Source organism: Kluyvera fluvialis, from assembly GCF_059725275.1.
The window spans coordinates 858,863-1,089,548 of the sequence record NZ_AP046142.1; the positions used below are offsets into that span (position 1 = coordinate 858,863).

The 230,686-nt window shown below is 53.5% G+C and carries 215 protein-coding genes, 4 tRNA genes, 1 other RNA gene, 3 pseudogenes and 1 riboswitch (2 of these 224 cut by a window edge); of the genes and pseudogenes, 168 read left to right on the plus strand and 55 right to left on the minus strand.

The window, feature by feature from the left end; translation table 11 throughout:
• Together speA and speB are read left to right on the plus strand one after the other, a co-directional pair.
• Positions 1-1,724, plus strand: partial view of a biosynthetic arginine decarboxylase gene (speA, locus tag AC6I4B_RS04170; protein ID WP_497769832.1) — the 3' portion only. It extends 253 nt beyond the left edge of the window; the window shows 1,724 of its 1,977 coding nt (coding positions 254-1,977); its start codon lies beyond the left edge, outside the window; it ends in the stop codon at positions 1,722-1,724.
• A gap of 205 nt (positions 1,725-1,929) precedes the next feature.
• Positions 1,930-2,850 (plus strand): agmatinase, encoded by a 921-nt coding sequence (speB, locus tag AC6I4B_RS04175; RefSeq protein WP_002434404.1) that lies wholly within the window; start codon positions 1,930-1,932, stop codon positions 2,848-2,850.
• A 3-nt stretch (positions 2,851-2,853) separates the two neighbouring features.
• Here the strand turns inward: speB and AC6I4B_RS04180 are convergent, their stop codons facing one another.
• Positions 2,854-4,065: an MFS transporter gene (locus AC6I4B_RS04180; RefSeq protein WP_497769834.1), complete on the minus strand. Its 1,212-nt coding sequence runs from the start codon at positions 4,063-4,065 to the stop codon at positions 2,854-2,856.
• A gap of 416 nt (positions 4,066-4,481) precedes the next feature.
• Here AC6I4B_RS04180 and AC6I4B_RS04185 point away from each other — a divergent pair, with 416 nt between their 5' ends.
• The 14 genes from AC6I4B_RS04185 (at position 4,482) to AC6I4B_RS04250 (ending at position 17,189) form a co-directional block, all read left to right on the plus strand.
• Positions 4,482-4,805, plus strand: coding sequence for a Rieske (2Fe-2S) protein (locus tag AC6I4B_RS04185; protein WP_035892012.1), 324 nt, complete (start codon positions 4,482-4,484; stop codon positions 4,803-4,805).
• A complete protein-coding gene (locus AC6I4B_RS04190; protein WP_497769836.1) occupies positions 4,802-5,110 on the plus strand; it encodes a recombinase-like helix-turn-helix domain-containing protein in 309 nt (102 codons plus the stop codon). Before AC6I4B_RS04185 ends, AC6I4B_RS04190 begins: the two co-directional genes overlap by 4 nt.
• Positions 5,111-5,120: 10 nt before the next feature.
• The gene (locus tag AC6I4B_RS04195) at positions 5,121-6,143 is read left to right on the plus strand and encodes a Rieske 2Fe-2S domain-containing protein (RefSeq protein ID WP_497769837.1); all 1,023 of its coding nucleotides are present in this window, start codon (positions 5,121-5,123) and stop codon (positions 6,141-6,143) included.
• The gene (locus AC6I4B_RS04200; protein ID WP_497769839.1) at positions 6,143-6,892 is read left to right on the plus strand and encodes an SDR family oxidoreductase; all 750 of its coding nucleotides are present in this window, start codon (positions 6,143-6,145) and stop codon (positions 6,890-6,892) included. Before AC6I4B_RS04195 ends, AC6I4B_RS04200 begins: the two co-directional genes overlap by 1 nt.
• A 14-nt stretch (positions 6,893-6,906) precedes the next feature.
• On the plus strand, positions 6,907-7,695 hold the full coding sequence (locus tag AC6I4B_RS04205) for an IclR family transcriptional regulator (RefSeq protein ID WP_497769840.1): 789 nt from the start codon (positions 6,907-6,909) through the stop codon (positions 7,693-7,695).
• Between the two features lie 88 nt (positions 7,696-7,783).
• Entirely contained in the window at positions 7,784-8,710 is a 927-nt protein-coding gene (locus AC6I4B_RS04210; protein WP_497769842.1) for a VOC family protein, read from the plus strand.
• Positions 8,707-9,894: an NAD(P)/FAD-dependent oxidoreductase gene (locus tag AC6I4B_RS04215; RefSeq protein ID WP_497769844.1), complete on the plus strand. Its 1,188-nt coding sequence runs from the start codon at positions 8,707-8,709 to the stop codon at positions 9,892-9,894. The genes AC6I4B_RS04210 and AC6I4B_RS04215 overlap by 4 nt, the downstream gene beginning before the upstream one ends.
• 26 nt (positions 9,895-9,920) lie before the next feature.
• Positions 9,921-11,177, plus strand: a complete 1,257-nt coding sequence (locus AC6I4B_RS04220; protein ID WP_497769845.1) for an MFS transporter — start codon at positions 9,921-9,923, stop codon at positions 11,175-11,177.
• Positions 11,178-11,187: 10 nt separating this feature from the next.
• Complete coding sequence (locus tag AC6I4B_RS04225; RefSeq protein WP_497769847.1) at positions 11,188-11,718, plus strand: cupin domain-containing protein; 531 nt, start codon at positions 11,188-11,190, stop codon at positions 11,716-11,718.
• Between the two features lie 9 nt (positions 11,719-11,727).
• Entirely contained in the window at positions 11,728-12,498 is a 771-nt protein-coding gene (locus tag AC6I4B_RS04230) for an alpha/beta fold hydrolase (protein WP_497769848.1), read from the plus strand.
• Positions 12,482-13,276: an SDR family oxidoreductase gene (locus tag AC6I4B_RS04235; protein ID WP_497769850.1), complete on the plus strand. Its 795-nt coding sequence runs from the start codon at positions 12,482-12,484 to the stop codon at positions 13,274-13,276. Before AC6I4B_RS04230 ends, AC6I4B_RS04235 begins: the two co-directional genes overlap by 17 nt.
• Positions 13,277-13,285: 9 nt before the next feature.
• Positions 13,286-14,056 (plus strand): aspartate dehydrogenase, encoded by a 771-nt coding sequence (locus AC6I4B_RS04240; RefSeq protein WP_497769852.1) that lies wholly within the window; start codon positions 13,286-13,288, stop codon positions 14,054-14,056.
• Between the two features lie 9 nt (positions 14,057-14,065).
• Positions 14,066-15,535, plus strand: coding sequence for an aldehyde dehydrogenase (locus AC6I4B_RS04245; protein WP_497769854.1), 1,470 nt, complete (start codon positions 14,066-14,068; stop codon positions 15,533-15,535).
• 13 nt (positions 15,536-15,548) lie between these two features.
• Positions 15,549-17,189, plus strand: coding sequence for a thiamine pyrophosphate-binding protein (locus AC6I4B_RS04250; protein WP_497769856.1), 1,641 nt, complete (start codon positions 15,549-15,551; stop codon positions 17,187-17,189).
• 61 nt (positions 17,190-17,250) lie between these two features.
• Here AC6I4B_RS04250 and AC6I4B_RS04255 read toward each other — a convergent pair.
• Positions 17,251-17,454 (minus strand): annotated as a pseudogene (locus AC6I4B_RS04255) (OprD family outer membrane porin); the annotation flags it as partial.
• A gap of 329 nt (positions 17,455-17,783) precedes the next feature.
• Between AC6I4B_RS04255 and nlpA the strand changes: the two are divergent.
• Positions 17,784-18,593, plus strand: a complete 810-nt coding sequence (gene nlpA, locus AC6I4B_RS04260) for a lipoprotein NlpA (RefSeq protein ID WP_497769857.1) — start codon at positions 17,784-17,786, stop codon at positions 18,591-18,593.
• Between the two features lie 56 nt (positions 18,594-18,649).
• Here the strand turns inward: nlpA and loiP are convergent, their stop codons facing one another.
• Entirely contained in the window at positions 18,650-19,408 is a 759-nt protein-coding gene (gene loiP / locus AC6I4B_RS04265) for a metalloprotease LoiP (RefSeq protein WP_497769859.1), read from the minus strand.
• A gap of 268 nt (positions 19,409-19,676) precedes the next feature.
• Between loiP and tkt the strand changes: the two genes are divergently transcribed.
• The 7 genes from tkt to AC6I4B_RS04300 all read left to right on the plus strand — a co-directional run bounded on the left by tkt (position 19,677) and on the right by AC6I4B_RS04300 (position 27,343).
• Positions 19,677-21,668 (plus strand): transketolase, encoded by a 1,992-nt coding sequence (gene tkt / locus AC6I4B_RS04270; RefSeq protein WP_497769860.1) that lies wholly within the window; start codon positions 19,677-19,679, stop codon positions 21,666-21,668.
• A gap of 305 nt (positions 21,669-21,973) precedes the next feature.
• Positions 21,974-22,417: a PTS mannitol transporter subunit IIA gene (cmtB, locus tag AC6I4B_RS04275; RefSeq protein WP_497769862.1), complete on the plus strand. Its 444-nt coding sequence runs from the start codon at positions 21,974-21,976 to the stop codon at positions 22,415-22,417.
• Positions 22,418-22,444: 27 nt separating this feature from the next.
• Positions 22,445-23,827, plus strand: coding sequence for a PTS mannitol transporter subunit IIBC (locus tag AC6I4B_RS04280; protein WP_497769864.1), 1,383 nt, complete (start codon positions 22,445-22,447; stop codon positions 23,825-23,827).
• Between the two features lie 20 nt (positions 23,828-23,847).
• The gene (locus AC6I4B_RS04285) at positions 23,848-25,125 is read left to right on the plus strand and encodes a zinc-binding dehydrogenase (protein ID WP_497769865.1); all 1,278 of its coding nucleotides are present in this window, start codon (positions 23,848-23,850) and stop codon (positions 25,123-25,125) included.
• Entirely contained in the window at positions 25,122-26,093 is a 972-nt protein-coding gene (gene glpX, locus AC6I4B_RS04290) for a class II fructose-bisphosphatase (protein WP_497769867.1), read from the plus strand. The genes AC6I4B_RS04285 and glpX overlap by 4 nt, the downstream gene beginning before the upstream one ends.
• Before the next feature lie 15 nt (positions 26,094-26,108).
• Entirely contained in the window at positions 26,109-26,618 is a 510-nt protein-coding gene (locus AC6I4B_RS04295) for an MltR family transcriptional regulator (RefSeq protein WP_497769869.1), read from the plus strand.
• The gene (locus AC6I4B_RS04300; protein ID WP_497769870.1) at positions 26,615-27,343 is read left to right on the plus strand and encodes a nucleoside/nucleotide kinase family protein; all 729 of its coding nucleotides are present in this window, start codon (positions 26,615-26,617) and stop codon (positions 27,341-27,343) included. The genes AC6I4B_RS04295 and AC6I4B_RS04300 overlap by 4 nt, the downstream gene beginning before the upstream one ends.
• 72 nt (positions 27,344-27,415) lie before the next feature.
• Here AC6I4B_RS04300 and AC6I4B_RS04305 read toward each other — a convergent pair whose 3' ends face one another.
• From AC6I4B_RS04305 to AC6I4B_RS04320, 4 genes are read right to left on the minus strand one after another with little or no spacing between them, the layout of a single operon-like run.
• Positions 27,416-29,992 carry a glycoside hydrolase family 38 N-terminal domain-containing protein gene (locus AC6I4B_RS04305; RefSeq protein ID WP_497769872.1) on the minus strand — a complete coding sequence of 859 codons (2,577 nt, stop codon included), beginning with the start codon at positions 29,990-29,992 and terminating at the stop codon, positions 27,416-27,418.
• Positions 29,989-31,980 carry a DUF5054 domain-containing protein gene (locus tag AC6I4B_RS04310; protein ID WP_497769873.1) on the minus strand — a complete coding sequence of 664 codons (1,992 nt, stop codon included), beginning with the start codon at positions 31,978-31,980 and terminating at the stop codon, positions 29,989-29,991. Before AC6I4B_RS04310 ends, AC6I4B_RS04305 begins: the two co-directional genes overlap by 4 nt.
• 2 nt (positions 31,981-31,982) lie before the next feature.
• On the minus strand, positions 31,983-33,197 hold the full coding sequence (locus AC6I4B_RS04315) for a CehA/McbA family metallohydrolase (RefSeq protein WP_497769875.1): 1,215 nt from the start codon (positions 33,195-33,197) through the stop codon (positions 31,983-31,985).
• Positions 33,197-34,696, minus strand: a complete 1,500-nt coding sequence (locus AC6I4B_RS04320; RefSeq protein ID WP_497769876.1) for a PTS transporter subunit EIIC — start codon at positions 34,694-34,696, stop codon at positions 33,197-33,199. Before AC6I4B_RS04320 ends, AC6I4B_RS04315 begins: the two co-directional genes overlap by 1 nt.
• Before the next feature lie 705 nt (positions 34,697-35,401).
• On the opposite strand from AC6I4B_RS04320, the gene epd reads away from it, so the two are divergent.
• The 4 genes from epd (at position 35,402) to mscS (ending at position 39,858) form a co-directional block, all read left to right on the plus strand.
• The gene (gene epd / locus AC6I4B_RS04325; RefSeq protein WP_497769878.1) at positions 35,402-36,430 is read left to right on the plus strand and encodes an erythrose-4-phosphate dehydrogenase; all 1,029 of its coding nucleotides are present in this window, start codon (positions 35,402-35,404) and stop codon (positions 36,428-36,430) included.
• Positions 36,431-36,469: 39 nt separating this feature from the next.
• Complete coding sequence (gene pgk / locus AC6I4B_RS04330) at positions 36,470-37,633, plus strand: phosphoglycerate kinase (RefSeq protein ID WP_497769879.1); 1,164 nt, start codon at positions 36,470-36,472, stop codon at positions 37,631-37,633.
• Between the two features lie 93 nt (positions 37,634-37,726).
• The gene (gene fbaA, locus AC6I4B_RS04335; RefSeq protein ID WP_497769880.1) at positions 37,727-38,806 is read left to right on the plus strand and encodes a class II fructose-bisphosphate aldolase; all 1,080 of its coding nucleotides are present in this window, start codon (positions 37,727-37,729) and stop codon (positions 38,804-38,806) included.
• A 191-nt stretch (positions 38,807-38,997) separates the two neighbouring features.
• Complete coding sequence (gene mscS, locus AC6I4B_RS04340; RefSeq protein ID WP_497769882.1) at positions 38,998-39,858, plus strand: small-conductance mechanosensitive channel MscS; 861 nt, start codon at positions 38,998-39,000, stop codon at positions 39,856-39,858.
• Between the two features lie 50 nt (positions 39,859-39,908).
• Here the strand turns inward: mscS and dctP are convergent, their stop codons facing one another.
• Positions 39,909-40,958, minus strand: a complete 1,050-nt coding sequence (gene dctP, locus AC6I4B_RS04345) for a TRAP transporter substrate-binding protein DctP (protein WP_497769883.1) — start codon at positions 40,956-40,958, stop codon at positions 39,909-39,911.
• A gap of 197 nt (positions 40,959-41,155) precedes the next feature.
• Here dctP and argO point away from each other — a divergent pair, with 197 nt between their 5' ends.
• Positions 41,156-41,791: an arginine exporter ArgO gene (gene argO / locus AC6I4B_RS04350; protein WP_497769885.1), complete on the plus strand. Its 636-nt coding sequence runs from the start codon at positions 41,156-41,158 to the stop codon at positions 41,789-41,791.
• 85 nt (positions 41,792-41,876) lie between these two features.
• Positions 41,877-42,629 carry an oxidative stress defense protein gene (locus tag AC6I4B_RS04355; RefSeq protein WP_497769887.1) on the plus strand — a complete coding sequence of 251 codons (753 nt, stop codon included), beginning with the start codon at positions 41,877-41,879 and terminating at the stop codon, positions 42,627-42,629.
• Between the two features lie 44 nt (positions 42,630-42,673).
• On the opposite strand, the gene argP is transcribed toward AC6I4B_RS04355, so the two are convergent.
• Positions 42,674-43,564 (minus strand): DNA-binding transcriptional regulator ArgP, encoded by an 891-nt coding sequence (argP, locus tag AC6I4B_RS04360; protein ID WP_497769890.1) that lies wholly within the window; start codon positions 43,562-43,564, stop codon positions 42,674-42,676.
• 213 nt (positions 43,565-43,777) lie between these two features.
• On the opposite strand from argP, the gene rpiA reads away from it, so the two are divergent.
• Both rpiA and serA read left to right on the plus strand, forming a co-directional pair.
• A complete protein-coding gene (gene rpiA / locus AC6I4B_RS04365; protein WP_497769893.1) occupies positions 43,778-44,437 on the plus strand; it encodes a ribose-5-phosphate isomerase RpiA in 660 nt (219 codons plus the stop codon).
• Positions 44,438-44,700: 263 nt separating this feature from the next.
• Positions 44,701-45,933, plus strand: coding sequence for a phosphoglycerate dehydrogenase (gene serA / locus AC6I4B_RS04370; protein WP_497769895.1), 1,233 nt, complete (start codon positions 44,701-44,703; stop codon positions 45,931-45,933).
• Between the two features lie 378 nt (positions 45,934-46,311).
• On the opposite strand, the gene AC6I4B_RS04375 is transcribed toward serA, so the two are convergent.
• The 3 genes from AC6I4B_RS04375 to zapA form a co-directional block, all read right to left on the minus strand.
• Positions 46,312-46,908, minus strand: a complete 597-nt coding sequence (locus AC6I4B_RS04375; RefSeq protein WP_497769897.1) for a 5-formyltetrahydrofolate cyclo-ligase — start codon at positions 46,906-46,908, stop codon at positions 46,312-46,314.
• Positions 46,909-46,928: 20 nt separating this feature from the next.
• Positions 46,929-47,112: non-coding RNA, 6S RNA (ssrS, locus tag AC6I4B_RS04380), on the minus strand.
• Between the two features lie 41 nt (positions 47,113-47,153).
• Entirely contained in the window at positions 47,154-47,483 is a 330-nt protein-coding gene (zapA, locus tag AC6I4B_RS04385) for a cell division protein ZapA (RefSeq protein ID WP_497769898.1), read from the minus strand.
• 158 nt (positions 47,484-47,641) lie between these two features.
• On the opposite strand from zapA, the gene AC6I4B_RS04390 reads away from it, so the two are divergent.
• The 8 genes and pseudogenes from AC6I4B_RS04390 to AC6I4B_RS04425 form a co-directional block, all read left to right on the plus strand.
• Positions 47,642-48,220 (plus strand): YecA/YgfB family protein, encoded by a 579-nt coding sequence (locus AC6I4B_RS04390; protein ID WP_497769899.1) that lies wholly within the window; start codon positions 47,642-47,644, stop codon positions 48,218-48,220.
• 66 nt (positions 48,221-48,286) lie between these two features.
• The gene (pepP, locus tag AC6I4B_RS04395) at positions 48,287-49,603 is read left to right on the plus strand and encodes a Xaa-Pro aminopeptidase (protein WP_497769900.1); all 1,317 of its coding nucleotides are present in this window, start codon (positions 48,287-48,289) and stop codon (positions 49,601-49,603) included.
• The gene (gene ubiH, locus AC6I4B_RS04400) at positions 49,600-50,778 is read left to right on the plus strand and encodes a 2-octaprenyl-6-methoxyphenyl hydroxylase (RefSeq protein ID WP_497769901.1); all 1,179 of its coding nucleotides are present in this window, start codon (positions 49,600-49,602) and stop codon (positions 50,776-50,778) included. Before pepP ends, ubiH begins: the two co-directional genes overlap by 4 nt.
• A 19-nt stretch (positions 50,779-50,797) precedes the next feature.
• Positions 50,798-52,000, plus strand: coding sequence for an FAD-dependent 2-octaprenylphenol hydroxylase (gene ubiI, locus AC6I4B_RS04405; RefSeq protein WP_497769903.1), 1,203 nt, complete (start codon positions 50,798-50,800; stop codon positions 51,998-52,000).
• A 392-nt stretch (positions 52,001-52,392) separates the two neighbouring features.
• Positions 52,393-53,487, plus strand: coding sequence for a glycine cleavage system aminomethyltransferase GcvT (gcvT, locus tag AC6I4B_RS04410; protein ID WP_497771934.1), 1,095 nt, complete (start codon positions 52,393-52,395; stop codon positions 53,485-53,487).
• A 27-nt stretch (positions 53,488-53,514) separates the two neighbouring features.
• A complete protein-coding gene (gene gcvH, locus AC6I4B_RS04415; RefSeq protein WP_497769904.1) occupies positions 53,515-53,904 on the plus strand; it encodes a glycine cleavage system protein GcvH in 390 nt (129 codons plus the stop codon).
• A gap of 164 nt (positions 53,905-54,068) precedes the next feature.
• Complete coding sequence (gcvP, locus tag AC6I4B_RS04420; protein ID WP_497769906.1) at positions 54,069-56,942, plus strand: aminomethyl-transferring glycine dehydrogenase; 2,874 nt, start codon at positions 54,069-54,071, stop codon at positions 56,940-56,942.
• Positions 56,943-57,024: 82 nt separating this feature from the next.
• A pseudogene (locus AC6I4B_RS04425) lies at positions 57,025-57,153 on the plus strand (hypothetical protein); the annotation flags it as partial.
• Between the two features lie 80 nt (positions 57,154-57,233).
• On the opposite strand, the gene AC6I4B_RS04430 reads toward AC6I4B_RS04425, so the two are convergent.
• The 3 genes from AC6I4B_RS04430 to AC6I4B_RS04440 all read right to left on the minus strand — a co-directional run bounded on the left by AC6I4B_RS04430 (position 57,234) and on the right by AC6I4B_RS04440 (position 59,759).
• Positions 57,234-57,380, minus strand: a complete 147-nt coding sequence (locus AC6I4B_RS04430) for a hypothetical protein (protein WP_497769907.1) — start codon at positions 57,378-57,380, stop codon at positions 57,234-57,236.
• A gap of 91 nt (positions 57,381-57,471) precedes the next feature.
• On the minus strand, positions 57,472-58,905 hold the full coding sequence (gene bglA / locus AC6I4B_RS04435) for a 6-phospho-beta-glucosidase BglA (protein WP_497769908.1): 1,434 nt from the start codon (positions 58,903-58,905) through the stop codon (positions 57,472-57,474).
• A 119-nt stretch (positions 58,906-59,024) separates the two neighbouring features.
• Positions 59,025-59,759, minus strand: coding sequence for a MurR/RpiR family transcriptional regulator (locus AC6I4B_RS04440; protein ID WP_497769910.1), 735 nt, complete (start codon positions 59,757-59,759; stop codon positions 59,025-59,027).
• A gap of 46 nt (positions 59,760-59,805) precedes the next feature.
• Between AC6I4B_RS04440 and yqfB the strand changes: the two genes are divergently transcribed.
• Together yqfB and trhA are read left to right on the plus strand one after the other, a co-directional pair.
• Positions 59,806-60,120 carry a N(4)-acetylcytidine aminohydrolase gene (gene yqfB, locus AC6I4B_RS04445; RefSeq protein ID WP_497769911.1) on the plus strand — a complete coding sequence of 105 codons (315 nt, stop codon included), beginning with the start codon at positions 59,806-59,808 and terminating at the stop codon, positions 60,118-60,120.
• A gap of 159 nt (positions 60,121-60,279) precedes the next feature.
• Positions 60,280-60,939 carry a PAQR family membrane homeostasis protein TrhA gene (gene trhA / locus AC6I4B_RS04450; protein ID WP_497769913.1) on the plus strand — a complete coding sequence of 220 codons (660 nt, stop codon included), beginning with the start codon at positions 60,280-60,282 and terminating at the stop codon, positions 60,937-60,939.
• 44 nt (positions 60,940-60,983) lie between these two features.
• On the opposite strand, the gene ygfZ is transcribed toward trhA, so the two are convergent.
• A complete protein-coding gene (gene ygfZ, locus AC6I4B_RS04455; protein WP_497769915.1) occupies positions 60,984-61,964 on the minus strand; it encodes a tRNA-modifying protein YgfZ in 981 nt (326 codons plus the stop codon).
• A 243-nt stretch (positions 61,965-62,207) separates the two neighbouring features.
• Here ygfZ and sdhE point away from each other — a divergent pair, with 243 nt between their 5' ends.
• Both sdhE and AC6I4B_RS04465 read left to right on the plus strand, forming a co-directional pair.
• Complete coding sequence (sdhE, locus tag AC6I4B_RS04460; protein ID WP_497769916.1) at positions 62,208-62,474, plus strand: FAD assembly factor SdhE; 267 nt, start codon at positions 62,208-62,210, stop codon at positions 62,472-62,474.
• Positions 62,455-62,871, plus strand: coding sequence for a protein YgfX (locus tag AC6I4B_RS04465; protein WP_497769918.1), 417 nt, complete (start codon positions 62,455-62,457; stop codon positions 62,869-62,871). The genes sdhE and AC6I4B_RS04465 overlap by 20 nt, the downstream gene beginning before the upstream one ends.
• On the opposite strand, the gene fldB is transcribed toward AC6I4B_RS04465, so the two are convergent.
• A complete protein-coding gene (gene fldB, locus AC6I4B_RS04470; RefSeq protein ID WP_497769919.1) occupies positions 62,868-63,389 on the minus strand; it encodes a flavodoxin FldB in 522 nt (173 codons plus the stop codon). The genes AC6I4B_RS04465 and fldB overlap by 4 nt on opposite strands.
• Before the next feature lie 102 nt (positions 63,390-63,491).
• Here fldB and xerD point away from each other — a divergent pair, with 102 nt between their 5' ends.
• From xerD to lysS, 5 genes are all read left to right on the plus strand, one after another.
• A complete protein-coding gene (gene xerD / locus AC6I4B_RS04475; protein WP_497769921.1) occupies positions 63,492-64,388 on the plus strand; it encodes a site-specific tyrosine recombinase XerD in 897 nt (298 codons plus the stop codon).
• Between the two features lie 22 nt (positions 64,389-64,410).
• Positions 64,411-65,124, plus strand: a complete 714-nt coding sequence (gene dsbC, locus AC6I4B_RS04480) for a bifunctional protein-disulfide isomerase/oxidoreductase DsbC (protein ID WP_497769922.1) — start codon at positions 64,411-64,413, stop codon at positions 65,122-65,124.
• Positions 65,125-65,129: 5 nt separating this feature from the next.
• Entirely contained in the window at positions 65,130-66,863 is a 1,734-nt protein-coding gene (recJ, locus tag AC6I4B_RS04485; protein WP_497769924.1) for a single-stranded-DNA-specific exonuclease RecJ, read from the plus strand.
• 89 nt (positions 66,864-66,952) lie between these two features.
• A protein-coding gene (gene prfB / locus AC6I4B_RS04490; RefSeq protein ID WP_497769926.1) for a peptide chain release factor 2 occupies positions 66,953-68,051 on the plus strand; the annotation gives its coding sequence in 2 pieces (ribosomal slippage) (positions 66,953-67,027 and positions 67,029-68,051; 1,098 coding nt in all).
• Between the two features lie 9 nt (positions 68,052-68,060).
• A complete protein-coding gene (lysS, locus tag AC6I4B_RS04495; protein ID WP_497769927.1) occupies positions 68,061-69,578 on the plus strand; it encodes a lysine--tRNA ligase in 1,518 nt (505 codons plus the stop codon).
• Positions 69,579-69,640: 62 nt separating this feature from the next.
• On the opposite strand, the gene idi is transcribed toward lysS, so the two are convergent.
• On the minus strand, positions 69,641-70,195 hold the full coding sequence (gene idi / locus AC6I4B_RS04500; RefSeq protein ID WP_497769929.1) for an isopentenyl-diphosphate Delta-isomerase: 555 nt from the start codon (positions 70,193-70,195) through the stop codon (positions 69,641-69,643).
• Between the two features lie 322 nt (positions 70,196-70,517).
• On the opposite strand from idi, the gene actS reads away from it, so the two are divergent.
• The 15 genes from actS to mqo all read left to right on the plus strand — a co-directional run bounded on the left by actS (position 70,518) and on the right by mqo (position 86,629).
• On the plus strand, positions 70,518-71,222 hold the full coding sequence (gene actS, locus AC6I4B_RS04505; RefSeq protein WP_497769931.1) for an amidase activator ActS: 705 nt from the start codon (positions 70,518-70,520) through the stop codon (positions 71,220-71,222).
• An 80-nt stretch (positions 71,223-71,302) separates the two neighbouring features.
• Positions 71,303-71,376 (plus strand) — tRNA-Gly (locus tag AC6I4B_RS04510).
• A 323-nt stretch (positions 71,377-71,699) separates the two neighbouring features.
• Entirely contained in the window at positions 71,700-73,133 is a 1,434-nt protein-coding gene (locus AC6I4B_RS04515) for a site-specific integrase (RefSeq protein WP_497769933.1), read from the plus strand.
• A 31-nt stretch (positions 73,134-73,164) separates the two neighbouring features.
• Positions 73,165-73,773 (plus strand): hypothetical protein, encoded by a 609-nt coding sequence (locus AC6I4B_RS04520; RefSeq protein WP_167807344.1) that lies wholly within the window; start codon positions 73,165-73,167, stop codon positions 73,771-73,773.
• A 1,513-nt stretch (positions 73,774-75,286) separates the two neighbouring features.
• Complete coding sequence (locus AC6I4B_RS04525; protein WP_064179302.1) at positions 75,287-75,997, plus strand: KilA-N domain-containing protein; 711 nt, start codon at positions 75,287-75,289, stop codon at positions 75,995-75,997.
• Positions 75,998-76,978: 981 nt separating this feature from the next.
• Positions 76,979-77,548, plus strand: coding sequence for a recombinase family protein (locus AC6I4B_RS04530; RefSeq protein WP_264881265.1), 570 nt, complete (start codon positions 76,979-76,981; stop codon positions 77,546-77,548).
• Positions 77,549-78,548: 1,000 nt separating this feature from the next.
• Positions 78,549-79,244 carry a porin gene (locus AC6I4B_RS04535; protein WP_497769936.1) on the plus strand — a complete coding sequence of 232 codons (696 nt, stop codon included), beginning with the start codon at positions 78,549-78,551 and terminating at the stop codon, positions 79,242-79,244.
• Positions 79,245-79,503: 259 nt separating this feature from the next.
• Positions 79,504-79,962 (plus strand): hypothetical protein, encoded by a 459-nt coding sequence (locus AC6I4B_RS04540; RefSeq protein ID WP_497769938.1) that lies wholly within the window; start codon positions 79,504-79,506, stop codon positions 79,960-79,962.
• Positions 79,963-80,030: 68 nt separating this feature from the next.
• Positions 80,031-80,264 (plus strand): 4Fe-4S mono-cluster protein YjdI, encoded by a 234-nt coding sequence (gene yjdI / locus AC6I4B_RS04545; RefSeq protein ID WP_497769940.1) that lies wholly within the window; start codon positions 80,031-80,033, stop codon positions 80,262-80,264.
• An 11-nt stretch (positions 80,265-80,275) separates the two neighbouring features.
• A complete protein-coding gene (locus AC6I4B_RS04550; RefSeq protein ID WP_497769942.1) occupies positions 80,276-80,548 on the plus strand; it encodes a GNAT family N-acetyltransferase in 273 nt (90 codons plus the stop codon).
• A gap of 248 nt (positions 80,549-80,796) precedes the next feature.
• Positions 80,797-82,143 (plus strand): LLM class flavin-dependent oxidoreductase, encoded by a 1,347-nt coding sequence (locus tag AC6I4B_RS04555; protein ID WP_497769944.1) that lies wholly within the window; start codon positions 80,797-80,799, stop codon positions 82,141-82,143.
• Positions 82,144-82,152: 9 nt separating this feature from the next.
• On the plus strand, positions 82,153-82,983 hold the full coding sequence (locus AC6I4B_RS04560) for an ABC transporter permease (RefSeq protein WP_497769946.1): 831 nt from the start codon (positions 82,153-82,155) through the stop codon (positions 82,981-82,983).
• Between the two features lie 53 nt (positions 82,984-83,036).
• A complete protein-coding gene (locus AC6I4B_RS04565; protein WP_497769947.1) occupies positions 83,037-84,008 on the plus strand; it encodes an ABC transporter substrate-binding protein in 972 nt (323 codons plus the stop codon).
• Positions 84,008-84,778: an ABC transporter ATP-binding protein gene (locus tag AC6I4B_RS04570; protein ID WP_497769948.1), complete on the plus strand. Its 771-nt coding sequence runs from the start codon at positions 84,008-84,010 to the stop codon at positions 84,776-84,778. The genes AC6I4B_RS04565 and AC6I4B_RS04570 overlap by 1 nt, the downstream gene beginning before the upstream one ends.
• 192 nt (positions 84,779-84,970) lie before the next feature.
• Positions 84,971-86,629 carry a malate dehydrogenase (quinone) gene (gene mqo / locus AC6I4B_RS04575; RefSeq protein WP_497769950.1) on the plus strand — a complete coding sequence of 553 codons (1,659 nt, stop codon included), beginning with the start codon at positions 84,971-84,973 and terminating at the stop codon, positions 86,627-86,629.
• A 61-nt stretch (positions 86,630-86,690) separates the two neighbouring features.
• Here the strand turns inward: mqo and AC6I4B_RS04580 are convergent, their stop codons facing one another.
• Both AC6I4B_RS04580 and AC6I4B_RS04585 read right to left on the minus strand, forming a co-directional pair.
• Positions 86,691-87,920 (minus strand): amino acid permease, encoded by a 1,230-nt coding sequence (locus AC6I4B_RS04580; protein WP_497769951.1) that lies wholly within the window; start codon positions 87,918-87,920, stop codon positions 86,691-86,693.
• A 111-nt stretch (positions 87,921-88,031) separates the two neighbouring features.
• The gene (locus AC6I4B_RS04585) at positions 88,032-88,493 is read right to left on the minus strand and encodes a multidrug/biocide efflux PACE transporter (RefSeq protein WP_497769953.1); all 462 of its coding nucleotides are present in this window, start codon (positions 88,491-88,493) and stop codon (positions 88,032-88,034) included.
• 94 nt (positions 88,494-88,587) lie between these two features.
• Here AC6I4B_RS04585 and AC6I4B_RS04590 point away from each other — a divergent pair, with 94 nt between their 5' ends.
• The 3 genes from AC6I4B_RS04590 (at position 88,588) to AC6I4B_RS04600 (ending at position 91,947) form a co-directional block, all read left to right on the plus strand.
• Positions 88,588-89,457, plus strand: a complete 870-nt coding sequence (locus tag AC6I4B_RS04590; protein WP_497769954.1) for a LysR family transcriptional regulator — start codon at positions 88,588-88,590, stop codon at positions 89,455-89,457.
• Between the two features lie 110 nt (positions 89,458-89,567).
• Entirely contained in the window at positions 89,568-90,758 is a 1,191-nt protein-coding gene (locus AC6I4B_RS04595) for an acetyl-CoA C-acetyltransferase (RefSeq protein ID WP_497769955.1), read from the plus strand.
• Between the two features lie 472 nt (positions 90,759-91,230).
• Positions 91,231-91,947, plus strand: a complete 717-nt coding sequence (locus AC6I4B_RS04600; protein ID WP_497769957.1) for an oligogalacturonate-specific porin KdgM family protein — start codon at positions 91,231-91,233, stop codon at positions 91,945-91,947.
• A 202-nt stretch (positions 91,948-92,149) separates the two neighbouring features.
• Here AC6I4B_RS04600 and AC6I4B_RS04605 read toward each other — a convergent pair whose 3' ends face one another.
• Together AC6I4B_RS04605 and AC6I4B_RS04610 are read right to left on the minus strand one after the other, a co-directional pair.
• Entirely contained in the window at positions 92,150-93,325 is a 1,176-nt protein-coding gene (locus tag AC6I4B_RS04605) for an oligogalacturonate lyase family protein (RefSeq protein ID WP_497769958.1), read from the minus strand.
• A gap of 66 nt (positions 93,326-93,391) precedes the next feature.
• The gene (locus AC6I4B_RS04610; protein ID WP_497769959.1) at positions 93,392-93,610 is read right to left on the minus strand and encodes a hypothetical protein; all 219 of its coding nucleotides are present in this window, start codon (positions 93,608-93,610) and stop codon (positions 93,392-93,394) included.
• A gap of 184 nt (positions 93,611-93,794) precedes the next feature.
• On the opposite strand from AC6I4B_RS04610, the gene kduI reads away from it, so the two are divergent.
• Together kduI and kduD are read left to right on the plus strand one after the other, a co-directional pair.
• A complete protein-coding gene (gene kduI / locus AC6I4B_RS04615) occupies positions 93,795-94,631 on the plus strand; it encodes a 5-dehydro-4-deoxy-D-glucuronate isomerase (protein ID WP_497769961.1) in 837 nt (278 codons plus the stop codon).
• Positions 94,632-94,694: 63 nt separating this feature from the next.
• Positions 94,695-95,456 carry a 2-dehydro-3-deoxy-D-gluconate 5-dehydrogenase KduD gene (kduD, locus tag AC6I4B_RS04620; protein ID WP_497769962.1) on the plus strand — a complete coding sequence of 254 codons (762 nt, stop codon included), beginning with the start codon at positions 94,695-94,697 and terminating at the stop codon, positions 95,454-95,456.
• 198 nt (positions 95,457-95,654) lie between these two features.
• On the opposite strand, the gene AC6I4B_RS04625 is transcribed toward kduD, so the two are convergent.
• The 6 genes from AC6I4B_RS04625 to AC6I4B_RS04650 all read right to left on the minus strand — a co-directional run bounded on the left by AC6I4B_RS04625 (position 95,655) and on the right by AC6I4B_RS04650 (position 101,900).
• A complete protein-coding gene (locus AC6I4B_RS04625; RefSeq protein WP_497769964.1) occupies positions 95,655-96,782 on the minus strand; it encodes an oligogalacturonate lyase family protein in 1,128 nt (375 codons plus the stop codon).
• 70 nt (positions 96,783-96,852) lie between these two features.
• A complete protein-coding gene (locus tag AC6I4B_RS04630; protein ID WP_497769966.1) occupies positions 96,853-98,139 on the minus strand; it encodes an ABC transporter substrate-binding protein in 1,287 nt (428 codons plus the stop codon).
• Positions 98,140-98,153: 14 nt separating this feature from the next.
• Positions 98,154-99,281, minus strand: a complete 1,128-nt coding sequence (locus AC6I4B_RS04635; protein ID WP_497769967.1) for an ABC transporter ATP-binding protein — start codon at positions 99,279-99,281, stop codon at positions 98,154-98,156.
• A gap of 12 nt (positions 99,282-99,293) precedes the next feature.
• Positions 99,294-100,196 (minus strand): carbohydrate ABC transporter permease, encoded by a 903-nt coding sequence (locus tag AC6I4B_RS04640; RefSeq protein WP_497769969.1) that lies wholly within the window; start codon positions 100,194-100,196, stop codon positions 99,294-99,296.
• Positions 100,189-101,079 (minus strand): carbohydrate ABC transporter permease, encoded by an 891-nt coding sequence (locus tag AC6I4B_RS04645; RefSeq protein WP_497769971.1) that lies wholly within the window; start codon positions 101,077-101,079, stop codon positions 100,189-100,191. The genes AC6I4B_RS04640 and AC6I4B_RS04645 overlap by 8 nt, the downstream gene beginning before the upstream one ends.
• Positions 101,080-101,573: 494 nt before the next feature.
• Positions 101,574-101,900 (minus strand): cupin domain-containing protein, encoded by a 327-nt coding sequence (locus AC6I4B_RS04650; protein WP_497769972.1) that lies wholly within the window; start codon positions 101,898-101,900, stop codon positions 101,574-101,576.
• A gap of 141 nt (positions 101,901-102,041) precedes the next feature.
• Here AC6I4B_RS04650 and AC6I4B_RS04655 point away from each other — a divergent pair, with 141 nt between their 5' ends.
• Entirely contained in the window at positions 102,042-102,734 is a 693-nt protein-coding gene (locus AC6I4B_RS04655) for an aspartate/glutamate racemase (RefSeq protein WP_497769973.1), read from the plus strand.
• Here the strand turns inward: AC6I4B_RS04655 and AC6I4B_RS04660 are convergent.
• Positions 102,721-103,656, minus strand: coding sequence for a LysR family transcriptional regulator (locus tag AC6I4B_RS04660; protein ID WP_497769975.1), 936 nt, complete (start codon positions 103,654-103,656; stop codon positions 102,721-102,723). The two genes, AC6I4B_RS04655 and AC6I4B_RS04660, sit on opposite strands and share 14 nt — an antisense overlap.
• A gap of 120 nt (positions 103,657-103,776) precedes the next feature.
• On the opposite strand from AC6I4B_RS04660, the gene lysA reads away from it, so the two are divergent.
• Positions 103,777-105,039, plus strand: a complete 1,263-nt coding sequence (gene lysA / locus AC6I4B_RS04665; protein WP_497769976.1) for a diaminopimelate decarboxylase — start codon at positions 103,777-103,779, stop codon at positions 105,037-105,039.
• A 216-nt stretch (positions 105,040-105,255) separates the two neighbouring features.
• Here lysA and AC6I4B_RS04670 read toward each other — a convergent pair whose 3' ends face one another.
• Positions 105,256-106,266, minus strand: a complete 1,011-nt coding sequence (locus AC6I4B_RS04670; protein WP_497769978.1) for a LacI family DNA-binding transcriptional regulator — start codon at positions 106,264-106,266, stop codon at positions 105,256-105,258.
• A gap of 287 nt (positions 106,267-106,553) precedes the next feature.
• On the opposite strand from AC6I4B_RS04670, the pseudogene AC6I4B_RS04675 reads away from it, so the two are divergent.
• Positions 106,554-106,643, plus strand: a pseudogene (locus AC6I4B_RS04675) (GNAT family N-acetyltransferase); the annotation flags it as partial.
• On the opposite strand, the gene galR reads toward AC6I4B_RS04675, so the two are convergent.
• Positions 106,604-107,620 (minus strand): HTH-type transcriptional regulator GalR, encoded by a 1,017-nt coding sequence (gene galR / locus AC6I4B_RS04680; protein ID WP_497769979.1) that lies wholly within the window; start codon positions 107,618-107,620, stop codon positions 106,604-106,606. The pseudogene AC6I4B_RS04675 and the gene galR sit on opposite strands and share 40 nt — an antisense overlap.
• 412 nt (positions 107,621-108,032) lie before the next feature.
• On the opposite strand from galR, the gene aas reads away from it, so the two are divergent.
• Together aas and lplT are read left to right on the plus strand one after the other, a co-directional pair.
• On the plus strand, positions 108,033-110,192 hold the full coding sequence (aas, locus tag AC6I4B_RS04685) for a bifunctional acyl-ACP--phospholipid O-acyltransferase/long-chain-fatty-acid--ACP ligase (protein ID WP_497769981.1): 2,160 nt from the start codon (positions 108,033-108,035) through the stop codon (positions 110,190-110,192).
• A complete protein-coding gene (gene lplT, locus AC6I4B_RS04690) occupies positions 110,185-111,375 on the plus strand; it encodes a lysophospholipid transporter LplT (RefSeq protein WP_497769982.1) in 1,191 nt (396 codons plus the stop codon). Before aas ends, lplT begins: the two co-directional genes overlap by 8 nt.
• Before the next feature lie 377 nt (positions 111,376-111,752).
• Here the strand turns inward: lplT and AC6I4B_RS04695 are convergent, their stop codons facing one another.
• The 4 genes from AC6I4B_RS04695 to mutH all read right to left on the minus strand — a co-directional run bounded on the left by AC6I4B_RS04695 (position 111,753) and on the right by mutH (position 114,867).
• Entirely contained in the window at positions 111,753-112,793 is a 1,041-nt protein-coding gene (locus tag AC6I4B_RS04695) for an NADP(H)-dependent aldo-keto reductase (RefSeq protein ID WP_497769984.1), read from the minus strand.
• Between the two features lie 126 nt (positions 112,794-112,919).
• Positions 112,920-113,138 (minus strand): YgdI/YgdR family lipoprotein, encoded by a 219-nt coding sequence (locus tag AC6I4B_RS04700; RefSeq protein ID WP_097162008.1) that lies wholly within the window; start codon positions 113,136-113,138, stop codon positions 112,920-112,922.
• A 124-nt stretch (positions 113,139-113,262) separates the two neighbouring features.
• Positions 113,263-113,976, minus strand: a complete 714-nt coding sequence (locus tag AC6I4B_RS04705) for a TerC family protein (protein WP_497769986.1) — start codon at positions 113,974-113,976, stop codon at positions 113,263-113,265.
• 195 nt (positions 113,977-114,171) lie between these two features.
• On the minus strand, positions 114,172-114,867 hold the full coding sequence (mutH, locus tag AC6I4B_RS04710; protein ID WP_497769988.1) for a DNA mismatch repair endonuclease MutH: 696 nt from the start codon (positions 114,865-114,867) through the stop codon (positions 114,172-114,174).
• A 684-nt stretch (positions 114,868-115,551) separates the two neighbouring features.
• Here mutH and rppH point away from each other — a divergent pair.
• The 12 genes from rppH to recD all read left to right on the plus strand — a co-directional run bounded on the left by rppH (position 115,552) and on the right by recD (position 134,293).
• Entirely contained in the window at positions 115,552-116,082 is a 531-nt protein-coding gene (gene rppH, locus AC6I4B_RS04715; protein WP_497769989.1) for an RNA pyrophosphohydrolase, read from the plus strand.
• Between the two features lie 12 nt (positions 116,083-116,094).
• Positions 116,095-118,341: a phosphoenolpyruvate--protein phosphotransferase gene (gene ptsP / locus AC6I4B_RS04720; RefSeq protein ID WP_497769990.1), complete on the plus strand. Its 2,247-nt coding sequence runs from the start codon at positions 116,095-116,097 to the stop codon at positions 118,339-118,341.
• Positions 118,342-118,824: 483 nt separating this feature from the next.
• Positions 118,825-119,697 (plus strand): prolipoprotein diacylglyceryl transferase, encoded by an 873-nt coding sequence (gene lgt / locus AC6I4B_RS04725; RefSeq protein WP_497769992.1) that lies wholly within the window; start codon positions 118,825-118,827, stop codon positions 119,695-119,697.
• Positions 119,698-119,703: 6 nt separating this feature from the next.
• Positions 119,704-120,498: a thymidylate synthase gene (thyA, locus tag AC6I4B_RS04730; RefSeq protein ID WP_497769993.1), complete on the plus strand. Its 795-nt coding sequence runs from the start codon at positions 119,704-119,706 to the stop codon at positions 120,496-120,498.
• 191 nt (positions 120,499-120,689) lie between these two features.
• Positions 120,690-121,148, plus strand: coding sequence for a prepilin peptidase-dependent protein (locus tag AC6I4B_RS04735; protein WP_497769995.1), 459 nt, complete (start codon positions 120,690-120,692; stop codon positions 121,146-121,148).
• Positions 121,142-121,696, plus strand: coding sequence for a prepilin peptidase-dependent protein (locus AC6I4B_RS04740; RefSeq protein ID WP_497769996.1), 555 nt, complete (start codon positions 121,142-121,144; stop codon positions 121,694-121,696). The genes AC6I4B_RS04735 and AC6I4B_RS04740 overlap by 7 nt, the downstream gene beginning before the upstream one ends.
• Entirely contained in the window at positions 121,693-122,097 is a 405-nt protein-coding gene (locus tag AC6I4B_RS04745) for a DUF2509 family protein (RefSeq protein WP_497769998.1), read from the plus strand. Before AC6I4B_RS04740 ends, AC6I4B_RS04745 begins: the two co-directional genes overlap by 4 nt.
• Entirely contained in the window at positions 122,082-122,402 is a 321-nt protein-coding gene (locus AC6I4B_RS04750) for a prepilin-type N-terminal cleavage/methylation domain-containing protein (protein ID WP_497769999.1), read from the plus strand. The genes AC6I4B_RS04745 and AC6I4B_RS04750 overlap by 16 nt, the downstream gene beginning before the upstream one ends.
• A 12-nt stretch (positions 122,403-122,414) precedes the next feature.
• Positions 122,415-125,783, plus strand: a complete 3,369-nt coding sequence (recC, locus tag AC6I4B_RS04755; protein ID WP_497770000.1) for an exodeoxyribonuclease V subunit gamma — start codon at positions 122,415-122,417, stop codon at positions 125,781-125,783.
• A 124-nt stretch (positions 125,784-125,907) separates the two neighbouring features.
• Positions 125,908-128,787, plus strand: coding sequence for a pitrilysin (gene ptrA / locus AC6I4B_RS04760; RefSeq protein ID WP_497770002.1), 2,880 nt, complete (start codon positions 125,908-125,910; stop codon positions 128,785-128,787).
• 122 nt (positions 128,788-128,909) lie between these two features.
• The gene (recB, locus tag AC6I4B_RS04765) at positions 128,910-132,458 is read left to right on the plus strand and encodes an exodeoxyribonuclease V subunit beta (protein ID WP_497770003.1); all 3,549 of its coding nucleotides are present in this window, start codon (positions 128,910-128,912) and stop codon (positions 132,456-132,458) included.
• Entirely contained in the window at positions 132,455-134,293 is a 1,839-nt protein-coding gene (recD, locus tag AC6I4B_RS04770) for an exodeoxyribonuclease V subunit alpha (protein ID WP_497770005.1), read from the plus strand. The genes recB and recD overlap by 4 nt, the downstream gene beginning before the upstream one ends.
• 195 nt (positions 134,294-134,488) lie before the next feature.
• Here the strand turns inward: recD and argA are convergent, their stop codons facing one another.
• The gene (argA, locus tag AC6I4B_RS04775; RefSeq protein WP_497770006.1) at positions 134,489-135,820 is read right to left on the minus strand and encodes an amino-acid N-acetyltransferase; all 1,332 of its coding nucleotides are present in this window, start codon (positions 135,818-135,820) and stop codon (positions 134,489-134,491) included.
• A 255-nt stretch (positions 135,821-136,075) separates the two neighbouring features.
• Here argA and amiC point away from each other — a divergent pair, with 255 nt between their 5' ends.
• Positions 136,076-137,326, plus strand: coding sequence for an N-acetylmuramoyl-L-alanine amidase AmiC (amiC, locus tag AC6I4B_RS04780; protein WP_497770008.1), 1,251 nt, complete (start codon positions 136,076-136,078; stop codon positions 137,324-137,326).
• Positions 137,327-137,332: 6 nt separating this feature from the next.
• Positions 137,333-138,409 carry a threonine-phosphate decarboxylase CobD gene (gene cobD / locus AC6I4B_RS04785; protein ID WP_497770009.1) on the plus strand — a complete coding sequence of 359 codons (1,077 nt, stop codon included), beginning with the start codon at positions 137,333-137,335 and terminating at the stop codon, positions 138,407-138,409.
• Here cobD and AC6I4B_RS04790 read toward each other — a convergent pair.
• Positions 138,394-139,263 carry an L-threonine kinase gene (locus AC6I4B_RS04790; protein WP_497770011.1) on the minus strand — a complete coding sequence of 290 codons (870 nt, stop codon included), beginning with the start codon at positions 139,261-139,263 and terminating at the stop codon, positions 138,394-138,396. The two genes, cobD and AC6I4B_RS04790, sit on opposite strands and share 16 nt — an antisense overlap.
• 151 nt (positions 139,264-139,414) lie before the next feature.
• A riboswitch (cobalamin riboswitch) is annotated at positions 139,415-139,607 on the plus strand.
• 87 nt (positions 139,608-139,694) lie between these two features.
• Here AC6I4B_RS04790 and AC6I4B_RS04795 point away from each other — a divergent pair.
• Genes AC6I4B_RS04795 through AC6I4B_RS04875 form a run of 17 tightly spaced genes read left to right on the plus strand, consistent with a single transcriptional unit; the run spans position 139,695 to position 153,790 of the window.
• Complete coding sequence (locus AC6I4B_RS04795) at positions 139,695-141,068, plus strand: cobyrinic acid a,c-diamide synthase CobB (RefSeq protein ID WP_497770012.1); 1,374 nt, start codon at positions 139,695-139,697, stop codon at positions 141,066-141,068.
• On the plus strand, positions 141,065-142,024 hold the full coding sequence (cbiB, locus tag AC6I4B_RS04800) for an adenosylcobinamide-phosphate synthase CbiB (RefSeq protein WP_497770013.1): 960 nt from the start codon (positions 141,065-141,067) through the stop codon (positions 142,022-142,024). The genes AC6I4B_RS04795 and cbiB overlap by 4 nt, the downstream gene beginning before the upstream one ends.
• Before the next feature lie 10 nt (positions 142,025-142,034).
• Positions 142,035-142,670: a cobalt-precorrin-8 methylmutase gene (locus AC6I4B_RS04805; RefSeq protein ID WP_497770015.1), complete on the plus strand. Its 636-nt coding sequence runs from the start codon at positions 142,035-142,037 to the stop codon at positions 142,668-142,670.
• A complete protein-coding gene (cbiD, locus tag AC6I4B_RS04810; RefSeq protein WP_497770016.1) occupies positions 142,667-143,806 on the plus strand; it encodes a cobalt-precorrin-5B (C(1))-methyltransferase CbiD in 1,140 nt (379 codons plus the stop codon). Before AC6I4B_RS04805 ends, cbiD begins: the two co-directional genes overlap by 4 nt.
• Positions 143,800-144,405, plus strand: a complete 606-nt coding sequence (locus tag AC6I4B_RS04815; RefSeq protein WP_497770018.1) for a cobalt-precorrin-7 (C(5))-methyltransferase — start codon at positions 143,800-143,802, stop codon at positions 144,403-144,405. The genes cbiD and AC6I4B_RS04815 overlap by 7 nt, the downstream gene beginning before the upstream one ends.
• Positions 144,395-144,964, plus strand: a complete 570-nt coding sequence (locus AC6I4B_RS04820) for a decarboxylating cobalt-precorrin-6B (C(15))-methyltransferase (protein ID WP_497770019.1) — start codon at positions 144,395-144,397, stop codon at positions 144,962-144,964. Before AC6I4B_RS04815 ends, AC6I4B_RS04820 begins: the two co-directional genes overlap by 11 nt.
• Positions 144,957-145,730: a cobalt-precorrin-4 methyltransferase gene (locus tag AC6I4B_RS04825; protein ID WP_497770021.1), complete on the plus strand. Its 774-nt coding sequence runs from the start codon at positions 144,957-144,959 to the stop codon at positions 145,728-145,730. The genes AC6I4B_RS04820 and AC6I4B_RS04825 overlap by 8 nt, the downstream gene beginning before the upstream one ends.
• The gene (gene cbiG / locus AC6I4B_RS04830) at positions 145,711-146,766 is read left to right on the plus strand and encodes a cobalt-precorrin 5A hydrolase (protein WP_497770022.1); all 1,056 of its coding nucleotides are present in this window, start codon (positions 145,711-145,713) and stop codon (positions 146,764-146,766) included. Before AC6I4B_RS04825 ends, cbiG begins: the two co-directional genes overlap by 20 nt.
• Positions 146,766-147,491 (plus strand): precorrin-3B C(17)-methyltransferase, encoded by a 726-nt coding sequence (locus tag AC6I4B_RS04835; protein WP_497770023.1) that lies wholly within the window; start codon positions 146,766-146,768, stop codon positions 147,489-147,491. Before cbiG ends, AC6I4B_RS04835 begins: the two co-directional genes overlap by 1 nt.
• Positions 147,488-148,282, plus strand: coding sequence for a cobalt-precorrin-6A reductase (locus AC6I4B_RS04840; protein WP_497770024.1), 795 nt, complete (start codon positions 147,488-147,490; stop codon positions 148,280-148,282). Before AC6I4B_RS04835 ends, AC6I4B_RS04840 begins: the two co-directional genes overlap by 4 nt.
• Before the next feature lie 2 nt (positions 148,283-148,284).
• On the plus strand, positions 148,285-149,064 hold the full coding sequence (gene cbiK, locus AC6I4B_RS04845) for a sirohydrochlorin cobaltochelatase (RefSeq protein WP_497771936.1): 780 nt from the start codon (positions 148,285-148,287) through the stop codon (positions 149,062-149,064).
• Complete coding sequence (locus AC6I4B_RS04850; RefSeq protein WP_497770026.1) at positions 149,061-149,774, plus strand: cobalt-factor II C(20)-methyltransferase; 714 nt, start codon at positions 149,061-149,063, stop codon at positions 149,772-149,774. Before cbiK ends, AC6I4B_RS04850 begins: the two co-directional genes overlap by 4 nt.
• Positions 149,771-150,514: a cobalt ECF transporter S component CbiM gene (cbiM, locus tag AC6I4B_RS04855; RefSeq protein WP_497770027.1), complete on the plus strand. Its 744-nt coding sequence runs from the start codon at positions 149,771-149,773 to the stop codon at positions 150,512-150,514. The genes AC6I4B_RS04850 and cbiM overlap by 4 nt, the downstream gene beginning before the upstream one ends.
• Before the next feature lies 1 nt (position 150,515).
• Positions 150,516-150,797 (plus strand): energy-coupling factor ABC transporter substrate-binding protein, encoded by a 282-nt coding sequence (locus AC6I4B_RS04860; protein WP_497770029.1) that lies wholly within the window; start codon positions 150,516-150,518, stop codon positions 150,795-150,797.
• Positions 150,784-151,461 (plus strand): energy-coupling factor ABC transporter transmembrane protein, encoded by a 678-nt coding sequence (locus AC6I4B_RS04865; RefSeq protein ID WP_497771937.1) that lies wholly within the window; start codon positions 150,784-150,786, stop codon positions 151,459-151,461. Before AC6I4B_RS04860 ends, AC6I4B_RS04865 begins: the two co-directional genes overlap by 14 nt.
• 8 nt (positions 151,462-151,469) lie before the next feature.
• A complete protein-coding gene (locus AC6I4B_RS04870; RefSeq protein WP_497770030.1) occupies positions 151,470-152,276 on the plus strand; it encodes an energy-coupling factor ABC transporter ATP-binding protein in 807 nt (268 codons plus the stop codon).
• The gene (locus tag AC6I4B_RS04875) at positions 152,273-153,790 is read left to right on the plus strand and encodes a cobyric acid synthase (RefSeq protein ID WP_497770032.1); all 1,518 of its coding nucleotides are present in this window, start codon (positions 152,273-152,275) and stop codon (positions 153,788-153,790) included. The genes AC6I4B_RS04870 and AC6I4B_RS04875 overlap by 4 nt, the downstream gene beginning before the upstream one ends.
• An 86-nt stretch (positions 153,791-153,876) precedes the next feature.
• Here the strand turns inward: AC6I4B_RS04875 and AC6I4B_RS04880 are convergent.
• The 3 genes from AC6I4B_RS04880 to AC6I4B_RS04890 all read right to left on the minus strand — a co-directional run bounded on the left by AC6I4B_RS04880 (position 153,877) and on the right by AC6I4B_RS04890 (position 154,207).
• Positions 153,877-153,953 (minus strand) — tRNA-Met (locus AC6I4B_RS04880).
• Between the two features lie 51 nt (positions 153,954-154,004).
• Positions 154,005-154,081, minus strand: a tRNA-Met gene (locus AC6I4B_RS04885).
• 49 nt (positions 154,082-154,130) lie between these two features.
• A tRNA-Met gene (locus tag AC6I4B_RS04890) sits at positions 154,131-154,207 on the minus strand.
• Positions 154,208-154,415: 208 nt separating this feature from the next.
• On the opposite strand from AC6I4B_RS04890, the gene mltA reads away from it, so the two are divergent.
• Entirely contained in the window at positions 154,416-155,513 is a 1,098-nt protein-coding gene (mltA, locus tag AC6I4B_RS04895) for a murein transglycosylase A (RefSeq protein WP_497770034.1), read from the plus strand.
• Between the two features lie 88 nt (positions 155,514-155,601).
• Positions 155,602-156,414 carry a tRNA cyclic N6-threonylcarbamoyladenosine(37) synthase TcdA gene (gene tcdA / locus AC6I4B_RS04900; protein WP_497770035.1) on the plus strand — a complete coding sequence of 271 codons (813 nt, stop codon included), beginning with the start codon at positions 155,602-155,604 and terminating at the stop codon, positions 156,412-156,414.
• Here the strand turns inward: tcdA and csdE are convergent.
• Together csdE and csdA are read right to left on the minus strand one after the other, a co-directional pair.
• Positions 156,399-156,839, minus strand: a complete 441-nt coding sequence (gene csdE / locus AC6I4B_RS04905) for a cysteine desulfurase sulfur acceptor subunit CsdE (RefSeq protein ID WP_497770037.1) — start codon at positions 156,837-156,839, stop codon at positions 156,399-156,401. The genes tcdA and csdE overlap by 16 nt on opposite strands.
• On the minus strand, positions 156,836-158,044 hold the full coding sequence (gene csdA / locus AC6I4B_RS04910; protein ID WP_497770038.1) for a cysteine desulfurase CsdA: 1,209 nt from the start codon (positions 158,042-158,044) through the stop codon (positions 156,836-156,838). Before csdA ends, csdE begins: the two co-directional genes overlap by 4 nt.
• 418 nt (positions 158,045-158,462) lie before the next feature.
• Between csdA and gcvA the strand changes: the two genes are divergently transcribed.
• From gcvA to rlmM, 3 genes are read left to right on the plus strand one after another with little or no spacing between them, the layout of a single operon-like run.
• The gene (gene gcvA, locus AC6I4B_RS04915) at positions 158,463-159,380 is read left to right on the plus strand and encodes a glycine cleavage system transcriptional regulator GcvA (RefSeq protein ID WP_497770040.1); all 918 of its coding nucleotides are present in this window, start codon (positions 158,463-158,465) and stop codon (positions 159,378-159,380) included.
• A 15-nt stretch (positions 159,381-159,395) separates the two neighbouring features.
• Positions 159,396-159,791 (plus strand): DUF423 domain-containing protein, encoded by a 396-nt coding sequence (locus AC6I4B_RS04920; RefSeq protein WP_497770041.1) that lies wholly within the window; start codon positions 159,396-159,398, stop codon positions 159,789-159,791.
• Positions 159,784-160,884 (plus strand): 23S rRNA (cytidine(2498)-2'-O)-methyltransferase RlmM, encoded by a 1,101-nt coding sequence (gene rlmM, locus AC6I4B_RS04925; protein WP_497770043.1) that lies wholly within the window; start codon positions 159,784-159,786, stop codon positions 160,882-160,884. Before AC6I4B_RS04920 ends, rlmM begins: the two co-directional genes overlap by 8 nt.
• 105 nt (positions 160,885-160,989) lie before the next feature.
• On the opposite strand, the gene xni is transcribed toward rlmM, so the two are convergent.
• The 5 genes from xni to queF all read right to left on the minus strand — a co-directional run bounded on the left by xni (position 160,990) and on the right by queF (position 167,401).
• A complete protein-coding gene (gene xni / locus AC6I4B_RS04930) occupies positions 160,990-161,748 on the minus strand; it encodes a flap endonuclease Xni (RefSeq protein ID WP_497770044.1) in 759 nt (252 codons plus the stop codon).
• Positions 161,749-161,862: 114 nt separating this feature from the next.
• Positions 161,863-163,230: an L-serine ammonia-lyase II gene (gene sdaB, locus AC6I4B_RS04935; RefSeq protein ID WP_497770046.1), complete on the minus strand. Its 1,368-nt coding sequence runs from the start codon at positions 163,228-163,230 to the stop codon at positions 161,863-161,865.
• A 50-nt stretch (positions 163,231-163,280) separates the two neighbouring features.
• Positions 163,281-164,573 (minus strand): HAAAP family serine/threonine permease, encoded by a 1,293-nt coding sequence (locus AC6I4B_RS04940; protein ID WP_497770047.1) that lies wholly within the window; start codon positions 164,571-164,573, stop codon positions 163,281-163,283.
• A gap of 502 nt (positions 164,574-165,075) precedes the next feature.
• On the minus strand, positions 165,076-166,440 hold the full coding sequence (ppnN, locus tag AC6I4B_RS04945; RefSeq protein WP_497770049.1) for a nucleotide 5'-monophosphate nucleosidase PpnN: 1,365 nt from the start codon (positions 166,438-166,440) through the stop codon (positions 165,076-165,078).
• A gap of 115 nt (positions 166,441-166,555) precedes the next feature.
• A complete protein-coding gene (gene queF / locus AC6I4B_RS04950) occupies positions 166,556-167,401 on the minus strand; it encodes an NADPH-dependent 7-cyano-7-deazaguanine reductase QueF (protein ID WP_497770050.1) in 846 nt (281 codons plus the stop codon).
• Between the two features lie 69 nt (positions 167,402-167,470).
• Between queF and syd the strand changes: the two genes are divergently transcribed.
• From syd to AC6I4B_RS04975, 5 genes are all read left to right on the plus strand, one after another.
• Positions 167,471-168,016, plus strand: coding sequence for a SecY-interacting protein (gene syd, locus AC6I4B_RS04955; protein WP_497770052.1), 546 nt, complete (start codon positions 167,471-167,473; stop codon positions 168,014-168,016).
• A 631-nt stretch (positions 168,017-168,647) separates the two neighbouring features.
• The gene (locus AC6I4B_RS04960; protein WP_497770053.1) at positions 168,648-168,977 is read left to right on the plus strand and encodes a YqcC family protein; all 330 of its coding nucleotides are present in this window, start codon (positions 168,648-168,650) and stop codon (positions 168,975-168,977) included.
• Complete coding sequence (gene truC, locus AC6I4B_RS04965; RefSeq protein WP_497770055.1) at positions 168,977-169,759, plus strand: tRNA pseudouridine(65) synthase TruC; 783 nt, start codon at positions 168,977-168,979, stop codon at positions 169,757-169,759. Before AC6I4B_RS04960 ends, truC begins: the two co-directional genes overlap by 1 nt.
• A gap of 15 nt (positions 169,760-169,774) precedes the next feature.
• Entirely contained in the window at positions 169,775-170,218 is a 444-nt protein-coding gene (locus AC6I4B_RS04970; protein ID WP_497770056.1) for a flavodoxin, read from the plus strand.
• A 77-nt stretch (positions 170,219-170,295) separates the two neighbouring features.
• Positions 170,296-170,433, plus strand: a complete 138-nt coding sequence (locus AC6I4B_RS04975; protein WP_497770057.1) for a hypothetical protein — start codon at positions 170,296-170,298, stop codon at positions 170,431-170,433.
• A gap of 11 nt (positions 170,434-170,444) precedes the next feature.
• On the opposite strand, the gene barA is transcribed toward AC6I4B_RS04975, so the two are convergent.
• Positions 170,445-173,198, minus strand: a complete 2,754-nt coding sequence (gene barA, locus AC6I4B_RS04980; RefSeq protein ID WP_497770059.1) for a two-component sensor histidine kinase BarA — start codon at positions 173,196-173,198, stop codon at positions 170,445-170,447.
• Positions 173,199-173,254: 56 nt separating this feature from the next.
• On the opposite strand from barA, the gene rlmD reads away from it, so the two are divergent.
• The 5 genes from rlmD to eno all read left to right on the plus strand — a co-directional run bounded on the left by rlmD (position 173,255) and on the right by eno (position 180,942).
• Positions 173,255-174,553 carry a 23S rRNA (uracil(1939)-C(5))-methyltransferase RlmD gene (gene rlmD, locus AC6I4B_RS04985; protein WP_497770060.1) on the plus strand — a complete coding sequence of 433 codons (1,299 nt, stop codon included), beginning with the start codon at positions 173,255-173,257 and terminating at the stop codon, positions 174,551-174,553.
• A gap of 50 nt (positions 174,554-174,603) precedes the next feature.
• Positions 174,604-176,835, plus strand: coding sequence for a GTP diphosphokinase (relA, locus tag AC6I4B_RS04990; protein WP_497770062.1), 2,232 nt, complete (start codon positions 174,604-174,606; stop codon positions 176,833-176,835).
• Positions 176,836-176,910: 75 nt separating this feature from the next.
• On the plus strand, positions 176,911-177,702 hold the full coding sequence (gene mazG / locus AC6I4B_RS04995; RefSeq protein WP_497770064.1) for a nucleoside triphosphate pyrophosphohydrolase: 792 nt from the start codon (positions 176,911-176,913) through the stop codon (positions 177,700-177,702).
• A 224-nt stretch (positions 177,703-177,926) separates the two neighbouring features.
• A complete protein-coding gene (gene pyrG, locus AC6I4B_RS05000) occupies positions 177,927-179,564 on the plus strand; it encodes a glutamine hydrolyzing CTP synthase (protein ID WP_497770065.1) in 1,638 nt (545 codons plus the stop codon).
• Between the two features lie 79 nt (positions 179,565-179,643).
• A complete protein-coding gene (gene eno / locus AC6I4B_RS05005) occupies positions 179,644-180,942 on the plus strand; it encodes a phosphopyruvate hydratase (RefSeq protein WP_079938701.1) in 1,299 nt (432 codons plus the stop codon).
• Positions 180,943-180,993: 51 nt separating this feature from the next.
• Here the strand turns inward: eno and AC6I4B_RS05010 are convergent, their stop codons facing one another.
• A complete protein-coding gene (locus AC6I4B_RS05010) occupies positions 180,994-182,103 on the minus strand; it encodes an SDR family oxidoreductase (RefSeq protein ID WP_497770066.1) in 1,110 nt (369 codons plus the stop codon).
• 571 nt (positions 182,104-182,674) lie between these two features.
• Here AC6I4B_RS05010 and queE point away from each other — a divergent pair.
• Positions 182,675-183,346 (plus strand): 7-carboxy-7-deazaguanine synthase QueE, encoded by a 672-nt coding sequence (gene queE, locus AC6I4B_RS05015; RefSeq protein WP_497771939.1) that lies wholly within the window; start codon positions 182,675-182,677, stop codon positions 183,344-183,346.
• A 694-nt stretch (positions 183,347-184,040) separates the two neighbouring features.
• Here queE and agp read toward each other — a convergent pair.
• Both agp and queD read right to left on the minus strand, forming a co-directional pair.
• A complete protein-coding gene (gene agp, locus AC6I4B_RS05020) occupies positions 184,041-185,282 on the minus strand; it encodes a bifunctional glucose-1-phosphatase/inositol phosphatase (RefSeq protein ID WP_497770068.1) in 1,242 nt (413 codons plus the stop codon).
• 188 nt (positions 185,283-185,470) lie between these two features.
• Positions 185,471-185,836 carry a 6-carboxytetrahydropterin synthase QueD gene (gene queD / locus AC6I4B_RS05025; protein WP_497770069.1) on the minus strand — a complete coding sequence of 122 codons (366 nt, stop codon included), beginning with the start codon at positions 185,834-185,836 and terminating at the stop codon, positions 185,471-185,473.
• A 322-nt stretch (positions 185,837-186,158) separates the two neighbouring features.
• Here queD and cysJ point away from each other — a divergent pair, with 322 nt between their 5' ends.
• The 4 genes from cysJ to AC6I4B_RS05045 all read left to right on the plus strand — a co-directional run bounded on the left by cysJ (position 186,159) and on the right by AC6I4B_RS05045 (position 190,879).
• Positions 186,159-187,961, plus strand: coding sequence for an NADPH-dependent assimilatory sulfite reductase flavoprotein subunit (cysJ, locus tag AC6I4B_RS05030; RefSeq protein WP_497770071.1), 1,803 nt, complete (start codon positions 186,159-186,161; stop codon positions 187,959-187,961).
• Positions 187,961-189,673: an assimilatory sulfite reductase (NADPH) hemoprotein subunit gene (gene cysI / locus AC6I4B_RS05035; RefSeq protein WP_497770073.1), complete on the plus strand. Its 1,713-nt coding sequence runs from the start codon at positions 187,961-187,963 to the stop codon at positions 189,671-189,673. Before cysJ ends, cysI begins: the two co-directional genes overlap by 1 nt.
• A gap of 54 nt (positions 189,674-189,727) precedes the next feature.
• A complete protein-coding gene (gene cysH, locus AC6I4B_RS05040; RefSeq protein WP_497770074.1) occupies positions 189,728-190,462 on the plus strand; it encodes a phosphoadenosine phosphosulfate reductase in 735 nt (244 codons plus the stop codon).
• Positions 190,463-190,726: 264 nt separating this feature from the next.
• Positions 190,727-190,879: a Hok/Gef family protein gene (locus AC6I4B_RS05045; protein ID WP_497770076.1), complete on the plus strand. Its 153-nt coding sequence runs from the start codon at positions 190,727-190,729 to the stop codon at positions 190,877-190,879.
• A 66-nt stretch (positions 190,880-190,945) separates the two neighbouring features.
• Here the strand turns inward: AC6I4B_RS05045 and AC6I4B_RS05050 are convergent, their stop codons facing one another.
• Positions 190,946-191,992 carry an aminopeptidase gene (locus tag AC6I4B_RS05050; protein ID WP_497770078.1) on the minus strand — a complete coding sequence of 349 codons (1,047 nt, stop codon included), beginning with the start codon at positions 191,990-191,992 and terminating at the stop codon, positions 190,946-190,948.
• A gap of 324 nt (positions 191,993-192,316) precedes the next feature.
• Between AC6I4B_RS05050 and cysD the strand changes: the two genes are divergently transcribed.
• From cysD to AC6I4B_RS05115, 13 genes are all read left to right on the plus strand, one after another.
• Positions 192,317-193,225, plus strand: coding sequence for a sulfate adenylyltransferase subunit CysD (cysD, locus tag AC6I4B_RS05055; protein ID WP_497770079.1), 909 nt, complete (start codon positions 192,317-192,319; stop codon positions 193,223-193,225).
• Between the two features lie 9 nt (positions 193,226-193,234).
• On the plus strand, positions 193,235-194,662 hold the full coding sequence (gene cysN / locus AC6I4B_RS05060) for a sulfate adenylyltransferase subunit CysN (protein ID WP_497770081.1): 1,428 nt from the start codon (positions 193,235-193,237) through the stop codon (positions 194,660-194,662).
• Positions 194,662-195,267 carry an adenylyl-sulfate kinase gene (gene cysC, locus AC6I4B_RS05065; RefSeq protein ID WP_497770083.1) on the plus strand — a complete coding sequence of 202 codons (606 nt, stop codon included), beginning with the start codon at positions 194,662-194,664 and terminating at the stop codon, positions 195,265-195,267. Before cysN ends, cysC begins: the two co-directional genes overlap by 1 nt.
• Before the next feature lie 43 nt (positions 195,268-195,310).
• Entirely contained in the window at positions 195,311-195,637 is a 327-nt protein-coding gene (locus AC6I4B_RS05070) for a DUF3561 family protein (RefSeq protein WP_497770084.1), read from the plus strand.
• Positions 195,638-195,799: 162 nt separating this feature from the next.
• On the plus strand, positions 195,800-196,117 hold the full coding sequence (gene ftsB, locus AC6I4B_RS05075) for a cell division protein FtsB (protein WP_497770086.1): 318 nt from the start codon (positions 195,800-195,802) through the stop codon (positions 196,115-196,117).
• Positions 196,118-196,136: 19 nt separating this feature from the next.
• Complete coding sequence (gene ispD, locus AC6I4B_RS05080) at positions 196,137-196,832, plus strand: 2-C-methyl-D-erythritol 4-phosphate cytidylyltransferase (protein ID WP_497770087.1); 696 nt, start codon at positions 196,137-196,139, stop codon at positions 196,830-196,832.
• 15 nt (positions 196,833-196,847) lie between these two features.
• On the plus strand, positions 196,848-197,327 hold the full coding sequence (gene ispF, locus AC6I4B_RS05085) for a 2-C-methyl-D-erythritol 2,4-cyclodiphosphate synthase (RefSeq protein ID WP_497770089.1): 480 nt from the start codon (positions 196,848-196,850) through the stop codon (positions 197,325-197,327).
• The gene (gene truD, locus AC6I4B_RS05090) at positions 197,324-198,373 is read left to right on the plus strand and encodes a tRNA pseudouridine(13) synthase TruD (RefSeq protein WP_497770090.1); all 1,050 of its coding nucleotides are present in this window, start codon (positions 197,324-197,326) and stop codon (positions 198,371-198,373) included. Before ispF ends, truD begins: the two co-directional genes overlap by 4 nt.
• Positions 198,354-199,115, plus strand: a complete 762-nt coding sequence (gene surE / locus AC6I4B_RS05095) for a 5'/3'-nucleotidase SurE (protein ID WP_497770091.1) — start codon at positions 198,354-198,356, stop codon at positions 199,113-199,115. Before truD ends, surE begins: the two co-directional genes overlap by 20 nt.
• Positions 199,109-199,738: a protein-L-isoaspartate(D-aspartate) O-methyltransferase gene (locus AC6I4B_RS05100; RefSeq protein ID WP_497770093.1), complete on the plus strand. Its 630-nt coding sequence runs from the start codon at positions 199,109-199,111 to the stop codon at positions 199,736-199,738. Before surE ends, AC6I4B_RS05100 begins: the two co-directional genes overlap by 7 nt.
• Before the next feature lie 122 nt (positions 199,739-199,860).
• Positions 199,861-201,009: a murein hydrolase activator NlpD gene (gene nlpD / locus AC6I4B_RS05105; RefSeq protein ID WP_497770094.1), complete on the plus strand. Its 1,149-nt coding sequence runs from the start codon at positions 199,861-199,863 to the stop codon at positions 201,007-201,009.
• Positions 201,010-201,126: 117 nt separating this feature from the next.
• Positions 201,127-202,119, plus strand: a complete 993-nt coding sequence (gene rpoS / locus AC6I4B_RS05110; protein ID WP_064543125.1) for an RNA polymerase sigma factor RpoS — start codon at positions 201,127-201,129, stop codon at positions 202,117-202,119.
• Between the two features lie 241 nt (positions 202,120-202,360).
• Positions 202,361-203,167 carry a pentapeptide repeat-containing protein gene (locus AC6I4B_RS05115; protein ID WP_497770096.1) on the plus strand — a complete coding sequence of 269 codons (807 nt, stop codon included), beginning with the start codon at positions 202,361-202,363 and terminating at the stop codon, positions 203,165-203,167.
• A gap of 62 nt (positions 203,168-203,229) precedes the next feature.
• On the opposite strand, the gene mutS is transcribed toward AC6I4B_RS05115, so the two are convergent.
• From mutS to AC6I4B_RS05130, 3 genes are all read right to left on the minus strand, one after another.
• Positions 203,230-205,791, minus strand: coding sequence for a DNA mismatch repair protein MutS (gene mutS / locus AC6I4B_RS05120; protein WP_497770098.1), 2,562 nt, complete (start codon positions 205,789-205,791; stop codon positions 203,230-203,232).
• A 290-nt stretch (positions 205,792-206,081) separates the two neighbouring features.
• Entirely contained in the window at positions 206,082-206,717 is a 636-nt protein-coding gene (locus AC6I4B_RS05125) for a two component system response regulator (protein WP_497770099.1), read from the minus strand.
• Between the two features lie 44 nt (positions 206,718-206,761).
• On the minus strand, positions 206,762-209,512 hold the full coding sequence (locus AC6I4B_RS05130) for a two component system sensor kinase (RefSeq protein ID WP_497770100.1): 2,751 nt from the start codon (positions 209,510-209,512) through the stop codon (positions 206,762-206,764).
• Between the two features lie 260 nt (positions 209,513-209,772).
• Here AC6I4B_RS05130 and AC6I4B_RS05135 point away from each other — a divergent pair, with 260 nt between their 5' ends.
• The 30 genes from AC6I4B_RS05135 to AC6I4B_RS05280 form a co-directional block, all read left to right on the plus strand.
• Positions 209,773-210,147: a pathogenicity island protein gene (locus tag AC6I4B_RS05135; RefSeq protein ID WP_497770101.1), complete on the plus strand. Its 375-nt coding sequence runs from the start codon at positions 209,773-209,775 to the stop codon at positions 210,145-210,147.
• 7 nt (positions 210,148-210,154) lie between these two features.
• Entirely contained in the window at positions 210,155-211,639 is a 1,485-nt protein-coding gene (locus AC6I4B_RS05140) for an EscC/YscC/HrcC family type III secretion system outer membrane ring protein (RefSeq protein WP_497770102.1), read from the plus strand.
• Positions 211,632-212,822: a type III secretion system inner membrane ring subunit SctD gene (gene sctD / locus AC6I4B_RS05145; RefSeq protein WP_497770104.1), complete on the plus strand. Its 1,191-nt coding sequence runs from the start codon at positions 211,632-211,634 to the stop codon at positions 212,820-212,822. The genes AC6I4B_RS05140 and sctD overlap by 8 nt, the downstream gene beginning before the upstream one ends.
• Before the next feature lie 12 nt (positions 212,823-212,834).
• A complete protein-coding gene (locus AC6I4B_RS05150; RefSeq protein WP_497770105.1) occupies positions 212,835-213,068 on the plus strand; it encodes an EscE/YscE/SsaE family type III secretion system needle protein co-chaperone in 234 nt (77 codons plus the stop codon).
• A gap of 81 nt (positions 213,069-213,149) precedes the next feature.
• Positions 213,150-213,431, plus strand: coding sequence for a hypothetical protein (locus AC6I4B_RS05155; protein ID WP_497770106.1), 282 nt, complete (start codon positions 213,150-213,152; stop codon positions 213,429-213,431).
• Positions 213,432-213,459: 28 nt separating this feature from the next.
• Entirely contained in the window at positions 213,460-214,041 is a 582-nt protein-coding gene (sseB, locus tag AC6I4B_RS05160; protein WP_497771941.1) for a type III secretion system translocon protein SseB, read from the plus strand.
• Entirely contained in the window at positions 214,041-214,550 is a 510-nt protein-coding gene (sscA, locus tag AC6I4B_RS05165) for a CesD/SycD/LcrH family type III secretion system chaperone SscA (RefSeq protein WP_497770107.1), read from the plus strand. The genes sseB and sscA overlap by 1 nt, the downstream gene beginning before the upstream one ends.
• On the plus strand, positions 214,531-215,991 hold the full coding sequence (gene sctE, locus AC6I4B_RS05170) for a type III secretion system translocon subunit SseC family protein (RefSeq protein WP_497770109.1): 1,461 nt from the start codon (positions 214,531-214,533) through the stop codon (positions 215,989-215,991). The genes sscA and sctE overlap by 20 nt, the downstream gene beginning before the upstream one ends.
• Positions 215,992-216,005: 14 nt before the next feature.
• On the plus strand, positions 216,006-216,647 hold the full coding sequence (sseD, locus tag AC6I4B_RS05175) for a type III secretion system translocon protein SseD (RefSeq protein WP_497770110.1): 642 nt from the start codon (positions 216,006-216,008) through the stop codon (positions 216,645-216,647).
• A gap of 17 nt (positions 216,648-216,664) precedes the next feature.
• Positions 216,665-217,102 carry a type III secretion system effector protein SseE gene (gene sseE / locus AC6I4B_RS05180; RefSeq protein WP_497770112.1) on the plus strand — a complete coding sequence of 146 codons (438 nt, stop codon included), beginning with the start codon at positions 216,665-216,667 and terminating at the stop codon, positions 217,100-217,102.
• A 9-nt stretch (positions 217,103-217,111) separates the two neighbouring features.
• Entirely contained in the window at positions 217,112-217,546 is a 435-nt protein-coding gene (locus AC6I4B_RS05185) for a SycD/LcrH family type III secretion system chaperone (protein ID WP_497770114.1), read from the plus strand.
• Between the two features lie 35 nt (positions 217,547-217,581).
• Positions 217,582-218,385, plus strand: coding sequence for a hypothetical protein (locus tag AC6I4B_RS05190; protein WP_497770116.1), 804 nt, complete (start codon positions 217,582-217,584; stop codon positions 218,383-218,385).
• 89 nt (positions 218,386-218,474) lie between these two features.
• Entirely contained in the window at positions 218,475-218,690 is a 216-nt protein-coding gene (sctF, locus tag AC6I4B_RS05195) for a type III secretion system needle filament subunit SctF (protein WP_497770117.1), read from the plus strand.
• Positions 218,687-218,935: an EscG/YscG/SsaH family type III secretion system needle protein co-chaperone gene (locus AC6I4B_RS05200; protein WP_497770119.1), complete on the plus strand. Its 249-nt coding sequence runs from the start codon at positions 218,687-218,689 to the stop codon at positions 218,933-218,935. Before sctF ends, AC6I4B_RS05200 begins: the two co-directional genes overlap by 4 nt.
• Positions 218,936-218,959: 24 nt before the next feature.
• A complete protein-coding gene (gene sctI, locus AC6I4B_RS05205; protein WP_497770120.1) occupies positions 218,960-219,229 on the plus strand; it encodes a type III secretion system inner rod subunit SctI in 270 nt (89 codons plus the stop codon).
• Complete coding sequence (ssaJ, locus tag AC6I4B_RS05210; protein WP_497770122.1) at positions 219,226-219,972, plus strand: EscJ/YscJ/HrcJ family type III secretion inner membrane ring protein SsaJ; 747 nt, start codon at positions 219,226-219,228, stop codon at positions 219,970-219,972. The genes sctI and ssaJ overlap by 4 nt, the downstream gene beginning before the upstream one ends.
• Positions 219,954-220,559 (plus strand): type III secretion system domain-containing protein, encoded by a 606-nt coding sequence (locus AC6I4B_RS05215; protein ID WP_497770123.1) that lies wholly within the window; start codon positions 219,954-219,956, stop codon positions 220,557-220,559. Before ssaJ ends, AC6I4B_RS05215 begins: the two co-directional genes overlap by 19 nt.
• A complete protein-coding gene (gene sctL, locus AC6I4B_RS05220) occupies positions 220,541-221,239 on the plus strand; it encodes a type III secretion system stator protein SctL (protein WP_497770124.1) in 699 nt (232 codons plus the stop codon). Before AC6I4B_RS05215 ends, sctL begins: the two co-directional genes overlap by 19 nt.
• Positions 221,202-222,197, plus strand: a complete 996-nt coding sequence (locus AC6I4B_RS05225) for a TyeA family type III secretion system gatekeeper subunit (RefSeq protein WP_497770126.1) — start codon at positions 221,202-221,204, stop codon at positions 222,195-222,197. The genes sctL and AC6I4B_RS05225 overlap by 38 nt, the downstream gene beginning before the upstream one ends.
• Before the next feature lie 54 nt (positions 222,198-222,251).
• The gene (locus tag AC6I4B_RS05230; protein ID WP_497770127.1) at positions 222,252-222,623 is read left to right on the plus strand and encodes a type III secretion system protein SsaM; all 372 of its coding nucleotides are present in this window, start codon (positions 222,252-222,254) and stop codon (positions 222,621-222,623) included.
• 5 nt (positions 222,624-222,628) lie between these two features.
• Complete coding sequence (locus tag AC6I4B_RS05235; RefSeq protein WP_497770129.1) at positions 222,629-224,671, plus strand: EscV/YscV/HrcV family type III secretion system export apparatus protein; 2,043 nt, start codon at positions 222,629-222,631, stop codon at positions 224,669-224,671.
• Entirely contained in the window at positions 224,661-225,974 is a 1,314-nt protein-coding gene (locus AC6I4B_RS05240; protein WP_497770130.1) for an EscN/YscN/HrcN family type III secretion system ATPase, read from the plus strand. Before AC6I4B_RS05235 ends, AC6I4B_RS05240 begins: the two co-directional genes overlap by 11 nt.
• The gene (locus AC6I4B_RS05245; protein WP_497770131.1) at positions 225,974-226,345 is read left to right on the plus strand and encodes a hypothetical protein; all 372 of its coding nucleotides are present in this window, start codon (positions 225,974-225,976) and stop codon (positions 226,343-226,345) included. Before AC6I4B_RS05240 ends, AC6I4B_RS05245 begins: the two co-directional genes overlap by 1 nt.
• Positions 226,335-226,703, plus strand: a complete 369-nt coding sequence (locus tag AC6I4B_RS05250) for a Secretion system apparatus protein ssaP (RefSeq protein ID WP_497770133.1) — start codon at positions 226,335-226,337, stop codon at positions 226,701-226,703. The genes AC6I4B_RS05245 and AC6I4B_RS05250 overlap by 11 nt, the downstream gene beginning before the upstream one ends.
• On the plus strand, positions 226,684-227,670 hold the full coding sequence (locus tag AC6I4B_RS05255) for a YscQ/HrcQ family type III secretion apparatus protein (protein WP_497770134.1): 987 nt from the start codon (positions 226,684-226,686) through the stop codon (positions 227,668-227,670). Before AC6I4B_RS05250 ends, AC6I4B_RS05255 begins: the two co-directional genes overlap by 20 nt.
• A gap of 77 nt (positions 227,671-227,747) precedes the next feature.
• A complete protein-coding gene (gene sctR / locus AC6I4B_RS05260; protein WP_497770136.1) occupies positions 227,748-228,395 on the plus strand; it encodes a type III secretion system export apparatus subunit SctR in 648 nt (215 codons plus the stop codon).
• Positions 228,392-228,658, plus strand: a complete 267-nt coding sequence (locus AC6I4B_RS05265) for an EscS/YscS/HrcS family type III secretion system export apparatus protein (RefSeq protein WP_497770137.1) — start codon at positions 228,392-228,394, stop codon at positions 228,656-228,658. The genes sctR and AC6I4B_RS05265 overlap by 4 nt, the downstream gene beginning before the upstream one ends.
• Positions 228,658-229,428: an EscT/YscT/HrcT family type III secretion system export apparatus protein gene (locus tag AC6I4B_RS05270; protein ID WP_497770139.1), complete on the plus strand. Its 771-nt coding sequence runs from the start codon at positions 228,658-228,660 to the stop codon at positions 229,426-229,428. The genes AC6I4B_RS05265 and AC6I4B_RS05270 overlap by 1 nt, the downstream gene beginning before the upstream one ends.
• Positions 229,421-230,470 carry an EscU/YscU/HrcU family type III secretion system export apparatus switch protein gene (locus AC6I4B_RS05275; protein WP_497770140.1) on the plus strand — a complete coding sequence of 350 codons (1,050 nt, stop codon included), beginning with the start codon at positions 229,421-229,423 and terminating at the stop codon, positions 230,468-230,470. Before AC6I4B_RS05270 ends, AC6I4B_RS05275 begins: the two co-directional genes overlap by 8 nt.
• A gap of 130 nt (positions 230,471-230,600) precedes the next feature.
• Positions 230,601-230,686, plus strand: partial view of a DUF1460 domain-containing protein gene (locus tag AC6I4B_RS05280; protein ID WP_497770141.1) — the 5' portion only. It continues 709 nt past the right edge of the window; 86 of the gene's 795 nt are visible here — the first part of the coding sequence; the start codon lies at positions 230,601-230,603; its stop codon lies beyond the right edge, outside the window.

Consider the following 230,686-nt stretch of genomic DNA (forward strand, 5'->3'; position numbering starts at 1 on the left):
GCCTGCCCGCACTGTTCTGCTTCCCGCAGATTTTGCAACATCGCCTGCGCTCCATTAACGCCGCGTTCAAACGCGCGCGTGAATCTTACGGCTATAACGGCGACTACTTCCTGGTTTACCCGATTAAGGTCAACCAGCATCGTCGGGTGATTGAATCCCTGATTCACTCCGGCGAACCGCTGGGGCTGGAAGCAGGTTCCAAAGCCGAGCTGATGGCGGTACTGGCACATGCGGGCATGACCCGTAGCGTGATCGTCTGTAACGGCTATAAAGACCGCGAATATATTCGTATGGCGCTGGTCGGCGAAAAGATGGGTCACAAGGTCTATCTGGTTATCGAGAAAATGTCCGAAATCGCCATCGTGCTGGAAGAAGCCGAGCGCCTGAACGTGGTTCCGCGTCTGGGTGTGCGTGCGCGTCTGGCCTCGCAGGGTTCCGGTAAATGGCAGTCCTCCGGTGGTGAAAAATCCAAATTCGGCCTGGCGGCTACTCAGGTACTGCAACTGGTGGATATTCTGCGCGATGCAGGCCGTCTTGAAAGCCTGCAACTGCTGCACTTCCACCTCGGTTCGCAGATGGCGAACATCCGCGATATCGCCACCGGCGTGCGTGAATCAGCCCGTTTCTACGTTGAGCTGCACAAGCTCGGCGTTAACATTCAGTGTTTCGACGTGGGCGGCGGCCTGGGCGTGGACTACGAAGGTACACGCTCGCAGTCTGACTGCTCGGTCAACTATGGTTTGAATGAGTACGCCAACAACATCATCTGGGCTATCGGCGATGCCTGCGAAGAAAACGGCCTGCCGCACCCTACGGTGATTACCGAGTCTGGTCGTGCGGTGACTGCTCACCACACGGTGCTGGTGTCCAATATTATTGGCGTTGAACGTAACGAATATACCGAGCCAACCGCACCAGCAGACGATGCGCCGCGCGCGCTGCAAAGCATGTGGGAAACCTGGCAAGAGATGCACGAGCCTGGCAACCGCCGTTCGCTGCGTGAATGGCTGCACGACAGCCAGATGGACTTGCACGATATCCATCTTGGTTACTCTGCCGGAACGTTTGACCTGCAACAGCGCGCCTGGGCAGAGCAGCTCTATCTGAGCATGTGTCATGAAGTGCAAAAACAGCTCGACCCAAGCAACCGTGCGCACCGTCCGATTATCGACGAGCTGCAAGAACGTATGGCGGATAAAATTTACGTCAACTTCTCGCTGTTCCAGTCAATGCCGGATGCATGGGGTATCGACCAGTTGTTCCCGGTTCTGCCGCTGGAAGGCTTAAACCAGGTGCCGGAACGTCGCGCAGTGCTGCTGGACATCACCTGTGACTCTGACGGCTCTATCGATCACTACGTCGATGGTGACGGTATTGCGACCACCATGCCGATGCCGGAATATGACCCAGAGAACCCGCCAATGCTGGGCTTCTTTATGGTTGGGGCGTATCAGGAAATTCTCGGCAACATGCATAACCTGTTCGGCGATACCGAAGCGGTTGACGTGTTTGTGTTCCCTGACGGCAGCGTAGAAGTGGAGCTGTCCGACGAAGGCGACACCGTGGCAGACATGCTGCAATACGTTCAGCTTGACCCGAACAAACTGCTGACTCAGTTCCGCGACCAGGTGAAAAACACCGGCCTGGACGAAGCGCTGCAACAGCAGTTCCTGGAAGAGTTTGAAGCGGGTTTGTACGGCTATACTTATCTGGAAGACGAGTAGCCGTTGTTGCCCGGTGGCGCTGCGCTTACCGGTACCTACAAGGTACGCCGCCATCCGGCGACATTAGCGATACTTACTTGAATCCGTACAAAATAACGGCGATAATTTGCCGTAAATACGCAATTCGCAAATCAATCCCTTCCTCGTCGGGCCTAACGACGCGGAGGGGATTTTTTTTTACCGTGATTTTATAAGAGGTCAGCACATGAGCACCTTAGGTCATCAATACGATAACTCCCTGGTTTCCAACGCGTTTGGTTTTCTACGTCTGCCGATGAACTTCCAGCCGTACGACAGCGATGCCGATTGGGTGATTACTGGCGTACCGTTTGATATGGCGACCTCTGGTCGTGCCGGTGGTCGTCACGGCCCTGCGGCGATTCGTCAGGTTTCGACCAACCTGGCCTGGGAGCACAACCGCTTCCCGTGGAACTTCGACATGCGCGAGCGCCTGAACGTGGTTGACTGCGGCGATTTGGTTTATGCCTTCGGCGATGCCCGCGAAATGAGCGAAAAACTGCAAGCGCACGCAGAAAAACTGCTGGCGGCGGGCAAGCGGATGCTCTCTTTCGGCGGTGACCACTTCGTGACGCTGCCGCTGCTGCGCGCGCACGCTAAGCACTTCGGCAAAATGGCGCTGGTGCATTTCGACGCCCACACCGATACCTACGCCAACGGCTGCGAATTTGACCACGGCACGATGTTCTACACAGCACCGAACGAAGGGCTGATTGACCCGAACCACTCCGTACAGATTGGTATTCGTACCGAGTTCGATAAAGACAATGGCTTCACCGTGCTGGATGCCTGCCAGGTGAACGATCGCGGCGTTGACGACATCATCGCTCAGGTAAAACAAATCGTCGGCGATATGCCGGTATACCTGACCTTTGACATCGACTGCCTTGACCCAGCGTTTGCGCCAGGAACCGGTACGCCAGTGATTGGCGGCCTGACTTCAGACCGCGCTATCAAACTGGTGCGCGGCCTGAAAGATCTCAACATTGTTGGCATGGACGTGGTGGAAGTGGCTCCGGCGTACGACCAGTCCGAAATTACCGCACTGGCGGCGGCAACGCTGGCGCTGGAAATGCTCTATATCCAGGCGGCGAAAAAAGGCGAATAAGCCTTACGTGCTGGCTACTGCTGCGCGACGCATGCGCAGCAGTAGCATTCCTCCGGCGAGCAGCGTGATTATCTGCGACACCACCAGAACCGAAAAACCGGAACTGACCGACCCCACTGATTTCATTACCATTCCCATCACCAGCGGAATAAACGCCGCGCAGATATTACCAATACCGTTGATAATCCCATAGGCACTACCCACCGCTTCTCTGGCAGCATGATGCTGGATAACGGCAGGAATAGCCGCGCCCTGTAGCCCCCAAAACACATTCGCCGACAGCATAAACAGCGCCAGCAACGCAGGCTGGTGGCTTAACATCAGTGCCACCACGGAAAGCGCCGTCAGCAAACCGCCCACCACAAACAGTATTGGCGCTTGTTCTGGGCGCATTTTATCAAGCAGAACGCCGCCGAGAAATTTTGACCCCAGGCTTAACAGGAAAGGGATCGCCGCCAGCAAACCGGTCGCGTGGAGCGAGAAGTGGTGCTCATCGCGCAGCCATGCCGGTAGCCAGGCGCTGCTGCCCCACAGATAACTGAGGGTGGCGATTTCAACCCATAAAATCCAGCCCAGCAACGGCGTTTGCCAGGCGAGGGAAAAGGTCTGCCTAAAGCTCGGCTTAGCCTGCTTGCTGACCACGCGCGGCGCGGGCAGAAAGCGCCAGATTAACCCGCCGCCCAGCACCAGATTCAGCAGCGCCAGCGCGTAAAACGACCCCATCCAGCCCAAATGTGCCATCAGCCAGGTGACCAGCGGGAACCCCACCGCCAGCCCCAAAGAGACCCCTAGCGCAGTCACCGCATTGGGTTTGCCTATCTCGTCGGCGTTAAAGTTATCGCTGATAAAACGCGTTTTAAGCGAAAACAGCGGCCCTTCGGCAATGCCCAGAATCACGCGGGCGACCAACATCCCCATCAGCGACCCTAACAGCGGTGATATGGCGCAAACGACCGCCCAAATCATAATGCTGGCTAATAAACCCTGTCGGTAATGCAGTTTGCTTTCTATAACTGGAGTTAATAATAAAGCTGAAAAACCATAACCCAGAAGAAAGCATGTCATCAGCATTCCCTGTAACATACTGTTTTCATTTAACTGAAAATGTGCGGCAAACTCTGGGTTAAGAATCATCACCGAGATATTTACCCGGTCAACGTAGGAAATAATTATTAACAACAGTAATACGATTGTTCCTTGCCATCTTGCCGTCATCACTTCCGCCTTTATGATTTTTATCTGATGAAGTTTATATCGAGGTTATTATCACGCTACTAAAATGGTTCATATATGAAACTCATTGTTTAATAACGATAAAATAACACCGTGTTTCACGGGTGAAACTATTTGATGCTCGCGATTTATAATTCATAGAGATCAATGTAAGAAGAAGTCAATATTTATTATTAAAAATGAGAGGCCATTAATAAAACGTATTTATCGCAGCTCAATTATGAAAATTTCATATTGCTGCATTTTTTCGTGATCGTTTGCACACTTAGCTAATTAAATGCGTTTGGATTAACAAATTCTTCACATTGCCGCTTGACGAAATATTCACCGCTTTTATATTGAGCGTATTAAATAAGAAACAAAGTTTCATATATGAAACAAAAGCCTGGAGGATCGCGATGAGCTGGATAGGCGTGTGTGACGCAGAACAAGTACAGGAAGATTTCCCTTTTAGCGGCAACGTCGAAGGCAAAGAGATCGGCGTTTATTTAATCGACGGCGAATATTACGCGCTGGAAGACGTATGCCCCCACGCCTATGCGCTGCTGAGCCAGGGTTTTGTCGAAGACGGCAAGGTGGAATGCCCGCTGCATGAAGCGGTATTCGACGTGAAAACCGGCCAATGCCTGCATGGCCCCGGTGGCCGAAACCTCAACCGTTATCCGGTGCGAGTCTTTGAAAACCAGATTCAGATTACCTTTATCGAGGAGACCGTGGCATGAGCGACATCCTGAACATCAACCCCGCGCTGCCGGAAAGCCGCCAGTTTACCCCACCAGCGGAAGGCGGCAACGGTGCCATTCATAAGCCCGGTGATTACACCAATCTGATTTGGCAAACCCGCAGCCGCGTCCCGGAAAACTGGGAATTGAAGCTCATCGCCACGCTGGAAGATTTATTTGAACAGGGCGCTGAAACCCTGCCGGAACTGGTGAGTGGCCTGAATGCGCTGAAGATGCACGACCAGCAGGGCGAAGCGTGGAGCGACGCCAGCTTCCAGGCATTTTTACAGGTTAACGGCTACTGAGGACAGGGCGATGACGACAACCGTACAACATTATCTCGACAAGGGCCTGCGCGGCCTGTGGTATCCGGTACTGGCAAGCTGGGAAGTCCAGTCTGCGCCAGTTGGCATCACCCGCCTGGGCGAGCAAATCGTCGTCTGGCGTAACAAAGATGGCCAGGTACAAGCACTGGAAGACCGCTGCCCGCACCGTGGTGCGCGCCTGTCGATGGGCTGGAATCTTGGCGACCGCATCGCCTGCTGGTATCACGGCGTTGAAGTCGCGGGTAACGGCGAAGTGAAAGATGTCCCGGCGGTAGACAAATGCCCGCTGGTGGGCCAACAGTGCGTGCGCAGCTACAACGTACAGGAAGCGCACGGCGCTATCTTCCTGTGGTTTGGCGTGACCGCTGATCAACAGCCAGACGAGCTGAGCTTCCCGGCGGAGCTGGCCGATAGCGATACCTACAGTAACTTTCTCTGCACCGCTGCCTGGAAATGCAACTACCAGTACGCGCTGGAAAACGTGATGGATCCGATGCACGGCACTTATCTGCACTCGTCGTCGCACTCGATGGCGGAAGGCGATCGCAAAGCTGACATGGTGCTACAGCCGACGAAAACCGGCTTTATCTTCGAGAAAAAAGGCCAGAGCGGCGTCAACTTTGACTGGGTAGAACTCGGCAACAGCGGCACGTTCTGGATGCGCCTGTCGATTCCGTACAAAAAGCGCTTTGGGCCTGGCGGGCACTTCTTTATCGTCGGCATGGTTGTGCCGGAAGACAACGACAACTGCCGCGTATTCTTCTGGCGTATTCGCCGCGTGCAGGGCTGGCAGCGCGACATGTGGCGCTTCATGTACCGCAACAGCCTCGAAAAACTGCACTGGGAAGTACTGGAACAAGACCGCGTGGTACTGGAAAGCCTGGCGCCCAACGCCCGCGAACATGAATACCTGTATCAGCATGACGTCGGGCTTTCACGCCTGCGCCGCATGATGCAAAAGGCCGCCAAAGAGCAGTTAGCCATTCGCGAACAACAGCAAGGTGCTGCCTGATGAACGGCCTGCTAAACGGCAAACGTATTGTCGTCACCGGCGCGGCGCGCGGCCTGGGCTATCACTTTGCCAAAGCCTGCGCCGAGCAAGGTGCGACGGTGGTGATGTGCGACATTCTGGCGGGGGAACTGGCAGAACGCGCTCACAGCCTGCGCGAGCAAGGGCTGCGTATTGAATCTCACCCCATTGATTTGGCGGATGCCCACTCCATTGACACGGTTTTCCGCGCCATTGGCGAGCAGGGGCCCATTGACGGGCTGGTGAACAACGCCGCGCTGGCGACCGGCGTGGGCGGCAAAAACATGCTCGATTACGACCCGGATCTGTGGGATCGCGTTATGAGCGTCAACGTCAAAGGCACCTGGCTTGTCACCCGCGCGGCGGTTCCGCTGCTGCGCGAAGGGGCGGGTATCGTCAATGTGGCCTCCGACACGGCGCTGTGGGGCGCGCCGCGCCTGATGGCGTATGTCGCCAGCAAAGGCGCGGTGATTGCGATGACTCGCTCAATGGCGCGCGAACTGGGCGAAAAACGCATTCGTATCAACGCCATTGCGCCGGGTTTAACCCGTGTTGAAGCCACCGAATATGTGCCTGCCGAGCGCCATCAGTTGTATGAAAATGGCCGTGCGCTGAGCGGCGTGCAGCAGCCGGAAGACGTTACCGGTAGCGTGGTGTGGCTATTAAGCGACCTGTCAGGGTTCATTACCGGACAACTGATCCCGGTCAACGGCGGCTTTGTTTTTAACTGATTCACGAGGTCGAAATGGCAAACAGTCAGGAAGTGAAATACCTGGTGCCGGGGCTGGAGCGCGGGCTACAACTGCTGCTGGCCTTTGGCGAGCAGCATCGCGAACTGACCTTTGCCGAGCTGCACAGGCTGGCGGATATGCCGAAAGCCACCGCCTATCGCGTGGTGCAAACGCTGGAATATATGGGGTTTCTGGAGCGCAACGCGCGCACCAATACCTTTTCGCTGGGCATGAACGTGCTGCGGCTGGGCTTTGAATATATTGCCTCTCTGGATGTGGCGCAGGTGGGGCAGCCGGTAATTGAACAACTGCGCGATATCAGCCAGTGCAGCAGCCATCTGGCCATTCGCGATGGGCGCGACATTATCTACATCGCCCGCGTCAGCGCCGCCGGTTCGCGGATTAACCAGGTGAGTATTGGCACTCGTTTGCCGGTGCACTGCACTTCGCTGGGGCGCATGTTACTGACCGACCTTTCTCGCGGCGATTTTGAACACCTGTTCCCGGACGAACGGCTGCCGGGCAACACGCCGGGGCAGCTTTATGACCGTGAAGCGCTGTGGCAAATGGTGCAGCAAGACAAAGCGCGGGGCTACGTGATTGGCGAATCCTTCTACCGCCAGGGGATCTCCTCGATTGTCTACCCGGTGTATGACCGCAGCGGACGCGTGGCGGCGGTGGTGAGCATTCTGGTGCCATCAGAGGAGATCCCGCAAAGCTCGCGGGAACGGCTACAAACCGAGGTTCGCATGGCGGCGGACAAAATTTCTGGCTTCTTAGGACATCTTTCACAGGCCAGTTAAATCAATACGTTAACGTCAGGCGCTTCACTGCGTCGGGCATGTTTTACGCCCAAATTTGGGCAGCGACCGGTAAATGAGGCAACGAACGATGAGCGTAATCGGAATTGAAAAGCTGGAATTTGGCGTCGATAACCTGACGCATTGCGCCAAATTTATGCGTGATTTTGGCCTGACGGGCGATGCCAGCGGGCAACGTTTTACCACTCTGAGCGGGGCGCGCGTGGAGCTGAACCCGACGGATAGCCCAAACCTGCCACCGGCATTTGAAGCGGGCAACACCTTGCGCCGCATGACCTGGGCGGTTGCCAGTCAGCACGATTTAGATGCGCTGCGCCCGAAGCTCGAGCAGCAGCCTGGTTTCCGTGATTTAGGGGAATCGCTGGAGTGTCGCGACCCGAACGGTATGACGCTGCGGGTGCAGGTGAGCCAGCAGGTGGCGGTTGAGCTGAACGTCGAGCCAATTAACCAGTGGGGCGATGTGCGCCGCATCGACACGCCAAGCCCAGTTTACGCCCATGCCCAGCCGATTAACGTCGGGCACGTGGTGTTCTTCGTTGAAGAGTTAGCGGCGGTTGAAAAATTCTATCGTGAGGTGCTCGGTTTCCAGGTTTCTGACCGTTATATCAACCGCGCGGTGTTCCTGCGCTGCGGTGTGCGCGGCGGTCATCACAACCTCTTTTTACTGCAACTGCCTAACCGCAAACGCGGCCTGAACCATGTTGCCTTTACCGTGCGTGATATCCACGAGGTTATCGGCGGCGGCATCGCAATGAACAAAAACGCCTGGAGCACCTTTATTGGCCCCGGTCGCCATCCTGTGTCATCGGCCTATTTCTGGTACGTCAACAGCCCCACCGGCGGCGCGTTTGAGTATTACACCAACGATGACTACCTGACTGAAAACTGGCAGCCGCGCGAGCTGGAACACTCGCTGGTTTCCTTTACCGAATGGGCGGTGGAAGGCGGAATTGACCACGACACCCGTCGTCAGCAGAAAAAACCGGAGGCGGTATGACGACGCGGATAGTCATTATCGGCGGCGGCCAGGCGGGCGGTTGGGCGGCAAAAACGCTGCGTGACGAAGGCTTTGACGGCGAAATCTGCGTGGTGGCAGAAGAGCAGTGGGATTTCTACGAGCGCCCGCCGCTGTCGAAAGCCTCTTTGCTGGAGCCGAATGCCGCCTTGCCACGCCTGTTCAGCGAAGATGCCCAACAGGCGCTGAACCTGAGCTGGCGTCGCCCGCTGCGCGCGCAATCTATCGACCGTCGCGGGAAAACGGTGCAATTGAGCAACGGTGAACAGCTTAGTTACAACATCCTTTTACTCGCCACCGGTGGGCGGGCGCGGCTGCCGGATGACGCATGGGCGAAGCATCCGCAGGTTTATACCTTACGCCATTGGCAGGACGCACAGCGGCTGAAAGCCCGGCTGGCGAACAGCCAAAAACTGGCGATTATCGGCGGTGGCTGGATTGGCCTGGAGATTGCGGCCTCGGCGCGTAAAAGCGGTGTGGCGGTCACGTTGTTTGAACAGCAGCCCGCGCTGTGTATGCGCTCGGTCAGCCACGAAGTGTCACAGCAGTTGGCGGCTATTCATCGCCAGCAGGACGTGGATATCCGCTGTGGCTGCGGTGCGCTGGAGCTGGAAGACAACCACGGCCTGCCGGTGATTCATTGCGACGGTCAACGTGAAACATTTGATGCGGTCGTGGTGGGGATCGGTGTCGATCTCAATCTGGAATTGGCGCGTGACGCCGGATTGCACACCGAACGCGGGATCGTGGTTGATGCGCAAGGCCGCACCTCGGATCCGCACATTTTCGCGGCGGGCGATGTGGCGCAGCATCACCATTACGGATTGTGCATCCAGTCGTGGGCGTTTGCACAGAATCAGGCGGTCGCGACGGCGAAAGCGATGCTGAATGCCAACGCCGCCGGTTACGACGAAGCGCCGTGGCTGTGGTCGGATCAATACCAGCACAATATCCAGATCCTCGGCATACCGCAGCCCGGTAGCCGAACGGTGGTACGCGACGGGGCGCTGTTTTTCTCCCTCGACGACCACGGGCGGTTGACGCAGTTGGTCGCGTTCAACGACCCGCGCACGGTCAAGCTGGCAAAACGCTGGATGGCGGCGGGGCGGGATCTTTCCGCCGTGCCGCTCACTGACCCCACTTTTTCGCTGATGTCATTGCGATAACCCACGCGCACCCTCAGGGGGGATAAATGACCACATTCGAGACTAACACCGCCGCCACAGAGGCGAGCGGTGAGGGAACCCGTACGCCTGAAAAAACCGTCCGCTGGGCGATTCCGCTGTCGCTGCTGGCCTGCGTGCTGCTGGCGTTTTTTGACAAAATTAGCATTGCGGCGCTGTTCTCCGACGGCCATTTTCAGCAGGCGATGGGCATCGATTTTGATACCACGCGGCTGGGCATCCTGATGAGCGCCTTTTTGCTGAGCTACGGTTTTTCATCGGTATTTTTGAGCGGGCTGGGCGACAAAATTGCGCCACTGCGCCTGCTCACCGCCATGATGCTGGTGTGGTGTTTGCTGATGGTAGCGATGGGCTTCACCCATAACTACACGCTGATGATTGGGTTGCGTATCTTGCTGGGCATTGCCGAAGGGCCGTTGTTCCCACTGGCGTTCGCCATCGTGCGCCACAACTTCCCGCAGCATTTACAGGCGCGCGCCACCATGCTGTGGCTGCTTGGCACGCCGGTCGGCGCGGCGATTGGTTTTCCGCTGTCGCTGTGGCTGCTCAACACCTTTGGCTGGCAGAGCACGTTTTTTGCGATGGCCATCCTCACCGTGCCGGTGCTGCTGTTGGTGCGCGTGGGTTTACGCGGCATTCGTCTTGAAGCGAAACCCGCCACCACGCAAGCCTCTACCGAGGAACGCCGCGCGGCGCGCCGTGAGCTGTTTGTCAGCCCGCATTTTTGGATTATCTGCATCTTTAACATCACCTTTTTAACCTATCTGTGGGGCATCAACGGCTGGCTGCCTGGCTACCTGATTAAAGGCAAAGGCATTCATCTTGAGCACGCGGGCTGGCTGTCGTCGATGCCGTTTATCGCCATGCTGGCGGGGGAAGTGATTGGCGCATGGTTGTCGGACAGAGTCGATAAACGCGCTGCCGCCTGCTTTATCTCAATGGCGGGCGCGGCGGTTGGGCTGGCGGTGGTGATGCATCTCGATACCCCGCTGAGCATTATCGCGGCGATGAGTTTTAGTACCTTCATGTGGGGGATTGGCGCGCCGAATATTTTCGCCCTGCTGGCGAAGGCCACGCACCCCAGAGTTAGCGCCACCGCAGGGGGCATTTTCAACGGGCTGGGAAACTTTGCCGGAGCGCTATCTCCGGCGGTGATGGGGGCGCTTATCGCCTTCACCCACAGCATGGATTCTGGGCTGATTTTTCTGGCGGTGATGGCGGCGGTGGGCTGCGTCCTGTTACTGCCGCTGCTGAAACGTTACTGAGGAGAGTGTCATGACTGATTCAACCGTAAGCGCAAAACCGGGCATCAAACCGGAAAACCTGACCATGGAAGAGTGGGTCGAATCGCGCATTGCGCGCTTTGAAGGACGTAAATATGACTGGAACGCGCTGAAGTTCCAGGCCGACTACGACCCGAAATACCGCCGTGCGCAGATGCGCTACATCGGCACGGGCGCAACGGGCGTGGCGAACGATACCAATACCGTGGCGGCGGAACACTTTACGTTTTCCACTATGGTGCTGCCATCGAAATGCGAAGGGCCGCTGCATCTGCACGACGACGTTGAAGAGGTGTTCTTCATGCTGAAAGGGCAAATCACCCTGATGGTGCAGGACGGCGACAACTACACCGAAACCGTGCTACGCGAGCGTGACCTGATTTCTGTGCCGCCGGGTATCTACCGTGGGCTGTTTAACCACGGTGAAGAAGAGGCGCTGATGTGCGTGATGCTCGGCACGAAGAAACCGGAAATCCCGACCTATCCGGCTGACCATCCGTTGTCAAAAGTGAAGCGTAACTAAGGAGCGGGTATGACGGGTTTTCGTGAACAGGGGAGCGGTATTCCGCTGATGCTACTGCACGGTATCAGCTCCGGTGCGGCGTCCTGGCATAAACAGATGGCGCTACCCGGTTTTCGCGTGCTGGCGTGGGATATGCCTGGTTATGGCGAAAGCCCGATGCTCGCCGTTGAACGCGCCAACGCCGGTGATTATGCCGAGGCGCTGGCGGCGCTGCTCGACCGCGCAGGCGTGTGGCAAACGGTGCTGGTGGGGCATTCGCTTGGCGCGCTGGTAGCCAGTGCGTTTGCCGCAAAATATCCACAGCGGGTGCTGCATATGGTGTTAGCCGATGCCGCACAGGGCTATGGGCAAAGCGAGGCACAACAGCGTGAAAACGTCTGGCGCAGCCGCGAGCAACAAATTGCGCTGGGCGGTGAAATCCTCGCGCAGACTCGTGCGGCGAAGCTCTTACGCCCCGGCGCGCGTGAGGCGGATATCGCCACCGTTGCAGCGGGAATGCGCAAATTGCGCGCCGAAGGTTATCTCTCGGCGGCGTGGATGCTGGCGAACGACGATATTCACGGCTGGCTGAAAACCTACGGCGGGGCGTTTGAAGTGTGGTGCGGCGAGCAGGACGCCATTACCCAACCGGAGTTGGTACATGGCCTGGCGCTACGCTACGCCATGCCGTATTTCTCGATTTCCCAGGCCGGACACGCCAGCTATCTCGATAACGACGCGTTTTTTAATCAACAGCTATTACGTATTAAAGAAGAGGTGCGCGATGAATGCACAAATTGATGGGCGTGTAGCGGTAGTCACCGGAGGTTCTTCGGGCATTGGTTTTGAAACCCTGCGCCTGCTACTGGGCGAAGGGGCAAAAGTGGCCTTCTGTGGACGCAATGGCGACCGCCTTGCCAGCGCTCATGCGGCGCTGCAAAACGAATATCCTGAGGGCGATATTTTTTCTTACCGCTGCGACGTGCTGAAGCTCGACGAGGTGCAGGCGTTTGCCGAAGCGGTGAGCGCGCGCTTTGGCGCGGCGGATATGCTGATTAACAACGCCGGTCAGGGCTACGTGGCGCACTTCGCTGATACCCCGCGCGACGCCTGGCTGCACGAAGCCGAGTTGAAATTGTTCGGCGTGATTAACCCGGTGCAGGCCTTCCAGCCGCAGTTAGAACGCTCTGATATTGCGTCGATTACCTGTGTGAACTCGCTGCTCGCCCTGCAACCGGAAGAACACATGATTGCGACCTCGGCGGCGCGGGCCGCGCTGTTGAACATGACTCTCACGCTGTCTAAAGAGCTGGTGAGTAAGGGCATCCGTGTGAACTCGATTCTGCTGGGCATGGTGGAGTCGGGCCAGTGGCATCGCCGCTTTGAAAACCGAACGGATAAAAGCCAAAGCTGGCCGGAGTGGACGGCGGATATCGCCCGTCGGCGCGGTATTCCGATGGCGCGTCTTGGCAAACCGCAAGAGCCTGCACAGGCGCTGTTGTTTCTCGCCTCGCCGCTGGCCTCATTTACCACTGGCGCGGCGCTGGATGTCTCCGGCGGTTTTTGTCGTCACCTGTAAGGAAACACCATGAAAAAAATTATGTTAATTGGCTACGGGGCGATGGCGCAGGCGGTTATTGAGCGCCTGCCGGAACAGGTCGCGATTGGCTGGATTGTGGCAAGAGCGCCGCATCATGCGGCTATTCGCGCGCGCTTTGGCGAAAGTGTCACGGTACTTGCGTCGCCACAAGAGTGCCACGGCACGCCGGATCTGGTGCTGGAGTGTGCCAGCCAACAGGCGGTGGCGCAGTATGGCGAGGCGGTATTAGCGCGCGGCTGGCATCTGGCGGTTATCTCTACCGGTGCGCTGGCAGACAGCGCACTGGAACAACGCCTGCTGAAGGCGGGCGGTAAACTCACGCTGCTGAGCGGCGCGGTGGCGGGTATCGATGGCCTGGCGGCAGCGAAAGAAGGCGGGCTGGAGCGCGTGACCTATCAGTCGCGCAAAAGCCCTGCGAGCTGGCGCGGCAGTTACGCCGAACAACTTATCGACCTGAACGCGGTTTCTGAAGCGCAGATTTTCTTTGAAGGCAGCGCCCGTGAAGCGGCGCGCCTGTTCCCGGCGAACGCCAACGTGGCGGCGACCGTGGCGCTGGGCGGCGTCGGCATGGATGACACGCGCGTCCAACTGATGGTTGACCCTTCGACTAAACGCAACACCCACACGCTGCACGTCGAAGGGCTGTTTGGCGAATTCCACCTTGAACTCAGCGGCCTGCCGCTCGCCAGCAACCCGAAAACGTCAACCCTGGCGGCGTTAAGCGCAGTACGCGCTTGCCGTGAACTGGCGCAATGCTAAGAGGCTGATATGCAAGAACACTCTATTTTTGTTGGCGGCGTATGGCGGCGGGGCAACGGCGAGGTGATGCACAGCACTTTTCCGGCTGATGGATCGCTGAACGCCACCTTGAATGCCGCCAGCATTGACGACCTGAACGATGCGGTGAAGTGCGCGGATCGAGCCTGGCGCGCGCCTGAGTGGCGGCAACAACTGCCGCACCAACGGGCAAAAATTCTGCATAACGTCGCCGCGCTGATTGAGTCACGACTTGATGAGCTGGCGCAGATGCAAAGCCGCGATAACGGCAAGCCGCTGGCAGAAGCGCGCGGGTTGGTGATGAGTGCCGCAGCGACGGCTCGCTATTTTGCCGCCGCCTGTGAGCTGCTCGAAGGCGAGTTACCGACGCCGCGCCAGCCCGATTTACTGACGCTCAGCCGCTATGAGCCGCTGGGTGTGGTGGCGGCGATTACGCCGTGGAACTCACCGATTGCCAGCGAGATGCAAAAAATTGCCCCGGCGATTGCCGCCGGTAATGCGGTGATCCTCAAACCGGCGGAAGCCACGCCGCTGATGGCGCTGGAGTTGGCGCGTATTTTCCAGCAGGCCGGTCTACCGGCGGGTCTGTTGAGCGTGCTGCCGGGCAAAGGCTCGGTGATTGGCGATGCGCTGGCGCGCCATCCGAAGGTGCGCAAAATTTCCTTTACCGGCGGCACAACGACCGGCCGCCATCTGGCGCATGTCGCCGCAGAAAAACTGATCCCCACATCGCTGGAACTGGGCGGCAAGTCGCCGACTATCGTGCTGGAGGATGCCGATATCGAGCAAGCGGCGCGCGGGATCTGCTACGGCATTTTCAGCTCGGCGGGGCAGGCGTGTATCGCAGGTTCACGGCTGTTTATTCACGAGCAGGTTTACGCCCCGCTGATGGCACGGCTGTTAGAACTGACTCGCGGCCTGCGCGTGGGACATCCCTTTAATAACGATACGCATGTGGGGCCGCTGATTAGCGCGCAACATCGGCAGAAAGTGCTGGAGTACGTCGAGCTTGCTAAGCGTGAAGGCGGCCGCGTGCTGTGTGGCGGCGAAGTGCCCGCCGACCCAGCGCTGGTCGCAGGAAACTACTTCCAGCCGACCCTTATTGAAGGGCTGACAAACAGCGCGCGCGTATGTCAGGAAGAGATTTTTGGCCCGGTGCTGGTGGCGATGCCCTTTAGCGACGAACAAGCGCTGATTGCCGAAGCCAATGACTCGGTCTACGGGCTGGCGGCGGGAGTCTGGACGCGTGACACCGGTCGAGCGCTGCGTTTAAGCGAACAACTGGAAGTGGGCACGGTATGGATCAACACCTATAAAGTTTTCTCTATTTCGACCCCGTTCGGGGGCTTTAAAGAGAGCGGTCTGGGCCGCGAAAAGGGGATCCAGGGGCTTAAAGCCTGGATGCAACAAAAGAGCATTTATCTGGCGACGGGTAACAGCGTCAACCACTGGTGCGACTAAGAAAGGGTAAGCAATGAGTGAAATGATAACCGTCGGCGACGCCATCGCCAGAACGCTTGAACAGTATCAGGTTGCGGCCATTTATGGCGTTATCTCGATTCATAACCTGCCGATTGCCGACGCCGTGGGGCAGCGCGGCAATATCCGTTTTGTGCCTGCGCGCGGTGAGGCAGGTTCGGTCACGATGGCGGATGCGCATGGTCGTTTTTCCGGTCTTGGCGTGGCGCTCACCAGCACTGGCGCGGGCGCGGGAAATGCCGTCGGGGCATTGGTCGAAGCGATGAACGCCTGCACACCGCTGCTGCATTTAACCGGCCAGGTTGAAAAAGCGTGGCTGGATGCCGACACCGGTTTTATCCATGAAACCCGCGACCAGCTCACGTTCCTGAAAGCCAGCTCGAAGCGGGCTTACCGCATCAGCAACGCGAATCAGGCGATTGCCATTCTGCACAAGGCGATTCAGGAGGCGCAAACGCCGCCGTGTGGGCCGGTATCGGTTGAAATTCCGATTGATATTCAGAGCGCGAAAATTCCGGCATCGCTGGTGACGGCGGCGGTGAAAACGCTGCCGACGGCCCGCGTTGATACGCAAATGGTCGAGGAACTGTGGGCGCAATTAAAACAGGCCAAACAGCCGCTGCTGTGGTTGGGCGGCGGGGCGCTCGGTAGCGCCGAGGCAGTGAAAGCGCTGGCTGACGCCGGAGTGACGGTTATCTCCAGCACCCACGCGCGCGGCGTGTTGCCGGATAGCCATCGCGCTAGCCTGCGGGCGTTCCATAACTCGCCGTCCGTTGAAGCGCTGATCGGTCAATGTGACTTTACGCTGGTGGCGGGTTCCCGCTTGCGCAGTAACGAGACGCGCTCCTGGACGCTCGAACTGCCGCAGCCGCGCGTGCAGATTGATATCGACCCGGCAGCCGCAAGCCGTAACTACCTGATGGATAACACCCTGATTGCTGATTGCTCCGTTCTGCTGTCGGCGCTGGCGGCAAAAGTGCAGGGCCGCGAGTGGGGTAATGCCGCGTGGGATGCGCAGTTGCAAGATGCGGTAGCCATCGCCGAGCAAGGGCTGCGCGAACAGTGCGGTGAATATGCCAGACTGAACGATGCTATCGCACAGGCGTTGCCGGAAAACGGCCTGCTGGTGCGTGATATCACGGTTTCGGGCAGCCTGTGGGGCAGCCGACTGTTCCGCGCTCACGGCCCGCTGATGAACATTCACTCCCTTGCCGGGGCGATTGGCATGGGCTTGCCGATGGCGATTGGTACGGCGATTGCCAACCCGCAGCGTAAAGTCGTGGGGTTGGTGGGCGACGGCGGCCTGAGTCTGAATCTTGGTGAGCTGGCGACGCTGGCGCAGGAGAAAGCCAACGTGACGTTGCTGATTATGAACGATGGCGGCTATGGCGTGATGCGCGGTATTCAGGATAAATATTTCGGCGGGCGTCAGTATTACAACGAACTGCACACCCCTGATTTCACCGCGCTGGCGCAAGCCATTGGTTTGCAGGCGTGGAGCGTGGAGCGCGCGGACGATTTTAACGCCGTGATGACCGAAGCGCTGGCGATGCCTGGGCCATCGGTTGTTGAAGTACGGATGGGGAAAATTGGCGCGCTGCGTTTTGCAGGGCCGCCGCAGAAGACGCTGTATTAAGGAAGGTTCCCCCCTCTCCCAAAATGGGAGAGGGGACAGTTCGGTGCGGTCTTTCCCTCTCGCCTTGCGTAAAACCCAATTCAAAGGGGGTAATCATCCCCTGACCCCATCCGGCTTTATCTTTCAGGCCATCCTGGTCATCACGATGGATATAAGCATTACGCAAAAACAGATCTCAATGGCTGTCGTCAATAAAACCCCGACGGGTAGATTGTTGGCTGGAAAATGCCGTCGCGGCGCGGCTTACAAGGTATGGACTATTTATTCTGTGGCTGTTTTGTTTTATTAAAGCCTGAAATGATGAGAATTTAAAAACTCGCAAAATAAATCACATCTTCGACTGATGTTTTAGGAATATTATTCTTTTACGCTGTGGATGCATTATTCACTATTAATGCATTTAATTTGCCATTAAATGCGCTTTATTTTATTAAATAACACTGCGTAATTAAGCGTTCTATTCTCACTAAAAGTTCATATCAGGGGGTTATGCTTTTTTGTTATGAGTGATGCCTTTTCGTTTTTTCGGCTTGTTAAACCTCCCGCTATAGTCGTCTTACGACACAGAGCGATATTTAAAAAAGGATAATCAGGATGAAGACAGGGTTATGGCGCGGTGCGGCGTTGATACTGGCGGGGTTACTGCTGGCAGGGTGCGACCAGCACAGTACGGATGCAAAACATATTAAGGTTGGCGTTATCAACGGCGCTGAACAAGATGTTGCGGAAGTCGCGAAGAAAGTGGCGAAAGAAAAATACGGTCTTGAGGTGGAACTGGTCGGTTTTAGCGGCTCGCTGTTGCCGAACGACGCCACCAATAGCGGTGAACTCGATGCCAACGTGTTCCAGCATCGCCCGTTCCTCGAACAAGACAACCATGCGCACAACTTCAAGCTGGTTGCCGTCGGTAATACATTTGTCTTCCCGATGGCGGGTTACTCGAAAAAAATAAAAAATCTGTCTGAGCTGAAACAGGGGGCAACCGTCGCCATTCCTAATGACCCAACTAACCTCGGACGGGCATTATTGCTGCTGCAAAAAGAGAAGCTGGTTACGCTGAAAGCGAATACCGGCCTGCTGCCAACCGCGCTGGATATTACCGACAACCCGTATAAGCTGAAAATTATGGAGCTGGAAGGCGCGCAATTACCGCGCGTGCTGGACGACCCAAAAGTTGATGTGGCGATTATCAGCACCACTTACATCCAGCAAACGGGGTTATCTCCGGTGCATGACAGCATCTTTATTGAAGATAAAAACTCGCCGTATGTGAATATTCTGGTGGCGCGTGAAGACAATAAAGACGGCGAGAACGTGCAAACGTTTTTGAAATCCTACCAGTCGCCAGAAGTGGCGCAGGCGGCAGAGAAAATCTTTAACGGCGGCGCAGTGCCTGGCTGGTAAGGGGGGCTGCTTTCCCTGGCCTGCCGTTGCTGACTGGCAGGCCGGGATGTCTGACATTATTTAACACCATCCGCCTGTAAGCGGTCGCGAATATGCTGTGCACGGGCCTGAGTGGCCGGGTGGTCGTCAAACATCGAGCTTTGGCGGCCATCTTCCAGTTTGGCGAGTTTGTCGAAGCTGGTGGCAAGGCCTGTTGGGTTAATACCGCGCTGGCGTAGCAGGTCGTAAGAGTAGTCGTCGGCCTCTGATTCCTGGCGCTGTGAGAACTGCGAGTTCACCAGTTTTTCGCCTAAATCGCCCAACTGTGATTGTGACAGACTGCCGACGATACCGCCCGCCGATGCGGCAGCGGCGCGCAGGGCGTTAGTGCCAATTGCCACCTGCATCCCTTTTTTCACATGGCCCAATGCCACGTGGCCCATTTCGTGACCGATAACCGCTTCAACTTCGTTGTCGTTCATCAGATCCATCAGGCCGCTGTAGACGCGAATACAACCGTTAGCCATCGCGAAGGCGTTGACGTCTTTCGCCACGTAAACTTTGTAGTTCACCGGCTGACCGTTGATGTTGTCGCCCAGCGCGGCGGCAATTTTATTCAACCGCTGGCTATAGGCGCTGTTTGCCGGGGCGATGGTCGCTTTGCTATCCATATCTTTACAGGCCTGATCGCTCAACGCTTGCACCTGCTGGTCGCTCAGGGAAAAAGCTTGTAGCGCGCCCGTACCTGAACTTAATAAGCCATTTGAATCCATATTCTGGCAGCCGCTCAGCAGTAGAGATGCGCCAAAAGCCAGAACAATCGCCCGTGTTTTCATGAGATTGCTTCCAAAGTCGTTTATCTGAAAGTGCCCTGGAATCGCGACGCCAGAGTTACGCTAAGTATAAAGAATATCGTGAGTTGCGAGCGAGTGCTTTACATCTTGTTAACCGCTGTTCCAGAGATTTCTGAATCTGCAAAAGGATGCTCCATGTACATGCTTTGTCGCATGGGTTACATTGTTGGCACTTTTTTCTGGCATAGCCCATAACGTGCGCGCCGAGTGGCGTTAGGGGTGGCCTTCAACTGTCCGAACTGGAGTCAAAATGTCCTCACGTAAAGAGCTTGCTAATGCTATTCGTGCGCTGAGCATGGACGCAGTACAGAAAGCCAAATCCGGTCATCCGGGTGCCCCTATGGGTATGGCTGACATTGCCGAAGTCCTGTGGCGCGATTTTCTGAACCATAATCCGCAGAATCCGTCCTGGGCTGACCGTGACCGCTTTGTGCTGTCTAACGGCCACGGCTCCATGCTGATCTATAGCCTGCTGCACCTCACCGGTTACGATCTGCCGATGGAAGAATTGAAAAACTTCCGCCAACTGCACTCTAAAACCCCGGGCCACCCGGAAGTAGGCTATACCGCAGGTGTTGAAACCACCACTGGCCCACTGGGTCAGGGCATTGCTAACGCCGTAGGTATGGCGATTGCAGAAAAAACGCTGGCGGCGCAGTTCAACCGTCCAGGTCACGACATCGTTGACCACTTCACCTATGCGTTCATGGGCGATGGCTGCATGATGGAAGGCATTTCTCACGAAGTGTGCTCCCTGGCAGGAACCCTGAAGCTGGGCAAACTGATTGCGTTCTACGACGACAACGGTATCTCTATCGATGGTCACGTTGAAGGCTGGTTCACTGACGATACCGCGAAGCGTTTCGAAGCCTACAACTGGCACGTTATCCGTGGCATCGACGGCCACGACGCTGACGCTATCAAACGCGCAGTAGAAGAAGCGCGCGCAGTGACTGACAAACCGTCCCTGCTGATGTGCAAAACGGTTATCGGTTTCGGTTCTCCGAACAAAGCCGGGACTCACGACTCCCACGGTGCTCCGCTGGGTGACGCTGAAGTGGCGCTGACTCGTGAAGCACTGGGCTGGAAATATGCTCCGTTCGAAATCCCGGCTGACATCTACGCGCAGTGGGATGCGAAAGCTGCCGGTCAGGCGAAAGAAGCGGCCTGGAACGAGAAATTCGCGGCTTACGCAAAAGCCTTCCCACAGGAAGCGGCTGAGTTTACCCGTCGTATGAAGGGCGAAATGCCTGCTGATTTCGACGCGAAAGCCAACGAAATCATCGCTAAGCTGCAAGCTAACCCAGCGAAAATTGCCAGCCGTAAAGCGTCCCAGAACGCGATCGAAGCCTTCGGCCCACTGCTGCCAGAATTCCTCGGCGGCTCCGCTGACCTGGCACCGTCTAACCTGACCATCTGGTCTGGCTCTAAAGCTATCAACGAAGATACCGCCGGTAACTACATCCATTACGGTGTCCGTGAATTCGGTATGACGGCGATTGCTAACGGTATCGCGCTGCACGGTGGTTTCCTGCCGTACACCTCCACCTTCCTGATGTTTGTCGAATATGCCCGTAACGCGGTGCGTATGGCTGCGCTGATGAAACAGCGTCAGGTGATGGTTTACACCCACGACTCCATCGGTCTGGGCGAAGATGGCCCGACTCACCAGCCGGTTGAGCAGGTTGCTTCTCTGCGCGTCACACCGAACATGTCTACCTGGCGTCCATGTGACCAGGTTGAATCTGCGGTGGCGTGGAAATATGGCGTTGAGCGTCACGACGGCCCGACTGCACTGATTCTGTCTCGTCAGAACCTGGCACAGCAAGAGCGTACTGAGCAGCAGCTGGCGGATATCGCTCGCGGTGGCTACGTACTGAAAGATTGCGCGGGTCAGCCTGAGCTTATCTTCATCGCTACCGGTTCTGAAGTTGAACTGGCGGTAGCCGCTTACGAAAAACTGACTGCTGAAGGCGTGAAAGCGCGCGTGGTTTCCATGCCGTCTACCGACGCATTCGACAAGCAGGATGCGGCATACCGTGAATCCGTACTGCCTAAAGCTGTCACTGCCCGTGTTGCGATTGAAGCGGGTATCGCGGATTACTGGTTCAAATACGTTGGCCTGAACGGCGCTATCGTCGGTATGACCACCTTCGGCGAATCTGCTCCGGCAGAGCTGCTGTTTGAAGAGTTCGGTTTCACCGTTGACAACGTTGTCGCGAAAGCGAAAGCTCTGCTGTAATCTGGCGCGTTGAATAACGATAAAGGGTCGCGAAAGCGGCCCTTTTTTATCTGCGTAAGATCACTAATTGACGTTTCAGCAATAGATGAAAAGTGATCTGCTTAACAAAAATAAATAATGACTATTAGTGTACTTTGTGGCTTATATCACATTAATAGACTTGATTTATTTTTTAACCATCTCAACTCATTGTTTTATAAGTAAGCAGGACATCTGCTGACTCCCGCTCCTGTCGTTTGCTTTCGGCTTTTCTCCCGAGTATTTTTATTTCAACGAAACTCGTGGCTGAATAAGAAGGACGCATAATGCGATTGATTAATTATTTCCCTGAAAATGCTATCTCGATTAAAGATTCGGTTAATGACTGGCAACAGGCTATTGATACTTCAATGGAAGCATTACTTTCTCAGAACTATGTCAATAGCGATTATGTTGACGCCATTAAGAAATCAACGCTAACGAACGGCCCTTATTATATTTTAGCTCCGGGAATTGCTATGCCACATGCCCGACCAGAATGTGGTGCATTAAAAACGGGAATGTCATTAGTGCTGCTACGTCATCCTGTTATGTTTGGTGAGGAGAATGAACCCGTAAAATTATTAATTGGTTTATCTGCGGCAGATGCTGATTCACATATTGGCGCTATCCAGGCATTAAGCGAACTGATGTGTGAAGAAGAAAATTTAGCATCTCTTTTAAGTGTCGAGAGTGAACAACAACTCAAGGATATTATCTCTCGCGCCTAACCCTATCTTCCTTTATAGGATCACATCATGGAAAATAAGTCTGCTCGTGCGAAGGTTCAGGCTTTTGGGGGCTTTTTGACCGCAATGGTCATCCCTAATATTGGTGCTTTTATTGCCTGGGGTTTTATTACTGCATTGTTTATTCCCACCGGTTGGATGCCTAATGAGCATTTCGCCAAAATCGTGGGGCCAATGATTACTTATTTATTGCCAGTGATGATCGGTTCTACCGGTGGTCATTTAGTCGGCGGTAAACGTGGTGCGGTCATGGGCGGGATCGGGACGATTGGCGTGATTGTCGGCGCGGATATTCCTATGTTCCTCGGCTCAATGATTATGGGTCCGCTGGGTGGCCTGGTCATTAAATATATCGATAAAGCGTTGGATAAACGCATCCCCGCCGGTTTCGAGATGGTTATTAATAATTTCTCTCTCGGAATTGCCGGTATGGCGCTCTGCCTGCTGGGGTTTGAAGTCATTGGACCTGCGGTGCTGGTGGCCAATAATTTTGTTAAAGAGGCGATTGAAGCGCTGGTTCATGCCGGATATCTGCCGCTGCTGTCGGTCATTAATGAACCGGCGAAGATCCTCTTTTTGAATAATGCTATCGATCAGGGGGTTTATTACCCGCTGGGAATGCAGCAGGCTTCAGTTCAGGGGAAATCCATCTTCTTTATGGTGGCCTCTAACCCAGGCACGGGTCTTGGGCTGCTGCTGGCCTTTAGCTTGTTCGGTAAGGGGATGAGCAAGCGTTCGGCGCCTGGGGCAATGATTATCCACTTCCTCGGTGGTATTCATGAGCTGTATTTCCCGTATGTGCTGATGAAACCGCTGACCATTGTGGCGATGATTGCGGGCGGTATGTCCGGGACTTGGGTGTTTAATTTGCTGGATGGTGGTCTGGTGGCTGGCCCTAGCCCTGGCTCTATTTTTGCCTACCTGGCGTTAACGCCTAAAGGTTCGTTCCTGGCGACCATTGCCGGTGTCACGGTGGCGGCTGCGGTGTCTTTCGTTATCACGGCATTGATTTTGAAAATGGAAAAAACGGCAGATGCTGAAGCGGAAGATGAATTTGAGCAGTCTGCACAGGCCGTGAAAGCAATGAAACAGGAAGGCACATTTTCATTAAGCCAGGTGAAGAATATCGCGTTTGTCTGTGATGCGGGGATGGGATCCAGCGCAATGGGGGCGACGACATTCCGTAAACGTCTGGAAAAAGCGGGGCTTGATATCGTCGTTAAACATTACGCTATTGAAAATGTTCCTGCTGAGGCTGATTTAATTGTCACGCACTCTAGTCTGGAAGGGCGAGTTAAACGAGTCAGTACTATGCCGCTGATATTAATTAATAACTATATTGGTGACCCTAAATTAGACGTCTTGTTTAAACAGCTTACCGCCGGAAAATAAAATAATTTATCGAGGTTTATATGAAAACGAAGGTTGCAGCCATTTATGGCAAGCGGGATGTCCGTATCCGTGAGTTTGATTTGCCTGAAATTACCGATAATGAACTGCTGGTCAGTGTTATTTCCGATAGCGTGTGTTTATCAACATGGAAAGCGGCGGAATTAGCCAGTGACCATAAACGTGTCCCGGATGATTTAGAAAACCATCCGGTGATTACTGGCCATGAGTGCGCCGGTATTATTGTTGAAGTTGGTAAGAATCTGACGGGTAAATATAAAAAAGGCCAGCGTTTTGTTTTACAACCCGCAATGGGGCTACCGTCAGGGTATTCTGCCGGTTACAGCTATGAATATTTTGGCGGTAATGCGACGTACATGATTATTCCTGAAGTCGCCATTAATTTGGGCTGCGTGCTGCCTTACCACGGTTCCTATTTTGCGGCGGCCTCGCTGGCGGAGCCGATGTGTTGCATCATCGGAGCCTATAAAGCGAACTACCACACGACCCAGTATGTGTATGAGCACCGAATGGGTATCAAGCCTGGCGGCAATATTGCGCTGCTGGCATGCGCCGGGCCGATGGGGATTGGCGCGATTGATTACGCTATCAATGGCAACATTAAGCCTGCGAGAGTGGTGGTGGTGGATATTGATAATCAGCGTCTGGCTCAGGCTGAAAAGCTGCTGCCGGTGGCGCTGGCGGCAAGTAAAGGTATTGAGCTGGTTTATGTGAATACCGCGCAGATGAACAATCCGGTACAGGCGCTACGGGCTATTACCGATGACGCCGGATTTGATGATGTATTTGTCTACGCCGCAGTACCTGCGGTAGTGGAATTGGCCGATGAGTTGCTGGCGGAGGATGGCTGCCTGAACTTCTTCGCGGGGCCAACCGATAAAAACTTCAAAGTGCCGTTTAACTTCTACAACGTGCATTACAACAGCACCCATGTGGTGGGGACATCCGGTGGTTCGACGGACGATATGAAAGAGGCCATTGCGCTGAGTGCGGGTGGGCAATTGCAACCTTCATTTATGGTGACGCATGTCGGCGGGCTGGATGCCGTGCCGGATACCGTTATCAATCTGCCGAATATTCCAGGCGGTAAGAAGCTGATTTATAACGGTGTAACGATGCCGCTTACCGCTATCGCTGATTTTGCCGAAAAAGGGAAAACCGACCCGCTGTTTAAGGCGCTGGCGGAGCTGGTGGCGCAAACGCACGGTATCTGGAATGAGAAAGCCGAGAAGTATCTGTTGGCGCAGTTTGGCGTTGATATCGGGGAGGCGGCGGAATGATGTCACTGGCGTGGCCGCTCTTTCGCATTACGGAACAGGCGGCACTTGCCGCCTGGCCGCATACCGGATGTGGCGACAAGAATAGTATTGATGGGCTAGCGGTGACGGCGATGCGTGATGCGCTGAATAATATCGCTATGCACGGGCGGATAGTGATTGGGGAAGGTGAAATTGATCATGCCCCGATGCTGTATATCGGTGAGCACGTCGGAAAGGGCGATGGCCCTGGCGTGGATATCGCTGTAGATCCTATTGAAGGCACGCGAATGGTCGCGATGGGGCAAAGTAATGCGCTATCGGTGATGGCATTTGCACCTCAGGGGAGCTTGCTCCACGCGCCCGATATGTATATGCGTAAATTGGTGGTTCCTGCCAGAGCGAAAGGGGCAATTAACCTGGCACTGTCGTTGGAAGATAACCTGCGCAACATCGCGGCGGCATTGCAGAAACCGTTGGATGCGCTGCGGCTGATGACGCTGGATAAACCCCGCCATCACGATGTAATTGAACAGGTACGAAAGCTGGGCGTGAATGTCTTTGCGCTACCGGACGGCGATGTTGCCGCCAGTGTTTTAACCTGCCAGCAAAACAATGCCTTTGATGTGATGTATACCATCGGCGGCGCGCCAGAGGGGGTTATTTCGGCCTGTGCGGTGAAAGCGTTGGGCGGCGATATGCAGGCTGAGCTGATCGATTTTTGCCAGGCAAAAGGCGATAGCCCTGAGAATCGACAAATTGCTGCTGACGAAATAGCGCGCTGTGCGTCAATGGGCGTTGAACTGAATCGTATATATACGCTGGATGAACTGGTGAGTAGCCAGGATATTTTGTTTTCAGCAACCGGCGTAACCGGCGGTGATTTGTTACGTGGCGTCCAGAAAACAGAAAATGGCGTGAGTACGCAAACATTACTGATCGGCGGCATCGATCGAACGTGTAATATAATAGACTCTCTGCATTGCGGGTGATCTATCGGGAACACAATGACGACGTTGAAAGAAGATGATGTACTTGAGCAACTGGATGCTCAGGAGGACTTACTTTCCTTTATGGCAACGGCAAACGCTATTTTGTTGCAGGCCGTGAAGCAGTTTCTGCCGTCGTTATTTGTGAACAATGATGAAGAGATCGTGGAATATGCAGTGAAGCCGTTACTCGCGCAAAGCGGGCCGCTGGACGATATTGATGTTGCATTACGTCTGATTTATGCGCTGGGGAAAATAGAAAAATGGCTCTATGCCGATATTACTCATTTTTCCCAATTTTATCAGTATCTCACTGAGCACGATGAACCGTTGGGATTTGCTGATGAACTCACCTGGGATTTCATTAGTAACGTTAATAGCATTACGCGTAATGAGACACTCTATCACGCGTTGGAATCGATGAAATTTGCTGATTTCGCCGCGTGGTCGGAAGTTCGATTTATCAATATGGTTAAAACGGCACTGTCTTTGGCAATAACGGCAATCATAAAGGAATTAGTGCCGTGAAAATTAAGCTAAAGGTTAATGGGCTAGCCGTTGACGCCCATTACAGTCAGGCAGAAATTGAAAATGTCCATAAACCGCTTTTAAGACGCCTTGCCGCATTACATGCGGTTAGTTCGCAGTATCGCACGTTAGTTTTTCTCAGTGCGCCGCCTGGCACCGGAAAATCAACGCTAACGACATTTTGGCAATATTTAGCCCATCAGGATGCGTCATTACCCGCTATCCAGACGCTGCCGATGGACGGATTTCATCACTACAATAGCTGGCTCGAACAACATGATTTGCGCCCTTTTAAAGGGATGCCGGATACGTTTGATGTTGAAAAGCTGGCGGAAAATTTGCAGCAAATTCGCCAGCAGGACGGTACATGGCCGCAGTACGACAGGCAGTTGCACGACCCGGTAGAAGAGGCGATCAACGTTACTGCGCCAATTGTGATTATCGAAGGGAACTGGCTGCTGCTGGACGATGAACGCTGGAGAACGCTGGTGCAGTATTGCGATTTTTCACTGTTTATCCGCGCGCCCGCAGAGGTGCTGGCTCAACGGTTAATCGACCGCAAAATTGCGGGTGGGTTGACCCCGGATGACGCGATGGCGTTTTATCTGCGCACGGATGGGCCGAATGTCGAACGGGTGCTGCAACACAGCCGCGCCGCCGATATGACATTGATTATGAAGGAAGAAGGTGAATACCACTTTGCGGATGCGCGCGCACAGGTATAACCGAGCGTTCAGCGGTTGCCCATTGTTAATGGAATTATGCCCGGCCAGCCGTCGTGGCGCCGGGCATTAGCGTTAAGGGTGTAAACTCAGCGTCAGGTGATCGTAGGTTTTGACGACACGTTTGTTATCAGGCTCGCCCAGCGCATTGCAGACTAAAGCGTACCACTCCAGCGGAATCACTATCTCACTTTCTGTCGGGTTGTATAAACGTACTAACGTTTTGCCGTACAACACATCAACTCCACTGATAACCAGCCCGTCCGGGAGGGGATCGAGCAACTGCCAATGCGCAACCGCTAAACGTGGAATATGCAGGTCGAAATTGTCCAACCGTTGCAGACAACTGCGGTCATGCTGCCATTGCCACAGACGCGCAGGCATACTGTAGCGCTGCTGGCGAATGGCCAGTTGCGCCGGTGAATGCGCCCCCAGACACAGAGCGAAGCTGAAATTCAGCGCGCCGGGTAAGTTACCTTCCGGCGTGGCCAACCGCTGGCCGGAGGCGCGACCTGGCCGATAAAACAGATCATCTTTACCCAGTTGGCCGACGCCGCGAAACAGCGTTACCGCCAACTCCTGCCCTTGATAGGTGTACTCTTTTAGCCCATTGGCAAAAACGTGAAAGTCGGTGTGAGGGCTGAGTTGATGCATAAATGGCTCAATATCAACCGGTTTCTCCGCATAGCCAGGGTGTTCGGCGATATCCTGATTGTGTCGCGTCAACGAGCCAAACGGGATATCGGCGCGAACCCCTGTGATGGGCCTTCCGGTGTTAAAGACCAGTTGCATCCGGTGTTCTCGTACGGTGTTGTTGATAGTCAGATCACCGCGCAGAATATCGTCCTCAAGAGTTAACGTGAGCGTTATTGCAACAGGGCGGAGCGTGCTGCTGCGCGCTTGCCTGTCCTCATTCAGCCCTTCCGGCAGCATCAGTTCAGCACTCAGACACATCACCTGTTGCTGTTGATGCTGGCGAATTTCACATAGCGTGAAGTGAGGGAACGTTTGCCCGATGTCGCTGGATAACGGTGAAAAATCATAGAGATCGCCATCATCACTGATGTCATGCAGTGCGAGCAACGGCTCCAGTGCGCGCCCCGTGGTTTTCTCGGTGAATACCAATTGGTTTTGCCGCAGGTGAAGGCGGTAGTAGTCATTTTCAATCGCCTGAGCATCCGGGGATATCACGGGCTTACAGGTGGGCTGTTGGCTTGAGGTGACATAAAAGACGGCGATGCCCAGCGGAGGGACGGGGACGTTCAGGAGATCAAGCGTGTTTTCGTAGTACCAGGCCTGTTGTTCCGTTTCCACTTCGCCGTCCGGCGTCAGGAGTACGTGGCGTGGCAAACGAATCTGTCGCTGTTGATGGACGACCACACGCAACGGGTCACCAGCCTCGTTGCATAAGGTGAAGTCGGCGTCTGGGGTTATCAATATTTGCTGGTGCAGATCTACGCTGTGGCTGCTGCTACCGTTGCTGACCACGAAGCGGTAGTTTTTGTCGGCGGCGATGTTAGCCAGCATTTGTCGGGCGTGCAGGCTAAATATCGCCTCGCCAATTTGCTGCGCCTGTCGGCAGCGGTGGAGCACGTCGCGGTTAGTTTCATCACTGTTGCAGCCGCCCATGCTGTCGTGGGCGTGTGACTCCAGCAGCCAGCGCCATGCCTGCTCAAGCATCTCATCGCCGCCTTCAAAGCCGTTGCGCCGCGCCAGCGCCAGCATTGGCTCGGCCAGATAAATCAGGCAACGCTCGGCATCGGCGTTGGCTTTTTTGATGTCATAGCGAGAGGAACCGATGCTTTTATGCACTCTGGCAAGCCGTGGAATACGAAATTCACCGCGCCATAGCGGCAAGGATTGATTATCGAGAGCGGCAAAATAGCGCTCGTAGCTGCTGACCTGCCAATGGTCGTCGCTGAGAAGGTTGATTGCCGCAATCAGCTTATCGAAATCCGCATCACAGCTCACCTGGTCGCCGCCAATCGGGCACAGCAAGTGCGCCGAGGGGGTGAGCTTTTTCATTCGCGCTACCAATGGGAATGTCTCTTCGGCAAGATGGGCTGGCCGGAAGTTACGCCAGCGCCCGCCGCGCTCAGGATGCGCCAGCGAGTAGCCAAACGGTGTGATTACAGTAATCGCACGGTCACCGTTTAGTGCCTCCCAGCACAGTTCGGTTGGGCCCATCACCTGCGGGTCGTAGCCACGACGTAGCAGAATATGTCGAAGGCCGAAGGCGCGGGCAATTTGCGGGAGCTGTGCGTGGCTGCCAAAAGAGTCCGGCAGATACAGAACGGACATGCAGTAACCGGCCCGTTGTGCGTGGTGAATACCTATGCGGAGATTGCGAAACATCGACTCAGTGGTGATGTTGAACAAGTCTGGCTGGGTGTACCACGGGCCAATCAGTAGCCGTTTTTCCTGCACCAATTTTTGCGCGCGCGAGGACATCTCCGGCTTCAGGCGAATAAAATCGTCATACAGCGAGCTTTGCCCATCAAGGTGAAATACAAAGCGTGGGTTGGCTTCCAGCGCCACAATCAGTTCATTGAATGCCTTCAGGGCGAACAGTTGGGTATCGAGGGTGGAGAAGTACCACTCGCGGTCCCAATGAGTGTGAGAAACCGCGTGGATAGTGCGGGCGTCCGTCATTCCATACTCTCCATGTCTTTGAAATAGATTTGATACTCCGCGTGAATATCTTCCTCATACCACATGGGAAAATTCGTGCCCCACAGGTTGTTGTAGAGCTGGCTATACAGGCTCACGCTGTGGGGCAGCGGCTCACCAAAGCAGAGAATCTTCGGCTGATATAGCGCCAGCAGTGGGGCGTCTATCGGGTCAAGTGTCCAGTGTGCGCTGTGGGCCAGATCCACCGCATGTAGATTTCGATTACCGTTATTAACCACATTGAACCAATCGATGGGGTAGCCCAGCTTTTGACACCAACTGTGGCTGGCGTTCTTCAGGCCTAGCTGTAGCCAGATCTCCTCGGGGAGGCGGTTGGCCTGTTTGCCAAAGATACTCAAGCGCAGCGAAATCTGTAAATGCGCTTTGCTAAAGCAATATTCCAACAGGATTTCGGTTGGCAGCTTAAGCTCCATCCCCGGCGTGATGCGCGGGCAAATTACCGCCTGCACATACCATGCGTCTTTCGTGCCGTGAACACGCACCTGTTGGAGCGAGAATGCCACCGACTGCGAGCCGATGCTTCGCGAGGTCAACTCAAGCCCCGGTTTGGTGAAGTCTGACAGTGACCAGCCTGCGGTCTTATCCAGGTCTTGCAGGTAGTTATCGCGGAACTGGTCATACTCCTGCGAGCCAACCTGACGGTAGATAAGTTTACCGAAAGGGCCATCAATGACCGATTTGCCGCATACCGTCAGTGTGCTCAGGCTGCCGTCCTCGGCGAGGGCAAAATGGTAATTGCCAAAGGTGAACTGGCGCAGGTCGGTAGACACACCGTTAGCTGAAAGGGGGCCAAGAGCCTGGATTTCACTGAGCGGTGCGGGCAGACAGGCGCTGGCCTGGTCGAGATACTCGCGTTGTTCCGCCCATGAGTGTGCAAACTGGCGGTAGCTGCGAACGCCGCTATGTGGGGATTTGTCCATAAATTGCTGAATAAAAGCATATTTTTCTGGTGGCGGGGTGTTGACGATATCCCGCTTTCGCGCGTCGGCGAAAGCTTCCGGGAGATAGTGATGGTAATCCGCCAGATGCAGTTTGAGATCCATCCCCCAGGTGTGTTCAGGAACCATCAATAGCGCATCAAGCGCCTCGGGGTAAGCGTGGATTTGCTGTTGGAGTTGCTTATTCAGGCGACGATAGCGGCTAACTTTACCTGGGTCTGTGGCGATGCCGTGATTCCAGGTGTCGCCAATTTCGGCGTCAATCACTGGCAATGTGTGGCGTATCGTTTCCAGACGGGCGGCAAAGTCGTCGAGCGTTGAGGCGCTGACGAGGGCTTCGGGATAGCGTTGCTGATACTGGTCGATAAACCGCATAACGTCGCTAGCCGTCGGCGGCGAGCAGTTGTCTTCGGCATGACAAAAGACCAGCAGTTCGTCTAATTCCTCGCACCAGGTTTCGTTGCCGTAGCCGCCAAAGGAGTAGTTGACGATAAGACTCTGTTCGCCATATTTCCAGACGAAAAGTGGCGGTACGTCCGGCGGGCAGGAGGCGGCATTGACCCCCAGGTGCAGGTATTGAATATCGGCGTTTCTCAGCCAGGGGATGAGCGTCTGTGGATGGCCAGGCACATCGGTCATTTTTGCGGCGATAGTGCAGCGATGAAAACGCGCATCTAATGTTTGGCTGTAGGACAGACCATGCTGGAGTAATGCGGGCGTGAGCAATTCACTGTGTGTGGTAAAAGGCAGCCCGTGCCAGACAATATCACCCGCCGTAATTGCCTTGCATAGCCGCGCCTGGGAAGTGGCATCGGCGCGTTGCAAGTAGCGATGAATAAGCCAGGAACCGCAGGTCCAGATAAAGTTCTTCTTTCCACTGCTATTGACCTGAGTGGCAAGGTCGATAACCGCAGGGATAAACTCATTAATGTATTTATTTTCAATGATATGTGCGTAGTCGGTAAAACCGATATCGAGATGCGTTTTATAGATGATATGGACGCGTTTCATTTTCACTCCCTGAATATCGGGTTAGTAATGAGCAGGGCTGTACGTGCGTCATTGACGCGTAAAAACGCAAACCGGCTGTCGGCGCAGCCGATCTCTTGGTTAATCCGGCCATTTTGGTTCGGTAGCTCGTGGATTTTGTTCTGCGTGTACAGCAGCACCTGATGATGCGGTTGCACGTCGAGCGCGATATGCAACCGTGATTCGTGGCTGGTTTCGCCTATACCGCTATCGCCAAGCGTAAATTGGTGTAGCTGAATGCGCGGGTCGCTTTGCATATAGCTACGTCCATGTGCGAGAGCAGACAGGATGTCCTGGCGTTGTTGACTGGCGCTATAGACCGAAACATAGGGCAGCGTTAGCGACTTCTCTTTATGGAAATCGCTGCCCGAAGTGACGGCGATGTGATGGCCGTTATGCAACTGCTGTAGCCAATACTGGAAGGTGACTTCGTTATTGGTTGTCGCCTCCCAGGGGCCATTCCACAGCTCCAGCCAGTCGTAGTCTATCAACGGTAACAGCCACGGGCAGTTGTCGCAGAAGGGATGATTAATGCCTATCCGTGCGCCGTTGTACCGCGCTTCGGCTATTTTGTCGGCGATATCCGCATCTGTCGTGCTGGGGAGAAAGCTACGAATAGGCTGGGCGACCCCCAGAAGGTTGGCGTGCCCGCGCGTGGTGGTGAGCTCCATGCCAGGAATCAGGCTCAGCGGCGAATTAATGCCGTCGATCTCCCGGTTTTGTGAGGTGGTGTTGTGATCGGTGAAACAGAGAAAATCAAAGTTCAGGCCGTTAGCTCTTGAGATCAGAGACTCAACGCTCAGTTTGCCGTCGCTGTGCTCCGAATGCAGGTGAGTATCGCCTAACAGCCAGCGCGGGGTTTTACGCTGACGAACAATTTCAATGTGGATATGACAGACGTTGGTAACCCGGTGAAGGCCCAGCAGCACATATCCGCGCCCGTGAGGAATGGGCGCGCGCTGATAGCCCGGTGTGGCAAAGTTTTCGCTGATAACAATATGCTGGCGCGCACCTCCGCTCCAGCCAATCAGGCTATCACCTATTTGCAACCCCAGATCCACGACGTTACCTTCGGCAACACGGTAGCGAATCTCCAACTGTTCAATATCGCTGCCTATCTCAAACGGGATCTGCCGAAATTGCTTTTCTTCGTAAGGATGTACGACGCACTCAAGGTATTTTGTTGAGGTGTTTTCCATCAGGACTCCTCCAGATATTCTTTGCAATCTCCGGCAATCATCACGACCTCTGTGCCGTAGATAATTTGCCATCCGTTATCGCCCACATGCACGACGCCTTTGGCGCGGAGATTTTTCTTCCAGATCTCATCGCTTGCGACCAGCGCCGGGTTGGTGACTTCAACTCGTAGGCGCGAAATACAATTATCAAAGTGTGCAATATTTTCTTTGCCGCCAAACGCCGCGATAATCTGTGTGGCAAATAGAACATCTTTGCTGATGTTGTCGCTGGCTCTATTTTTTACGTCCTGCTTGCTGAATAGTTTGACATCTTCTTCGGTTTGTTCATTTTCCTCTCTGCCTGGCGTCATGACATTAAAACGAATAATTAAATAGCGAAAGGCGACGTAATAGATAACGAAAAATAGGGGTGTTAGCCACAGATATCCCCACAGGTTTAATTTGCCCGGTTGCAGAAGTACGGGAAGAATATCTTTTAGGCATCCACCGTACACGGAGACGTTAGCCATTTCAGTTAAAACAAATATTAATCCGGTTAGCGGAACATGAACAAAATAGAATAACCACGGCGCGACAAATAAGAAGGTATATTCGATAGGTTCGGTTACGCCAAATAACATCATGGTCGCAACTACAGGTAACAACAGACCGGCAACGACTTTTTTGTGCTGAGAGCGGGAGCACTGGTATATCGCCAGTGCGGCGCCAGGCAGGGCGCCAAAGTGCGTCACTACGCGGCCGGACTGAAAGCCCCGAACCAGTAGCTCGGTCGTTTCGTTACAGCCCAACTGCGCCATATAGATATTGGTTGTGCCGCTAACCAGGTTACCGCATACCTCCAGAGAACCGCCCAGTTCCGTCAGACGTATTGGCGTGGTAATTAAGTGATGCAGGCCGACCGGCAGCAGTGATTTATCAGCAACGGCCCAGATAAAAGTGCCGAACATCCCGGAGTCGCCGATCATTTTGCTGAACTGCGCAAGCACCCAACCAATGGGCGGCCAGACGATATAGAGAACACAGCCCATCAGCGAACCGGCGACCAGCGTAACAATTGGCACGGTGCGCGTACCGGCAAAAAAGGAGAGCACCAGCGGCAGTTTGACGTTGTATAAGCGGTTGTGCAGCCAGGCGGTGACAAGCCCTACCGCCATTCCGCCAAACACGCTCATTCGGTAAGTGAACATACCCAGTTCGGTGGTGAAAATGGACGCCTGCTGTACCACCGCGACGGGATCGAGATGTTGTTGAGCGATAAACCAGTCTGCGGTCGTCGTTTGTGCGCTAATCCCTTTTAACGTCAGCAATGTACTGAGGATGTAGTGCATCGACATAAAACACACGGCGCCGGAAAACGCCGCCCAGGCTTTCTCTTTTTTCGCTAAACCAAATGCGACGCCAATCGAGAAAAAGAGGGGAAGGTTGCGAAATACGACATCGCCGGTCGCTTTCATTACGCTAAATGCAATAAACCAGAGAGAGTCTGGTTTAAATAACATTCCTAAATTTAATGCGTCCAGCGTCTCTTTATTGGTGAAAGCCTGCCAAAACCCATAAACATTGAGCCAATCGTAATGATTGATATGGGGACTAGCATGGCTTGTCCAATCATTTGCATCTGTTGCTTCATTAATCATCCTTGTGAATATTTTGAACGGGCAAGACGTGAATGAATTCCAGTTATATGAATGCATTTATAACGTCAAAATATTTTCTTACTGAATGGTTTTAAGGCGTTTTTAATTGATGCGATTAATGTCTTTTATTTATGAGTGAAAAAATAATTGCAGGCTGTTTTATAGTGGCAGATGAGTCTATCACGCTATAAAGGGGATTTTGTGACCGGCATGGCGATAAGATAAATCGATGCTAATAATATTAGCAATGTTTAGATAAATGAGAACTTCACTGGGTTACGTTGAATGTCAGGGTTGAAGCCGAGAGTGGTACGCCCGCGCGGAATGGAATTTTTGTCGGCGATTATTCCTGTGAAAATGTGACGCGCGTCAGATAACTGGCGTGTTTGTCTGGACAATCATTCCTTTTATTCCTTGTTTCGCTTATTCTAGCTGAAGCGTTTCAGTCGATTAAGTGTTCGACATTTAACCAATCAGTCACTGTTTGTGGCAGGTGAGGTTTCCCTCAGCGTTTGGCTGGATTACTCTGTCAGCCACTTTGCACCGGGATAACCTTGCAGGAGACCTATGACCGTACGCGTAGCGATTAATGGCTTCGGTCGCATTGGACGTAACGTGGTTCGTGCTTTATATGAATCCGGACGCCGTGCGGAAATCACCGTAGTGGCAATCAATGAGCTGGCAGATGCAGCGGGTATCGCGCATTTGTTGAAGTACGATACCAGCCATGGCCGCTTTGCCTGGGATGTTCGCCAGGAGCGTGAACAACTCTACGTTGGCGACGACGTTATCCGTCTTCTGCATGAGCGCTCTATCGAGGCGCTCCCCTGGCGTGAACTGTCGGTTGATGTGGTTCTCGACTGCACCGGTGTATACGGTAGCCGTCTTGATGGTGAAGCGCATATCGCCGCAGGCGCGAAGAAAGTGCTCTTTTCACATCCTGGCAGCAATGATCTCGACACCACCGTGGTGTATGGGGTTAACCAACACGAGTTGCGTGCGGAACACCGTATTGTGTCCAACACCTCCTGCACCACGAATTGCATCATTCCCGTCATCAAATTGTTGGATGATGCCTACGGCATTGAATCGGGAACGGTCACGACTATCCACTCCGCGATGCATGACCAGCAGGTGATTGACGCCTATCACCCGGATTTACGCCGTACACGCGCGGCTAGCCAGTCGATCATTCCGGTAGATACTAAACTTGCTGCGGGCATTGCTCGAATTTTCCCGCAGTTTAGTGACCGTTTTGAGGCAATCGCGGTGCGCGTGCCGACCATCAACGTGACGGCAATTGACCTTAGCGTGACGGTGAAAAAGCCAGTAAAAGCAAATGAAGTCAACCAGTTGCTGCAAAAAGCAGCACAGGGTGCATTTCATGGTATAGTTGACTATACGGAATTACCGTTGGTCTCAACTGATTTTAATCACGACCCGCACAGTGCCATTGTTGATGGTACGCAGACGCGAGTCAGTGGCGCACATCTGATCAAAACACTGGTCTGGTGTGATAACGAATGGGGCTTTGCTAACCGGATGCTCGACACCACGTTAGCAATGGCAGCTATTGGTTTCAGGCTCGACGCTTGAGCGTCGGCAAAACTTTAAGTATCAACGAGAGGATTCACCATGTCTGTAATTAAGATGACCGATCTGGATCTTGCTGGTAAACGTGTTTTTATCCGTGCGGATCTGAACGTACCAGTTAAAGAAGGGAAAGTGACCAGCGATGCGCGTATCCGTGCTTCTCTGCCGACCATTGAGCTGGCTCTGAAACAGGGCGCGAAAGTCATGGTAACTTCTCACCTGGGTCGTCCGACCGAAGGCGAGTACAACGAAGAATTCTCTCTGCTGCCGGTTGTTAATTACCTGAAAGACAAACTGTCTAACCCGGTTCGTCTGGTAAAAGATTACCTGGACGGCGTAGAAGTGGCTGACGGTGAACTGGTTGTTCTGGAAAACGTTCGCTTTAACAAAGGCGAGAAGAAAGACGACGAAGCGCTGTCCAAAAAATACGCTGCACTGTGCGACGTGTTCGTGATGGATGCATTCGGTACTGCTCACCGCGCTCAGGCGTCTACCCACGGTATCGGCAAATTTGCTGATGTAGCGTGCGCAGGCCCGCTGCTGGCGGCTGAACTGGACGCGCTGGGTAAAGCACTGAAAGAACCAGCTCGCCCAATGGTTGCTATCGTTGGTGGTTCTAAAGTTTCTACCAAACTGACCGTTCTGGACTCCCTGTCTAAAATCGCTGACCAGCTGATCGTCGGCGGTGGTATCGCGAACACCTTCGTTGCAGCTCAAGGCCACAACGTCGGTAAATCCCTGTACGAAGCAGACCTGGTTGACGAAGCGAAACGCCTGCTGACTATCTGTGATATCCCAGTTCCAACGGACGTTCGCGTAGCGACTGAGTTCTCTGAGACTGCTCCAGCAACCCTGAAATCCGTATCTGACGTTAAAGAAGACGAGCAGATCCTGGATCTGGGTGATGTTTCTGCTGAGAAACTGGCTGACATCCTGAAAAACGCAAAAACTATCCTGTGGAACGGCCCAGTTGGCGTGTTCGAATTCCCGAACTTCCGCAAAGGTACTGAAATTGTTGCTAACGCTATCGCAGATAGCGATGCGTTCTCTATCGCAGGCGGCGGCGACACCCTGGCAGCTATCGACCTGTTCGGTATTGCTGACAAAATTTCCTACATCTCCACTGGCGGCGGCGCATTCCTCGAATTCGTGGAAGGCAAAGTTCTGCCGGCAGTAGCTATGCTCGAAGAGCGCGCTAAGAAGTAAATCTTTGTGGGCAGGGAAACCTGCCCATTTTTCAGCGCGCTGTACAAGCACGCACCCTTCAACGGTCGAAGATACAGATACAGGACTCGTAACATGTCTAAAATTTTTGATTTCGTAAAACCGGGCGTCATCACTGGCGACGACGTTCAGAAAGTATTCCAGGTAGCAAAAGAAAATAACTTTGCTCTGCCGGCAGTTAACTGCGTCGGTACCGACTCCATCAACGCCGTTCTGGAAACCGCTGCTAAAGTTAAAGCGCCGGTTATCGTTCAGTTCTCTAACGGTGGTGCTGCTTTCATCGCGGGTAAAGGCGTGAAAACCGACGTTCCTCAGGGCGCGGCAATCCTGGGCGCTATCTCCGGTGCGCATCACGTTCACCAGATGGCTGAGCACTACGGTGTTCCTGTTATCCTGCACACTGACCACTGCGCGAAGAAACTGCTGCCGTGGATCGACGGTCTGCTGGACGCGGGTGAAAAACACTTCGCGGCTACCGGTAAGCCACTGTTCTCTTCTCACATGATTGACCTGTCTGAAGAGTCTCTGCACGAAAACATCGAAATCTGCTCCAAATACCTGGCACGCATGTCCAAAATGGGCATGACCCTGGAAATCGAACTGGGTTGCACCGGTGGCGAAGAAGACGGCGTAGACAACAGCCACATGGACGCTTCTGCTCTGTACACTCAGCCAGAAGACGTTGATTACGCTTACACCGAGCTGAGCAAAATCAGCCCACGTTTCACCATCGCTGCTTCCTTCGGTAACGTACACGGTGTGTACAAACCAGGTAACGTGGTTCTGACTCCAACCATCCTGCGCGATTCCCAGGAATATGTTTCTAAGAAACACAACCTGCCGCACAACAGCCTGAACTTCGTCTTCCACGGCGGTTCCGGTTCTACTGCTCAGGAAATCAAAGACTCCGTAAGCTACGGCGTAGTGAAAATGAACATCGATACCGATACCCAGTGGGCAACTTGGGAAGGTATCCTGAACTACTACAAAACCAACGAAGCTTACCTGCAAGGTCAGCTGGGCAACCCGAAAGGCGAAGACCAGCCGAACAAGAAATACTACGATCCGCGCGTATGGCTGCGTGCCGGTCAGCAGACTATGATTACTCGTCTGGAACAGGCTTTCACTGAGCTGAACGCGAAAGACGTTCTGTAAGAAAACCTGCTTGTTTTGCCTAAAAGCCCGCTATGCAGCGGGCTTTTTTATTGCCTTTCAATATGATGGGCAGGTATAAAAAACGTGATCAATTTGGCAATATACCGATATTTTGTTTAACCTTTATACCTAACCTGTGCATTGCAGGTTCGTTTTTTGTTTCTCATCCGGGTATCCATAAGGAATATTGAATGGAAGATTTAAACGTTGTCGGTAGCATTAATGATGCCGGTTCATGGCTGGTGCGCAACCAGGAGTTACTACTGAGCTACGTCGTCAATATTGTTGCGGCAATCGCGATAATCATCGTCGGGATGATTGCGGCGCGCGTGGTGTCGAACACCGTAAACCGCCTGATGCGGGCGCGTAAAATTGATGCCACCGTGGCTGATTTTCTCTCTGCGCTGGTGCGCTATGCGGTGATTGCCTTCACGCTGATTGCTGCTCTGGGGCGCATCGGTGTGCAAACGGCATCGGTTATCGCTGTGCTGGGTGCGGCAGGTTTGGCCGTAGGCTTGGCGCTGCAAGGCTCGCTGTCCAACTTAGCCGCAGGTGTACTGCTCGTGATGTTCCGCCCGTTCCGTGCGGGTGAATACGTTGATCTGGGCGGTGTGGCCGGTACGGTGCTGAGCGTGCAGATTTTCTCAACCACTATGCGTACCGTTGACGGTAAAATCGTGGTTATCCCTAATGGCAAAATTATTGCCGGGAATATCATTAACTTCTCACGCGAGCCTGCCCGCCGTAACGAATTCATCATCGGTGTTTCGTACGATGCGGATATCGACCAGGTTAAACAACTGCTGACCAGGATCCTTGAGTCTGACAGCCGTATTCTGAAAGACCGTGAAATTACCGTGCGTCTGAATGAGCTGGGGCCATCCTCGGTGAATTTCGTTGTGCGGGCATGGAGTCTGAGCAGTGACCTGCAAAACGTCTACTGGGATGTGCTGGAGCGCATTAAGCGCGAATTTGATGCCAACGGTATCAGCTTCCCCTATCCGCAGATGGACGTACATGTGAACCGTGTAAAAGAGGACGTGAGCGAGTAAATTCGCCTGCGAGAAAAAACGCCCGCCGTGGATATCCCGGCGGGCGTTTTTTATTTCATCGATTCTGCAATAATTTTGCTAACGCCCTGCATCAGCATGCCCGCATCGTTTATCCCTTTGCTTTCCTGTTGAGTCACCCATTCGGCCTGAGCTTGCTTATAGCCGGTGGCCGCTTGCCACGTATTCAACTCACTTTTCGTCATGAAATGAACGTTCGTCCCTTCTTTTTCCATCTTTTTCGCCATCGCGAGAAGACTTTCATCCAGTACTGCACCAAGACGTTTTTCCGTTATGGCCGCCGCTCGCTGGATGGCGGCTCGGTCCTGCACATCAAGGTTATCCCACACCGTTTTATTCATCACCAGAAGATAGACATGTCCAAGCCAGAGCGAAGGGGAGAGCTGAATATAAGGGGCCGCGCGCTGGGCATTGATATCGTCTCCGCTGTCGAGGTTAACCAGCAGGCCATCAAGCTGCCCTTCTTGCAACGCATCGGTGATTTTTTCATCCCACGGCATACGAACCGGTACGCCGCCCGCATTGCGCAAAAATGACTGATGCCAAAAGCTGGCGGTTCGCCATTTGCTGCCGTTCAACTGTGCCAGTTGGACGTTTGGCTTGGTGGTAAAGAATCCTGCTGGATATCCCAGGAAAAATTGCAGGTTTACCAGATTATTTTTTTCCAGCTCATTACTGAACTGCTGATATTCACTGAAGATGCGCTGGAAGACATTCACCTGCGCAGCGCCGTTATCCGGCCCCAGGGGGAAACTTTTAAACATCTGGTGGCGTGGGAGCTGTTCTGGCGTGTATTCAGGGACGACGATCCCGATATCCGCAGCATCGCCCTGGCTAATCGTTTTTAAGGCGTTATAGCTGGTGGATAGCTCACCATTCCAGCGGGCGTCGATTTTCAGACGCCCCAGCGATTCGCTCTCAATGGCACTAAAAAAAGTCTCTTTAATCAGCCGGGTACGCATGTTGCCGTAGGGTTCGTGGTCGGTATAGCGCAGTGTTTTCGCCGCGCTAGCGGAGGCAGGCAGCAAGCTGGTGAATATTGATGCAGCACAGAAAAGTAAAACGGTCGTATTAGGCTTCATACCCATTCCTTTGGTATGGTTAATGAGGCTTCCAACATACTCCTTATTCTGAGTCCAGGCGCTTGTTAATATCTGAAAATAGGGGGCACGAGAATAATTATTAGTAATGCTAATTATAGATTAACATTATCCATTTCCTCTAATGTCCGTCTCGCAGTATAGTCTGCCGCTAACGACAACTATATGAGAAGTACTTCATGTTATCTTATTATTTTCAGGGTCTTGCGCTTGGCGCAGCGATGATCCTGCCGCTTGGCCCGCAGAATGCGTTTGTCATGAACCAGGGGATCCGCCGCCAGTATCACTTGATGATCGCGCTGTTGTGCGCGGTCAGTGATTTACTGCTGATTTGCGCCGGTATTTTTGGCGGCAGCGCGCTGTTGATGGCGTCACCGTGGCTGCTGGCGTTGGTGACCTGGGGCGGTGTGGCGTTCCTGCTGTGGTATGGTTTTGGGGCGCTGAAAACAGCGATGGGCAGTAATATCGAACTGGCTAACGCCGAAGTCATGAAGCAGGGGCGTTGGAAAATTATTGCTACCATGCTGGCGGTTACCTGGCTTAACCCACATGTCTACCTCGATACTTTTGTGGTGCTGGGAAGCCTGGGCGGCCAGTTAGAGGCGATTCCGAAGCGCTGGTTTGCACTGGGAACGATTAGCGCCTCATTCCTGTGGTTCTTTGCCCTTGCGTTTTTGGCGGCCTGGTTGGCTCCACGCCTGCGCACTGCCAAAGCACAGCGGATAATCAACTCGGTGGTGGGACTGGTGATGTGGTTTATCGCCTTTCAGTTGGCAAGAGAGGGCGTTGCGCATCTGCACGTGCTCCTCAACTAAGCTTCATCTGATGGACTTTCTTTCTGCAACGGCTAAGCTTGCAGGCAAGACCCCGTTGTCGGGTGATAACCATGGAGATACAACAGTGAAGTTTAAAGTGATGGCTCTGGCCGCAGTAATTGGGTTTAGTGCAATGGCGGTACAGGCAAATGAATTGCCAGATGGCCCGCATATCGTAACGTCAGGGACTGCAAGCGTTGATGCGGTTCCGGATATCGCGACGCTTGCCATCGAAGTTAACATGGCCGCAAAAGACGCGGCGAGCGCGAAAAAACAGGCTGACCAGCGTGTTGCGCAATATCTCTCCTTCCTTGAGCAAAGCGGCGTGTCGAAGAAAGATATCAGTTCGGCAAACCTGCGTACTCAACCAGATTACGACTACCAAAACGGTAAAAGCATATTAAAAGGCTATCGTGCCGTGCGCACGGTAGAAGTGACGCTGCGTCAGTTGGATAAACTGAACTCGCTGCTCGATGGCGCGCTGAAGGCCGGACTGAATGAAATTCGCTCCGTGTCGCTGGGTGTTGCGCAACCTGATGCCTATAAAGACAAAGCGCGTAAAGCCGCGATCGATAACGCAATTCACCAGGCGCAGTCTCTGGCGGCCGGTTTCCACAGCAAACTGGGGCCGGTATACAGCGTGCGTTATCATGTCTCTAATTATCAGCCAAGCCCGATGGTGCGCATGATGAAAGCGGATGCCGCCCCAGTTTCCGCACAGGAAAGCTACGAGCAGGCAACGATTCAGTTTGACGACCAGGTTGATGTGGTATTCCAGCTTCAGCCTGAGCAGGCTGCGGCCCCAGCTCCCGCAGCAGCGCCAGCCGCCGCGAAGTAACCGTCTATTCAACCCCTCGCTTGCGAGGGGTTTTTCTTTCCGACTTAATCCTGACGTAACACTTTATGCCCGTAAGTTAACAGGGCATCGGTGACTTTGCGCATCATCCGGCTTTCTGGCGCAAAACGGTGCCAGTAGAGCATCCGACGCTGGAACAGGCCCGGCGTGAGGTCGATAAGCTCGCCGCTGGCTAACTCTTTTTCAATTTGCAGGTGCGGAATCATACAGCAGGTTGTGCCCTGGCGAGCCAGTTGGACAAATGCTTCAGATGAATTAACGATATGGCACGGTACGCTGCCCGGCGGCAAATCGAAATTCTGCTGTAAAAACGCCTGATGCATATCGTCCAAATGGTCGAACGCCACCGCAGGGGCTTTCAACAGCGCGGAGCGGGTGACGCCATTAGGGAAATAACGCTCGGCAAACGGCTTTGAACCGACAAACAGATAGTCGAGGGCGCCAAGCTGATCAACCAGGCAGCTTGGCAGCGCCTGTGGTTGAATACTGACCGCGCCAACCACTTCACCGCGACGCAGGCGTTCTTGGGTACGCGTTTCATCTTCCACCTGTAAATTCAGGCGGATAGGCGAACTCCCCAACACCTCTGCCAATGCGGGCAGCAGCCAGGTTGCCAGACTGTCGGCGTTGACCGCCAGCGACAGCAGCAGCGGCGTAGAGCCGGTTTCATCGCCCAGCCACTCTTCTTCCAGCAGCTCAACCTGGCGCAGCAACGCCAGCAGCTTTTGTCCCTGTTCGGTGGGGCGCGGTGGCACGGTACGAACCAGCAACGGCTGTCCAAACATGTTCTCGAGTTGTTTAATTCTCTGCGAGACGGCGGACTGAGTGATGCACAGTTTCTGCGCGGCGCGTTCAAAACCACGTTCCCTGATAACGGCATCAAGCGCCTGTAGTGTTCTGTAGTCCGGACGTTTCATTACTTTGAGCGACTCCCCTGTAGGTATTACCTGCACTATGACATAAATTTAACGCAGATACAGACGAAAATGGTTTGCACTTTTCTGTGATAAATATCACGTATTAACACTGTGAATGTATGTGCCCGATTTGAGGCCAGTCACCAACTCGAATTGTTGCAGAGTTCTGTTCTATAATGCGCGCCAGATAATGACACCACAGGCGAAACTATCATGACGCAGGATGAACTGAAAAAAGCAGTAGGCTGGGCGGCGCTTCAATACGTACAGCCGGGTACGATTGTGGGTGTAGGCACGGGTTCTACCGCAGCGCACTTTATTGACGCGTTGGGCACGATGAAAGGGCAAATCGAAGGCGCGGTTTCCAGCTCAGATGCTTCTACCGAGAAGCTGAAAAGCCTCGGCATCACCGTTTTCGATCTGAACGAAGTCGATCGTTTAGGCATCTACGTCGATGGCGCAGATGAAATTAATGGTCATATGCAGATGATCAAAGGCGGTGGCGCGGCGCTGACGCGTGAAAAAATCATCGCTTCCGTGGCCGACAAATTTATCTGTATCGCTGATGCTTCCAAGCAGGTTGATATTCTGGGTAACTTCCCACTGCCGGTTGAAGTTATTCCAATGGCGCGCAGCGCCGTCGCGCGTGAACTGGTGAAACTAGGTGGTCGCCCGGAATACCGCCAGGGCGTGGTGACGGATAACGGCAACGTTATTCTGGACGTACATGGCCTGGAAATCCTCGATGCGATTGCTTTGGAGAATGCGATTAACGCAATTCCAGGTGTCGTCACCGTTGGATTATTCGCCAACCGTGGTGCGGATGTTGCGCTCATTGGTACGGCTGATGGCGTGAAGACCATTGTGAAGTAATCTGCCTGGGGGAACGTCGTTTCCCCCTAACTTTTTTTTATGGGCATAATTTAGTGACATCTGTCACATTTAATCTTAGCACCCCATTAACATCCCAGTAGATTTATCCTCCTCAGCATTTTGTTCTGTAATCTCTCGCTGAATGACATTTCCTCAGCATGGCGACGCAAACGTTCATATTGCCGCAATAATTTTTTTTGATATGTTGCTTAGGTGAACTTTCGTTCAACACAACATGAGTAAAACAAAGACAGGGCGGGGAAATGGCTAAGGTATCACTGGAAAAAGATAAGATTAAATTTCTGCTGGTTGAAGGCGTACACCAGAAGGCGCTGGATAGCCTTCGTGCAGCAGGATATACCAACATTGAGTTTCACAAAGGCGCGCTGGACACCGAACAGCTGAAAGAGTCGATCCGTGATGCCCATTTCATCGGTCTGCGTTCCCGTACTCATTTGACGGAAGAGATCTTCGCCGCTGCCGAAAAACTGGTCGCCGTGGGCTGCTTCTGCATCGGGACTAACCAGGTTGACTTAAAAGCGGCAGCCCGGCGCGGAGTGCCAGTCTTTAACGCACCGTTCTCGAACACCCGTTCCGTGGCCGAGCTGGTGATTGGCGAGCTTTTGCTGCTGTTGCGCGGTGTGCCGGAAGCGAATGCGAAAGCGCACCGTGGCGTGTGGAATAAACTGGCGGTTGGCTCGTTTGAAGCGCGCGGTAAAAAACTGGGGATTATCGGTTACGGTCATATCGGTACTCAACTGGGGATTCTGGCTGAGTCTCTGGGGATGCATGTTTTCTTCTACGACATTGAAAATAAACTACCGCTAGGTAACGCGACGCAGGTTCAGCATCTTTCCGACCTTCTGAACATGAGCGACGTGGTGAGCCTGCATGTGCCGGAAAATGCGTCGACTAAAAATATGATAGGCGCTGAAGAGTTAGCGCTGATGAAGCCAGGTGCGCTGTTGATTAACGCCTCTCGCGGTACGGTTGTTGATATTCCTGCGCTGTGCGATGCGCTGGCGCGTAAACATCTGTCCGGCGCGGCTATCGATGTGTTCCCAACTGAACCGGCAACGAATAGCGATCCGTTTACATCACCGCTATGCGAATTTGACAACGTGATTCTGACGCCGCACATCGGTGGCTCGACTCAGGAAGCGCAGGAAAATATCGGTCTGGAAGTCGCGGGTAAACTGGCTAAGTATTCTGACAATGGCTCGACGCTTTCTGCGGTGAACTTCCCTGAAGTCTCCCTGCCGTTGCACGGTGGCCGCCGCCTACTGCACATCCACGAAAACCGTCCTGGCGTGTTGACCGCTATTAACCAGATTTTCGCCGAGCAAGGGGTGAACATCGCCGCGCAGTACCTGCAAACCACCCCGCAAATGGGCTACGTGGTTATTGATATTGAAGCGGAAGAAGACGTAGCGCTGAAAGCACTGCAAAGCATGAAAGCGATTCCGGGTACGGTTCGCGCACGTATGCTGTTCTAATTTCTGATTAACGGGCAGGCAAGTGGTCTGCCCGCATTCCCCTCGTTACTCCCCGTCCTGCCATCTTCTGCTTCTCATACATCCGTTTCGCGAGGCTTAGCGCAAATCGCGATTTAAGGTCGTAGTGTGCATTGCTCATCAGTAAAAGAAATTTACGATAGGGATTCAGCAGGACGCTGAAACGGAAAAGCCCCTACCGAAGCAGGGGCCCTAATAAGGAAAGGGACGATGATGAATTACCTCATCATGCTGCTTATTTTGTTAATGATCGCTTACCCAGCCTATTAACATAAAGAAGCAGGAGGGAGGTTCGCCTCCCTCACCCTTTACCGAGGAATGTAGGTCAAAAAAACAGCGGTGTCAATCGACGTAAATTGTCTACCATTGCCACACTTTTGCTGGTGTCACAACGGCGGGCAACGGAATATCCCACTGCTCGATGGGTAATGCCTCGACCCGCTGGCAATCATGGGCATAGCCTACGGGGTAGATGCCGTGTTGTTGCCAGTTTTGCAGCGTGCGATCGTAAAAACCACCGCCCATTCCTAGCCGCTGCCCTTGTTCATCGAAGGCGACAAGCGGGGTGATGAGTACGTCAAGTTTATCCAGGGGGAGTACATCGCGGACATCCAGCTTTGGCTCGCGAATTTTCAGCCGATTAACCACGAGCTCACTGTGCGGATGATAATGCAGAAACAACAAATTGCCGGGGCTGAAAGGGTGGAGCACCGGTAAATATACGCGTTTACCCGCCTGCCAGAGTCGCTCAATTAACGGCTGCGTATCCAGCTCACCGTCGAAAGAGAGAAACAGCGCGACGGTTTGCGCGTTAAGCATCGGCGGCCAGGCCATCATACGGGCGGCGGCTTGTTGACCGTAAAGCGTTTGTTGTTGTGGCGTGAGCGCACGACGCCGTTGCCGGATAATTTGGCGAATGTCGTTTCGGGAGAGTGGTGACGCTGAATGCTGTGTCATAAGACCGGGTAGGTAGAAGGGGAATCTCCGAGATGCCGCCGCAGGCTGTAACCCTTGAACCCTTGGTTCAAGGTGAATGCGTCGTCACAGTTTTAAGGCTTCTCGGACGGACCGAGCATGCTCACCAACCGTGGAGCGCCACATTCTTGTGGTATGAAATATCGGCTCAGGGGACTGGCCCGCTTGCGAACATCTCAGAGAAATTTTGTCTTCGCAGTTACTCTACCACAGTAAACTACAAAGTGTTATTCAAACTTTGGCCCTGACTTTTCAGATACGCGACCCTGGTCAAGCAACGCTTGTTCAATGGTCTGCTGTAGCATCCGAATGCGCTGCTCCATACTGGAAGCGTAATCGCGCGTCTTCGCCTTTTCCTGAGTTAACTCATAGCTGATGTTCAACGCGGCGATGAAAACCAGCTGCTCAGTATTTGTGACTCTAGTGCGTTCTTTCAGATCTTGCAACCGCTGATTCAGATCGTCCGCAGCCTGGTTCAAAGCATCCCTTTGTTCAGGCGGGCAATTCACGCGAAGTGAACGGCCAAAAATATGGATATCGACGGGTTGTGCAGACATGCCACCTTCCTGCTGATTGACTGCGCGGCCTTCACACTCAGGATGTGAAGGGGCGACACTATAGCTACCCTGGTATGAACATTCAAGCCCTTTTCTGGTGTCCCCAGGGTCCAAAGTGGTAGCATATCATGAAATCCTCCCAACAATGACGAATGCGCATGTCTATACAGAATGAAATGCCTGGCTACACCGTAATGGGCCAGCAGTTAAACCAACAAGGGGTAGGCCTGACGCCTGCTGAAATGCACGGCCTGCTCAGCGGTTTGCTCTGCGGCGGCAACAAAGACAGTTCATGGCAGACGCTGGTTCATGACCTGACCAACGAAGGTCTGGCATTTGGTCACGAGCTGGCTCAGTCGATGCGTTCAATGCATTCAGCCACCAGCGACGCGCTGGAAGATGACGGCTTCCTGTTCCAGCTTTACCTGCCAGATGGCGACGATATTAGCGTATTTGAACGCGCCGATGCGTTGTCCGGCTGGGTAAACCACTTCCTGTTAGGGCTGGGAATGATGCAGCCAAAACTGGATAAAGTGAAAGATGAAACTGGCGAAGCCATTGACGATCTTCGAAATATTGCGCAACTTGGCTATGACGAAGATGAAGATCAGGAAGAGCTGGAGATGTCACTGGAGGAAATTATCGAATACGTTCGCGTAGCGGCGCTGCTGTGCCACGATACGTTCACCCATGCGCAGCCGACAGCACCGGAAGTTCAAAAGCCAACATTACACTAACCATACCTGCTCTGCTTGCCGCGCAATACCGGTGAGCAGGGCGCTTAGGGATTGAAAGGAGATGTCATGACACAGCAAGCGTTTCTCCGCCGTCGCCAGGCGCTGCTGGCGCAAATGAAGCCAGGTAGCGCAGCATTGATTTTTGCCGCACCAGAAGTGACCCGTAGTGCGGATTCTGAATACCCTTATCGCCAGAACAGCGATTTTTGGTACTTCACCGGCTTTAACGAGCCAGAAGCCTTGCTGGTGCTGATTAAAAGCGATGACACTCACAACCATAGCGTCCTGTTCAACCGCGTTCGCGACTTAACGGCAGAGATTTGGTTTGGTCGCCGCCTGGGGCAAGACGCCGCACCGGAAAAACTCGGCGTTGATCGTGCGCTGGCGTTTAGCGAAGTCAACCAACAGCTATTCCAACTGCTGAATGGCCTGGACGTCATTTATCATGCTCAAGGCGAATACACCTGGGCTGATGAGATAGTCTTTACGGCGCTGGATAAACTGCGCAAAGGCTCGCGCCAGAACCTGACGGCCCCGGACGCCATTATTGATTGGCGTCCAATGGTGCATGAAATGCGCCTGTTTAAAGACAGCGAAGAGATTGAAATTCTGCGTCGTGCCGGTGAAATCAGCGCGCTGGCTCACACCCGCGCGATGGAGAAATGTCGTCCAGGGATGTTCGAATATCAGTTGGAAGGCGAAATTCTGCATGAATTTAGCCGCCACGGTGCGCGCTATCCGTCCTACAACACCATTGTTGGCGGCGGTGAAAATGGCTGCATTCTGCACTACACCGAAAACGAATCTGAACTGCGTGATGGCGAACTGGTGCTGATTGATGCCGGTTGTGAATATCAAGGCTACGCAGGCGACATCACCCGCACCTTCCCGGTGAACGGTAAATTTACCCCAGCGCAGCGGGCTATTTACGACATCGTTCTCGCCTCGCTATATAAAGCGCTGGAGCTATATCGCCCTGGCACGTCGATTCAGGAAGTGACCACAGAAGTGGTGCGTATCATGGTGACGGGCCTGCATCGACTTGGCATCCTCAAAGGCGAAGTGGAGCAGTTGATTAGCGAAAACGCTCATCGCCCGTTCTTTATGCATGGCCTGAGCCACTGGCTGGGGCTGGATGTGCACGACGTTGGCACTTACGGGGCGGATCGCTCCCGCCTGCTGGAGCCGGGTATGGTGCTGACCGTTGAACCCGGGCTGTATATTGCGCCAGACGCGGATGTCCCGGCGGAATATCGCGGTATCGGCATTCGTATTGAGGACGACATCCTTATTACGCAAGACGGCAACGAAAACCTCACCGCAAGCGTGGTGAAAGATGCCGATGCCATCGAAGCACTGATGTCGGCGGCGCGCCAGCTATGAGTTTAATTATTGTCGGCGGCGGCATGGCGGGAGCCACGCTGGCGCTGGCGGTTTCGCACTTAACGGCGGGCCGCCTGCCGGTGCACCTGGTGGAAGCGGCGGATATTCATGCCGCCCAGCATCCAGGTTTTGACGCCCGCGCGATTGCGCTCGCGGCAGGCACTTGCCAGCAGCTCGCGAAAGTGAATCTCTGGCAGGCAATAGCGGATTGTGCGACGCCGATAACCCACGTGCACGTTAGCGATCGCGGGCACGCCGGATTTGTCACGCTTGATGCGCAGGACTATCGTCTGGCGGCGCTGGGCAATGTGGTTGAACTGCACGATGTCGGCCAGCGTTTATTTGCTCTGTTGCGCAAGGCGCGTGGCGTAACGCTACATTGCCCGTCGCGGGTTGAGCAGGTGCAGCGCCAGCAGGATAGCGTCAGCGTCACCCTGGACAACGGCGAAACGCTGCATGGCAAACTGCTGGTGGCCGCCGATGGCTCGCGTTCTTCGCTGGCTGCGCAGTGCGGTATGCTCTGGCAACAGGAGCCGTACAACCAGGTCGCGGTGATTGCCAATGTCACCACCGCCGTGCCGCATCAGGGGCGAGCGTTTGAACGCTTCACCGAACATGGGCCGTTAGCGATGTTGCCGATGGCGCAAAATCGCTGCTCGCTGGTGTGGTGTCATCCGCTGGAAAATCATGATGATGTCCTGAATTGGTCTGATTCCCGTTTTTGCAGTGAATTGCAGCGGGCGTTTGGCTGGCGGCTGGGGCGTATCACCCATGCCGGTGCGCGCAGCGCCTACCCGTTATCTTTGATGACCGCGACACGAGCGGTATCACACCGTTTGGCGCTGGTGGGCAATGCCGCGCAGACGCTGCATCCGATTGCCGGACAAGGCTTCAATCTGGGTATGCGCGATGTAATGACGCTGGCGGAAACTCTGGCGCAGGCGTATGCGGCAGAAAGTGACATTGGCGATTACGCCTTGCTGTGCCAGTATCAGCGCCAGCGAGCCGAGGATAAAGCCGCCACCATCGGCGTGACCGATGGGCTGGTGCATTTGTTTGCTAACCGCTGGGCACCGCTGGTTGTTGGTCGCAACGCGGGGTTGATGGCGATGGAATTATTAACGCCCGCACGTGATGTGTTGGCGCAGAGGACGCTAGGCTGGGTCGCCCGCTAATAGCTGTTAAGGAGTTAATGTGCAAAGTGTTGATGTCGCCATTGTAGGCGGTGGAATGGTCGGGCTGGCGGTGGCCTGCGGTTTGCAGGGCAGCGGGCTACGGGTCGCCGTGCTGGAACAATCGCTGCCGCAGCCGCTTGCCGCCGATGCGCCGCCTGCGCTACGCGTATCCGCCATTAATGCTGGCAGCGAAAAGCTGCTGTCGAAGCTGGATGTCTGGTCGGCAATTGTCGCTCAACGCGCCAGTTGCTATCACGGCATGGAAGTGTGGGATAAAGACAGTTTTGGTCGCATCGCGTTTGACGATCGCAGCATGGGCTACAGCCATCTTGGTCATATTGTTGAAAACGCAGTGATTCATCAGGCGTTGTGGCAGAAAGCACAGCGTTGTGCCGACGTCACGCTGATGGCTCCGGCAGAGTTGCAGCAGGTCGTATGGGGCGAAAATGACGCCTTTTTAACCTTGAAAGACGGCAATATGCTGACAGCGCGTCTGGTGATTGGTGCTGATGGCGCAAACTCCTGGCTGCGCAGCAAAGCCGACATCCCGCTGACCTTCTGGGACTATCGCCATCACGCGCTGGTGGCGACCGTTCGCACGGAAGAACCGCACGATGCGGTGGCGCGTCAGAGTTTCCACGGTGAGGGTATCCTGGCGTTCCTGCCATTGTCTGACCCGCATTTGTGCTCCATTGTCTGGTCGCTGTCGCCACAGGAAGCGGAGCGGATGCAACAGGCGGATGAGGCCGAGTTTAACCAGGCGCTTAACCTGGCGTTCGATAACCGCCTCGGGCTGTGTAAAGTCGAGAGCGAGCGGCAAATTTATCCGCTCACCGGGCGTTATGCGCGCCAGTTTGCTGCACACCGTCTGGCGTTGGTCGGCGATGCCGCTCACACTATTCATCCGCTGGCGGGGCAGGGCGTCAACCTGGGTTTTATGGATGCCGCCGAGCTGATTGCTGAGCTGCGTCGTTTACATGCCGAAGGCAAAGACATCGGCCAGCATTTTTATCTGCGCCGCTATGAGCGTAGCCGTAAGCACAGCGCCGCGTTGATGCTGGCGGGAATGCAAGGCTTCCGTGAGCTATTTGCAGGTGACAACCCCGCGAAAAAACTGCTGCGTGATATCGGCCTGAAACTGGCAGACACGCTTCCCGGCGTGAAGCCGCAATTAATTCGTCAGGCTATGGGCCTGAATGACCTGCCTGAGTGGCTTCGTTAACTCGCTCACACTTTTGCTCCCGGTCACTTCGCCGGGGGCATGACCTCTCATTTGAAATATTCTAATTTCACGTCATTTTTCGCATTAGATTTTTTAATCTGTCTGTTTTTACAAAACGAAAATCTTGCCCTGTTTTACGCAGGAAATATCAGCTTATGCTGAATCGATAACCATTGATGTTAATTATATGTGGTGTAATTCGCTTTTTTGCAGTTGATCCTTCTGTATGCTTTTTCGCGACTTTTGGTCATAAGCTAATGTGATGACCCTTTTTTCTTGATGGTTTAGCGCTGGGTTCGGTGGTAAGTTCAGGGAAAAGAGAACGTTTGCGTCGATGCCTGAACAGGCGTCGGCATTCTGTTTTGTAGTGCGAGATATTCAACGAGGACATGATGGCTCAACAAACGCCTTTGTATGACCAGCACGTGCTATGTGGCGCGCGAATGGTAGATTTCCACGGCTGGATGATGCCGCTGCACTATGGGTCGCAGATTGATGAGCACCACGCGGTGCGCACCGACGCCGGAATGTTCGATGTGTCGCATATGACCATCGTCGATCTCCACGGTAGCCGGACGCGAGAATTTCTGCGCTACCTGTTGGCGAATGACGTCGCCAAGCTCACCAAGCCGGGCAAAGCGCTGTATAGCGGTATGCTCAATGCATCAGGTGGCGTTATCGATGACCTGATCGTTTATTACCTCACCGAAGATTATTTCCGCCTCGTTGTAAACTCCGCCACTCGCGAAAAAGACCTCTCCTGGATTACCCAACACGCTGAACCTTATGCCATCGACATCACCGTACGTGATGACCTGTCGCTGATTGCCGTGCAGGGGCCGAATGCTCAGGCAAAAGCCACCAGCCTGTTTAGCGATGAGCAGCGCCACGCAGTCGAAGGTATGAAACCGTTCTTCGGCGTCCAGGCGGGTGACTTCTTTATTGCGACCACCGGTTACACCGGTGAAGCGGGTTATGAAATTGCGCTGCCAAAAGAACAGGCAGCAGATTTCTGGCAAGCGCTGGTGCAGGCGGGCGTTAAACCTTGTGGTCTGGGCGCGCGCGATACGCTGCGCCTTGAAGCGGGAATGAACCTATACGGGCAGGAAATGGATGAAGGCATCTCTCCGCTGGCCGCCAATATGGGCTGGACGATTGCCTGGGAACCGGCAGACCGCAACTTTATTGGTCGCGACGTGCTGGAACTGGAGCGCGAGAAAGGCACTGACCAACTGGTAGGCCTGGTGATGACCGAAAAAGGTGTACTGCGCGGTGAGCTGCCGGTGCGTTTCACTGATGCGAATGGCAACGCGCGCGAAGGTGTGATCACCAGCGGGACATTTTCCCCAACATTAGGCCACAGTATTGCTCTGGCTCGTGTTCCGGCGGGCATTGGCGAAACCGCCATTGTGCAAATCCGTAACCGCGAAATGCCGGTAAAAGTCACTAAACCTATTTTTGTACGAAACGGCAAAGCCGTAGCGTAACCCATTCTTATTCTGGAGATTTTATTGATGAGCAACGTACCAGCAGAACTGAAATACAGCAAAGAACACGAATGGCTGCGTAAAGAAGCCGACGGCAGCTACGGCGTAGGGATCACCGAACATGCGCAGGAATTACTGGGCGACATGGTGTTTGTTGACCTGCCAGAAGTGGGCGCAACAGTGAGCGCGGGCGATGACTGTGCTGTAGCAGAGTCCGTAAAAGCAGCTTCCGATATCTACGCGCCAATCAGCGGCGAAATCGTCGCGGTGAACGAAGCGCTGGGCGACTCGCCGGAGCTGGTGAACAGCGAACCGTACGCGGGCGGCTGGATTTTTAAAATCAAGGCCAGCGACGAAGCGGAAGTTGCCGCCCTGCTGGACGCAACGGCATACGAAGCGCTACTCGAAGACGAATAATGCAGTGCCTGTAGGCCGGATAAGTGTAGCGCCATCAGACGAGAGGCGCAGGATGCCGGATGGCGGCGTTGCCTTATCCGTCCTACAAAAACAGGTTGGCCAGCGCCATCGGGCCAACCGGGCAGATAATTACGATTCACCGCACGTTTCAGGAACCATCGCTCATGACACAGACTTTAAGCCAGCTTGAAAACCGTGGCGCGTTTATTGAACGTCACATCGGGCCGGATGCTCAGCAGCAACAAGAGATGCTCAAAACCGTAGGCGCGGATTCATTAAACGCCCTGATCGGGCAAATTGTGCCGAAAGATATCCAGCTTGCTACGCCGCCGCAGGTAGGCGACGCCACCACAGAATTCGCCGCGCTGGCGGAGCTGAAGGCGATTGCCAGCCGCAACAAGCGCTTTAAGTCTTACATTGGCATGGGTTATGCCCCAGTGCAGTTACCGCCGGTTATCCTGCGCAACATGCTGGAAAATCCGGGCTGGTATACCGCTTACACCCCGTATCAGCCAGAAGTGTCGCAAGGGCGCCTGGAAGCACTGCTTAACTTCCAACAGGTGACGCTGGATCTTACCGGCCTCGACATGGCTTCGGCCTCACTGCTGGATGAAGCCACTGCCGCAGCCGAAGCGATGGCGATGGCTAAGCGCGTTAGCAAACTGAAAGGCGCAAACCGCTTCTTCGTTGCCGCCGATGTGCATCCGCAAACGCTGGATGTGGTGCGTACCCGCGCGGAAACCTTTGGTTTTGAAGTGATTGTGGACGACGCTGACAAAGCGCTGGATCATCAGGATGTTTTCGGCGTGCTGTTGCAGCAGGTGGGTACGACCGGTGAAGTTCACGACTACAGCAAACTGATTGCTGAGCTGAAATCACGCAAAATTATCGTTAGCGTCGCCGCTGACTTTATGGCGCTGGTGCTGTTAACTGCACCGGGCAAACAGGGCGCGGATGTGGTCTTTGGTTCTGCCCAGCGTTTTGGCGTACCGATGGGCTACGGTGGCCCACACGCGGCCTTCTTCGCCGCAAAAGATGAATTCAAACGCGCGATGCCAGGCCGTATTATCGGCGTATCGAAAGATGCAGCGGGCAATACTGCGCTGCGCATGGCGATGCAAACTCGCGAGCAGCATATCCGCCGTGAGAAAGCGAACTCCAACATTTGTACTTCGCAGGTGCTGTTGGCGAATATCGCCAGCCTGTACGCGGTGTATCACGGCCCGGTTGGCCTGAAACGTATTGCGAACCGCATTCACCGTCTGACCGATATTCTGGCTGCTGGTTTACAGCAAAAAGGCCAGAAACTGCGTTATGCGCACTACTTCGACACTCTGTGCGTTGAAGTGGCTGACAAAGCCGCTGTGCTGGCGCGCGCGCAGGCCGCAGAAATCAACCTGCGCAGCGATATTCTCAACGCCGTGGGGATTACGCTGAACGAAACGACCACTCGTGAAGATGTATTGAACCTGTTTAGCGTGATTCTGGGCGATAACCACGGCCTGGACATCGACGCGCTGGACAAAGACGTGGCGCTCGATAGCCGCGCGATCCCGGCGGCGATGCTGCGTGATGACGCGATCCTCAGCCATCCGGTATTTAACCGTTACCATAGCGAAACCGAGATGATGCGCTACATGCACTCTCTGGAGCGTAAAGATCTGGCGCTGAATCAGGCGATGATCCCGCTAGGTTCGTGCACCATGAAACTCAACGCGGCAGCGGAAATGATCCCGATCACCTGGCCGGAATTTGCAGAACTGCACCCGTTCTGCCCCGTTGAGCAGGCCGAAGGTTATCATCAGATGATCGGCCAGCTTTCCGAATGGCTGGTGAAATTAACCGGTTACGACGCACTGTGTATGCAGCCAAATTCTGGCGCACAGGGCGAGTATGCCGGCCTGCTGGCGATTCGTCACTATCACGAAAGCCGTAACGACGGACACCGTGATATCTGCCTGATCCCAAGCTCTGCTCACGGTACTAACCCAGCATCCGCACAAATGGCGGGGATGCAGGTGGTCGTGGTGGCATGTGACAAAAACGGCAATATCGATCTGGCGGATCTGCGCGCGAAGGCTGAACAGCACTCCGCAAACCTCTCCTGCATTATGGTGACCTACCCATCTACTCACGGCGTGTATGAAGAGACGATCCGTGAAGTGTGCGAAATCGTCCACCAGTTTGGCGGTCAGGTGTATCTCGACGGCGCAAACATGAATGCGCAGGTCGGCATCACTTCACCTGGCTTTATTGGCGCGGATGTCTCGCACCTGAACCTGCACAAAACCTTCTGCATCCCACACGGCGGCGGCGGCCCGGGCATGGGGCCGATTGGGGTTAAAGCGCATCTGGCTCCGTTTGTTCCAGGGCACAGCGTGGTACACATTGAAGGCATGTTGACCCGTCAGGGCGCGGTTTCTGCCGCACCGTTCGGCAGCGCGTCTATCCTGCCTATCAGTTGGATGTACATCCGCATGATGGGCGCGGAAGGCTTAAAACAGGCGAGCCAGGTGGCGATTTTGAACGCCAACTATATTGCCAGCCGCCTGAAAGAGGCTTATCCGGTGCTGTATACCGGCCGCGATGGTCATGTGGCGCACGAATGTATTCTTGATATTCGCCCACTGAAAGAAGAGACAGGGATTAGCGAGCTGGATATTGCTAAGCGCCTGATTGACTACGGTTTCCACGCGCCGACCATGTCCTTCCCTGTAGCGGGCACGCTGATGGTGGAGCCGACTGAATCAGAAAGCAAAGCCGAGTTGGATCGCTTTATTGATGCCATGCTGGCGATTCGCAGCGAAATCGACCGTGTAAAAGCGGGCGAGTGGACGCTGGAAGATAACCCGCTGGTGAACTCGCCGCACACGCAAAATGAGCTGGTGGCGGAGTGGAACCACGGTTATAGCCGTGAAGTTGCGGTATTCCCGGCGGGCGTAGCGAATAAATATTGGCCGACGGTGAAACGTCTGGATGATGTTTATGGCGATCGTAACCTGTTCTGCTCGTGCGTTCCGATGAGCGAATACCAGTAACGCTCAACGGGCACTACTTTATAAAGACGCTACGGCGTCTTTATTTTTTTGGGAGAAGCGGATGTGCACGGCGTGGTCGCCGCTATTGCCTGATGGCGCTGTGCTTATCAGGCCTACGCGGGCTTGTTCGCCACCATTTTGCATGGCGCTGGTTTGTAGGCCGGATAAGGCGTTTACGCCGCCATCCGGCAGAGTTCGGCGCAATGCCTGATGGCGCTGTGCTTATCAGGCCTACGCGGGCTTGTTCGCCACCATTTTGCATGGCGCTGGTTTGTAGGCCGGATAAGGCGTTTACGCCGCCATCCGGCATTCGGGCGCAATGCCTGATGGCGCTGTGCTTATCAGGTCTACGCGGGTTTGTACGCCACTATTTTGCGTGGCGCTGGTTTGTAGGCCGGATAAGGCGTTTATGCCGCCATCCGGCAGAGTTCGGCGCAATGCCTGATGGCGCTGCGCTTATCAGGCCTACGAGGGGTTGTACGCCAGCATTTTGCATGGCGCTGGTTTGTAGGACGGATAAGGCATTGGCTTACAGCTTCTCGCCGTTGCTGGCGATCACTTCTTTGTACCAGTTAAAACTTTTCTTGCGCGAGCGGGACATGTCGCCAGTGCCATCGTCATGTTTGTTGACGTAGATAAAGCCGTAGCGTTTGCTGTACTGTCCGGTGGTAAAGGAGACGCAGTCGATGCAGCCCCACGGCGTGTAGCCCATCAGGTCAACGCCATCGTAGGTGACGGCTTTCATCATCTCTTCAACGTGTGCGCGCAGATAATCGATGCGGTAATCATCGTTAATGCTGCCATCGTCTTCCACTTTGTCGTAAGCGCCAAAACCGTTTTCAACGATAAACAGTGGCTTCTGATAACGCTCATACAATTCGCAAAGTGAATAGCGCAGGCCCACTGGGTCAATCTGCCAGCCCCAGTCAGACGCTTTAACGTGCGGGTTCGGTACGCTGCCTTCAAAACCGGAGATAGCGTCGCCGCTGCCGCCTTCGGCTTTCACCGCATTGGTCATGTAGTAGCTGAAACCGAGGTAATCACAAGTGCCTTCGCGCAGAGTTGCCGCATCGTCGGCTTCCATCTTGATGTTGAAACCGCGACGTTCCCATTCATTCAGCACATAACTTGGGTAGTAGCCGCGCAGTTGCACGTCGGTAAAGACATAGCGTTCGCGCATGGATTCCTGAGCAAACATCACATCTTCCGGTTTGCAGGAGAACGGATACAACGCCACCATGGCCAACATGCAGCCGACTTTCATTTCTGGATTAATGCGGCGAGCCGCTTTCACCGCCAACGCACTGGCGACGAACTGGTGATGCAGCACCTGGTACATGGTTTCTTCCGGATTTTCATGCTCGGTATAAACCACGCCAGAACAGCAGTAGCCGAACAGCGGTGCGCGCCAGTTGCGCTGGTTGTTGATCTCATTGAAGGTCATCCAGTATTTGACCTTGTGCTTGTAACGCTCGAAAACGACTTCGGCAAAGCGTACAAAGAAATCAACCACTTTGCGGTTAGTCCAGCCGCCATATTGCTGTACCAGGTGCAGCGGCATTTCGAAATGGGAGAGGGTGATAACCGGCTCGATGTTGTATTTCAGCAATTCATCGAACATATCGTCGTAGAACTTCAGCCCTTCTTCATTTGGCTGGGTTTCGTCGCCTTTCGGGAAAATGCGGGTCCAGGCAATCGAAGTGCGGAAGCATTTGAAGCCCATCTCGGCAAATAGCTTGATGTCTTCTTTATAGTGGCCGTGGAAGTCGATGGCTTCGTGGTTTGGGTAGTATTTGTCCGGCTCGACGTGTTGGGTAATTTCACGCGGTACGCCGTGTGCACCGCCGGTGAGGACATCGCAAATGCTGGGGCCTTTGCCGCCTTTATTCCAGCCTCCTTCAACCTGGTGCGCAGCAACCGCGCCACCCCATAAAAAATCTTTCGGTAAGGTCAGTTTTTTCATTTTTACTGTGCTCGTAGATTGGTTTAATAAATCCGAGTCTAACAAAGCAATAATAAATGTCACGATATAACAAATTCCCTCTCAGGGTATATGTTACATCGAAAAAACACCCTGTATTTTCATGCTAATTTCTTCGCCAGTTTGCGGCCTAATGATTCCAGAATATAGATAACAGGGATCTGCGTGGTAATGTCATAAACGCCAGCAATACGCGTTTGTGGCACATGCCAGGAGAGATTAAAGTCGGCAAGTTTCGCCAGCCGTGAATGCTCATGGCTAGTTATCGACAGCACTTTGCAGTGGTGAAGGCTGAATTGGCTGGCAAAGCGCAGGATCTCTTCAGTTTCGCCAGAGACCGAAAGCACGATGGCTAACGCGTTTTTGGCCATGTCGTTAGTCACTGGGAAATAAGGGTCATCAATATGGTTACTGAATTTACCAATATTAGAGAAAAAGCGTGCACCATATTTTGCCAGTGAACCTGACGTGCCCGCTCCGACAAAAATAATACGCTCTGAGGACAGAATAATATCGACGGCGGCATCCAGTAGTTTATCAAACTCGTCATTGTTGACGCCTTTGAAGAAGCTGATAATTTCGCTTGCGCCAAAATTCGCTTGTTGCGGCTCATCCTGCTCTAAATATAATTTGAAGCGCACCCGAAACTCCGAGTAGCCTTCGCAGTTCAGTTTGCGGCAAAAACGCATCACCGTCGTGGTGGAGACGCCCGCTGCATCGGCCAGTTCACGAATGGTCATGTACATCACGGTGTCACGGTTTTTGATGACGTAGTGATAGACCATCATCTCAAGATTATTGAGGCTGGCAATAACGGCGTGGGAGAAAAGGCTCACGGTGGCGGATACTCGTAAAATTTAATGACCTAAAGGGAATAATATCATGCAACCTAATGACATCACTTTTTTTCAGCGTTTCCAGGACGACATCCTCGCGGGGCGCAAAACGATTACCCTGCGTGATGCGGCGGAGTCGCACTTTAAGGTTGGGGATGTTCTGCGGGTAGGGCGCTATGAAGACGATGGCTATTTTTGCACGATTGTCGTACAGGCGACTTCGACCGTGACGCTGGATACGCTCACTGAGCAACATGCGAAGCAGGAAAATATGACGCTACCTGAGCTAAAACAGGTGATTAGCGAAATCTATCCTGGTGAAAACACCTTTTATGTCATTGAATTTAAATGCGTTAAATAAAAACAGGTACACCTGTTAGGTGAATATTTTTGTTAACTTTATGATTTTTATGGATTTATAAAAAATCATCTTTTTATTTTAGCTAACAGGTGTTCACTGGAATCATTCTCAGTTACGCTAGGGCGTTCGCATGATTTTGTCGTTCGCCCGGAGCGCGTAATGGATAGAAAACCACTTATTCAGCAGGGATACTCTCTGGCAGAGGAAATTGCCAATAGCATCAGTCATGGTGTCGGCTTTGTGTTAGGCATCGTCGGGTTGGTCATGCTGCTGGTTCAGGCAGTGGATACCAATGCCAGTGCGACGGCTATCACCAGCTACAGCCTGTATGGCGGCAGTATGATTCTGCTGTTTTTAGCCTCAACGTTGTACCACGCGATCCCTTCTCAGCGCGCCAAAGTGTGGCTGAAAAAATTCGACCACTGTGCAATTTATCTATTGATTGCCGGAACCTACACGCCGTTCTTGCTGGTGGGGCTGGATTCTCCGCTTGCGCGCGGGCTGATGATTGTTATCTGGAGCCTGGCGTTGCTGGGGATTTTGTTCAAGCTGACTATCGCCCACCGTTTTAAAGTGCTGTCGTTGGTGACCTATTTAACGATGGGGTGGCTGTCGCTGATTGTGGTCTATCAATTGGCGGTAAAGCTGGCGATTGGCGGTGTTACGCTACTGGCGGTAGGCGGTGTGGTCTATTCGCTGGGGGTCATTTTCTACGTCTGTAAGCGCATTCCGTATAACCATGCTATCTGGCATGCATTCGTACTGGGCGGTAGCGCCTGTCACTTCCTGGCGATTTATCTGTACATCGGCCAGGCGTAAGTTTTTTTACCGGATGGCGCAGACCGCCATCCGGCAGCGATCGATTATTCTTCCAGCGAATATGGCAATGGTTTGATGCGCAGAGTGTTGGCATCGTCGCGCACACGGAACACGCTGTCGGCTTCCATATCGTTGTTCATTACCACCTGCACCAACAACTGCCCATCGTCTAATTGCGCCGCCGCTAATACCGTGCCGGTACGACGCCAGTTGTCACCCATTTGCAGTTCGAGGTCTTCCCCGGCATCTGGCACACGGCTGGCGTTACCGACTAACGTCCACAGCGCGCGTTTGTTTGCACCACGGAATTTAGCGCGAGCCACCATTTCCTGTCCGGTGTAGCAGCCTTTTTTGAAACTGATACCGCCCAGCGCCTGTAGATTGGTGGCCTGTGGAATAAACTGCGCGCTGTTCACCTCGTCAATCACCGGCAGGCCCGCTTCAATATCCAGCGCCAGCCATTGTTGGCTGTTGTTGAGCTGCGCTTCACCGCGCAGGGCATCGGTGATGCGTTCTGCGGTTGCGATATCCGTCACTAACAGGAAACGTTCATCTGGATAAGCAAACCACAGCAGAGAGGTTTCGCCGTCTTGTACACACGGTTGGTTTGCGTTTGGCAGCTCGGCAAACAGGTTTGCCAGCGCGGCACGCGCCTGAAAACCGGCAACGCCCAGCAGCACTAAATCGTCGTTGGCGGCGATAGTCACTTTCGAAAAGACCGCGTATTTTTTGAGCTGCGTAAGCTGTGCTTCACGCACGCTGCGGCGTTCAATCCAGGCAAACCCATCCTGGCGATGGAACAAGCGCAGGTTGCTCCACATTTTGCCTTTGGCATCACAGTGGGCGACTAACAGATGTTGGTGTTCGTCCAACTGCGCCACGTCGGCAGTGACCTGGCCTTGCAGGTACTTTTCGCTATCGGCACCAGAAATGGTCGCCAGCGCCCAATCATCAAGTGTCATTAACGTCAGCGGTAAACGTGCGGAAGCACTAGGCTGGCGTGGAGGAAAAGGAGTAAAAGCCATATTGGTGTCCTGAATTGAATAACGCAATTTGTTACTCATGGTAAAAGAGATGCCCACCATTGCAAGCGGTTTCGATGGCCGTTTTGTGCCGTTCGCGCGTTCTGCGAGGCGGTACGAAAAAAATTGAATCCCTTTCATTTTCCATAGTTTATTTCTGAATATGGCGCGCGAAACGTGAGATTCCAGTAAAGTAACTGCAAAAAACACGTTAAACTAACCACAACGTAATGCTGGAAGGAAATTATGGACATCAATAATAAATCTCGTATCCACTGGGCATGCCGCCGCGGTATGCGTGAACTCGATATTTCCATCATGCCGTTCTTTGAGCATGAGTACGACACGTTAAGCGATGAAGACAAGGCGATATTCATTCGGTTGCTGGAGTGTGATGACCCAGACTTATTCAATTGGCTGATGAACCACGGTAAACCCGCTGATGCCAACCTCCAGCGTATGGTGCAACTTATTCAAACACGGAATCGGGAACGTGGTCCTGTGGCAATCTGATTTACGCGTCTCCTGGCGCTCACAGTGGCTCTCTTTATTGCTCCACGGCTTGGTAGCGGCCTTCGTGCTGCTGATGCCGTGGCCGTTGAGCTATACCCCATTGTGGCTGTTGTTATTGTCTTTGGTGGTGTTTGACTGCGTGCGCAGCCAGCGGCGTATTCACTCACACCAGGGGGAAATCAAACTGTTGATGGATTCGCGTCTGCGCTGGCATAACCGGGAGTGGGAGCTTCTTGGGATGCCGTGGATGCTCAATTCAGGAATGATGTTACGGATACGCCCCCCAGGTGGAGGCCGTCGTCGGCATCTGTGGTTGGCTGCCGATAGCATGAATGCCGAAGAGTGGCGCGACCTGCGGCGGATAATCCTGCAACAGTGCGCGCCGAGCAAGCGTTAGGAGAAGCGTTCGGCCATTTCGCCGAGAATTTGCTCGCACCACGTCTGAATGCGTTCGTCGCTCAGATCGTACTGATTTGTTTCATCCAGCGCGAGGCCGACAAAAAGCTGTCCGTCGGCAATAACCGGTTTCGGGCTGGTGAACTCATACCCTTCGGTAGGCCAGTAGCCGACAAAATTCACGCCTTTAGTCGCCAGCTTGTCATGCAACATGCCCAGTGCATCCAGGAACCACTCGCCGTAGCCTAACTGGTCGCCCATGCCGTACAGCGCGACGATTTTACCTTCCAGATTCAGCGTATCCAGCTGTTCCCAAACCGCTTCCCAATCTTCCTGAATTTCACCGAAATCCCAGGTCGGAATGCCCAGAATGAGCACATCGTATTGCTCCATTAACGCCGGGGAATCATCTTTCAGGTTGTGTAACGTGACCAGTTCCGGGCCGATAATATCGCGAATTTTCTCCGCAGCCATCTCGGTATAGCAGGTGCTGGAACCATAAAAAAGGCCAATATTCATGACGAACAGCTCTCGATTCTTACGATGACGATGCGGCTAGTGTACCAGAAAGGTGTTCAATTCAGGCATAATGGTGCTGATTTAACACGCAGAGGGGCCGATGTGGATAAGGATCTTGCACGAATCGAACAGTTTCTCGATGCGCTGTGGCTGGAGCGAAATTTAGCGGAAAATACCCTAAGCGCATATCGCCGGGATTTAACTATGGTGGTTGAATGGCTGGCGCATCGTGGCATTTCGCTTGAGAATGCACAGAGCGACGATCTGCAAAATTTACTCGCCGAACGCCAACAGGGCGGCTATAAAGCGACCAGTTCCGCGCGTTTGCTCAGCGCCATGCGCCGTTTTTTCCAACATCTGTACCGTGAAAAAATTCGCCCGGACGATCCCAGCGCGCTGCTGGCCTCGCCGAAGCTGCCTCAGCGCTTGCCGAAAGATCTCAGTGAAGCGCAGGTGGAACGTCTGCTTCAGGCTCCGACGGTGGATCAACCGCTGGAGCTGCGCGATAAGGCTATGCTTGAAGTGCTGTATGCTACCGGCTTGCGCGTGTCCGAACTGGTTGGCCTGACGATGAGTGACATCAGCCTGCGTCAAGGCGTGGTTCGGGTGATCGGTAAGGGGAATAAAGAGCGGCTCGTTCCGTTAGGAGAAGAGGCCGTTTACTGGGTTGAGCACTGGCTGGAACACGGTCGGCCGTGGTTATTGAACGGTGTGGCCATTGATGTGCTTTTCCCTAGCCAGCGAGCTCAGCAAATGACCCGACAGACTTTTTGGCATCGCATTAAGCATTATGCTCAACTGGCGGGTATTGATAGCGAAAAGCTTTCGCCGCATGTTTTACGGCACGCCTTTGCGACGCATTTGCTCAACCATGGCGCGGATCTCCGCGTGGTGCAAATGCTGTTAGGGCATAGCGATTTGTCAACGACACAAATCTATACGCACGTGGCGACAGAACGCCTGCGACAACTTCATCAACAGCACCATCCACGAGCATGATGCTGATTTAAAAGGACAGTTTATGAAACAAGGTTTAATGATGTTTACCCTGATGGCGGCGGCGTTTTCCGGCCTGGCGCACGCAGACGATGCGGCCATCAAGCAATCCCTGACGAAACTGGGCGTTGAAAGCACCGATATTCAGCCTGCGCCGGTTGCCGGTATGAAAACCGTGCTGACCAACGGCGGTGTGCTGTATGTCACCGACGACGGCAAACACATTATTCAGGGGCCAATGTACGATGTCAGCGGCGCGCGTCCGGTTAACGTCACCAATAGTTTGCTGATGACTCACCTGAAAGCGCTGGAAAAAGAGATGGTTGTCTACAAAGCGCCGCAGGAAAAGTATGTGATCACCGTCTTTACCGACATCACCTGTGGCTACTGCCACAAGCTGCATGAAGCTATCAAAGACTACAACGCGCTGGGGATAACCGTGCGTTATCTGGCCTTCCCGCGTCAGGGTGTCCAGAGCCAGTCCGGGCAGGATATGAAATCTATCTGGTGTGCGAAAGACCGTAACAAAGCCTTTGATGACGCAATGGCGGGCAAAGGCGTACAGGCCGCAAGTTGCGACATTGATATCACCAACCACTACGCGTTGGGCGTGCAGTTTGGCGTGACCGGTACACCGGCTATCGTTCTCGATGACGGTTATCTCGTTCCGGGATATCAGGGGCCGCAAGAGATGAAAGCCTTCCTCGACGAACATAAAAAACAGACCAGCGGTAAATAATTCGCGTGAAACAACAGACCCAACTTCGCCGCCGTGAGGTGGATGATTCAATTGAGCTACCCGCCGAGCTATCGCCGCTGCTGCGCCGGTTATACGCCAGCCGTGGGGTAAAAACGGCGGACGATCTGGAGCGCGGCCTGAAAGGCATGTTGCACTGGCGTTCGCTGACAGGTGTCGAAAAAGCTGTCGAAATGCTACACCACGCGTTTGAAAACAATCTGCGCATTATGGTGGTGGGCGATTTTGACGCCGACGGCGCGACCAGTACCGCGCTGAGCGTGCTGGCACTGCGCGCGATGGGCTGTCGCAATGTAGAATACCTCGTGCCTAACCGTTTTGAAGATGGTTACGGGCTTAGCCCTGAGGTGGTCGATCAAGCCCACGCTCGCGGCGCGCAGATGATCATGACGGTCGATAACGGGATCTCGTCCCACGCCGGGGTCGATCATGCACATGCTCTCGGGATCAGCGTGCTGGTTACCGATCACCACCTGCCGGGCGAAACGCTGCCGGATGCCGACGCGATGGTTAACCCGAATCTCGTTGACTGCCCGTTCCCGTCGAAATCACTGGCGGGCGTCGGGGTGGCGTTTTACCTGATGCTGGTGCTGTGCAACCATCTGAAGGCTCAGGGCTGGTTTGAGGCGCGCGGCATTACTGTGCCGAAAATTGTCGAATACCTCGACTTAGTGGCGCTGGGCACGGTGGCTGACGTCGTACCGCTGGATGCCAACAACCGCATTCTCACCTGGCAGGGTTTAAGCCGTATTCGGGCAGGCGTTTGCCGCCCGGGGATTAAAGCGCTGCTGGAAATTGCTAACCGCGATGCCTCAAAGCTGGTCGCCAGCGATCTGGGTTTTGCCATAGGGCCACGGCTGAATGCTGCCGGTCGGCTGGACGATATGTCGGTCGGCGTGGCGCTACTGCTGTGCGATAACATCGGTGAAGCACGTGTGCTGGCAAATGAACTGGATGCGTTAAACCAGACGCGTAAAGAAATTGAGCAAGGGATGCAGGCCGAGGCGCTAACGCTGTGCGAGCAACTGGAGCGCAGCCGCGCCGAGTTGCCCGGCGGGCTGGCGATGTATCACCCCGAGTGGCATCAGGGCGTGGTGGGCATTTTGGCTTCGCGAATTAAAGAGCGATTCCACCGCCCGGTTATTGCGTTTGCCCCAGCCGGTAACGGCCAACTGAAAGGCTCGGGGCGCTCGATTCAGGGGCTGCATATGCGCGATGCGCTGGAGCGCCTGGACACGCTGCATCCGGGTTTGATGTTGAAATTCGGTGGTCATGCCATGGCGGCGGGGTTATCGTTAGAAGAGTCGCGCTTTGAGGAGTTCCAGCGCTACTTTGGCGAATTAGTCAGCGAATTGCTCGATCCCGCCCTGTTGCAGGGGGAAATTCTCTCTGATGGCGAACTTAGCCCGCAGGAGATGACGCTAGAGATGGCGCAGATGTTGCGCGAGGCTGGGCCGTGGGGGCAAATGTTCCCTGAGCCGTTGTTTGACGGGCGTTTTCGGCTGTTACAACAGCGCCTGGTGGGTGAACGCCACCTGAAAGTGATGGTTGAACCGGTTGGCGGCGGGCCGTTGCTGGACGGTATCGCCTTCAATGTTGACACGAGCTATTGGCCGGATAACGGCGTGCGTGAAGTGACGCTGGCATACCGGCTGGACATCAACGAATATCGTGGCAACCGTAGCTTACAGCTTATCATCGAGAATCTCTGGCCGATTTAGCGTTGCTTAGGCTGTAATTAAGAGCGGGAATCCGCTAAGATTCCGCTCTTATAACCGCATTTTTCTCGTCCATTAAAAGAAAATAGACCATGTTTGAAATAAACCCGGTAAATAATCGCATTCAGGACCTCACGGAGCGCTCTGACGTTCTTAGGGGGTATCTTTGACTACGATGCTAAGAAAGAGCGTCTGGAAGAAGTAAACGCCGAGCTGGAACAGCCGGATGTATGGAACGAACCCGAACGTGCGCAGGCGCTGGGTAAAGAACGTTCCTCCCTTGAAGCGATTGTCGAAACACTCGATCAAATGTCGCAGGGTCTGGAAGATGTTTCCGGGCTGCTGGAGCTGGCTGTCGAAGCCGACGACGAAGAAACCTTCAACGAAGCCGTTGCTGAGCTGGATACGCTGGAAGAAAAACTGGCGCAGCTGGAGTTCCGTCGTATGTTCTCCGGTGAATACGACAGCGCAGATTGCTATCTCGATATCCAGGCGGGTTCTGGCGGTACTGAAGCGCAGGACTGGGCAAGCATGTTGGAGCGTATGTATCTGCGTTGGGCAGAAGCACGCGGCTTCAAAACCGAAATCATCGAAGAGTCGGAAGGTGAAGTGGCTGGTATCAAATCCGTCACTATCAAAATTTCTGGCGACTACGCCTACGGCTGGCTGCGTACGGAAACCGGCGTTCACCGCCTGGTACGTAAAAGCCCGTTCGATTCCGGTGGCCGTCGCCACACTTCGTTCAGCTCCGCGTTTGTGTACCCGGAAGTGGACGATGATATCGATATCGACATTAATCCCGCCGATCTGCGCATCGACGTTTATCGCGCCTCCGGCGCGGGCGGCCAGCACGTTAACCGTACTGAATCCGCTGTGCGTATCACCCATATCCCGACCGGGATTGTGACGCAGTGCCAGAACGACCGTTCACAGCACAAGAACAAAGACCAGGCCATGAAGCAGATGAAAGCGAAGCTTTATGAGCTGGAGATGCAAAAGAAAAACGCGGAAAAACAGGCAATGGAAGACACTAAGTCTGATATTGGCTGGGGTAGTCAGATTCGTTCCTATGTCCTGGACGATTCCCGCATTAAAGACCTGCGCACCGGGGTTGAAACCCGCAATACGCAGGCGGTACTAGACGGTAGTCTGGATCAATTTATCGAAGCAAGTTTGAAAGCAGGGCTATGAGGAATCAACATGTCTGAACAAAACGCACAAGGCGCTGACGAGGTAGTCGATCTTAACAACGAAATGAAGGCACGCCGCGAAAAGCTGGCTGCACTGCGTGAGCAGGGCATCCCGTTCCCGAATGATTTCCGTCGTGATCGTACCTCTGACCAACTGCACGCTGAATTTGATGGCAAGGACAGCGAAGAGCTGGAAGCGCTGAATATCGAAGTATCCGTTGCTGGTCGTATGATGACTCGCCGTATTATGGGTAAAGCATCTTTCGTTACCCTGCAAGACGTTGGCGGCCGCATTCAGCTGTACGTTGCGCGCGACGATCTGCCAGAAGGTCTGTACAACGATCAGTTCAAGAAATGGGATCTCGGCGATATTCTGGGCGCGAAAGGTAAGCTGTTCAAAACCAAGACCGGCGAGCTGTCTATTCACTGCACCGAACTGCGTCTGCTGACCAAAGCATTACGTCCGCTGCCGGACAAATTCCACGGCCTGCAAGATCAGGAAGCGCGCTATCGTCAGCGTTATCTGGATCTCATCTCTAACGATGAATCCCGTAAAACCTTTAAAGTACGTTCCCAGATTCTGGCGGGTATTCGTCAGTTCATGGTCGCTCGCAACTTTATGGAAGTCGAAACCCCAATGATGCAGGTGATCCCTGGCGGCGCGTCTGCGCGTCCGTTCATCACCCATCACAACGCACTGGATATGGACATGTACCTGCGCATCGCGCCGGAACTGTACCTGAAACGTCTGGTGGTTGGCGGCTTCGAACGCGTATTCGAAATCAACCGTAACTTCCGTAACGAAGGTATCTCTGTTCGCCATAACCCTGAGTTCACCATGATGGAACTCTACATGGCGTATGCGGATTACAAAGATTTGATCGAACTGACCGAATCTCTGTTCCGTACGCTGGCGCAGACTGTCCTTGGTCACACTGAAGTGCCTTATGGCGACCAGATTTTCGATTTCGGCAAGCCGTTCGAAAAACTGACCATGCGCGAAGCGATTAAGAAATACCGTCCAGAAACCAACATGGCTGACCTGGATAACTTCGACTCTGCGAAAGCGATTGCTGAAAGCATCGGTATTCACGTTGAGAAAAGCTGGGGTCTGGGTCGTATCGTGACCGAGATCTTCGACGAAGTGGCAGAAGCACACCTGATTCAGCCAACCTTCATCACCGAATATCCGGCAGAAGTTTCTCCGCTGGCGCGTCGTAATGACGTGAACCCAGAAATCACCGACCGTTTCGAGTTCTTCATCGGTGGTCGTGAAATCGGTAACGGCTTCAGCGAGCTGAACGATGCTGAAGACCAGGCACAGCGCTTCCAGGATCAGGTTAACGCGAAAGCGGCTGGTGATGACGAAGCGATGTTCTACGACGAAGACTATGTCACCGCTCTGGAACATGGTCTGCCACCGACTGCGGGTCTGGGTATTGGTATCGACCGTATGGTTATGCTGTTCACCAACAGCCACACCATCCGTGACGTTATCCTGTTCCCAGCGATGCGTCCGGTAAAATAATCGCGTAAGCGAAATGCAAAAACCCGGCAATGCCGGGTTTTTTTATCACTCAAATTCGGCTTTTAAGGTGCAGTAAGGTGGGCGAAGTTTATCAACGCCTGGCGCGCATTTTCATCAGAGGCTTCCATCACCATCCACGGGCTAAAAGCCCACGGCGTTAGCGCCAGCACACGCAACATTTCATCCAGCTCGCACCATTGATACTCAATCACTTCATCAGCATTGGGCTGCACCTGATTTGTCACGCGGGCAGCATAGACTGGGCACACTTCGTTTTCCACGATGCCGTTAGGTGCAACGGCGCGGTAGCGGAAATCGGCGGCGACAGAGGTGATGTCGCGAATCTCCACGCCCAACTCAAAGCGGCAGCGGCGGGCAATGGCTTGTTCAAAGGTTTCACCCTGCTGCGGATGCCCGCAAACGGAGTTTGTCCACACGCCAGGCCAGGCCACTTTGCTCAGCGAGCGACGCGTCACCAGGAACTGGCCTTGAGCATTGAATAACCAGCATGAAAAAGCGAGGTGTAACGGGGTAGAGAGCGTGTGAGCGGTATATTTATCTACTATTCCTGATGGCTTGTCGTGCTCATCGAGCAAAATGACATGTTCCCCAACCATGACAACTCCTGAAAATGAATGATGACCCAGCAATAACCCGTCGGGCCATAGACTCAGCCTATCAGCGTAGCCCATAAATGAAAAAAAGGCATTACCAAAAGAAGTTAGGTAACAGGTTAATAACGTGCTTCAATTCTGGGAAGGCGGAGAAGGCCGCAGGTGATGGATTTGGTTGCCGAAGGATACCCGTTCCCTTTGCGTTAGCTGCGCGGGTGGTTTGGCATCCCGCGCGAGCCTGTTATTATGTATGTTCCGAATGTTTATGACCTGAGGATTTGTTTTGCGAGCAGGAAGCCCCACTTCTTCCCCACTATACCTGGTAATGTGCCTGTTTATCGGGCTGCTGTTGTCTGGTTGCGCGGGTAACTCCAGCAATTCAGAAGGCAGCTACAGCGGCTCGGTCTACACCGTGAAACGTGGCGATACCTTGTCGCGCATTTCGCGTATGACGGGCACCAGCGTAAGAGACTTGGCGCGCATGAACGGTATTTCTCCGCCGTATACCATTGCCGTAGGTCAGAAGCTGAAAGTCAGTGGCTCTGCAAAATCTTCCGGCGGTAAGAAACCCCGCGCCACGCAAACGGCAAAAGTGGTTCCGTCATCGGCCGTACCGAAATCCTCCTGGCCGCCGGTAGGCCAACGCTGCTGGCGCTGGCCGGCTAGCGGTAAAGTGGTGATGCGTTATTCCACCGCTGAAGGGGGAAATAAGGGCATAGATATCGCCGGAACCCGTGGACAGCCGATTTACGCAGCAGGCTCCGGGAAGGTGGTGTATGTGGGTAATCAGCTGCGCGGCTACGGTAATCTGGTGATGATCAAGCATAATGAGGATTACATCACCGCCTACGCTCATAACGAAACGTTGTTGGTGAATAATGGGCAGAACGTAAAAATCGGCCAGAAGATTGCCACAATGGGTAGCTCAGATGCGAGCACCGTCGCGCTACATTTCCAGATTCGCTACCGCGCGACGGCGATTGACCCACTGCGTTACCTGCCGCCACAGGGCAGTAAACCAAAATGCTAAGTGGTTATTTTATCATCACTTAGCTATCTAAGGTCTTGCCAGCAGAGGAGTAACGTTTATAATGCTCCTCGCACACCTTTGCGGGCGTAGTTCAATGGTAGAACGAGAGCTTCCCAAGCTCTATACGAGGGTTCGATTCCCTTCGCCCGCTCCATGACACTTCTGAATCACCTCTATCTTATTGAATCCCTTGGCGATACGGCGAAAGCCTGATTGCAGAGTTACTGACTGTAACCTTCTGTGTAACCCTTCATCGGGAATTATTCACACATGGGACTCTCTGTTGCTGATTACCAGCTATGTCCATCATCATCACCTAAAGAGCTATGTACTCGTGCTGTCTGCTATCTCTATCAGCGCAATGGAATCTACTATTGCCGACTGAAAGTTTATCTATCAATAGACGTCTGGACGTCCAAATGTAATTCTGTCAGAATATCCTCAGTCTCACTCAGGACACGGAACAGGAGAACTGCTATGCGTCAACATCATCACATCAAGTCAGCACTCAGGGCCATTCGTGCCGATAACCCATTATTGACCTATGAAGACATGCGCGGTCATCTTCGAGAGATGGCTGAGATGGAGCTATCGTTAGGCCGTTCAGATATTTTTGAACCGGATATGATGGATATTTACCGTGACCAGTATGGAGAACTCGGTGAGAGTCTTGTTGACGCTATTGCTAGTGAACCATTAACCGTTGACCAGCATCGTTACATTAACGAGGCGCAAGATGTAATCAAGGCCTGCATGGCGAGAGTAGAAGGGAACAGTCAGCCGCTGATTGATTATATTGATGGCTTTGATGGAGGCGTGAGGCAGTCGGCTAAGCAGGAGGTAGAAAGCGCAGAGCCACGCCCAGCGGTCACATTAAGATTCCTCGTTGAGCAGTACGAAAAGGAGAATGTTCAGAACTGGAAGCCAGCGACTTTAAAAGAGAACCAGGCGTCACACAGTACGCTCATTGAGATTTTCGATTATCTGGGGCTGACGGACCTGACTGCAATTACCCGAGCGGACATGCTTGAGGTTCGTGATGTGCTCCAGAAGATACCGAAGAACCGTAAACAGCGCTTCAAGGATGCCCCATTGGTTGACCTGCTGACTACTGATAAGACCCATGAGTGCATGGATGTCGTGACCATTAACAACAAATATTTGGTGAAGATGGCAGCCTTATTTAAATGGGCTGTACGCAATGACCTGTTAATCAAGAACCTGACCGAAGGTTTAGAGCTAAAAGTGCCACCAAGAAAGGCCTCAGAAGCCCGTAAAGCGTTTTCAGCGACGCAGGTAGGCCAACTTATTGATGCCGCTAAGAAATACTCTCAGAAGCCGTCTGGTAAGCCATATCATTATTATGTTGTTATGCTGGCAGCTATTACCGGAGCGAGACTTAATGAGGTGTCGCAGATTCAGGTTAAGGATGTGATGACCATCAGCCACGGGACCGCTTATATTCATATCAATGAAGACGCTAGCACTCTGCCCGGTAAGAGCATCAAGAACCCGTACAGTGAGCGCTGTGTGCCTCTGGTTGATGGAGCCTATGGTTTCGCATTGGCTGACTTTATGGCGCTTGTAGAGACCCGTAGAAGCGCTGGAGGTGAGGACGCAATGGTGTTCGATGGTCTGAAGCTAATGAAGAATGGTTATGGCGAGCAGGTCAGCAAATGGTTTAACCGGACGTTGTTGCCTAAGGTCGTGGCTGACCGTGACGGATTGGCGTTCCATTCATTCAGACATACAGTTGCGACTCAGTTAAAACAACAAGGTGTCGAATTGGCGTATGCTCAGGCGATTCTGGGGCATAGCTCTGGGTCAATTACTTATGACCGATACGCTAAAGAGGTTGAGGTAGAAATACTGGAAGAAAAACTATCGGAAGCGCTATCGGTTGTTCAGTAGTTGAATATGGATGCTCGAATGAGAGGATGTAATGGGCAAAGAGTTTTTAGTTAGCAAAGAAAATAAGCCATCATATGAATGCATGATTACTGCTGAAACGTGTTTAGGGTTAGCAGGTATGACAACTGAAGATTGGCTACGTGACCATCATTGCCGTACAGGTATCATATTCACTGCCTTTGCTATTGAAGCAATGTTCATCTTTTACAGGAAACAAGTTGATACGAATTACAATAAGAAGCAGAGGGAAGACCGGAAGACAATGCACAAGAATACATTAATGCTCTGTGGTATTAATAATTACATCGGGACAAGACCGTACCAAATTGTCAAAGAGTGTCTTGATGTAAGAGATGCAATTGCTCATGGTGATTCATATACTTCCACTTTCAATTTCTTAGCGGGCGACCTGAATAAACAAGATGATATTACACGCCGTGTCATTGCTGTAAATTCAGAGCAGTTTCGAGGACTAACGATTGAGCGTCTTAGGAAATACATTGAGATGGCAAAGCATATTGACTATGAAGTTTCTGATAAAGGTTACAGACCCTTTGAAAGTGACCTCCCGATAGATGAGCGTAGAAAGCTGATATTGGCCTTTGGTGTCAGTGGAGTATCAATGTGGCCCAGTTCCTAACCGAAAATTTTCTTGGGGTGTGTGAATGTAATCTATTGTTTTAATGAGTAGGGTTATCATCCTAAACTATAGAGAGACATACAGTGCTAGCGTATCGTAGGTGCAAACAGGTATAAGCCTGAAGAAGCTATGGGGACCCTGTCTTTGACAGGATTCCTTCCTTGTGAATATATAGTAAATATTTATGAATTAACATTCATCTTTGGTGGTTTTTGTATTTTTTATTAACTACTTGTTTTATATGAGTATTTACATTAATACCCACTATGGGGAGAGACATCTATAGGAACAACATAAAGTTTTTCATTCACATACACGTATTGATATATAGATTGCTCATATCGCTAGAGTTCAGGTTAAACCAGATGCCCTCTCGTATTCATCCATGCGCCACGGCCAACTTTGCACGTTAGCAGCATGTTCGACGACGTTTGCATTAACCCTCACTTCAGGGAGGAGAGCGACACGTTCGAGACAGCATGTTCGAGACACTTCCGGTTCCCACCAGTAGCGAGCAACAAACGGCTACACCCATACGCAACATCAACCAATAGACGAGACCCGAAGGCAGACTGATTGGAAACCATCAGCCTTCATAGTGTCGAGCTTGTATCAGGTCACACGGCAACGTTGCAGACATTCACGTAAACCTTCGTACCTTTCAGGGCGGGTAACATCAGACACCACACGCGCATTGTTTCTAATGTGCTTCTTAAGTGGGCTACAGAGATGGGAGGTTGAATAGACGAATTAACAATAATACAGGGCGGAAACTCAAAGTTAGCCCGTTAGGTTATATCTTCTAGAATAACTCCCAGTATTAAAATAAATTTTTTAAAAAAACATGTTAATAGATAACCTTTAGTTCTTGAAGTATACCTAATGTTAATATTTATAGTTATTCCTGAAGTTGAGCATTAGATGTCCCTCAGTTATTCCCAATTAATATTGGTTTTATGAAATAAGCCATAATAACCTTGAATCCTCAAGCGCTGTAAACGCTAGGTCCTGCCCTATTGGTCTCACCGAATACCATAACGAAACAGAGAGGTAAACCATGAGCATTTCAATTATGTCATTCAAGCAGGTCTCTCGGAATTTAGGCATCACTCGTAATCGTTTTCTTGAGCTTCTTAAGAAGTCAGGGATGATACAAACAATAGGTCACGAATTGGTATATCAAAACAAGAAAACTGAAAAGGAATTTTTAGCACTGAGCGTTTCACTGGTAAGTATATTGTCAATAATGAATCCCTGTCATTTAATAAAGCACATGGCGGTCAGATACCTCAGCAATTTCTAGATAGCCGCGTAATTAACATCTTGCAGTTAAGTATATCAAAAGAATACATACAGAATTACATCAATGGTCTACGCCAAGACCACTATCAATTACAGCTAGCCGTTTAATATAAGCGTCTTCCATTTGCCTGATAGGTTCCTTTGTTGTGGGACTAGCTGGCTTATCAGGAGGCGACTTATAGAGGACGCTTTTATTAGAAGGAGTCACAACATGACCACTGTTAAAAATGTATCAGGCGTTATCACTTCCGTTGTACTCCCGGTCATCGTTGACGGGTACAAATGGGAATGCAACAAGGACCGCATGTGGAACCTTAATGAGTTACATAAAGCACTTAGCCTTGATGAGAATCAGCGACCATCTGAATGGGACAATAAAGTGTCTCGTGAGTTACTGTCTTCCGGAAATTTGCGGAAGGTGGATAAGGTTGGAACCTATGCGACTGAGCAAGCCGCTATTGCGTATGCTATGTGGATCTCTGTCCCGTTCTATATGACCGTCATTAATGCATTTATTGAGCTACGTAATGACAACGTTATTAAAGCCTTTAATCTCGCTAAACAGAACCAGACCATTAAACCTATTAGTAACGTTGAGTTCGACAAATTGCGGTCACGTGGTTGGTCTATTACGGATGCCATTAAGAAAGCAGGTATTCCTAATGCGGTCCTCGTTAATCGGATGCTTAAATCTGGTTTGATGCATAATCCATTCTATAAGCGTCACATGGGGTCATGGATTGCCAACAAAAAGGGCCGTATTAATGGCTACTGGAAAGCACCAGAAGGTGACGGACGGTTTAACAATGATGGTGTGAAGGTTCTTGAAAAAGGATTTGAGTGGTTAAAAGAACAGCATCCAGAGATTAATCGTCAGGTAGCAATCATGAAGGGTAACGCTAAGCGCCGTAGCAGACGATAAGTTAGACGACGATTTACCTGAGGCGAAAGTTTTGTATCAGGCTCTCCCCAAGGTGGCTTTAATGAAACGAGCATGTTTGACTTGCCCCATAAGCTCGCTCATAGGCACCAGCGATCGATAGCTTTATAATGATCGAAACAAACGATCAAATGGGGTGCAGTATTCAGTTACCATTTAGCGCTCACATGTACGACACTGAGTAATGCTTTATGAAATGTACAACTCTTTTATTCACACATTTTCAGCAGACTTGTACACTGAGTACGAACGATCTATTGCTGCCTGAGCGCTGGTGGCAGATTGAGGGCCTCTCTCCTAGTGGCGTTCTGATTGTGGTTGTGGTCGCAGGCTGTCTACTAATGCGATACCGTAGGGTTGTCTTAGGGATACTCACAGGTATCTCAGGGATGCTTGGTAGGATGCGCAAGATGGTTGTATCAGCTTTCATATGTGCCCTTCTGGGAGCCTCTGTGATCTACCTGCCCGGATGGGCGCTGGTTGTCATCTATGTTCTCATCTTGATGACCTTTGGGGTGTACAAGCTATCGAGGAATAATAGCGATAAATAACTAGTACACATTTTCACAGACCAAGTATCAATTACCCCCCCCTACTGTTACGTAATAGCTTCAACACATGGAGACATCGGGATTCGTCCTTGTCAGCACTTCTTGTCTCCTCATCAAATCTTATTGGGTCATTAAAATACAACGAAAATTTCTCTGGCCCCATTCAATAAAATTAAATAGCAGATTTTCCCCCATTGGCTTTCTGAGGTCTCATAAAGAGAAGAGAGAGGGGAAGATTAACATCAATGTATACAACTTGTGTATTAAGGGTTTTTACTGAGTATCTTTTGAGTACACGCCATTGAGACTAGCCAGCAGTATCGTATTGAGTATTATAATGTGTTTGTTATAAGTCTAATGATACTGTATCGTTAGTATCAGTTAAATGATACTTAGGGCAGGGAGAGACATAATGAGCAAGACTTTCGGTTACATCCGAGTGAGCAGCAAGGACCAGAACGAAGCACGTCAGGTAGAAGCGCTTAAGGGCCTTTGCGATGACTTGATGATTGACAAGGTATCTGGCAAGAATGCTGACCGTCCAGCACTACAGGAGCTACTCAAGGTGGTTCGTCGTGGTGATGTGGTGGTGGTCAAGAGTGTGGACCGTTTAGCCCGTAACACAAAGGACCTTCTGACCATCCTTGAGACCCTTGTTGACTCTGGCGTTACGGTTCGATTCATTGATAACCAGATGATCTTTGATGATACGCCCACCAGCCGCTTTATGATTACCATGTTGGGGGCTGTAGGTGAGCTTGAGCGTTCCTTCATTCGGCAGCGTCAGAGTGAGGGCGTGGCGATAGCTAAGGCTCAAGGCAAGTTTAAGGGCCGTCAGAAGGATGACCAGTTAAGGATTGAGGTGGTGAAGCTGTTGGACCGTGGAGACTTGAGCGCTGACCAGATTGCTAAACTTGCTGGATGTGGGAGAGCTACAGTGTTCAGAATTAAGAAGGAGTTAAGTAATGAGGTTGCTAAGTAAATCTCACTATCTCCCTTGGTCAATCTGTTTAGTCGTCTATCAGTTGTTAACTCAACGTCAGAACTTATTGACCATAGGTGTCTATTAGCTGTAACTTCCTATGTAACCCGAGGGACTCTTCGGTGCTTTAGAATTAAATGGTTAACGATTGGAATTACTGTCAGTTCGATTCCCTTCGCCCGCTCCAAAATCTTTCCTAAGTCCTCTTACCCCCGATAGAATCCAACAAACATAAGCATCTCTGGCTGATCTGGTATTTGGTTCCAGGGAATTTGACACAACAGTTGTATCGTAATGCGTATAGACGCTTTGTGAATCCCCGAAAAGGGATTCCTGGGGGCGTGATATTCAGGAAGGTATGCCATCTTCTTATCAAGGGCAAAGTGACGATAACCGGTATGTTGGTACGTCATATTTGAGTGGGTACAGGCTCGTGTCCCTGCTTTGAAATAACTTACAACTGATATTCGCCGTTATTTTTCAAATTTCGCAGTGTATTCCATTTCTCTTTTAACCATCCCTCCGACCACGAATCGTTTTTACCGGCAAGTAATGCGCTTATCGTAAACCTCGTGAAGTAACCCCCAGAGGATGCTGACGGCTTTAGCGGTTGTCCGCAAACGTTGTTAATCCCGCGATATGGCTGACTAAAAATAAAAATATTTAATTGATGAGATAATTCTTAATTATCGAATTATTTATATTGTTAATTATTAACATTGCACAAATAAAAACTGTTGTATTATTCTTATCTTTTTGATTTTATTGGTTTTTATCTGCTAATTAAAGTTGTGTAAGTAGTATGTAAATTAATATTTAATGTGATCGTTATCTTTATTTGAATCACATCAGTAGCTATTTTCTTGAACCCTGTCACGTACTTTCAACTTGTGCGTTTTTGAAACAAATCTTTACGATCTTGATCACTAAAACAATCATCTTAAAAAAATAAAATGCAATTCCATAAAAATGAAACACAGTTCCAGTTGAGGGTCATTGAATGTTTAAGAAATCTCTGGTCATGATGGCTTTATGTGGCGCTTCATTCGCAGCATCCGCAGTAACTGTCGATTTACGTCATGAGTTTGTCGATGGTGGCAAGGCAGATAAAACTAACGCAGACCGCGTTTCGGTATCTCACCGTTTCGCTAATGGCTTTGGTTTCTCTGTAGAAGCTAAATGGAAATCAGGTGGCGATAATACCGATAAACCCTATACCGACTTTGTGGGTAATGGTCATGAAGAATCGATTAGCTACCAGTGGAAAGCGAATAAAAACTTCTCCATTCAACCTGGCTTTAATATTGAAAGTAACGACAGCCGCTCTATTTATAAGCCAAACTTACGAGTGCAGTACAGCTTCGACAATGGTTTCTACGTAGCGGCTCGTTACCGTTATGACTATACCCGCTATCCATCAAACGCGAACAAAGATGATGATAAAGTAAACCGTGGTGATGCGTGGGCAGGTTACGTATTTGGTGATTGGCGTACTGAGCTGAATTACGTATATGCACGTAGTTCAGAAGGTAATGCGCGTAATAACAATAAACCTTATTCTCAAGAATATAATCTGAAAGTAGCATATAAAATTGATAAGAATTGGGCACCATACGGTGAAGTGGGCAACGTGGGCGTAAATGACCGCAGCGACCGCCAAACCCGTATGCGCGTAGGTGTGGCGTACTCCTTCTAAAAAAATGCACGAAACCCCGGTGAAGTTGACCGGGGTTTTGCTATCTAATCAATGCGATAGCGCCTCTCTCTTTGCGTCGTGACGAATTTACAATAATTCACTCTCAAATAATTTAATAATAAACCATTGTTGTGTCGCTTTTACTCTGGGTCATTCGTTTACACACTATCGAAAGGGTCCCAATATGGATAGCGCTGTTGTCATTTTATTGCTTTTCATTGTTTGTTTTCTTGTGCTGGGCGGTGGATGGTTGCTCATCATGCGCACTGAAATGAAGATAGAGAAGAAAATGCAGAGTGAATTTGAGATAAAAAGAGAGGAAGAAAAACACCAGAAGACGCTGCAAAAATATGAAGAGCTTTTGGCGATGGAAATAGAATGGCATTCGCATCGTGTGGCCAGCATCAAATTCTTCCTGGCGAAAATAAAGAAAAAACAGGATGCAGAATATCGTAGCACGCAAGCCAGTATCAATGGCGATAACACACACCTGCACTCGAAAATCAAAGCCTTGATTTTCATTTACTTCCCTCATTTGCAGGATGACTACATTAAGCTGTGCAAAACGGCTGATTGCACCGTTTATTTCGATTTTGTGTATGGTCGTTCAAACGACAGCGCGCGGGTGATTGCGGAGCTAACCGATAAACTGCAAAAATTCACCGCCCAGTCCACCGAGTTCCAGAACCGTATCCGCAATGAAGTGACCGTGAATTGACGAGCGATTTTCACGGTCTTCAGGTCTATGATTAGTCTCTAACCTATATAAAAAATAGAGGCAATGTCATGGATAAGGAGCTACTGGACGCGGGTTATCGCGTCTATACCGGAAGTAAAGTTGATGTCTACTTCAATACAGATATCTGCCAACACTCCGGGAACTGCGTGCGTGGCAGCAGCAAGTTGTTTAATTTGAAGCGTAAACCGTGGATTATCCCGGATGAAGTCGATGTCGCCACCGTTGTGCGCGTTGTCGATACTTGCCCTAGTGGGGCGCTGAAGTACCGTCATCATGACTGAGTGAGGGCATCATGGATATTCTGGAAGGGCATAACAAATTTTACGTGAACGACGCTGATGGTAATCAGCTCGCGGAAATTGTCTTTGTACCCACGGGTGAACACCTGAGCATTATTGAACACACGGATGTTGATCCCCGTCTGAAAGGGCAGGGGGTAGGCAAGCTACTGGTGGCTAAAGTGGTGGAGAAAATGCGCCAGGAGCAGCGCAAAATCATCCCATTGTGCCCGTTTGCTAAACATGAGTTTGATAACACTCGCGAATACGACGATATTCGTGCCTGACCTATTGCGCCAGTTTCGGCTGGCGCCGCTTCTGCATTTGCCGTTTGGCAGCGGCAGAATACCCCGCCAGCTTCCCTGGTAAAGGAGAGCAAAGCGGAGCGGTTATAACGCAAAGTTTTAACGGTTTGGATTTCTTATTGCGAAAATGTAAATAACGAACTCAATATTTGTTATTTCAGAATCGCGGCTCATTCTGGCTATCTTTGGTTCCAGCCCACTATTTCGGCTTTGAATCAGGAGAAACCAGAATGAGCAGACAAATCAAGTTAGGTGCTTTCCTTCCCGGTGGCGGCCAGCACATTGCGGCGTGGCGTCACCCGAATCAACCTGCTGATGGCGCAACCAATTTTGAATTTCACAAGCGGCTGGCGCAAACCGCTGAGCGCGGCCTGTTCGACGCCTACTTTCTTGCCGATGGTTTGGCGGTTCCTGCTTCTGGCGTGACCGACGGTGGTACGGCAAAAGTGGCGGGCTTTGAACCGGTCACGCTGTTTTCTGCGCTGGCTCCGCTCACCTCACATATCGGTTTTATCGCGACCGCTTCGACCACTTACGAAGAGCCGTACAATCTGGCGCGTAAGTTTGCCTCGCTGGATTTAATCTCCGGCGGACGCGCAGGGTGGAACGTGGTGACAACGGCAACCGAAGCGGCGGCGCACAACTTTAACCTCGACCACCAACACCCCCATGAATACCGCTACCAGCGTGCGCAGGAGCATGTCGAAGTGGTGAAAAAACTGTGGGATAGCTTCGAGGACGATGCATTTGTTCGGGATAAAGCCAGCGGCCAATTTTTTGACCCGGAGAAAGTTCACACCACCGACCACGTCGGCCAATTCTTTAAAGTGCGTGGGCCGCTGAATGTGCCGCGATCGGCGCAGGGACAGCCGGTTATCGTGCAGGCTGGGCAGTCTGAAAGCGGGCGCTCGCTGGCGGCGGCAACTGCCGAAGTGATTTTCACCTCGCATCAGCATCTTGAGACAGCACAGGATTTCTATCGCGACATTAAAACGCGCGCCAGAGCGGCGGGGCGCAACCCCGATCACGTGCTGGTGATGCCTGGCGTCGCGCCGTTTATTGGTCGCAGCGAAGAAGAAGCGCAGGAGAAATACCATCAACTGACCTCGCTTATCGTCGAAGCCGACGGTATTGCGCTGCTCAATGGTTTGTCCGGTGGCGCTATCAACCTTGCCCATTTCGACCTGGACGGCCCGCTACCGCCGCTGCCGGTCACCGAAGGCATGAAATCACGGCCTGAACTGATCCGCCAGATTGCCGACGAGAATCAATTTACCATTCGCCAGTTGTATCAGTGGGTGGCGACTGCGCGCGGGCATTTCACCATCGTGGGGAGCGCTGAACAGGTTGCCGATACGCTGCAAGAGTGGTTTGAAAACGGTGCGGCGGATGGCTTCAACGTGCTGCCGCCGTGGCTGCCGGGCGGGCTGGATGATTTTATCGAGCTGGTGGTTCCTATCTTGCAAAAACGTGGGTTGTTCCGCACGCAGTATGAAGGCAAAACGCTGCGCGAAAATCTGGGGCTGCCGTTCGCCAGCAACCGCTACAGCGCGGTGCGCAACGCCAAAGTGGCCTAAGGAGATGCTATGTTTTATTCCACCACTCGAATTCGCCTGAAGGCGCGCCGTCCGGCAACGCCAGCCTACACGTTATGGTATCAGCGGAGTGTATCGGTGATTGCCCGTTACGGCCTGCTGGTGTTGTTTTTTGCCGGTTGGCAAATAGCCAGCACGGCGGGCTGGCTCAATGCGGCGGTCATTCCACCGCTGGATAAAATCTTTTTTGCGCTGTGGAACGGCGTGACATCCGGCGCGCTGTTGGGCGATATCACCATCAGCCTGCAACGTGCGGGGCTGGCTTTCTTTGCCGCCGTTGTCGTGGGGATCCCGCTGGGGCTGTTTATGGGGCAGATTCGCCCGCTGGAACAGGCGCTGGATCCGATTTTACAACTCTTTCGCCAGACGTCGGCGCTGGCGCTATACCCGATATTTATCCTGCTGCTAGGGCTTGGCGAAACTTCCAAAGTGTTCGTGATTTTTTGGGCGGCGCTGTTCCCGATTCTGTTGTCGACCATCAGTGGCGTGAAAGAGGTGGATGGCAAGCTGCTGGAGATGGCGAAAACTTTTGGCGCGGGGCGTCTGACGCTGTTTTATCGGGTGATTGTTCCGGCTTCTGTGCCCTCTATTTTTGTTGGCCTGCGCCTGTCAGCAACCACCGCGTTGTTGCTGCTGATTGCTGCTGAAATGATCGGCGCAAATCAGGGGATCGGCTTTCGAGTGATGAATGCGCAATATAACTTCCAGATACCAATGATGTTTGCCGCCATATTTCTGCTGGCTTTTGCAGGGTTATTAGCCAACGCCGTTCTGGTTCTTTTACAACGCCGCTTGTGTCGTTGGAACACGCGTAACCCGTAATCTTTGTCCGTTATTTTTGCGCCTTTTAATCTCGCCTGACAGGAATTTTTATAATGAAAAAACAGCTTTATGTGGTGTGGGTAGCGGTACTTTTCTTCTTTGGGATCAGCGCGTCCGCACGCGCTCAGGATGACGTTACCCTGCGTTATATGGCGAGCTACGGCGGTATTTCTGCCCACGAATTAGCCGAAGCGCTGGGCTATTTTAAAGGTACTGGCGTGTCGATTAAAAATGCTGGTTACGCCAGCGGCGGCCCGGAATCTTTATTTGCTCTGGCGTCAGGCAGTATTGATGTTGGCTCGGCGGCGACGCCTGCGGTCATCAACGCCATCGCCAACGGTAATGACTTTCTCGCGGCGTATCCGACAAACGGCATTAACGATGTCACCAAATCGATTTTCTACGTAAAGGAAGACAGCCCGATCAAGTCGATTAAAGATTTAGTGGGTAAGAGCGTGGCGATTAACACCTTAGGGGCGCATCTGGATTACACCCTGCGAGAGGCGCTGCATCAGGCCAATTTGCCGGAAAACGCCGCCAAGCCGGTGGTCGTTCCTGGCCCGCAGTTGGAACAAACGTTGCGTTCAGGGCAGGTGGATGTGGCGGCGTTCGGCTACTGGCAAACCACTTTTGAAGGGGCGGCGCGTAGCCACGGTGGCCTGCGCGCCATTTTTAACGACGCCGATGTGCTCGGGCCGATTGCCGGCGGTTTTACCGTGCTGCGCGCTGATTTTGTCAAACAGCACCCGGACGCGGCGCGCACCTTTGTGGTTGAGTCGGCAAAAGCGCTCGACTTTGCCCGTGAAAACCCGGCACAAGTGCGTGACATTATGGCGAAAATCCTCAAAGAACGTGGTGAAAACCCCGACGTGGCGCAATATTTTACCGGCTATGGCGTGCGTAAAGGCGGCCTGTCAGAACCCCACGACGTACAATTCTGGCTGGATCTCCTGGAACGTGACGGTGTGCTGCGCAAAGGCCAGTTAAAGGCGTCCGACATTTTACTGAAAACGGAAGGTGTGTGATGACAACGGCTCTCCAGGCTCCACGCGGTGATATTTCTATTCGCAGTTTGCGTAAAACGTTTTCTCTTGAGGGTAAGCCGTTTGATGTATTCCGCGATCTGAACTTGCAGATTGAGAGCGGGCAAAGTATTGCGATTGTTGGCCCAAGCGGCTGCGGCAAAACCACGCTGCTGCGCATTCTGGCGGGGCTGGAAACGCCGGATGCGGGCGATGTGGTGATTGACGGTCAGGCGGTGCACGGCATGAGTCGTGAGCGGGCGGTGATTTTTCAGGAGCCGCGCCTGCTGCCGTGGCTGACGGTGCTGGAAAATGTCAGCTTTAGCCTGGATGTGCAAGGCGTGCCGCGCCAGCAGGCCAGATCGCGAGCGAAACAGGCCATTGAACTGGTGGGGCTGAGCCACTGCGAACAGGCGCTGCCAAACCAGCTTTCGGGGGGCATGGCCCAGCGCGTTGGCATTGCCAGAGCGCTGACTATTCAGCCGGAAATCCTGTTACTTGATGAGCCGCTGGGCGCGCTGGATGCGATGACAAAAATCACCATGCAAGAGGAGCTGGCGCGTATTCGCGATGCCGAAAATATCACGATGGTGCTGGTGACGCATGACCTGGAGGAGGCGATTTATCTGGCGGATCGGGTGCTGATTTTGCCTAAAATAAAGGGCGATGCGATCCGTACCATTGAGGTGACGTTACCTCGCCCTCGCGTGCGCAGCAGCCGTGATTTTGTCGCGCTGCGCCAGCAATTAATGGCTGAATTTGGTCTGCATTAATTATTGCTTTGTAATCTAACGCGTTATTTTTATTTCCGTGCGAACAGTGAGGATGATTTTTTTAATTAAAAAAAGCAAAATCGGATTTGTTGTTAACAATATTAATGTGAAAGTGAGTGATATTTTAAAATAATGTAAAAGTGCGCTACTATTGGTGCACTCATTACATTTTGCTATGCGAATATCATCATTATGCCTGCAATTAATAAAAAACTATTTTCTCTGGCGACAATAGCGCTGCTGGTTAACTCAGCGGCTTACGCAAATACCGATACGACGCAAAAAACGGATGTCCTGCTTATTGGCGGTGGGATCATGAGTGCGTCGCTGGGCACCTGGCTGCAAGAGCTACAGCCGGACTGGAAACAGGTCATGGTCGAGAAGCTCGATAACGTGGCATTAGAATCGTCTAATGGCTGGAATAACGCCGGGACGGGCCACTCCGCCAATATGGAGCTGAACTACACGCCGGAGCGCCCGGACGGTAGCATTGACGTCACCAAAGCGCTGGAAATTAACGAACAGTTTATGATTTCCCGCCAGTTCTGGTCGTCTCAGGTGAAGCGTGGCATTTTGCGTGATCCGCACGCCTTTATTAACTCTACGCCGCATATGAGTTTTGTGTGGGGCGACAAGAACGTGAATTACCTGGAAAAACGCTATGACGCGTTGCAGAAAACCACATTGTTCCAGGGCATGAAATTCTCGACCGATCATCAGCAAATTGCCCAGTGGGCGCCACTGGTGATGGCTGGCCGCGACCCGCAGCAGAAAGTTGCCGCCACCTGGACTCCAGCCGGGACGGACGTCAACTACGGTGAGATCACCCGTCAGCTTATCGGTAGCCTGCAAAAAAACAGCCACTTCTCACTGCAAACCTCTGCGGAAGTGACCGAGTTTAAACGCAATAGCGATAACTCCTGGCACGTCACCATCAAAGATGTGAACAACGGGCAACTGCGCGCGGTTGACGCGAAATACGTGTTTATCGGTGCGGGCGGCGGGGCGCTGAAACTGCTGCAACAAACCGGCATCCCGGAAGCTGACAACTACGCCGGTTTCCCGGTGGGGGGGTCCTTCCTGATGACCGAAAACCCGGACGTGACGCGCCAGCACCTGGAAAAAGTCTACGGTCAGGCTTCCGTCGGTGCGCCGCCGATGTCAGTGCCACATATCGATGCGCGCTTTATCGATGGCAAACGCGTGGTGCTGTTTGGGCCATTCGCCACCTTCTCGACCAAGTTCCTGAAAAACGGTTCGTTCTTTGATTTGCTGAACACCACCACGACCAGCAACGTGATGCCGATGACCCACGTAGGTCTCGACAACTTTGACCTGGTGAAATACCTGATAAGCCAGGTCATGCTGAGCGACGACGACCGCTTTGCCGCGCTGAAAGAGTACTACCCGCAAGCGCGCAAAGAAGACTGGAAGCTGATTCAGGCCGGGCAGCGCGTACAGATTATCAAGAAAGATGCCGATAAAGGCGGCGTGCTGAAGTTGGGTACAGAAGTGGTTGTTGACCAACAGCGCACCATTTCGGCTCTGCTGGGGGCATCTCCGGGTGCGTCTACCGCAGCGCCAATTACTCTGAACGTGATGAAAAAACTGTTCCCGGAACAGTTCAACTCACCGCAATGGCAGAGCAAAATTCGTGAAATTGTCCCGAGCTTTGGCCAGAACCTGAACGGCAACACCGCGTTGACCCAACAAGTGTGGGATGACACCGCAGCGACGTTGCAGCTCACCAAACCACCGGTTATCCAGATGCCTGAAGCGCCGGTCGCACAAGCTAAACCGGCGGAGCAGCAGCCTGCGAGCGCATCGCCGCAGCACGATATGGCGCTGTAATTGCCCATAAAAAAGACCTGGCGGGTTCCCCCGACAGGTCTTTTTTTATGCCCGTTATCGGTTAACCTAAGAACATCACCGATACGCACAGCAGGCCAACAATCAGCGTAATCAAGCTACCGAGCGAACGGTAAGGCTTAAGCGCAGGGATCAAATACGTTGAAAGCGTTGGCATGATAAACAGAATCATCGCAATCAACGGCCCACTGATGGCGTAAATCATCGAGATGGCGTTCGGGTTGATGCAGCAGACGATAAACGTCACCGCCGACACCAGCATGATGGATAGCCCACGGTTAAACGAACGGCTTTTACGCACGCCAACCTGATTCAGCGACGATTTCACTATTTCGCTCGCCCCTTCAATCACCCCAAAATAGGTTCCGAGGAACGACTTCGACATCGCCACAACCGCCACAATAATGCCGGAGATAGACAGCCAGCCAGGGGCGTTCGGGATCATCGACAGTGCCGACAGTATGGTTACGCCTTCATCTTTGGCGGCGTTGATATACTCCGGTGGAATCGACAACAGGCAACTGAACACGAAGAACAGTACGCTCAGGCAGATAATCAGGTACGCGACCTTCATGATTTTTTTGCATTTACCCATCGCAAGCTCGCCATATTTCTCCCGCCGGTCGATGGCGAAGGTGGAGATAATTGGCGTATGGCTAAAAGCGAAAACCATCACGGGAATAGATAACCACACCTGATGCAACGTATGAGGTGTTACCTCCATCTGCGTCGTCAAAAGCGACGGCTGCCAGACTTTGGTCAGGTAAACCGACAGGAACAGGAAGTAGGCTATCAGCGGGAATACCAGCATCCCCATCACTTTGATGGTGGTCTGACGCCCCGTCAGGAAGATGAGGTTGAGCAACAGCACCACGCCAAAGCTAATCAGCGCACGAATTGGTAGCGTGATTGGCATATAGCGGGAAAGCTGTTCTGCCAGCGAGTTGGTAATGGCGACCGCGTAGATAAGCACCACCACGAAGAACGCGACAAAGTACAGCGTGGTGATGAGGTTGCCGATCTTTTTCCCATAATAGTGGGTCACAGCACCGGTGATGCCGACACTTGCAGGTGTGTTGGCGGATAGGATGAACTGGCATAAAGCGCGATGCGGCCAGTACGTTAAGGGCCAGGCGACGAGGGCGGTAATAAACAGCACCACGGCACCGGCAGCACCCAACTGGATGGGCAGGAACAAGGTTCCGGCTCCGACGGCCGTGCCATACAGGGCAAAGCTCCAGAGAGTCTCTTCTTTTGACCAAATTTTAGACATTATCTGAATTTATCAACCATAAAACCGAAAAAATAGCCGCTAATTTACCATATTAAGCATTTCGTGTGGTTGAACATTTCCAGACCGATAGCTATCGGTCTGAAAAAAAGACTAATTTCGGACAAACATATTTTGCATACGGCGCTTCATCAGACGCGCGCGCAGAACGTCGTAAACCCAGTTGTAGAGCATGGTGTACGGCAGGAAGAACAGGAAGAAACCTATTTCCAGCGTCAGCGCCTGTAGCAGCGTCACGCCCAGAACCAGCGAGACAATATTGACGCCAATAATGATAAAGCCGCACTCAAACCCCAGCGCGTGCAGGGCGCGAATTTTCGCGGTACGCGTGACGCGGGTGACAGGCCACAGACGGTCAAAAACGGCGTTATAGATGATGTTCCAGATCATGGCGGTGGTGGCCAGAATGACCGTCAGCCCACCCATTTCCAGCACCGAGCGCTGCATCAGCCAGGCGGTCGTTGGGGCGAGGATAGCGGTGGCAATCCCTTCAAAGCATACCGCGTGGAAAATACGCTCCGGGAGTTTTCGGCGATGTAATGAATTCTGTTGCATGGTGAAACCTTGTATTGAGTCAGTGCTATTGCGCGCATTTTATGGGGAAATGTGATAAGTAAAAGATAGAATCCATCGATAAAGTAGATACATCATGCGCTATTCCCCAGAAGCATTAACCGCATTTGTTGAAACGGTGGCCTGTGGCTCGTTCTCAGCGGCGGCGCGTCGTTTACGTAAAAGCCAGTCAACCATTAGTACCGCAATCGCGCATCTGGAGGTCGATCTCGGTGTAACGCTGTTTGACCGTTCGGCGCGCCAGCCGGTTCTGACGGCTGAAGGGCAGCGGGTGTTGAGCTACGTGCAGGCGATTCTGGCAGCCAGTGAGAGATTAGATGAACTGGCGGTGTCGCTGAGTGGTGAAACCGAAGCGCGGCTGGCGTTTGTGCTCTCCGATACCCTGCACCCGGATGTGCTGGAGGATTTGCTGGCGCAGTTTGACCGCCAGTTCCCGCATACCGAATTTGAGTGTCTGGTTGGGGAAGATGATGACGTTATCGATTTGTTGCAAAAAGGGCGCGCGCAGGTTGGGTTGATTGAGGCGCGTGATGACTATCCTACCGATATTGGTCACATCCGGCTGCCGATGCAGAGCCACATGGCGATTTATGTCGCACCTTCGCATCCACTGGCGGCGGTACACAACGTTGAGTGGGAATTGCTGCGTACCTGGCGCGAACTGCGTTTGAATACCTATCTGGAAAAACGCCCGACGCCCGCACGCGGGCCTGTGTGGTCTGCACCGAACTATTTGATGTTATTGAGTATGGCGGCGCAGGGTTTAGGCTGGTGCGCCTTGCCTTGTGCGCTGGTGGAGGAGTTTTCTCGCTCGGCAGAACTGAAGATGCTGGATATCGCTGGCTGGCCGATGTCGGTGTCTATCGATCTGCTATGGCATAAAGATGCGCCGCTGGGCGCGGCGGGAAGCTGGCTGCGGCAGTACCTGCAACAGGTTGCGGCTTAGGCGGGCGATATGAATTTCCTTTGTGATAAAACTCACTTATTTTAAACAATTGCGAAAAAATTTGATAACAATCATCTACTATACGGAGGTTATTTTGCGCTGAGGTTTAGATGAAAGATGTCGTTATCGTAGGTGCGGTTCGTACGCCAATCGGCTGTTTTCAGGGGGCGCTTGCGCGTCATTCCGCTGTAGAGTTGGGCAGTCTGGTGATTAACGCATTGGTAGAACGCAGCGGTATTTCTGCGGCGGCTATTGATGAGGTGATTATCGGCCAGGTTCTGACGGCGGGAACGGGGCAAAACCCGGCACGACAATCGGCGATTAAAGGCGGCTTGCCGAATACCGTGTCGGCGATCACCATTAACGATGTCTGTGGTTCTGGCCTTAAGGCGCTGCATCTGGCAACGCAGGCGATTCAGTGTGGCGAAGCGGATATTGTGATTGCCGGTGGGCAAGAGAATATGAGCCGCGCACCGCATGTATTAACCGACAGCCGTACCGGCGCACAGTTGGGGAACAGCCAACTGATTGACAGCCTGGTGCATGATGGCCTGTGGGATGCGTTTAACGATTATCACATGGGCGTAACGGCGGAAAATCTGGCGCGGGAATACGGCATCAGCCGTGAGCAGCAGGATGCCTGGGCGCTCAGTTCCCAGCATAAAGCGCGTAAAGCGATTGATTCCGGTCGTTTTCGTGATGAAATTGTACCAGTCATGAACCCGCAGCCAGGCGGCACTTCCCATATTGTTGATACCGATGAACAGCCGCAAACCGATGCCAGCGCAGAAGCGTTAGCACGTCTGGTTCCTTCTTTTGATAATCAGGGGTCGGTTACTGCCGGTAATGCGTCTTCCATTAATGATGGCGCGGCGGCGGTATTGATGATGAGCGAAAGCAAAGCGCTGGAACTCGGTTTGCCGATCCTTGCGCGGATCCGTGCCTTTGCAAGCGTGGGGGTTGATCCCGCGTTGATGGGTATTGCGCCGGTGTATGCAACCCGCCGTTGCCTGGATCGCGCCGGTTGGCAGCTTGGCGATGTGGATTTAATCGAGGCTAACGAAGCGTTCGCCGCTCAGGCGATTTCGGTAGGCAGAATGCTGGAGTGGAACGAGCACAAGGTGAACGTCAACGGCGGGGCTATCGCGTTGGGGCATCCGATTGGCGCGTCCGGTTGCCGTATTCTGGTTTCTTTGGTACACGAAATGATTAAACGTGATGCCCGTAAAGGGTTAGCGACGCTGTGTATTGGCGGAGGGCAGGGCGTTGCTCTTGCCGTTGAGCGTGATATTCAGCAATAAACCTTGAATCCCCCCATTTCCCTTCTTTCAGAAAGGCCTCGCACGAGGCCTTTTTTGTGCACGTCCTTTATCCCGCCTAAAGATAAACGTGAAAATGTCTAGCCTATTTCTCAATCAATTTATTTTCATGTGTGTTATCGGGAAATATTTAAAATGGTTAAATAATTAGCGTGGTTATTGATGAGGTGGTGATTGTTAGCATTAAATAAAATAACGTGCGTTATTTATTTTTCTCTAACTTGCTGTAAATTAAGTGAATTCAATAAACTACAATTCAATTTTAATAAATCTTTGTGATCTGAGTTTTAATTTTCATGGGTTATGTCTGATTTTTATTGAGCTTTGTCACGTCCTCTCTATCTCTCCATTCAAGAAATAAATAATTACGATCTCGATCACTAAAATGCAAGGTTGAAAAAAATAAAATCCAATTCCATAAAAAAGAAACATAATTTCAATTGAGGGATGGCAAATGCTTAAGAAAACTCTGGCCCTGGCTGTATTATCTAGTCTGTCTTTCGCTGCATCGGCGGTAACGGTGGATCTGCGTCATGAATATATTGATAGCGGCTCTAACGCTGACCGTGTGGCTGTTTCCCACCGCTTTGACAATGGTCTTGGTTTTGGTGTGGAAGCGAAGTGGAAAACGGGCGGTGATACTGATAAACAGGACCGTCCATTTAACGAAATGGTTGGCAACGGCCATGAAGAGTCCATCAACTGGCGTTGGAAAGCGACGGATAATTTTGCTCTGAACCCTGGCTTTAATATCGAAAGTAAAGACAGCTTCTCTATCTACAAACCTTATCTACATGCGCAATACAGCTTTGATAATGGTTTCTATGTTGCGGCTCGTTATCGTTATGAATATACCCGTGTACCCGCGACCTCCAGCAATGGCGGCGGCGTCGATGATAAAGTGAATAAAGTGGACACTTGGGTAGGTTGGGCAATGGGCGACTGGCGTGTCGAGCTGAACTATGTTTATGCGCGCAGTACCGAGGCTGACTCAAAACATAAGAGCCTGTACCGCAATAATAACAAACCGTACAGCAACGAATATAACGCGAAGCTGGCTTATAAATGGGATAAAAACTGGTCCCCATATTTTGAAGTGGGCAACGTAGGGGTGAAATCTACCGATGAGCGTCAAACGCGTCTGCGTGTCGGTGTTGCGTATACCTTCTAAATAAAGTCGGACTCTCATCCGTTTTCCCCCCGGAGCATTTAGCCGGGGGTTTTTATTTGTCTGTGATTCCCGTTTTTATCTTTCCCTTAGGTTTATTATATCTGCCTAATCTTGATGACCTCATGCTCTAAACGTCAGGCAAAAAAAAGTCCCCCCAGAGGAGGGACAAGGCCAGTTACAGAAACACAAAACTCAGAATTAATTATGCTTGCATCAGCGTACGTTCAGTCGGCAGTTTGGCAATATACAGCGCGGGTTTACCGTCTTTGTCAGAGCTAAACAGCACCGCGCTATCGTCTGGGGTAAAGGACGGATGTGGATGGGTAACCTGACGGCTGTTTTGCACCGTTGCCCATGAGGTGTCATGGCGAGCAACGCGGAAGTACGCCTGTTTTGCAACGTCAAATGCATACAGATAAGGGTCGTTATCGATGGTGTAACCGCTGGTGTCTTTCACATCAACCGGCGTGCCGGAGCCATCACCGACCAGCATCGTGCCATCGAAGTTGCTCATCAGGTGAGAACAGGCAGGCATTTGCATCAGCGCTTCATTAACGTTGGTGTCCGGGTTGAAGCGGTAAATGGTGCGGCCCTGTTTGCCTTTCAGATAAGAGACATACACCAGCGCCGAGCCATTCGGAACCCAGAATTCGTGAGTACAGCTTTCGCCTTGCGCATGTTCTTTCACTTTGCGCACGTTGCTGCCGTCTTCATTGACCAACCACATCCGAGCATCCACCAGATCGTGCGGGCCTTCGTGGCAGAACGCCACCGTGTTGTCGTCAAACGGACGATAGATAGGGTGACCGAGCCAGTTTTTCTCCTGGTGGATCACCGCGCTTTCGCCGGTTTGCAGGTCAACGCGCAGCAGGCGGCAGTGCGGGCCTTTGTGGAAGAAATCGTGGAATAGCTGCCAGTCGTTTAACGGCGTCCAGTCACTTTTGGCAATTTCGATACCGACCAGCTTGGTGCAATCGCTGTTGGAAACCCAGGTTCCGTAGCCAACCCATTCGTCTGGCACACGGTAAACTTCACGCTCGGCCAACGTTTTCAGGTTCACTTCCAGCAGGGTGCGATCGTTTTTGACGTAATAGAGAGATTGATCATCAGGAGACAGGAAACCACCAAAGGTGTTATCGCCTGCGCCTTCCGTCAACTGCACGGCTTCGGCGTTGGCAACGTCCAGTAAATAGTAGTTCCAGTGGCCGTCGAATTCACCCGCAAACAACAGATGGCTGCCGTCGTTAAAGAAACACTTCTGATAGAAGTAGTTACGATGACAAGTGACTTCCGGTGGAGTCAAGCGGGTAACTTCTGCGCCAGTGTCTGGGTCGCGGCTGACCTCATAATTCAATTTTACCCGCATACCTTTAGCCATGATGCTCTCCTTTTACACATGCAGCCGCAGGGTTTCTAAACCTCGGCGGCCGGTTTTGGTGTTATTCTAAAAACTGGGTGTTAATTTATCAAAACAGCGTTTCATTGTTTGTGATGCCGGACGCACTTTATACGAAAAATCATCATTTCCGCTACTTTTTTGCGGCGCCTTCACAGTGGATGTCAAGCCAGTCTTTGTTTTTGCTACATCATTTACCCATTCCTGGTTATTTTTCAAAGAAACATGTAACCAAATGAATAATAGTGTTTTTTGTTTTTTCTTCACGGTGTTTCATGATGTATTCGTGATCGAATTTGCATTTTTGATATTAATTCACAGAAAAAATGAAACGATGTTTTATTTGTAATTGAAAACCCATTTCATCGGCGATAAGATACGAGCATAAACAAAGCGGAATGGGGTTTCGTTCTGCTATAGAGCATAAGACCACATTTTCCTGGAGGTTGAGGTGGAAGTACGACAGAGCATCCATAGCGCACATGCTAAAACGCTGGATACACAAGGGCTTCGCGACGAATTTTTAGTTGAACAAGTGTTCGTTGCCGATGAATACACCATGGTCTACAGCCACATCGACCGTATTATCGTTGGCGGCATTATGCCGGTGGCTAAAACGGTATCCGTCGGCGGCGAAGTGGGTAAGCAGCTTGGCGTGAGTTATTTCCTTGAGCGCCGTGAGCTTGGCGTTATCAACATCGGCGGAGCGGGCACGATTACCGTTGATGGTCAGTGTTATGAAATCGGCCACCGCGACGCGTTGTATGTCGGCAAGGGCGCTAAAGAAGTGGTTTTCGCAAGCGTTGATGCGGAAAAACCGGCTAAGTTTTACTACAACTGCGCACCTGCCCACACCACCTACCCAACCAAAAAAGTGACGCCTGCTGATGTTGCTCCGGTCACGTTGGGCGATAACCTCACCAGTAACCGCCGCACCATCAACAAATATTTTGTACCGGACGTGCTGGAAACCTGTCAGCTCAGTATGGGTCTGACCGAACTCGCGCCTGGCAATCTGTGGAATACCATGCCGTGCCATACCCACGAGCGCCGCATGGAAGTCTACTTCTATTTCAATATGGATGAAGATAGCTGCGTGTTCCACATGATGGGGCAGCCGCAGGAGACGCGTCATATCGTGATGCATAACGAACAGGCGGTGATTTCACCGAGCTGGTCAATCCACTCAGGCGTAGGGACGAAAGCGTATACCTTCATCTGGGGGATGGTGGGTGAGAACCAGGTCTTTGACGATATGGACCATGTAGCAGTGAAGGATCTGCGCTAGTCGCGGACAGCATTAGACCAACAATGCCTGTCCGGTACAGGCGCTAACGATAAGGAATAAAAAATGATTTTGGATTCATTCTCTCTGCAAGGCAAAGTCGCGGTTGTAACGGGTTGCGATACCGGTCTGGGTCAAGGTATGGCGCTGGGTCTGGCGGAAGCGGGCTGCGACATCGTGGGGATCAACATCGTTGAGCCTACCGAAACCATCGAACGTGTTACCGCAATGGGTCGCCGTTTCCTGAGCCTGACCGCTGACCTGCGTAAAATTGACGGCATTCCAGCATTGCTGGAGCGCGCAGTGGCGGAATTTGGTCATATCGATATCCTGGTGAACAATGCGGGTCTGATTCGTCGTGAAGACGCTATCGATTTCAGCGAAAAAGACTGGGACGACGTGATGAACCTGAACATTAAGAGCGTGTTCTTTATGTCTCAGGCTGCGGCTAAGCACTTTATTGCCCAGGGTAACGGCGGCAAAATCATCAATATCGCGTCCATGCTCTCCTTCCAGGGCGGTATCCGTGTGCCTTCTTATACTGCGTCTAAAAGCGGCGTCATGGGCGTTACCCGTCTGATGGCTAACGAGTGGGCGAAACACGGTATCAACGTTAACGCGATTGCGCCGGGCTACATGGCGACCAACAATACCCAGCAGTTGCGCGCTGACGAAGAGCGTAGCGCAGCGATTCTCGACCGTATCCCGGCGGGCCGTTGGGGTCTGCCAAGTGACCTGATGGGGCCAATCGTGTTCCTGGCGTCTCCGGCATCTGATTACATCAACGGTTATACCGTTGCCGTAGACGGCGGCTGGCTGGCTCGTTAATTTCGGGCTTGTGATAAAAAAACCGCCAGTGGCGGTTTTTTTTATGCCGGATGGCGCTGCGCTTATCCGGCCTACGCGTGTGTTCACGCCGCCATCCGGCACGGTGACCGCCATTGCCTGATGGCGCTTCGCTTATCAGGCCTACGATGTGTAAACTTGTAGGCCGGATAAGGCAACGCCGCCATCCGGCATTTCTGATTACACGCGCGCCATATACAGCGCCGGCATCCCTTCGCAATCTGAGGTATACAGCACCCATTGATCGTCCGGTGAGAACGACGGATGCGGGTGAGTTACCTGGCGGTCGCCATCCTGCACCTTCCAGCTACTGTTATGCTGGCAAATCGCGGTTTTTTCGCCGGTTTTCAAATTAAACACCCAGATGAACGGATCGTTAAGATCGATCTCGCCGGTTTTGTGCGGTGCGCCATCGCCGACGATCAACGAGCCATCGTGGTTGCTCATCAGGTGCGAGCAGGGCGGAATCGCCATCAATTGGCGGTTTTCCAGGGTTTGCGGGTTGGCGCTGTAGAGATAACGGTGAGGGGTATTTTCCTGATGGGCGACGTAATAGAGCGCTGAGCCATCAGGAACCCAAAATTCGTGCGTAAAACTTTCGCCCGCCTGATGCTGGCGCACACAGCGCAGGTTGCTGCCATCCTGATTGATAAGCCACATTCGCGCGTCGATAGCATCGCGTGGCCCTTCGTGGCAAAACGCCAGCGTATTGTCGTCAAACGGGCGATAAATAGGATGCCCCAGCCAGCGTTTTTCCTGCAAAATCGTCCGTTGCTGGCCGGTGTTGAGATCAATGTTAATCAGGCGGCATTCCGGTTCGGTAAAATAGAATGCGCGGAATTTAGACCAGTCGGTCAGCGGCAGCCAGTCGCTCTTTTTAATCTCAATGCCCACTAGTTGCGTGCAGTCGGAGTTGGCGACCCACGTGCCGTAAGCCACCCATTCGTCGTCCACTTCATAAACCACCTGTTCTTCCAGCGTGGTAAGGCAAACGCGGCGCAGTTGGCGGGTGTCTTTGACGTACCACAGCGACTGATCATCGTCAGAAAGGAAACCGCCGAAGGTGTTATCCCCCGCACCGTCGGTTAGCTGGGTTGCCTGTTGCGCGGCAATATCCAGCAAATAGTAGTTCCAGTGCCCCTCGAACGCGCCGCCAAAAATCAGCTTGCCGCCATCGCGGGTGAAGCATTTTTGGTAGAAGTAGTTACGGTGGCAAATAATATGTGGTGGCGTCATCCGAATCACCTCATGACCGGTTTCGCTGTCCTGCCGATGGCGGAAATCTAACGGGATGATTTTGCCTTTCATGCGTTTTCTCCTTGAATAAAAAAATACCCCGCAACCAGTAGTTGCAGGGTATAGATACCGTTTAAAACGATTAGCGCATTGCGCGTTTCAGGATACGTTCAGCCTGGCGCTGGAAGTCTGCTGCGGCTTCTTCAACCGTTTTCTGACCGTAGTCGATGTACTGCAAAGATGTCCCGAACTGTGCCACGATTTGTGGATCGTCAAAGTATGGTGACACGCTCAGTTTTGCTGGCAGAGACTGCGCCAGACGCAGACCGGCTACCGACGGGTCGCTCTCTTTCAGCGTGCCGTCTTCGGTCAGGTATTTCACCGCCACTTTGCTCAGCGGAACGCCACGTTCCAGACCCAGCGTATCGACACCTTCTTTGCTGTTCAGCAGGAAGTTAATCACTTTTGCTGCGGCTTCTGGGTTCTTGGTGGATTTGCCGATAGACAGCATCTGCGCTGGCTTGAAGAACAGGCCTGCATCAGTAGCGCCTGGCAGCATTGGGTAGCTGCCCAGCACAAGTTTAGCCGGTGGCTTCAGGTTGTCGCCGTATTTAGAGATGGTGGAGTTCCACATATACGTGCCGCCCCATTCGCCCTGAATCCACGGCTTCATCTCATACATATTGCTCTTACCAAAGGACGCATAGTATTTGGTATCTGGCATGACGTGGCTGTCGATAAGCTTTTTGTACATCTGGAAGAACTCAACCCACTGCTCTTTGCTGTAGGAGAATTTCTTGGTCTGCTCGTTAATCGCCGGAATGTTGTATTTCTGCGTCATGTACGAGTTCAGCAGCGCCAGCGTGTCCTGGTGCTCCAGAACCACTGGGTAATACTGTTTGCCCAGTTTGCTTTCGAAGGTTTTACCCGCCGCCATCAACTCATCCCAGGTTTTCGGGTAGTCAACGCCCGCTTGCTGCCAGGTGACATCGTTGAAGTAGAACACGCGCGCAGTGACTGAGATTGGGATCCCGTTCAGCTTGCCGTTGACGGTGGTGGATTGCAGTTCTTTGGCATCGAACTGGCTCAGGTCAATCACGTCCTTCATTTTATTCAGGTCGTAAAAACCATCGCCGGTTTTAGAGAAAATCGGTAGCCAGTTCCAGTTAGTTTGCATCACGTCCGGCTCAGTGCCGCCCGCAATCTGGGTGGTCAGACGGGATAAGTGGCCGTCCCAACCGGTATATTCTGCTTTGACGTTGATGTCCGGGTTCTGCTTATGGAACTCCTCCAGCGCCTTCAGCGTAACCTGATGACGGCCATTACCGCCCCACCAGGACATGCGAAGGTCAACATCCTTTGCCATAGAAGGGAGGGCCGTGAGGCCCAGGGTCGCGGAGATTGCTGCGCTTAAAAGCACTTTTTTCATTTTAATACTCCAGATTAGAGAGAGAGGTTCTGTTCAGTTTTAGCGTCAAAAATATGGCATTTATTCATGTCAAACTTGAAGTACACCTTGCGATGAAGCCCCTTATCGATCATTGGCTTAGCGTCATCTGAAGGGATGCGTGCCGTCAGCTCGTAGTTCGCCACTTTCAGGTATACGAAGAACTCGTGACCCATGTTTTCAACGCGAACCATTTCTCCGCTGCAACCGCCTTCGGCAAACGGCTCGTCAGACAGGGAGACAAATTCCGGGCGAATGCCGTAGAACACCTCTTCGTTTTCGTGCCCCGCCAGTTTCTGGTGCAGGTTTTCGCAAAGCGGCATAAATTCGTCACCGATGCTCAGATTCAGGCGGCCTGCTTTGTTCACCAGTTTGCTGGTGCGGATGTTCATTTCCGGCGCGCCGATAAAGCCCGCGACGAACATATTTTTCGGCTTGTGGTAGAGGTTGTCCGGGGTATCTACCTGCATGATATGGCCCAGTTTCATCACGCAAATACGGTCGCCCATGGTCATCGCTTCGGTCTGATCGTGGGTTACGTATACGGTGGTTGCCGGTTTACCGGATTTCTTCAACTGCTTGTGCAGGTCGGAAATACGGATGCGCATTGAGGCACGCAGTTTGGCATCAAGGTTAGACAGCGGTTCATCGAACAGGAACACATCCGGCTTTTTCACAATCGCGCGGCCTACGGCCACACGCTGTGCCTGCCCGCCGGAAAGCTGACGCGGCAGGCGGTCGAGCAGGTCTTCCAGCTCCAGAATTTTGGCGGCTTCGTTTACCTGCGCGTCAATCTGATCTTTTGGCAGTTTGCTCAGCTTCAGGCCGAACGCCAGGTTCTCACGCACGGTCATGTGCGGGTACAGCGCATAGTTCTGGAACACCATTGCAATCCCACGCTCTTTTGGCGCGAGGTTGTTGACGATTTTGTCACCGATTCGCACTTCACCGCCGCTGATGGTTTCCAGACCCGCCAGCATACGCAGGGTGGTGGATTTGGCGCAGCCGGATGGCCCGACAATCACCATGAATTCCCCTTCTGCGATTGAAAGGTCGATACCATGTACCGCTTTGAAGCCGTTGGAGTACACTTTTTCCAGTTTGTTGAAAATAACTTCAGCCATGATATATCCCTCTTAACCTTTAATTCCGCTGCTGGTCACGCCCTGCACGAAGTAGCGCTGTGCCAGGAAGAACACAATGATAGATGGCAGAATGGAGATGCTCGCCATTGCCAGAATTTCGTTCCACGGCGCACCTTCGGTGACGTCGATGGACATTTTAAGAGCCAGTGCAATCGGATATTTATCAACGCTATAGACGTAGATAAGCGGGCCGATAAAGTCGTTCATAGACCACATGAACTGGAACAGGGCGACGGAGATAATCGCCGGCTTCAGAATCGGCACGACCACATACCACAGCACCTGGATGGAGTTACAGCCGTCAATCTGTGCCGCTTCTTCCATGTCACGCGGTACGCCGCGCAGGAACTGAATCAGCATAAAGACGAAGAACCCTTGCGTGGCGAATGCCAGCGGCAGGTACAGCGGCATATAGCTGTTTAACATGCCCATTTCGCGGAACATCAGGTACTGAGGAATCAGCAGTACGGTGCTCGGCAGCAGCATGGTGGTGATGAGCGTTGCGAACCAGAATTTCTTCCATGGAATCTCAAAGCGGGCAAAGCCATACGCCACGATGGTGGAGGAAATAATGGTCAGAATCACTTTTGGAATCACATACTTGAAGGTGTTCAGCATGTAGTGACCGAAGGTGTATTCCGTACCGGTTTTCCAACCGTTAATAAAACCATCCCAGGTGGCGTGTGCGGGCCACAGGCTCAGCGTGGTGAAGATCTCGTGGTTCGGTTTGAACGACGCCGAGAACATCCACGCCAGCGGGTAGAGCATCAACAGGCCAACAATCAGCAGGATGGTGTAACGAATCCATGCGTTGATCTTTTCGCGTCTAAGGGTGCGGGCCACCTCACGTTCAGCGATGCTTCTTGCTTCAGAGAGTTGTTGAATATCAGCCATTTTTTCCTCCCTTATCGGCGGAGTAGAACACCCAGTATTTTGAAGACTTAAAGGCGATGGCGGCGAAGACCGCAACGACCAGGAACAGGACCCACGCTAGCGCCGCGCCATAACCCATATCGAAGTACTTGAACGCCGTATCGTAGATGTATAGCGAGAACAGGTACGTTGAATAGGTTGGGCCACCGCCGGTAATGACGTACGGGCCGGTAAACTCCTGGAAGGCCTGAGTGGTTTGCATGATGAAGTTGAAGAAAATGACCGGCGTAATCAGTGGCACGGTGACTTTCATAAACATCTGCCATTTGGACGCGCCGTCGATCATCGCGGCTTCATACTGAGACTGCGGGACGTTTTGCAGTGCAGCGAGGAAGATAACCATCGCAGAACCGAACTGCCAAACGCGCAACAGGGTAACGGACATCAGCGCCAGAGACGGCTCGCCCAGCCAGTTAACCGGGTCTAAACCAAATACGCCGATAAAGCTGTTTAACAGGCCATCGATGGCGAACAGTGCGCGCCATAAAACGGCAATAGCCACGGAGCTTCCGAGGATCGAGGGAATATAGTAAGCCGTGCGGAAAAAACCAATACCGCGTAATTTAAAGTTAAGTACAAACGCAATCCCTAAAGCAAATGCCAGTTTTAATGGGATGGTTAAAAATACGTAGGCAAACGTCACGCCCATTGATTTCCAGAAAAGCGCATCTTCTGTAAACATGTAGCGATAGTTTTCAATGCCGTTAAAAACCGGCGGGCTCATCAAGTCATACTCAGTAAAACTGAGGAAGAAAGATGAAACGAACGGGAAGGCCGTGAAGATTATCAGCCCGATTATATAGGGCGATATCCAGGCCAATCCCAGCATTCTGTTTTCATTCATACATACCTACCTGGCAAACAAGTGTGTCAAACGGATGGGTGTTTGTCGTATCCCTCGCGCATTTAGCGCCAGAGAATCAAAGTCTTAGCTTGATGTCAGTCATGAAACCTTTCCCTGTAAGTCGATGTAATTCAAAAATTTTCGCTTTAATCCATTGCTCGGTGCTGTCACGTTTTAAAACTTCATGTTTTATGACAATCATTTTATAAAACGCCGTTTTAAATTTATTTTATTGCTATTTGTTTCTGCGTCATTCGATTAATCATGAAAGTGTGATCGGAGTCGAAACGATGTTTCATTATAGTGACGGCGATGGCGTTTTTAGCGGGGAAGTGGCGGTTTTAAAGGCTTCTGGTATGGAAGTTGACAGGCTAAAATGGGCTGAAAAAAACTAATAATTAATCCTTGAAATGATTAACAACCTAATTTATTTCGTATGTTAAACGAAATAAAAAAAGCCCTAAAAAAAGAGGGCTTTTATTCAGCGGAAATAATTACGCTTTCAGGAAGTCCTGACGAAGTGGCGTAAAAGTATCGAGCAGAGTACCGGCTTTCAGGCATACGCAGCCGTGCATAATATTCGGCTGTTTGTACAGGGTATCACCCGCGCTCACCACATGTTTTTCATCACCAATGGTGAACTCAAATTCACCGGACAGCACGTAGGTTAGCTGTTCGTGCGGATGGTTGTGCATCGGGCCAATTGCGCCTTGCTCAAAGTTCACTTCAACCGCCATCATCTTGCCATCGTGTGCGAGTATGCGACGGGTCACGCCATTGCCCAGATCTTCAAGGGTCGTTTCTTTATGGAAAATAAACATCCGGCTGTCCTGTATTAAGTTGAAACAATGTTTTATTAAATTTATATCAGAAGCGAACAAAAAGAAACGTATCGCCAGAGAAGTGGAAAGTTGATCACAACTTTGCTTCACTGGAGCGACAACAACACACAAGGAGAGAAGATGAAAACGATAGGCCTGTTGGGTGGTATGAGCTGGGAATCAACCATTCCTTATTATCGGTTGATCAACGAAGGGATCAAACAGCAGCTTGGTGGCCTGCATTCGGCGCAAATTTTGCTGCACAGTGTTGATTTCCATGAAATTGAACTGTGCCAGTCTCGCGGTGACTGGCAGCGCGCGGGCGAGATTCTGGCACAGGCGGCGGTGGGGCTTCAGCAAGCGGGCGCAGAAGGAATTGTGCTGTGTACTAACACCATGCACAAAGTCGCCTCGGCGATTGAAAGCGCCTGTGACGTGCCGTTCCTGCATATTGCCGATGCCACCGGCAGGGCGATTAGCCAGCAGAAGATGACTAACGTTGCGCTGCTTGGTACACGCTACACCATGGAACAGGATTTTTACCGTGGCCGCTTACAGCAGGAGTTTGGCATTAACACGCCGGTTCCTGAGCAAGAACAACGTCAGAAGATTAACCAGATTATTTTTGACGAACTCTGCCTGGGGGAATTTCGTGCCGAATCTCGTGATTACTATCTGGAAGTGATTGCCTCTCTGGCAGAGCAGGGCGCGCAAGGGGTTATCTTCGGTTGTACGGAGATTGGCCTGCTGGTTCCGGTGGAACAAAGCCCGTTACCGGTCTTTGATACCACCGCGATTCATGCGTCAGATGCGGTTGCGTTTATGCTTTCTTAACGCGATTGAGCACCGCGTCCAGCGGCGTAGTGATGCGCGTCAGGCTGGATTGAAGGTGAGTGATAAACGCTTCGACCAGCGCCGAGCTTGGGCGATGAAGCGGGCGAATCAGGCTGACGGTAAAAGGCACATCAATGCTAAAGCGGCGGATAGCCACGCCGCTGTGGGCGTAATCCAGCGCCGTCAGTGGGTTGACCACTGAAATGCCGACACCGGCTTTGACCATCGCGCAAATAGATGCGGCGCTGTGTGTTTCAACCACCATCCGCCGCTTAACCTGATGCTCATTAAACAGCGCGTCCAGCAGTTGGCGATAGCTGTCGGTGCGCGACAGGCTGATATAGTTTTCACCCTGGAAATCTGCGGGCGTTAGTACGGTTTTCGCCGCCAGCGGATGCGCCTGCGGCAGCACACACACTTCATTGAGCGTAAGCAGTGCCGTGCGCTCGGTTCCGGCGGGCGTATGCAGCGTTTCCGTTAGCCCTAAATCATGGCGCTGGGCGGAGAGCCACTCCTCCAGTAATGGGGATTCCTGCGGCACAATCTGCACGTTAACCTGCGGATAACGGCTTAAAAACGGTTGCAGTAGCGCTGGCAAAAATGACTGTGAAAACACCGGCAGGCAGACTACCGACAGCTCGCCCTGGCGGAACTCGCGCAGGCTTTCGGCGGCGCTAACAATTCTGTCCAGGCCATACCAGGAACGCTGCACTTCTTCAAACAGACGCAGCCCTTGCACCGTAGGATGCAGGCGGCCTCGGCTACGTTCAAACAGCTTTAACCCCAGCACTTGTTCAAAGCGCGCCAGTTCACGGCTCACGGTTGGCTGCGAGGTGTGCAGCATACGCGCGGCTTCCGTCAGGTTGCCTGCCGTAATAATGGCATGAAAGATTTCGATATGGCGCAGGTTAACGGCAGGCATGGGCGATCCTCGAATCAGCTAGTCCATATCATTTTTGCATAGACTCGCGATAAAACGATATTTTTTATTCCTTTTGGGCTATGGCGTAATCATAAAAAAATGCCAATACCGGAGTACACCATGCCACGCCCACTCAACAGCACTGATACTGACCTGAACGCCGAAAACCTGCTGCGCCTGCCTGCCGAATTTGGCTGCCCGGTGTGGGTGTATGACGCGCAGATTATTCGCGCGCAAATTGCCCGGCTGAACCAGTTTGACGTGGTGCGTTTTGCGCAAAAGGCATGCTCGAATATTCATATTCTGCGCCTGATGCGCGAACAGGGCGTCAAGGTGGATTCCGTCTCGTTAGGTGAAATTGAGCGCGCGCTGGCGGCGGGTTATGAACCTGGTGCGAACAGCGACGAGATAGTCTTTACCGCCGATATGATTGATCAAGCGACGCTTTCAAGAGTGCGTGAGTTGCATATTCCGGTGAATGCCGGATCGGTGGATATGCTGGAACAGCTCGGCCAGGTGTCGCCGGGGCATCGCGTGTGGCTGCGCGTAAACCCTGGTTTTGGCCACGGGCACAGCCAGAAAACCAATACCGGCGGCGAAAATAGTAAACACGGCATCTGGTATAGCGACCTTCCGGCGGCGCTGGCGGTGATCCAACGTTATAAACTGAAACTGGTGGGGATTCATATGCACATTGGTTCTGGCGTTGACTATGGTCATCTGGAACAAGTGTGCGGTGCAATGGTGCGTCAGGTGATTGAATTTGGTCAGGATCTTGAGGCGATCTCAGCGGGCGGTGGTTTGTCGATCCCGTATCGCGAAGGAGAGGAGTCGATCAACACCGATCATTACTTTGGCCTGTGGAATGCCGCGCGGGAGCAGATCGCTAAACATTTGGGTCACGCCGTAAAACTGGAAATTGAACCCGGGCGTTTTCTGGTGGCGCAAGCGGGTGTGCTGGTGGCGCAGGTGCGCAGCGTGAAAGAGATGGGCAGCCGCCACTTTGTGTTGATTGACGCCGGTTTTAATGACCTGATGCGTCCGGCAATGTACGGCAGCTATCACCATATCTCGGCACTGGCGGGCGATGGACGTGCGTTGGCGCAGGAGCCGTTGTTGGAAACGGTAGTTGCAGGGCCACTGTGTGAATCCGGTGATGTCTTTACCCAGCAAGAGGGCGGCAAAGTGGAAACGCGGCCGCTGCCTGCGGTCGTGCCGGGTGATTATCTGGTGCTGCATGATACCGGAGCGTACGGTGCGTCGATGTCGTCGAATTACAATAGCCGCCCGTTGCTGCCGGAAGTGCTGTTTGATAACGGTGTGGCGCGGTTGATTCGCCGCCGCCAGACCATTGAAGAATTGTTAGCGCTTGAATTAGTGTGAGCCAGTGCCCGATGGCGCTACGCTTATCGGGCCTACAGTGCTGAGCGATGCCCGATGGCGCTACGCTTATCGGGCCTACAGTGCTGAGCGATGCCCGATGGCGCTGCGCTTATCGGGCCTACGGTGCTGAGCAATGCCCGATGGCTGGGCCTACAGTTTGCCTGGCGGGTCTGTTCTGGTAGGCCGGATAAGGCGCTTGCGCCGCCATCCGGCAAATTATTTGAAATATGGCCCCGTGGCCACCGAGTCGCGCAACACTAACGTGCCGGTAAACGGAGGGATAGTTTCAATCTCCTCGCCGCTAGCCAGCTTAATGGCCTGGTCGATAGCCGTGATAATCATGTTATCGATGGGCAGATAGACCGTTGACAGCGCTGGCTCCAGCCATTTTGCGCTGGGGGCATCATCAAAGCCAAACAGCGAAATATCCTGCGGAATTCGCAGCCCCGCCTGATGCAGCGCTTTCGACGCGCCCAGCGCCATATCATCGTTAAAAGCAAACAGCGCGCTGAACTTCACCTTCTCATTGAGTAGTTCATTGCACATGTCATAGCCGCAGTTCATGCCGGCATCCCCGTGCTTCACTTTGGCGGGATCCCACGCAATCCCGTGCTGTTCCAGCGCCCGGCGGTAGCCCTGTAAACGAGCTTTACCGGTTGGGGTATGAATCGGAACGGTAATACAGGCAATATCGCGGTGACCCTGAGAAATCAGGTATTCGACCGCCTGAAACGCGGCGTCTTGTTGCTCGAAGAACACGCAGCGGTCACGCGCCTGGCTAACGTCACGGTTGATAACCACCAACGGCATCGGCGTATTGTTCACCAGCGACATAATCGCTTTCTCGCTCATATGGCGGGTATAGAGCACGATGGCATCGCACTGGCGATCGGCAAGCATTTGCACCGCTTGTTCTTCACGCTCCGGCGTGTCGTGCCCGTCGGTGACGATAAGCTGTTTGCCCCATGCTTCCGTCTGGCGAGAGGCTTGCTGGAGCAGGCGACCAAAGTAAAAGCCGTCAAAAGTAGACACCACAAGACCAATGCTGTTGCTGGTACGGTTAGCCAGCGAGCGCGCCAGAAAGTTAGGGCGATAGCCTAGCTCCTCCATTGCTTTGAACACCAACTGGCGGGTGCTCTCTTTCACCTGACCCGTTCCATTTAGCACGCGGGATACCGTCGCTTTAGAGACGCCAGCGCGTATTGAGACATCCAGCATTGTTGCCATTATTATTCCCTGAGGCTTCGTAGTAGGTTGCAGTTTATCACAGTCATTCAGAGGCATATGCTCTATGACCGAGGCAAATAACCGCTGAGATCACGCTTTTTAGCGACGCGGGGAAGAATTTATACAATGTATAACTGAATTATTCATCATTGATATGGTTAATGAAAACCAACGGAATGAAGGACATATTATGGCCATTCAGCCACTGTATGCTGTGCCGCAGTATACGCAACAGGCGAGCGACTGGCCGTGGCAAGCGTTTGGTGAAGGGCTGCCGCGTGAGTTAGTACATCGGTGATGCCCTCGACTACCCGGACACCACCGTGCATCTGTATCGCTATGCTTTAGGCGCGTCGGATGGCGCAATCACCGAGTGACGGCGCACCAGCGTAGGGCTGAACAGGTGAGTAATATCCGGCAGCGGTTTTTTCTCCGCCAGCGCCAACGCAAGCTCGGCGGCCTGAGTCGCCATCGTAATGATGGGGTAACGGATGGTGGTCAAACGCGGGCGCACATAGCGTGAAACCAACACGTCATCGAAGCCAATCAGCGAAATTTCCTGCGGCACGTCGATACCGTTATCGTTGAGCACGCCCATCGCGCCTGCCGCCATCGAATCGTTGTAGCAGGCCACGGCGGTAAACTGTTTGCCGCGCCCAAGCAGCTCAGTCATCGCCAGCTCGCCGCCGCTTTCGTCCGGCTCCGCAAAGGTTACTAAGCGGTCGTTACACGGCAGGCCGTTCTCTTTCAGCGCATCGTAATAGCCCTGTAGGCGGTCTTCCGCATCTGAAATGGAGTGGTTTGAGCAAATATAACCAATGCGGGTATGCCCCTGCTGAATGAGATGGCGCGTCGCCAGCCAGGCTCCGTAGCGGTCATCCAGCGCCACGCAGCGCTGTTCAAAACCGGGCAGAATACGGTTAATCAGCACCATTCCTGGGATCTGTTTCATCAGATCCGCCAGCTCGGCGTCAGGGATCAGCTTCGCGTGTACCACTAATGCCGCGCAGCGGTGGCGAATCAACTGTTCAATAGCCTGGCGCTCTTTCATCTCGTTATGGTAGCCATTGCCAATCAACAAAAAATTACCGGTGTTATAGGCCACCTGCTCGACGGCTTTTACCATCGCGCCGAAAAATGGGTCGGAAACATCGCCCACCACTAAGCCGACGGTTTCGGTTGACTGCTGCGCCAGCGCGCGAGCATTGGCATTTGGGTGATAGTTGAGTGTTTCCATTGCCGTGAAAACGGCCTGGCGCGAGGCATCGCTGGCTTTGGGGGAATTATTGATGACGCGGGACACGGTCGCGACGGAAACGCCTGCCAGCCGGGCCACATCTTTTATTGTCGCCATAATATGCCTTAATGAAATTTCAGAGGGTAAACGCTTACACCATACCAGTGTTACGGAAATCCCTGTGCTATTCAAGGATGACTCTGTGGAGAAATGCACAAATCTGCCGTGCAAACAGCCTGCTGTGAGAGAGTTACACAGTGATTTGCAATCAAACGTGATTATTCAAATGTTTGCTTACACTTTGCGAAGTGCTGTTGCGAATGACCGCTGGAGGAGAGGCTAGCCCCATTGGTAATCTGAATATCCCAGAGGTATTGATAGGTGAAGTCGCCTTTACGGGCTGACCGCTTAATTACACCAACCTGCGCAGATGCGCAGGTTTTTTTTTCTTCGTCCCTTCTGCCCACTGCTTTTCCGGCGTTTTCTCGTGTACCCTGCAATGACAAAAACTACGGCAAAAGGAGTTGGTATGCTTCTCTGTTTCTTTCGTCAACTTTTCAAGGTGTTATTCAGAGTTCGGATGACCGGTAACACCGAGGCGCTGAATCAGCCTAAAGTGCTGATTGCCCCTAACCATGTCTCGTTTATTGATGGCATTCTGCTGGCGCTGTTTCTCCCCGTTCGCCCGGTTTTCGCCGTCTATACCTCTATTTCCCAAAAATGGTTTATGCGTTGGCTTACGCCAATCATCGATTTCGTCCCGCTCGACCCGACAAAGCCGATGTCTATCAAACACCTGGTGCGCCTGATTGAACAAGGTCGGCCGGTGGTTATTTTCCCGGAAGGGCGTATTTCGGTTTCGGGTTCACTGATGAAGATTTACGACGGCGCGGCCTTTGTGGCGGCGAAGTCGGGGGCGACGATTATCCCGGTGCGCATTGAAGGGGCGGAACTGAGCTACTTCAGCCGCCTGAAAGGGCTGGTAAAACGCCGCCTGTTCCCGCGCATCCATCTGCACCTTTTACCGCCGACGACGCTACCGATGCCAGAAGCGCCGCGCGCCCGCGATCGCCGTAAAATTGCCGGTGAAATGCTGCACCAGATTATGATGGAAGCCCGCATGGCGGTGCGCCCACGGGAAACGCTGTATGAATCGCTGCTGTCGGCGATGCATCGCTTTGGCGAGAAAAAACCGTGCGTTGAAGATATCAACTTCCAGCCGGACAGCTACCGCAAGCTGCTGACCAAAACGCTGTTTGTGGCGCGTATTCTGGAAAAATACAGCCAGAAGGGCGAGAAAATTGGCCTGATGCTGCCAAACGCCGGGATCAGCGCGGCAGTGATTTTCGGCGCTATTGCCCGTGGGCGCATTCCGGCGATGATGAACTACACCGCTGGCGTTAAAGGGCTGACAAGCGCCATTACCGCCGCGCAAATCGGCACTATTTTTACCTCGCGCACGTTCCTTGATAAAGGCAAACTTTGGCCTCTGACCGAGCAACTGACGCAGGTGCGCTGGGTATTCCTCGAAGATTTAAAAGGCGATGTCACCCCCGCCGATAAGCTGTGGATTTTCTCTCGCGTACTGATGCCACGCCTGGCGCAGGTGGCGCAAAAACCGGAAGACCCAGCGATTATCCTCTTTACCTCGGGTTCTGAAGGCCATCCGAAAGGGGTGGTGCACAGCCATAAGAGCATCCTCGCGAACGTAGAACAGATTAAAACCATCGCCGACTTTACCGCCAGCGACCGTTTTATGTCGGCGCTGCCGCTGTTCCACTCGTTTGGCCTGACGGTCGGCCTGTTGACCCCACTGCTGACCGGCGCACAGGTGTTTCTCTATCCCAGCCCGCTACACTATCGCATGGTGCCGGAGCTGGTTTATGACCGTAACTGTACTGTGCTGTTCGGGACATCGACTTTCTTAGCGAACTACGCGCGATTCGCCAACCCGTATGATTTCTATCGTCTACGCTATGTCGTAGCGGGGGCGGAAAAACTGCAACAGAGCACCAAAACGCTGTGGCAGGATAAATTTGGCCTGCGCATTCTGGAAGGCTACGGCGTGACCGAATGCGCGCCGGTGGTTTCGATTAACGTACCGATGGCGGCAAAACCGGGCACGGTAGGGCGTATTCTGCCGGGAATGGATGCGCGCCTGTTGGAAGTGCCGGGTATTGAGCAGGGCGGACGTTTGCAGGTGAAAGGGCCAAACGTGATGTCGGGCTACTTGCGTGTAGAAAATCCTGGTGTACTGGAAGCGCCAACGGCGGAAAACCAGCACGGTGAGCTGGAATCCGGCTGGTATGACACCGGTGATATTGTCGCTTTTGACGCGCAGGGCTATGTGCAAATTCAGGGGCGTGCTAAACGCTTTGCCAAAATTGCCGGTGAGATGGTGTCGCTGGAGATAGTTGAACAGTTGGCGCTGGGCGTATCGCCGGACAAAATGCACGCGACGGCGGTGAAAACTGACGCCAGCAAAGGCGAGGCGTTGGTGCTGTTTACCACCGATAACGAACTGACCCGCGACAAGCTATTGCAGTACGCGCGAGCTAACGGCGTGCCGGAGCTGGCGGTTCCTCGCGATATCCGTTGGCTGAAACAGCTACCGGTGTTGGGGAGCGGCAAACCGGATTTCGTCGCCCTTAAAAGTATGGTTGCAGAGACGGAACAGCCGAATGCGTGAGTCAGTACACACTAACACCTCTCTTTGCTCAAAAGGGATGATGGCGGTGATTGCCGCCCAGTTTCTCTCGGCGTTTGGCGATAACGCGTTACTGTTCGCTACGTTGGCGCTGATGAAACAGCAGTTCTATCCAGACTGGAGCCAGCCGGTCTTACAGATGGTGTTTGTGGGCGCTTACATTATTTTTGCGCCGTTTGTGGGCCAGATTGCCGACAGCTTTAGCAAAGGCCGGGTGATGATGTTCGCCAACGGCCTGAAGCTGGCGGGAGCGGCGCTGGTTTGCGTCGGCATGAATCCATTTATTGGCTACACGCTGGTGGGGATTGGCGCGGCAGCCTACTCTCCGGCGAAGTATGGCATTTTGGGCGAGATAACCACCGGCGATAAGTTAGTGAAAGCTAACGGGTTGATGGAGGCCTCGACCATTGCGGCGATTCTGATAGGCTCTGTGGCGGGCGGTGTGGTGGCGGACTGGCATGTTGTCGCGGCACTGGTGCTTTGTGCCACGGTGTATGGTGGTGCGGTGGTAGCTAATGTGTTCATTCCACAATTGCCCGCTGCGCGTCCCGGGCAATCCTGGCGTTTTCGCCCGATGACCCACCATTTTTTTACGGCCTGCAACGTGCTGTGGCAGAACAGTGAAACGCGTTTTTCGTTGATGGGCACTAGCCTGTTTTGGGGCGCGGGCGTTACGCTGCGCTTCCTGCTGGTGCTGTGGGTTCCGCTGGCGCTGGGGCTGACCGATAACGCTACGCCAACCTATCTGAACGCGATGGTTGCCGTGGGGATTGTGGCGGGGGCAGCGGCGGCGGCAAAGTGGGTGACGCTGGATACGGCGGCGCGCTGTATGCCTGCTGGGGTGTTAATTGGCGTGGTGGTCGCGATATTTGCGCTGCAACACGCCATTTTACCGGCCTATGCGCTGCTGCTGATTATTGGCATTTGCGGTGGTTTTTTTGTCGTACCGCTCAACGCGCTGTTACAGGATCGCGGTAAACATACCGTCGGCTCCGGCAATGCGATTGCCGTGCAAAACCTCGGTGAAAACAGCGCGATGCTGATTATGCTCGGGCTGTACTCGCTGGCTGTCGCCGTGGGAATCCCTGTTGTTGGCGTCGGCGTTGGGTTCGGCGTGTTGTTTGCCCTGGCGATTATCGTGCTGTGGCTGTGGGGCAAACGGTAACCGTGCCGGATGGCGGCGTAAACGCCTTATCCGGCCTACAAGTTTGCACATCGTCGGCCTGATAAGCGCAGCGCCATCAGGCAATGGCGGTCACCGTGCCGGATGGCGGCGTGAACGCCTTATCCGGCCTACAAGTTTGCACACCGTAGGCCTGATAAGCGCAGCGCCATCAGGCAATGGCAGTCACCGTGCCGGATGGCGGCGTAAACGCCTTATCCGGCCTACAAGTTCGCACTCCGTAGGCCTGGTAAGCGCAGCGCCATCAGGCAATGGCGGTCACCGTGCCGGATGGCGGCGTAAACGCCTTATCCGGCCTACAAGTTCGCACACCGTAGGCCTGATAAGCGCAGCGCCATCAGGCAAGACGCGGTCAATTTTTACGGTGCTGGGTAGGTATAAACCTGATGCACCGCTTCAATCTCCGCTAAAACCTCTTCACTCAACTCCAGATGCAGGCTCTCAACGTTCGTTTTCAACTGCTCCATTGTGGTTGCCCCCAACAGGGTGCTGGCGACAAACGGCTGGCGGCGAACGAACGCCAGCGCCATTTGTGCCGGGTCGAGATTATGCCGTTTGGCGATATCGACATAAGCGGCAACCGCTTTTTGCGTCTGCTCACCGCTGTAGCGCGTAAAGCGGCTAAACAAAGTATTACGCGCGCCCGCAGGCTTCGCGCCGTTAAGGTACTTCCCGGTTAACGTGCCAAACGCCAGGCAGGAATAGGCCAGCAGTTCAACGCCCTCGAACTGGCTCACTTCCGCCAGCGCCACTTCGTAGCTGCGGTTAACCAGGCTGTACGGGTTTTGAATGGTGACGATGCGTGGCAGGTCATGTTTATCCGCCAGATGCAGATAACGCATCACGCCAAAGGCTGTTTCATTAGACACGCCGATATAGCGAATTTTACCCGCGCGTTGATATTCGGTGAGCGCTTCCAGCGTTTCCAGCAGCGACACCACCGGCGCGGAATCCGCCCAAGTGTAACCAAGCTTGCCAAAGCAGTTGGTCGGGCGCTGCGGCCAGTGCACCTGATACAGGTCGAGATAGTCCGTTTGCAGGCGCTTCAGGCTGTTATGCAGGGCATCACGAATGTTTTTACGATCCAGCGCCTGATTGGGGCGGATACCGCTGTCGTTATTACGTGATGGGCCGCTGACCTTAGAGGCGATAACCAGCTTTTCGCGGTTACCGCGTTTCGCCAGCCAATTGCCGACGTAAGTCTCAGTAAGCCCCTGCGTTTCTGGGCGCGGAGGTACAGGATACATCTCAGCGACATCAATCAGGTTGATACCCTGACTGACCGCATAATCAAGCTGTTCATGGGCGTCGGCTTCGCTATTCTGTTCACCAAACGTCATTGTACCAAGCCCAAGGGTGCTTATCTCAAGTGAGCTGTGGGGGATACGGTGGTAGTGCATAAGCCAGCTTCCTTTTAGTGACCGCGTCGGGAAAGAGTCCCGACAAAGGAATATAAAAATGGCAGAGGGGGAGAAAAAGGGAAAGCAGAAAATAAAAAAAGGCCAGCAAGCGGCTGACCTCTACATTTATCGTTTAATGATTTGCGACACATCGTCACGGTTGATCTGCATTCTGTTGCCTTGCTGATCTTCGTAGCTGATAAGCCCGGTGTCATCATCGACTTCTGGTTTACCGTCAGTCAGGATCATTCGGCCATCTTTTGTCGCCATCACGTAATCGCTGCTACAGCCGGAAACGGCAAACGCTAAACCTACTGCGGAAATCAATACTGCCCATTTTGTCATCGTTATCCCCCTTCAACGCCGCACTTTCTATAGTCTAGTAATAACCGACCGCGTGAACAGCATAAAGCAGGAAAATCTTAAAAAAATCAGACACAGCCCCCAAAAGAGGGCTGTGAAGCGATGATTAGAGCGGGTTTTTCTTGTTTCTCAGCAGATTAAGGCTTTCCACGGCAATCGAGAAGAACATCGCGAAATAGATGTAACCTTTTGGTACGTGGACGTCGAAACTCTCCAGGATCAGCGTAAAGCCGACGAGGATCAAAAACGACAGCGCCAGCATTTTTACCGACGGATGACGATCAACAAACTCGCCAATCGGCCTTGCGGCAAACATCATCACACCCACCGCGATGATCACCGCCGCCATCATGATAAACAGATGGTCAGAGAGGCCGACGGCAGTAATGACCGAATCCAGACTGAAGATGATATCCAGCAGCATAATCTGCACGATAGCCCCGAGGAACGAGTGGACGTTGGTTTTCAACCCTTCCTCTTCGCCTTCGATAGATTCGTGAATTTCTTTACTGGCTTTCCAGATTAAGAACAGGCCACCGAGCAGCAGAATTAAATCACGCAGCGAGATAGCCTGGTCGAACACGGTAAACAGCGGGTGAGTGAGTTTTACCACCCAGGCAATAGAGGCCAGCAACGCCAGACGCATCACCATCGCCGCCATTAAGCCCAAGCGGCGGGCATGGGCGCGTTGTGCGGTGGGAAGCTTAGCAACAACCAGCGAGAGAAAAATAATATTATCGATCCCCAGGACTATCTCCAGCAGCGTCAGAGTGCCGAGCGCTAGCCAGGCGTTGGGGTCGGTGATCCATGCAAATAACATTAGATAAGTCCTGCCAAAATAAAAACGAATGCATCAATAGAAGTATGTTGAATGTACCGTTCGGAAGCCGAGTGCCGGCATAGCAAATTCCCAGAAACGGATTCCTGTGGTGACCGGGAACAGCAGAAGGGAGCCAGTGAACTTACAGCGGACGGCAGGACGAGTATAATCCCGCAGCGCGGCAGGACAAAAAAATTAATGCGCCTGAAGCATAAAGTGACGCGCCAGCAGCGCGGCGGTGAAATTCTTTTTCAGATAGAAGCCGCGCGGCAGCGTCATGATAGGCTGGCCCTGTGCGCCGATGGCCTCGGTTAATGCTTTGCTGTTGGCGGCTTTCGGGCGCAACTGCATAACCTCGCCGTGGCGGGCGGTAATCCGCTCGACTTGCCCAAGTACGATTAAGTCCATTAACTCTTCCCAGTCCATCCGCAGTTGGTTTTCTTCCTCAGCGTTAGGTGTCCACAGCAGTGGTGCGCCGACGCGGCGTTCTGCCAGCGGAATGGTGCGCTCGCCTTCCACCGGTATCCACAGTACGCGCTTGAGCTTATGGCGAACGTGGCTGTTTTCCCAAGTGACGCCTGAGTTGCCGGTTAGCGGTGCGACGCAGACGAAAGTGGTTTCCAGCGGCCGACCCTGGCGGTCAATCGGGATAGTTTTCAGCTCTACGCCCAGCGCGGCGAAATCCTGTTCTGGCTTACTGCCCGCGCTTGCACCCAGCCAAATTTCCAGCAGCACGCCAATCCAGCCTTTATCGCGCTTTAAATCGCGCGGCGTGGTGATGCCCGCCATCGCCGCTAACTCACCCAACGAATACCCCGCCAGCCGCTGTGCCTGAGCAAGCAGTTCAGCCTGGGTTTTCGGGGATGACGACAGTGGAGCAAGGGTTGACATGTTAACGGGCCTTTTGCTTAAAAAATGAACAATAATTTCGCTGGGTGTGGATAGAGTTTAACTTTTTCTGAGTAAACATACCAACACCATGATAAACATGGATTTTTTTTGACGTTTTTCATCAAAAAAACGGTGAAAAAAAAGGTTTTCCAATTCTGGTCACTGACAATGAACAGGATCTTACACCATGTTATCCACAGAAAAATGGGATAACTGGGGACAAGCCTCACTACTGTTTCAATTTACAGCCTTGACGTGCGACGAAAATCGAATTTTCGCACAAAACATGCCTAAGATGTTGGCACAATCTGTGGATAAAACCAACGTTGCTCGATCTTTCATCAATTGAAGGATCACCTATGTGATGATCATCACGTTATGCGCTAATGCATCAAGATTAAGTATAATAACATAATGAAAAATATCGTTTTACTGTGAGAGGCTCACATGAGATTATTCGGACTACTCTGGGTTTTCCCTGGGTAATTCCGTACTTCTTCACAACTCTATCCACAGAAAAAGTGAATAAAATCGGTGATAACCGCACTTTGCTGTTTATAACTCTGATGATTACTGTGAGTTATTCAAATGTTATTCGAGATGAGGCAGTGCAATAGAGTGGTTTACCGTTTCCAGCGAGTGTGAAACAATCATTCACATTGAAGCTTATTTTGAGGTAGTCCGGTGATTGATGACGATGGCTACCGCCCAAATGTAGGTATTGTAATTTGCAACCGTCAGGGTCAGGTTATGTGGGCCAGACGCTATGGTCAGCACTCCTGGCAATTCCCGCAAGGGGGCATTAATCCTGGAGAGTCACCCGAACAGGCGATGTACCGAGAGCTGTTCGAAGAAGTCGGACTAAGCCGTAAGGATGTACGGATCCTCGCTTCGACCCGAAACTGGTTGCGTTATAAGTTACCAAAACGTTTGGTGCGTTGGGACACAAAGCCGGTTTGTATCGGCCAGAAACAAAAGTGGTTTCTCTTGCAGTTGATCGGCAATGATGCGGATATCAATATGCAAACCAGCAGCACGCCAGAATTTGATGGCTGGCGCTGGGTGAGTTACTGGTATCCGGTGCGTCAGGTTGTCTCGTTTAAACGCGATGTCTACCGCCGGGTGATGAAAGAGTTCGCCAGCGTAGTAATGGCGCTCGCGGAGAGCGCGCCAAAACCGCAAAGCGCGGCAGCTTATCGACGTAAAAGAGGTTAAGCCACGCATATTATGCTCACTCGCTTACGCGAAATTGTTGAGAAGGTCGCAAGCGCGCCTCGTTTGAACGAGGCGCTGGATATTCTGGTTACCGATGTCTGCCTGGCGATGGAGACAGAAGTTTGTTCGGTTTATCTCGCCGACAACGATCGACGATGCTTTTACCTGATGGCGACCCGTGGCCTGAAAAAACCGCGCGGTCGTACCATTACGCTCGCCTTTGACGAAGGCATTGTTGGCCTGGTTGGTCGGCTGGCAGAGCCTATTAACCTTGCTGATGCACAAAAACACCCCAGCTATAAATATATCCCCTCGGTAAAAGAAGAGCGCTTCCGCGCATTTCTTGGCGTGCCTATTATTCAGCGCCGCCAACTGCTGGGCGTGCTGGTGGTACAGCAGCGTGAGCTACGCCAGTTTGACGAAAGCGAAGAGTCTTTCCTCGTCACGCTCGCCACTCAAATGGCCGCTATCCTCTCTCAATCTCAGCTTGCCGCGCTGTTTGGTCAGTATCGGCAAACGCGTATCCGTGCGCTGCCAGCTTCACCTGGCGTCGCCATCGCCGAAGGGTGGATGGACGCCACACTGCCGCTGATGGAGCAAGTTTACGAAGCCTCATCGCTGGATACCGCGCTAGAGCGTGAGCGCCTGACCGGCGCGCTGGAAGAGGCGGCGAACGAGTTTCGCCGCTATAGCAAACGCTACTCTGCCGGGGCGCAAAAAGAGACTGCGGCTATTTTCGACCTCTACTCGCACCTGCTTTCCGACGCGAGCCTGCGCCGCGAGCTGTTCGCGGAAGTGGATAAAGGATCGGTCGCCGAGTGGGCGGTAAGAAAAGTTGTCGAAAAATTTGCCGAACAGTTTGCCGCACTGCGCGACGGATATCTGAAAGAACGCGCGGGCGATTTACGGACGCTGGGGCAGCGTTTGTTGTTCCACCTCGATGACACCACGCAAGGGGCCAACGCCTGGCCTGAGCGCTTTGTTTTAGTGGCCGATGAACTCTCTGCTACCACGCTCGCTGAAGTACCGCAGGATCGTTTAACCGGTGTGGTGGTGCGCGATGGCGCGGCTAACTCCCACGCGGCGATTATGGTGCGTGCGATGGGGGTGCCAACGGTGATGGGCGCGGATATCCAACCGTCGATCCTTCACGGACGTACGCTGGTAGTAGACGGCTATCGCGGCGAATTATTGATAGATCCAGAGCCGATCCTGCTTCAGGAATATCAGCGCCTGGTCAGCGAAGAAAACGAACTCAGCCGCCTGGCGGAAGGAGATGTAGAACGTCCGGCTGAGCTTAAAAGCGGCGAGCGCATCAAAGTGATGCTCAATGCTGGCCTTAGCCCAGAGCACGAGCAAAAACTGGGGCGGCGCATCGACGGTATCGGCCTGTATCGCACCGAAATACCGTTTATGCTGCAAAGCGGTTTCCCGTCGGAAGAAGAACAAGTGGCGCAGTATCAGGGTATGTTACAGATGTTCAACGACAAGCCGGTGACACTGCGTACTCTCGACGTTGGGGCGGATAAACAACTGCCGTATATGCCCATCAGCGAAGAAAATCCATGTCTGGGCTGGCGCGGCATTCGTATCACGCTCGATCAGCCAGAGATCTTCCTGGTGCAGGTACGAGCGATGCTGCGCGCCAACGCGGCGACCGGCAACTTAAGCATTTTGCTGCCGATGGTCACGAGCCTTGATGAGGTGGACGAAGCCCGCCGCCTGATTGATCGTGCCGGTCGCGAAGTGGAAGAGATGATTGGTTACGCTATTCCAAAACCGCGTATTGGAATCATGCTCGAAGTGCCGTCGATGGTCTTTATGCTGCCGCATCTGGCAAACCGCATCGACTTTATCTCGGTGGGGACTAACGACCTGACGCAGTACGTACTGGCGGTGGATCGTAACAATACTCGCGTTGCGAATATTTACGACAGCCTGCATCCTGGCATGATTCGCGTGCTGTCGATGATTGTGCAGGAAGCCGAGCGCTACGGCATTGATTTACGCCTGTGCGGTGAAATGGCGGGCGACCCGATGTGCGTAACGATTTTGGTTGGCCTCGGTTTCCGTCATTTATCGATGAACGGTCGCTCGGTGGCGCGCGTGAAATATCTGCTGCGTAACATCGATCTCGAAGATGCTAAAAACTTGGCGATACGCAGCCTTGACGCACAGATGGCGACCGAAGTGCGCCATCAAGTGGCGGCATTTATGGAGCGTCGTGGCCTTGGCGGCCTGATTCGCGGCGGCTTGTAGCGTAGGCCTGATAAGCGCAGCGCCATCAGGCAATGCGCCAACCCCTGCCGGATGGCGGCGTAAACGCCTTATCCGGCCTACAAACTCGCACACCGTAGGCCTGATAAGCGCAGCGCCATCAGGCAATGCACCAACCCCTGCCGGATGGCGGCGTAAACGCCTTATCCGGCCTACAAATTCGCACACCGTAGGCCTGATAAGCGCAGCGCCATCAGGCAATGCGCCAGCCCCTGCCGGATGGCGGCGTAAACGCCTTATCCGGCCTACAGATTTGCACGCCGTAGGCCTGATAAGCGCAGCGCCATCAGGCAATGCACCAAACCCCACCGGCGACCTCCGCTTATACATATCTTTTACATCTTCCTGGCATCACCTCCTATCCCCCTTATGCTATCATTCGCCACTTTGGAGCGCCTGAAGCATCAGGCGCGCATCTCTACCGCTGTCCACTTCCGGCGGAATAACAAGCATTTGTGGTGACAGATGAATAGTGGTTATCTGCGTTTCCCGGACTTTGATCCGGTAATTTTCTCCCTGGGCCCAGTCTCCCTGCATTGGTATGGCATGATGTATCTTGTGGGCTTCATCTTCGCGATGTGGCTGGCAACACGCCGTGCAAACCGCCCCAACAGCGGCTGGACGAAAAATGAAGTTGAAAACCTGCTGTACGCGGGCTTCCTTGGGGTATTCCTTGGTGGGCGCATCGGCTATGTGATGTTCTACAACTTCGACTCGTTCCTGCAAGATCCGCTGTATCTGTTCCGCGTCTGGGATGGCGGCATGTCCTTCCACGGCGGGCTGATTGGGGTGATTGTGGTGATGATAATCTTCGCCCGTCGCACCAAACGCACGTTCTTCCAGGTTTCCGATTTCATCGCACCGCTGATCCCATTCGGCTTAGGTTGTGGTCGTCTGGGGAACTTTATCAACGGTGAACTGTGGGGCCGCGTCGATCCAAGTTTCCACTACACCATGCTGTTCCCTGGCTCGCGCGCGGAAGATATCGCGCTGCTGCCGTCTCATCCTGAATGGCAAACGCTGTTTGATACCTACGGCTCACTGCCGCGCCACGCTTCCCAGTTGTACGAAATGGCGCTGGAAGGGGTTGTGCTGTTCCTGATCCTCAACTTCTTTATTCGCAAGCCTCGCCCAACCGGCTCGGTCTCCGGCCTGTTCCTGATTGGCTATGGCCTGTTCCGTATTATCTCTGAATTCTTCCGCCAGCCGGATGCGCAGTTTACCGGCGCATGGGTTCAGTACATCAGCATGGGGCAGATTCTTTCGATTCCGATGGTGCTTGCGGGTATCATTATGATGGTCTGGGCGTTTCGCCGTCCGCAGCAACAGATCTCCTGAGGAAGCATGAAACAGTATCTAGAACTGATGCAGAAGGTGCTCGATGAGGGCACCCAGAAAAATGACCGTACCGGCACGGGTACTGTCTCTATCTTTGGTCACCAAATGCGCTTTAACCTGCAAGATGGTTTCCCGCTGGTGACCACTAAGCGCTGCCACCTGCGCTCGATTATCCACGAACTGCTGTGGTTCTTGCAGGGCGACACCAACGTGGCCTACCTGCATGAAAACAACGTCAGTATCTGGGACGAGTGGGCCGATGAGAACGGCGACTTAGGCCCGGTATACGGCAAACAGTGGCGCGCATGGCCAACGCCAGATGGCCGTCATATCGACCAAATCACCACCGTACTGAACCAGTTGAAAAACGACCCGGACTCGCGCCGTATTATCGTTTCGGCCTGGAACGTGGGCGAGCTGGATAAAATGGCGCTGGCTCCGTGCCACGCGTTCTTCCAGTTCTACGTTGCCGACGGCAAGCTCTCTTGCCAGTTATATCAACGCTCTTGCGACGTGTTCCTCGGCCTGCCGTTCAACATCGCCAGCTACGCGCTGCTGGTGCACATGATGGCGCAGCAGTGTGATCTGGAAGTGGGTGATTTTGTCTGGACGGGCGGCGACACGCACCTGTACAGCAACCACATGGAACAGACCGCATTGCAGCTAACCCGCGAACCGCGTGCACTGCCGAAGTTGGTTATCAAACGTAAGCCGGAATCTATCTTCGACTACCGCTTTGACGACTTCGAAATTGAAGGCTACGACCCGCATCCTGGCATTAAAGCGCCAGTGGCGATTTAATCCTTCCTGCAATCCTTTCTATGATGAAAACCGGTGCCAATCAATGTGCGCCGGTTTTTTTTATCTCTCTCACGATCCTCCTCGACGTTTATTTGTAATGCGCTGCAACACGCTACCTTTCTCTGATAGCGCCTCGTAAAACCGCCAAACGCTGCTCGTCATTGGTTCTGGTTTATTGAACACTCGTGGTCATGAACAGAGAACAGGGCTACACCCTTATCGAAACTTTAATCGTTGTTACGATGGTGCTTATTCTGAGCGCTTCGGGCCTGTACGGTTGGCAACGCTGGCAGCAGCAACAACGGTTATGGCAAACCGCCAGCGCGCTGCTCGACTACCTTGTGTACATCCGCAATGAGGCGAACTGGCATAACCGCGATCGTCGATTGCGGGTTAATCGGGCGGAGCAGCGCTGGTGTCTGGTCGCCGATGATGCACTATTGGAGGGCTGCCCTGCGGGGAACCCTGCCGTTTTTCAGCCACTGTGGGCGGAGGTGGAGCTAACTAACATCGCGCCCAATCTGGCCTTTTTTGGCCTGCGCAATACTGCGTGGGCGGGCAGTGTGACGGTGGCGAATGAAGCGGGGAGTCGGTCGGTGGTCATCTCAAGCTGGGGGCGAATCCGCCTGTGCGAGACGGCACAATGCTAATGCGCGGGTTCTCGTTACTGGAGGTACTGATTGCGATGGCTATCAGCAGTATTTTATTGCTCGGTGCATCACGTTTTTTACCGGCATTGCAGCGCAGCGTGTTAATGCAAACGCAGCAACAAACACTGGAGGATGACCTCTGGCAGCGGCTGTATACGGTGGCAAAACATCTGCAACGCGCAGGCTATTGTGGTGCGGAACGCTGTGCGGGTGAACCGCTGCAAATCATGCAGCAAGGGCAGTGTGTGGTGGTGCGTTGGGATGGAAACAGCAATGGCGTCTGGGAGGCCTCGCCCCCTGATGTCGCCGACAGCATTGGCTTTCGCCTTAAATCCGGTGCGCTGGAAACACTGCGCGGCGCGGCCTCCTGCGAGGGCAACGGCTGGGACAAAATGACCGACCCTGCGGTCATGACCGTTACCGCTTTTCAGGTGACTCGCCAGACCCTAAACGGCTATTCGCCGACGCTAACGCTGATGCTCTCGGCAACGGCAGGGCACGGCGCAACGGCGCGTGCTGAATATTGTGTAACGGGCTACAACCTATGAACCGCGAGCGCGGCGTCTCTTCGTTGGCGATGGTGCTGATGTTGCTGGTACTGGGAAGCCTAATGCTGCAAGGGCTGAACCAGGCACAGCGACAACAACTGACGATGGTTACTGACGAAAGCCGCGCGCTGCAAAGCACGGCGCGGGTGCATACCGCTTTGCTGTGGGCAACCCAGCAACCGTGGCTGGCTGAAACCGGAGTGCAATGCCGCCCCTATGATGTGCAAAGCCGAGTCTGCCTGCGGCTTTTTGCCGATGGCTCGCTACTGCTGATTGCTCAGTATGGTGCTTTTTCGCTTTGGCAGTCCGGGCGATGGACGGCGAGCGGTATTCGCTTTTCTCCACACGGCTGGAGTGATTTTTGCCCCTTAAAGGAGGTGACGTTATGCCAGAACCCTTAACACCACGCGGTTTCAGTCTGCCGGAGGTGATACTCGCCATGCTACTGATGGTAAGTGTCATTACCGCCTTAGGTGGTTATTATCGCACCTTAGCCACCAGTAGCGTACAGATGAACCAGTATCGGCAGATGTGGCGTTACGCCTGGACACAAACGCAGCTACAGGCCGCCGCCTTACCCGTTGGATGGGGAAGCCAGCGCCTACAGACATCATCACAACGTTGTGTCAGCATCAATGCTACTATTACCACCCCTATGGGTAAGCAGGGCACATTGTCACGCCTGCATTGCCCGGTCAGTCAGTAGTCAGGAGCGAATATGTTACGGGTCTACCACTCCAACCGTCTGGATGTGCTGGAAGCATTAATGGAATTTATCGTTGAACAGGACCGGCTGGCTGACCCGTTCGAACCTGAAATGATCCTCGTGCAAAGCACCGGGATGGCGCAGTGGCTGCAAATGACGCTCTCGGCGCGTTTCGGCATTGCTGCCAATATCGACTTCCCGCTACCGGCCAGTTTTATCTGGGATATGTTCACTCGCGTACTGCCTGATATTCCAGCCGAGAGCGCATTCAATAAGCAGAGCATGAGCTGGAAGTTGATGACCCTGCTGCCCACGATGCTGGATGATGAAGCATTTACGCCGCTGCGCCATTACCTGACGGATGACGCCGACAAACGCAAACTGTTCCAGTTAGCTTCTCGCGTGGCTGACCTGTATGACCAGTATCTGGTTTACCGCCCGCAATGGCTGACGCAGTGGCAAGCGGGGCAACTGGTCGAAGGCGTGGGTGAGGCGCAGCAGTGGCAAGCGCCGCTGTGGAAAGCGCTGGTGGAACACACCGCCGAGCTAGGCCAGCCGTTGTGGCACCGTGCGAACCTTTATCAGCGTTTTATCGACACGCTGGAAAATAGCGACCAACCGCCCGCAGGGCTACCGTCGCGCGTGTTTATTTGCGGTATTTCGGCGCTGCCGCCGGTTTATCTCCATGCCTTACAGGCGCTGGGTAAACATGTTGATATTTATGTGCTGTTCACCAACCCGTGCCGTTACTACTGGGGCGACATCAAAGATCCCGCGTTTCTGGCGCGGCTGCTGGCTCGCCAGCGCCGGCACTACCGCGAACAACGTGAGCTACCGCTGTTTCAGGATACGCAGAGTGCGCCGAGTTTATTTAACGACGATGGCGAGCAGGATGTTGGCAACCCGATGCTGGCTTCCTGGGGCAAGCTGGGGCGCGACTACATCTACCTATTAGCTGGGCTGGAACGCTACCAGGAGCTGGATGCGTTTGTGGATATTGAGCCGGATAACCTGCTGCACAATCTTCAATACGACGTGCTGGAGCTAAAAAATACCGCCGTGGCGGGCCGCACGGCGCAGGAGTTTGCCCATAGTGGCGACAAACGCCCGCTGGCGCGGGACGACCGCAGTCTGACGGTGCATGTATGCCACAGCCCGCAGCGTGAAGTCGAAATACTGCACGACCGTCTGCTGGCGATGCTGGAAGCCGACCCAACGCTAACGCCGCGCGACATTATCGTGATGGTGGCGGATATCGACAGCTACAGCCCGTTTATCCAGGCGGTGTTCGGCAGTGCGACCGGTGAACGTTATCTGCCGTACGCTATTTCTGACCGTCGGGCTCGTCAGGCGCATCCAGCGATGCAGGCGTTTATCACCCTGTTGTCGCTGCCGGACAGCCGCTTTACTAGTGAGGACGTGCTGGCGCTATTAGATGTTCCGGTACTGGCGGCGCGCTTTAATATTGATGAAGCGGGTTTGCTACACCTTCGTCAGTGGGTGAATGAATCTGGTGTTCGCTGGGGGATGGACGACGATAACGTTCGCGAACTGGATCTTCCGGCGACCGGCCAGCATACCTGGCGTTTTGGCCTCACGCGAATGCTGCTGGGCTATGCGATGGAAAGCAGCCAGGGCGAGTGGCAAGAGGTGCTACCGTATGATGAATCCAGCGGTTTAATCGCCGAGCTGGTTGGGCATTTGGCTTCACTGTTAATGCAGCTTAGCCGCTGGCGTCAGGTGCTGACGCAGCCGCGAACGCTGGCGGAATGGCTACCGGTTTGCCGCGACATGCTCAACGACTTCTTCCTGCCGGATACTGACACCGAAGCGGCGTTGGCGCTGATTGAACAGCAATGGCAGGCGATTATCGCTCAGGGTGTGCAGTCGCAGTATGCCGGTGAAGTACCGCTCTCGTTGCTGCGTGATGAACTGGCGCAGCGCCTGGATCTGGAGCGTATCAGTCAGCGCTTCCTCGCGGGGCCAATCAATATTTGTACCCTAATGCCGATGCGTTCTATTCCGTTCAAGGTGGTTTGTCTGTTGGGCATGAACGATGGCGTTTACCCACGGGCGTTAGCGCCGCTGGGCTTTGACCTGATGAGTCAAAAACCACTGCGCGGTGACCGTAGCCGCCGTGACGATGACCGCTACCTGTTCCTCGAAGCGCTGATGTCGGCTGAAAAATCACTTTATATCAGCTATATCGGCCGTTCTATTCAAGACAACAGTGAGCGTTATCCCTCGGTGCTGGTGCAAGAGCTGCTGGATTACATCGGCCAAAGCCACTGTCTGGAAGGGGATGAAGCGCTTAACTGCGACGAAAGCGAACGGCGAGTCAAAGAACACATTATGCATTTGCATACGCGTATGCCGTTCGACGCCGATAACTTTAAGCCAGGTGAACGGCAAAGCTATGCACAGGAGTGGCTGGCGGCAGCTAGCCAGCAGGGGCAAGCGCATTCCGAGTTTATCCAGCCGCTGGAGCCTTTACCGCTTACCACACTGGCGCTGGAGCAGTTGCAACGTTTCTGGCAGCATCCGGTGCGCGCCTTTTTCCAGATGCGTCTTCAGGTGAATTTCCGCATGGAAGAGAGCGACATTCCTGATACCGAACCGTTCACCTTAGAAGGGCTGACCCGTTATCAGCTTAATCAGCAGTTGCTTAACACACTGATTGAACAGCAGGACGATGAGCCGATGTTCCGTCGTTATCGCGCGGCAGGTGAGTTGCCGTATGGCCCGTTTGGTGAAATTGCCTGGGAGGTTCAACGCCAGGAGATGGCTGCGCTGGCAGACCGAGTGATTGAGCATCGCCGAAGCGGGCAAAGCATGGAAATCGACCTTGATTGTGACGGCGTTAACATCACAGGCTGGTTACCGCAGGTTCAGGACAACGGTCTGCTGCGCTGGCGGCCCTCTTTGCTTAGCGTTTCTCAAGGGATGCAACTTTGGCTGGAACACCTTGTCTACTGTGCTAGCGGCGGTAAAGGTGAAAGCCGGTTGCTGCTGCGTAAAGACGGCGAGTGGTGCTTCCCACCGCTTGACGCCGACGAAGCAAAAGCCTGGTTGGTACAGCTTGTTAACGGATACCGCCAGGGCATGTGCGAGCCGCTGCTGTTTTTACCAGAGAGCGGCGGCGCATGGATAAAAGCCTGTTACGATGCCGAAAATGATGCCATCTTAAAAGACGAAGACAGCCAGCAAAAAGCGCGCAGCAAGTTTATGCAGGCCTATGAAGGCAATATGGTGGTCAGCGGTGAAGGGGCCGACGTTTGGTATCAGCGGTTGTGGCGCAGCCTTGAGCCTGCGCAATATGAGGCGATTATCGAGCAGACAACGCCCTATTTGCTGCCGGTGTTCCGTTTTCATCAGTCATAAAAATTGTATATAAATTGCGCAAGTCAGGCTGTTCAATTACTATGCCTACTGCGTCACGGACTGATGTGCCATAGAAACACGCTGACTCGTTCAGTGCAGTACTTGTTAATGATGAGGTCCGTGAATGCCCCGCAGTATCTGGTTGAGTATTGTTGTTTTAGTCACCGCCTTTTGGGCGACCGTAGGTCAGGCAAACACCGGATGGCAACCTATCCAGGAAACCATCCGCAAAAGCGAGAAAGACCCCCGCCAGTATCAGGCTATTACGCTGGATAACCAGATGGTCATCCTGCTGGTTTCTGATCCGCAGGCGGTGAAATCGTTGTCGGCGCTGGTGGTTCCTGTTGGTTCGCTGGAAGACCCGAACAGCCATCCAGGCCTTGCGCACTATCTCGAACACATGACCCTGATGGGCTCAAAGAATTACCCACAGCCCGATAACCTTGCTGAATTCTTAAAAATGCACGGCGGCAGCCACAATGCCAGCACCGCACCGTATCGCACGGCTTTCTATCTGGAAGTTGAAAACGATGCTTTGCAGGGGGCGGTTGATCGGCTGGCAGACGCCATTGCGGCACCATTGCTGGATAAAAAATACGTTGACCGTGAACGCAATGCCGTCAACGCCGAGCTGACGATGGCGCGCAGCCGCGACGGGATGCGTATGGCGCAGGTCAGTGCGGAAACCATCAACCCAGCGCATCCGGGGGCGCGTTTTTCCGGCGGCAATCTGGATACGCTGAGCGACAAGCCGGGCAGCCCGGTGTATGACGCCTTGCTGGCATTTCGTGACAAGTTCTATTCCGCCAATCTGATGAAAGCGGTGATTTACAGCAATAAACCTCTGCCAGAACTGGCAAAAATTGCCGCGCAAACCTACGGGCGTGTGCCGAACAAATCTATTAAACGCCCGGAAATTACCGTCCCGATCGTGACTGATGCGCAAAAAGGGATTGTTATCCACTATGTGCCTGCGCTGCCGCGCAAAGTGCTGCGCGTCGAGTTCCGTATTGATAACAACTCCGCGCAATTTCGCAGTAAAACCGACGAACTGATTACTTATCTGATTGGCAACCGCACGCCGGGAACGCTGTCCGACTGGCTGCAAAAACAGGGGCTGGTGGAAGGTATTCGCGCCGACTCTGACCCTGTAGTCAACGGCAACAGCGGCGTACTGGCGATTTCGGCAACCTTAACCGATAAAGGCCTCGCTAACCGCGACGAAGTGGTCGCGGCGATTTTCAGCTACCTTGATCTGCTGCGTCAAAAAGGGATTGATCAGCGCTATTTTGACGAACTGGCGCATGTGCTGAATCTCGACTTCCGCTATCCGTCTATTAACCGCGACATGGATTACGTCGAATGGCTGGCAGATACCATGATTCGCGTGCCAGTGGCGCACACGCTGGATGCGGTAAATATTGCCGACCGCTATGACGCGCAGGCAGTAAAAGCGCGTCTGGCGATGATGACGCCGCAGAATGCGCGCATCTGGTACATCAGCCCGAAAGAGCCGCATAACAAAGTCGCTTACTTTGTTGATGCGCCGTATCAGGTTGACAAAATTAGCGCTGACACCTTCGCCAAATGGCAGCAGGTGGGTAGCGGCATTTCGCTGACTCTGCCGCAGTTAAACCCCTATATTCCCGATGATTTCACGCTGATTAAGCCCGAAAAACAGCAAACGCATCCTGACCTGATTATCGACGAGCCGATGCTGCGCCTGGCGTATATGCCTAGCCGCTACTTCGCCAGTGAACCGAAAGCGGATATCACGTTGATTCTGCGCAATCCGAAGGCGATGGACAGCGCTCGCAGCCAGGTGATGTTTGCCCTCAATGACTACCTTGCGGGGCTTGCGCTTGACCAGTTAAGCAACCAGGCCGCAGTGGGGGGAATCAGCTTCTCGACCGGCGCTAACAATGGCTTAATGCTGAACGCGAATGGCTACACCCAGCGTTTACCGCAGTTGTTTGATGCGTTATTGCAGGGCTATTTCAGCTATACGCCAACGGAAGAACAACTTGAGCAGGCGAAATCCTGGTATAAGCAGATGATGGACTCTGCCGAAAAAGGCAAAGCCTACGAACAGGCGATTATGCCGGTGCAGATGCTGTCACAAGTGCCGTATTTCCAGCGCGATGAACGCAAAGCGCTGTTGGCGTCGATAACCCTCAAAGACGTTCTGGCCTATCGTGACCAGCTTAAAGCCGGGGCGCGCCCTGAATTTATGGTGATTGGCAACCTCAGCGCAGAGCAGTCTATCGCGCTGGCGCGTAATACCCAGTCACAGTTGGGAGCGAACGGCAACGAATGGTGTCGTAACAAAAACGTCGTGGTCAATAAACAGCAGAACGCTATTTTCGAGAAAGCGGGTAACAGCACCGACTCTGCGCTGGCGGCGGTGTTTGTCCCGCCGAATGCCGATGAGTTCTCAAGCTCTGCGGCCAGCGCTATGCTGGCGCAAATCGTCCAGCCGTGGTTCTACACGCAACTGCGCACCGAAGAGCAACTGGGCTATGCCGTGTTTGCTTTCTCGATGAATATTGGTCGCCAGTGGGGGATGGGGTTCCTGCTGCAAAGCAACGAAAAACAACCGGCTTTCTTGTGGGAGCGCTTCAAAACGTTCTTCCCGACGGCGGAGCAAAAACTGCGGGCGATGAAGCCGGAAGAGTTTGCACAAATCCAGCAGGCGGTGATTGCCGACATGCTGCAAGCGCCGCAAACCCTCAGCGACGAAGCCTCTCAGCTCAGCAAAGATTTCGATCGTGGTAATATGGCCTTTGATTCACGTGCTAAAGTAGTGGCCCAGATTAAGCTGTTAACGCCGCAAAAGCTGGCCGACTTCTTCCACCAGACGGTGGTTGCGCCACAGGGTATGACGGTGTTGTCGCAGGTATCCGGTAGCCAGAATGGCAAAACCGACTATGCGCAGCCGGAAGGCTGGAAAGTGTGGCAGAGCATTAGCGCGTTGCAGCAAAGTTTACCCATTGACGCTAACTAGTTTGAGTTGCACAACGGCAGCAAGAGACAACCCCGGACACTAGCAACAGCCAGTGGCTGGGGAATTCGCGCTGCCAATACCGATGCAGCTTGAAGTATGACGAGCATACGACGAGAGAACGAATGACCGATATAGCCGCTGAGTCCCTTGATCCCCTGCGTTTGCCCCTTTACGGTGAGCGCCTGATTGAAGCCTCTGCGGGCACTGGTAAAACCTTCACCATCGCCGCACTTTATCTGCGGCTTTTGCTGGGGCTGGGCGGCGATCGTGCCTATCCTCGCCCGGTTAATGTTGAAGAACTGCTGGTCGTCACCTTCACCGAAGCCGCCACTGAAGAACTGCGCGGGCGTATTCGTAGCAACATTCATGAACTGCGCATCGCTTGCCTGCGTAACACCACCGATAATCCGCTTTATGCCAGCCTGCTGGCGGAAATCGACGACCTGCAACAGGCCGCCGATGTCCTGCTGCTTGCCGAACGGCAGATGGACGACGCGGCGGTTTTCACCATTCACGGTTTCTGCCAGCGTATGCTCAGCCTCAATGCGTTTGAGTCCGGCATGTTGTTCGAACAACAGTTGATTGAAGATGAATCGCAACTGCGCTATCAGGCCTGTGCCGACTTCTGGCGACGCCACTGCTACCCGCTGAATCGCAGCATCGCGCAGGTGATTGTTGAGTCCTGGAAGGGGCCGCAGGATCTGCTGAAATCGATTGACCGTTACCTGCAAGGTGAAGCGCCGCAGTTGAAAGTCCCGCTGAATAGCGCGGAAACGCTGGAGTCTCGCCATCAGGCAATTTTGGCGCAGATTAACGACATCAAACAGCAGTGGCTGGCGAACGTTGGTGAACTGGAGCCTTTACTCGAAGGCTCTGGTATTGACCGCCGCAAGTTTAACCGAGGCAACCAGGGAAAGTGGATCGACAAGATCAGCGCCTGGGCGCAGGAAGAGAGCAAAAACTACCAACTGCCGGACGCGCTGGAAAAATTCAGCCAATCGTTTCTTGTAGAACGCACCAAAGCGGGCGGCGTCGTGCCGGAGCACCCGCTATTTAGCGCCATTGAGCGGCTGCTGGCATCGCCGCTGACCCTTAACGATCTGGTGATTGCTCAGGCGATGACCGAGATTCGCGAGGCCGTCGCGCGGGAAAAACGCCGTCGCGGCGAGTTGGGCTTTGACGACATGTTAAGCCGCCTTGATGAGGCGCTGCACGGCGACAGCGGCGATGCGCTGGCTGCCGCTATCCGCCAGCGTTTCCCGGTGGCAATGATTGATGAATTCCAGGATACCGACCCGCAACAGTACCGTATTTTCCGCCGTATCTGGCGGCAACAGCCGGACACCGCGCTGCTGCTGATTGGTGACCCGAAGCAGGCTATCTACGCCTTCCGTGGCGCGGATATCTTTACCTACATGCGCGCGCGCAGCGACGTGGCGGCCCACTACACGCTCGACACCAACTGGCGTTCCGCTCCGGGCATGGTGGAAAGCGTCAACCGCTTGTTTGGGCTGGTGGATAACCCGTTTATGTTCCGCGATATCCCGTTTTTACCGGTGAAATCGGCGGCGAAAAACGCCTCGCTGCGCTTCGAGGTTGACGGCGAAAAGCAACCCGCGATGAACCTGTGGCTCATGCCGGGTGAAGGCGTTAGCGCGGGCGACTATCAGAGTTTTATGGCGCAACAGTGCGCGGCGCAGATTCGTGACTGGCTGGCAGGCGGCCAGCGCGGCACGGCGCTGCTATGGCGCGGCGATGAAGCCACGCCGGTACAGGCGTCAGATATTACCGTGCTGGTGCGTAACCGCCAGGAAGCCTCGCTGATTCGCGATGCCTTAAACGCGCTGGCGATCCCCTCGGTGTATCTCTCTAACCGCGACAGCGTGTTTGAAACGCCGGAAGCGCAAGATCTGCTGTGGGTGCTCCAGGCCGTGCTCACGCCGGAGCGGGAAAACACGCTTCGTAGCGCGCTGGCGACGGCGATGTTTGGTCTCAACGCGCTGGATATCGAGCGTTTGAATCAGGATGAACACGCCTGGGATGCGCTTGTCGAGGAATTTAGCGACTATCGGCAAATCTGGCAGCGCCGTGGCGTTATGCCGATGATCCGCGCTTTGATGAGCGCGCGATCGATTGCCGAGAATCTGCTCGCCACCCACGGCGGCGAGCGGCGCTTGACCGATATTCTGCACCTCAGCGAGTTGCTGCAAGAAGCGGCGACCCAGCTTGAAAGCGAACATGCGCTTGTGCGCTGGCTTAACCAGCAGGTTGCTGAACCTGACACCAACGCCTCCAGCCAGCAAATGCGTCTGGAGAGCGACAAACACCTGGTACAGATTGTCACCATTCATAAATCGAAAGGGCTGGAATACCCGCTGGTTTGGCTGCCTTTCATTGCCCGTTTCCGTAAGCAGAATCAGGCGTTCTACCACGATCGCGAATCGTTCGCAGCGGTACTGGATCTCAATGAAAGCGACGAGAGCCTGGAGCTAGCCGAAGCCGAACGCCTGGCGGAAGATTTACGTCTGCTGTACGTCGCCTTAACCCGCGCCGTTTGGCACTGTAGCCTGGGTATCGCGCCGTTAACCGCGCGGCGTAGCGACAAACCCACCGATACCGAGCTGCATCACAGCGCGCCAGGGCGGCTATTGCAAAAAGGCGAAGTGCGGGATGCCGCTGGTCTGGAGGCTTGCCTGCATGTGCTGTGCGATGAGCACATCGCCCTGACGCGAGCGACGCCGCCGGATGATAACCGCTGGCAGGCGTCACAGGCCGAAATGCCGGAACTGACGGCGCGACAAGTGCAGCGTCGGGTGCTTGATGACTGGCGCGTGACCAGCTATTCAGGCTTGCAGCAGCGCGGTCACAGTGTGGCGCAGGATCTCCTGCCGCGTCTGGATATTGACGCCTCCGGCACGGGCGATGTCCCTGTCGAGCTGGAGCTGACCCCGCACAACTTCCCGCGCGGCGCATCGCCGGGGACATTCCTGCACAGCCTGTTTGAAGATCTCGATTTTACCCAGCCGATATCACCGGAGTGGATGGCGGAAAAACTGCAAAGCAACGGCTTTGGCGAAGAGTGGGAACCGGTGCTGACCCGCTGGATTTCACAGGTACTGGCTGCGCCGCTGGCGGATATCGGCATTGCGCTGAACCAGCTTAGTGCGCGGCAAAAACAGGTTGAGATGGAGTTTTATTTGCCTATCGAAAGCCCGCTGCAAGCCGAAGCGCTGGATGCGCTAACCCGCCGTTATGACCCGCTATCGGCGGGCTGCCCGGCGCTAGATTTCCGCCAGGTGCGCGGGATGCTAAAGGGCTTTATTGACCTGGTTTTCCGCCACGACGGGCGCTACTACCTGCTGGATTACAAATCGAACTGGCTGGGTGAAAACGGCGAAGCCTATACCCAACAGGCGATGGCGCAGGCCATGCAAGCGCACCGCTACGATTTGCAGTATCAACTTTACAGCCTGGCCTTGCACCGCTATTTGCGCCACCGCATTGCGGATTATGACTATCAGCGCCACTTCGGCGGTGTGATTTACCTGTTCCTGCGCGGCGTAGACGGTGATGCGGGGCAACAGGGCATTTTCACCACCCGACCAGACCCCGCGCTGATAACGGCAATGGACGCGCTGTTTGCCGGAAATGTACAGGAGATGGACGCATGACGCTGGAACAACGCTTGCTGGAAGCCGTAGAGCTGAAGCTGCTACGCCCGCTGGATGTCCAGTTTGCGCTGATGGTGGCGAAGGATGAGCATCCGGCGGTGATGCTGGCGGCAGCGATGCTCAGCCGCGATACCGGAGAAGGGCACGTGTGCCTGCCGTTGTCGCATCTTCGCCCAGACATGCAGCCCAAAGGCCGCGCCCGCGAACTGTGGCAGCAGTTGTTTAATGAGGTTGATGCGCCTGACGATTGGGCCACGTTACTACTGGCCTCGCAGGCGGTGAGTACCGGTGAGCGCCCATCGCCGCTGATTTTAAGCCGAGAACGGCTGTATCTGAACCGCATGTGGCGCAATGAACTGACGGTCGCGCGCTTCTTTAGCGATACCCAGGCTCCGTTTGCGGTGGATGAAACACAGCTTACCGCCACGCTTGCGTCGCTGTTCCCGTCTTCCGACACGGTTGACTGGCAAAAAGTGGCGGCGGCGGTGGCGTTAACCCGCCGAATTTCGGTGATTTCCGGCGGGCCAGGAACCGGTAAAACTACCACGGTCGCAAAACTATTGGCGGCGCTGATACAGATGTCCGGCAGCGAAAAATGCCGTATCCGCCTTGCCGCACCCACCGGCAAAGCGGCGGCGCGTTTGACGGAATCGCTGGGCGCGGCGCTGCGTAAACTTAACCTGAGTGACGCGCAAAAAGAGAAACTGCCCACTGAGGCCAGCACGTTACACCGCCTGCTGGGCGCGCAGCCGACAAGCCAGCGGATGCGTTACCACGCGGGGAACCCGCTGCATCTTGATGTGCTGGTGGTGGATGAAGCCTCGATGATTGACTTGCCGATGATGGCGCGCCTGATTGACGCGTTGCCGCCGCATGGACGTGTGATTTTCCTCGGCGACCGCGATCAGCTAGCCTCGGTAGAAGCGGGGGCGGTGCTGGGGGATATCTGTAGCTGGGTTAACGCAGGCTACACCGCAGAACGCGCGGCACAGTTAAGCCAACTGGCGGGGGCGACGGTTCCCGCCGGTGAAGGCCATGCCGCCAGCGCGCTGCGCGACAGCCTGTGCCTGCTGCGCACCAGCTACCGTTTTGGCAGTGACTCCGGTATCGGACAACTGGCGGCGGCGGTGAATCGGGGCGATAAAAAAGGCGTGAGCGACGTTTTTGCCCGTGGTTTTAGCGATATCGACTGTAAGCCGCTGCGCTCGACCGACGACTACGCCGCCATGCTGGACGATGCGCGCGCGGGCTATGGTCATTATTTACAGCTTCTGCGCGAACAGGCTGACCCCGCCGTGGTGCTGGAAGCCTTTGGTGAATATCAACTGCTGTGCGCGCTGCGAGAAGGGCCGTGGGGCGTAAGCGGGCTGAATCAGCAGTTTGAGCTGCTGCTGGCGCGTCACCGGCAGATTACACTACCGCGTCACTCGCGTTGGTATGACGGTCGCCCGGTGATGATCACCCGCAACGACAGCGCGTTGGGGCTGTTTAACGGTGATATCGGCGTGGCGTTAGAGCGTGAAGGTAGCCTGCGCGTTTGGTTCCCGATGCCGGACGGCACGGTGAAACCGATTCTGCCAAGCCGTTTACCAGAGCACGACACCGCATGGGCAATGACCGTGCATAAATCGCAGGGGTCAGAGTTTGCCCATGCCGCGCTGGTGTTGCCGACGCAAAATGTGCCGGTGGTGAGCCGTGAATTGATCTACACGGCAATTACCCGCGCGAAATCGCGTTTGTCGATGTATGCCGATGAACATCTGTTAGCGCAAGCCATCGCCACACGAACCGAACGACGCAGCGGCCTGGCCGCCATTTTTGCCGAAATGGCGTAATAGCCAGGTGTTTAACGCTTTGCCTGATGGCGCTACGGTGTGCGAACTTGTAGGCCGGATAAGGCGTTCACGCCGCCATCCGGAAATGGGTGGCACAATGCCTGATGGCGCTGCGCTTATCAGGCCTACGGTGTGCGAATTTGTAGGCCGGATAAGGCGTTTACGCCGCCATCCGGCAATTTGCATGGATATTATTTACGCCAGGTCGGTCATCAGCACTTTGGAGCGGCGCTGGTAGTTGTAGAGCTGCTTTTTGCTTTCTGGCAGCAGATCAACGTCCACCGGTTTAAAACCGCGCTCCTGGAACCAATGAATACTGCGGGTGGTGAGCACGAACAAATGGTTTAACCCCATCTGCTTGGCCTGGGTGGCAATGCGTTGCAACAGCACTTCGCCGCGCGACGAGCTACGGTAGTCCGGGTGTACCGCTACGCAGGCCATCTCGCCAATTTTTTCTTCCGGGAACGGGTACAGCGCCGCACAGGCGATGGTCGTGTTATCACGCTGAATAATCGTGAATTTGTCGATCTCCATCTCCAGTTGCTCACGCGAACGACGCACCAAAATCCCTTGCTGCTCTAACGGGGCAATCAGATCCAAAATCCCGCCGATATCATTGATGGTGGCGCGGCGAATTTGTTCGGCGCTCTCCATCACAATCTGTGTCCCGATACCATCACGTGAGAACAGCTCTTGTAGCAGCGCGCCGTCTTCCTGATAACTTATCAGGTGGCTGCGACGAACACCGCTGCGGCAAGCCTTCACCGCACCGCGCAGGAAGCGAGCCGTGCCGGAAAGGTAATCGCCTTCCTGCTCCAACTCTTCAATACGCGCTTGCGCTTCGTTAGGAAACAGCTCAGAGATAATCTCACCCGCGTCGTTGTAAACCCCTTGTGAGGAGCAAAAACCAATCATCTTCTCGGCCTTCAGTTTAATAGCCAACTGGGTGGCAATCTCCTCTGAGGTCAAGTTGAAGCTCTCACCGGTAACGGAAACGGCAACCGGCCCCATCAGCACTATCGCACCGCTGTCGAGCTGACGATGAATCGCTTCTTCATCAATACGGCGAATACGCCCGCTGTGGCAGTAGTCGATACCGTCATCAACGCCCAACGGCTGGGCGATAATAAAGTTACCGCTCACCACGTTAATGTGCGCTCCTTGCAGCGGGGTATTGTTGAGGCTCATCGACAGCCGAGCGGTGATATCGAGCTGTAACAGCCCTGCTGCTTGCTTAACCAGTTCTAAGGTTTTGGTGTCGGTCACGCGAATATGCTTATGATACGAAGGCTCATGATGATGTGCGGCCAGATTGGCGTCGATTTGCGGGCGCGCGCCATACACCAGCACCAGGCGAATGCCTAGGCTGTGAAGAAGGCCTATATCATTGACAATGCTAGAAAAGTTATCATGCTCGATAGCTTCGCCGCCCAGCATGATGACAAACGTCTTTCCCCGGTGGGCGTTAATATAGGGGACAGAATGACGAAACCCCTCAACCAATTCGGTCTTACGTTCCTTCACCACAGCACAACCCCTCAATGAATTATTATTCGTAATAAGTGTATTTTTATTCTGTTTTTGGCCGGAACGCAAGCCGGAATTTGCCTGGAATAAGGAAAAATAGAACGCTCAATTTCGCTGATCCTACGAATGTTTACCCTTTTATAGATGACAGTTTCTGCGCCTTTGGTTAGAGTTTTCGGTCAATCGTATTATGCGTATACTCGTCGTCCTTTGAGTGTTGTTTGGAATCTGTCATTTTTTTGCCTGGGATAGAGCATGTCGGGAAGTCGGTCTTTGAGTCGTCGTCGCCTGTTACAAGGGGCGGGCGCGATGTGGTTACTAAGTGTGAGTCAGGTTGGTCTAGCCGCCGTTAGTCAGGTGGTGGCCGTGCGCATCTGGCCTGCGTCTAGCTACACGCGCGTTACGGTAGAGTCCAACCGTGTACTCAAATATCGACAGTTTGCGTTAAGCAACCCAGACCGCCTGGTGGTTGATATTGAAGGTGTGAATCTTAATTCGGTGCTGAAAGGCATGGGCGCGCAGATTCGCCAGGATGACCCATTTATCAAATCGGCGCGTGTGGGGCAGTTTGACCCGCAAACGGTGCGCATGGTGTTTGAGCTAAAACAGGATGTCAAACCACAGCTCTTCGCGCTGGCGCCGTTTGCTGGTTTTAAAGAACGTCTGGTGATGGATCTCTATCCGGCAAGCAGCAAAGAGGAGCAAGACCCGCTGCTGGCACTGCTGGAGGAGTACAACAAGGGCGATCTTGAAAAGCAGGTTCCGCCAGCTCAGAGCGGCCCACAGCCGGGTAAAGCCGGGCGTGACCGGCCTATCGTCATTATGCTCGACCCCGGACACGGCGGTGAAGACTCCGGTGCGGTGGGGCTGCATAAAACACGTGAGAAAGACGTGGTGCTGCAAATTGCCCGCCGCTTACGTGCGCTGATTGAGAAAGAGGGCAATATGAAAGCCTACATGACGCGTAACGAAGATATCTTTATTCCGCTCCAGGTGCGGGTGGCGAAGGCGCAAAAGCAGCGCGCCGACCTGTTTGTTTCTATCCATGCGGATGCCTTTACCAGCCGCCAGCCGCGCGGCTCATCGGTGTTTGCGCTGTCAACCAAAGGGGCCACCAGTACGGCGGCAAAATACCTCGCGAAGACCCAGAACGCCGCCGACTTAGTGGGGGGGGTGAGCAAAAGCGGTGATCGCTACGTTGACCACACCATGTTTGATATGGTGCAGTCGCTGACCATTAACGACAGCCTGAAATTCGGCAAAGCGGTTTTGAAAAAGCTCGGTCAGGTGAACAAACTGCATAAAAATCAGGTAGAACAGGCGGGCTTTGCGGTACTGAAAGCACCGGATATCCCGTCGATCCTCGTCGAAACGGCATTCATCAGTAACGTTGAGGAGGAGCGCAAGCTCAGGACTGCCACCTTCCAGCAGGAAGTGGCCGAGTCTATTCTTGCCGGGATTAAAGCCTATTTTGCTGACGGCGCAACGCTTGCGCGACGCGGGTAATTTAAGGTGTCGCGTTTAAAGAGCGTTCACGGCGGCAACACCCGTGAAGCCGCCGCATTGCTGGGCATTGCGGCTGACCAATTGCTGGATTTCAGCGCCAATATTAACCCGCTCGGGATGCCCGAAAGCCTGAAACAGGCGATTATCGCCGGGCTTTCCCTCGCCGAGCGTTACCCTGATGTCGAATACCAACAGTTGCATCAGGCGCTGGCGGCGCATCACGGCGTTCCGGCCTCGTGGGTGCTGGCGGGCAACGGTGAAACAGAGTCGATTTTCACCCTCGTTCACGGCTTGAAGCCGCGTCATGCCATGGTGGTCGCGCCGGGGTTTGCGGAGTATCGTCGGGCGCTGGAGACAATCGACTGCCAGATAACCCCCTTCGCCTTGCGTGAAGAAGACGGCTGGCAACTGACCGAACGTATTCTTCCCGCGCTAACCGCTAATCTTGATTGCCTGTTTTTGTGTACGCCGAATAACCCGACGGGTCTGCTCCCGTCACACGCATTGCTGGCGGCGATTGCCGAGCGTTGCCGAACGCTGGGGATTGCGCTGATCCTCGATGAAGCCTTTATCGATTTTATTGCTGGCGAGCAGGGGTTTATCCCGCTGCTGGCGCAAAATCCGCATGTCTGGGTACTGCGCTCACTCACCAAGTTTTATGCAATTCCTGGCCTGCGTCTGGGGTATGTGCTCAACAGCGACGAGCCGATGCTCGCGCGGCTGCGCCAGCGGCAAATGCCGTGGTCAATTAATGCCTTTGCCGCGCTGGCGGGCGAGGTGATCCTCAACGATAGCGCTTATCAACAGGCGACATGGCAGTGGCTGGCGCACGAAGGGCAGCGTTTTTATCAGGCATTGTGTCAAATCGACGGGCTGACGGTGTATCCGGGGCAGGCGAACTATCTGTTTTTGCGCTGCGAAAAACCGGGGATCGATCTGCAATACGCGCTGCTGCAAAAACATATTCTTATCCGTAGCTGCGCCAACTATCCAGGGTTAGATGCCCGCTACTTCCGCGTGGCGATTCGTAGCGAAAGGGAAAACCAGCAACTGCTGGCGGCGCTGCATCAGGTGCTGAGCTGAACCCCACCGGCCACGTGGCTCAGCAAGTGTTGTTTCGGCCAGTGGTCGGTCAATCTTTGCTGCGCCAGCGCCCACTTTACATATTCCACATCATGACGGCGGCGGTCGAGCATCAGCCCGACGACGCTGCCGCTGTGCGCCACGTTTAACCCGTATAAATCACACGATTCTACCAGCGCGAGCAGCGTATCAAAACCGGGCTTCGGCAGCAGCGTCTGGCTGGCGATGGCGCTCAGCGTGGCGGCCTCGCCCATCAACGTAGGGCTATGGCGGGTACAGGCTAACTGCACCTTTTCCCATGCCTGTTGTAATAGCGCCGCGTTAGCCTGTAGCGCGGCCTCTCTCGGCTGACGATGATAATCGGCGGTGCGCAATATCACGGGGCTTTCCAGCACCAGCAGGTCAAAGGCGGGCGACGGCGCACAGGCAATTTGCGTTTGCGCATGGTGGTGGTCAAACAGCGTCAGCGAGCGGAACAGCGTGCTGTCGGTTGGCTCCAGCGAAACGCACAGCGCGGCTAATTCAGACTCACGCAGTGAATGACCTAAATGCGCAGCCGCCGCCACCGCCGTGGCCGCAATATCGGCGGTGCTGCTCGCCATCCCTTTGGCCAGCGGAATCGTCGAGTGCACCGTAATGCGCAGCGTCTGGCTTAGCGCCAGCGGATAACCGTAATGCGCCAGCAGGGCGTTGACCATCGCGCGCGTCAGTGGGCGCTCGTTGGGTAGCGGTGTAGCATTGCAAACTTCCACTGTGCTGTACCACTCAATGGGGCAAGAGATCAGCTTCTCACTACCCAGAATCCAGCCCTGAATCAGCTCCCCGCAAGAGGCAGGGCAGCGCGCCACACTCATTATTTTTATGCCTTGTGGTGAGTTAAACGAACAAAATATCAACTGTGATGAATAAATATATCGGTATTGTCATAGCGCAACGAAATACTTTAACCACCGCGCTAGAGTAACCTGCTTTTATTTTATGCGGGCGTAAGATGTCGGCATAGAGACAAAATCAGAGCCAACAGGTTCGGCATAGTGATATGCCAGGGAAGGAGGTGCATCCGCAAAGGTGGATAAATCCTCCGCAGCCCCCGCTGCTGTGATGCTGACAACCCCGTAAACACCACTGATCGCCAGATCGGGAAGGGCGGGCGAGGATGACGCTAAGCCAGAAGACCTGCCTGTCGGTGATTATCAACAACTTCGGTGGGAAGTGGGTTGCTTTGCGTCGCACAGTCTTCTGACTGGGCACACGTATAGCTATACCCAATGAATAGGGGCAGGGTATGGCAGCCAGACAGCACGCATTTATTCTTGCAGGAACCGGTAGCGGCTGTGGCAAAACCACCGTCACGCTCGGCTTGCTCACCCTGCTTCAGCAGAGCGGCCTGCGCGTGCAGCCTTATAAAGTCGGCCCCGATTACCTCGACACTGGCTGGCATACCGCCCTGTGCGGTGTGGCTTCCCGCAATCTCGACAGCTTTATGCTGCCCACCTCGACCCTTAACGCCCTGTTTAGCGAACATATGCAGCAGGCCGATATCGCCGTTATTGAAGGCGTGATGGGCCTGTACGACGGCTACGGCACTGATCCCAACTATTGCAGCACCGCCGCGATGGCAAAACAGCTCGGTTGCCCGGTCATTTTGCTGGTGGATGGCAAAGCGGTGTCTACCTCGATTGCTGCGACGGTGATGGGGTTCCAGCACTTCGACCCCAGCCTGAATATTGCGGGGGTGATAGTCAATCGCGTCAACAGCGAAAGCCACTTCCAACTGCTGAAAAGCGCGATTACCCGCTATTGCGGGCTGCCGGTATTGGGCTATGTGCCGCGTGCGGCGGGCGTTGCGTTACCGGAGCGCCATCTGGGGCTGGTAATGGCGCGCGAATCTGCGCTTAACCGCCAGCCGTGGCAGGACTTTGCCGCCATGCTGGAACGCACACTCGATATCGAACGCCTGCTGGCGCTCACCGAATTGGCGCACATGCCTGAAGGCAACTTGCCGCCGATGCCGCAATCCGGCGCGGGACTTACGCTGGCGCTCGCCGACGACGAAGCATTTAACTTTTACTATCCAGATAACCTGGCGCTGCTGGCGCGGGCGGGCGTGGAGATTGTGCGTTTTAGCCCATTACACGACCACCTGCTGCCGCCATGCCAAATGGTGTGGCTGGGCGGCGGTTATCCAGAGCTACATGCACAGGCGCTGGCGGCAAATGAAACGATGCTGGCGCAGCTACGCGCGGCACATCAGCGCGGCGTAGCCATTTACGCGGAATGCGGCGGGCTGATGTATCTCGGCAGCACGTTGCAGGACGCCGATGGTCAGGTGCATCAAATGGCGGATATTTTGCCAGGCCAGAGCAAAATGGGCACACGTCTGACCCGTTTTGGCTATTGCGAAGCGCAGGCCGAGCGGCAAACGCTACTTGCCGCGCCCGGCGAAATATTGCGCGGGCATGAATTTCACTACTCGGATTTCACTCCGCAGGATGCGGCGGTGATGGCGTGTCGCAAAACACGCGATGGCGCGGTACTCCAGCAATGGCAAGGCGGCTGGCAGCGCGGTAATACCTTCGCCAGCTATTTACACCTTCACTTCGCCCAGCGCCCCTCCATGCTCAACCACTGGTTTGCTGCCGCCAGGAGCGCGCTATGACGCTGCTCATTTGGTGTGTGGCGTGGATGCTGGATGTGCTGATTGGCGACCCGCCAAACTGGCCGCATCCGGTACGCTGGATAGGCAACTTGATTAACGCCGTGCAGCGCGTGGTACGCCGCCTTTGCCGCACCGAGCGCGCGCTGCGCATCGGCGGCGGCGTAATGTGGCTGGTGGTGGTCGGGATAACTTATGGCGTTACCTGGGGCGTTTTAGCGCTTGCCGCCCGCATTCACCCGTGGCTGGGCTGGGGCGTCAACGCCTGGTTGATTTTTACTGTGCTTGCCGGTCGCTGCCTGGCGCAATCGGCACAGGAGGTTGAGAAACCGCTGCGCGCGGGCGACCTTGCCGAAAGCCGCATTAAGCTGTCGTGGATTGTCGGGCGCGACACCTCGCAGCTTCAGCCTGCGCAAATCAACCGCGCGGTGGTAGAAACCGTGGCAGAAAACACCGTCGATGGCATTATCGCCCCGCTGTTTTTCCTGTTACTTGGCGGCGCGCCGCTGGCGATGGCCTACAAAGCGGTGAATACCCTCGACTCTATGGTGGGCTATAAGCATCAAAAATACCGCGCTATTGGTATGGTCAGCGCCCGTATGGACGATGCCGCCAACTTTATTCCTGCTCGCCTGAGCTGGCTTTTTATCAGTGCCGCCGCCGTGCTTTGCCGCCTTGATGGCCGCCGGGCGCTGCGCATTGGCTGGCGCGATCGCTACAACCACAGCAGCCCTAACTGCGCCTGGTCAGAGGCTTCCGTTGCAGGCGCGCTGGGCATCCGTCTGGGCGGGCCGAACGACTATTTTGGCCAGCGCGTTGATAAACCGTGGATCGGCGACGCCCGGCGCGACATCGCAATTGATGATATTTCCCGAACGATTCGACTGATGTGGGTGGCGTCAACGCTGGCCCTGCTGCTGTTTATGGCAGTCAGGTTCTGGTTGGTTGGCGCGGCCTGAGGAGAACAACATGAACTATATTCAGCAACCCCAGGCGATTGAGCGCAAAAGTTTCGCCATTATTAGCGAGATTATTGCTGAAACCCGCCCGGAATATCGCTTCGACAGCCCACTGCATGAGGCGATTATCAAACGGGTGATTCACACCACTGCTGACTTCGAGTGGCTGGATATTCTGTGGTTCGCCCCCGAGGCTTTAACCCGTCTTAGCGAGGCGCTCAGCCGCCCGTGTACGTTGTACACCGACACCACGATGGCGCTTTCGGGGATCAATAAAAATCTGCTGGCGACCTTTGGCGGCGAGTGCCGTTGCTACATCAGTGACCCGCGCGTGGTGCGGGAGGCCAAAGCGCAGGGCATGACCCGCTCGATGGCTGCGGTGGATATCGCAGTAAAAGAAGACGGCGACAAAGTGTTTGTCTTTGGCAATGCGCCAACGGCGCTGTTCCGCCTGCTGGAGCACCGTGACGTGGACGTAGGCGGCGTGATTGGCGTGCCGGTCGGGTTTGTTGGTGCGGCGGAATCGAAAGAAGCGCTCCGCCAAAGCGGGCTGCCGGGTATCGCTGCGCTGGGACGTAAAGGCGGCAGCAACGTGGCGGCGGCTATCGTCAACGCCATTTTGTATCACTTGCAGGGGGCGCGATGAGCGACGCGGCCTTCGACGCGCCGGTGTGGCATAACGGCAAAGCGTTGCGTAAGGGCTTTACCACCGGATCGTGTGCGACGGCTGCGGCGAAAGTTGCCGCGCTGATGGTACTGCGCCAGCACCTGATTCAGCAGGTGTCGATTGTCACGCCATCGGGCGTCACGCTGAATTTGAACGTTGAATCCCCACACGTAGAAGGGCAGCAGGCGGTTGCCGCGATTCGCAAAGACGGCGGTGATGATGTTGATGCCACCCACGGGATGCTGATTTTCGCTCGCGTCACGCTCAACGATAGCGGCGAGATTTCGCTGCACGGCGGTGAAGGTGTCGGCACGGTTACCCGCAAAGGCATTGGCTTGCCCATCGGCAGCGCGGCGATTAACCGCACTCCGCGCCACACCATTGAAGCTGCCGTGCGCGAGGTGATTGGCCCCGCGCGTGGCGCCGAGGTGGAAATTTTCGCCCCCGAAGGCGAAGAACGGGCGCAGAAAACCTATAACGCGCGGCTGGGAATTATGGGGGGGATCTCGATTATCGGAACCACCGGTATCGTCACACCCATGTCGGAGGAGAGCTGGAAACGCTCGCTGGCGCTGGAGCTGGAGATGAAACGCGCCGCCGGTCTGGCGCGCGTGGTGCTGGTTCCCGGCAACCACGGCGAGCGCTTTGTGCGAGAGCAAATGGGGCTGGATGCGCAATGCGTCGTCACCATGAGCAACTTTGTCGGCTACATGATTGAGGAGTCGGTGCGCCTCGGCTTTCGCCAAATTGTGCTCATTGGTCACCCCGGTAAGCTGATTAAAATCGCCGCCGGGATTTTCCACACTCACAGCCATATCGCCGATGCGCGCATGGAAACGTTGGTCGCTCACTTGGCGTTGCTGGGCGCACCGCTGGAACTGTTGACGTTGGTGAGCGACTGCGACACCACCGAAGCGGCGATGGAACATATTGACGCCTATGGCTTCCAGCACCTTTACAACCACCTCGCCGAACGCATTTGCCAGCGCGTGATGCAGCGCCTGCGCTTTACCAAAACACCGCCCGTGTGCGACGCCATTCTGTTTTCGTTCGATAACCACATTCTCGGCAGCAACCGTCCGGTGCAAAGCATCGTGGAGGCGCTGACATGTTAACGGTGGTGGGGATGGGGCCAGCCGGTGTTTCGCTGATGACCCCGCAAGCACAAGAGGCCGTTGCGCAGGCCGATGCGCTGGTTGGCGGTGCGCGCCATTTGGCACAGTTTGCCGATGTTGACGGCGAGCGCTGCCAGCTTGGCGCCAACATCCCGCAGGTTCTGGCATGGATTAGCCAACGCCAGGCGCAAAACGTGGTGGTTCTGGCCTCCGGCGACCCGCTGTTTTACGGCATCGGTACGCGGCTTATCGCCCATTTTGGCCGCGAGAATGTTCGCGTGATTCCCGGTGTCAGCGCGGTGCAATACCTGTGCGCGTGCGCCGGTATCGACATGAATGACATGTGGCTCACCAGCAGCCACGGGCGCGAGGTGTGCTTTGACACGCTGGCTGGCCAGCGCAAAGTGGCGATGGTCACCGACCAACGCTGCGGGCCAAAAGAGATAGCCGCCGCGCTGGTGGCGCGTGGCAAAGGGCATCGCTGGATGGTGATTGGTGAAAACCTGGCGCAGGACAACGAGCGGCTGCACTGGCTTAGGGTCAGTGAGGTCGATAAAGACTATGAGATGAACACGGTGGTGATCCTCGATGAACGATGAGCTGTTTTTGCGCGGCGAAAAAGTGCCGATGACCAAAGAGGCGGTACGCGCGCTGGCGCTGACAAAGCTGGAACTGCATCAGGCGCGCCACCTGATTGATATCGGAGCCGGAACCGGCAGCGTGTCGATAGAAGCGGCGCTGCTCAACCCTACGCTTGCGGTGACGGCGATTGAACGCAACCCAGCGGCGCTGCGCTTGTTGGCAGAAAACCGTCAGCGTTTTGCCTGCGACAACATCACGATTATCGACGGCGAAGCGCCGCTGGCGGTAGCCGAGCAGGCCGATGCCATTTTTATGGGCGGCAGCGGCGGTCATCTTTGCGCCCTGATTGACTGGTCATGGCAGCAGTTGCGCCCCGGCGGGCGGCTGGTGATGACCTTTATTTTGCACGAAAACCTGCACACCGCCCTTGAGCACCTGCATCAGGTGGGAGTCACGGCGCTGGAGTGCCAGCAGCTGGCGGTATCGACGCTGACGCCGCTGGGCAGCGGGCACTATTTCAAACCACAGAATCCCGTTTTTGTTATTGCCTGCCAGAAGGAACAACACCATGACTGAAGCCTTTGATTCTCGCTGTGTATGGTTTGTCGGCGCAGGGCCAGGTGACCGTGAGTTGATCACCCTCAAGGGCTACCGCTTACTGCAACAGGCGCAGGTGGTTATCTACGCCGGTTCGCTGATTAACCCCGAACTCCTGAGCTACTGCCCGCCAGACGCCGAGTGCCACGACAGCGCCGAGCTGCATCTTGAGCAGATCCTCGACCTGATGGCAGCGGGCGTGAACGCCGGTAAAACGGTAGTGCGCCTGCAAACCGGTGATGTCTCGCTGTATGGCTCCGTGCGCGAGCAGGGCGAGGAGTTGACCCGTCGCGGCATTGCCTGGCAAGTCGTGCCTGGCGTCAGCGCATTCCTCGGCGCAGCGGCGGAGTTGGGCGTCGAGTACACCGTACCAGAGGTGTCGCAAAGCCTGATTATCACTCGCCTGGAAGGGCGCACCCCAGTGCCGGAACGTGAACAACTGGAGTCATTTGCCCGGCATCAAACCTCGATGGCGATTTATCTCTCCGTACAGCGTATTCATCGCGTGGCGGAGCGGCTGATTGACGGCGGCTATCCCTCCACCACGCCGGTAGCGGTGATTTACAAGGCCACCTGGCCGGAAAGCCAAACCGTGCGCGGCACGCTGGCAGATATTGGCGACAAAGTGCGTGACGCCGGTATTCGCAAAACGGCGCTGATTCTGGTCGGCGATTTCCTCGGTGACGAATACCACTACTCGCGCCTGTACGCCGCAGATTTCAGCCATGAATACCGCAAAGCCTGAGCGCATTGCGCTGTTCTGCCTGACCCCCGGCGGCGTGGCGCTGGCGAAGCGGCTGAGTGCGGCGCTGCCAATGACCTGCTACACCCGCGACGCTTTAGTTGAAGCGGGGTTTAGCGCGTTTGACGGCAGTTTTGCCGCCAGCGTTCAACAGGCGTTTTTGCGCGATACCGCACTGATTTTTATCGGCGCAACCGGCATTGCGGTGCGCGTTCTGGCGCCGTTGCTGGTGGATAAACTCCACGACCCAGCGGTGGTGGTGATTGATGAGCGCGGGCAGCACGTGATTAGCCTGCTCTCTGGTCACGTTGGTGGGGCGAACGCGCTCACCCGAAGGCTGGCGGTGATGCTGGGGGCCTGTCCGGTGATCACCACCGCCACCGATGTTAACGAGGTGGCGGCGCTCGATAGTCTGGCCTGCCAGCTTAATGCGCGGATGCAGGGCTTTCGGGCGGCGGTGAAAACCGTCAACCAGATGCTGGTGAGCCAGCAGCGCGTCGGGCTGTGGTGTGATGAATCGCTGCGCGACGAGGTTAACCGCTGCGATTGCCGTGGTTTTATCGCCGTTGATTCGCTGCACACGCCTCCTGAACTGGACGCGCTGGTGTGTATCACGATTGTTGATGAGTTGCCCGCGCTGGCGCTGCCTCACTGGAAGCTCGTGCCCAGACGAGTGGTAGCGGGCATCGGCTGTCGGCGCGATACGCCAGCGGCGTTAATCCGCTCATTGCTGATGCGCCAACTGGCAGCGCAACGGCTAGATCCGCTGGCGCTGCGGGCGATTGGCAGCATCACGCTCAAACAGGATGAAGCCGGGCTTATCGAACTGGCGCGCGAGTTCGACGTGCCGTTTGAAACCTTTAGCCCTGAGGCGCTAGGCGAACATCAACACCGCTTTCCCGCCTCTGACTTTGTGAAAAAAACGGTCGGCGTAGGCAGCGTTTCCGGTCCGGCAGCGTGGCTGCTGAGCGACGGGCATCTATCCGGCGAAACCCTGCGAGAACAGGGCGTCACTATTACTTTGGGAGTTACACACTGATGTTAAGCGTAATTGGAATCGGCCCCGGTTCGCAGGCAATGATGACGATGGAGGCCGTAGAGGCGCTCCAGGCGGCAGAGATAGTCGTGGGTTACAAAACCTATACCCACCTGGTGAAGGCGTTCACCGGTGATAAACAGGTGATTAAAACCGGCATGTGCAAAGAGATTGAACGCTGCCAGGCGGCGATTGAGTTAGCGCAGGCGGGGCACAACGTGGCGCTGATTAGCAGCGGTGACGCGGGTATTTACGGGATGGCGGGGCTGGTGCTGGAGCTGGTGAGTAAGCAGAAGCTGGACGTTGAAGTGCGGCTGATTCCAGGAATGACCGCCAGCATTGCGGCGGCGTCGCTACTGGGCGCACCGCTGATGCATGACTTTTGCCATATCAGCCTCAGCGACCTGTTAACCCCGTGGCCGGTGATTGAAAAACGGATTATCGCCGCTGGCGAAGCCGACTTTGTTATCTGCTTTTACAACCCGCGCAGCCGGGGCCGCGAAGGGCATCTGGCACGCGCCTTTGAGCTGCTTTCTGCCAGCAAAAATGCGGATACGCCAGTCGGGGTGGTGAAATCCGCCGGACGTAAAAAAGAGCAAAAATGGCTGACAACGCTTGGCGAAATGGATTTTGAACCGGTCGATATGACAAGCCTGGTGATTGTCGGCAACAAAACCACCTACGTGCAGGATGGCCTGATGATTACCCCGCGAGGCTACGTGCTGTGAGTGACGGCGACGTTCTGGTGTTCGGCGGAACCAGCGATGCGCGGGCGATTTGCCAGCAGTTGGATGCCGCATCGGTGAAATACACCTTATCGGTGGCGACACCCACAGGGCAAGCGCTGGCGGGCGATATTCAAGGGCAGGTGCGCTGCGGGCGTTTGTTACAGGCGGAAATAACCGCCTGGTTACAGGCGAATAACACGCGCTGGGTGATTGATGCCTCACATCCATATGCCGAGGTGGTGAGCCGGAATGTGCTGGCGGCCTGCCAGGAAACCGGCGTGTTGCTTAGCCGGTATCAGCGCCCAGAGCAGCTTAGTGGCTTAACGCATCCGCTGCTGTATTCGGTTTCCAGTATTGCGCAAGCCTGCGAGGTCGCCAGCCGGTTGGGCGATCGCATCTTGTTGACCACCGGCAGTAAAGATCTCGCCGCCTGGCGCGCGGGGCTGCCGGGCAAAACGCTGCTCGCCCGCGTTTTACCCGTGCCGGAAGTGGTGCAACAGTGCGTTGATCTCGGTTTTGGCGTGGGTGAAATCTTCGCTATTTGCGCCCCGTTCAGCGCGGAATTTAACGCGGTGTTTTACCGCCACTGCCGGGCAGAGGTGGTGATTACTAAAGCCTCTGGCGCAGAGGGGGGCTATCAGGAAAAAGTGCAGCCGTGTCTGGAGGCAGGGATCCCCTGCATTGTGATCGCTCGCCCAGCCCCGCTGGTGACGGGAAATGAATTACTCGAAAGTCAGGCCGCTTTCGCCGAGCGTTTAGCGCGCTGGCTGGCCGAGGAAAGAAGGAATTAATGATGAAAAAAGCCCTGTTGGTTGTCAGTTTTGGCACCAGCTATCACGACACCTGCGAGAAAAATATTGTCGCCTGTGAGCGTGAATTAGCCGCCAGTTGCCCTGAGCGCGACCTGTTCCGCGCTTTTACCTCCGGGATGATTATCCGCAAGCTGAAACAGCGCGATGGCCTGGATATCGACACGCCATTGCAGGCGCTGCAAAAACTTGCCGATCAAGGATATGACGATGTGGCGATTCAGTCGCTGCACATTATTAACGGTGATGAGTACGAGAAAATAGTCCGTGAAGTGCAAACCCTGCGCCCGCTGTTTCGTCGCCTGACGCTGGGCACGCCGTTATTAAGCGGGCACGAGGATTATGAGCGTCTGATGCAGGCATTAACGCAGCAAATGCCCGCGCTGAACGCCGATGAAAAAGTGGTCTTTATGGGCCACGGAGCCAGCCACCACGCCTTTGCCGCGTATGCCTGTCTCGACCATATGATGACCGCGAAAGGTTTTCCGGCGCGAGTGGGGGCGGTGGAAAGCTACCCAGAAGTGGACGTGCTGATTGCCAGCTTGCAGCAAGAAGGCGTGCGCGCGGTTCACCTGATGCCGCTGATGCTGGTGGCGGGGGATCACGCCCTCAACGATATGGCCTCTGACGAAGACGATTCGTGGAAAACGTTGTTCAACGCGGCAGGTATCCCCGCGACACCGTGGCTGAGCGGGCTGGGCGAAAACCCGGCGGTGCGGGCGATGTTTGTTGAGCATCTGCAACACTCGCTGGAGGCGGCATGAGCGGCAAACTGTATGCCCTGAGCACTGGTCCCGGCGCGGCGGATTTAATTACCGTGCGCGCGGCGCGTATTCTTGGCTCGCTGGATATCCTCTACGCCCCCGCCGGACGTAAAGGCGGCGACAGCCTGGCGTTGTCGATTGTGCGCGAATATCTCGGCGAGCAGACCGAAATCCGCTGCTGTCACTTCCCGATGAGCGCCGACAGCCGCGAAAAAGAAGCGGTGTGGGACGATGTTTCACGCGCGCTGGTGCAAGAGGTGGAAGCCGGAAAACAGGTCGGTTTTATCAGCCTCGGCGACACCATGCTATTCAGCACCTGGGTGTTTTTACTCCAGCGTATTGGCCACCCAGAGTGGCTGGAAATCGTCCCCGGCGTGACCTCATTCGCGGCGATTGCCGCTCGCGCCCAAATGCCGCTGGCGATGGAGCAGCAATCTTTGGCGGTCGTCGCCTGTACCGCGCCAGAAGCGGAAATAGCCCAGGCGTTGCAACAGCATGACAGCCTGGTGCTGATGAAAGTGTATGGCCGTTTCCCGCGCATTAAAGCGCTGCTGGCGCAGGCTGGCCTGTTGGAAAGCGCGCTGATGATGGCGGAAGCCACGCTACCCGGCGAGCAATGCTGGCGGCAATTAAGCGAAGTCAGCGATGACCAGCCGCTGCCCTATTTTTCAACCATTCTGGTCAACAAACAGTGGAGGCAGGGACAATGAAACAGCAACTGGAACTCCAGCTTAAAAAGCTATCGTTCAGTGGGTTAGCGGCGGCGCTGCTACTGCTGGTTGTGCCGGAGCAGGCGTTTGCGATGCACATCATGGAGGGCTTTTTGCCGCCGATGTGGGCGCTGGCCTGGTGGCTGCTGTTTTTACCGTGCCTGTGGTACGGGCTGGTGCGCCTGCGCCGTATCGTGCAGGAAGATAACAACCAGAAAGTGCTGCTGGCGCTGTGTGGGGCGTTTGTGTTTGTTCTTTCGGCGTTAAAAATCCCATCGGTGACCGGCAGTTGCTCGCACCCCACGGGCGTCGGGCTGGCGGTGATTCTCTTTGGGCCTGGCGTGGTGGCGATTCTTGGCGCTATCGTGCTGCTGTTCCAGGCGTTACTGCTGGCGCACGGTGGCTTGACAACGCTTGGCGCGAACGGCATGTCAATGGCGGTAATTGGGCCGATTGTCGGCTATCTGGTATGGAAAATGGCCTGTAAAGCCGGTTTTCGTCGCGATGTGTCGGTGTTCCTCTGTGCGATGCTGGCAGACCTGGCAACCTATTTTGTCACCTCGATCCAGTTGGGTGTTGCCTTCCCGGACCCACAGGCTGGATTTGTGGGATCAAGCCTGAAATTTATGACTATTTTCTGCCTGACGCAGATCCCTATCGCCATTGCCGAAGGGCTGCTGACGGTGATCATCTACGATCAATTAACCAAACGACGGCTCATTACCGTTGAGGGCCACTAAGATGAAAAAGACCCTTATTTTGTTAGCGTTGGTGATTGCGTTGGTGATCCTGCCGTTCTTTATCAATCACGGTGGTGAATATGGCGGTTCTGACGGCGAAGCCGAAAGCCAGATTCAGGCCATTGCTCCGCACTATGAGCCGTGGTTCCAGCCGCTGTATGAACCGGCAAGCGGAGAAATTGAAAGCCTGTTGTTTACCCTGCAAGGCTCGCTGGGCGCGGCGGTGATTTTCTATATTCTGGGCTATTACAAAGGGCGTCAGCGCCATGATGACCGGTCTTGACAGGCTGAGTTATCAGAGCCGCTGGTTTCAGGTGCAGCCAGAGCGTAAGTTTTTGTTCTGGCTGCTGTTGATGGTTCTGGTATTCAGCCTGCCGCCGCTGGGGCAGGCGTTGCTCATGGCATTTACGGCGGCATTAACCTGCTGGCTGCTGCGTATCTCTTTTTGGCGCTGGTGTCGCTGGATGGCGCTGCCACTGGGCTTTTTGCTGATTGGCGTAGTGACGATTGTGTTTAGCGTGGGCCGCAACCCCCAGGCGCTGTGGGTGGGTGTGCCGCTTGGTCATTATTGGCTGGGTATCTCCTCGGCGGAGCTTGCTACCGCTAACGAGACTTTCTGGCGCAGCCTGGCGGCGCTATCCGCCACCTTCTGGCTGGTGCTGAATTTACCGTTTCCGCAGTTAATTGTGCTGCTCAAGCGGGGGCGAGTGCCGCGCCTGCTGACCGAGCAAATTCTGCTTACCTGGCGCTTTATCTTTATTTTGCTCGACGAAGCGCTGGCGATTCACCGCGCGCAAACGCTGCGCTTTGGCTACCGTAACGTGCGCCTGGGCTACCGCTCGCTGGCGATGCTGGTGAGCCTGTTATTCACGCGCGTTTTAATCCGTTATCAGCAAATGAACACGACGCTGGATATCAAACTGTATCAGGGTGATTTTCACCTTTAAGGATAGGTATGCTGGCGACCACCGATCTCTGGTTTCGCTATCAGGATGAACCCACGCTCAAAGGGTTAACGCTGGATTTTTCCCGCCAGGCGGTGACGGGGCTTGTGGGGGCTAACGGCTGCGGAAAATCAACGCTGTTTATGAACCTGAGCGGGCTGCTGCGCCCGCAGCAGGGGGCGGTGCTGTGGCAGGGTAAACCGTTGGATTACAGCAAACGGGGGCTACTGGCATTGCGCCAACAGGTGGCGACGGTGTTTCAGGACCCGGATCAACAAATCTTCTATACCGATATCGACAGCGATATCGCCTTTAGCCTGCGTAATTTAGGCGTGGCGGAGGATGACATTGCCCGTCGAGTGGATGATGCTCTGACGCTAGTCGATGCCCAGCACTTCCGTCATCAGCCCATTCAATGCCTGAGCCACGGGCAGAAAAAACGGGTGGCGATTGCCGGAGCGCTGGTGTTACAGGCGCGCTACTTACTGCTGGATGAACCGACTGCTGGGCTTGACCCATCAGGGCGTGCGCAGATGATTGAGATCATCAAGCGTATCGTCGCACAGGGTAATCATGTGGTAATTTCCAGCCACGATATTGATTTGATTTATGAAGTCAGCGATGCCGTTTACGTGTTGCGCCGTGGCGAAGTGCTGGCGCAAGGTGACGCGGGCGCGGTGCTTGCGCGTACTGAGCTGATTGAACAGGCCGGGCTTAGCCAACCGTGGCTGATAAAACTGCACGTGGAGCTTGGGCTACCGTTGTGCAAAACCGAGGCGGAGTTTTTCCGCCGAATGCGAGAAAAAGGAACCGTATGACCCAGGCCATTATGTTACAGGGAACCGCTTCAGACGTCGGCAAAAGTATGCTGGTGGCGGGGCTGTGCCGGATTTTTTACCAGGATGGCCTGCGTACCGCCCCGTTTAAATCGCAAAACATGGCGCTGAATTCCGGTATTACTCCTGACGGCAAAGAGATGGGGCGGGCGCAGATTTTCCAGGCGGAAGCGGCCGGAATTGCCCCGGATGTGCGGATGAACCCGATTTTGCTTAAACCAACCAGTGACCGCAAAGCGCAAATTGTGCTGATGGGTGAGGTGGCAAGCAACATGGATGCCGTCAGCTATCACGATTACAAGCCTCGGCTACGCGAGCAAATTATCTCGGTGTACCAAAGCCTGGCGTCTGAATATGACGTCGTGGTACTGGAAGGGGCGGGGAGTCCGGCGGAGATCAACCTGCGTGACCGCGATATCGTCAATATGGGCATGGCGGAGATGGCACAGTGTCCGGTCATTTTGGTGGCTGATATCGACCGTGGCGGGGTGTTCGCCGCTATTTACGGCACATTAGCGCTACTGCATGACCACGAACGGGCGCGGGTTAAAGGGGTCATCATTAATAAATTTCGCGGCGATGTGGCGCTGCTCCACTCCGGCGTTGCGCAAATTGAAGCGCTGACCGGCGTTCCGGTGCTGGGCGTTATGCCGTGGCTGGAGATTGACCTGGAAGATGAAGACGGTGTGGCGCTGCAAAAGGGCAAATATCGCCATGAAGGTCAGCATGATATCGACATCGCGGTGGTGCAGTTACCGCATATTTCCAACTTTACTGATTTCAACGCGCTGGCGGCGCAGCCGGATGTGCGTGTGCGCTATGTACGCCACGCGCAAGAGATTGCCGGTGCTGACCTGATTATTCTTCCGGGCAGTAAAAACACGCTGGGCGATTTGGTTTGGCTACAGCAAAACGCGCTGGCGCACGCGATTTTGCAGGCGCATGGTGAGGGTGTGCCGGTGCTGGGGATTTGCGGCGGGTATCAAATGTTGGGCGATACGTTGATTGATGAGGTGGAATCTGGGTTGGGCACGTTGCCGGGTCTGGGGCTGCTGAATACCGTGACCCGTTTTGCGCCGCATAAAACCACCACTCAGGCGACAGCGACGTTAGCCGCTACGCTTCCGGGTTGGTTAACGGCAGTGCGCGGTATGCCGCTACGTGGCTATGAAATTCATCTGGGCGAAACGACCTTGCAGGAATCTTGTCAGCCGCTGATGCAATTGACGAAAAACGGCCAGACTTCGCCAGACGGCGCAGTCAGCGATGACGGCTTAGCGTTCGGGACATATCTGCACGGCCTGTTTGATAGCGATGGTTTTACCCGCGCGCTGGTTAACAGCCTGCGTGAGCGAAAAGGGTTAGCGGCACTGGACGGCGGCTTTGACTATGCGCGTTATAAGACGCAGCAGTTTGATGTGCTTGCTGACGCGATGCGTCAACATATTGATATAGATAAGATTTATGCGATTATGCGCGAGCATAAAGAGCCGTAGCGGCAGAGGGGCGCCATTCGACAGGATGGCGCAGGATGCTGGATTTCAGGCAAAAAAAAACACCCATCAGGGTGTCTATTTTTAGTTGGTTGCGGGGGCCGGATTTGAACCGACGACCTTCGGGTTATGAGCCCGACGAGCTACCAGGCTGCTCCACCCCGCGTCCGTCTGTTACTCTTCCATCGAGTAACCTTTTCTCTTTGTACAATGTGATTGGTTGCGGGGGCCAGATTTGAACTGACGACCTTCGGGTTATGAGCCCGACGAGCTACCAGGCTGCTCCACCCCGCGTCCGTCTGTTACTTTACTATCAAGTAACTTTTCTTCTTCACATTGTAATTGGTTGCGGGGGCCAGATTTGAACTGACGACCTTCGGGTTATGAGCCCGACGAGCTACCAGGCTGCTCCACCCCGCGTCCGTGGATGCGCACTATACTCTGCTTAGCATTTGTTGCAACCCTTTTTTGAGGTAACTCACTTATTTTTTTACAGGTTGCGCAGCTATTCGCTGAATTGGCTTTTTTTTACCCAGATCCACATTTAGCGATCGCGATCGCATTTCAATACCCCTGGTGGTTTGTTATCTTCATCCGGCACTTTCGATTATGCGGAATAGAAGACACCATGAAAGGACGTTGGGCAAGATATGTGGCGACAGGGGTTATGCTGGCAATGCTGGCGGCCTGTTCGTCAAAACCGACCGATCGCGGTCAACAGTATAAAGACGGGAAGTTCACCCAGCCTTTCTCACTGGTCAATCAACCTGATGCGGTCGGCGCACCCATTAACGCTGGCGACTTCGCCGAACAGGTTAGCCAAATTCGTAACGCTTCTCCGCGCCTGCACGGCAACCAGAGCAGCGTTTATAACGCCGTGCAGCAGTGGCTGCTTGCCGGTGGCGACACCCGCACTATGCGCCAGTACGGCATCGACGCCTGGCAGATGGAAGGGACAGACAACTACGGTAACGTCCAGTTTACCGGCTATTACACGCCAGTGGTTAAAGCTCGTCATACCGCGCAGGGCGAATTCAAATACCCGATTTACCGTATGCCGCCAAAACGCGGCAAGCTGCCGTCGCGCGCTGAGATCTATGCCGGGGCGCTGAGCGATAACTATGTGCTGGCCTACAGCAACTCGCTGATGGATAACTTCATCATGGATGTGCAGGGCAGCGGCTATATCGATTTCGAAGACGGTTCGCCGCTCAACTTCTTTAGCTACGCCGGGAAAAACGGCTGGGCGTATCGCAGTATCGGCAAGGTGCTTATCGATCGCGGTGAAGTGAAGCGCGAGGATATGTCGATGCAGGCTATCCGCGAGTGGGGCGAAAAACACAGCGAAGCCGAAGTGCGTGAACTGCTGGAGCAGAACGCTTCGTTCGTGTTCTTTAAACCGCAGTCTTTTGCGCCGGTGAAAGGGGCTAGCGCCGTACCGCTGATTGGCCGCGCGTCGGTGGCGGCTGACCGCAGCATTATTCCGCCGGGAACGACATTGCTGGCAGAAGTGCCGCAGCTTGATAATAACGGTAAGTTTAACGGCCAGTATGAGCTGCGTTTGATGGTAGCGCTGGACGTGGGCGGCGCGATTAAAGGCCAGCACTTTGACATCTACCAGGGCATTGGCCCAGATGCCGGACACCGTGCGGGCTGGTATAATCACTACGGACGCGTCTGGGTGCTGAAATCAGCAGCCAACGCGGGGAATGTGTTTAGCGGCTAGTTGTCGGAAGGCGCTTCGTCTATCAGGCAGCCATATCTGCATCAAGGGCGGCGTTGTCCGCTCTTTTTTTTTCGATTTCTGAGGTTTTATGTCTGTGGTAATCAGTGACGCCTGGCGTCAGCGTTTTGGCGGCACGGCACGTCTGTACGGTGAAAAAGCGCTGCAAGTTTTTGCTGACGCGCACGTTTGCGTGGTGGGCATTGGCGGCGTAGGGAGTTGGGCGGCGGAAGCGCTGGCGCGTACCTGCATCGGGGCTATCACGCTTATCGATATGGATGATGTGTGCGTGACCAACACCAACCGACAAATTCATGCGCTGGGCGGCAACGTCGGCCAGTCGAAGGCTGAGGTAATGGCGGAGCGTATCAGGCTGATTAACCCAGAATGTCGCGTGACCGTGATTGACGATTTCGTCACTCCAGATAATGTGGCTGAATATATGAGCGCGGGCTATAGCTATGTCGTCGATGCGATTGATAGCGTGCGACCAAAAGCGGCACTGATTGCTTACTGTCGGCGCTATAAAGTGCCGTTGGTCACGACCGGCGGTGCGGGTGGGCAAATTGACCCGACGCAGATTCAGGTCAGCGATTTAGCCAAAACCATTCAAGATCCTCTGGCGGCGAAACTGCGCGAGCGGCTGAAAAGCGAGTTCGGCGTGGTGAAAAACAGTAAAGGGAAACTGGGCGTGGATTGCGTGTTTTCTACTGAAGCGCTGGTTTATCCGCAGTCCGATGGCTCGGTATGTGCCATGAAAAGTACGGCGGAAGGGCCGAAGAGAATGGACTGCGCTTCTGGTTTTGGTGCGGCAACGATGGTCACCGCAACCTTTGGTTTTGTTGCGGTGTCCCACGCGTTGAAAAAGATGCTCGCGAAAGCGGAGCGTCAGGCGAGCGCTTGACGCGCGGCATCAGTTATCGCCTCACTCAGGGCGGTTAAGCCCTGAGTCCGTGAAGCGCTCAACTGGCCACGCAGCCCCAGTTCATCAAATAAAGCGAGTGGGTCGGATGCGAGAATTTCTGCCGCTTGCTTGCCTTCAACGGCGGTTAACAGCACCGCCAGCAGGCCGCGCACAATACGCCCTTCACTATCACCAAAGAAATGCAGCGCCCCATCTTGCCCTTGCTGATAACCCAGCCAGACGCGGTTTTCGCAGCCGGGGATCTCGCGCGCTTGTGCTTTTAATTCATCGGTCAGCGCCGGAAGTTTTTTACCCAACATAATCAGTTGACGATATTTATCTTCCCATTGCTGAAGTTGCGCAAACTGCTGGCGCAGCGTGTCGGGGGTGATAGTCGTGCCAAAAGTATGCAAAGAAGTCGTCATTCATCCACCAGAAGTTCGAGCGCTCGATCAACGGCGTTGACCAGCGCGTGTACATCATCTTGCGTATTATACGGGGCAAACGATGCGCGGAGCGTACCGCTGACGCCAAGCGCTGCCAGCAGCGGCTGGGCGCAGTGCTGGCCCGCGCGCAGCGCAATGCCGTATTCCGCCAGCAGCGTAACCATGTCGCTGTAGTGAACACCAGCAAAATCAAACGCTAACAGGCTGGAGTCCTGACAGCGGAAAGAGCGAAAACCGGGGCGCTTCGCCAGTTCTTCTTCCGCCAGCGTTGCCAGCCCACGACTCCAGGATTCCGCCTGTGCCATATCCACTTCAGACAGCCATTCCAGCGCGGCGCTAAGGCCAATCACTCCGGCGACGTTTGGCGTACCGGCTTCCAGGCGATACGGTACAGGCTGCGTGGTGAACCCGTCGAAGCTGACTTCGCTTATCATCTTGCCGCCGCCCAGCCACGGCGTCATTGCGTCCAGTAGCTCACTTTTGCCGTACAGCACACCAATGCCGGTCGGCCCGTAGAGTTTATGGCCAGAGAAGGCATAGAAGTCGATATCCAGCGCCTGTACGTCTGCCGGGAAATGCACCGCGCCCTGTGCGCCATCAACCATCACGACCATGCCCGCTTGATGCGCGAGGGTAATAGCGCGTGCCAGATTGGGGCAACCGCCGGTCACATTCGACATTTGCCCCAGTGCCAGAATACGGCTGCGAGGGGTGATAATCGCGGGGAGTTGCGCAACATCCGGTAAATTATCCGCCGCCAACGGCAGCGGTATGACTTTAGCGCCGGTTTGTTGCGCCACCATAAGCCACGGAACCAGGTTGGCGTGGTGCTCGGCGGTGCTGACAATAATTTCATCACCCGGCTGGAGGCGTGGGCGCGCATAGCATTGCGCCACCATATTGATGGATTCCGTCGTACCGCGCGTCCAGACGATATTTTTGCCGTCGGGCGCGTTCAGCCATTGGGCCACCTGGCTGCGTGCGGCTTCATAACGCGCGGTCAGGCGTTGTGCTTCGGCAAACTGGCTGCGGTGAACGTTACCCGCGCTGAGCGAGTAAAAGTGATTGGTTGCCTCGATCACCGCCTGCGGTTTTAAAGCCGTCGCGGCGCTATCAAGGTACACCCCGGCATCATGCAGGGCGGGAAACTGTGCGCGAAATTGCGCGGGGGAGAATGCGTTCATGGTGTTCCTCATCTCAAGGGGGAGAGAGTCGCGCAATTTGGCCTGGCTTTCAACTTTGTCGCGTAAAGAGGGGGCGTTGTGGGCAAAAAAAAGCACCGCAAGTGGCGGTGCTACATTAATCACTATGGACAGACAGGGTAAATGTACAGGAAGTGAAAAAGGGTAGCTTGGCTACCGTGATCTGAATTGCAGACCAATTGCAAACACAACAACACAACATCACAACCGTAAGCCAAAAGCTCTTCAGAACACGCATTCCGAAAAAAGCTTCTCGTTCCGGCTCAGGAAGTGCCGCCATGATAGGTATTTGCTGGTAGAAGCTCAACGGACAAATTATAATGTCTCAGATAAAAAAAACTAATAGGTTAATTGTTGTTTCCTATTTGTTAAAACCAGTTAACAATTGAGTTCCGGGACTATGTCAAAGCGTTTGCCACCTCTTAATGCATTACGTGTATTTGATGCAGCCGCGCGTCATTTAAGCTTCACGCGCGCGGCCGATGAGCTTTTTGTGACGCAAGCCGCAGTAAGCCACCAAATCAAGTCTCTTGAGGACTTTTTGGGGCTGAAACTGTTTCGCCGTCGCAACCGCTCACTGCTGTTAACGGAAGAAGGGCAGAGCTATTTCCAGGACATCAAAGAGATCTTTTCGCAATTAACAGAGGCAACGCGTAAACTACAGGCTCGGAGTGCAAAAGGGGCGTTGACCGTCAGTTTATTGCCCAGTTTTGCTATCCAATGGCTGGTTCCTCGCCTCTCAAGCTTTAACTCAGCTTATCCGGGAATTGATGTCAGAATCCAGGCGGTAGACCGTCAGGAGGACAAACTTGCGGATGACGTTGACGTGGCTATTTTTTATGGCCGTGGTAACTGGCCGGGGCTGCGCGTGGAAAAACTGTATGCCGAGTATTTGCTCCCAGTCTGTTCCCCACTGTTGCTGACCGGTGATAAGGCGTTGAAAACGCCCGCTGATTTGGCTAAACACACGTTACTGCATGATGCTTCCCGCCGCGACTGGCAAACGTATACGCGCCAACTGGGACTAACCCAAATCAACGTGCAGCAAGGGCCTATTTTTAGCCATAGCGCGATGGTGTTACAGGCTGCGATTCATGGTCAAGGCGTCGCATTGGCGAATAACGTGATGGCACAATCTGAAATTGAAGCGGGTCGCCTGGTGTGCCCGTTTAATGACGTCCTCGTCAGTAAGAATGCATTTTATCTGGTTTGTCATGACAGTCAGGCAGAACTGGGTAAAATAGCGGCCTTCCGTCAGTGGATTCTGGCGAAAGCGGCCCATGAGCAAGAAACTTTTCGTTTTCGTTACGAACAATAAATGTAGGGTACTACCATGACCAGCCGGTTTATGCTGATTTTTGCCGCCATCAGTGGCTTTATTTTCGTCGCACTAGGCGCGTTTGGCGCACATGTGCTGAGCAAATCGTTGGGCGTTGTTGAAATGGGCTGGCTCCAGACTGGTCTGGAATATCAGGCATTTCACACGCTGGCGATTTTCGGCCTTGCGGTCGCGATGCAGCGCCGCATCAGTATTTGGTTTTACTGGAGCAGCGTATTTCTGGCGTTGGGTACGGTGTTGTTTAGTGGAAGCCTGTACTGCCTGGCGTTGTCCCATTTACGCCTTTGGGCGTTTGTTACCCCAGTCGGCGGCGTGAGTTTCCTCGCCGGTTGGGCATTAATGTTGATCGGTGCCATCCGACTTAAGCGTAAGGGTGTTGTTCATGAATAAGGTTGTGCTGTATTGCCGCCCTGGGTTTGAGAAAGAGTGTGCAGCGGAAATCACGGATAAAGCCGGGCGTCGCGAGGTGTTCGGTTTTGCGCGCGTTAAAGATAATTCGGGCTATGTGATTTTTGAATGCTATCAGGAAGGCGATGCCGATAAGCTGGCGCGCGAGCTGCCGTTTAGCTCATTAGTGTTTGCTCGCCAGATGATTGTAGTGGGCGAACTGCTGAAAGATTTACCAGCGGAAGACCGTGTGACGCCTGTGGTGGGAATGCTCCAGGGCGTGGTGGAAAAGGGCGGGGATTTGCGTGTTGAAGTCGCCGACACCAACGAAAGCAAAGAGCTGTTGAAGTTCTGCCGTAAGTTCACCGTGCCGCTGCGCGCTGCGTTGCGTGAGGTGGGCGTGTTGGCTAACTACGAAACGCCAAAACGCCCCGTTGTGCACGTGTTCTTTATCGCACCGGGCTGCTGTTATACCGGTTATTCCTACACCAACAACAACTCGCCGTTCTATATGGGGATTCCGCGTCTGAAATTCCCTTCCGATGCGCCAAGCCGTTCAACCCTCAAGCTCGAAGAGGCGTTCCACGTCTTTATTCCTGCCGATGAGTGGGATGAGCGTTTAGCCAACGGCATGTACGCGGTCGATCTGGGGGCTTGCCCTGGCGGTTGGACGTATCAGTTGGTGAAACGCAATATGTGGGTTTCTTCCGTTGATAATGGCCCGATGGCGCAAAGCCTGATGGATACCGGCCAGGTGACCTGGCTGCGTGAAGATGGTTTCCGCTATCGTCCTACCCGCAGCAACATCTCGTGGATGGTGTGCGACATGGTAGAAAAACCGGCGAAAGTGGCGGCGCTGATGGCGGAGTGGCTGGTAAACGGCTGGTGTCGTGAGACCATTTTTAACCTCAAGCTGCCGATGAAAAAGCGCTATGAGGAGTTGTCGCAAAACCTGGCGCATATCCAGGCGAAGCTTGATGAACACGGCATTAACGCGCAGATTCAGGCGCGCCAGTTGTACCATGACCGCGAAGAGGTCACCGTTCACGTTCGCCGTTTGTGGGCTGCCTTGGGTGGACGCCGCGACGAACGTTAATTTCGTGCGATTGTGTGCCTGATGGCGCTGCGCTTATCAGGCCTACAATTCCGCAATACCCGTAGGCCGGATAAGGCGTTTACGCCGCCATCCGGCGATGCTGTTCTAGCGCCCTGCCAGCCGTAACTGCTGCAAATTCCCATCGATGTGCAAATCCGTTTGTAACCGCGCGATATCCCGGCATAAAAATGCCATCTCTTTATGCGCCTCCAGCTTCTTACGCCACTTCTCCGGCACGTCATCTAGCTGCGCATACAGCGCCTCTAGCGTCCCGAACTGTACCAGCAACTGGGTGGCGCTTTTCGGGCCAATCCCCACAACACCCGGAACCTTTGAACTGCTAATTCCCGCCAGCCCCCAGTAATCCGGTAGCTGCTGCGGCTGCACGCCAAACTCTTTGGCGATAAACGGCGCATCCAGCCAGCGCTTCTGGAAATAATCACGAATGCGCAGCGTCGGTGAAAGCAATTGGCAATAGCCTTTATCGGTAGACACGATGGTTGCCTGATGCCCCGCCTGAGCGACTTTTACCGCCAGAGTCGCGGCTAAGTCATCGGCTTCATTACCACGAGAAACCCAGCAGCGCACGCCGCGCAGCTCGAATGCTGCGCGCAGGGCGGGCATTTCGGCATGGAGTTCATCGGGCATCGGTGGACGCCCCGCTTTGTAGTCCGGGAGCCGCTGGTGACGCCAGCCACTGTTACGTGCCTCATCATCAAATACCGCCACCGCGTGTGTCGGCTGGCTGTGAACAATCAGCTGATCAAGCGCATGTTGGCAGGTATCGACGCAAGGTGACCCTTGCACGGCATGAATGCGGCGGATTAAGTTGAGTGCATCAACGATGAGTAAATGTACGGCCACGCGAGTTCTCCCTAACTGACTAAGCGCTAAGGGTAACATTCACGGCAGGGTAGAGGCTATTGGCAGGGGATAAAACGGGAAGAGGCCTCGCAAAACGAGGCCTCTGGGGAGAGATTAGTCGCAGGCGACAACTTTCATTGCCAGACCGCCGCGAGAAGTTTCGCGGTATTTAGCATTCATATCTTTCCCGGTTTCGTACATTGTCGCGATAACTTTATCGAGGCATACGCGCGGTTCGCTGGTACGGCGCAGCGCCATACGCGCGGCGTTGACCGCTTTCACTGCCGCAATGGCGTTACGTTCGATGCACGGCACTTGCACCTGTCCGGCAACCGGATCACAGGTCAGCCCCAGGTTGTGTTCCATAGCGATTTCCGCCGCGATGCACACCTGAGCAGGGCTTCCGCCCAGCAGTTCCGCCAGACCCGCCGCCGCCATAGAGCAGGCTACGCCGACTTCACCCTGGCAGCCCACTTCCGCGCCAGAAATGGATGCGTTCATCTTGTACAGTGAGCCAACGGCGCTGGCAACCAGCATATAGCGTGACAGAGAGTTAGCGTTCACTTCACGGATAAACTTGTCGTAGTAGGCCAGTACCGCCGGGATAATACCGCACGCGCCGTTGGTCGGTGCTGTCACCACGCGCCCGCCAGCGGCGTTCTCTTCGTTAACCGCCAGTGCGAACATGTTAATCCAATCGACAACCGCCATTGGGTCGCTGTTCACTTTGTCCTGGCTTACTAGCATACGGCGCAGCGCAGCAGCACGGCGCGGTACGCGCAGTTTGCCCGGCAGCACACCTTCGGTAGTGATACCGCGTTCGATACCGCCATGCATGACTTCCCAAACGTTGGCAATGTGCTGTTCCAGCTCTTCTTTGCTGTGCAGCGCCAGTTCGTTTTGCATCATCAGGCCAGACAGTGACAGCCCGGTTTCCTGACAATGTTTTTGCAAGTCAGCGGCGCTGTTGTACGGGTAAGGTACGGCAACCGGCGCGCTGTTTGTCTGGCCGAAATGGTCTTCATCGACGATGAAACCACCGCCAATGGAATAATAAGTTTGGCTGTACGCGACTTTATCCCCTGCCAGAGCAGTGATACGCATACCGTTTTCGTGCAGCGACAGGTTGTCGGCATGGAAATTCATGCACTGATCAACCGGGAACTCCACTTCGTGCTGGCCATTTGCCAGCAGTAAACGACCGTGGGTGTTTACGTCCTGGATAAACGCCGGAATGGCGTCGATATCAACCGTATCCGGCAGGTTTCCTGCCAGACCCATAATAATGGCGATATCGGTATGGTGACCTTTACCGGTCAGAGAGAGCGAACCGTAAACATCGACGACTACGCGAGTGATATCAGTCAGGATCCCACGCGCAATCAAGTCGTCCGTGAATTGTTTGCCTGCTTTCATTGGCCCGACGGTGTGTGAGCTGGAAGGGCCAATGCCGATTTTGAAAATATCGAATACGCTAATCATTAGGCGTCCATTGTATAACGAGGTGCGCCGCCCTAAGGCGGCGCAGGGGATTAACTAAACAGAGAGTAGGAGATTGCGGAGATAGCGATAAGACCCATCACTACAACGAATACGTTGCTGATGTGACCGCTGTACTTACGCATTGCCGGTACTTTCTGAATCGCATACATCGGCATCAGGAACAGAATCATCGCGATGATTGGGCCACCCAGGGTTTCAATCATACCGAGGATGCTTGGGTTCAGGGTTGCCACAATCCAGGTGGTAACCAGCATGAACAGCGCAGTGATTTTGTTCAGTTTGTTGATTTCGATGGATTTGCCTTTGCTACGCAGAGACTTAATTACCATCCCGTTGAAGCCTTCACGTGCGCCCAGGTAGTGGCCGAGGAAGGATTTGGTGATAGCAATAATCGCAATGATCGGTGCCATCCAGGCGATGACCGGTGCGTTAAAGTGGTTTGCCAGGTAAGACAGAATAGAGATGTTCTGTGCTTTCGCCGCCGCCAGGTCTGCCGGAGTCAGGCTCAGTACGCAGCTGAAGACGAAGAACATTACGGTCAGCACCATCATGATGTGAGCGCGTGCCAGAATGGAGGAACATTTTTTCTCTGCACCCTGACCGTACTCTTCACGCTTCGCTACCGCGAAGGAGGAGATGATTGGTGAGTGGTTGAAAGAGAACACCATTACCGGGATCGCCAGCCATAGGGTCATCCACAGGCCGTTACCGGTAGACGCCGCGCTGCTGAAGGACAGCGTTTCCAGAGCCGCACCGCTCCACTGTGGGATCAGGTACAGAGCCAGAACCATCAGAGCCGCTACAAATGGGAACACCAGAATGCTCATCGCTTTTACGATCATCTGCTCACCAAAGCGAACGATGGTCATCATGCCCACGATCAGAATCAGGGACAGGATAGCGCGCGGAGGCGGTGTGATGTGCATCTGGTGAGACAGGAAGCTTTCAACAGTGTTGGTGATAGCGACGCTGTAAACCAGCAGAATAGGGTAAATCGCGAAGAAGTAGAGCAGGGTAATCAGTTTACCTGCGCCAACGCCGAAGTGTTCTTCAACGACTTCTGTGATGTCTTCGCCTGGGTTTTTACCAGACAGCACGAAGCGAGTCAGACCACGGTGTGCAAAGAAGGTCATTGGGAAGGCAAGGATTGCCATGATGATAAGCGGAATCATACCGCCGACACCGGCGTTAATCGGCAGGAACAGTACGCCTGCACCGATTGCTGTGCCGTAAAGCCCCAGCATCCACATGGTGTCTGTTTTACGCCATCCGCTAGCAGATTCTGCTGCCGCTGCAATGGTGCTGGTTTGGGTGTTTTCCATTCTGTATCTCCTGGAGGAAGGGAAAAAGCTAATTTTTAGTCAAATAAAGTTAAAATAATGATAAAAACAATATGAAATTTTATGAGTGGCGGTTTTTTTGTGATTTTTACCCGGCACAATTTTTAACGAGCGCAAAGATACATTTAACTTGAGAATGTATCAGTGATCATGATCGCAAATGTAATAATCCACTTTTATTATGTGGATTCTCAGGTCTTTACCCTGTAATACTATTTTCTATTAAAATTTATGGTCGCCAAGGCTGGCATTTGCAGTATGTGTGATAAATGCGATGTGGGGTAAATGCGATGTTTTTGCTGGTAAAAATGCTAAAAATGGCGTTTTCCAATGGTTAATCATATCTATTTGTAATAATTTGCGGTCGTATCTTATACGCAAACGATTGGCTTGTGGAAGACAAAAATAAAAAGCAGAGGCGGATAAAAGAAAAAACCGGCGAAAAGTTCGCCGGTTGGGGAGAGGGATGCGCAACGAATAACCGTCAGGCGCAAATTTCGTAGCAAGGAATGTAGGCTGAACCCGGAAGTTTCATACGATGCTGGGCGACGAAGCCCTGGAGCAGTTCGTCCATACGGCGCATCATCTCTTTATCGCCGTGGATTTTGTACGGCCCGTTTTCTTCAATGGCGCGGATGCCCACTTCTTTAACGTTACCAGCCACGATGCCAGAGAAGGCACGACGCAGGTCAGCGGCTAATACTTCAACGGGCTGATCTGGATACAGTTTCAGGTTCGCCATATTCTCATGCGTCGGTTCGAACGGCATTTGCAGATCCGGCGCGATGCGAATTGACCAGTTAAAGCTGTAAGCATCGCCGGTATCGCGACGGTTTTCTTTCACCAGCGGCATCGCTTTTTTCATCTGCCGCGCCACTTCCGCTTCATCGTCGATGATGATTTTGTAATGACGGCGCGCGCCTTCGCCCAGCGTATGCACCACAAACTCGTCCAGTACGCGGAAGTAGTCTGCGCTCTCTTTCGGGCCGGTAAGGATGAGCGGCAGCACCTGGTCTTTATTCGCTGGGTTCATCAGAATCCCCAGCAGATAAAGCAGTTCTTCTGCCGTACCCACGCCGCCAGGGAAGATGATTATCCCGTGCGCGATACGGACGAACGCTTCAAGACGTTTTTCGATGTCCGGCATGATAATCAGCTCGTTCACCAGCGGGTTAGGCGGCTCGGCGGCAATGATGGATGGCTCGGTCATGCCGATAAAGCGCCCTTCTTTATAACGCTGCTGTGCGTGACCGACCGCCGCACCTTTCATCGGTGCTTCCATCGCGCCTGGCCCGCAGCCGGTGCAGATATTCAGCTCGCGCAGGCCAAGCTGGTTACCGACGCGACGAGCGTACAGGTATTCATTTTCATTAATAGAGTGACCGCCCCAGCACACAACCATGCTCGGCGCCTCGCCAACGTGCAGCGCACGGGCGTTACGCAAGATGGAAAACACCAGGTTGGTAATGTGCGTTGAGCTTTCTAAATCCAGGCTTGGATAGCGGACAGTGTTATGGATTTGCCCGTAAACAAACAGGATATCGCGCAGTACGGCAAACAGGTTGGCCTGCAAAGAACGGATGATGCGACCATCAACGAACGCCTCTTCCGGCGGGTTGATAAGCTCCAGTTTGACGCCACGCTCGCGGCGCAGCACGTTGATATCGAAATTTTCAAAGCGCGACAGCAGCTCTTTGCTGTTATCGGTGAGGCTGCCTGAATTCAGTACAGCCAGAGAGCAGTTGCGGAACAATTGATACAGGTCGCTGCTGGCCGTGCGTTTAAGCATGTCAACTTCCAGCTGCGACAACATATCCATTGAGCCAAGCGGGCTAATATGTGTAATCAAGTGAACTCCTTACGAGACGAAATCGTCTTCCTTGTTGATTACAATAGCCTCGCTGGCTGGTTTTCTACAACCTTATACGCGGAACTAAATGCGCATAATTGATAAATTGTTCAAGTTATTGACGCACCAGGCGGCCAATTGCGGGCACAAAGGCGGTATTTGAGCGCCACGGGTTGATGTCCAGACCGCCACGGCGAGTGTAACGGGCGTAAACGCTCAGGCTTTCGGGCGCGCAAAAACGCAGAATATCGTTGAATATGCGCTCGACGCACTGCTCGTGAAACTCGTTGTGATGGCGGAAAGAAACCAGGTAACGCAGCAGTTTTTCACGGTCAATCTGTGGGCCGCGATATTCAATCTGCACGGAGCCCCAGTCTGGCTGATGGGTAATCAGACAGTTCGACTTCAGCAGATGGCTGACTAACGTCTCGTGCACGACTTTTTCACCCGCCGCGCCGTCCAGATAGTCGGCGTTGAACTGATAACTATCGATTTCAATATCTTGATTATCAATGCAGGTACCGTGGAAATGTGCAATCGGCTGGCCTTCAATTTCGTCCAGGCGATACAGCGCAACGGTCACTTTGCCTTGCGCACAGGCGCTAAGGTCACGTTCAAGCGTTGCCTGCACCTCATCCCAGCTCGCGAAACGCGTCTGGTTAAAGCTGTTGAGATAGAGCTTAAAACTTTTCGACTCCACCAGATTCACCGTGGCATGGCTTAGCTCAACGTGGCCGACGGCCACCTGCGGCAGCCCTTTGGCGTTCAGCCAGGACAGCTCATACAGCGTCCAGATATCCGCGCCGTGGAAAGGCAGCGTATCGGCGTGTAGGCCAAGCGGGTCGCGGTTTAAACTACGCGGCACGCCTTGCAGCAGGCTGGCGTCGTAGGTATCGCGGTAATCTGTGGTTTTACCCAGCGTCAGGCCAGAAAGCGCCTGATGGTTCTCATAAGAAGACATGTTTCACCGTTATAAAGCAGGTACACTATAGCCTTTAGTTTATCCTGGCTAACCTGAAGAGAGAAATTCGTGGATCAACAGACCGCAGATGCTTTACACGCTTTTACTCAACGCTATTGCGATGCCTGGCAGCGCAGCTATAACAGCCTGCCGCGCAGTGAAGATCTGTACGGTATCCCGTCGCCGTGTGTGGTCTCCAGCACCGATGATGCGGTGTTGTGGCAGCCTCAACCGTTTGACGAAGAGCAAAATGTAAATGGCGTTGAACGCGCGTTAGAGGTTGTGGTACAACAATCCATTCACACTTATTATACAACTCAATATGCGGGTGATATGCTGGCACAGTTCAGAGGCGAAACCCTGACACTGTTGCAGGTGTGGAGCCACGACGACTTCCGGCGCGTGCAGGAGAATCTCATTGGTCACCTGGTCACCCAAAAGCGCCTGAAGCTTTCGCCAACGCTGTTTATCGCCACGTTAGACAGTGAACTGGACGTCATTTCGGTGTGCAATTTGACCGGTGAAGTGGTCAAAGAGACGCTGGGAACACCTAAACGTCTGCCTCTGGCCTCATCCCTTGCGAGTTTCCTGAGCCAACTTGAGCCTAATCTGTAAGCTCGATTGCCCATCATCTTGTGAGAGATCTCTTACACGGGTTGTGAGAGATCGCCAGAATATAAGTAAGACACTCCTCCCGGTGAATTTCAAATATCTTTTAATTTCAGTGTGATAAATAAATTTATTAATAATTCTCTGACAAGATCCCCTTAAGTGTTTGCCTGAAGGGGGCTTGTAAGACGAGGCGGAATAGCGGATTCTATCTCCATCGACAGGGAGTCGTGCAGTGAAGTGAACATCAGGATGATGGCACTTCATAGGACACACCGGGAAGGTGCTACAAGGAAAGGCTTCAGGACGAGGCGAAAGGATAACGCAGGACGCGTTGAAGGACACCTCCAGGACGGAGAATGAGAGCCAGACAGGATATCTGGTGGATCAGGAAGATCAGGATACACTCAAGGATTGAGTGAAATCACATCGGGGTGGTGTGAGCAGGATGCAACCGTTTATGGACGAACAGGTCAGGAGACCACAGGAAAAGTTGTCACGGACGAGCAGGGAGCACCAAAAGTAGCTGGATTGCTGCGAAACGAAACCGGGAGCACTGTTTTTACAGTGCTCCCTTTTTTTGTTTCCCGCTAACTAGTGGTATCCTGCGCCCGATTTTGTTTCCTCTGAGGTTCTCATGACACACCACGACCGCTTACGCGACCAACTACTGCTCATTGAAACGCTGCTTCGCCAGCATCAACACTGGCAGGACACCGCGCCGCACGACAGCGCTTTTGCCAGCGATCAGCCGTTCTGCATGGATACGCTGGAGCCGCTAGAGTGGCTACAGTGGGTGCTCATTCCACGTATGCATCAACTGCTGGATAGCGAAATGCCGCTGCCGAAAGATTTTGCCATCGCGCCGTACTATGAAATGGCACTAGACGCCGCGCACCCTATGCGCGCGATTATTCTGCCGCCGTTAGAACAACTGGATGCGTTTTTTGCAGGCGACACCCACTGATGCTGGAAATCATTTACCAGGACGAATGGCTGGTCGCGGTCAACAAGCCCTCTGGCTGGCTGGTACACCGCAGTTGGCTCGACCGCGATGAAAAAGTGGTGGTGATGCAAACCGTGCGCGACCAGATTGGGCAGCACGTTTTTACCGCGCACCGCCTTGACCGTCCTACCTCCGGCGTACTACTGATGGGGTTGTCCAGCGAAGCGGGCCGCCTGCTGTCGCAACAGTTTGAACAGCACCAAATGCAGAAACGCTATCATGCGATTGTGCGCGGTTGGCTGACAGACGATGCTGTACTCGACTACCCATTAGTTGAGGAACTGGACAAAATTGCCGATAAATTTGCTCGTGAAAACAAAGATCCACAGCCTGCGGTAACTCATTATCGCGGCCTGGCGACAGTTGAAATGCCGGTTGCCACCGGGCGTTATCCTACCACTCGCTATGGGCTGGTGGAGTTGGAACCTAAAACGGGGCGTAAGCATCAGTTACGACGCCATTTGGCGCATCTTCGTCATCCGATTATTGGTGATAGCAAGCATGGTGACCTGCGACAGAACCGCAGCGCGGCGGAACATTTTGGTTGCCAGCGCCTGATGCTACACGCCAGCCAACTGTCCTTAACGCACCCGTTTACCGGCGAACCGCTGACGATTCGCGCCGGATTGGATGATGTCTGGATGCAAGCGTTATCACATTTCGGCTGGCGCGGGCTTCTCCCCGATAATGAAAGGGTTGAGTTTGTTGCCGACTGCGGTCAGGATGAAGCTATCCAGAAGTAAACAGGGAGTTAAATTATGGCTGAAGTAGGGATTTTTGTTGGCACGATGTACGGTAACTCGCTGTTGGTTGCCGAAGAAGCCGAAACTATTCTGACCGGTCTTGGTCACCAGGCGAAAGTCTTTGAAGACCCGCTGGTTGCCGATTGGGAAAGCTACACCGGTAAGTATATTTTGGTGGTGACGTCCACGACCGGGCAGGGCGATTTGCCCGACAGCATCGTGCCGTTGTTTAACGATCTCCAGGATATGTATCAGCCGCATCTGCGCTACGGCGTTATTGCGCTGGGCGATAGCACTTACGCCAATTTCTGCGGCGGCGGTAAGCGGTTTGACGCGTTATTGCAGGAGCAAGGTGCGCAGCGCATTGGTGAGATGCTGATGATTGATGCCACCGAAGACCCCGAGCCAGAAAGCGTTTCTAACCCGTGGGTTGAGCAGTGGGCGACGCTGCTTAAATAAATCCCTACCGATATGGCATTGCCGTGCCGTTGGCAATGCCTGATGGCGCTGCGCTTATCAGGCCTACAGGGGGTTGTATGCCAACATTTGGCATGGGATTGGTGTCTTGCCTGATGGCGCTGCGCTTATCAGGCCTACGCGGGTTTGTACGCCAACATTTGCAATGGTTCGTTGTAGGCCGGATAAGGCGTTTACGCCGCCATCCGGCAGGATAGCGGCGCGACCTTTACCCCAACATTTTCTTCGTTTCGCGGGTCACATTATCCATTTCATCCAGCAACTCTAGCAGTTCTGGCTCTAACTCTCCTGCCGAAGTACCGCTACGCAACTGGCCTTCAATGAGTTGGCACAGGTGCTTCAAGCGTGGAACGCCGCTGTAGCCGCAGCTACCGTGCAGTTTATGGATGGCATCAACCAGGTTTTCCGGCTCTTCCCCCACTAACTGTTCTTCCACTTTATTACGCACTTCGGGCAGGAAAGCGATTAGCATTTGCAGCATTTCACGCGCCAGATCGGGTTTATAAGCCGCCTGGCGTAGCGCTAACTGCCAGTCTAGCGTGGCGTTGAGGTCAATCGGCGGCTCCACCGACTCATGCTGTTGCGGGCGTGGTGGCAGGTTCACCCCAGGTTTGTAGCGCAACAGCAAATCACGCAGCCGGTTCTCTTCGATAGGTTTCGCCAGATAATCGTTCATCCCGGCGGTCAGCAGTTTTTCCCGCTGCCCGGCAAGGGCATGGGCGGTGACCGCAATCACCGGAGTCTGCTGTTGGTGCGGAAGCTGGCGAATTAACTCACAGGCACGGATGCCGTCGATATCCGGCATTTGGATATCCATCAGAATCAGATCGAATTTCATCTGCTTTGCGTATTCGATGGCCTGTTTCCCGCTTTCGCACAGCTCGACGTGCTGCACCTGATCGTCGAGTAACGCGCCGATTAACTTCAGGTTCGCCGGATTATCGTCTACTGCCATCACCGTCATCGGCAGACGATGATCGGCATCGGGAAGCTCCGGTAACGACGGCGTGCTGTGGCTAAATTCCAGCAATACCGGCAGCAAACGGGTTACGGTGAGTGGTTTCAGCAGGCAGGCGGCTGCGCCATTTTTCTTCAATGCTTCGGCATCCACCTGAGCATGGCAAGGCAACGCCAGTACCAGGTGATCGGTCATCGCCATCGCGGCAATCAGTTTGTCACGATGAATACTCAAATCGCGCACCGAAACCGGCACGGCAACCAGTAAAATATCGTAAGTCTCGACAGGCAACGCGGCGAGACTGACTGAATAAATCACTTCCAGCGGCGTGGCCGCCAGAATATCCAGCGTTGCCTGTGCCGCTGCGGCGTTGGCCTCTACGTAGGCGATACGTTTGCCAATCAGGCTGCGAGTATCTGGGCCGTCGGAAATGACGTGCGGGTTCAGGTCGAGATTAATACTAAACCAGAAGGTAGAGCCACGGTTTGGCTGGCTGTGGAAGGAGATATCGCCGCCCATTTCACGCACCAGTTTCTGCGTGATAACCAGCCCCAACCCCGTACCGCCGTGGCGGCGGGAAATACTGGCGTCGGCCTGGCGGAACGCCTGGAACAGACGAGACTGATCGCGCTCCGGGATGCCGATGCCGGTATCCCGGATCTGCACTTCAATTTGCACTTTGTTATTGCTGATGGCGCGTTGCTCAACCAGCACATCGATATTGCCGTTTTCCGTAAACTTGATGGCGTTACCCACCAGGTTAGTGATCACTTGTTGCAGACGCAGCGGGTCGCCGATGACGTTATCCGGCACGTCGTTTTTAATCGTTAGCGTCAGCTCCAGCCCTTTATCGTGGGCGGAGTGCGCCAGCAGTGTCACCACTTCGTCCAGCGAGTTACGCAGGGGGAATGGAATGCTTTCTAACAGCAGTTTACCGGCTTCCAGTTTGGAAAAGTCGAGGACATCATTGATGATAGCCAGCAGGTTGTTTGCCGACCGCTCAATGGTGTTCAAATGGTCGCGCTGAGTGGGGTTCAGCTCACTTTTCAGCGTCAGACGGGTAAAGCCGATAACGCCGTTAAGCGGGGTACGCAGCTCGTGCGACATGTTGGCAAGGAATTCGGATTTAATCCGCGCCGCTTCCTGCGCGCGCTTTTTAGCGAGATCCAGCTCGACGTTCTGGATTTCCATCTGTTCGAGGGTTTCGCGTAAATCCGAGGTCGCCTGGTCAACGTTGTGCTGCATCTCCTCGTGGTAGGCGGCAAGGGACATTGCCATCGAGTTGATCCCGTTTTTCAGCATATCCAGCTCGCCCAGCATAAAACCTTCAACGCGGCTATCAAGCTGCCCCCGGCGTATTCGGTCGACGGTATTCACCATGTTGCGAATCGGCCCTGTCACATCTTGCATTAGCCGCCAGCCGAAGATTAGCGCGATGCCAATACAGAACAACATCATCACACTGGAGATGAATATTTCTTTGTACTGCTGTAGGCGTACTGATTTGAGATCCAGCTCCAGCGCCACGTAACCGAGCATATTGACCGGTGTTTTGGCGTCTGACTGAGGAGACTCATCCGGCGAATAATGTTCTGAGATAATGGGTGTTCGCAGGATCATTATATCGCCGTGGCGTGATACGCTTAGTCTCTGTGGAAATGGTGTTCCTGGTGGCAACTGTAGTTCGCTGGAACCTAACTGATAGTTGGAAGTGACAAACAGCTTGTTGTGCTCGTCGTAGACGGAAATTGCGCGCACTATCTCGGAATGACGGCGGTGCAGTACGCTGATTAATTGTCCTATCGATTCGCGGTTTTGTAGATTCATACCGTATTCGCTGGAGACGGCAAGCGGTTCAATAATGCTAGCACCAGCGTCTTCCAGTTGACGCTGTAAGTCGTTATAGCGGTGTACGACAAAGAAGATACTCAGCAGTAAACCGATTAAAACGGTCGGCGCCAGGATCAAAATCATCATTCTTGCACGCAGGCTGTAGTTGGTCATGGAGGTCCGTTGTGGGAGAATCAGGGCAATATTTTTGATTGAGAAAAATCTCTACGATGGCGCAATTCTACTCTGCAAAACGGCGCGTGACGACGCGCCAGATCATAACCGTGACAGTCAACAGTCTTGACCCTTTCGGGCAAGGGGTGGCGCGCCACAACGGTAAAGCATTATTCATCAATGGGTTACTGCCAGAAGAAAGCGCAGAAATTACCCTGACAGAAGATAAAAAACAGTATGCGCGCGGGCGGGTAAAACGTCGCCTGAGCGACAGCCCTGAGCGAGAAACGCCCCGTTGCCCGCACTATGGCGTGTGCGGCGGCTGTCAGCAACAACATGCATCGGTTGCACTGCAACAGCGCAGTAAGCGCGCGGCGCTGAATCGTTTAATGAAGCACGATGTTGATGAAGTGATTGCCGCAGAGCCGTGGGGGTATCGCCGTCGTGCGCGGTTGAGTTTGAATTACCAGCCAAAGACCCAACAGCTGCAAATGGGTTTTCGCAAAGCGAACTCAAACGATATCGTCGATGTGGTGCAATGCCCTGTTTTGGTGCCCGCTCTTGAGGCGTTGTTGCCTGCAGTGCGTGAATGTTTGACCAGCCTGAAAGGCCAGCGGCAGTTGGGGCATGTTGAGCTGGTCAATGCCGATAACGGCCCGCTGATGGTGCTGCGCCATACGGCGGCGCTGACGGGCGGCGATAAAGAAAAACTGGAACGCTTTTCGCATTCTTACGGCGTTGCGCTTTATCTGGCCCCTGAAAGCGAGATACTTGAGCACGTTACGGGTGAAACACCCTGGTATTCTTCAGACGGGCTACGCTTAACCTTCAGCCCGCGTGATTTTATCCAGGTCAATGACGGCGTGAACCAAAAAATGGTCACCACGGCGCTAGCATGGTTGGACATCCAGCCCACCGACCGAGTGCTCGATCTGTTCTGCGGAATGGGTAACTTTACGCTGCCGTTGGCGGCGCGGGCGCAAAGCGTTATCGGCGTTGAAGGGGTTCCGGCGCTGGTGGCTAAAGGGCAGGAAAACGCTATACAGAACCAGTTACACAATGTCATCTTCTTCCACGAAAATCTGGATGAAGATGTTACTCGTCAGGCATGGGCGAAGCAGGGGGTTGACAAAGTTTTACTCGATCCAGCCCGTGCTGGCGCACCGGGCGTGATGCAGCATGTTATAAAATTAGCACCGACGCGGGTGGTTTATGTCTCCTGTAACCCGGCGACGCTGGCGCGAGATAGCGAGGCGCTACTGGCGGCAGGATACCAAATTCAGCGTCTGGCAATGCTTGATATGTTCCCGCACACAGGGCACCAGGAATCGATGGTGCTGTTTGAGCGTAGGTAATTTCGGTGGCTTATCGACTTCGGTAGGCCGGTCCCTTAAAGGAGAGGACGATGGTTGCGGTAAGAAGTGCACATCTAAATAAAGCTGGTGAGTTTGACCCACAGAAATGGATCGCAAGTCTGGGTATTTCCAGCCAGCAGTCGTGTGAACGCTTAGCCGAGACCTGGGATTATTGTCGCCGACAAACTCTGGGACATTCCGATGCAGAACTGATGCTGTGGCGCGGGGTTGAAATGGTCGAAATCCTCTCTACGTTGAGCATGGATAACGACACTCTGCGCGCGGCACTGCTATTCCCGTTAGTGGATGCTAACGTAGTCAGTGAGGAAGTGCTTACTGAGACCGCCGGAACATCGGTCGTCACCCTGATTCACGGCGTGCGGGATATGGCGGCAATTCGCCAACTTAAAGCCACCCATACCGACGCGGTGTCCTCTGATCAGGTGGACAACGTTCGCCGAATGCTGCTGGCGATGGTCGATGACTTCCGCTGCGTGGTTATCAAACTTGCTGAACGTATCGCCCATCTGCGCGAGGTAAAAGACGCGCCGGAAGATGAACGCGTACTGGCAGCGAAAGAGTGTACCAATATCTATGCGCCACTCGCCAACCGTCTGGGGATAGGCCAGCTCAAATGGGAGCTGGAAGACTACTGCTTCCGTTATCTGCATCCGGCGGAATACAAGCGTATCGCCAAACTGCTGCATGAACGCCGCATTGACCGCGAACACTACATTAGCGATTTTGTCGGTCATCTGCGTGGCGAAATGAAAACCGAAGGCGTGAAAGCTGAAGTTTATGGTCGCCCAAAACATATCTACAGCATCTGGCGCAAAATGCAGAAAAAACATCTCGCTTTTGACGAGTTGTTTGACGTGCGCGCGGTGCGTATTGTCGCTGAGCGATTGCAGGACTGCTACGCCGCGCTGGGGATAGTGCATACTCACTATCGCCACCTGCCAGATGAGTTCGACGACTATGTTGCTAACCCTAAACCGAACGGCTACCAGTCTATTCATACGGTCGTTCTGGGGCCGGGCGGCAAAACGGTTGAGATTCAAATTCGTACTAAACAGATGCACGAAGAAGCCGAGCTGGGCGTTGCTGCACACTGGAAGTACAAAGAAGGCACGGCAAGCGGGCCGCGTTCCGGTCACGAAGACCGTATCGCCTGGTTGCGTAAGCTGATTGCGTGGCAGGAAGAGATGGCGGATTCGGGCGAAATGCTCGACGAAGTGCGCAGCCAGGTTTTCGACGACAGAGTGTACGTGTTTACGCCAAAAGGTGATGTGGTGGATCTCCCGGCAGGCTCCACGCCGCTGGATTTCGCCTACCACATTCACAGTGATGTCGGGCACCGTTGCATCGGCGCGAAAATTGGCGGGCGCATCGTACCGTTCACCTATCAACTGCAAATGGGTGACCAAATTGAAATCATCACCCAAAAGCAGCCGAATCCTAGCCGTGACTGGCTGAATCCGAACCTCGGTTACGTTACGACCAGCCGTGGACGCTCGAAAATTCACGCCTGGTTCCGTAAACAGGACAAAGACAAAAATGTGCTGGCCGGTCGGCAGATTCTTGACGATGAGCTGGAGCATTTGGGCATCAGCCTCAAAGAAGCGGAAAAACACCTGCTGCCGCGTTACAACTTTAACGACGTTGAAGAACTGCTGGCAGCCATTGGCGGAGGTGATATTCGCCTCAACCAGATGGTCAACTTCTTACAGGCGCAGTTCAACAAGCCGAGTGCCGCTGAGCAAGATGCCGCCGCGCTGAAACAGCTTCAGCAAAAAAGCTACACGCCGCAAAACCGCAGCAAAGACAATGGACGGGTTGTGGTCGAAGGGGTTGGTAACCTGATGCACCACATTGCGCGCTGCTGCCAGCCAATTCCTGGCGATGAAATCGTTGGTTTTATTACCCAGGGGCGCGGTATTTCCGTCCACCGAGCCGATTGCGATCAGCTGGCTGAGCTGCAATCTCATGCGCCGGAACGCATTGTCGATGCGGTGTGGGGCGAAAGCTACTCGGCGGGCTATTCTCTGGTGGTTCGAGTGCAAGCCAACGATCGTAGCGGCCTGTTGCGTGACATCACCACGATCCTCGCTAACGAAAAGGTGAACGTGCTGGGCGTGGCGAGCCGTAGCGACACTAAGCAGCAGATGGCGACTATCGACATGACGATTGAAATCTACAACCTCCAGGTACTGGGCCGTGTGCTCGGTAAACTGAACCAGGTGCCGGATGTTATTGACGCGCGTCGGCTGCACGGCGGGTAACTCTTCATGTAGGCCGGATGGCGGCATAAATGCCTTATCCGGCCTACAGATTATTCAAATTTCCAGGATTTTCACATGACTCAAATTGACCGACTGCTCACCATCATGCAGCGCCTGCGCGACCCGGAAAACGGCTGCCCATGGGATAAAGAGCAGACGTTCAGCACCATCGCGCCTTACACCCTCGAAGAGACATACGAAGTGCTGGATGCCATCGCCCGTGAGGATTTTGACGACCTGCGCGGTGAATTAGGCGATCTCCTGTTTCAGGTGGTGTTTTATGCCCAGATGGCGCAGGAACAGGGGCGTTTTGACTTCAACGATATCTGTGCCGCTATCAGCGACAAGCTCGAACGCCGCCATCCGCATATTTTTGCGGACGCCAGCGCCGGCAATAGCCAGGAGGTGCTGGCTCGCTGGGAGCAAATCAAAAGTGCAGAGCGCGCAGAGAAAGCGCAGCACTCTGCGCTGGACGATATTCCGCGCAACTTCCCGGCATTAATGCGTGCGCACAAAATTCAGAAACGCTGTTCTGCGGTAGGGTTTGACTGGAAAACGCTCGGCCCAGTGCTCGATAAAGTGTATGAAGAAATTGACGAAGTTATGGACGAAGCCAGGCAAGCAGTGGTTGATGAAGCTAAACTGGAAGAAGAAGTTGGCGATCTGCTGTTTGCCACGGTCAATCTGTCTCGTCATTTAGGGGTAAAAGCTGAGACGGCTTTACAAAAAGCCAATGAGAAATTTGAGCGCCGTTTTCGCGAGGTGGAGCGGATTGTTGCCGCTCGTGGCCTGGAAATGACCGGTGTAGATCTGGACGTTATGGAAGAAGTTTGGCAACAGGTAAAACGGCAGGAATCTGATCTCTAAAGAATTTTTGCGGGGAAGGGCGAGAAGTGCGAAATCTTAAATGACAAGCGCTTGATTTACGTCAAAAACATTTACCCAAAAGGGGCTATTTTCTCACTCCCCATGTTTGTTATCTGCGGCGATTGAGGAGCGAGAATGAAAGTTTGTGGCGCTCGCCATGTTCGGGTATACTACTTTCCCGTCTTGGTTATTCCATCGTTTCACCCTAACTTCTCAGGTCCAGCATGACAACGAACTATATTTTTGTGACCGGCGGGGTCGTATCCTCTCTGGGTAAAGGCATTGCCGCAGCCTCCCTGGCAGCCATTCTTGAGGCTCGTGGCCTCAACGTGACCATGATGAAACTGGATCCGTATATTAACGTCGATCCAGGTACTATGAGTCCAATCCAACACGGGGAAGTGTTCGTTACTGAAGACGGCGCTGAAACCGATCTGGACCTGGGTCACTATGAGCGTTTCATTCGCACCAAAATGACTCGCCGCAATAACTTCACTACCGGTCGTATCTACTCCGATGTCCTGCGCAAAGAGCGCCGTGGCGACTATCTGGGTGCAACCGTACAGGTTATCCCGCACATCACCAACGCGATTAAAGAGCGTGTCCTTGCCGGTGGCGAAGGTCATGACGTCGTTCTGGTTGAAATTGGCGGTACTGTCGGTGATATCGAATCCCTGCCATTCCTGGAAGCGATTCGCCAATTAGCGGTAGATATTGGTCGTGAACACGCGCTGTTCATGCACCTGACTCTGGTTCCTTACCTGGCCGCTGCCGGTGAAGTCAAAACTAAACCGACTCAGCACTCCGTAAAAGAGCTGCTGTCTATCGGTATTCAGCCTGATATTCTGATCTGTCGTTCCGATCGCGCGGTTCCGGCCAACGAGCGTGCAAAAATTGCATTGTTCTGTAACGTGCCAGAAAAAGCCGTTATTTCAATGAAAGATGTCGATTCCATTTATAAAATTCCAGGCCTGTTGAAATCTCAGGGGCTGGACGATTATATTTGTAAACGATTCAGCTTGAACTGCCCGGAAGCAAACCTGGCCGAATGGGAACAGGTTATTTACGAAGAAGCGAATCCGGCAGGCGAAGTTACGATTGGTATGGTCGGCAAGTACATTGAACTGCCAGACGCCTACAAATCCGTTATTGAAGCGCTGAAACACGGTGGCCTGAAAAATCGTGTAACCGTCAACATCAAATTGATCGATTCGCAAGATGTTGAAACACGTGGTGTCGAAATTCTGAAAGATTTGGATGCTATCTTGATTCCAGGCGGCTTCGGCTACCGTGGTGTTGAGGGTAAAATTGCTACCGCACGCTATGCGCGTGAAAACAAAATTCCTTATCTGGGCATCTGCCTGGGTATGCAGGTTGCGCTGATTGAGTTTGCGCGCAACGTAGCGGGGATGGAGAACGCCAATTCTACGGAATTTGTGCCAGACTGTAAGTACCCGGTTGTGGCGCTCATTACCGAATGGCGTGATGAAGATGGCAATGTCGAAGTTCGTACAGAGAAAAGCGATCTCGGCGGCACTATGCGCCTCGGCGCGCAGCAGTGTCAGCTTAGCGATGACAGCTTGGTGCGCCAGATGTACGGCGAGCCAACAATCGTTGAGCGTCACCGTCACCGCTATGAAGTCAACAACATGTTGTTGAAACAGATTGAAGCTGCGGGTCTGCGCGTTGCGGGCCGTTCCGGTGATGATCAGTTGGTCGAGATCATCGAAGTTCCGAACCACCCGTGGTTCGTGGCTTGTCAGTTCCATCCGGAGTTTACTTCTACGCCGCGTGATGGGCATCCGCTGTTTGCAGGCTTTGTGAAAGCCGCCAGCGAGCATCAGAAGCGTCAGGCGAAGTAAGAAAAGTTAGAACGGCAGCGCCCCACGAGGGGCGTTGTTTGTCTGGAGTTTTAGTTTAACTTGTACTGAGGAAAACCTAATGTCCAAAATCGTTAAAATCATCGGTCGTGAAATCATCGACTCCCGTGGTAACCCGACTGTTGAAGCAGAAGTACACCTGGAAGGTGGTTTCGTCGGTATGGCAGCTGCTCCATCAGGTGCTTCTACTGGTTCCCGCGAAGCGCTGGAACTGCGCGATGGCGACAAATCTCGCTTCATGGGTAAAGGCGTACTGAAAGCTGTTGGCGCTGTTAACGGCCCAATCGCTCAGGCTCTGCTGGGTAAAGATGCTAAAGATCAGGCTGGCATCGACAAGATCATGATCGACCTGGACGGTACTGAAAACAAATCCAACTTCGGTGCGAACGCAATCCTGGCTGTGTCCCTGGCGAACGCTAAAGCAGCAGCTGCTGCTAAAGGCCTGCCACTGTACGCACACATTGCTGAACTGAACGGTACTCCGGGTAAATACTCCATGCCGGTTCCGATGATGAACATCATCAACGGTGGTGAGCACGCTGACAACAACGTTGACATCCAGGAGTTCATGATTCAGCCGGTTGGCGCTAAAACTCTGAAAGAAGCCGTACGTATGGGTTCTGAAGTGTTCCACAACCTGGCTAAAGTTCTGAAAGCGAAAGGCATGAACACAGCTGTTGGTGACGAAGGTGGCTACGCGCCAAACCTGGGTTCCAACGCTGAAGCTCTGGCGGTAATCGCTGAAGCTGTTAAAGCTGCAGGCTATGAGCTGGGCAAAGACATCACTCTGGCGATGGACTGTGCAGCTTCTGAATTCTACAAAGACGGTAAATACGTTCTGGCTGGCGAAGGCAACAAAGCATTCACCTCCGAAGAATTCACCCACTTCCTGGAAGAACTGACCAAACAGTACCCGATCGTGTCCATCGAAGATGGTCTGGACGAGTCTGACTGGGATGGTTTCGCATACCAGACTAAAGTTCTGGGCGACAAAATCCAGCTGGTTGGTGACGATCTGTTCGTAACTAACACCAAGATCCTGAAAGAAGGCATCGAAAAAGGCATCGTTAACTCCATCCTGATCAAATTCAACCAGATCGGTTCCCTGACCGAAACTCTGGCTGCGATCAAAATGGCGAAAGACGCTGGCTACACCGCTGTCATCTCTCACCGTTCTGGCGAAACTGAAGACGCTACCATCGCTGACCTGGCTGTTGGTACCGCTGCTGGCCAGATCAAAACTGGTTCTATGAGCCGTTCTGACCGTGTTGCTAAATACAACCAGCTGATTCGTATCGAAGAAGCTCTGGGTGAACAAGCTCCGTACAACGGTCGTAAAGAGATCAAAGGTCAGGCATAAGTCTGATTTTTATCTGATATAAAAATGCCAGCCCTCGGGCTGGCATTTTTTTTACTTAAAATCCACCGCCATTTGCTGTGGTATCGACAGCCCGCGAGTGGTTTGTACGCAGCGGTCAATATAGTCGGTAAAGCGCGGCGGTTTCGGCATTCCCATACTTAGTAGCTTATCGTTGCTGAAACGCACGTTAAGAGTGGCGAACGCGCCGTACAGGCGCATGGCTTTCAGCATCAGGCGCTCGTTGCACGGGCCAAAGATAGTTTTCAGCTCACGGCGCATTTTCACCAATGTTTCATAGCTCACCTGGGCGTATTTATCGCCAACGGGGGCCTGCTCCAGCGCGGACGCCATCGCGTTATCGATATCGGCAAAGCGCACGCTGCTCTCTTCCCCGGCGGAAATATGCACCACTTCTCCCTGCTTGAGCGGGGCGTGGAGCAACATCAGCAGCGCACTGGCGCAATAATCTACCGGGATCACGTCGATCCGATCTTCCATTGAACACATGAATTTTTGCAGCATCAATCCCATGCTAAAGACCCAGAAAATACTGCTGGAAGGTTGACAGCCGTGGTGGGTATGACCAACAACGATCGATGGTCTGGCGATAGCCAGTGGTAGCGTTGGGCAATGTTGCTGCATCAGTTGTTCGATGGTGGATTTTGAATGTGTATATTCGACCAGATGTTCTGCACGCTCGCGGAACTCGGCGCTTTCAGCGACCAGAGAGTCTGGCTGTGGCGAGCAGGACATCGCCGTGCCCACATGCAGAAAGCGCTGTAACCCGCGAACCTGCGACATCCGGCGAGCAAACTGTAGCGTGCCTTCCACGTTCACCTTCCAGATGAGCGGGTTGTTGCCGAACGAAGCCACGGCAGCGCAGTTCAGTACATGAGTCACCTGTTCCAGGCGCGCGTCGTTGAGGAAGAGTTCAGGTGTGGCTAAATCGCCCAACAGAATATTCTGCGGCGTGAGCCCTGCCAGCGCTCGTTCATCGACATTGAACTTACGCATGTTTTCCTTCACCCGCTCGACAGCGGCTTCACCGTTATTGGCACGCACTAACAGCAGCAAGTTTATTTTATTACGGCTATTGAGGATCGCTTCCAGTGCGGCTCCACCCAGAAAACCGGTAACGCCTGTGATTAATAATGTGTTCATGAATACGGTCTCATCATGGTTGGTTTGCGGATTCTAGGATGAGAAAAGTAAACGGCGATTAAATAAAGATGGTGGCGGTGTGGAATGCTCTTAAGACTATTTTAAGGTTTTGGAAAGATGCGGATTAAATTTGACATTGCATTAATTGAAAAGATTCAAAAAATAATTGATAATATATTATCTTATTGTTTTTAATGATTTTTTATTGCTCATCAAATCATTTCTTAACTGTAAAAATAAACATTTCTTGTTACATTGTAATTGGGGCGGTGTTAGTAGGTAAATAAATATTTTTTGTCATAAGTCTGTAGTTTTGTTGTGGGGCTAATTATATTAAGTGTTAGGTGATTAAATTTAAAAATAAAGCAATCAACAAACCTGCAATAGAGTGAAATAATTCTCAGTGATGATAGAGTTCGCTGTTAGCTGTAATCGGGTAAGCAAAATACGCTACCACTGCGTTGTTAATGCACGCCCGTGTATGGTTTTGCACTGTCAGCGCAGGAAGTGCGCGGGATAGTTGTCGTGAAATATGCAATAATAATGGTTTACCACTACTGAAGAGTTGATGATGCAGTACCCGATTAACGAGATGTTTCAGACCCTACAGGGCGAAGGTTATTTTACTGGCGTCCCCGCCATTTTTATCCGTTTACAGGGATGCCCGGTAGGCTGCGCCTGGTGTGATACCAAACATACCTGGGAAAAGCTGAGCGATCGGGAAGTGTCTCTGTTCAGTATTCTGGCGAAAACGAAAGAGAGTGACAAATGGGGCGCAGCGAGCAGTGATGACCTGCTGGCGATTATTGGCCGCCAGGGTTGGACGGCGCGTCATGTGGTGATTACCGGTGGTGAACCATGTATTCACGATCTCACGCCGCTAACCACTCTGCTGGAGCAAAACGGTTATAGCTGCCAGATTGAAACCAGCGGCACGCACGAAGTTCGCTGTAGCCACAATACATGGGTTACCGTGTCGCCGAAGGTGAATATGCGCGGCGGTTACGATGTGCTGTCGCAGGCGCTGGAACGTGCCGATGAAATTAAACATCCGGTAGGCCGTGTGCGCGATATTGAAGCGCTGGATGAGCTGCTGGAAACGCTTGCCGACGATAAGCCGCGCGTGATTGCGCTTCAGCCAATCAGTCAAAAAGACGACGCCACGCGTCTGTGCATTGAAACCTGTATTGCTCGTAACTGGCGTTTGTCGATGCAGACGCACAAATATCTGAATATTGCCTGATAGCTAAAGGGTGAAGAAAGGGCGCGAATAGCGTAATGCTGGTCAGTTCAGCGGATTTCTATTTTTAGTATCGCCGCCAGTTGCGCTCTTTTCTCTCCATGCCCTAAACATGCTCGGGCGCAAAGAGCGCGCAGGGGGCGGCCAGTCGCCGCCGCCCCCTGCACCCCCAGGCTCTGGCGGCAAAATCGTCGCTTCGCGATTCCCTCAGCTTATCTCTTCCGGCTTTCGGGTCGGGCGCGAGGCAACATCCCTGTAAAGCCGCGCCCTCAGCCCACATCCCTGTGGGCTGCCCCTGCCTCCAGAGAACGCTTCGGCGATTCAGACGCCACCCACGTCAGTGCGGTCTTTGAATGAACAGCCAGAACCAGAGTTGCTGAAACCGATGAGTCCCCGATGGAAATCGGCGAGCCGGAGAAAGGAAGACAAGGTCAGACCGCCAGGGATGGCGGGCTGAGGCGAACCGAGACAGGATGTCGAGTTTCGCCGTGCCGCAGGCTGGAGTTCGCAGGCGAGCGCAGTGTGAAGCACCGATTTCCCTGCGGGGCCGCAGGGATTGTCAAGGGGGACTCGGCAGTCCCCCTTGACCCGTTCACAGGAACAGAGGCTTCATATTCTACAAAACATCAGGTGAACGGAATGTGGCGCTTAACTCACAAGTATTACGCGCATAGCGCCCTTTTTTATGGCGATGGTTTTACTTGGCGGCGTCGTTCATGATTGTTGAGAATGTGGTCATCGGGCAGAAGCCGTTGGTGTCTACCGGGCAGCCTTTTAACGCCAGCGTAACGCGCTGTGGCGGTGTTTTTAAGCTCAACACATCGGCATTACGCAGTTGTTCTGCATTCTGATAAACGTACTCGATTTTCATCAAATCACGGTTTTCTTTCTGCGAATGCCAGCGCTGGAAGACGATTTTGCCGCCGATAGGCGTGCGCTCATATTGCCCTGGCAGCGTATACGGCTCGAAATCCAACGTGGTCAGCAGCGACGCAATATTGGAGTCGTGGCCCACTAGTAGCGTGATTTTTGGCGTTTTGCTGGCTTCGGTGACTAGCGCATTATCGATATATTTCACCAGCGGTTTCGCTACATTGCGCGCCACTTCTGGCGAGGTGAACAAACTTTCCTGATAGCCATTTTTTATCTGTGATAACAGTCGCCACTGCTGGTCGGTTTTGATTTCGCCCCAGGCCACTTCGTCCATCGGGAAGCCTTCGTAATATTGTAAGGTGAATGCATCAACCAGTGAGTTGCCGATAGCCAATGGTCCAGACACGCCAGGCTCTTTCTGGTATATGGCGCTAAAGCTGTCTTTGGCATCACTCAGTGAACACTGTTTTTTCTCTTTGCAGGACGGAGAGTCCTGATAGTGCACAATTTGCGACAGCAGTTTGTAGCTCTCGTTTAGCTGCTTAGTCTGCCGCTCTTTTTCCATTGCCTGAACCGCTTGTTGGCTAAATTCAGCGGAGTCATCGGTAATCACTGGGTTAAAAGTGGGATCCATCGTGCCCATTTTCGCCTGATGATGTACCACGATATCGCAGCCAGGGAAGGCTCCATTGATAAAGAACTGCGCGGTGGCGACGGTACGTTGCAGGCTATTGGCATAGGCGTACACCGTATCCGGCGCTGGGCATTCACCACGGGTAACCAGCCCCTGTTGCGCGAACCACTCGCGCATATAGTGGCCCATATACACCTCCAGCACGCCGCCTTTGGTGGTCAGTTGGCCGCCGGGAACATCCCATGCGGGCCAGGAGTTGGGGGTAGATTGTTCGAGTACGCTGCCGTTTGTGGCCAGTGGCGCACGCAGGTTATGGCGGCTCATCATCAGCACTTGTTGGAGTTGGTAATCTTCTGGCGGGGTTTGTGCCTGAGCGGCTGCGGTAACGAATAATAGTGCGGGCAATGCCGCAGCGAGACGTATTTTTTTCATCCCAAATTCCTCACAATGAATGAACTCACCGTAAGATTGTGACTGAACTGTGACAATTTTCCGGGCCATGTACCGCATTCTGCAATATTAGACTATTGATATGACCGAGTTTGGGGGAAAACGTAGTGAGATATCAATGAAGAAGAAGAGGCGGGGGAGTCGTTGATAGGCTCCCCGGAAGAGCGAGATTACTCGCCGCGATAGACGCAGCCTGCGGTGCAGGTTTCTTTGATCATCACCGCGCTCAGCAGCGGAACCTGTGGTTTAAGCTGTTCCCAGATCCAACGCGACAGCACTTCGCTCGTCGGGTTTTCCAGACCAGGAATATCGTTCAGATAGTAGTGATCCAGACGATCGTAGGTCGGTTTGAAGGCAGCTTTCAGTTCGGCGAAGTCCATAATCCAACCGGTATGGGGATCAACTTCACCGGTGATCTCAAGACGCACCATAAACGAGTGCCCGTGCAGACGACCGCATTTATGCCCTTCTGGCACATGCGGCAGGCGGTGAGCGGCTTCGAAGGTGAAATCTTTAAACAATGTGGTGGACATCATGAACTCTCAGTATTGCGGAAAAAAACGCCGCATAGTAACGGAAAGCACATTTTTCTGCATTAACTAAAACGGCGAAAAGGGTAAAACAGGCGAAATTTATACGCATTAAGACTGATTGTTTATCTATATCAATGCCTTGGCTAATCTGTTTTATTGTTATTAACTACCTGAAAAACGGGTTAGTCCATTTGGTTATTTGATATTTCCAACCCTTCTTTAATTGTTACTATCCAGCTCGTTAACCTTACATTTAGTTCACCTGTCATTATTCAGGTTTTGTTTTCCTCATTAGAAAAATTTTACTACTGGAACATAACAACGCATGACAACACAGGCCCCTCCTTCCGCTTTACTTCCGTTAAATTCGGAACAGATGGCGCGCCTTCAGGCCGCCACGTCTGATTTAACGCCCACTCAGCTTGCCTGGGTTTCTGGCTATTTCTGGGGCGTGCTGAATCAGCAGCCTGGCGCTGCGGTATCTGCGCCAGCTCCGGTCGCCGCCGAAATGCCCGGCATTACGCTTATCTCTGCTTCACAAACCGGCAATGCGCGGCGCGTGGCAGAAGCCCTGCGTGATGACTTGCTGGCTGCCAAACTGAACGTGAACCTGGTTAACGCCGGGGATTATAAATTCAAACAAATCGCGTCAGAAAAACTGCTGGTTGTGGTGACCTCAACGCAGGGTGAAGGGGAGACACCGGAAGAAGCGGTCGCGCTGCACAAATTCTTGTTCTCGAAAAAAGCGCCGAAATTAACGGACACCGCGTTTGCGGTATTCAGCCTTGGCGATACCTCGTATGAGTTTTTCTGCCAGGCGGGTAAAGACTTCGATAGCAAACTGGCGGAGTTAGGTGCTGAACGCCTGCTCGATCGTGTCGATGCGGATGTCGAATACCAAACGGCGGCGGCGCAGTGGCGCGAGCGGCTGGTGGAGGTACTGAAAGCGCGTGCTCCGGCGGCGCCTTCGGTGGCGGCGGTAGCCAGTGGTGCGGTTAATGACGTGCACACCAGCCCGTACAGCAAAGAGTCCCCGCTGGCGGCTTCGCTGTCGGTGAACCAGAAAATCACTGGCCGTGATTCACAAAAAGACGTTCGTCATATTGAAATTGATTTAGGGGATTCTGGCCTGCGTTACCAGCCGGGCGACGCGCTGGGCGTGTGGTATCAAAATGACCCTGAACTGGTCAAAGAGTTGGTTGAGTTGCTGTGGCTGAAAGGCGACGAGCCGGTTACGGTGGATGGCAAAACGCTGCCGTTAACGCAAGCGCTGCAATGGCATTACGAGCTGACGGTGAATACCGCCAATATCGTGGAAAACTACGCCACGCTGACCCGCAGCGAGTCATTGCTGCCGCTGGTGGGCGACAAAGCGCAGTTGCAGCAGTATGCGGCAGCAACGCCGATTGTTGATATGGTGCGTTTCTCTCCGGCGCAGTTAGATGCCGAAGCACTCATCGGCCTGCTTCGCCCGCTAACCCCGCGCCTGTATTCCATTGCCTCTGCGCAAGCGGAAGTGGAAAGCGAAGTTCACGTGACCGTTGGCGTGGTGCGTTATGACATCGAAGGCCGCGCGCGCGCGGGTGGCGCTTCCAGCTTCCTCGCTGACCGCGTGGAAGAAGAGGGCGAAGTTCGGGTATTCATCGAGCATAACGATAACTTCCGCCTGCCCGCTAACCCAGAAACGCCGGTCATTATGATTGGCCCCGGCACTGGTATTGCGCCGTTCCGCGCCTTTATGCAACAGCGCGCGGCGAATGGGGCAGAAGGTAAAAACTGGTTGTTCTTTGGTAACCCGCACTTTACTGATGATTTCCTCTATCAGGTGGAGTGGCAGCGTTACGTCAAAGAAGGCGTACTGAACCGCATCGACTTAGCCTGGTCCAGAGATCAAAAAGAAAAAATCTACGTACAAGACAAACTGCGCGAACAGGGCGCAGAGCTGTGGCGCTGGATCAATGACGGGGCGCACATTTATGTCTGCGGCGACGCCAATCGCATGGCGAAAGACGTTGAGCAGGCATTGCTGGAAGTGATTGCTGAATTCGGTGCAATGGACATCGAATCGGCGGATGAATTTTTAAGTGAGCTGCGCGTTGAGCGCCGTTATCAGCGAGATGTCTACTAATGAGCGAAAAATACCCAGGGCCTTTAGTGGTCGAAGGCAAACTGACTGACGCCGAGCGCATGAAGCGTGAGAGCAACTTTCTGCGCGGCACTATTGCAGAAGATCTCAACGACGGCCTGACCGGCGGCTTCCACGGCGATAACTTCTTGTTGATCCGTTTCCACGGTATGTACCAGCAGGATGACCGCGATATCCGCGCCGAGCGCGCCGAGCAAAAGCTGGAACCGCGCCATGCGATGCTGTTGCGCTGCCGCTTGCCAGGCGGGGTTATCACTACTACCCAGTGGAAAGCGATTGATAAATTCGCCGCTGATAACACTATTTACGGCAGTATTCGCCTGACCAACCGCCAGACTTTTCAGTTCCACGGCATTCTGAAAAAGAACGTTAAACCGGTGCATCAGATGCTGCATTCCGTTGGTCTGGACGCTCTGGCGACCGCCAACGACATGAACCGTAACGTACTGTGCACCTCGAACCCGTTCGAATCACAGTTACATGCCGAAGCCTACGAATGGGCGAAGAAGATCTCCGAGCACCTGCTGCCGCGCACCCGCGCGTATGCCGAGATCTGGCTTGATCAAGAGAAAGTGGCGACGACCGACGAAGAGCCGATCCTTGGCGCAACGTATTTGCCGCGTAAATTTAAAACGACGGTGGTGATCCCGCCGCAGAATGATATCGATCTGCACGCCAACGACATGAACTTTGTGGCGATCGCTGAAAACGGCAAACTGGTCGGCTTTAACCTGCTGGTTGGCGGCGGTTTGTCTATTGAGCACGGCAACAAGAAAACCTACGCCCGCACCGCGAGCGAGTTTGGCTTCCTGCCGCTGGAGCATACTTTAGCGGTGGCGGAAGCGGTGGTTACCACTCAGCGTGACTGGGGCAACCGCACCGATCGTAAAAATGCCAAAACCAAATATACCCTCGAACGTGTGGGGATCGACGCTTTCAAAGAAGAGGTCGAGCGCCGGGCGGGGATCACGTTTGCGCCGATCCGCCCGTACGAGTTTACCGGTCGCGGCGATCGCATTGGTTGGGTGAAAGGGATCGACAACAACTGGCACCTGACGTTGTTTATCGAAAACGGTCGTATTCTGGATTATCCGGGACGTCCGCTGAAAACCGGCCTGCTGGAGATAGCCAGGATCCACAAAGGCGATTTCCGTATTACCGCCAACCAGAATCTGATCATCGCCAGCGTGCCGGAAAGCCAAAAAGCGAAAATCGAAAAACTGGCGCGCGATCACGGCCTGATGAATACGGTGACGGCACAGCGTGAAAACTCGATGGCCTGCGTGTCGTTCCCAACCTGCCCGCTGGCAATGGCGGAGGCAGAGCGCTTCCTGCCGTCGTTTGTCGATAAGGTTGAAGAAGTGATGAGCAAACACGGCGTGGGCGATGAGCATATCGTGCTGCGTGTCACTGGCTGCCCGAACGGCTGTGGCCGTGCGATGCTGGCGGAAATTGGCCTCGTGGGCAAAGCGCCAGGCCGCTATAACTTGCATATCGGTGGCAATCGTAGCGGCTCACGTATTCCGCGCATGTATCGTGAAAATATTAATGAGACGGAAATTCTCGGCTCGATTGATGAATTGGTTGGGCGCTGGGCGAAAGAGCGCGAAGCGGGTGAAGGCTTCGGCGACTTTACGGTGCGTGCGGGCATCATTCGCCCAGTGCTCGATCCGGCGCGAGATTTCTGGGAATAACGCCTTTCCCCCTCACCCCAGTGGGGAGAGGGGAAGCACACAAACGAGGTCATTATGTCCATACTGTCTTTAAACGCGCTGAATGATCTACCAAAAGTCGATCGTGTGCTGGCGTTGGCTGAAACCAATGCCCAACTGGAGAAACTGGATGCCGAAGGCCGTGTGGCCTGGGCGCTGGGAAATCTGCCCGGTGAATACGTTCTATCGTCCAGCTTTGGGATTCAAGCAGCGGTCAGCCTGCATTTGGTCAATCAAATTCGCCCGGATATCCCGGTTATCCTCACCGATACCGGCTACCTGTTCCCGGAGACCTATCAGTTTATTGATGAGTTAACGGACAAACTCAAACTCAATCTCAAAGTGTATCGCGCGCAGGAAAGCGCGGCCTGGCAGGAAGCACGCTATGGCAAACTATGGGAACAGGGCGTTGAAGGCATTGAAAAATACAATGACATCAACAAAGTAGAGCCGATGAATCGGGCGTTAAAAGAACTCAACGCACAAACCTGGTTCGCGGGGCTACGTCGTGAGCAGTCCGGCAGCCGTGCCACACTTCCCGTGCTGGCTGTGCAGCGCGGCATATTTAAAGTGCTACCGATTATCGATTGGGATAACCGCACGGTGTATCAGTACCTGCAAAAGCATGGCCTGAAATACCATCCGCTGTGGGATCAAGGCTACCTGTCGGTCGGTGACACCCATACAACCCGTAAATGGGAACCGGGAATGGCAGAAGAAGAAACGCGTTTCTTTGGCCTGAAGCGGGAATGCGGGTTGCACGAAGGGTAATTATCGCCGTCTCTCTAACGCCTCTTGCGTCATGCGGAGGCGTTTTTTTATCTGTTGCGAGCGGCATTCCATAAATGGTTTACGAGCAAATAAACAGGCTTGCCCAGGTATAGAATTACGGCGGGTGCTTGAGGCTTTTTGGGCTTTGAGCATTTTCCGGGTTCCAGAAAGACGAAAGCCCCAGGAGATATTTCTATCAACCTGAGGCTAATGTACGAACCCGACAGTTCAAATGTTAGTCTCTTCTCTGCACGGAGGCAAGACATGCTAACAAAGTACGCCCTGGTGGCAATCATCGTGCTGTGTATCACGGCATTAGGGTTCACGCTGATGGTAGGCGATTCACTGTGTGAATTGAGTATCAAGGAGCGTGGTATGGAGTTTAAAGCTATTCTCGCTTACGAACCGATGAAGTAGCGACAACGCGGGGGAAACCCCGCGTATTGACCGTCTGGCTTTGTCCTCCAGCACCCATTCTGCAAACTACCCGTGCTTCTCCGCTTTCGCCAGTTCATTCATCAGCGGCATCATCACCCGCACGATATCGCGGCTGCGGCGTTCAATACGCCCTGGCAGCGCTTTATCAATATATTGCTGATTGTCGAGATGCGCGTTATGCCAACTGTTACCCTCCGGGAAGCTGGCGGATTTCGCCCGCTGCTGGAAACCGTCTTTTTTGCCGAGTGACCAGTTTGTGGCCTCGACGGAAAGCACTGGAATACCGGCTTTGTCGAAAACTTCTGCGTCGTTACAACAGCCTGTGCCCTGCGGATACAGTGGGTTCAGCCCTGGGTTGGTGGCTGCGCTAATTCCCCGGCTACGCGCAAGACTTAGCGCACGGTCGCGGGTTAATTTACGCACCGAGGCCGGTGTTTTCACCCCGCTGTTAAAATAGATTTTGTCGCCCACCACTAAGTTGTCGAGGTTAATAACCAGCAGCGTGTTTTTCTTCTCAGCGCTACTCATGCGATTAAGGACATTCTCAGCACCAAGTTTGCCTTCTTCCTCGCCGCTGGTGGCAATAAAGCGGATGCCATATTGCGTGGGGATATTTTTAAAACGCTCGGCTAATTCCAGCATTACGCCAAGGCCAAGCGCGTTATCGTCAATGCCTTGCAGCGTAAGGCCGCCAAGGTTTTTTTCCACGTCGCTGTCGCTGTGTGGAGCGTAGGTATCCAGATGCGCCATCACGATAATTTGCTGACGTGATTTACCTTCATGTGCGGCAATCACCGTACTGCCAATAATATTGTGCCAGTTTTTACGGTTATTTTTGCTGGTATAGATATAGCGGCTGGTAAACGTGCGGATATCGCTCTGGTAACCCATTTCAGCAAACTGTTGGCGAATATAGTCTGCAGACAGCATTTCAGCCGGAGTACCGGTAATGCGGCCAGGGAAATAGGTGGCGATATAACGAGCCTGGGTATTGGCGATGGTTCCCAGCGGTGAGGCCACGGCCTGTACGGGAAGGGTAATGCAAACGCCGAGCGCCAGGGCTGCCATGCAGTGGCGCAATGCGGAGAACATAGGAAGTCCTTACAACAGAGCAAAAAAATAGACGCGCCTAGTATGAAACTGTGGTTTTCATTACACAATTTCAAAAGCTCTTAAATGCCGAAAAAAGAGAGTGTTAAGCACTTTTTGATATTTGCTTTTCTGCCGCGTTATTCCTTTGAGTAACAACTCATTCCATTTCGTAATTTCATTTGGTCTAAGCGTCCCCCTATAGTCCCTCTATTGCTGATTGTTAGCGAGTTGTAGCACGACGCCCGCCGCAACAACCCAATACATGCCAACAACACAGACCTCCAACACAACAAACGTGCAATGAATCAGGCTTAAGGAATGGTTATGGACCAAAAACGACTTACTCACCTGCGGCAACTGGAGGCGGAAAGCATCCATATCATCCGTGAGGTGGCTGCCGAATTTTCTAATCCGGTGATGATGTACTCCATCGGTAAAGATTCCAGCGTGATGCTGCATCTGGCGCGCAAGGCGTTTTATCCGGGCACGCTGCCGTTCCCACTGCTGCACGTTGATACCGGCTGGAAATTCCGTGAGATGTACGAGTTCCGCGACCGTACCGCGAAAGCCTATGGCTGCGAGCTGTTGGTGCATAAAAACCCGGAAGGGGTGGCGATGGGCATTAACCCATTCGAGCATGGTAGCGCCAAGCATACCGACATTATGAAAACCGAAGGGCTGAAGCAGGCGTTGAATAAATATGGTTTTGATGCGGCATTTGGCGGCGCGCGCCGTGATGAAGAGAAATCGCGCGCCAAAGAACGTATCTACTCCTTCCGTGACCGCTTCCACCGCTGGGATCCTAAAAACCAGCGCCCGGAGCTTTGGCATAACTACAACGGGCAAATCAACAAAGGCGAAAGCATCCGCGTATTCCCGCTGTCGAACTGGACTGAGCTGGATATCTGGCAGTACATCTACCTGGAAAATATTGACATTGTTCCGCTGTACCTGGCGGCTGAGCGCCCAGTGCTGGAGCGAGATGGCATGTTGATGATGATTGACGATGACCGTATCGACCTGCAACCGGGCGAGGTTATCAAAAAACGGATGGTGCGCTTCCGTACTCTGGGATGCTGGCCGTTGACCGGCGCGGTGGAGTCCGACGCGCAGACGCTGCCAGAAATTATCGAAGAGATGCTGGTTTCGACCACCAGTGAACGTCAGGGGCGCGTTATCGACCGCGATCAGGCCGGCTCCATGGAGCTTAAAAAACGTCAGGGTTATTTCTAAGGAGCCGCCATGAACACCACTATTGCACAACAAATTGCCGATGAAGGCGGCGTTGAAGCCTACCTGCACGCTCAGCAGCACAAAAGCCTGCTGCGCTTTTTGACCTGCGGCAGCGTCGATGACGGCAAAAGTACGCTGATTGGCCGCCTGCTGCACGACACCCGCCAGATTTACGAAGACCAGCTCTCCTCGTTGCACAATGACAGCAAACGTCATGGCACACAGGGCGAGAAGCTGGATCTTGCGCTGCTGGTGGATGGCCTTCAGGCCGAGCGCGAGCAGGGCATTACTATCGATGTGGCTTACCGCTATTTCTCCACCGAAAAGCGCAAATTTATTATCGCCGACACCCCAGGGCACGAGCAGTACACCCGCAATATGGCGACCGGCGCATCAACCTGTGACTTAGCCATTCTGTTGATTGATGCCCGTAAAGGCGTGCTTGATCAAACGCGCCGCCATAGCTTTATTTCAACGCTGCTGGGGATTAAGCACCTGGTAGTGGCTATCAACAAAATGGATCTCGTGGACTACAGCGAAGAGACGTTTAACCGCATTCGCGAAGAATATCTGACCTTTGCCGAACAGTTGCCGGGTAATCTCGATATCCGCTTTGTGCCGCTTTCGGCGCTGGAAGGGGATAACGTCGCCAGCCAAAGCGCGACCATGCCGTGGTATAGCGGCCCAACGCTGCTGGAAGTGCTGGAAACGGTTGAAATTCGCCGCACGGTGGAGACTCAACCGATGCGCTTCCCGGTGCAGTACGTTAACCGCCCGAACCTTGATTTCCGTGGTTTCTCGGGGACAGTGGCCTCTGGCAACGTGCAGGTTGGCCAGCGCATAAAAGTGCTGCCGTCGGGCGTGGAATCTACCGTTGCGCGTATTGTGACTTTCGATGGTGACTTGCCACTCGCCGCCGCCGGTGAAGCGGTGACGTTGGTGCTGAAAGATGAGATTGATATCAGCCGTGGCGACCTGTTGCTTGACGCCCAGGACTCACTGCCTGCGGTGCAACGCGCCTCGGTCGATGTGGTCTGGATGGCAGAACAACCGCTGGCGGCAGGCCAAAGCTACGATATCAAAGTCGCTGGCAAGAAAACTCGCGCCCGTGTGGACGGCATTCAGTATCAGGTGGATATCAACAATCTCACCCAGCGTGACGTTGAAGCATTGCCGCTGAACGGCATTGGCCTTGTCGATCTCACCTTTGATGAGCCATTGGTGCTGGATAAATACCAGGAAAACCCAGTCACCGGCGGCCTGATTTTTATTGACCGTTTAAGCAACGTTACCGTTGGTGCAGGCATGGTGCGTGAGCCGAATAGCCAGCAAGCGCTGGAGCCTTCGTCGTTCAGCCCGTTTGAACTGGAACTTAACGCGCTGGTGCGTAAGCACTTCCCGCACTGGGGTGCGCGCGATTTACTGGGAGGGAGTTAATGGCTTTGCATGACGAAAATGTCGTCTGGCATCCCCATCCCGTCACCGCGCAGCAGCGTGAGCAACTCCACGGTCACCGTGGCGTTGTGCTGTGGTTTACCGGGCTTTCTGGCTCGGGTAAATCAACCGTTGCCGGTGCGCTGGAAGAAGCGCTGCATCAGCTTGGCGTCAGCACTTATCTGCTGGATGGCGACAACGTGCGCCACGGCCTGTGCAGCGATCTCGGGTTTAGCGATGCTGACCGAAAAGAGAATATCCGTCGAGTCGGAGATGTTGCAAAACTGATGGTGGATGCAGGCCTGGTGGTACTGACGGCCTTTATCTCGCCACACCGCGCCGAGCGTCAAATGGTGCGTGAGCGAGTGGGGGAAGACAGGTTCTTCGAAGTGTTTGTCGATACCCCGTTGGCAACCTGTGAAGCCCGCGACCCCAAAGGGCTATACAAAAAAGCGCGTGCCGGAGAATTACGCAATTTCACCGGGATTGATTCAGTGTATGAATATCCAGATCATCCGGCTATTCACCTCAATGGTGAACAATTAGTAACAAATTTGGTCGCGCAATTATTAGATCTGCTGAGACAGAGCGATATTATCAGATCCTGAAAACGTGCCGGAATTTGCTTACTCCGGCCTAACAGGACTTTTTATGCGCAATACTCAGAACCTCAACGTGGCCCAAACGGAGCCGCTAGCCCCTACTTATGATGAAACCAACTGGTCTTTGTCAGGGGCTTTTGTCGGCTTTGCAGCGTGGTTGATGGCTCTGGGTATCCCCTATCTGTACTACGGCAATAACACGCTATTCTTCTTTTTGTACACGTGGCCTTTCTTTCTTGCCCTGATGCCGGTTGCGGTAGTGGTGGGCGTTGCTTTTCACTCGTTGATGAAAGGCAAACTGATTTATACCATTATTGCAACATTGTTGATGGTCGCCATACTGTGCGGTTTGTTATTCACATGGATTATGAGTTAATGCCTTAGTCGTAGGCGTCATCAGGCTATGCTGCGCTGTCATGAGAACGCTTTTTCCCTCGGTGAAATGTGGTACATTTCCGGCGATATACGGATTGCCTGCGGCCGGAGTGGAGTATGACGGCGAGTTATGGGATGATAGTGCCGTTTTTCAGGGGGCTGGATGGGTAAATTAACGCTGCTGTTACTGGCTTTGCTGGTATGGCTACAATATTCATTGTGGTTCGGAAAGAACGGTCTGCACGACTTTAGCCGCGTCCGTGATGATGTATCCGTTCAACAGACAACCAACGCAAAATTAAAATCGCGCAACGATCAGCTGTTCGCCGAAATTGATGACCTCAATGGCGGGCAAGAGGCTATCGAAGAACGCGCGCGTAACGAACTCAGCATGACTCGCCCGGGCGAAACGTTTTATCGTCTGGTGCCGGATGCGTCCAAACGCAACCAGAACGCGGGGCAAACGCAAACTAATCGATAAATAGTCCCAGGATGACGACATGGCCGTAACTTCTGCGGGCGTATGCGCCGTAGTACCGGCAGCCGGATTTGGCCGCCGCATGCAAACGGACTGCCCAAAACAATACCTCTCAATCGGTAACAAAACGATTCTTGAACACTCGGTGGATGCTCTGCTGGCGAATGCCTGCGTCCAACGGGTGATTATTGCTGTCTCCGCCGGAGACGAACGCTTCCAGCAACTTCCGCTCGCCCAACACCCGCAAATTACCGTCGTTGAAGGCGGCGCTGAACGTGCCGATTCCGTATTGGCCGGGCTGCGCGTGATTAACGATGCGCAATGGGTGCTGGTGCATGACGCCGCGCGTCCGTGTCTGCATCAGGACGACTTAACGCGCCTGCTGGCCTTGCGTGAGCACAGCCGCGTTGGCGGTATTCTGGCGGCTCCCGTGCGCGACACCATGAAACGTGGTGAACCGGGGAAAACAGCGATAGCCCACACGGTGGATCGTAACGATTTATGGCATGCTCTGACGCCGCAGTTTTTCCCGCGAGAACTTCTGCTGGAGTGTTTAACGCGTGCGTTGAACGAAGGGGCGACGATTACCGACGAAGCATCGGCGTTAGAATATTGCGGCTTTCATCCCGAGTTGATTGCCGGACGTGCTGATAATATTAAGGTGACTCGCCCGGAAGACTTGGCGCTCGCTGAATTTTACCTCACCCGCTCGGGTTGACCTGGAGAAAGCATAATGCGAATTGGACACGGTTTTGACGTACACGCGTTTGGCGGCGAAGGCCCGATTATCATTGGCGGCGTACGTATCCCGTATGAAAAAGGACTGCTGGCGCACTCTGATGGTGACGTGGCGCTACATGCATTAACCGACGCGTTATTGGGCGCTGCGGCGCTGGGTGATATCGGTAAACTGTTCCCGGACACCGATCCGGCGTTTAAAGGCGCCGACAGCCGTGAACTGCTGCGCGAAGCGTGGCGTCGCGTACAGGCGAAGGGCTACACCCTCGGTAACGTCGATGTCACGATCATTGCCCAGGCACCGAAAATGTTGCCGCATATTCCGCAAATGCGCGTGTTTATTGCTGAAGACCTCGGTTGCCATATGGACGACGTGAACGTTAAAGCGACCACCACCGAGAAACTCGGCTTCACCGGACGCGGCGAAGGCATCGCCTGCGAAGCGGTGGCTCTGCTGAATAAGGCGGCGTCATGATTGCGTTTGATGCACTCACCTATCTGCACGGTAAACCGCAGGGCAACGGGGTGCTGAAAGCTAACCCGGAAGATTTTCTGGTGGTGGAAGATTTAGGCTTTGAGCCAGACGGCGAAGGCGAGCACATTCTGGTGCGGATCCTGAAAAACGGCTGCAACACACGGTTTGTTGCCGATGCGCTGGCGAAGTTCCTGAAAATCCATGCTCGTGAAGTCAGCTTTGCGGGGCAAAAAGACAAACACGCCGTCACCGAGCAGTGGCTTTGCGCGCGCGTACCGGGCAAAGAGATGCCGGATTTAAGCCAGTTTCAGCTTGAAGGTTGTCAGGTGCTGGAATATGCGCGCCATAAGCGTAAGCTGCGTTTAGGCGCGCTAAAAGGTAACCAGTTCACCTTGATTCTGCGCGACGTGCAGGGGCGTGATGACGTTGAAGCGCGCCTACAGGCGATTACTGAACGCGGCGTGCCGAACTACTTTGGCTCTCAGCGCTTTGGTATCGGCGGCAGCAACCTGCTCGGCGCATTGCGTTGGGCGGAAAGCGGAGCACCAGTACGCGATCGGAATAAACGCAGTTTTTGGTTGTCGGCGGCCCGTAGTGCGTTGTTTAATCAGATAGTGAGTGAGCGTCTAAAAAAACCGGACTTTAATCAAGTTGTTGACGGCGATGCGCTACAATTAGCCGGGCGTGGCAGCTGGTTTGTTGCCAGCGACGAAGAGATGCCAGGCTTGCAGGCTCGTGTCGATGCGCGTGAGTTAATGATTACCGCCGCGTTGCCGGGCATCGGCGACTGGGGAACCCAGCGTAGCGCTCTGGAATTTGAACACACCGTGCTGGCCGAAGAGACGGCGCTGCAAACATTATTGCAGCGCGAAAAAGTCGAGGCCGCGCGCCGTGCCATGCTGCTGTATCCACAGCAGATGAGCTGGAACTGGTGGGATGATGTCACCGTCGAGCTACGTTTCTGGCTTCCGGCGGGCAGCTTCGCCACCAGCGTGGTAAGGGAACTTATCAATACAACAGGTGATTATGCGAATATTGCTGAGTAACGATGACGGGGTTCATGCGCCAGGTATTCAAACGCTGGCCAGAGCCTTGCGGGAGTTTGCCGAGGTTCAGGTAGTCGCACCCGATCGTAACCGCAGCGGCGCGTCGAATTCGCTGACGCTGGAGTCCTCGCTTCGTACTTTCACATTCGATAACGGCGACATTGCCGTACAGATGGGCACGCCGACGGACTGTGTCTATCTGGGGGTCAATGCGCTGATGCGTCCGCGCCCGGATATCGTGGTGTCTGGCATTAACGCTGGGCCAAATCTGGGCGATGACGTGATTTACTCCGGCACTGTCGCTGCCGCGATGGAGGGCCGCCATTTAGGCTTTCCCGCGCTGGCGGTGTCGTTAAACGGTTATCAGCACTATGACACTGCTGCCGCTGTGACCTGCTCGTTGCTGCGCGCACTGGCGCGTGAGCCGCTGCGCACCGGGCGCATTCTGAACGTCAACGTTCCAGACCTGCCGCTCGACCAAATCAAAGGCATTCGCGTAACCCGCTGTGGCAGCCGCCATCCGGCGGATAAAGTCATTCCACAGCAAGACCCGCGCGGTAATACGCTGTACTGGATTGGCCCACCGGGCGACCAATGCGACGCCGGCCCGGATACCGACTTTGCCGCCGTTGATGCCGGTTATGTGTCGGTGACTCCGCTGCATGTTGACCTCACGGCCTATGCCGCTCACGACGTGGTTAGCGGCTGGCTTGAGCAAACGAGGGTCGATGCGCAATGGTAGTCAGTAAACGTGTCCAAAGCCTGCTGAATCAGCTTCGCCAGTTGGGTATCCGTGATGAACGGGTGCTCGACGCGATGGCGCAGGTTCCACGCGATAAATTTATTGATGAAGCGTTTGAACACAACGCGTGGGAAAACGTGGCGCTACCAATAGGCCAGGGCCAGACTATTTCGCAGCCGTATATGGTGGCGCGAATGACCGAACTGCTGGAGCTGACGCCGGACTCGCGCGTGCTGGAAATCGGCACCGGTTCGGGCTATCAGACGGCGATTCTGGCGCATCTGGTGCATCACGTCTGTTCCGTTGAGCGGATCAAAAGCCTGCAATGGCACGCGCGACGTCGCCTGAAGCAGCTTGATTTGCATAATGTATCAACTCGCCACGGCGATGGTTGGCAGGGGTGGCAAGCGCGTGCCCCATTTGATGCCATCATTGTTACGGCGGCTCCGCTGGAGATTCCGGTTGCGCTCATGTCGCAACTGGACGAAGGCGGCATTCTCGTTTTGCCCGTGGGCGATGATCAGCAGTATTTGAAACGTGTTCATCGGCGGGGAGGCGAGTTCATTATAGATACCGTCGAGGCCGTTCGCTTCGTTCCCCTGGTGAAAGGGGAGTTGGCCTGAGACCCAGATTTGTCTGAGGGTTTTCGGCATAATTCAGCGTATGGTGAACACATTTTTCAGTGTTCATGACGTGCCTTGCGCGGTATTAAGTCACTGGTAGTTAACCTATTCCTGGGGGATAAATGAGCGCGGGAAGCCCTAAATTCACCGTAAATCGTGTTGTGGCATTATCACTGGTATCACTTTGGCTGGCCGGTTGTTCTTCTTCGAATAATGCGCCTGCGCCAGTGAGTTCCGTTAACAGTAACGGCTCCAGCAGCACGAACTCCGGCATGTTGATAACGCCGCCGCCGAAAATGGGGAGCACGGCGCAGTCAACGCCTCAGATTCAACCCATCCAACCGATTCAAACTCAGCCGGTGCAGACCCAGCCGCGTGTGACGCAGCCGGTTGCTGAACAGCCGGTACAGGTTGAAAACGGCCATATCGTCTATAACCGTAAATACGGTGATATTCCCAAAGGCAGCTACACCGGTGGCAGCACCTACACCGTGAAGCATGGCGATACTCTGTTCTATATTGCCTGGGTCACCGGCAATGACTTCCGTGACCTGGCGCAGCGCAACAATGTTGCTGCGCCGTATGCGTTGAACGTCGGCCAGGTACTCCAGGTGGGCAATGCCTCCGGTCAGCCGATTACCGGCAATAATCCGGTCGCCGTTGCCAGCGCACAGGCCAGCAGTGGAAATTCAGGATTAGTCTCAAAACCTGCACAAAATTCCACCGGAGCTGTTGCGTCCACTACGACAATTACGTATTCTGAGGACTCAGGTGAACAAAGTGCTAACAAAATGTTGCCTAATAACAAGCCTGCGACGACCACCGTCACAGCGCCTGTAACAGCACCAACTGCGAGCACAACCGTACCGACTGCCAGCAGTACTTCAACCAGTTCTCCAATCTCTACATGGCGCTGGCCAACTGACGGCAAGATTATCGAAAACTTTAGCGGCACCGACGGTGGCAACAAAGGTATCGATATTGCGGGCAGTAAAGGACAGGCAATCGTCGCAACCGCCGATGGGCGCGTCGTCTATGCCGGTAACGCACTGCGCGGTTACGGTAATCTTATTATCATCAAACACAACGATGATTACCTGAGTGCCTACGCTCATAACGATACAATGCTGGTCCGGGAACAACAGGACGTCAAGGCGGGGCAGAAAATCGCTACCATGGGTAGCACCGGAACCAGTTCAACACGTTTGCATTTTGAAATTCGTTACAAGGGGAAATCCGTCAACCCGCTGCAATATTTACCGCAGCGATAATTCGGCAAAGTACTTCACATGAACGCTTTCAGGTGGCATCGGCAGCCGCAGAGGCCACCTGAAGAGTGACATGATAAGGTGCATTGCCTGGGGATCACGGGTAGGAGCCACCTTAAAATGAGTCAGAATACGCTGAAAGTTCATGATTTAAATGAAGACGCGGAATTTGATGAGAATGGAGTAGAGGTTTTTGACGAAAAAGCCTTGAACGAAGAGGAACCCAGTGACAACGAACTTGCTGAGGAAGAGCTTTTATCGCAAGGGGCAACTCAACGTGTGCTCGATGCGACTCAGCTTTATCTGGGTGAGATCGGTTATTCTCCGTTATTGACCGCTGAAGAAGAAGTCTATTTTGCTCGTCGTGCTCTGCGTGGCGATGTTGCCTCACGCCGCCGAATGATTGAAAGTAACCTCCGTCTGGTGGTGAAAATTGCTCGCCGTTATGGCAATCGTGGTCTGGCGCTGCTGGACCTTATCGAAGAGGGCAATCTGGGGCTGATTCGTGCCGTAGAGAAGTTTGACCCAGAGCGCGGGTTCCGCTTTTCAACCTACGCGACCTGGTGGATTCGTCAGACCATTGAACGGGCTATCATGAACCAAACCCGTACTATTCGTCTGCCAATCCATATTGTTAAAGAGCTGAACGTCTATCTGCGCACCGCTCGTGAATTGTCACACAAATTGGATCACGAGCCGAGCGCCGAAGAGATAGCCGAACAGTTAGACAAGCCCGTTGATGACGTAAGCCGTATGCTGCGTCTCAATGAACGCATCACTTCAGTTGATACGCCGCTGGGCGGGGATTCTGAAAAAGCGCTGCTGGATATCCTGGCCGATGAAAATGAAAACGGCCCGGAAGACACCACGCAAGACGATGACATGAAGCAAAGCATCGTGAAATGGCTGTTCGAACTGAACGCCAAACAACGGGAAGTGCTGGCGCGTCGTTTTGGCCTGTTGGGGTATGAAGCTGCAACGCTTGAAGATGTGGGTCGCGAGATTGGCCTGACCCGCGAACGCGTGCGTCAGATTCAGGTTGAAGGTCTTCGTCGTCTGCGTGAAATCTTGCAGACTCAGGGGCTGAATATCGAAGCGCTATTCCGCGAATAATCAGGTTTTGCTCAAAGAGGTCAGTCGCGAGGCTGGCCTTTTTCTTTGCCCGTTTTTTAACGGCTAGCGTGAGTATTACGCTGAGCATTACGCATTGTGCAAAAGGTCGGGACTCCTCCTGCCGTGTGATAATAAGATAATAGACCCTACATAGTTATAGCTTTATAGGGTAATAACCCTGTTCCTATAAATTGGTCATGATGATGTACTTCTCACAAAATAATCAACCTGAGAAAGAATTATGGACCACTCATTAGTCAGCTTGAATCATATGGCAGCCTCTGTTGCTGGTCTTGGTACAATCTCAGTGACGCCGGAGGCTTCATCGCCAAAAAGTCTCCTGCAAGATATAAGTAACTTTTTTACTTTTGGCCGAATTCGCCAGAATAATGAAAAACAATATCAAGCCTTCGTACAATTGATGGCTGATGTGTTGATAAAAAACGAATGTGACAGAAAAAAAGCATTACCACAAAACATCATATTAAATGATTTTAAAGGCTATAAGGTGACGTTTTCCCTTGCTGATGCGGGGCGCTCATCGAAACGGATCGTCGTGAACGTCAGTAAAAATGGCGAATCGGAATCGGCACAGGTGAGTGCTGATATATTCGAAAAAGTATGTAAGACATTGCTGTTCAGACACGAATTTTCAATTCCCCAGTATGCTACCGTATTAAGCCCAAATGGCGGGATGTACCTGCAAGGCGCGGATCTCTCTGATGCGAATCTTATGGGGGAGGATCTATCATACGCAGACCTGAGTCACGCCATCATGGAAGAGTCAAACCTATTTATGGCCGATCTTTCACATGCCAATCTTCAGCATTCAAATCTGTCAGGGGTATTGATGAACCATACTGATTTATCTGGTGCTTGTCTGGAAGGGGCGATTATTACCGGGGGCGTTATTAATAACTGCAAGTTTGTTAACGCCAATCTCGAAAATGCCAGTTTGCTGGGTTCCTCTATTGTTAACGGTGATTTTTCGCACGCTAACATGAAGTTCGCTGTGCTTTCGGATGTCACGTTACGAATTCAAATCTGAATAAAGAAACCGCAGATATCATTATAAATCAGGCCGCGAAAGGAGCTTCGCGGCCTGATTATTTATACCATTCCTTTCAGGCGATAAATCCACTCCAGCGCCTGACGTGGGCTTAGCGAATCCGGATCCAGATTCTCCAGCGCTTCGACCGCTGGGGAGGTTTCTTCTGGCGCAGACAGCAGCGACATTTGCGTGCCATCCACCTGGGTGGCTGCCGCATTCGGTGAAATACTTTCCAGCTCGCGCAGTTTCTGGCGCGCGCGCTTAATCACCTCTTTCGGCACTCCTGCCAGCGCTGCAACCGCCAGGCCGTAGCTTTTGCTCGCCGCGCCGTCTTGTACGCTGTGCATAAAGGCGATGGTTTCGCCGTGCTCCAGCGCATCCAGATGAACGTTAGCAACGCCTTCCATTTTCTCCGGCAACTGGGTTAGCTCGAAGTAATGGGTGGCGAACAGGGTCAGCGCTTTAATCTTATTGGCCAGATTTTCCGCGCAGGCCCAGGCCAGCGACAGGCCATCGTAGGTTGACGTCCCCCGGCCAATTTCGTCCATCAGCACCAGGCTGTGCTCGGTGGCGTTATGCAGAATATTCGCGGTTTCGGTCATCTCGACCATAAAGGTGGAGCGACCAGACGCCAGGTCATCCGCCGCACCCACGCGGGTAAAGATACGGTCGATAGGGCCAATCTCGACGCTCTGCGCCGGAACATAGCTGCCGATGTACGCCAGCAGCGCAATCAGCGCCGTTTGGCGCATATAGGTACTTTTACCGCCCATATTCGGGCCGGTAATAATCAGCATCCGGCGCTGTGGCGACAGGTTCAACGGGTTGGCGATAAACGGCTCGTTCAGCACTTGCTCGACGACCGGATGGCGGCCTTCGGTAATCCGAATACCGGGTTTGTCGGTAAAGGTTGGGCAGGTGTAGTTCAGCGTATAGGCGCGTTCCGCCAGGTTCACCAACACGTCCAGCTCCGCCAGCGCACTGGCGCTTTGTTGGAGATCCGCCAGGTGGGGCAGCAGCAGGTCGAACAGCTCATCATAGAGCTGTTTTTCCAGCGCCAGCGCTTTGCCTTTCGAGGTCAGAACTTTGTCTTCGTACTCTTTCAGCTCAGGAATAATGTAGCGCTCGGCGTTTTTTAACGTCTGGCGGCGCACATAGTTAATCGGCGCCATGTGGCTTTGCCCACGGCTAATCTGGATGTAATAACCGTGAATGGCGTTGTAGCCCACTTTTAGCGTATCAAGACCAGTCCGCTCGCGCTCGCGGATTTCCAGACGGTCGAGATAGTCGGTTGCGCCATCCGCCAGCGCGCGCCATTCGTCCAGCTCTGCATGATAACCCGGGGCGATGACGCCACCGTCGCGCACCAGCACCGGCGGCGCATCGATAATAGCGCGCTCCAGCAGCTCACGCAGTTCGGTGAACTCGCCCATTTTCTCGCGCAGCATTTGAACCGGGGCGCTGTTGACGCTTTCTAACTGCGCACGCAGTTCTGGCAGTTGCTGGAAGGCATGACGCATCCGCGCCAGATCGCGCGGGCGCGCAGTGCGCAGCGCCAGACGAGCGAGAATGCGCTCCAGATCGCCCACCTGGCGCAGCACCGGCTGTAGCTCACTGGTTGCATCCTGCAATGCACCGATAGTTTGCTGGCGCTCGAGAAGCACTTTGGTATCGCGCACTGGCATATGCAGCCAGCGTTTAAGCATACGGCTGCCCATCGGAGTCACGGTGCAGTCAAGCACTGAGGCCAGCGTATTTTCGAATCCGCCCGCCAGATTCTGGGTTATCTCCAGATTGCGACGCGTGGCGGCATCCATAATGATGCTGTCCTGCTGGCGCTCCATGGTGATTGAGCGGATGTGCGGCAGCGAAGTGCGCTGGGTATCTTTAACGTATTGCAGCAGGCAGCCTGCGGCACACAGCCCGCGCGGAGCATTTTCAACGCCGAAGCCAATCAAATCGCGCGTACCAAACTGCATATTGAGCTGTTGGCGCGCGGTGTCGATTTCAAATTCCCACAGCGGGCGGCGACGCAGGCCGCGACGGCCATCAATCAGCGCCATCTCGGCAAAATCTTCCGCATACAGCAGCTCGGCAGGGTTGGTGCGCTGTAGCTCGGCTGCCATCGTTTCGCGGTCTGCTGGTTCGCTAACGCGAAAACGCCCGGAGCTAATATCCAGCGTGGCATAACCGTAGCCTTTACTGTCCTGCCAAATAGCCGCCAGCAGGTTATCCTGGCGCTCTTGCAGCAGCGCTTCATCGCTGATAGTGCCTGGCGTGACGATGCGTACCACTTTACGTTCCACCGGGCCTTTGCTGGTGGCAGGGTCGCCAATTTGTTCGCAAATGGCCACCGATTCGCCCTGATTCACCAGCTTGGCGAGGTAGTTTTCTACCGCATGATGCGGAATACCGGCCATCGGGATAGGTTCACCCGCAGACGCCCCGCGCTTAGTTAGAGAGATATCCAGAAGCTGCGATGCGCGTTTGGCATCGTCATAAAACAGCTCGTAGAAGTCGCCCATGCGATAAAACAGCAGAATTTCTGGATGTTGTGCCTTCAGCTTGAGGTACTGCTGCATCATCGGCGTGTGTGCGTCGAGATTTTCTATTGTGCTCATAGGTTTGTGATATCCATTTTCTTAAGTTTTAATGAGTTAGTGTTTATTTATTGTTCTCTTTAAGCGGCACTTTTTCTCATTGGATCTCATGAAATCCTGCATTTTTTGATGGGGGTAAAATGTAGCTTCATGAATACGTAGGGAGCATGATAACGGAGTCTTTATGGCAGGAAAACAGCGGGCAGAGTCACTGTCGTTACAATCGAGAAAAACGACAGTGCTCAGCCGATAAAGATAAAGGCAGAATTGGCAAGAACCGTGGCTGACAAAGCATGGTGTGCCAGAAATTATTATTCAGTCAGACCCAACCGACGTGCGCAGATAAGCAGTTCTGTCACTTTATGTACATTCAGTTTTCGCATGATATTTAACCGATGTGTCTCTACGGTTTTGACGCTAATACAAAGCCGCTCGCCGATGAGTCGGTTGGTAAAGCCGTCGGCGATGAGTTTGAGTATTTGCCGTTCGCGGGGCGTGAGTATTTCCGTGCTGTCATTTTTGACGTTCAGCGCCGCGTTAATTGCCTCACGATTCAGCGATGGATCGATATAGCATTTGTTTACCGCAACGCTTTGTAATGCCGCCAACAGGATTTGACGACTACTGTTCTTCAATACATACCCCAGCGCCCCCGCACTTAGCGTGCGTATCGCCATAATCTCATCCATATAGGCGGTATAGGCCAGAATCGCCATTTGCGGCAGACGGCGACGTAGCTGTGGGATGAGGTCCAACCCGTTGATACCGGGTAGCCCCAAATCAAGCACCACGATATCCGGTTCATGGATGCGACAGGCGTTGTAAACCTCCAGGCCGTCGTCAATGTGGGCGACAATGTGGAAGCGCGGATAAGGGGCGAGCAGAGTAGTTATTCCATTTATAATCAGTTCATGGTCGTCGACCAGCAGGATTCTATGATCGTGCATTTTGTATTACCTCTTGATAGACGGCCTTGTTGGCCGGACCTGGCTTAAGCATCCAATGCCAAATTCAGGGCGTAGCGAAGTTCGTGAATTTCCTCTGCGGCTAACGGTAGGCCGTGTTGCACTCGGTTCTCCATATCAATGACACTGCATACCAAAGGGCTTAACCCCGCCTGTCCGAGGCAACCTTTTAAGGTATGTAGCAATGACGATGTGTTCTGCAATGAGCTTAAATTTTGTTCGAGTTCAGAAAGCAATTGGTGCAGCGACTGGCGTATTTTCTGGCGCATTGCAGCATCATTCATCGGAAGCAAAGCTTCGCCTACGGAGTGGTCTTGTTCCTCAAGAGGGATATCGCGCTCTAGCTGGTACTCCACGGCAATGGCGATACCATTGGCTAGCTGGTTGAGAGAAACGGGTTTGGTCAGATAATGTTGCATTCCAGCCTGTTTGCAGCGGCTGATCTCTTCCGGGGCGGTATTCGCCGAAAGCGCCATAATCATGCAGTCTGGGTCCAGGTTCTCTGCGTCCTGCCGCCAGCGCTGGGTACACTCCATCCCGTCCATCTCCGGCATCCGAATATCCATCAGCACCAGGTCGAATCGTTGCTGTCGGCCCAGCATCAGCGCCTCTTTGCCGCTCGCCGCGAGGGTGAAGTCTTGCTCAAGTGAAGCCAGCATCATGCCAAAAATATCCCGATTGATGTCCGCGTCATCGACCAGCAGAATGTGTAGCCTCCAGGGTTGCACCGGAAGCGGTTCGGTATTACTGCTCGTTTCTCCTGAAAGGGCGTGGATAACCGTCTCGCGCAGTTTCCCCGGCAGGAAGCACAGGTCATCAGAGCTTAATGCACACTCTTGTCGGGCTATCTCGCATGTCAGCCCCCAGGCACAGAGCTGGCGATGTAAGACCAGCGGCGCGTCAATCTCTCCAACCAGTGGTTCGGGTTCATGATATTTACCGAGCGGAAGCAGCAGGGAGATACAGGTGCCAAGCCCTTCGGTGCTGCGCAACTCCAGCCATCCGCCCATCATCTTCGCAAGGTTAGAGGCAATCGTCAGGCCGAGGCCCGTTCCCTGGCTATGCCCATGACTCTGGAAAAAAGGGTCGAAAACGGCTTTTTGATCGGTAAGGGAAATCCCACGCCCGCTATCGCTCACGGCAAAAATAAGGAAATCATCTCTGCGTTTTACGCTAAGGCAAATCGCGCCCTTTTCGGTAAATTTCAGGGCGTTGCCCAGCAGGTTAACCAGAATTTGCCGCAGGCGGGTGCCATCCGTTTCGAGTATCAACGGAACCCAGCGGCCAACAAACGTTTTCAGCATTAAACCTTTACTTTGACCCGGCCCCTGGATGGTATGCATTGCTTGATCCAATAAAGGGAGTATTGGAGTCTCTTCGACATGTAACGACAATTGGCCGGATTCAATACGCGTAAAGTCCAACAGGTTATTGATGATACTGAGTAAAGAGAGGGTGCACTGACTGGCGGTATTGGACAGTTGCGCCTGTTTCTCGCTCATCGGGGTCAATTGCAACAGTTCGAGTGCCCCCAGCACACCGTTCAGAGGGGTGCGTAGCTCGTGGCTTATCGTCGTCAGGTGTCTGCTTTTACGCTTATTTGCCTGTTCAGCTTGCTGCTTGGCTATCGTCAGTTCGCGGGTGCGTTCGGCGACGGTATTCTCGAGGTTGAAATACTGCTCGTAGAGGGTATCGAGAAGCAAATTATAGGCGTGTGCAATGCTTCCTAGCTCGTCGTTACGGTTTTCCGGCAGCCGAACGAAAAGGGTATTTGGCCCCGTTTTCTCAATGATATCGACGAAGTCCCACAGGGGACGCGCCAGGTAGCGGTGAAGTAGCCAGAACAACATAATTGCCAGTAGCAGTAGGGTTGTCAGGGCAAAAGGTAACTGCTCCGCCACGACTTTAAGCGCGCGTTTTAGCTCCCCGCTTGTCGGATATAAGATAAGCTGCTGCCAGCCAGGCCCTTTTAGCTCACTGCGTAATACCAGGTAGCCGGGTATTTTTTGCCATCCGTCGTGGAGCGGCGTATTCAGCAGTAGCTGTTGCAGATTTTTATGCTCGTTCTCCGTTAGCTCAGAGAAGGGCAGAATGTGATTGTGCTCATCAAGCCAGAGATTGATGTCATTACTGGAGACGTTTTGGCCGTAAGAAAGCAGGTCATTAAGTTTAACCGCTAAGCCAATCAGGATGTCATGAGAGCCTGCTGCCGCAATGGAAACACTCCAGCCAGTACCGGGGATATATTCTGGTTTTCCCCAGAACAGATTGTCATGCGTTGCACGACGTGGAAATTGCCACAGCTCGTGTTCGCGGCGAATAAAATAGTCGGGCGAGTGTTCAAGTGGCGGCAGCAGAGAAATGCCATAGCGGCGGTCAAGAATAAAACTATCCATATAGTATGTCTGCCCGGCTGTACCATAAACCTGGATGAAGTTCAGATCCTGAGCTTGCTTATCCTGCGGAGTACAAATATTGGCATCAACGGGGAAATAACGGCTTTCACTTTTCGCCGCCGGATGCGTATTCATGGGCGCATAGCGATAAAGACCGTAGCTCTGTGCCAGCGACATCGCATCGCGCTCCGCCCCTTCAAAACGATGGTTGCTGAGTCCCACTCTCATGTGAGACATACGTGATAAACTCTCAATAATTCTCTGCCGACTCTGATTTAATGAAATATATGTCGTGGTGAATATAGTAATCAGCCAAATAATTAGCAGGCCAACAGATATCAGTAGCGTTAATTTCCCTACCAGGGAATGCTGATTTTTCATTGCTGTTGTCCTTAAGTAGTTTTACGGCCCGCAAAAAAATCAGGCTTAGTGATGCGGAAATATTAAATACTTTCCTTAATCTAAATTTTTTTGTGGAAACTCTATTCAATATAAAGAGTAATAAACGCAGCAAAGAATTATTGTGTAAATTTGTAAGTGAATATGATGGCAAGACGCTAAAAAAAAGATATCAGGTCTTTTACTGATGTACCCCTTGGGGTTTTTAACTGAATATGGCCTTTGTTCAGGAGGCCCTATCTATGTTTGAGAAATTAAAAAAGATCCCGGTTGTCGAGAACTTACGAATTTCATCAGATGGCGCTATCATGTTGATGGATTTGGATGACAGAACGGCACGCGGATATTTGTGTTCTCTGTCTCTGGTTCTGGCCATATTTATTGACCGTCTTGACAACTTCCCCCTGGAAACCGTGAGATATATCACGTTGTTGCTTGCCGCTAGCCCTGACATTCATGATCACTCCTTGCAGTTAATTCCTGAAGGAGGCTGGCTGTGTTGTTATTATGAAAAGAATATGTCTGGTGAAAAAATAGCCACTGAAATCGAAAAACAGCTGGCTCTGACGCGATATTTGGCAAACGTAATTGTCAGTCAAAAAAAATGCAGAGTGTGAGGCTTGTATGATATTCAATAGAGCCGTAGTTCTTCCTGCGCTGTTCGTATGTGTATTTGCTCATGGTCAAACGTTAACCTGGAAAGGTGACGATTTTTCGTTGCGCGCTCGGCAAATACCACTGGCAGTGGTATTACAAAATTTGGCTGAAAACTATGATACGCAAATCGTTATTGACCCCGCGATTACGGAGACATTTAGTGGCACTCTTCCTTCCTCCTCTCCTATTGAAACGCTAAAAAAATTAACCACGCAGTATAATTTAGTCACCTATCTTGATGGAAATACCCTGTTTGTATATCCCTCGGTAAAAGTGGAACATCGCGTTATCACACTGAAAACACTTCCCGCCAGCACATTTATTCGTTACCTGAATAAACGTGATGTACCCGAGCAAAATAGCTGTGAAGCCAGAACGATCCCCAGCGCCAACGCGCTGGATATTAGCGGCGTTCCGGCCTGTATTACGCGTATTACGCAACTGGCGTCAATGCTGGATGTCGAGATGACCCGACGCCAGGATGATGCGGTGAGTCTGATTGTGTATCCGCTTAAGTATGCGACGGCGGTGGATGACCATTATCAATACCGTGACCAAACGGTTGTCGTACCAGGGATTGTCAGCGTGTTGCGTGATATGAGTCGCGGAAGTTCTCCGACGGCAGGCAGCAGTTCTGCCGCGACACAAGGGTTACCCATGTTTTCTGCCGATCCACGGCAGAATGCCGTTATCGTGCGCGATCGCTCGGTGAACATGGCGGGTTACCGCAAGCTTATCAACGAGCTGGATAAGCGGCCACAGATGATAGAAATCTCGGTGATGATTATTGATGTCGATGCCGGGGATGTCAGCCAGCTCGGTATTGACTGGAGCGCGGCGCTCTCTCTGGGCGGCGGTTCTATCTCGTTTAACGGCCCGGACAGTAATGCCGGAGGGGGATTCTCGACCGTTATCAGCAACACCTCCGGTTTTATGGCGCGACTGGTGGCGCTGGAGAAAAACTCACACGCTTATATTTTGTCGCAGCCCTCGGTGGTGACGCTCAATAACATTCAGGCGGTACTGGATAAAAATGTCACGTTTTACACCAAGCTACAGGGTGACAAAGTGGCAAAACTGGAATCTATCACCACTGGCTCACTTCTCAGGGTGACGCCTCGACTGTTAGAGGAGAACGGTAAGCAGAATATTATGCTGAGTCTCAATATTCAGGACGGACAGCAAAATCCGCCGTTGAGCCAGGATGAACCTTTACCGGAAGTTCAAAACTCAGAAATAGCGTCTCAGGCCACGCTTCATCCGGGACAAAGCCTCCTGTTGGGCGGCTTTAAACAGGATAAACAGGTTCAGGCGCAGAACAAAATCCCTTTACTGGGCGACATACCGGTTATTGGACATTTGTTCCGCAATGAGCTTAACCAGACCCATAGTGTTATCCGTCTGTTTCTGATCAAAGCAACCGTAGCCAATAGCGACAGTCATCATGGATAAAGAGTGGAAAATTCGTTTGCTCGGCGGGTTGCTGCATGGCCGCGAAGTTTGGCTGGCTGACGGGCATCTTTCGGTTGGGGAACGCGGTTGCGATCTCTGCCTTCCGCTGCGCGGTGGCGACAAACTGGAGTTCACGTCAACGGCTGAAGGGTTATTGATCAATCCCGGCAGCGCGGCTGTGCGGGTCAATGGTCGGCGGCATAATCCGCATAAACCCTTGCCTGAAGAAGGGGTAGTGCAGGCTCTGGGTCTGACGATAGCGTATGGCCAGCATCATGCAGACTTGTCTCGCTATCCGCTACGTAGCGGAAGGCCAGCCCTTTTTTGGGTGATGGCGCTGGCGTGCCTGATATTGATGGGAACCACCGCGTTCGTTTTTCTCAGTACCCAGAGCGTGTCGATGCCGATAAGTATCGCCTCTCAGGTGACGCAGCTACTCCAGCAGGCGGGACTGACGCAGGTCACAACCAAATGGGAAAAAGATGGCACACTCGCGCTCTCTGGCTACTGTGAAAATAGCGACAAGTTACAAAGCGTTCGCCTAAAACTGAGCGCCTGGGGAGTGCTGTACTATGATAATGTCATCTGTTCCGACCAGCTTATCCGCCAGGTGCGTGATGTCCTGGCGCAGGCCGGGTACGACGATGCCGAGCTTTCCAGTAACTCTCCGGGTGAGGTTAGCATTAATGCCGATATCACCATGGGCAAGCGCTGGGCCGGTATTCAGCAGCAGTTGAACAGTATTCCCGGTCTGAAACAACTGCATATCAACAACCCTCATGAAACTCAGATCAATACACTCATTACCGAACTGCTGCGTAAGGGGCTGGCAGGAGACGTGAGTGTCACCTCCGTCGGTCATGCGTTCGTCATCAGCGGCATATTGACCGATGAAAAGCGGCTTGTTTTAAACGACCTGCTGGAGCAGTTACGCCAACGATTCCCCGGGATAGCCCTGAGTTACCAGAGTGTGTCATCGTCAAATGAGGGGGAGCAACGTTTCCCTTCGCCGATTGCCGCTATTGTTCATGGGCAACTGGGGCTATACCTGCTGCTGAAAAACGGAGAGCGCCTGAGGGTAGGTAGCCAGCTACCCGACGGCGGTGAAGTTATTGCGCTAACCGATAAGGCGGTGACGCTCAGATTTTCTGATTCACTGGTTAACTATCCTTTCAATTTTTGAGCCAATAACGCCATGCCTACGCTGACTTATTTAGAGGACAGCATGCGCGATTCCATCGCACATGCCGAGGATAAATTAAGAATACTTGCTACAGCGAGAATACGCCTGTTGCAATTGATGAAAGCCCCTGCTACTCAGCAACAATATCAGCATTTCACCTTATTGCTGGAGGCAGTCATTCAGGCCGAAGATATTATTAAAGTGATTGCTTATCGTTATCACAATAAGCCTGCAAAATCTGATTAGATTCAAGGCGAAATAATCATCAGGCGAGTCAGAGACGATTATTTTTGTTGATAAACGTTCCAGAAACGATGAGGTGTGCTGATGAAAACAAATATTGCTGCTGAACAAAAAAGAATGGAGCGCGAATATAATCGGCTCTGTCAGTGTTATTCAAACTTCACGGTTCTGAAACGGAGTATGGGGGAGCTGGCGGATCGCGCGGCAACAGACCCTGTTGCTGCGGAAAAACTCAGTGACCTAAAGACGCTCATTCCTAATGGTATTTTAGGGCTGGAGCGTGAAGCTAAAAAAGATATAAAAGCGTTGAACGCTGCATTGAAGCAATTGCAATCTCGGATCAAATCCATAGGTAATAACAGCTAGTGTTATTTAAGGTGGAAATATGAGTGATATGTCAATAGGTTCTAACGATTATTCGTACAATGCTATAACGTCGAGTGTTAAGGGAGTTTCTGGTAATAGCAAAAATTCTGGTAGTGGGCAGGAGAATGATAATCCATTCGCCTTTGGGTTTTCGGTTCTTGATAATTTGCAACTTGTTTTGCAGAAAATCGCCAATGCTCTCTTCAACAAAATTAATACCAGTACCAATCGTGCTCGTGATACGCAGGATATGTCTAACCGGATGGATGAGGTTATTGCCGAAGCCGCTAAAGGCGACGACAAAACCCGTAAGCCAGTGCCGAATGAAGTCATCAGCTACATGAAAGAAAACGGCATTCTTGTCGATGGCGTATCAATTGATTCCTATATCAGTAGTCATGGTGATTCAGGTGAGCTGGATAAAGGGTCGCTTCAGGCTATCAAAGCGGCGCTCGATAACAGCGCGAGCCGCGACACCGACCTGTTTACGCAGGGGCAATTGAGCGTTCAGAAAATGACCCAGGAGATCAACGCCGTTATCACCCAGATGACCGGTTTGCTCAGCAAATGGGGTGATTTACTCAGCATGATTGCACAGAAGATGTACTGATGATGAACACTGATGTCCAGGAAGTACAAACGCTATTACGATTTTTCCAGCAGGGCGGCGCGCTGCGCATGTTGTTTGACACTGATGTCAGTAGCGATCTTGATGTGCTGTATCGCTACGCACGTCAGTTAGCCAGTGCGGGGGAATACGGTTCAGCTGCCCGTATTTTCAAGGTCTTGACCATCTATGATGCCTGGTCCTTTGAGTACTGGTTTGAACTGGGAGCTTGCTGCCAGGCCGACAGTGCTTGGGTTGATGCTATATACGCCTATGGGCGTGCCGCGAAAATAAGGGTGTCGGAGGCGCTGGTTCCCTGTGCCGCCGGAGAATGTTATCTCGCCTGCGGTAATCTGCCGCAGGCAGCCAAAGCCTTTCAGGCTGCGTTGCTTGTATGCGGGACGGAATATCAGGGAGAACATCAAGAGGACCAGGAAGTTGCCGATATTCGACGGCGTGCGCGAGAAGGCCTGAGTAAAACAGGAGATTATCATGGGTGGAATGCAAATTGACGGCAATCTTGACGTCATCGGTGAGACTTTCCCTACTCTTTTAGCCGACAACGTGCAGCAATCCGACAAGATCCCCAGTGGGGCACTAGGAAAACGCCTGCATCCAAAAGCGCTATTAGGTAACGATGATAGCAGCGTGAAGGGGTCAGGCCATGTGAGTCTACCGCAGGTAGACAAGGCGCTTAGTAACCTCATGGAGGCTTTGCCTCCCAGTGTTCGCCCGGTGGCGCGTGAGCTACTGACCATGGATCCCATGATCTTATCCATGATGATGATGCAGTTGGGGCTTAGCGTTTCTGGTAACACCGCCAACTCCCTTTGCAAGCAGTTAGAACGCTCAACAGAGGTTCAGACTGCGCTACGTAATAAGCAGGTCGCAGAGTATCAGGAGCAAATCCAGAAAGCGATCGAACAGTCTGACCAGGTACGTAAATCCGCAGCCACCAGCATTGTTTTCGGCTGGATAATCAGCTGCGTTGAGGAGTTTGTCGGTGTCATGAAGATGGCCTCAGGGCTGGCAACGGGTGATGCTCTGGCGATTGCTGATGGTGCTGCTTATATGGCGGCCGGTTTTGCCGGGATGGTGAAGGTGGGCGCAGAGATAGCCGAGCAGGCGGGGGCTGATAAGTCAACTTGCGAAGAAGTTAGCAATATCTCTGGCAAGGTGCAAACCTCCTGTGAGTGCGTGGCGCTGGCGCTGGATGTCATACAGATTGGCCGTGGTATCAGTGCCGCTCGAGCTATCACCAAAGCGACCGAAGAGGTGATGGAATCGGGCGTGGGTAAAAAAATCATCGACGCCGTCGCCAAAGGTGCTGAAGAGGAACTGAAAGTACTGGCCGAGAAAGCAGGTCAGGAAGTCAGCAAGATGGTGGGCAAAGATTTTGGTATGGCGCTTGAGCGCGAGATGGTTGAAGTCGGTGATATGGCGATAGAAGCCCTGGCCCATGAAGCAGAGGCCGAATTACACATGGTGGGGTCCATGGGCGAAAGTTTTACCCGCGAAGGCGTGGCTAAGCTGGTGGAAGAAGCGATCATAAAAGCGGGTAAAGAGTTACTGAACGAAGGTGAAAAGGTCGTGATGAATAAAATTCGCGACGCCATTTTGAAAGAGCTACGTGGCAGCATTATTAAGACCGTTATCGCCGACAGCATTAGACAATCTTTGACTGTGACGCGGGCCGCTGTTGGTGGTGCAAATAAAATTTCATCATCAGTAGTGGCGGCCCGAACGGCAAAGCTGCAAACCGAAATCGAACGTCTGATGATGCAACAGGTTTTTAACGATTTTATGCTGGATTCTACGGAAGTAAACAAGAACACGCTGCAAAAAAAGTTGAAGGAAGCATACCAGGATGGCGCGAATACGCAGAAAGTTGCGTCGGACAACCTTGATAGCTGTGGCACGGTGTGGGCGAATATTGCTGGAAATCTAGCCTGAGGAGAGGAGGGTTTATGTCTAAACCAATCAATTCTGTAAATTCAATTGGAAATATCGATTTCGGTTGTGTCGCTGATGCGCTGCCAGATAAAACAGCGGGTCAGACATTATCTATAAACGGTAGCGTTGATATTCAGGGAAATGCAAAAGCAACGCTCGATACAAACTCCTTTTTCGCCATGTTTGATGAAATCTGGATCAAGCTGTTGATGCTCGCAAAACAACTACGCGACACGATGCAGTTCTACAACCAGAAGAAACAGGAGCTGGGCTGGGGACTTGAAATTAATGCGTTCCAGCAAAACCTCAAAGCTATCGTCGGCAACTATAACGCCGCCATGGCCAGCTCAATTGGCGGGATACTTGGTGGTGTGGCCATGGTTGGCGGCGTGTTTTTCGGTGACGTTGGCATGGCTGTCGGTAACGCGGCAAGTCAGGGGGCCAGCGGTATTGGTAATTTGATTTCAGGAAGCGAAACCCGCAAAGCCGATGCCGAAAAAGCCGTTGCTGAACTGCAAAACAAAGGGGCGCAGTCTTACGCCAAAACACTGGACGATGTGCTGATTAAAGCCCGTGAAATCATGCAACAAACGATGGACATGGGGCGCAACCTTGTTGAGGTATTTAGTCAGGTGCTGCGTGCTATTTCCCACTAAATGCCGGGGGATTCTATATGGGTGAGATAGAGAAACTGTTGCGTAATGAGGGGCTACATCCGACTCCTGCCTGTTTACCCGGCTGTGGGTTACTGCTAGGGCAACAGGTGGAGCGCTATCCTTATCGCCTTGTCTACCGAGTTGATGAGGACAAGCTGATTCTGTGCCGCTTCGAGCGAGTGCCAGACAGCCAGCCGCAGCTCTCATCGCTGGTAAGCCTATGGAGAATCCTCCGCCGTCTGTTCCAGCAGGTATCGTGGCTTCGTTGTGTAAGAATGTTGGTGATAACGGATGTATGGGACAGCCTTCTGGCGATGCAGCGCAAACGGCTAGTGCGTTTGCTGTGCAAGCTGGGGGCGGTCAGCGTGTTTCACAATGGCGAAAATTGGCTGGAAATCACGGCTGATTGTATGCGTAACCAAATAAAGCGACGGTCATCGCTTTTGAATGAATAAAGGCAGTATATGGACTCAATATCTATTGAACAGCAGCTTCGGCAGGACCCCGTAATCAAAAAGGCGCTGGAGCTCTCACCGGATGAGGTTTATGCCCGGGGCTACGAGGCCTGGCAACAGCAAGATTACGATAGCGCGCTGGTGGATTTTGGTTGGCTGGTGATGAATGAGCCGTGGAGCTGGCGTGCGCATGTGGCATTCGCCGGCGCGATGATGATGAAACAGGAATATCAGCAGGCGATAAGTTACTACGGCTACGCACTGATGCTGGATGTCTGCGACCCTGAGCCAATGTATCAGATAGCCGTATGTTTAAACGCCCTTGGCGATTGCTCTGCCGCCAGGGAAGCGTTGCAGATAGCGTTGACGATGAGCTACGACGATCCTTCCTATAGCACCGTTCGCGTGAATGCAGAGAAAATGCTAAGCCAGCTCCTGGCTTAGTACCCGTCATAGACTAATCCAAAGGAAAATGGGCAGTGAAAATTGAAGATGGCAATTGGGCTAGTGGGGCCATTAACAAGGTCGATTTCGACAATAATCTAAAAACCAATACACATGATATCTCTCCCCCAGAGCTGATGGCACCGGGCACAGAGAAAGAGACTACTCCTGTGTTGACTGAGAAAGCCCTCCAGAATCGGAAGGCATTTATCGGGTATTTTGTTCAGAGTTTGCTGGGCCTTGCCATGGCCGGCCTCTCTTTTGGGCTTTCTGTGGCCGCTACCGTGCTGACCGGTGGCGCAGGGATCCCTATTGCCGCCGTAACAGGCGCGGCGTTTCTTATCGCCGCAGGGGATGCCTGTTGTGCACTGTATAACCTGGTTCAGGTGTATAACGATCGCGGCACGCTGAAAACAGGGGGCAATAGCATTCTTCTCGCGGTTAAAACGCTGATGATGAAGTGTGGTCTTGGTGAATCCAAAGCGGAAAGCGTTGGCGATGCGGCTTCCTTCGCACTCAGGAGTGGCCTGGCTGTATCCTCTGTTTTGCTGCCTTTCTTTTGTCCTGTGAATGTTCCTGGCACGCCTGCCGATCTTATATCTAAAGTGTCCACGGGCATCACGGCGATACTCACGTTTATGGGGAATGGAGCAGGTACCCTCACCGATCGTGCTGAACGCATCCGAGACAATATCGATGCAATTCCAGAGGACAAAAAGTATGGTCAAATGGACAAGGAAGAGGTCAAAGGATTTGCGGAGTCACTCATTGAGAGCTATGACCGCTTGCTGGAAGAAACGAAAAGGTGTGGGACTATAGACCCTGGCCTCTACGCATAGTGGTGAACGTTTAAGGTTATCACCTGATAGGCGACCACGTGCAGACGGTCATAATTCCAGAGGTATAGCTCGTATCGTCGGAGGTAAATATGAACGTTGAGCAGCTAGTCGATACTTTATCGCGTCTGTCGCATCAGGCTGGGCAGGCAATTGAGGACAAAATGAATGGCCAGGATATCTCGAATCCTGAAGCCATGCTTAAAGCTCAGTTTGCCGTTCAGCAATACTCAACTTTTATCAATTACGAGAGTGCGATGCTAAAAACCATCAAAGATATGCTTAGCGGGATTATCTCCAAAATATGATGGTGCTGACGGAAGATGAACGTCGGCTGGTGGTGGAGTCAGCTTTTGCGGGTATCAATCACGGCCTACAAAGGCAGGTGCAGGAGATCTTACCTGCACTGCCTTTGTTAGTGGCGGATACCCGTTTACAAGCGTTATGCGAAGCGATACTGCTGGCCGGTTTGAATGAATCAGAAAAGGCGCGTCAGATTCTCTCTGACGTCGCCATTCCTGAAGCTGAAACACTGAAAGCCTGGTTTAAATGACCATAACGGGAGTTTGAAATGACTATGATTAACAGTGTAAACGCGGTGGATGTCGCCACCATGGCCGCAAACCCTTCACCATCCGAGTCCTATGCGCCAACCGATGACAAGATTAATGAGTTCAATAAATTGTTATTCGCGGGTACTCCGCAGGGCGGGGTAGGTAACTTATCTCCAACGCAGATGTTAGTGCAGCAGGCAACCACCCTGGGAACCACTGTGGGGGTTGACCTGGGCGCGAAGATTGCCGGTGCGGTATCTCAATCAGTTAATAAACTGGCCAATATGACATGAATATCCTGCGTCTGGTACTCGTCACGGGTCTGGCTTTACTGCTGACAGGTTGCCGCGTCGAGCTGTATAGCGCATTGCCTGAAGAGGATGCCAACCAGATGCTCGCGATCCTGATGCAACACAACATTGATGCTGATAAGCAACCTGATGCAGGAGGCATCACGCTGCGGGTTGAAAAATCCCAGTTTATTAATGCTGTTGAACTGCTGCGCTTAAACGGCTTCCCTCGACGTAGCTATGTCTCTGCCCAAACCATGTTTCCGCCCAATCAACTGGTCGTGTCTCCCGCTGAGGAACAGCAAAAAATCGTGTTCCTTAATGAGCAGAGAATTGAGCGGATGCTGAGTCAAATGGACGGGGTTGTTCACGCTAACGTGACGATTGCTTATGGCAGCCAAAATGACGATGGGATCACTGGGCCGGCCTCGGTAGCGGTATTTATAAAATACTCACCGCAGGTCAATCTGGAAGCTTTCCGGGTGCAGATAAGCAACCTGGTGGAGAAGTCTATCCCCGGTGTGCAGAAGGAGAAGATCGGTATTCTGATGCAGCCTGCCGAATTTCGTATGCGGAGTACGGCTATTGCGCCGACTGAAACAGCAATTCCGCCCTCATTGAGGGCCGTAGAAGAGAGGGCCATTGCGTGGGTAAACCGACATCGTTGGACTTTGATTCCGTCGCTGGTTCTGTCCATTTTGCTGCTACTGTTCCTGATGCCGATAGTATGGCGAAAAAGGCAATAGTGGGGCTGTCGCCGGATAAAACACTGCTGCAATTACATCGTTATCTTTGGACGCCTGCGCGCTACGCCCATCCAGGTTGGCTGATGTCGATTGGCTTCACTCCCCGGCCACGCTGGGGCTATGGGGAAAATCCGCCCCTTGATCGCTGCCTGAATCGAGCGTTACAGGAGCGACGAGGAACGCCCCGTCTTCCCACTTCGCTTAATCCCCGACAACAGCGCATTGTGCAACTCTCTTCTCGCATCCAGTCCTTTGCACTGGCAACGGGCTTATTGGAGCTTGGTTGTCGCGACTACTTCCTGTTGCCAGATTACCGACGAGTGCTTTTACGCTGGCTTGATGACGGGCTTCTTTGGCAACTGTTTGGCCTATGCAAGGGGAACAACAGGGCCATCTTTTCCCCCGTGCAAACGCTGGAAAACGCATTAGAACTGGGCACTGCGGTGCTCAACCGCACCGCCCAGAACGATCCGGTGCTACATGCGGTACTGATTACGCTACCGCCCAGCAAGCGCGCGTTATGGCCGACGGTACCTGGATTGGCGATGAACTTACTGGAGCAAACGCTATGTGCCGACTTCCGCTGACTGAATTTGATGGGGTACTTCCTGACGGGCGCATTATCCCGGCTGAACAGTTAACGGTGCTGCTTCAACAGGCCGCTATGGCTCGTAGTGCGCGCCTTGATGCTAAGGAAATTGTTAATGCGGCAAGGCGTAAAGCAGAGAGCCTCATTCGTGAGGCGAGCAAACGCTGCGTTGAAATGGAGGCCGAAAAACGTCGAGAACTGAGAGCATTAAAGCGCGATACGCTCAAGCGGTGGCAAAGCCGTTGGCTGCGAAAACACGTTAGCCTTTTACAGGGCGACGAGGCGCAAGAACAGGCGCTAGTCAGCGCAGTATCTAGCCGTATTCACCACTGTATCGAACAGGTGCTAAGCGCGTGGTTTGAGCAGCAACCACTTGATAAAGCGCTGTGCGCCCGGCTGAGCTGGCAGGCGGAGCAGATGGCGAATGAAGGTATTTTAACGTTGCAGTGCCATCCTGACCTTCTGGAGTGTATGCAAGAGGAGTTCGGATCGCGTTTTGTGCTGATGCCCGACCCTGAACTCGCTCGTGATTGTGCGGTTCTGGCCTCGTCCCAACTCTCGGTGGCGTTTTCACTCGAAGACCATTTTAAGCAGTTGCTGCAATGGCTACGTTCAACTTCTCCGCAAACGGGAGAGCAAGATGAAAATATCGGAAATAATCACTCAGCACTATCATGACGCCGACCTGCGACAACAGGAGGCTCATGCCCATGCTCATGCAGCCGAAGCGATATCACCGATGGAGTTGGCGTTGATTGAAATGCAGGAGGCTTCCGGTAACGCGATGCTTGAAACGCTGGAAGATATGGGAATGGTGATGAGTGGACGACTGAAAGATCTTCAGCAGACTCACTCAACGGAACAAATGGAGCAGCGGCAAAAAGCATTGTTGAGGATGGTTCAACGGATGCAGGAGCATAATGGCGGTATAAATGCTCAATTGGCACCGCAGAATAACAGCCAGCACCTTGGTCAACAGCTATTGGGCGTTGTGGCTCAAATACTTGCCGAAAAATCACAGAGCAAAAAACGCCGAACACTTAACGATAAACTTGCTGAACTGATGGCACAGGAGGGCTGGGAAATCTCGCTGTTTGGCCTGCTGGAATTAGGGCATGTGGACAAAGGCGCTCTGGCGCAAATTAACCGCTTATTCCAGAAGGCAATGGATGAAGATGATGTGTCATTGTCCGAATGGTTCCAGCGGATTATGGATTGGCCCGACAGGCGTCAAAGGGTGAAGGTCTTACTGCGGATGATGGCCTTTGAGCTTTCCGCCTGTGTAGCCGGATCTCAGCAGCAGCGTCTGGCTGCGGTACTGGTACGCTTGCGTCGGCTATTGTTGTTTTTAGGGCTTGAGCAGCAGTGCCAGCGAGTCGAGTCAATCTGTCAGATGGAGCCGGGAACGCTAATGCCGCTACTCATCGACATGACCAACGAAAGCTGGCTATTTGACGGATGGCTTGCGCCACGTCTGGCGCAGAGGGCAACTTCTCAGCGTTTGTACAATCGGCTATTACAGCATCTGGATGCGCTGTTCTTGCAGATGCCCGATGCCTGTTTTAACGATGAAGATCAGCGAGAACAAATCCTTACTGTACTGCGTGGTATGAAAGGAGATCGGGTTATCACCTGATTCCTCACCTGCGCCATATCTGGAACTCTGTAACCAGATGGAAGCGGAGGTAGTATGGCGTTAGACAAAGTTACAGAACTCAACATTCTGTTGTTTATGCAGTTAGCCGATCTGCCCGCAAGGCCAGTCTCCGCCGAGATGTACTGGCAGGGAGAGCGGTTTCAAACCTGGCTGACATGGCGGGGGGGCCGAATTCACATTAGCCAGTGTATGCCGCTGGAGCCATTTGATGACACTCTGTTACTGCTGGCGCTTAGTCGTTGGCAGCCCGCCTACTTTTCCGGTATCCCACAACGTATTTTTCAGCTTCGCCGCAGCCTGGCGATAGTGTGTTGCCCAGACGCCGATAGCGCAGCGGAACTATGGCTGCGAGTGCATCGCCGTCAGCAAGCCTTCCTGGAGTCGCTATGCAAAACTCAGTGGTGAAAAGCATGAGTACGCGGGGCCTCCAGCGGGCGCTCGCAGTCTGTGCCGGGCGGCAGGACATTATACTGGCGGTGGTACTGTTAATTGCCATCGTGATGATGATCCTGCCGTTGCCGACGTTTATGGTCGATATCCTCATCGCCGTCAACGTCGCGTTTTCGGTTATTTTACTACTGATTGCCATCTATATTAATGAACCACTGGACCTGTCTGTTTTCCCTTCTCTGCTGCTGATTACCACGCTGTACCGTCTGTCATTAACCATCAGTACTTCGCGACTAGTTTTGCTACAACACGACGCGGGAAATATCGTCGATGCCTTCGGCCATTTTGTGGTTGGCGGCAACCTGACGGTCGGGCTGGTTATCTTTACCATCATCACCATTATCCAGTTTATCGTCATCACCAAAGGGACTGAGCGTGTCGCCGAAGTGAGCGCCCGTTTCTCTCTCGACGGTATGCCCGGTAAGCAAATGAGTATTGATGGCGACCTCCGGGCCGGGGTGATTGATGCGGTACAAGCACGCCATCAACGCGAGCAGGTGCAGCAGGAGAGTCGTTTTCTTGGGGCAATGGATGGCGCGATGAAGTTTGTCAAAGGTGATGCCATTGCCGGAATTATTGTCGTTCTGGTCAACATTATCGGTGGCATCATCATTGCCGTGGTGCAGTACGACATGCCGCTGGGCGAGGCAGTACAAACCTATAGCGTGCTGTCGATAGGCGACGGGCTGTGTGGTCAGATTCCTTCCCTGCTTATCTCCCTGAGCGCCGGGATAATCGTAACGCGCGTCCCTGGCGAGAAAAAACAGAACCTTGCCAGCGAATTAACCGCACAGCTTGGCCGACAGCCGCAGGCGCTGCTGCTTACCGCCGCCATCTTGCTGCTGTTTGCCCTGATCCCCGGCTTCCCATTTCTTGATTTCTCTGTTTTGGCGGTGTTTACCGCACTGCCATTTTTTTTCTTCTGGCGTCGCTCCAGACTCCCGCAAAACGATGCTGCGCTTGCGGATGAGCAGGGTGAAGAGATGATGCAACCTGGAGCACGCCCATTAACGCTAAATGTGATGCCGTCGCTGAATACCAGCACGCTGGCGCGGGATATCGACGCCTTACGCTGGAGGCTGTTTGAAGATTACGGCGTGCCTTTACCGGAAGTGACTATCAAGGTCGATGAACGGAACCCCGAACAGGGCATGACGGTGCTGATTTACCAGGAGCCGGTCTTTTCATTACCGATTCCCGAAGAGGCGTACCTGCTGCTGGAGCCGGATAAACAGCCGGGGTGCGAGGTGCACAAACTTGCCGACGGTATGGGAAATATCGGCTGGCTGTCGGCGGAAGAGGGCAAAAAAGCGCAGAGCATAGGGCTATCGGTTGAAGAGGGAAACCAGCGCGTTATTGCATTACTTCGGCGAGTGCTGTTGCGCCACATGCCTGAGTTTATCGGCGTGCAGGAAGCGCGATATCTGATGGATGCGATGGAGAAACGTTATTCGGAGCTGGTGAAAGAGCTACAGCGACAGCTACCGATAAGCAAAATTACGGAAGTCCTCCAGCGGCTGGTGGCGGAAAGTATTTCGATCCGCGATTTGCGCACCATCTTCGGCACTCTGATTGAATGGGCGCCGCGTGAAAAAGATGTACTGATGCTGACCGAATATGTGCGCATGTCGCTACGCCGACATATTTTGCGCCGACTTAAAGTGGGCGATGAACCGCTACGTGTATTGCGCGTGGGAGAGGGGATCGAAAACCTGATTCGCGAGTCAATTCGCCAGACCTCAATGGGAACCTACGCCGCCATTAACCTGACGCAAAGTTCTCGCATCCTGACTTTGATTCACGAGGCGTTGGCAGAGCATGGAGACTTGAACATTGTGACCTCCGTCGATGCCCGTCGTTTCCTACGAAAAATCACTGAAACGAGCCTGTTTAATGTTCCCGTGCTCTCCTGGCAGGAGTTGGGGGAGAACTGCGAAGTACAGGTTGTTCACAGCATTGATCTAACAGAGCAGGAGCTCGAAGGTGATAACGATGAAGGCTGACGTTCTGGCTGCAATAGAACAATCCCTCACTCCAGTGCGTGACTTACCACAAGGTTGCCTGAAGACCGGACGGTTACTGCACGTTGGTTCGACGCTGCTCAATGCTTATCTCCCCGGCGTTTTTATGGGCGAGGTGTGTTGTTTGCTGCCAGAAGGTGCGCTTGCCGAAGTGGTGAGCATTGACGGCGCGACGGCCTTGCTTTCGCCCTTTGCCAGTACGGCTGGCCTGTACTGGGGGCAGCGCGTTCGCCCGATGGGGCGACGGCATCGTGTCCCGGTGGGGGAGGATCTTTTAGGCCGAGTGCTGGACGGTATGGGGCTGCCCCTGGATGACGGCCCTGATCTACAAGGGCCGTGGCGAGATTACGACGGCCCGCCGCCCTCGCCGCTGCTGCGTCAGTTGATTGAAAAACCGATGCTGACCGGGATCCGCACTATCGACTCTCTTTTAACCTGTGGCGAAGGTCAGCGCATCGGGATTTTTGCGGCAGCAGGTGTCGGGAAAAGTACGCTGATGTCGATGCTGTGCCAAAGCCCGGATAGCGATATCAACGTGCTGGTGCTGATTGGTGAACGTGGTCGTGAAGTGCGTGAGTTCATTGAGCAAACGCTGGGAGAGGAGACACGCCGCCGCTGCATTATGGTGGTTTCAACGTCAGACCGCCCGGCGCTGGAGCGAATGCGGGCGCTGTGGGTCGCGACAACCATCGCGGAAGCCTTTCGTGACCGGGGCAAACGCGTACTGCTGTTTGCCGACTCGTTAACCCGCTATGCCCGCGCGGCGCGGGAAATCGCCCTCGCCAGCGGAGAGCCAGCGGTATCCGGCAGCTACCCTCCCAGCGTTTTTGCCGCATTGCCACGGCTGCTTGAACGAGCGGGGAAGGGCGCCGTCGGCAGTATTACGGCTTTTTACACCGTGTTAGTGGAAAGTGACGACATGAACGAACCGCTGGCCGATGAAGTGAGGTCGCTACTGGATGGCCATATCGTACTCTCGCGCCGTCTGGCGGAATCAGCCCATTATCCAGCCATTGACGTCCTGGCAAGCCTGAGCCGTCTAATGCCGATGGTCACTAGCGATGAACACCGCGCCCTGGCGAACGCACTACGCCATCTGTTGTCGGTTTATCGCGAAGTGGAGCTGCTGGTGCGTATTGGGGAGTATGTCCGTGGAGAAGACCCACAGGCCGACCAGGCGGTGGAAATGTATTCCGAGATTTGCCTCTTCTTGCAACAACAGAGTAATCAACCATGCGATCTCGACGAGCTGCTGGAGCAAATGCGTTATCTGACCAGCGTGTGATGCTGGACTGTTTATTCAAGATTAAAGGCCGACGCGAGGATCGTCTGCGGCGGCAGATGCGGGAAGTGACGCACCTGCATCAGCAAGCAGAGCAGCAACGCCTTCAGTGCCAGGCTCAGCGTGATGAACTCACTCAGAAGCTCTTTTTGGCACTCAGTTGGTCCGGCACGCTGACGGCTGGCGAACTCATGATGCAGAAACAAACCATGAACAATTTATTTCGTGAGGAGTGCAGCGTGGCGCAGCAACAGCGCTCGCTCGCGGATACGCAAAGGCGGCTTCAGGAACAACTGAACCAGCTTCGATGTGAATTGGTAAAAATTATGAAGAAAAAAGAAAAGCTAAGGAGCCTGCTGAACGATGAATGTTAACCGAACAGAGGGCTGCCTTTGGCATCAACGGTTGCCCAAACAGGAACAATCACCATCGACGGATACCGCTAAATTTACCCGACTGATGGCGCAGGTGGCGGAATTACCTGACGATAAGGGGGAGGGAAAGGCGCTCCTGCGGAAATACAAACAACGCTATCGGCTGATGGGGGGCGCTGCGGACGGGCTTATTTGTGAGATAGAAACGCACGAAGGAAAAACCAGCCTGAAGATGCTCGTACCGCAGCACGATTTATACCGTCATCTGAAACACTTTTCTGCCTGGCTTAACGCGGGGTTACTGGCGGCCGGGCATAACGTCGCGCTGGAGGTGGTGTATGACGCTGATATTTCCTGAAGAGAGTGAAGTTGCCGGAAGGCTACAGGAGGAAGGCATAGACCTGGGTGATTTACATATTGCTTCCCGACTTTGGACGGATAGCCAGGCGGGACGTCTGTTTTCCGTTACCGTAGGGGGCTCGTTATGCGAGATCTGGCTGGCAGAAAACGACTGGCAGAATTGGTGTGAAGGTACGCTAGGGACCTCTTTGGCAAAAGATATCGACCCCCAACTGCTGGCGGGGGTTGCCGAATGGGGGCTGTCGCCGCTGTTGATGGCTAGCGGTGCGAAATTGCACTACCCCTCAGGAGAACCGACGCGGTGCAGCATATTGAACCATTATCTTGCCGTGATTTTTGCCTGGCAGGTTGACGGTTGCTCCTTTCGCGCAGTGCTATTTGGTTGGCCTGCCTCCTGGTTTCACTCCATTGTGCAGAAAATTACCGCCAGACCGCGCCCAGTACACTTATTGCCTCCGGCATCTTTCTCCTGCTACGCCGGTTGGTGCGAGGTTTCCGTCAATGAAATCAGGAACATTTGTATTGGGGTTGGGCTACGGGTTAATTCTTTTGGTCATCCACGCGACGGCGAGTTTGTCGCGGTACTGGCGACAGGAAGCGCTGTGCGTATCCGTATTGAATCAGGAGAATATGTGAAAATTGAAGAACTTGTAAACGATATGGAAAGCCTGTTGGCTGAGAGCGGCGATGATATAGACGCCTCTTCGTCTTTGTCGCTTCATCTTGATACCCTACCGCAAAAGATCCTGGTAGAGGTTGGGCAAATTGATATTACCCTTGGCGCGCTAAGAACGCTGCGCGAAGGCGATCTCCTTGCCACAGAGGTCAGACTTACGCCTGAGGTCAGGCTAAGACTGAATGGCAGGGTGATAGGTCAGGGGGAACTGATCGCCTGCGGTGATAATTTTGTGGTGCGAGTGACCCAATGGTTTTTGCACTCAGAGGATACCTTGATGGTGAGTTAAGATAGGGTTAACACCTTATTGGAGGGGGAGGGGACGGCGGTTATAACTGACTTAGTGCCGTACAAAAAGGACAGATCATGCCTTTACCTGACTCCCCCTGGCAGTTAGTTGCCCTGCTATTTTTACTCTCCATATTGCCTCTTGCTATCGTTATGGGAACCTCTTTCCTGAAGCTGGCGGTGGTGCTTTCGATTTTGCGCAATGCCCTCGGCATTCAACAGGTTCCTCCCAATATGGCGCTCTATGGTCTGGCGCTGGTGCTCTCCATTTTTATCATGGCTCCGACGGCCATTGCGGTAAAAGACCAGTGGCACCCGACCAGTGAGGCGGGTGCACCACCGTGGCTACAGGGCTGGGACAGCCATGCGCTAGGCCCTTACCGCCAGTTTCTGCAAAAAAACAGTGACGAAAAAGAAGCGCGTTATTTTCGGGGGCTGATAGCTCGAACCTGGCCGGAAGAGGTTCGGAATCGCATTAAGACGGACTCACTGCTGATCCTGCTGCCTGCCTTTACCGTCAGCCAACTGTCGCAGGCGTTTCGCATTGGCCTGCTCATCTACCTGCCATTCCTGGCTATCGACTTACTGGTTTCCAACGTGCTGCTGGCAATGGGGATGATGATGGTTTCGCCAATGACCATCTCTTTACCATTCAAACTCCTGATTTTTCTGTTAGCCGGCGGCTGGGAGCTGATTCTTTCTCAACTGGTGCAGAGCTTTACATGAATGATGCCAGCCTGACTCATTACGTCACAGAACTGCTATGGCTAGTGCTGATGACCTCACTGCCGGTGGTGGTGGTGGCATCGGTGGTCGGGATCGCGGTCAGCCTACTCCAGGCGCTGACTCAGATTCAGGATCAAACCCTGCAATTTATGATAAAGCTGCTGGCCGTATCGATAGTCATTATGGCGACCTACCACTGGTTGGGGGGACTATTGCTGGCCTATACGCGTCAGGTATTATTGCAAATAGGAGTACACGGCTAATGCTCCCTATTAATGACGGATTGGTGACTGTGGCGCTGGCGATGATGAGGCCGCTTGGCCTCACATTGCTGTTCCCGCTATTGCAAATCGGCAGCCTGGGGACGGCGCTGATTCGCAATGGTGTGCTGCTGGCGATAGTCTTGCCGGTACTGCCGGTTTTTTATGCCCAGCCCGTTATCCATCAGGGATGGCAGTGGTTGAGTCTGATTCCCGGAGAGCTGGTCATTGGCCTGATGTTAGGCTTTTGTGCGGCGATCCCCTTCTGGGCGGTGGATATGGCGGGATTCCTGATTGATACGCTACGTGGCGCAACGATGGGAACCGTATTCAACCCGGCGCTGTCGGTGCAAACATCGATTTTTGGCCTGCTATTTAGCCAGTTCCTGTGCGCTCTGTTTTTTATTTCCGGCGGATTCAACGAATTACTGACGGCGCTGTATGGGTCATACGACTATTTACCCCCTGGCAAGGCGATTATATTTAACCAGCCTTTTTTACATTTTCTTCTGTCCGAGTGGCAGGTGCTGTTCCGGCTGTGCCTGAGTTTCTCTCTGCCGGCGGTGCTCTGTATGGTGTTGGCAGATCTGGCGCTTGGGTTACTCAACCGTTCCGCTCAACAGCTCAACGTCTTCTTCTTATCGATGCCGATAAAAAGTGCGCTGGCGCTGTTGTTGTTGCTTGTCTCACTGCCTTACGCCTTCCATCATTACCAGTTGGAAAGTGAAGCGCTCTATCGGCATGTGAGCCGCTGGTTTGCCAGCCATGAGTGAAAAAACCGAGAAGCCAACCGAGAAAAAGAAACGTGATAGCCGCAATGAAGGTCAGGTTATCAAAAGCCTGGAGATAACCTCCGGCATTCAGCTACTCACGATACTGGCGTTTTTCCATTTTTTTGCCGATGAGGTTTTACGTCAAATCACCGCGCTGATATTACTGACTTCCCAGCTTATCAATCAGCCTTTTGACTATGCGATTAACCTGTTGACGCAGGCATTAGTGACCGCCGGAGGCAAATTTTTCGCCTTATTCGCCGGAATGCTGTCAATAGCGACTGTCGCCAGCCTGGTTGCACAAATCGGTTTTATGCTTGCCACTAAAGCGGTCAAGATCAAGGGCGAGAAAATTAACCCAGTAAGTAACCTTAAACAGATTTTCTCATTGCACAGCCTGGTGGAATTATTTAAATCGTGTCTGAAAGTCATATTATTGTGTCTGATTTTCCTGTTTGTTTTCCGCTATTTTTCCCAGACATTTCAGGCTATCCCATACTGTGGTGTGAACTGCGCTATTCCGCTATTTTCGGTCATGATCCGCTGGATGTGGTACGCATTGCTGGCCTTTTACGTGGTGCTCGGTGTTATTGATTACGCTTTCCAGACGCATAACACGATGAAACAACTGCGTATGAGCAAAGAGGACGTAAAACAGGAACGGAAGAATCTTGAAGGTGACCCGAAGATTAAAAAGCGGCGGCGTGAGATGCAGCGCGAAATACAAAGCGGCAGTTTAGCGCAGAACGTTAAGCAATCTGCGGTCATTATCCGTAACCCAACGCACATTGCGATTTGCCTCGGTTACGACCCAATCGAAACGCCGATCCCCAAAATACTTGATAAAGGCGAAGATGCGAGGGCTGAACATATTGTTGCTCTGGCCCTGAAAGAATCTATTCCGATGGTGGAAAATATTTCGCTGGCGCGCCAGTTATTTTATGAGGTTAAAGAGGGTGAGGCGATACCTGAATTTCTCTTTGAGCCAGTGGCGGCTTTACTGCGAATGGTACTGGATCTTAATTATGATGAAGAAGAGTAAAGGGGCTGGGTCAGGCCTCTTTTATCAGGTTATCCCCTGATATCTGCCGCACTATCGTCGGTTTACTATCGTCAGTTAGTGAACCGATGTATCGGTTTATACGATGCGCATTTTATATCAGGAGAAAGTTATGCTTCGCTACTGGGTGTTGTTGGCATCACTCTTTTTTACTTCGTATACATTGGCGGATACCGCCAAATATAAAATCGTCATCGA

Excerpts from the sequence above, each read along its gene's own strand:
- mltA (WP_497770034.1), top strand. The coding sequence starts at position 154,416 with ATGAAAGGACGTTGGGCAAGATATGTGGCGACAGGGGTTATGCTGGCA.
- AC6I4B_RS04700 (WP_097162008.1), bottom strand. The coding sequence starts at position 113,138 with ATGACAAAATGGGCAGTATTGATTTCCGCAGTAGGTTTAGCGTTTGCC.
- AC6I4B_RS04560 (WP_497769946.1), top strand. The coding sequence starts at position 82,153 with ATGTTTTATTCCACCACTCGAATTCGCCTGAAGGCGCGCCGTCCGGCA.
- sctL (WP_497770124.1), top strand. The coding sequence starts at position 220,541 with ATGTGCCGACTTCCGCTGACTGAATTTGATGGGGTACTTCCTGACGGG.
- lgt (WP_497769992.1), top strand. The coding sequence starts at position 118,825 with ATGAATAGTGGTTATCTGCGTTTCCCGGACTTTGATCCGGTAATTTTC.
- AC6I4B_RS04740 (WP_497769996.1), top strand. The coding sequence starts at position 121,142 with ATGCTAATGCGCGGGTTCTCGTTACTGGAGGTACTGATTGCGATGGCT.
- thyA (WP_497769993.1), top strand. The coding sequence starts at position 119,704 with ATGAAACAGTATCTAGAACTGATGCAGAAGGTGCTCGATGAGGGCACC.
- AC6I4B_RS04860 (WP_497770029.1), top strand. The coding sequence starts at position 150,516 with ATGAAAAAGACCCTTATTTTGTTAGCGTTGGTGATTGCGTTGGTGATC.
- cysI (WP_497770073.1), top strand. The coding sequence starts at position 187,961 with ATGAGCGAAAAATACCCAGGGCCTTTAGTGGTCGAAGGCAAACTGACT.
- AC6I4B_RS05200 (WP_497770119.1), top strand. The coding sequence starts at position 218,687 with ATGATGGTGCTGACGGAAGATGAACGTCGGCTGGTGGTGGAGTCAGCT.
- dctP (WP_497769883.1), bottom strand. The coding sequence starts at position 40,958 with ATGAAGCCTAATACGACCGTTTTACTTTTCTGTGCTGCATCAATATTC.
- AC6I4B_RS04230 (WP_497769848.1), top strand. The coding sequence starts at position 11,728 with ATGACGGGTTTTCGTGAACAGGGGAGCGGTATTCCGCTGATGCTACTG.
- gcvH (WP_497769904.1), top strand. The coding sequence starts at position 53,515 with ATGAGCAACGTACCAGCAGAACTGAAATACAGCAAAGAACACGAATGG.
- AC6I4B_RS04825 (WP_497770021.1), top strand. The coding sequence starts at position 144,957 with ATGACTGAAGCCTTTGATTCTCGCTGTGTATGGTTTGTCGGCGCAGGG.
- mutH (WP_497769988.1), bottom strand. The coding sequence starts at position 114,867 with ATGTCAACCCTTGCTCCACTGTCGTCATCCCCGAAAACCCAGGCTGAA.
- ispF (WP_497770089.1), top strand. The coding sequence starts at position 196,848 with ATGCGAATTGGACACGGTTTTGACGTACACGCGTTTGGCGGCGAAGGC.
- surE (WP_497770091.1), top strand. The coding sequence starts at position 198,354 with ATGCGAATATTGCTGAGTAACGATGACGGGGTTCATGCGCCAGGTATT.
- AC6I4B_RS05130 (WP_497770100.1), bottom strand. The coding sequence starts at position 209,512 with ATGAAAAATCAGCATTCCCTGGTAGGGAAATTAACGCTACTGATATCT.
- AC6I4B_RS05140 (WP_497770102.1), top strand. The coding sequence starts at position 210,155 with ATGATATTCAATAGAGCCGTAGTTCTTCCTGCGCTGTTCGTATGTGTA.
- relA (WP_497770062.1), top strand. The coding sequence starts at position 174,604 with ATGGTTGCGGTAAGAAGTGCACATCTAAATAAAGCTGGTGAGTTTGAC.
- AC6I4B_RS04210 (WP_497769842.1), top strand. The coding sequence starts at position 7,784 with ATGAGCGTAATCGGAATTGAAAAGCTGGAATTTGGCGTCGATAACCTG.
- mazG (WP_497770064.1), top strand. The coding sequence starts at position 176,911 with ATGACTCAAATTGACCGACTGCTCACCATCATGCAGCGCCTGCGCGAC.
- AC6I4B_RS04205 (WP_497769840.1), top strand. The coding sequence starts at position 6,907 with ATGGCAAACAGTCAGGAAGTGAAATACCTGGTGCCGGGGCTGGAGCGC.
- AC6I4B_RS05070 (WP_497770084.1), top strand. The coding sequence starts at position 195,311 with ATGCGCAATACTCAGAACCTCAACGTGGCCCAAACGGAGCCGCTAGCC.
- AC6I4B_RS04530 (WP_264881265.1), top strand. The coding sequence starts at position 76,979 with ATGAGCAAGACTTTCGGTTACATCCGAGTGAGCAGCAAGGACCAGAAC.
- amiC (WP_497770008.1), top strand. The coding sequence starts at position 136,076 with ATGTCGGGAAGTCGGTCTTTGAGTCGTCGTCGCCTGTTACAAGGGGCG.
- AC6I4B_RS04320 (WP_497769876.1), bottom strand. The coding sequence starts at position 34,696 with ATGTTATTTAAACCAGACTCTCTCTGGTTTATTGCATTTAGCGTAATG.
- AC6I4B_RS05230 (WP_497770127.1), top strand. The coding sequence starts at position 222,252 with ATGGCGTTAGACAAAGTTACAGAACTCAACATTCTGTTGTTTATGCAG.
- AC6I4B_RS05215 (WP_497770123.1), top strand. The coding sequence starts at position 219,954 with ATGGCGAAAAAGGCAATAGTGGGGCTGTCGCCGGATAAAACACTGCTG.
- sseE (WP_497770112.1), top strand. The coding sequence starts at position 216,665 with ATGGGTGAGATAGAGAAACTGTTGCGTAATGAGGGGCTACATCCGACT.
- argP (WP_497769890.1), bottom strand. The coding sequence starts at position 43,564 with ATGAAACGTCCGGACTACAGAACACTACAGGCGCTTGATGCCGTTATC.
- yjdI (WP_497769940.1), top strand. The coding sequence starts at position 80,031 with ATGGATAAGGAGCTACTGGACGCGGGTTATCGCGTCTATACCGGAAGT.
- cbiD (WP_497770016.1), top strand. The coding sequence starts at position 142,667 with ATGAGCGACGCGGCCTTCGACGCGCCGGTGTGGCATAACGGCAAAGCG.
- AC6I4B_RS04605 (WP_497769958.1), bottom strand. The coding sequence starts at position 93,325 with ATGGCTAAAGGTATGCGGGTAAAATTGAATTATGAGGTCAGCCGCGAC.
- AC6I4B_RS04625 (WP_497769964.1), bottom strand. The coding sequence starts at position 96,782 with ATGAAAGGCAAAATCATCCCGTTAGATTTCCGCCATCGGCAGGACAGC.
- AC6I4B_RS05255 (WP_497770134.1), top strand. The coding sequence starts at position 226,684 with ATGACGCTGATATTTCCTGAAGAGAGTGAAGTTGCCGGAAGGCTACAG.
- AC6I4B_RS04590 (WP_497769954.1), top strand. The coding sequence starts at position 88,588 with ATGCGCTATTCCCCAGAAGCATTAACCGCATTTGTTGAAACGGTGGCC.
- pgk (WP_497769879.1), top strand. The coding sequence starts at position 36,470 with ATGTCTGTAATTAAGATGACCGATCTGGATCTTGCTGGTAAACGTGTT.
- fldB (WP_497769919.1), bottom strand. The coding sequence starts at position 63,389 with ATGAATATTGGCCTTTTTTATGGTTCCAGCACCTGCTATACCGAGATG.
- idi (WP_497769929.1), bottom strand. The coding sequence starts at position 70,195 with ATGGTTGGGGAACATGTCATTTTGCTCGATGAGCACGACAAGCCATCA.
- cysH (WP_497770074.1), top strand. The coding sequence starts at position 189,728 with ATGTCCATACTGTCTTTAAACGCGCTGAATGATCTACCAAAAGTCGAT.
- eno (WP_079938701.1), top strand. The coding sequence starts at position 179,644 with ATGTCCAAAATCGTTAAAATCATCGGTCGTGAAATCATCGACTCCCGT.
- sseB (WP_497771941.1), top strand. The coding sequence starts at position 213,460 with ATGTCAATAGGTTCTAACGATTATTCGTACAATGCTATAACGTCGAGT.
- AC6I4B_RS04310 (WP_497769873.1), bottom strand. The coding sequence starts at position 31,980 with ATGAAACGCGTCCATATCATCTATAAAACGCATCTCGATATCGGTTTT.
- speB (WP_002434404.1), top strand. The coding sequence starts at position 1,930 with ATGAGCACCTTAGGTCATCAATACGATAACTCCCTGGTTTCCAACGCG.
- AC6I4B_RS04640 (WP_497769969.1), bottom strand. The coding sequence starts at position 100,196 with ATGGCTGATATTCAACAACTCTCTGAAGCAAGAAGCATCGCTGAACGT.
- gcvA (WP_497770040.1), top strand. The coding sequence starts at position 158,463 with ATGTCAAAGCGTTTGCCACCTCTTAATGCATTACGTGTATTTGATGCA.
- AC6I4B_RS04565 (WP_497769947.1), top strand. The coding sequence starts at position 83,037 with ATGAAAAAACAGCTTTATGTGGTGTGGGTAGCGGTACTTTTCTTCTTT.
- gcvT (WP_497771934.1), top strand. The coding sequence starts at position 52,393 with ATGGCTCAACAAACGCCTTTGTATGACCAGCACGTGCTATGTGGCGCG.
- sctR (WP_497770136.1), top strand. The coding sequence starts at position 227,748 with ATGCCTTTACCTGACTCCCCCTGGCAGTTAGTTGCCCTGCTATTTTTA.
- AC6I4B_RS05275 (WP_497770140.1), top strand. The coding sequence starts at position 229,421 with ATGAGTGAAAAAACCGAGAAGCCAACCGAGAAAAAGAAACGTGATAGC.
- AC6I4B_RS04585 (WP_497769953.1), bottom strand. The coding sequence starts at position 88,493 with ATGCAACAGAATTCATTACATCGCCGAAAACTCCCGGAGCGTATTTTC.
- AC6I4B_RS04540 (WP_497769938.1), top strand. The coding sequence starts at position 79,504 with ATGCGCACTGAAATGAAGATAGAGAAGAAAATGCAGAGTGAATTTGAG.
- pyrG (WP_497770065.1), top strand. The coding sequence starts at position 177,927 with ATGACAACGAACTATATTTTTGTGACCGGCGGGGTCGTATCCTCTCTG.
- galR (WP_497769979.1), bottom strand. The coding sequence starts at position 107,620 with ATGGCGACAATAAAAGATGTGGCCCGGCTGGCAGGCGTTTCCGTCGCG.
- AC6I4B_RS04635 (WP_497769967.1), bottom strand. The coding sequence starts at position 99,281 with ATGGCTGAAGTTATTTTCAACAAACTGGAAAAAGTGTACTCCAACGGC.
- tkt (WP_497769860.1), top strand. The coding sequence starts at position 19,677 with ATGTCCTCACGTAAAGAGCTTGCTAATGCTATTCGTGCGCTGAGCATG.
- AC6I4B_RS04295 (WP_497769869.1), top strand. The coding sequence starts at position 26,109 with ATGACGACGTTGAAAGAAGATGATGTACTTGAGCAACTGGATGCTCAG.
- mscS (WP_497769882.1), top strand. The coding sequence starts at position 38,998 with ATGGAAGATTTAAACGTTGTCGGTAGCATTAATGATGCCGGTTCATGG.
- AC6I4B_RS04215 (WP_497769844.1), top strand. The coding sequence starts at position 8,707 with ATGACGACGCGGATAGTCATTATCGGCGGCGGCCAGGCGGGCGGTTGG.
- ubiH (WP_497769901.1), top strand. The coding sequence starts at position 49,600 with ATGAGTTTAATTATTGTCGGCGGCGGCATGGCGGGAGCCACGCTGGCG.
- AC6I4B_RS04375 (WP_497769897.1), bottom strand. The coding sequence starts at position 46,908 with ATGACACAGCATTCAGCGTCACCACTCTCCCGAAACGACATTCGCCAA.
- aas (WP_497769981.1), top strand. The coding sequence starts at position 108,033 with ATGCTTCTCTGTTTCTTTCGTCAACTTTTCAAGGTGTTATTCAGAGTT.
- AC6I4B_RS04815 (WP_497770018.1), top strand. The coding sequence starts at position 143,800 with ATGTTAACGGTGGTGGGGATGGGGCCAGCCGGTGTTTCGCTGATGACC.
- AC6I4B_RS04875 (WP_497770032.1), top strand. The coding sequence starts at position 152,273 with ATGACCCAGGCCATTATGTTACAGGGAACCGCTTCAGACGTCGGCAAA.
- AC6I4B_RS04805 (WP_497770015.1), top strand. The coding sequence starts at position 142,035 with ATGAACTATATTCAGCAACCCCAGGCGATTGAGCGCAAAAGTTTCGCC.
- AC6I4B_RS04650 (WP_497769972.1), bottom strand. The coding sequence starts at position 101,900 with ATGTTTATTTTCCATAAAGAAACGACCCTTGAAGATCTGGGCAATGGC.
- AC6I4B_RS05010 (WP_497770066.1), bottom strand. The coding sequence starts at position 182,103 with ATGAACACATTATTAATCACAGGCGTTACCGGTTTTCTGGGTGGAGCC.
- csdE (WP_497770037.1), bottom strand. The coding sequence starts at position 156,839 with ATGACGACTTCTTTGCATACTTTTGGCACGACTATCACCCCCGACACG.
- dsbC (WP_497769922.1), top strand. The coding sequence starts at position 64,411 with ATGAAACAAGGTTTAATGATGTTTACCCTGATGGCGGCGGCGTTTTCC.
- rlmM (WP_497770043.1), top strand. The coding sequence starts at position 159,784 with ATGAATAAGGTTGTGCTGTATTGCCGCCCTGGGTTTGAGAAAGAGTGT.
- AC6I4B_RS04820 (WP_497770019.1), top strand. The coding sequence starts at position 144,395 with ATGAACGATGAGCTGTTTTTGCGCGGCGAAAAAGTGCCGATGACCAAA.
- ptrA (WP_497770002.1), top strand. The coding sequence starts at position 125,908 with ATGCCCCGCAGTATCTGGTTGAGTATTGTTGTTTTAGTCACCGCCTTT.
- sctI (WP_497770120.1), top strand. The coding sequence starts at position 218,960 with ATGATTAACAGTGTAAACGCGGTGGATGTCGCCACCATGGCCGCAAAC.
- recC (WP_497770000.1), top strand. The coding sequence starts at position 122,415 with ATGTTACGGGTCTACCACTCCAACCGTCTGGATGTGCTGGAAGCATTA.
- AC6I4B_RS04960 (WP_497770053.1), top strand. The coding sequence starts at position 168,648 with ATGACACACCACGACCGCTTACGCGACCAACTACTGCTCATTGAAACG.
- AC6I4B_RS04225 (WP_497769847.1), top strand. The coding sequence starts at position 11,188 with ATGACTGATTCAACCGTAAGCGCAAAACCGGGCATCAAACCGGAAAAC.
- AC6I4B_RS05100 (WP_497770093.1), top strand. The coding sequence starts at position 199,109 with ATGGTAGTCAGTAAACGTGTCCAAAGCCTGCTGAATCAGCTTCGCCAG.
- serA (WP_497769895.1), top strand. The coding sequence starts at position 44,701 with ATGGCTAAGGTATCACTGGAAAAAGATAAGATTAAATTTCTGCTGGTT.
- glpX (WP_497769867.1), top strand. The coding sequence starts at position 25,122 with ATGATGTCACTGGCGTGGCCGCTCTTTCGCATTACGGAACAGGCGGCA.
- AC6I4B_RS04870 (WP_497770030.1), top strand. The coding sequence starts at position 151,470 with ATGCTGGCGACCACCGATCTCTGGTTTCGCTATCAGGATGAACCCACG.
- cbiM (WP_497770027.1), top strand. The coding sequence starts at position 149,771 with ATGAAACAGCAACTGGAACTCCAGCTTAAAAAGCTATCGTTCAGTGGG.
- queE (WP_497771939.1), top strand. The coding sequence starts at position 182,675 with ATGCAGTACCCGATTAACGAGATGTTTCAGACCCTACAGGGCGAAGGT.
- AC6I4B_RS05185 (WP_497770114.1), top strand. The coding sequence starts at position 217,112 with ATGGACTCAATATCTATTGAACAGCAGCTTCGGCAGGACCCCGTAATC.
- AC6I4B_RS04570 (WP_497769948.1), top strand. The coding sequence starts at position 84,008 with ATGACAACGGCTCTCCAGGCTCCACGCGGTGATATTTCTATTCGCAGT.
- AC6I4B_RS04525 (WP_064179302.1), top strand. The coding sequence starts at position 75,287 with ATGACCACTGTTAAAAATGTATCAGGCGTTATCACTTCCGTTGTACTC.
- AC6I4B_RS04390 (WP_497769899.1), top strand. The coding sequence starts at position 47,642 with ATGTCTATACAGAATGAAATGCCTGGCTACACCGTAATGGGCCAGCAG.
- lysS (WP_497769927.1), top strand. The coding sequence starts at position 68,061 with ATGTCTGAACAAAACGCACAAGGCGCTGACGAGGTAGTCGATCTTAAC.
- AC6I4B_RS05265 (WP_497770137.1), top strand. The coding sequence starts at position 228,392 with ATGAATGATGCCAGCCTGACTCATTACGTCACAGAACTGCTATGGCTA.
- pepP (WP_497769900.1), top strand. The coding sequence starts at position 48,287 with ATGACACAGCAAGCGTTTCTCCGCCGTCGCCAGGCGCTGCTGGCGCAA.
- AC6I4B_RS04835 (WP_497770023.1), top strand. The coding sequence starts at position 146,766 with ATGTTAAGCGTAATTGGAATCGGCCCCGGTTCGCAGGCAATGATGACG.
- AC6I4B_RS04200 (WP_497769839.1), top strand. The coding sequence starts at position 6,143 with ATGAACGGCCTGCTAAACGGCAAACGTATTGTCGTCACCGGCGCGGCG.
- AC6I4B_RS04660 (WP_497769975.1), bottom strand. The coding sequence starts at position 103,656 with ATGCCTGCCGTTAACCTGCGCCATATCGAAATCTTTCATGCCATTATT.
- yqfB (WP_497769911.1), top strand. The coding sequence starts at position 59,806 with ATGCAACCTAATGACATCACTTTTTTTCAGCGTTTCCAGGACGACATC.
- tcdA (WP_497770035.1), top strand. The coding sequence starts at position 155,602 with ATGTCTGTGGTAATCAGTGACGCCTGGCGTCAGCGTTTTGGCGGCACG.
- sscA (WP_497770107.1), top strand. The coding sequence starts at position 214,041 with ATGATGAACACTGATGTCCAGGAAGTACAAACGCTATTACGATTTTTC.
- queF (WP_497770050.1), bottom strand. The coding sequence starts at position 167,401 with ATGTCTTCTTATGAGAACCATCAGGCGCTTTCTGGCCTGACGCTGGGT.
- AC6I4B_RS04550 (WP_497769942.1), top strand. The coding sequence starts at position 80,276 with ATGGATATTCTGGAAGGGCATAACAAATTTTACGTGAACGACGCTGAT.
- cysC (WP_497770083.1), top strand. The coding sequence starts at position 194,662 with ATGGCTTTGCATGACGAAAATGTCGTCTGGCATCCCCATCCCGTCACC.
- AC6I4B_RS04790 (WP_497770011.1), bottom strand. The coding sequence starts at position 139,263 with ATGAGTGTGGCGCGCTGCCCTGCCTCTTGCGGGGAGCTGATTCAGGGC.
- rpiA (WP_497769893.1), top strand. The coding sequence starts at position 43,778 with ATGACGCAGGATGAACTGAAAAAAGCAGTAGGCTGGGCGGCGCTTCAA.
- AC6I4B_RS04580 (WP_497769951.1), bottom strand. The coding sequence starts at position 87,920 with ATGTCTAAAATTTGGTCAAAAGAAGAGACTCTCTGGAGCTTTGCCCTG.
- recB (WP_497770003.1), top strand. The coding sequence starts at position 128,910 with ATGACCGATATAGCCGCTGAGTCCCTTGATCCCCTGCGTTTGCCCCTT.
- barA (WP_497770059.1), bottom strand. The coding sequence starts at position 173,198 with ATGACCAACTACAGCCTGCGTGCAAGAATGATGATTTTGATCCTGGCG.
- AC6I4B_RS04555 (WP_497769944.1), top strand. The coding sequence starts at position 80,797 with ATGAGCAGACAAATCAAGTTAGGTGCTTTCCTTCCCGGTGGCGGCCAG.
- rlmD (WP_497770060.1), top strand. The coding sequence starts at position 173,255 with ATGGCGCAATTCTACTCTGCAAAACGGCGCGTGACGACGCGCCAGATC.
- epd (WP_497769878.1), top strand. The coding sequence starts at position 35,402 with ATGACCGTACGCGTAGCGATTAATGGCTTCGGTCGCATTGGACGTAAC.
- AC6I4B_RS04180 (WP_497769834.1), bottom strand. The coding sequence starts at position 4,065 with ATGACGGCAAGATGGCAAGGAACAATCGTATTACTGTTGTTAATAATT.
- AC6I4B_RS05235 (WP_497770129.1), top strand. The coding sequence starts at position 222,629 with ATGAGTACGCGGGGCCTCCAGCGGGCGCTCGCAGTCTGTGCCGGGCGG.
- lplT (WP_497769982.1), top strand. The coding sequence starts at position 110,185 with ATGCGTGAGTCAGTACACACTAACACCTCTCTTTGCTCAAAAGGGATG.
- AC6I4B_RS04520 (WP_167807344.1), top strand. The coding sequence starts at position 73,165 with ATGGGCAAAGAGTTTTTAGTTAGCAAAGAAAATAAGCCATCATATGAA.
- actS (WP_497769931.1), top strand. The coding sequence starts at position 70,518 with ATGTGCCTGTTTATCGGGCTGCTGTTGTCTGGTTGCGCGGGTAACTCC.
- AC6I4B_RS04515 (WP_497769933.1), top strand. The coding sequence starts at position 71,700 with ATGCGTCAACATCATCACATCAAGTCAGCACTCAGGGCCATTCGTGCC.
- AC6I4B_RS05225 (WP_497770126.1), top strand. The coding sequence starts at position 221,202 with ATGAAAATATCGGAAATAATCACTCAGCACTATCATGACGCCGACCTG.
- cysD (WP_497770079.1), top strand. The coding sequence starts at position 192,317 with ATGGACCAAAAACGACTTACTCACCTGCGGCAACTGGAGGCGGAAAGC.
- AC6I4B_RS04220 (WP_497769845.1), top strand. The coding sequence starts at position 9,921 with ATGACCACATTCGAGACTAACACCGCCGCCACAGAGGCGAGCGGTGAG.
- cbiG (WP_497770022.1), top strand. The coding sequence starts at position 145,711 with ATGAATACCGCAAAGCCTGAGCGCATTGCGCTGTTCTGCCTGACCCCC.
- sctD (WP_497770104.1), top strand. The coding sequence starts at position 211,632 with ATGGATAAAGAGTGGAAAATTCGTTTGCTCGGCGGGTTGCTGCATGGC.
- AC6I4B_RS04240 (WP_497769852.1), top strand. The coding sequence starts at position 13,286 with ATGAAAAAAATTATGTTAATTGGCTACGGGGCGATGGCGCAGGCGGTT.
- agp (WP_497770068.1), bottom strand. The coding sequence starts at position 185,282 with ATGAAAAAAATACGTCTCGCTGCGGCATTGCCCGCACTATTATTCGTT.
- AC6I4B_RS04750 (WP_497769999.1), top strand. The coding sequence starts at position 122,082 with ATGCCAGAACCCTTAACACCACGCGGTTTCAGTCTGCCGGAGGTGATA.
- AC6I4B_RS04850 (WP_497770026.1), top strand. The coding sequence starts at position 149,061 with ATGAGCGGCAAACTGTATGCCCTGAGCACTGGTCCCGGCGCGGCGGAT.
- AC6I4B_RS05050 (WP_497770078.1), bottom strand. The coding sequence starts at position 191,992 with ATGTTCTCCGCATTGCGCCACTGCATGGCAGCCCTGGCGCTCGGCGTT.
- AC6I4B_RS04920 (WP_497770041.1), top strand. The coding sequence starts at position 159,396 with ATGACCAGCCGGTTTATGCTGATTTTTGCCGCCATCAGTGGCTTTATT.
- truC (WP_497770055.1), top strand. The coding sequence starts at position 168,977 with ATGCTGGAAATCATTTACCAGGACGAATGGCTGGTCGCGGTCAACAAG.
- mqo (WP_497769950.1), top strand. The coding sequence starts at position 84,971 with ATGCCTGCAATTAATAAAAAACTATTTTCTCTGGCGACAATAGCGCTG.
- AC6I4B_RS04735 (WP_497769995.1), top strand. The coding sequence starts at position 120,690 with ATGAACAGAGAACAGGGCTACACCCTTATCGAAACTTTAATCGTTGTT.
- AC6I4B_RS04705 (WP_497769986.1), bottom strand. The coding sequence starts at position 113,976 with ATGTTATTTGCATGGATCACCGACCCCAACGCCTGGCTAGCGCTCGGC.
- AC6I4B_RS04315 (WP_497769875.1), bottom strand. The coding sequence starts at position 33,197 with ATGGAAAACACCTCAACAAAATACCTTGAGTGCGTCGTACATCCTTAC.
- AC6I4B_RS04970 (WP_497770056.1), top strand. The coding sequence starts at position 169,775 with ATGGCTGAAGTAGGGATTTTTGTTGGCACGATGTACGGTAACTCGCTG.
- mutS (WP_497770098.1), bottom strand. The coding sequence starts at position 205,791 with ATGAGCACAATAGAAAATCTCGACGCACACACGCCGATGATGCAGCAG.
- sseD (WP_497770110.1), top strand. The coding sequence starts at position 216,006 with ATGTCTAAACCAATCAATTCTGTAAATTCAATTGGAAATATCGATTTC.
- csdA (WP_497770038.1), bottom strand. The coding sequence starts at position 158,044 with ATGAACGCATTCTCCCCCGCGCAATTTCGCGCACAGTTTCCCGCCCTG.
- AC6I4B_RS04745 (WP_497769998.1), top strand. The coding sequence starts at position 121,693 with ATGAACCGCGAGCGCGGCGTCTCTTCGTTGGCGATGGTGCTGATGTTG.
- ptsP (WP_497769990.1), top strand. The coding sequence starts at position 116,095 with ATGCTCACTCGCTTACGCGAAATTGTTGAGAAGGTCGCAAGCGCGCCT.
- ssaJ (WP_497770122.1), top strand. The coding sequence starts at position 219,226 with ATGAATATCCTGCGTCTGGTACTCGTCACGGGTCTGGCTTTACTGCTG.
- AC6I4B_RS04600 (WP_497769957.1), top strand. The coding sequence starts at position 91,231 with ATGCTTAAGAAAACTCTGGCCCTGGCTGTATTATCTAGTCTGTCTTTC.
- kduD (WP_497769962.1), top strand. The coding sequence starts at position 94,695 with ATGATTTTGGATTCATTCTCTCTGCAAGGCAAAGTCGCGGTTGTAACG.
- AC6I4B_RS05245 (WP_497770131.1), top strand. The coding sequence starts at position 225,974 with ATGCTGGACTGTTTATTCAAGATTAAAGGCCGACGCGAGGATCGTCTG.
- AC6I4B_RS05150 (WP_497770105.1), top strand. The coding sequence starts at position 212,835 with ATGCCTACGCTGACTTATTTAGAGGACAGCATGCGCGATTCCATCGCA.
- cbiK (WP_497771936.1), top strand. The coding sequence starts at position 148,285 with ATGAAAAAAGCCCTGTTGGTTGTCAGTTTTGGCACCAGCTATCACGAC.
- AC6I4B_RS04250 (WP_497769856.1), top strand. The coding sequence starts at position 15,549 with ATGAGTGAAATGATAACCGTCGGCGACGCCATCGCCAGAACGCTTGAA.
- AC6I4B_RS04940 (WP_497770047.1), bottom strand. The coding sequence starts at position 164,573 with ATGGAAAACACCCAAACCAGCACCATTGCAGCGGCAGCAGAATCTGCT.
- ygfZ (WP_497769915.1), bottom strand. The coding sequence starts at position 61,964 with ATGGCTTTTACTCCTTTTCCTCCACGCCAGCCTAGTGCTTCCGCACGT.
- AC6I4B_RS04795 (WP_497770012.1), top strand. The coding sequence starts at position 139,695 with ATGGCAGCCAGACAGCACGCATTTATTCTTGCAGGAACCGGTAGCGGC.
- nlpA (WP_497769857.1), top strand. The coding sequence starts at position 17,784 with ATGAAGACAGGGTTATGGCGCGGTGCGGCGTTGATACTGGCGGGGTTA.
- AC6I4B_RS05135 (WP_497770101.1), top strand. The coding sequence starts at position 209,773 with ATGTTTGAGAAATTAAAAAAGATCCCGGTTGTCGAGAACTTACGAATT.
- AC6I4B_RS04190 (WP_497769836.1), top strand. The coding sequence starts at position 4,802 with ATGAGCGACATCCTGAACATCAACCCCGCGCTGCCGGAAAGCCGCCAG.
- AC6I4B_RS04185 (WP_035892012.1), top strand. The coding sequence starts at position 4,482 with ATGAGCTGGATAGGCGTGTGTGACGCAGAACAAGTACAGGAAGATTTC.
- rpoS (WP_064543125.1), top strand. The coding sequence starts at position 201,127 with ATGAGTCAGAATACGCTGAAAGTTCATGATTTAAATGAAGACGCGGAA.
- bglA (WP_497769908.1), bottom strand. The coding sequence starts at position 58,905 with ATGAAAAAACTGACCTTACCGAAAGATTTTTTATGGGGTGGCGCGGTT.
- AC6I4B_RS04645 (WP_497769971.1), bottom strand. The coding sequence starts at position 101,079 with ATGAATGAAAACAGAATGCTGGGATTGGCCTGGATATCGCCCTATATA.
- AC6I4B_RS04305 (WP_497769872.1), bottom strand. The coding sequence starts at position 29,992 with ATGACGGACGCCCGCACTATCCACGCGGTTTCTCACACTCATTGGGAC.
- zapA (WP_497769898.1), bottom strand. The coding sequence starts at position 47,483 with ATGTCTGCACAACCCGTCGATATCCATATTTTTGGCCGTTCACTTCGC.
- AC6I4B_RS04975 (WP_497770057.1), top strand. The coding sequence starts at position 170,296 with ATGCCAACATTTGGCATGGGATTGGTGTCTTGCCTGATGGCGCTGCGC.
- sdaB (WP_497770046.1), bottom strand. The coding sequence starts at position 163,230 with ATGATTAGCGTATTCGATATTTTCAAAATCGGCATTGGCCCTTCCAGC.
- AC6I4B_RS05270 (WP_497770139.1), top strand. The coding sequence starts at position 228,658 with ATGCTCCCTATTAATGACGGATTGGTGACTGTGGCGCTGGCGATGATG.
- AC6I4B_RS05115 (WP_497770096.1), top strand. The coding sequence starts at position 202,361 with ATGGACCACTCATTAGTCAGCTTGAATCATATGGCAGCCTCTGTTGCT.
- AC6I4B_RS05240 (WP_497770130.1), top strand. The coding sequence starts at position 224,661 with ATGAAGGCTGACGTTCTGGCTGCAATAGAACAATCCCTCACTCCAGTG.
- AC6I4B_RS05250 (WP_497770133.1), top strand. The coding sequence starts at position 226,335 with ATGAATGTTAACCGAACAGAGGGCTGCCTTTGGCATCAACGGTTGCCC.
- trhA (WP_497769913.1), top strand. The coding sequence starts at position 60,280 with ATGGATAGAAAACCACTTATTCAGCAGGGATACTCTCTGGCAGAGGAA.
- AC6I4B_RS05125 (WP_497770099.1), bottom strand. The coding sequence starts at position 206,717 with ATGCACGATCATAGAATCCTGCTGGTCGACGACCATGAACTGATTATA.
- cysN (WP_497770081.1), top strand. The coding sequence starts at position 193,235 with ATGAACACCACTATTGCACAACAAATTGCCGATGAAGGCGGCGTTGAA.
- AC6I4B_RS04245 (WP_497769854.1), top strand. The coding sequence starts at position 14,066 with ATGCAAGAACACTCTATTTTTGTTGGCGGCGTATGGCGGCGGGGCAAC.
- AC6I4B_RS04235 (WP_497769850.1), top strand. The coding sequence starts at position 12,482 with ATGAATGCACAAATTGATGGGCGTGTAGCGGTAGTCACCGGAGGTTCT.
- truD (WP_497770090.1), top strand. The coding sequence starts at position 197,324 with ATGATTGCGTTTGATGCACTCACCTATCTGCACGGTAAACCGCAGGGC.
- loiP (WP_497769859.1), bottom strand. The coding sequence starts at position 19,408 with ATGAAAACACGGGCGATTGTTCTGGCTTTTGGCGCATCTCTACTGCTG.
- AC6I4B_RS04695 (WP_497769984.1), bottom strand. The coding sequence starts at position 112,793 with ATGCACTACCACCGTATCCCCCACAGCTCACTTGAGATAAGCACCCTT.
- AC6I4B_RS04630 (WP_497769966.1), bottom strand. The coding sequence starts at position 98,139 with ATGAAAAAAGTGCTTTTAAGCGCAGCAATCTCCGCGACCCTGGGCCTC.
- AC6I4B_RS04195 (WP_497769837.1), top strand. The coding sequence starts at position 5,121 with ATGACGACAACCGTACAACATTATCTCGACAAGGGCCTGCGCGGCCTG.
- gcvP (WP_497769906.1), top strand. The coding sequence starts at position 54,069 with ATGACACAGACTTTAAGCCAGCTTGAAAACCGTGGCGCGTTTATTGAA.
- argO (WP_497769885.1), top strand. The coding sequence starts at position 41,156 with ATGTTATCTTATTATTTTCAGGGTCTTGCGCTTGGCGCAGCGATGATC.
- AC6I4B_RS04280 (WP_497769864.1), top strand. The coding sequence starts at position 22,445 with ATGGAAAATAAGTCTGCTCGTGCGAAGGTTCAGGCTTTTGGGGGCTTT.
- AC6I4B_RS04865 (WP_497771937.1), top strand. The coding sequence starts at position 150,784 with ATGACCGGTCTTGACAGGCTGAGTTATCAGAGCCGCTGGTTTCAGGTG.
- nlpD (WP_497770094.1), top strand. The coding sequence starts at position 199,861 with ATGAGCGCGGGAAGCCCTAAATTCACCGTAAATCGTGTTGTGGCATTA.
- lysA (WP_497769976.1), top strand. The coding sequence starts at position 103,777 with ATGCCACGCCCACTCAACAGCACTGATACTGACCTGAACGCCGAAAAC.
- cbiB (WP_497770013.1), top strand. The coding sequence starts at position 141,065 with ATGACGCTGCTCATTTGGTGTGTGGCGTGGATGCTGGATGTGCTGATT.
- sdhE (WP_497769916.1), top strand. The coding sequence starts at position 62,208 with ATGGACATCAATAATAAATCTCGTATCCACTGGGCATGCCGCCGCGGT.
- ftsB (WP_497770086.1), top strand. The coding sequence starts at position 195,800 with ATGGGTAAATTAACGCTGCTGTTACTGGCTTTGCTGGTATGGCTACAA.
- sctE (WP_497770109.1), top strand. The coding sequence starts at position 214,531 with ATGGGTGGAATGCAAATTGACGGCAATCTTGACGTCATCGGTGAGACT.
- recD (WP_497770005.1), top strand. The coding sequence starts at position 132,455 with ATGACGCTGGAACAACGCTTGCTGGAAGCCGTAGAGCTGAAGCTGCTA.
- fbaA (WP_497769880.1), top strand. The coding sequence starts at position 37,727 with ATGTCTAAAATTTTTGATTTCGTAAAACCGGGCGTCATCACTGGCGAC.
- cmtB (WP_497769862.1), top strand. The coding sequence starts at position 21,974 with ATGCGATTGATTAATTATTTCCCTGAAAATGCTATCTCGATTAAAGAT.
- AC6I4B_RS05045 (WP_497770076.1), top strand. The coding sequence starts at position 190,727 with ATGCTAACAAAGTACGCCCTGGTGGCAATCATCGTGCTGTGTATCACG.
- AC6I4B_RS05155 (WP_497770106.1), top strand. The coding sequence starts at position 213,150 with ATGAAAACAAATATTGCTGCTGAACAAAAAAGAATGGAGCGCGAATAT.
- AC6I4B_RS04670 (WP_497769978.1), bottom strand. The coding sequence starts at position 106,266 with ATGGCAACAATGCTGGATGTCTCAATACGCGCTGGCGTCTCTAAAGCG.
- AC6I4B_RS04655 (WP_497769973.1), top strand. The coding sequence starts at position 102,042 with ATGAAAACGATAGGCCTGTTGGGTGGTATGAGCTGGGAATCAACCATT.
- queD (WP_497770069.1), bottom strand. The coding sequence starts at position 185,836 with ATGATGTCCACCACATTGTTTAAAGATTTCACCTTCGAAGCCGCTCAC.
- AC6I4B_RS04285 (WP_497769865.1), top strand. The coding sequence starts at position 23,848 with ATGAAAACGAAGGTTGCAGCCATTTATGGCAAGCGGGATGTCCGTATC.
- sctF (WP_497770117.1), top strand. The coding sequence starts at position 218,475 with ATGAACGTTGAGCAGCTAGTCGATACTTTATCGCGTCTGTCGCATCAG.
- ispD (WP_497770087.1), top strand. The coding sequence starts at position 196,137 with ATGGCCGTAACTTCTGCGGGCGTATGCGCCGTAGTACCGGCAGCCGGA.
- cysJ (WP_497770071.1), top strand. The coding sequence starts at position 186,159 with ATGACAACACAGGCCCCTCCTTCCGCTTTACTTCCGTTAAATTCGGAA.
- AC6I4B_RS04595 (WP_497769955.1), top strand. The coding sequence starts at position 89,568 with ATGAAAGATGTCGTTATCGTAGGTGCGGTTCGTACGCCAATCGGCTGT.
- AC6I4B_RS04535 (WP_497769936.1), top strand. The coding sequence starts at position 78,549 with ATGTTTAAGAAATCTCTGGTCATGATGGCTTTATGTGGCGCTTCATTC.